The organism is Parageobacillus sp. NEAU-HV-2 (assembly GCF_059115485.1).
Genome location: NZ_JBXUJJ010000002.1, coordinates 1 through 230686, shown reverse-complemented (window position 1 = coordinate 230686; position 230686 = coordinate 1). Strand labels below are relative to the sequence as shown.

The 230686-nt window shown below is 45.2% G+C and carries 219 protein-coding genes, 1 tRNA gene, 3 pseudogenes, 2 riboswitches and 6 other annotated features (1 of these 231 cut by a window edge); of the genes and pseudogenes, 42 read left to right on the top strand and 181 right to left on the bottom strand.

Annotated features, from left to right (window positions below; all coding sequences use genetic code 11):
* The 24 genes and pseudogenes from lon to AC1WMD_RS04515 all read right to left on the bottom strand — a co-directional run.
* Positions 1 to 1786 carry the 5' portion of an endopeptidase La gene (gene lon / locus AC1WMD_RS04630; protein WP_043905662.1) on the bottom strand. The gene continues 551 nt to the left of window position 1, outside the view, so the window shows 1786 of its 2337 coding nt (coding positions 1-1786); the start codon lies at positions 1784 to 1786; its stop codon lies beyond the left edge, outside the window.
* 284 nt (positions 1787 to 2070) lie between these two features.
* Positions 2071 to 3741, bottom strand: coding sequence for an ATP-dependent protease LonB (gene lonB, locus AC1WMD_RS04625; RefSeq protein ID WP_043905663.1), 1671 nt, complete (start codon positions 3739 to 3741; stop codon positions 2071 to 2073).
* Positions 3742 to 3852: 111 nt separating this feature from the next.
* Positions 3853 to 5118, bottom strand: coding sequence for an ATP-dependent protease ATP-binding subunit ClpX (clpX, locus tag AC1WMD_RS04620; protein WP_043905664.1), 1266 nt, complete (start codon positions 5116 to 5118; stop codon positions 3853 to 3855).
* Positions 5119 to 5344: 226 nt separating this feature from the next.
* Complete coding sequence (tig, locus tag AC1WMD_RS04615) at positions 5345 to 6631, bottom strand: trigger factor (protein WP_043905665.1); 1287 nt, start codon at positions 6629 to 6631, stop codon at positions 5345 to 5347.
* A gap of 182 nt (positions 6632 to 6813) precedes the next feature.
* A complete protein-coding gene (locus AC1WMD_RS04610; protein ID WP_043906628.1) occupies positions 6814 to 7797 on the bottom strand; it encodes a tetratricopeptide repeat protein in 984 nt (327 codons plus the stop codon).
* A gap of 114 nt (positions 7798 to 7911) precedes the next feature.
* Positions 7912 to 8505, bottom strand: a complete 594-nt coding sequence (leuD, locus tag AC1WMD_RS04605; protein WP_043905666.1) for a 3-isopropylmalate dehydratase small subunit — start codon at positions 8503 to 8505, stop codon at positions 7912 to 7914.
* 13 nt (positions 8506 to 8518) lie between these two features.
* Positions 8519 to 9934, bottom strand: coding sequence for a 3-isopropylmalate dehydratase large subunit (gene leuC, locus AC1WMD_RS04600; RefSeq protein WP_494256112.1), 1416 nt, complete (start codon positions 9932 to 9934; stop codon positions 8519 to 8521).
* 19 nt (positions 9935 to 9953) lie between these two features.
* Positions 9954 to 11069 (bottom strand): 3-isopropylmalate dehydrogenase, encoded by a 1116-nt coding sequence (gene leuB, locus AC1WMD_RS04595; RefSeq protein WP_043905668.1) that lies wholly within the window; start codon positions 11067 to 11069, stop codon positions 9954 to 9956.
* Positions 11070 to 11086: 17 nt separating this feature from the next.
* A complete protein-coding gene (locus AC1WMD_RS04590; protein WP_494256110.1) occupies positions 11087 to 12634 on the bottom strand; it encodes a 2-isopropylmalate synthase in 1548 nt (515 codons plus the stop codon).
* On the bottom strand, positions 12621 to 13646 hold the full coding sequence (ilvC, locus tag AC1WMD_RS04585; protein WP_043905670.1) for a ketol-acid reductoisomerase: 1026 nt from the start codon (positions 13644 to 13646) through the stop codon (positions 12621 to 12623). Before ilvC ends, AC1WMD_RS04590 begins: the two co-directional genes overlap by 14 nt.
* Before the next feature lie 28 nt (positions 13647 to 13674).
* Positions 13675 to 14193, bottom strand: coding sequence for an acetolactate synthase small subunit (ilvN, locus tag AC1WMD_RS04580; RefSeq protein ID WP_043905671.1), 519 nt, complete (start codon positions 14191 to 14193; stop codon positions 13675 to 13677).
* Positions 14172 to 15905 carry an acetolactate synthase large subunit gene (gene ilvB, locus AC1WMD_RS04575; RefSeq protein ID WP_043905672.1) on the bottom strand — a complete coding sequence of 578 codons (1734 nt, stop codon included), beginning with the start codon at positions 15903 to 15905 and terminating at the stop codon, positions 14172 to 14174. The genes ilvN and ilvB overlap by 22 nt, the downstream gene beginning before the upstream one ends.
* Positions 15906 to 15980: 75 nt before the next feature.
* Positions 15981 to 16250, bottom strand: a binding site (T-box leader).
* 21 nt (positions 16251 to 16271) lie between these two features.
* Entirely contained in the window at positions 16272 to 17171 is a 900-nt protein-coding gene (gene ilvE, locus AC1WMD_RS04570; protein ID WP_043905673.1) for a branched-chain-amino-acid transaminase, read from the bottom strand.
* 268 nt (positions 17172 to 17439) lie between these two features.
* Positions 17440 to 17513, bottom strand: a tRNA-Arg gene (locus AC1WMD_RS04565).
* A gap of 185 nt (positions 17514 to 17698) precedes the next feature.
* On the bottom strand, positions 17699 to 18208 hold the full coding sequence (locus AC1WMD_RS04560; protein WP_043906630.1) for a metallophosphoesterase family protein: 510 nt from the start codon (positions 18206 to 18208) through the stop codon (positions 17699 to 17701).
* A 7-nt stretch (positions 18209 to 18215) separates the two neighbouring features.
* A complete protein-coding gene (locus AC1WMD_RS04555) occupies positions 18216 to 18821 on the bottom strand; it encodes an XTP/dITP diphosphatase (protein ID WP_494256107.1) in 606 nt (201 codons plus the stop codon).
* Positions 18818 to 19588, bottom strand: coding sequence for a ribonuclease PH (gene rph, locus AC1WMD_RS04550; RefSeq protein WP_043905675.1), 771 nt, complete (start codon positions 19586 to 19588; stop codon positions 18818 to 18820). The genes AC1WMD_RS04555 and rph overlap by 4 nt, the downstream gene beginning before the upstream one ends.
* A gap of 138 nt (positions 19589 to 19726) precedes the next feature.
* Complete coding sequence (locus AC1WMD_RS04545; RefSeq protein WP_043905676.1) at positions 19727 to 20803, bottom strand: GerMN domain-containing protein; 1077 nt, start codon at positions 20801 to 20803, stop codon at positions 19727 to 19729.
* Positions 20804 to 20902: 99 nt separating this feature from the next.
* Positions 20903 to 21697, bottom strand: a complete 795-nt coding sequence (racE, locus tag AC1WMD_RS04540; protein WP_043905677.1) for a glutamate racemase — start codon at positions 21695 to 21697, stop codon at positions 20903 to 20905.
* Positions 21698 to 21707: 10 nt separating this feature from the next.
* Positions 21708 to 22150: pseudogene (locus AC1WMD_RS04535) on the bottom strand (MarR family winged helix-turn-helix transcriptional regulator).
* Between the two features lie 258 nt (positions 22151 to 22408).
* On the bottom strand, positions 22409 to 22633 hold the full coding sequence (locus AC1WMD_RS04530) for a helix-turn-helix domain-containing protein (protein WP_043905679.1): 225 nt from the start codon (positions 22631 to 22633) through the stop codon (positions 22409 to 22411).
* A gap of 257 nt (positions 22634 to 22890) precedes the next feature.
* Entirely contained in the window at positions 22891 to 23652 is a 762-nt protein-coding gene (sdhB, locus tag AC1WMD_RS04525) for a succinate dehydrogenase iron-sulfur subunit (protein WP_043905680.1), read from the bottom strand.
* Between the two features lie 3 nt (positions 23653 to 23655).
* Entirely contained in the window at positions 23656 to 25413 is a 1758-nt protein-coding gene (gene sdhA / locus AC1WMD_RS04520; protein ID WP_043905681.1) for a succinate dehydrogenase flavoprotein subunit, read from the bottom strand.
* A gap of 35 nt (positions 25414 to 25448) precedes the next feature.
* Positions 25449 to 26057 (bottom strand): succinate dehydrogenase cytochrome b558 subunit, encoded by a 609-nt coding sequence (locus tag AC1WMD_RS04515; RefSeq protein WP_043905682.1) that lies wholly within the window; start codon positions 26055 to 26057, stop codon positions 25449 to 25451.
* A gap of 252 nt (positions 26058 to 26309) precedes the next feature.
* Here AC1WMD_RS04515 and AC1WMD_RS04510 point away from each other — a divergent pair, with 252 nt between their 5' ends.
* Positions 26310 to 26762, top strand: a complete 453-nt coding sequence (locus AC1WMD_RS04510; RefSeq protein WP_043905683.1) for a YslB family protein — start codon at positions 26310 to 26312, stop codon at positions 26760 to 26762.
* 36 nt (positions 26763 to 26798) lie between these two features.
* Here AC1WMD_RS04510 and AC1WMD_RS04505 read toward each other — a convergent pair whose 3' ends face one another.
* From AC1WMD_RS04505 to zapA, 22 genes are all read right to left on the bottom strand, one after another.
* Positions 26799 to 28022, bottom strand: a complete 1224-nt coding sequence (locus AC1WMD_RS04505; RefSeq protein ID WP_494256103.1) for an aspartate kinase — start codon at positions 28020 to 28022, stop codon at positions 26799 to 26801.
* A 100-nt stretch (positions 28023 to 28122) separates the two neighbouring features.
* Positions 28123 to 28303: riboswitch (Lysine riboswitch) on the bottom strand.
* A gap of 69 nt (positions 28304 to 28372) precedes the next feature.
* Positions 28373 to 30145 (bottom strand): excinuclease ABC subunit UvrC, encoded by a 1773-nt coding sequence (gene uvrC, locus AC1WMD_RS04500; protein WP_494256293.1) that lies wholly within the window; start codon positions 30143 to 30145, stop codon positions 28373 to 28375.
* 18 nt (positions 30146 to 30163) lie between these two features.
* Entirely contained in the window at positions 30164 to 31603 is a 1440-nt protein-coding gene (locus AC1WMD_RS04495) for a nucleoporin-interacting protein (protein WP_043905686.1), read from the bottom strand.
* A gap of 65 nt (positions 31604 to 31668) precedes the next feature.
* Positions 31669 to 32598 carry an FTR1 family iron permease gene (locus AC1WMD_RS04490; protein ID WP_494256101.1) on the bottom strand — a complete coding sequence of 310 codons (930 nt, stop codon included), beginning with the start codon at positions 32596 to 32598 and terminating at the stop codon, positions 31669 to 31671.
* 28 nt (positions 32599 to 32626) lie between these two features.
* Positions 32627 to 33385 carry a hypothetical protein gene (locus AC1WMD_RS04485; protein WP_043905688.1) on the bottom strand — a complete coding sequence of 253 codons (759 nt, stop codon included), beginning with the start codon at positions 33383 to 33385 and terminating at the stop codon, positions 32627 to 32629.
* Between the two features lie 102 nt (positions 33386 to 33487).
* Positions 33488 to 34249: a glycosyltransferase family 2 protein gene (locus tag AC1WMD_RS04480; protein ID WP_494256098.1), complete on the bottom strand. Its 762-nt coding sequence runs from the start codon at positions 34247 to 34249 to the stop codon at positions 33488 to 33490.
* Positions 34209 to 35705: an alkaline phosphatase family protein gene (locus AC1WMD_RS04475; protein WP_494256095.1), complete on the bottom strand. Its 1497-nt coding sequence runs from the start codon at positions 35703 to 35705 to the stop codon at positions 34209 to 34211. The genes AC1WMD_RS04480 and AC1WMD_RS04475 overlap by 41 nt, the downstream gene beginning before the upstream one ends.
* The gene (locus AC1WMD_RS04470; RefSeq protein ID WP_494256093.1) at positions 35702 to 36646 is read right to left on the bottom strand and encodes a lysylphosphatidylglycerol synthase transmembrane domain-containing protein; all 945 of its coding nucleotides are present in this window, start codon (positions 36644 to 36646) and stop codon (positions 35702 to 35704) included. The genes AC1WMD_RS04475 and AC1WMD_RS04470 overlap by 4 nt, the downstream gene beginning before the upstream one ends.
* The gene (locus AC1WMD_RS04465; RefSeq protein ID WP_494256091.1) at positions 36636 to 37577 is read right to left on the bottom strand and encodes an NAD-dependent epimerase/dehydratase family protein; all 942 of its coding nucleotides are present in this window, start codon (positions 37575 to 37577) and stop codon (positions 36636 to 36638) included. The genes AC1WMD_RS04470 and AC1WMD_RS04465 overlap by 11 nt, the downstream gene beginning before the upstream one ends.
* Positions 37578 to 37701: 124 nt before the next feature.
* Positions 37702 to 38889, bottom strand: coding sequence for a hypothetical protein (locus AC1WMD_RS04460; protein WP_494256090.1), 1188 nt, complete (start codon positions 38887 to 38889; stop codon positions 37702 to 37704).
* Positions 38890 to 39138: 249 nt separating this feature from the next.
* Positions 39139 to 39453 carry a thioredoxin gene (gene trxA / locus AC1WMD_RS04455; protein ID WP_043905694.1) on the bottom strand — a complete coding sequence of 105 codons (315 nt, stop codon included), beginning with the start codon at positions 39451 to 39453 and terminating at the stop codon, positions 39139 to 39141.
* A gap of 173 nt (positions 39454 to 39626) precedes the next feature.
* Positions 39627 to 40604: an electron transfer flavoprotein subunit alpha/FixB family protein gene (locus tag AC1WMD_RS04450; RefSeq protein WP_043905695.1), complete on the bottom strand. Its 978-nt coding sequence runs from the start codon at positions 40602 to 40604 to the stop codon at positions 39627 to 39629.
* 29 nt (positions 40605 to 40633) lie between these two features.
* On the bottom strand, positions 40634 to 41407 hold the full coding sequence (locus AC1WMD_RS04445) for an electron transfer flavoprotein subunit beta/FixA family protein (RefSeq protein WP_043905696.1): 774 nt from the start codon (positions 41405 to 41407) through the stop codon (positions 40634 to 40636).
* A 64-nt stretch (positions 41408 to 41471) separates the two neighbouring features.
* Complete coding sequence (locus AC1WMD_RS04440) at positions 41472 to 42245, bottom strand: enoyl-CoA hydratase (protein ID WP_494256087.1); 774 nt, start codon at positions 42243 to 42245, stop codon at positions 41472 to 41474.
* A 32-nt stretch (positions 42246 to 42277) separates the two neighbouring features.
* The gene (gene fadR / locus AC1WMD_RS04435; protein ID WP_043905698.1) at positions 42278 to 42865 is read right to left on the bottom strand and encodes a fatty acid metabolism transcriptional regulator FadR; all 588 of its coding nucleotides are present in this window, start codon (positions 42863 to 42865) and stop codon (positions 42278 to 42280) included.
* 101 nt (positions 42866 to 42966) lie between these two features.
* Positions 42967 to 44640: a long-chain-fatty-acid--CoA ligase gene (locus AC1WMD_RS04430; protein ID WP_494256085.1), complete on the bottom strand. Its 1674-nt coding sequence runs from the start codon at positions 44638 to 44640 to the stop codon at positions 42967 to 42969.
* Positions 44641 to 44754: 114 nt separating this feature from the next.
* Positions 44755 to 44919, bottom strand: a complete 165-nt coding sequence (locus AC1WMD_RS04425; RefSeq protein ID WP_494256084.1) for a hypothetical protein — start codon at positions 44917 to 44919, stop codon at positions 44755 to 44757.
* 16 nt (positions 44920 to 44935) lie between these two features.
* Positions 44936 to 45343, bottom strand: a complete 408-nt coding sequence (locus AC1WMD_RS04420) for a DUF350 domain-containing protein (RefSeq protein WP_494256083.1) — start codon at positions 45341 to 45343, stop codon at positions 44936 to 44938.
* A 15-nt stretch (positions 45344 to 45358) separates the two neighbouring features.
* The gene (locus AC1WMD_RS04415) at positions 45359 to 47713 is read right to left on the bottom strand and encodes an endonuclease MutS2 (protein WP_494256082.1); all 2355 of its coding nucleotides are present in this window, start codon (positions 47711 to 47713) and stop codon (positions 45359 to 45361) included.
* A 24-nt stretch (positions 47714 to 47737) separates the two neighbouring features.
* Positions 47738 to 49465, bottom strand: coding sequence for a DNA polymerase/3'-5' exonuclease PolX (gene polX, locus AC1WMD_RS04410; protein ID WP_494256081.1), 1728 nt, complete (start codon positions 49463 to 49465; stop codon positions 47738 to 47740).
* Between the two features lie 98 nt (positions 49466 to 49563).
* Positions 49564 to 50103 carry a CvpA family protein gene (locus AC1WMD_RS04405; protein WP_043905703.1) on the bottom strand — a complete coding sequence of 180 codons (540 nt, stop codon included), beginning with the start codon at positions 50101 to 50103 and terminating at the stop codon, positions 49564 to 49566.
* Between the two features lie 4 nt (positions 50104 to 50107).
* Positions 50108 to 50371, bottom strand: coding sequence for a cell division protein ZapA (gene zapA / locus AC1WMD_RS04400; protein ID WP_017435431.1), 264 nt, complete (start codon positions 50369 to 50371; stop codon positions 50108 to 50110).
* A gap of 121 nt (positions 50372 to 50492) precedes the next feature.
* Between zapA and rnhC the strand changes: the two genes are divergently transcribed.
* Positions 50493 to 51398: a ribonuclease HIII gene (rnhC, locus tag AC1WMD_RS04395; RefSeq protein WP_494256079.1), complete on the top strand. Its 906-nt coding sequence runs from the start codon at positions 50493 to 50495 to the stop codon at positions 51396 to 51398.
* A 109-nt stretch (positions 51399 to 51507) separates the two neighbouring features.
* Here rnhC and AC1WMD_RS04390 read toward each other — a convergent pair whose 3' ends face one another.
* From AC1WMD_RS04390 to AC1WMD_RS04335, 12 genes and pseudogenes are all read right to left on the bottom strand, one after another.
* Positions 51508 to 52176: a type 1 glutamine amidotransferase domain-containing protein gene (locus tag AC1WMD_RS04390; protein ID WP_043905705.1), complete on the bottom strand. Its 669-nt coding sequence runs from the start codon at positions 52174 to 52176 to the stop codon at positions 51508 to 51510.
* Positions 52177 to 52282: 106 nt separating this feature from the next.
* Entirely contained in the window at positions 52283 to 55414 is a 3132-nt protein-coding gene (locus AC1WMD_RS04385) for an MMPL family transporter (protein WP_494256078.1), read from the bottom strand.
* A complete protein-coding gene (locus AC1WMD_RS04380) occupies positions 55411 to 55863 on the bottom strand; it encodes a MarR family winged helix-turn-helix transcriptional regulator (protein WP_494256076.1) in 453 nt (150 codons plus the stop codon). Before AC1WMD_RS04380 ends, AC1WMD_RS04385 begins: the two co-directional genes overlap by 4 nt.
* Positions 55864 to 56054: 191 nt before the next feature.
* Positions 56055 to 57002 carry an ABC transporter permease gene (locus tag AC1WMD_RS04375; protein WP_494256075.1) on the bottom strand — a complete coding sequence of 316 codons (948 nt, stop codon included), beginning with the start codon at positions 57000 to 57002 and terminating at the stop codon, positions 56055 to 56057.
* Positions 56995 to 57909 carry an ABC transporter ATP-binding protein gene (locus tag AC1WMD_RS04370; protein WP_494256074.1) on the bottom strand — a complete coding sequence of 305 codons (915 nt, stop codon included), beginning with the start codon at positions 57907 to 57909 and terminating at the stop codon, positions 56995 to 56997. Before AC1WMD_RS04370 ends, AC1WMD_RS04375 begins: the two co-directional genes overlap by 8 nt.
* A gap of 2 nt (positions 57910 to 57911) precedes the next feature.
* Positions 57912 to 58610: an ABC transporter ATP-binding protein gene (locus AC1WMD_RS04365; RefSeq protein ID WP_494256072.1), complete on the bottom strand. Its 699-nt coding sequence runs from the start codon at positions 58608 to 58610 to the stop codon at positions 57912 to 57914.
* Positions 58607 to 58987, bottom strand: coding sequence for a GntR family transcriptional regulator (locus tag AC1WMD_RS04360; RefSeq protein ID WP_494256071.1), 381 nt, complete (start codon positions 58985 to 58987; stop codon positions 58607 to 58609). The genes AC1WMD_RS04365 and AC1WMD_RS04360 overlap by 4 nt, the downstream gene beginning before the upstream one ends.
* A 5-nt stretch (positions 58988 to 58992) precedes the next feature.
* Complete coding sequence (locus AC1WMD_RS04355; protein ID WP_494256070.1) at positions 58993 to 59775, bottom strand: hypothetical protein; 783 nt, start codon at positions 59773 to 59775, stop codon at positions 58993 to 58995.
* A gap of 234 nt (positions 59776 to 60009) precedes the next feature.
* A complete protein-coding gene (gene pheT, locus AC1WMD_RS04350; RefSeq protein ID WP_494256069.1) occupies positions 60010 to 62424 on the bottom strand; it encodes a phenylalanine--tRNA ligase subunit beta in 2415 nt (804 codons plus the stop codon).
* Between the two features lie 16 nt (positions 62425 to 62440).
* Positions 62441 to 63475 carry a phenylalanine--tRNA ligase subunit alpha gene (gene pheS, locus AC1WMD_RS04345; protein WP_166910652.1) on the bottom strand — a complete coding sequence of 345 codons (1035 nt, stop codon included), beginning with the start codon at positions 63473 to 63475 and terminating at the stop codon, positions 62441 to 62443.
* A gap of 90 nt (positions 63476 to 63565) precedes the next feature.
* Positions 63566 to 63934 (bottom strand): annotated as a pseudogene (locus AC1WMD_RS04340) (NUDIX domain-containing protein); the annotation flags it as partial.
* 48 nt (positions 63935 to 63982) lie between these two features.
* Positions 63983 to 64219 (bottom strand) — a binding site (T-box leader).
* A 98-nt stretch (positions 64220 to 64317) separates the two neighbouring features.
* Entirely contained in the window at positions 64318 to 65082 is a 765-nt protein-coding gene (locus tag AC1WMD_RS04335; protein ID WP_494256066.1) for a TrmH family RNA methyltransferase, read from the bottom strand.
* A 97-nt stretch (positions 65083 to 65179) separates the two neighbouring features.
* Here AC1WMD_RS04335 and sspI point away from each other — a divergent pair, with 97 nt between their 5' ends.
* Positions 65180 to 65395: a small acid-soluble spore protein SspI gene (gene sspI / locus AC1WMD_RS04330; RefSeq protein WP_043905714.1), complete on the top strand. Its 216-nt coding sequence runs from the start codon at positions 65180 to 65182 to the stop codon at positions 65393 to 65395.
* Between the two features lie 34 nt (positions 65396 to 65429).
* On the opposite strand, the gene AC1WMD_RS04325 is transcribed toward sspI, so the two are convergent.
* The 27 genes from AC1WMD_RS04325 to AC1WMD_RS04195 form a co-directional block, all read right to left on the bottom strand.
* Entirely contained in the window at positions 65430 to 66350 is a 921-nt protein-coding gene (locus AC1WMD_RS04325) for a pseudouridine-5'-phosphate glycosidase (protein WP_043905715.1), read from the bottom strand.
* Between the two features lie 3 nt (positions 66351 to 66353).
* Positions 66354 to 67457: a carbohydrate kinase gene (locus tag AC1WMD_RS04320; RefSeq protein ID WP_043905716.1), complete on the bottom strand. Its 1104-nt coding sequence runs from the start codon at positions 67455 to 67457 to the stop codon at positions 66354 to 66356.
* 396 nt (positions 67458 to 67853) lie between these two features.
* Positions 67854 to 68636 carry a class I SAM-dependent methyltransferase gene (locus AC1WMD_RS04315; protein ID WP_494256065.1) on the bottom strand — a complete coding sequence of 261 codons (783 nt, stop codon included), beginning with the start codon at positions 68634 to 68636 and terminating at the stop codon, positions 67854 to 67856.
* Positions 68637 to 68843: 207 nt separating this feature from the next.
* Positions 68844 to 69929: a M42 family metallopeptidase gene (locus AC1WMD_RS04310; RefSeq protein WP_494256064.1), complete on the bottom strand. Its 1086-nt coding sequence runs from the start codon at positions 69927 to 69929 to the stop codon at positions 68844 to 68846.
* Positions 69930 to 69998: 69 nt separating this feature from the next.
* The gene (locus tag AC1WMD_RS04305) at positions 69999 to 70484 is read right to left on the bottom strand and encodes a dUTP diphosphatase (protein ID WP_043905719.1); all 486 of its coding nucleotides are present in this window, start codon (positions 70482 to 70484) and stop codon (positions 69999 to 70001) included.
* Positions 70485 to 70495: 11 nt separating this feature from the next.
* Positions 70496 to 70753, bottom strand: coding sequence for a DUF1294 domain-containing protein (locus AC1WMD_RS04300; RefSeq protein WP_043906634.1), 258 nt, complete (start codon positions 70751 to 70753; stop codon positions 70496 to 70498).
* Positions 70754 to 70815: 62 nt separating this feature from the next.
* Complete coding sequence (gene rplT, locus AC1WMD_RS04295; protein WP_043905720.1) at positions 70816 to 71175, bottom strand: 50S ribosomal protein L20; 360 nt, start codon at positions 71173 to 71175, stop codon at positions 70816 to 70818.
* A 24-nt stretch (positions 71176 to 71199) separates the two neighbouring features.
* Entirely contained in the window at positions 71200 to 71400 is a 201-nt protein-coding gene (gene rpmI, locus AC1WMD_RS04290) for a 50S ribosomal protein L35 (RefSeq protein WP_015864763.1), read from the bottom strand.
* Positions 71401 to 71421: 21 nt separating this feature from the next.
* Positions 71422 to 71988 (bottom strand): translation initiation factor IF-3, encoded by a 567-nt coding sequence (gene infC, locus AC1WMD_RS04285; protein ID WP_088124200.1) that lies wholly within the window; start codon positions 71986 to 71988, stop codon positions 71422 to 71424.
* 52 nt (positions 71989 to 72040) lie between these two features.
* Positions 72041 to 72173 (bottom strand) — a sequence feature (ribosomal protein L20 leader region).
* A gap of 151 nt (positions 72174 to 72324) precedes the next feature.
* Entirely contained in the window at positions 72325 to 74259 is a 1935-nt protein-coding gene (gene thrS / locus AC1WMD_RS04280) for a threonine--tRNA ligase (RefSeq protein WP_494256063.1), read from the bottom strand.
* Between the two features lie 342 nt (positions 74260 to 74601).
* Positions 74602 to 75480, bottom strand: a complete 879-nt coding sequence (gene ytxC / locus AC1WMD_RS04275) for a putative sporulation protein YtxC (protein ID WP_043905722.1) — start codon at positions 75478 to 75480, stop codon at positions 74602 to 74604.
* A 101-nt stretch (positions 75481 to 75581) separates the two neighbouring features.
* Positions 75582 to 76517 (bottom strand): primosomal protein DnaI, encoded by a 936-nt coding sequence (gene dnaI, locus AC1WMD_RS04270; RefSeq protein ID WP_043905723.1) that lies wholly within the window; start codon positions 76515 to 76517, stop codon positions 75582 to 75584.
* 15 nt (positions 76518 to 76532) lie between these two features.
* Positions 76533 to 77921, bottom strand: coding sequence for a replication initiation and membrane attachment family protein (locus tag AC1WMD_RS04265; RefSeq protein WP_043905724.1), 1389 nt, complete (start codon positions 77919 to 77921; stop codon positions 76533 to 76535).
* Positions 77922 to 77993: 72 nt separating this feature from the next.
* Positions 77994 to 78455, bottom strand: coding sequence for a transcriptional regulator NrdR (gene nrdR / locus AC1WMD_RS04260; protein ID WP_043905725.1), 462 nt, complete (start codon positions 78453 to 78455; stop codon positions 77994 to 77996).
* Positions 78456 to 78525: 70 nt separating this feature from the next.
* The gene (locus AC1WMD_RS04255; RefSeq protein ID WP_494256061.1) at positions 78526 to 78915 is read right to left on the bottom strand and encodes a cytosolic protein; all 390 of its coding nucleotides are present in this window, start codon (positions 78913 to 78915) and stop codon (positions 78526 to 78528) included.
* A gap of 132 nt (positions 78916 to 79047) precedes the next feature.
* Complete coding sequence (speD, locus tag AC1WMD_RS04250) at positions 79048 to 79422, bottom strand: adenosylmethionine decarboxylase (protein ID WP_003248680.1); 375 nt, start codon at positions 79420 to 79422, stop codon at positions 79048 to 79050.
* 272 nt (positions 79423 to 79694) lie between these two features.
* On the bottom strand, positions 79695 to 80726 hold the full coding sequence (locus AC1WMD_RS04245) for a glyceraldehyde-3-phosphate dehydrogenase (protein ID WP_043905727.1): 1032 nt from the start codon (positions 80724 to 80726) through the stop codon (positions 79695 to 79697).
* Between the two features lie 121 nt (positions 80727 to 80847).
* Entirely contained in the window at positions 80848 to 81447 is a 600-nt protein-coding gene (gene coaE / locus AC1WMD_RS04240; RefSeq protein ID WP_043905728.1) for a dephospho-CoA kinase, read from the bottom strand.
* Positions 81448 to 81574: 127 nt separating this feature from the next.
* Positions 81575 to 82399: a DNA-formamidopyrimidine glycosylase gene (mutM, locus tag AC1WMD_RS04235; RefSeq protein WP_043905729.1), complete on the bottom strand. Its 825-nt coding sequence runs from the start codon at positions 82397 to 82399 to the stop codon at positions 81575 to 81577.
* Between the two features lie 16 nt (positions 82400 to 82415).
* Positions 82416 to 85046 carry a DNA polymerase I gene (polA, locus tag AC1WMD_RS04230; RefSeq protein WP_494256058.1) on the bottom strand — a complete coding sequence of 877 codons (2631 nt, stop codon included), beginning with the start codon at positions 85044 to 85046 and terminating at the stop codon, positions 82416 to 82418.
* A gap of 86 nt (positions 85047 to 85132) precedes the next feature.
* Positions 85133 to 86887 (bottom strand): two-component system histidine kinase PnpS, encoded by a 1755-nt coding sequence (gene pnpS / locus AC1WMD_RS04225; RefSeq protein ID WP_043905731.1) that lies wholly within the window; start codon positions 86885 to 86887, stop codon positions 85133 to 85135.
* Positions 86880 to 87587 carry a response regulator transcription factor gene (locus AC1WMD_RS04220; RefSeq protein WP_043905732.1) on the bottom strand — a complete coding sequence of 236 codons (708 nt, stop codon included), beginning with the start codon at positions 87585 to 87587 and terminating at the stop codon, positions 86880 to 86882. The genes pnpS and AC1WMD_RS04220 overlap by 8 nt, the downstream gene beginning before the upstream one ends.
* Positions 87588 to 87678: 91 nt before the next feature.
* Positions 87679 to 88146 (bottom strand): MaoC/PaaZ C-terminal domain-containing protein, encoded by a 468-nt coding sequence (locus tag AC1WMD_RS04215; RefSeq protein WP_043905733.1) that lies wholly within the window; start codon positions 88144 to 88146, stop codon positions 87679 to 87681.
* A 90-nt stretch (positions 88147 to 88236) separates the two neighbouring features.
* Positions 88237 to 89175 (bottom strand): malate dehydrogenase, encoded by a 939-nt coding sequence (gene mdh, locus AC1WMD_RS04210; protein WP_043905734.1) that lies wholly within the window; start codon positions 89173 to 89175, stop codon positions 88237 to 88239.
* 24 nt (positions 89176 to 89199) lie between these two features.
* Positions 89200 to 90471 (bottom strand): NADP-dependent isocitrate dehydrogenase, encoded by a 1272-nt coding sequence (gene icd, locus AC1WMD_RS04205; RefSeq protein WP_494256057.1) that lies wholly within the window; start codon positions 90469 to 90471, stop codon positions 89200 to 89202.
* A gap of 77 nt (positions 90472 to 90548) precedes the next feature.
* Positions 90549 to 91667 carry a citrate synthase gene (gene citZ / locus AC1WMD_RS04200; RefSeq protein WP_043905736.1) on the bottom strand — a complete coding sequence of 373 codons (1119 nt, stop codon included), beginning with the start codon at positions 91665 to 91667 and terminating at the stop codon, positions 90549 to 90551.
* Between the two features lie 268 nt (positions 91668 to 91935).
* Positions 91936 to 92391: a DUF441 domain-containing protein gene (locus AC1WMD_RS04195; RefSeq protein ID WP_043905737.1), complete on the bottom strand. Its 456-nt coding sequence runs from the start codon at positions 92389 to 92391 to the stop codon at positions 91936 to 91938.
* A 115-nt stretch (positions 92392 to 92506) separates the two neighbouring features.
* Between AC1WMD_RS04195 and ytvI the strand changes: the two genes are divergently transcribed.
* Positions 92507 to 93625 carry a sporulation integral membrane protein YtvI gene (ytvI, locus tag AC1WMD_RS04190; protein WP_494256056.1) on the top strand — a complete coding sequence of 373 codons (1119 nt, stop codon included), beginning with the start codon at positions 92507 to 92509 and terminating at the stop codon, positions 93623 to 93625.
* 61 nt (positions 93626 to 93686) lie between these two features.
* Here the strand turns inward: ytvI and AC1WMD_RS04185 are convergent, their stop codons facing one another.
* From AC1WMD_RS04185 to dnaE, 7 genes are all read right to left on the bottom strand, one after another.
* Positions 93687 to 94076, bottom strand: coding sequence for an FxsA family protein (locus AC1WMD_RS04185; protein ID WP_494256054.1), 390 nt, complete (start codon positions 94074 to 94076; stop codon positions 93687 to 93689).
* A gap of 68 nt (positions 94077 to 94144) precedes the next feature.
* Complete coding sequence (gene pyk / locus AC1WMD_RS04180) at positions 94145 to 95908, bottom strand: pyruvate kinase (RefSeq protein ID WP_494256292.1); 1764 nt, start codon at positions 95906 to 95908, stop codon at positions 94145 to 94147.
* Between the two features lie 27 nt (positions 95909 to 95935).
* Positions 95936 to 96895: a 6-phosphofructokinase gene (pfkA, locus tag AC1WMD_RS04175; RefSeq protein WP_494256052.1), complete on the bottom strand. Its 960-nt coding sequence runs from the start codon at positions 96893 to 96895 to the stop codon at positions 95936 to 95938.
* A 167-nt stretch (positions 96896 to 97062) separates the two neighbouring features.
* On the bottom strand, positions 97063 to 98040 hold the full coding sequence (gene accA, locus AC1WMD_RS04170) for an acetyl-CoA carboxylase carboxyl transferase subunit alpha (protein WP_043905742.1): 978 nt from the start codon (positions 98038 to 98040) through the stop codon (positions 97063 to 97065).
* A complete protein-coding gene (gene accD, locus AC1WMD_RS04165; protein ID WP_043905743.1) occupies positions 98025 to 98897 on the bottom strand; it encodes an acetyl-CoA carboxylase, carboxyltransferase subunit beta in 873 nt (290 codons plus the stop codon). Before accD ends, accA begins: the two co-directional genes overlap by 16 nt.
* A gap of 76 nt (positions 98898 to 98973) precedes the next feature.
* Positions 98974 to 99621 (bottom strand): FadR/GntR family transcriptional regulator, encoded by a 648-nt coding sequence (locus tag AC1WMD_RS04160; RefSeq protein ID WP_494256050.1) that lies wholly within the window; start codon positions 99619 to 99621, stop codon positions 98974 to 98976.
* Between the two features lie 85 nt (positions 99622 to 99706).
* Positions 99707 to 103015, bottom strand: a complete 3309-nt coding sequence (gene dnaE / locus AC1WMD_RS04155) for a DNA polymerase III subunit alpha (protein WP_494256049.1) — start codon at positions 103013 to 103015, stop codon at positions 99707 to 99709.
* Between the two features lie 107 nt (positions 103016 to 103122).
* Between dnaE and ytrH the strand changes: the two genes are divergently transcribed.
* Positions 103123 to 103464, top strand: a complete 342-nt coding sequence (gene ytrH / locus AC1WMD_RS04150) for a sporulation membrane protein YtrH (RefSeq protein WP_017437259.1) — start codon at positions 103123 to 103125, stop codon at positions 103462 to 103464.
* Positions 103461 to 103970: a sporulation membrane protein YtrI gene (gene ytrI, locus AC1WMD_RS04145; protein ID WP_043905746.1), complete on the top strand. Its 510-nt coding sequence runs from the start codon at positions 103461 to 103463 to the stop codon at positions 103968 to 103970. Before ytrH ends, ytrI begins: the two co-directional genes overlap by 4 nt.
* Positions 103971 to 104017: 47 nt before the next feature.
* On the opposite strand, the gene AC1WMD_RS04140 is transcribed toward ytrI, so the two are convergent.
* A complete protein-coding gene (locus AC1WMD_RS04140; RefSeq protein WP_043905747.1) occupies positions 104018 to 104962 on the bottom strand; it encodes a DHH family phosphoesterase in 945 nt (314 codons plus the stop codon).
* A 119-nt stretch (positions 104963 to 105081) separates the two neighbouring features.
* Between AC1WMD_RS04140 and AC1WMD_RS04135 the strand changes: the two genes are divergently transcribed.
* On the top strand, positions 105082 to 105393 hold the full coding sequence (locus tag AC1WMD_RS04135) for a YtpI family protein (RefSeq protein ID WP_043905748.1): 312 nt from the start codon (positions 105082 to 105084) through the stop codon (positions 105391 to 105393).
* A gap of 22 nt (positions 105394 to 105415) precedes the next feature.
* On the opposite strand, the gene AC1WMD_RS04130 is transcribed toward AC1WMD_RS04135, so the two are convergent.
* Both AC1WMD_RS04130 and AC1WMD_RS04125 read right to left on the bottom strand, forming a co-directional pair.
* Complete coding sequence (locus tag AC1WMD_RS04130) at positions 105416 to 106729, bottom strand: DRTGG domain-containing protein (RefSeq protein WP_494256047.1); 1314 nt, start codon at positions 106727 to 106729, stop codon at positions 105416 to 105418.
* 123 nt (positions 106730 to 106852) lie between these two features.
* Positions 106853 to 107533 (bottom strand): metal-dependent hydrolase, encoded by a 681-nt coding sequence (locus tag AC1WMD_RS04125; RefSeq protein ID WP_043905750.1) that lies wholly within the window; start codon positions 107531 to 107533, stop codon positions 106853 to 106855.
* 131 nt (positions 107534 to 107664) lie between these two features.
* On the opposite strand from AC1WMD_RS04125, the gene AC1WMD_RS04120 reads away from it, so the two are divergent.
* The gene (locus AC1WMD_RS04120) at positions 107665 to 108759 is read left to right on the top strand and encodes a M24 family metallopeptidase (RefSeq protein WP_494256045.1); all 1095 of its coding nucleotides are present in this window, start codon (positions 107665 to 107667) and stop codon (positions 108757 to 108759) included.
* A gap of 61 nt (positions 108760 to 108820) precedes the next feature.
* Here the strand turns inward: AC1WMD_RS04120 and ald are convergent, their stop codons facing one another.
* From ald to AC1WMD_RS04105, 3 genes are all read right to left on the bottom strand, one after another.
* A complete protein-coding gene (gene ald, locus AC1WMD_RS04115; RefSeq protein WP_043905752.1) occupies positions 108821 to 109939 on the bottom strand; it encodes an alanine dehydrogenase in 1119 nt (372 codons plus the stop codon).
* A gap of 233 nt (positions 109940 to 110172) precedes the next feature.
* Entirely contained in the window at positions 110173 to 110934 is a 762-nt protein-coding gene (locus AC1WMD_RS04110) for an SDR family oxidoreductase (protein ID WP_043905753.1), read from the bottom strand.
* 131 nt (positions 110935 to 111065) lie between these two features.
* Entirely contained in the window at positions 111066 to 111209 is a 144-nt protein-coding gene (locus AC1WMD_RS04105; RefSeq protein ID WP_186003877.1) for a hypothetical protein, read from the bottom strand.
* A 111-nt stretch (positions 111210 to 111320) separates the two neighbouring features.
* On the opposite strand from AC1WMD_RS04105, the gene AC1WMD_RS04100 reads away from it, so the two are divergent.
* Positions 111321 to 111767, top strand: coding sequence for a universal stress protein (locus tag AC1WMD_RS04100; RefSeq protein WP_043905754.1), 447 nt, complete (start codon positions 111321 to 111323; stop codon positions 111765 to 111767).
* A gap of 23 nt (positions 111768 to 111790) precedes the next feature.
* Here AC1WMD_RS04100 and argH read toward each other — a convergent pair whose 3' ends face one another.
* Both argH and AC1WMD_RS04090 read right to left on the bottom strand, forming a co-directional pair.
* Positions 111791 to 113170, bottom strand: coding sequence for an argininosuccinate lyase (argH, locus tag AC1WMD_RS04095; RefSeq protein ID WP_494256044.1), 1380 nt, complete (start codon positions 113168 to 113170; stop codon positions 111791 to 111793).
* Positions 113167 to 114375, bottom strand: a complete 1209-nt coding sequence (locus tag AC1WMD_RS04090) for an argininosuccinate synthase (RefSeq protein ID WP_043905756.1) — start codon at positions 114373 to 114375, stop codon at positions 113167 to 113169. The genes argH and AC1WMD_RS04090 overlap by 4 nt, the downstream gene beginning before the upstream one ends.
* A 187-nt stretch (positions 114376 to 114562) precedes the next feature.
* Here AC1WMD_RS04090 and AC1WMD_RS04085 point away from each other — a divergent pair, with 187 nt between their 5' ends.
* Positions 114563 to 114877, top strand: a complete 315-nt coding sequence (locus AC1WMD_RS04085) for a hypothetical protein (protein ID WP_494256043.1) — start codon at positions 114563 to 114565, stop codon at positions 114875 to 114877.
* Positions 114878 to 115016: 139 nt separating this feature from the next.
* A complete protein-coding gene (locus AC1WMD_RS04080) occupies positions 115017 to 116675 on the top strand; it encodes an acetate--CoA ligase (protein ID WP_494256042.1) in 1659 nt (552 codons plus the stop codon).
* 44 nt (positions 116676 to 116719) lie between these two features.
* On the opposite strand, the gene AC1WMD_RS04075 is transcribed toward AC1WMD_RS04080, so the two are convergent.
* Positions 116720 to 117235 (bottom strand): MogA/MoaB family molybdenum cofactor biosynthesis protein, encoded by a 516-nt coding sequence (locus tag AC1WMD_RS04075; protein ID WP_043905759.1) that lies wholly within the window; start codon positions 117233 to 117235, stop codon positions 116720 to 116722.
* Between the two features lie 899 nt (positions 117236 to 118134).
* Between AC1WMD_RS04075 and AC1WMD_RS04070 the strand changes: the two genes are divergently transcribed.
* A complete protein-coding gene (locus AC1WMD_RS04070) occupies positions 118135 to 119655 on the top strand; it encodes a response regulator transcription factor (RefSeq protein WP_494256040.1) in 1521 nt (506 codons plus the stop codon).
* A 78-nt stretch (positions 119656 to 119733) separates the two neighbouring features.
* Here the strand turns inward: AC1WMD_RS04070 and AC1WMD_RS04065 are convergent, their stop codons facing one another.
* The 24 genes from AC1WMD_RS04065 to sppA form a co-directional block, all read right to left on the bottom strand.
* A complete protein-coding gene (locus AC1WMD_RS04065) occupies positions 119734 to 120912 on the bottom strand; it encodes a hypothetical protein (RefSeq protein WP_043905761.1) in 1179 nt (392 codons plus the stop codon).
* Between the two features lie 34 nt (positions 120913 to 120946).
* The gene (locus AC1WMD_RS04060; RefSeq protein ID WP_043905762.1) at positions 120947 to 122104 is read right to left on the bottom strand and encodes a DUF6114 domain-containing protein; all 1158 of its coding nucleotides are present in this window, start codon (positions 122102 to 122104) and stop codon (positions 120947 to 120949) included.
* A 138-nt stretch (positions 122105 to 122242) separates the two neighbouring features.
* Positions 122243 to 122851, bottom strand: a complete 609-nt coding sequence (locus AC1WMD_RS04055) for a DUF6230 family protein (protein ID WP_088124201.1) — start codon at positions 122849 to 122851, stop codon at positions 122243 to 122245.
* A 365-nt stretch (positions 122852 to 123216) separates the two neighbouring features.
* Entirely contained in the window at positions 123217 to 124134 is a 918-nt protein-coding gene (locus AC1WMD_RS04050) for a R2-like ligand-binding oxidase (protein ID WP_494256039.1), read from the bottom strand.
* A gap of 104 nt (positions 124135 to 124238) precedes the next feature.
* Entirely contained in the window at positions 124239 to 125729 is a 1491-nt protein-coding gene (locus tag AC1WMD_RS04045; protein ID WP_494256037.1) for an aldehyde dehydrogenase family protein, read from the bottom strand.
* Positions 125730 to 125831: 102 nt separating this feature from the next.
* Positions 125832 to 126260: a hypothetical protein gene (locus AC1WMD_RS04040; protein ID WP_494256035.1), complete on the bottom strand. Its 429-nt coding sequence runs from the start codon at positions 126258 to 126260 to the stop codon at positions 125832 to 125834.
* 26 nt (positions 126261 to 126286) lie between these two features.
* Positions 126287 to 127390, bottom strand: coding sequence for a Zn-dependent alcohol dehydrogenase (locus AC1WMD_RS04035; RefSeq protein ID WP_043905766.1), 1104 nt, complete (start codon positions 127388 to 127390; stop codon positions 126287 to 126289).
* 66 nt (positions 127391 to 127456) lie between these two features.
* Positions 127457 to 127774, bottom strand: coding sequence for a hypothetical protein (locus AC1WMD_RS04030; RefSeq protein WP_043905767.1), 318 nt, complete (start codon positions 127772 to 127774; stop codon positions 127457 to 127459).
* 34 nt (positions 127775 to 127808) lie between these two features.
* Positions 127809 to 129566 carry an ABC1 kinase family protein gene (locus AC1WMD_RS04025; RefSeq protein WP_043905768.1) on the bottom strand — a complete coding sequence of 586 codons (1758 nt, stop codon included), beginning with the start codon at positions 129564 to 129566 and terminating at the stop codon, positions 127809 to 127811.
* Positions 129567 to 129609: 43 nt separating this feature from the next.
* On the bottom strand, positions 129610 to 130752 hold the full coding sequence (locus tag AC1WMD_RS04020) for a thiolase family protein (RefSeq protein ID WP_043905769.1): 1143 nt from the start codon (positions 130750 to 130752) through the stop codon (positions 129610 to 129612).
* Positions 130753 to 130775: 23 nt separating this feature from the next.
* Positions 130776 to 131618 carry an SDR family NAD(P)-dependent oxidoreductase gene (locus AC1WMD_RS04015; RefSeq protein WP_043905770.1) on the bottom strand — a complete coding sequence of 281 codons (843 nt, stop codon included), beginning with the start codon at positions 131616 to 131618 and terminating at the stop codon, positions 130776 to 130778.
* Positions 131619 to 131642: 24 nt separating this feature from the next.
* Entirely contained in the window at positions 131643 to 132434 is a 792-nt protein-coding gene (locus AC1WMD_RS04010) for an enoyl-CoA hydratase/isomerase family protein (protein WP_043905771.1), read from the bottom strand.
* Between the two features lie 90 nt (positions 132435 to 132524).
* Complete coding sequence (locus tag AC1WMD_RS04005; RefSeq protein ID WP_043905772.1) at positions 132525 to 133742, bottom strand: acyl-CoA dehydrogenase family protein; 1218 nt, start codon at positions 133740 to 133742, stop codon at positions 132525 to 132527.
* Complete coding sequence (locus AC1WMD_RS04000; protein ID WP_494256033.1) at positions 133739 to 134884, bottom strand: acyl-CoA dehydrogenase family protein; 1146 nt, start codon at positions 134882 to 134884, stop codon at positions 133739 to 133741. The genes AC1WMD_RS04005 and AC1WMD_RS04000 overlap by 4 nt, the downstream gene beginning before the upstream one ends.
* Before the next feature lie 78 nt (positions 134885 to 134962).
* The gene (locus AC1WMD_RS03995; protein WP_043905774.1) at positions 134963 to 136498 is read right to left on the bottom strand and encodes a class I adenylate-forming enzyme family protein; all 1536 of its coding nucleotides are present in this window, start codon (positions 136496 to 136498) and stop codon (positions 134963 to 134965) included.
* 117 nt (positions 136499 to 136615) lie between these two features.
* Complete coding sequence (locus tag AC1WMD_RS03990; RefSeq protein WP_043905775.1) at positions 136616 to 136960, bottom strand: SCP2 sterol-binding domain-containing protein; 345 nt, start codon at positions 136958 to 136960, stop codon at positions 136616 to 136618.
* A gap of 154 nt (positions 136961 to 137114) precedes the next feature.
* Positions 137115 to 137639, bottom strand: a complete 525-nt coding sequence (locus tag AC1WMD_RS03985; protein ID WP_043905776.1) for an SCP2 sterol-binding domain-containing protein — start codon at positions 137637 to 137639, stop codon at positions 137115 to 137117.
* Between the two features lie 491 nt (positions 137640 to 138130).
* Positions 138131 to 139324: an acetate kinase gene (locus tag AC1WMD_RS03980; protein ID WP_043905777.1), complete on the bottom strand. Its 1194-nt coding sequence runs from the start codon at positions 139322 to 139324 to the stop codon at positions 138131 to 138133.
* A gap of 197 nt (positions 139325 to 139521) precedes the next feature.
* Positions 139522 to 140511 carry a class I SAM-dependent methyltransferase gene (locus AC1WMD_RS03975; protein ID WP_043905778.1) on the bottom strand — a complete coding sequence of 330 codons (990 nt, stop codon included), beginning with the start codon at positions 140509 to 140511 and terminating at the stop codon, positions 139522 to 139524.
* A 119-nt stretch (positions 140512 to 140630) separates the two neighbouring features.
* Positions 140631 to 141131 (bottom strand): thiol peroxidase, encoded by a 501-nt coding sequence (tpx, locus tag AC1WMD_RS03970; protein ID WP_043905779.1) that lies wholly within the window; start codon positions 141129 to 141131, stop codon positions 140631 to 140633.
* A gap of 78 nt (positions 141132 to 141209) precedes the next feature.
* The gene (gene ytfJ / locus AC1WMD_RS03965; protein ID WP_043905780.1) at positions 141210 to 141662 is read right to left on the bottom strand and encodes a GerW family sporulation protein; all 453 of its coding nucleotides are present in this window, start codon (positions 141660 to 141662) and stop codon (positions 141210 to 141212) included.
* A 12-nt stretch (positions 141663 to 141674) separates the two neighbouring features.
* On the bottom strand, positions 141675 to 142355 hold the full coding sequence (locus AC1WMD_RS03960) for a DUF2953 domain-containing protein (RefSeq protein ID WP_043905781.1): 681 nt from the start codon (positions 142353 to 142355) through the stop codon (positions 141675 to 141677).
* A gap of 71 nt (positions 142356 to 142426) precedes the next feature.
* A complete protein-coding gene (locus AC1WMD_RS03955; RefSeq protein WP_043905782.1) occupies positions 142427 to 142906 on the bottom strand; it encodes an RDD family protein in 480 nt (159 codons plus the stop codon).
* A 13-nt stretch (positions 142907 to 142919) separates the two neighbouring features.
* On the bottom strand, positions 142920 to 143930 hold the full coding sequence (gene sppA, locus AC1WMD_RS03950; protein ID WP_043905783.1) for a signal peptide peptidase SppA: 1011 nt from the start codon (positions 143928 to 143930) through the stop codon (positions 142920 to 142922).
* Between the two features lie 126 nt (positions 143931 to 144056).
* Here sppA and AC1WMD_RS03945 point away from each other — a divergent pair, with 126 nt between their 5' ends.
* A complete protein-coding gene (locus AC1WMD_RS03945) occupies positions 144057 to 144860 on the top strand; it encodes an NAD kinase (protein ID WP_043905784.1) in 804 nt (267 codons plus the stop codon).
* Between the two features lie 59 nt (positions 144861 to 144919).
* On the opposite strand, the gene mbcS is transcribed toward AC1WMD_RS03945, so the two are convergent.
* The 5 genes from mbcS to ezrA all read right to left on the bottom strand — a co-directional run bounded on the left by mbcS (position 144920) and on the right by ezrA (position 151173).
* The gene (gene mbcS / locus AC1WMD_RS03940; RefSeq protein WP_043905785.1) at positions 144920 to 146509 is read right to left on the bottom strand and encodes an acyl-CoA synthetase MbcS; all 1590 of its coding nucleotides are present in this window, start codon (positions 146507 to 146509) and stop codon (positions 144920 to 144922) included.
* Between the two features lie 155 nt (positions 146510 to 146664).
* Positions 146665 to 146874: an alpha/beta-type small acid-soluble spore protein gene (locus AC1WMD_RS03935; RefSeq protein ID WP_017434949.1), complete on the bottom strand. Its 210-nt coding sequence runs from the start codon at positions 146872 to 146874 to the stop codon at positions 146665 to 146667.
* Between the two features lie 80 nt (positions 146875 to 146954).
* Positions 146955 to 148160, bottom strand: a complete 1206-nt coding sequence (thiI, locus tag AC1WMD_RS03930) for a tRNA uracil 4-sulfurtransferase ThiI (protein ID WP_043905786.1) — start codon at positions 148158 to 148160, stop codon at positions 146955 to 146957.
* A gap of 5 nt (positions 148161 to 148165) precedes the next feature.
* On the bottom strand, positions 148166 to 149311 hold the full coding sequence (locus AC1WMD_RS03925; protein ID WP_043905787.1) for a cysteine desulfurase family protein: 1146 nt from the start codon (positions 149309 to 149311) through the stop codon (positions 148166 to 148168).
* A 158-nt stretch (positions 149312 to 149469) separates the two neighbouring features.
* Positions 149470 to 151173 carry a septation ring formation regulator EzrA gene (gene ezrA, locus AC1WMD_RS03920; protein WP_043905788.1) on the bottom strand — a complete coding sequence of 568 codons (1704 nt, stop codon included), beginning with the start codon at positions 151171 to 151173 and terminating at the stop codon, positions 149470 to 149472.
* Between the two features lie 194 nt (positions 151174 to 151367).
* Here ezrA and hisJ point away from each other — a divergent pair, with 194 nt between their 5' ends.
* On the top strand, positions 151368 to 152186 hold the full coding sequence (gene hisJ, locus AC1WMD_RS03915; RefSeq protein WP_043905789.1) for a histidinol-phosphatase HisJ: 819 nt from the start codon (positions 151368 to 151370) through the stop codon (positions 152184 to 152186).
* Positions 152187 to 152228: 42 nt separating this feature from the next.
* On the top strand, positions 152229 to 152708 hold the full coding sequence (msrC, locus tag AC1WMD_RS03910) for a free L-methionine (R)-S-oxide reductase MsrC (protein ID WP_043905790.1): 480 nt from the start codon (positions 152229 to 152231) through the stop codon (positions 152706 to 152708).
* Between the two features lie 51 nt (positions 152709 to 152759).
* On the opposite strand, the gene AC1WMD_RS03905 is transcribed toward msrC, so the two are convergent.
* A complete protein-coding gene (locus tag AC1WMD_RS03905; RefSeq protein WP_494256030.1) occupies positions 152760 to 154637 on the bottom strand; it encodes a sensor domain-containing diguanylate cyclase in 1878 nt (625 codons plus the stop codon).
* A gap of 334 nt (positions 154638 to 154971) precedes the next feature.
* Here AC1WMD_RS03905 and rpsD point away from each other — a divergent pair, with 334 nt between their 5' ends.
* Complete coding sequence (gene rpsD, locus AC1WMD_RS03900; protein ID WP_043905792.1) at positions 154972 to 155574, top strand: 30S ribosomal protein S4; 603 nt, start codon at positions 154972 to 154974, stop codon at positions 155572 to 155574.
* Positions 155575 to 155645: 71 nt separating this feature from the next.
* Here the strand turns inward: rpsD and tyrS are convergent, their stop codons facing one another.
* Complete coding sequence (tyrS, locus tag AC1WMD_RS03895; RefSeq protein ID WP_494256028.1) at positions 155646 to 156905, bottom strand: tyrosine--tRNA ligase; 1260 nt, start codon at positions 156903 to 156905, stop codon at positions 155646 to 155648.
* A gap of 47 nt (positions 156906 to 156952) precedes the next feature.
* Positions 156953 to 157175: a binding site (T-box leader), on the bottom strand.
* A gap of 162 nt (positions 157176 to 157337) precedes the next feature.
* On the opposite strand from tyrS, the gene AC1WMD_RS03890 reads away from it, so the two are divergent.
* A complete protein-coding gene (locus AC1WMD_RS03890) occupies positions 157338 to 160037 on the top strand; it encodes a transglycosylase domain-containing protein (protein ID WP_494256026.1) in 2700 nt (899 codons plus the stop codon).
* A 452-nt stretch (positions 160038 to 160489) separates the two neighbouring features.
* On the opposite strand, the gene thrS (AC1WMD_RS03885) is transcribed toward AC1WMD_RS03890, so the two are convergent.
* Both thrS (AC1WMD_RS03885) and acsA read right to left on the bottom strand, forming a co-directional pair.
* On the bottom strand, positions 160490 to 161695 hold the full coding sequence (gene thrS / locus AC1WMD_RS03885; RefSeq protein WP_494256024.1) for a threonine--tRNA ligase: 1206 nt from the start codon (positions 161693 to 161695) through the stop codon (positions 160490 to 160492).
* A 54-nt stretch (positions 161696 to 161749) separates the two neighbouring features.
* Positions 161750 to 161978: a binding site (T-box leader), on the bottom strand.
* A 318-nt stretch (positions 161979 to 162296) separates the two neighbouring features.
* Positions 162297 to 164012, bottom strand: coding sequence for an acetate--CoA ligase (gene acsA, locus AC1WMD_RS03880; RefSeq protein ID WP_043905796.1), 1716 nt, complete (start codon positions 164010 to 164012; stop codon positions 162297 to 162299).
* Between the two features lie 175 nt (positions 164013 to 164187).
* On the opposite strand from acsA, the gene AC1WMD_RS03875 reads away from it, so the two are divergent.
* Genes AC1WMD_RS03875 through AC1WMD_RS03865 form a run of 3 tightly spaced genes read left to right on the top strand, consistent with a single transcriptional unit; the run spans position 164188 to position 166674 of the window.
* Positions 164188 to 164820 (top strand): GNAT family N-acetyltransferase, encoded by a 633-nt coding sequence (locus AC1WMD_RS03875; protein WP_043905797.1) that lies wholly within the window; start codon positions 164188 to 164190, stop codon positions 164818 to 164820.
* A 34-nt stretch (positions 164821 to 164854) separates the two neighbouring features.
* On the top strand, positions 164855 to 165499 hold the full coding sequence (locus tag AC1WMD_RS03870) for an acetoin utilization AcuB family protein (protein ID WP_043905798.1): 645 nt from the start codon (positions 164855 to 164857) through the stop codon (positions 165497 to 165499).
* Positions 165496 to 166674: an acetoin utilization protein AcuC gene (locus AC1WMD_RS03865; protein ID WP_043905799.1), complete on the top strand. Its 1179-nt coding sequence runs from the start codon at positions 165496 to 165498 to the stop codon at positions 166672 to 166674. The genes AC1WMD_RS03870 and AC1WMD_RS03865 overlap by 4 nt, the downstream gene beginning before the upstream one ends.
* Before the next feature lie 38 nt (positions 166675 to 166712).
* On the opposite strand, the gene ccpA is transcribed toward AC1WMD_RS03865, so the two are convergent.
* The 12 genes from ccpA to AC1WMD_RS03805 form a co-directional block, all read right to left on the bottom strand.
* Positions 166713 to 167708: a catabolite control protein A gene (gene ccpA / locus AC1WMD_RS03860; RefSeq protein ID WP_043905800.1), complete on the bottom strand. Its 996-nt coding sequence runs from the start codon at positions 167706 to 167708 to the stop codon at positions 166713 to 166715.
* A 260-nt stretch (positions 167709 to 167968) separates the two neighbouring features.
* On the bottom strand, positions 167969 to 169051 hold the full coding sequence (locus AC1WMD_RS03855; RefSeq protein WP_043905801.1) for a bifunctional 3-deoxy-7-phosphoheptulonate synthase/chorismate mutase: 1083 nt from the start codon (positions 169049 to 169051) through the stop codon (positions 167969 to 167971).
* Positions 169052 to 169268: 217 nt separating this feature from the next.
* Entirely contained in the window at positions 169269 to 169601 is a 333-nt protein-coding gene (ytxJ, locus tag AC1WMD_RS03850) for a bacillithiol system redox-active protein YtxJ (protein ID WP_043905802.1), read from the bottom strand.
* A gap of 5 nt (positions 169602 to 169606) precedes the next feature.
* Complete coding sequence (locus AC1WMD_RS03845; protein WP_043905803.1) at positions 169607 to 169999, bottom strand: YtxH domain-containing protein; 393 nt, start codon at positions 169997 to 169999, stop codon at positions 169607 to 169609.
* Positions 169986 to 170435: a DUF948 domain-containing protein gene (locus AC1WMD_RS03840; protein WP_043905804.1), complete on the bottom strand. Its 450-nt coding sequence runs from the start codon at positions 170433 to 170435 to the stop codon at positions 169986 to 169988. Before AC1WMD_RS03840 ends, AC1WMD_RS03845 begins: the two co-directional genes overlap by 14 nt.
* A 173-nt stretch (positions 170436 to 170608) precedes the next feature.
* Positions 170609 to 171910 (bottom strand): UDP-N-acetylmuramate--L-alanine ligase, encoded by a 1302-nt coding sequence (gene murC / locus AC1WMD_RS03835; RefSeq protein ID WP_494256021.1) that lies wholly within the window; start codon positions 171908 to 171910, stop codon positions 170609 to 170611.
* Between the two features lie 194 nt (positions 171911 to 172104).
* Positions 172105 to 174459, bottom strand: a complete 2355-nt coding sequence (locus tag AC1WMD_RS03830) for a DNA translocase FtsK (RefSeq protein ID WP_494256019.1) — start codon at positions 174457 to 174459, stop codon at positions 172105 to 172107.
* A 76-nt stretch (positions 174460 to 174535) separates the two neighbouring features.
* Positions 174536 to 175141: a YtpR family tRNA-binding protein gene (ytpR, locus tag AC1WMD_RS03825; RefSeq protein ID WP_043905807.1), complete on the bottom strand. Its 606-nt coding sequence runs from the start codon at positions 175139 to 175141 to the stop codon at positions 174536 to 174538.
* 17 nt (positions 175142 to 175158) lie between these two features.
* Entirely contained in the window at positions 175159 to 175959 is an 801-nt protein-coding gene (locus AC1WMD_RS03820) for a DUF1444 domain-containing protein (RefSeq protein WP_494256017.1), read from the bottom strand.
* Between the two features lie 15 nt (positions 175960 to 175974).
* Positions 175975 to 176289, bottom strand: a complete 315-nt coding sequence (locus AC1WMD_RS03815) for a thioredoxin family protein (protein ID WP_043905809.1) — start codon at positions 176287 to 176289, stop codon at positions 175975 to 175977.
* A gap of 40 nt (positions 176290 to 176329) precedes the next feature.
* The gene (locus AC1WMD_RS03810) at positions 176330 to 176848 is read right to left on the bottom strand and encodes a DUF84 family protein (protein ID WP_043905810.1); all 519 of its coding nucleotides are present in this window, start codon (positions 176846 to 176848) and stop codon (positions 176330 to 176332) included.
* A 61-nt stretch (positions 176849 to 176909) separates the two neighbouring features.
* Positions 176910 to 177986 carry a M42 family metallopeptidase gene (locus AC1WMD_RS03805; protein ID WP_043905811.1) on the bottom strand — a complete coding sequence of 359 codons (1077 nt, stop codon included), beginning with the start codon at positions 177984 to 177986 and terminating at the stop codon, positions 176910 to 176912.
* Positions 177987 to 178116: 130 nt separating this feature from the next.
* On the opposite strand from AC1WMD_RS03805, the gene AC1WMD_RS03800 reads away from it, so the two are divergent.
* Positions 178117 to 178413, top strand: a complete 297-nt coding sequence (locus AC1WMD_RS03800) for a PepSY domain-containing protein (RefSeq protein WP_043905812.1) — start codon at positions 178117 to 178119, stop codon at positions 178411 to 178413.
* A gap of 42 nt (positions 178414 to 178455) precedes the next feature.
* Here the strand turns inward: AC1WMD_RS03800 and AC1WMD_RS03795 are convergent, their stop codons facing one another.
* Both AC1WMD_RS03795 and trmB read right to left on the bottom strand, forming a co-directional pair.
* A complete protein-coding gene (locus tag AC1WMD_RS03795; protein ID WP_494256014.1) occupies positions 178456 to 179301 on the bottom strand; it encodes a YtnP family quorum-quenching lactonase in 846 nt (281 codons plus the stop codon).
* Positions 179302 to 179381: 80 nt separating this feature from the next.
* Complete coding sequence (gene trmB / locus AC1WMD_RS03790; protein ID WP_494256012.1) at positions 179382 to 180035, bottom strand: tRNA (guanosine(46)-N7)-methyltransferase TrmB; 654 nt, start codon at positions 180033 to 180035, stop codon at positions 179382 to 179384.
* Between the two features lie 193 nt (positions 180036 to 180228).
* Between trmB and AC1WMD_RS03785 the strand changes: the two genes are divergently transcribed.
* Entirely contained in the window at positions 180229 to 180498 is a 270-nt protein-coding gene (locus AC1WMD_RS03785) for a YtzH-like family protein (protein ID WP_043905815.1), read from the top strand.
* Here the strand turns inward: AC1WMD_RS03785 and AC1WMD_RS03780 are convergent.
* The 6 genes from AC1WMD_RS03780 to pepV all read right to left on the bottom strand — a co-directional run bounded on the left by AC1WMD_RS03780 (position 180469) and on the right by pepV (position 188014).
* Positions 180469 to 181254 carry a phosphotransferase family protein gene (locus tag AC1WMD_RS03780; RefSeq protein WP_043905816.1) on the bottom strand — a complete coding sequence of 262 codons (786 nt, stop codon included), beginning with the start codon at positions 181252 to 181254 and terminating at the stop codon, positions 180469 to 180471. The two genes, AC1WMD_RS03785 and AC1WMD_RS03780, sit on opposite strands and share 30 nt — an antisense overlap.
* A 209-nt stretch (positions 181255 to 181463) precedes the next feature.
* Entirely contained in the window at positions 181464 to 183611 is a 2148-nt protein-coding gene (gene pulA, locus AC1WMD_RS03775) for a type I pullulanase (RefSeq protein WP_494256010.1), read from the bottom strand.
* Between the two features lie 141 nt (positions 183612 to 183752).
* Entirely contained in the window at positions 183753 to 184688 is a 936-nt protein-coding gene (locus AC1WMD_RS03770) for an NERD domain-containing protein (RefSeq protein WP_043905818.1), read from the bottom strand.
* A 74-nt stretch (positions 184689 to 184762) separates the two neighbouring features.
* Complete coding sequence (gene thpR / locus AC1WMD_RS03765) at positions 184763 to 185332, bottom strand: RNA 2',3'-cyclic phosphodiesterase (RefSeq protein ID WP_494256008.1); 570 nt, start codon at positions 185330 to 185332, stop codon at positions 184763 to 184765.
* Positions 185329 to 186519 (bottom strand): MFS transporter, encoded by a 1191-nt coding sequence (locus AC1WMD_RS03760; protein ID WP_494256006.1) that lies wholly within the window; start codon positions 186517 to 186519, stop codon positions 185329 to 185331. Before AC1WMD_RS03760 ends, thpR begins: the two co-directional genes overlap by 4 nt.
* 82 nt (positions 186520 to 186601) lie before the next feature.
* Positions 186602 to 188014 carry a dipeptidase PepV gene (pepV, locus tag AC1WMD_RS03755; protein WP_494256004.1) on the bottom strand — a complete coding sequence of 471 codons (1413 nt, stop codon included), beginning with the start codon at positions 188012 to 188014 and terminating at the stop codon, positions 186602 to 186604.
* A gap of 260 nt (positions 188015 to 188274) precedes the next feature.
* Between pepV and AC1WMD_RS03750 the strand changes: the two genes are divergently transcribed.
* A complete protein-coding gene (locus AC1WMD_RS03750; protein ID WP_015864852.1) occupies positions 188275 to 188496 on the top strand; it encodes a DeoR family transcriptional regulator in 222 nt (73 codons plus the stop codon).
* A 187-nt stretch (positions 188497 to 188683) separates the two neighbouring features.
* Here the strand turns inward: AC1WMD_RS03750 and AC1WMD_RS03745 are convergent, their stop codons facing one another.
* A complete protein-coding gene (locus AC1WMD_RS03745) occupies positions 188684 to 189406 on the bottom strand; it encodes a pseudouridine synthase (protein ID WP_043905822.1) in 723 nt (240 codons plus the stop codon).
* Positions 189407 to 189517: 111 nt separating this feature from the next.
* Here AC1WMD_RS03745 and AC1WMD_RS03740 point away from each other — a divergent pair, with 111 nt between their 5' ends.
* Positions 189518 to 189745 carry a hypothetical protein gene (locus AC1WMD_RS03740; protein ID WP_043905823.1) on the top strand — a complete coding sequence of 76 codons (228 nt, stop codon included), beginning with the start codon at positions 189518 to 189520 and terminating at the stop codon, positions 189743 to 189745.
* A 20-nt stretch (positions 189746 to 189765) separates the two neighbouring features.
* Here AC1WMD_RS03740 and AC1WMD_RS03735 read toward each other — a convergent pair whose 3' ends face one another.
* The gene (locus AC1WMD_RS03735; RefSeq protein ID WP_043905824.1) at positions 189766 to 191394 is read right to left on the bottom strand and encodes a putative polysaccharide biosynthesis protein; all 1629 of its coding nucleotides are present in this window, start codon (positions 191392 to 191394) and stop codon (positions 189766 to 189768) included.
* Between the two features lie 124 nt (positions 191395 to 191518).
* Here AC1WMD_RS03735 and AC1WMD_RS03730 point away from each other — a divergent pair, with 124 nt between their 5' ends.
* The gene (locus AC1WMD_RS03730; protein ID WP_043906636.1) at positions 191519 to 192793 is read left to right on the top strand and encodes a BaiN/RdsA family NAD(P)/FAD-dependent oxidoreductase; all 1275 of its coding nucleotides are present in this window, start codon (positions 191519 to 191521) and stop codon (positions 192791 to 192793) included.
* 10 nt (positions 192794 to 192803) lie between these two features.
* Here AC1WMD_RS03730 and AC1WMD_RS03725 read toward each other — a convergent pair whose 3' ends face one another.
* The 8 genes from AC1WMD_RS03725 to AC1WMD_RS03690 form a co-directional block, all read right to left on the bottom strand.
* Entirely contained in the window at positions 192804 to 192983 is a 180-nt protein-coding gene (locus AC1WMD_RS03725) for a sporulation protein Cse60 (protein ID WP_043906637.1), read from the bottom strand.
* A 199-nt stretch (positions 192984 to 193182) separates the two neighbouring features.
* On the bottom strand, positions 193183 to 193314 hold the full coding sequence (locus AC1WMD_RS03720; RefSeq protein ID WP_260676084.1) for a hypothetical protein: 132 nt from the start codon (positions 193312 to 193314) through the stop codon (positions 193183 to 193185).
* A gap of 8 nt (positions 193315 to 193322) precedes the next feature.
* Complete coding sequence (locus AC1WMD_RS03715) at positions 193323 to 194597, bottom strand: helix-turn-helix domain-containing protein (RefSeq protein WP_494255999.1); 1275 nt, start codon at positions 194595 to 194597, stop codon at positions 193323 to 193325.
* A 367-nt stretch (positions 194598 to 194964) separates the two neighbouring features.
* Complete coding sequence (locus AC1WMD_RS03710) at positions 194965 to 195279, bottom strand: rhodanese-like domain-containing protein (RefSeq protein ID WP_494255997.1); 315 nt, start codon at positions 195277 to 195279, stop codon at positions 194965 to 194967.
* A 58-nt stretch (positions 195280 to 195337) separates the two neighbouring features.
* Positions 195338 to 197755, bottom strand: a complete 2418-nt coding sequence (leuS, locus tag AC1WMD_RS03705) for a leucine--tRNA ligase (protein WP_043905827.1) — start codon at positions 197753 to 197755, stop codon at positions 195338 to 195340.
* A gap of 72 nt (positions 197756 to 197827) precedes the next feature.
* Positions 197828 to 198052: a binding site (T-box leader), on the bottom strand.
* A gap of 191 nt (positions 198053 to 198243) precedes the next feature.
* Positions 198244 to 199434: an MDR family MFS transporter gene (locus AC1WMD_RS03700; protein ID WP_494255995.1), complete on the bottom strand. Its 1191-nt coding sequence runs from the start codon at positions 199432 to 199434 to the stop codon at positions 198244 to 198246.
* A gap of 99 nt (positions 199435 to 199533) precedes the next feature.
* On the bottom strand, positions 199534 to 199701 hold the full coding sequence (locus tag AC1WMD_RS03695) for a hypothetical protein (protein ID WP_043905829.1): 168 nt from the start codon (positions 199699 to 199701) through the stop codon (positions 199534 to 199536).
* A gap of 14 nt (positions 199702 to 199715) precedes the next feature.
* Positions 199716 to 199979: a YtzC family protein gene (locus AC1WMD_RS03690; protein WP_043906638.1), complete on the bottom strand. Its 264-nt coding sequence runs from the start codon at positions 199977 to 199979 to the stop codon at positions 199716 to 199718.
* A 158-nt stretch (positions 199980 to 200137) separates the two neighbouring features.
* Here AC1WMD_RS03690 and mnmL point away from each other — a divergent pair, with 158 nt between their 5' ends.
* Together mnmL and mnmM are read left to right on the top strand one after the other, a co-directional pair.
* Entirely contained in the window at positions 200138 to 201100 is a 963-nt protein-coding gene (mnmL, locus tag AC1WMD_RS03685; RefSeq protein ID WP_043905830.1) for a tRNA modification radical SAM protein MnmL/YtqA, read from the top strand.
* Positions 201097 to 201669 carry a tRNA 5-(aminomethyl)-2-thiouridylate-methyltransferase MnmM gene (gene mnmM / locus AC1WMD_RS03680; RefSeq protein ID WP_494255992.1) on the top strand — a complete coding sequence of 191 codons (573 nt, stop codon included), beginning with the start codon at positions 201097 to 201099 and terminating at the stop codon, positions 201667 to 201669. Before mnmL ends, mnmM begins: the two co-directional genes overlap by 4 nt.
* A gap of 13 nt (positions 201670 to 201682) precedes the next feature.
* Here mnmM and tbcS read toward each other — a convergent pair whose 3' ends face one another.
* Complete coding sequence (gene tbcS, locus AC1WMD_RS03675; RefSeq protein WP_494255990.1) at positions 201683 to 202783, bottom strand: tetraprenyl-beta-curcumene synthase; 1101 nt, start codon at positions 202781 to 202783, stop codon at positions 201683 to 201685.
* A 32-nt stretch (positions 202784 to 202815) separates the two neighbouring features.
* The gene (locus tag AC1WMD_RS03670) at positions 202816 to 203607 is read right to left on the bottom strand and encodes an alpha/beta hydrolase (RefSeq protein ID WP_043905833.1); all 792 of its coding nucleotides are present in this window, start codon (positions 203605 to 203607) and stop codon (positions 202816 to 202818) included.
* A gap of 82 nt (positions 203608 to 203689) precedes the next feature.
* Here AC1WMD_RS03670 and AC1WMD_RS03665 point away from each other — a divergent pair, with 82 nt between their 5' ends.
* Both AC1WMD_RS03665 and AC1WMD_RS03660 read left to right on the top strand, forming a co-directional pair.
* Positions 203690 to 204208: a gamma carbonic anhydrase gene (locus AC1WMD_RS03665; protein WP_043905834.1), complete on the top strand. Its 519-nt coding sequence runs from the start codon at positions 203690 to 203692 to the stop codon at positions 204206 to 204208.
* 59 nt (positions 204209 to 204267) lie between these two features.
* Positions 204268 to 205107 carry a C39 family peptidase gene (locus tag AC1WMD_RS03660; RefSeq protein WP_494255987.1) on the top strand — a complete coding sequence of 280 codons (840 nt, stop codon included), beginning with the start codon at positions 204268 to 204270 and terminating at the stop codon, positions 205105 to 205107.
* On the opposite strand, the gene asnB is transcribed toward AC1WMD_RS03660, so the two are convergent.
* Complete coding sequence (gene asnB / locus AC1WMD_RS03655) at positions 205104 to 207008, bottom strand: asparagine synthase (glutamine-hydrolyzing) (protein WP_043905836.1); 1905 nt, start codon at positions 207006 to 207008, stop codon at positions 205104 to 205106. The two genes, AC1WMD_RS03660 and asnB, sit on opposite strands and share 4 nt — an antisense overlap.
* Before the next feature lie 163 nt (positions 207009 to 207171).
* Positions 207172 to 208386, bottom strand: a complete 1215-nt coding sequence (metK, locus tag AC1WMD_RS03650) for a methionine adenosyltransferase (protein WP_043905837.1) — start codon at positions 208384 to 208386, stop codon at positions 207172 to 207174.
* Positions 208387 to 208545: 159 nt separating this feature from the next.
* A riboswitch (SAM riboswitch) is annotated at positions 208546 to 208660 on the bottom strand.
* 184 nt (positions 208661 to 208844) lie between these two features.
* Between metK and pckA the strand changes: the two genes are divergently transcribed.
* Positions 208845 to 210431, top strand: coding sequence for a phosphoenolpyruvate carboxykinase (ATP) (pckA, locus tag AC1WMD_RS03645; RefSeq protein ID WP_494255985.1), 1587 nt, complete (start codon positions 208845 to 208847; stop codon positions 210429 to 210431).
* A gap of 30 nt (positions 210432 to 210461) precedes the next feature.
* Here the strand turns inward: pckA and AC1WMD_RS03640 are convergent, their stop codons facing one another.
* The gene (locus AC1WMD_RS03640; protein ID WP_043905839.1) at positions 210462 to 210704 is read right to left on the bottom strand and encodes a DUF2584 domain-containing protein; all 243 of its coding nucleotides are present in this window, start codon (positions 210702 to 210704) and stop codon (positions 210462 to 210464) included.
* 29 nt (positions 210705 to 210733) lie between these two features.
* Complete coding sequence (locus AC1WMD_RS03635; RefSeq protein ID WP_043905840.1) at positions 210734 to 211522, bottom strand: alpha/beta hydrolase family protein; 789 nt, start codon at positions 211520 to 211522, stop codon at positions 210734 to 210736.
* A 92-nt stretch (positions 211523 to 211614) separates the two neighbouring features.
* Here AC1WMD_RS03635 and AC1WMD_RS03630 point away from each other — a divergent pair, with 92 nt between their 5' ends.
* The 3 genes from AC1WMD_RS03630 to AC1WMD_RS03620 are packed head-to-tail and all read left to right on the top strand — an operon-like array spanning position 211615 to position 214197.
* A complete protein-coding gene (locus tag AC1WMD_RS03630) occupies positions 211615 to 212613 on the top strand; it encodes an ABC transporter substrate-binding protein (RefSeq protein WP_043905841.1) in 999 nt (332 codons plus the stop codon).
* A gap of 17 nt (positions 212614 to 212630) precedes the next feature.
* Entirely contained in the window at positions 212631 to 213404 is a 774-nt protein-coding gene (locus tag AC1WMD_RS03625; RefSeq protein ID WP_043905842.1) for an ABC transporter ATP-binding protein, read from the top strand.
* Positions 213382 to 214197: an ABC transporter permease gene (locus AC1WMD_RS03620; RefSeq protein WP_494255982.1), complete on the top strand. Its 816-nt coding sequence runs from the start codon at positions 213382 to 213384 to the stop codon at positions 214195 to 214197. Before AC1WMD_RS03625 ends, AC1WMD_RS03620 begins: the two co-directional genes overlap by 23 nt.
* Here AC1WMD_RS03620 and ytkD read toward each other — a convergent pair.
* From ytkD to AC1WMD_RS03600, 4 genes are all read right to left on the bottom strand, one after another.
* Positions 214194 to 214673 (bottom strand): RNA deprotection pyrophosphohydrolase, encoded by a 480-nt coding sequence (gene ytkD, locus AC1WMD_RS03615; protein ID WP_043905843.1) that lies wholly within the window; start codon positions 214671 to 214673, stop codon positions 214194 to 214196. The two genes, AC1WMD_RS03620 and ytkD, sit on opposite strands and share 4 nt — an antisense overlap.
* 86 nt (positions 214674 to 214759) lie before the next feature.
* Entirely contained in the window at positions 214760 to 215095 is a 336-nt protein-coding gene (locus tag AC1WMD_RS03610) for a hypothetical protein (RefSeq protein ID WP_043905844.1), read from the bottom strand.
* Between the two features lie 73 nt (positions 215096 to 215168).
* Positions 215169 to 215564, bottom strand: a complete 396-nt coding sequence (locus AC1WMD_RS03605) for a phage holin family protein (protein ID WP_043905845.1) — start codon at positions 215562 to 215564, stop codon at positions 215169 to 215171.
* Positions 215565 to 216093: 529 nt separating this feature from the next.
* Positions 216094 to 216534, bottom strand: coding sequence for a Dps family protein (locus AC1WMD_RS03600; RefSeq protein ID WP_494255981.1), 441 nt, complete (start codon positions 216532 to 216534; stop codon positions 216094 to 216096).
* A gap of 251 nt (positions 216535 to 216785) precedes the next feature.
* On the opposite strand from AC1WMD_RS03600, the gene ytzI reads away from it, so the two are divergent.
* Positions 216786 to 216923 (top strand): YtzI protein, encoded by a 138-nt coding sequence (gene ytzI, locus AC1WMD_RS03595; protein WP_088124202.1) that lies wholly within the window; start codon positions 216786 to 216788, stop codon positions 216921 to 216923.
* Positions 216924 to 216956: 33 nt separating this feature from the next.
* Here the strand turns inward: ytzI and AC1WMD_RS03590 are convergent, their stop codons facing one another.
* The gene (locus AC1WMD_RS03590; protein WP_043906640.1) at positions 216957 to 217430 is read right to left on the bottom strand and encodes an S-ribosylhomocysteine lyase; all 474 of its coding nucleotides are present in this window, start codon (positions 217428 to 217430) and stop codon (positions 216957 to 216959) included.
* Positions 217431 to 217612: 182 nt separating this feature from the next.
* Between AC1WMD_RS03590 and yidD the strand changes: the two genes are divergently transcribed.
* The 3 genes from yidD (at position 217613) to AC1WMD_RS03575 (ending at position 220385) form a co-directional block, all read left to right on the top strand.
* Positions 217613 to 217852, top strand: a complete 240-nt coding sequence (gene yidD, locus AC1WMD_RS03585) for a membrane protein insertion efficiency factor YidD (RefSeq protein ID WP_043905847.1) — start codon at positions 217613 to 217615, stop codon at positions 217850 to 217852.
* Between the two features lie 315 nt (positions 217853 to 218167).
* On the top strand, positions 218168 to 219352 hold the full coding sequence (locus AC1WMD_RS03580) for a GTP-binding protein (RefSeq protein ID WP_494255980.1): 1185 nt from the start codon (positions 218168 to 218170) through the stop codon (positions 219350 to 219352).
* Between the two features lie 94 nt (positions 219353 to 219446).
* Positions 219447 to 220385, top strand: coding sequence for a metal ABC transporter solute-binding protein, Zn/Mn family (locus AC1WMD_RS03575; RefSeq protein WP_043905849.1), 939 nt, complete (start codon positions 219447 to 219449; stop codon positions 220383 to 220385).
* Between the two features lie 113 nt (positions 220386 to 220498).
* On the opposite strand, the gene AC1WMD_RS03570 is transcribed toward AC1WMD_RS03575, so the two are convergent.
* Entirely contained in the window at positions 220499 to 220795 is a 297-nt protein-coding gene (locus AC1WMD_RS03570) for a DUF2325 domain-containing protein (protein WP_043905850.1), read from the bottom strand.
* 174 nt (positions 220796 to 220969) lie between these two features.
* Here AC1WMD_RS03570 and AC1WMD_RS03565 point away from each other — a divergent pair, with 174 nt between their 5' ends.
* Together AC1WMD_RS03565 and AC1WMD_RS03560 are read left to right on the top strand one after the other, a co-directional pair.
* Positions 220970 to 221131 (top strand): DUF1540 domain-containing protein, encoded by a 162-nt coding sequence (locus AC1WMD_RS03565; RefSeq protein WP_070104942.1) that lies wholly within the window; start codon positions 220970 to 220972, stop codon positions 221129 to 221131.
* 90 nt (positions 221132 to 221221) lie between these two features.
* Positions 221222 to 221425 (top strand): hypothetical protein, encoded by a 204-nt coding sequence (locus AC1WMD_RS03560; protein ID WP_043905851.1) that lies wholly within the window; start codon positions 221222 to 221224, stop codon positions 221423 to 221425.
* A gap of 15 nt (positions 221426 to 221440) precedes the next feature.
* Here AC1WMD_RS03560 and AC1WMD_RS03555 read toward each other — a convergent pair whose 3' ends face one another.
* The 5 genes from AC1WMD_RS03555 to AC1WMD_RS03535 form a co-directional block, all read right to left on the bottom strand.
* Positions 221441 to 222916 carry an o-succinylbenzoate--CoA ligase gene (locus AC1WMD_RS03555; RefSeq protein ID WP_494255979.1) on the bottom strand — a complete coding sequence of 492 codons (1476 nt, stop codon included), beginning with the start codon at positions 222914 to 222916 and terminating at the stop codon, positions 221441 to 221443.
* A 201-nt stretch (positions 222917 to 223117) separates the two neighbouring features.
* The gene (gene menB, locus AC1WMD_RS03550) at positions 223118 to 223936 is read right to left on the bottom strand and encodes a 1,4-dihydroxy-2-naphthoyl-CoA synthase (protein WP_043905853.1); all 819 of its coding nucleotides are present in this window, start codon (positions 223934 to 223936) and stop codon (positions 223118 to 223120) included.
* A 1-nt stretch (position 223937) separates the two neighbouring features.
* Entirely contained in the window at positions 223938 to 224747 is an 810-nt protein-coding gene (menH, locus tag AC1WMD_RS03545; RefSeq protein WP_494255978.1) for a 2-succinyl-6-hydroxy-2,4-cyclohexadiene-1-carboxylate synthase, read from the bottom strand.
* Positions 224744 to 226498, bottom strand: a complete 1755-nt coding sequence (gene menD / locus AC1WMD_RS03540) for a 2-succinyl-5-enolpyruvyl-6-hydroxy-3-cyclohexene-1-carboxylic-acid synthase (RefSeq protein ID WP_494255977.1) — start codon at positions 226496 to 226498, stop codon at positions 224744 to 224746. The genes menH and menD overlap by 4 nt, the downstream gene beginning before the upstream one ends.
* Positions 226491 to 227870, bottom strand: coding sequence for an isochorismate synthase (locus tag AC1WMD_RS03535; RefSeq protein ID WP_494255976.1), 1380 nt, complete (start codon positions 227868 to 227870; stop codon positions 226491 to 226493). The genes menD and AC1WMD_RS03535 overlap by 8 nt, the downstream gene beginning before the upstream one ends.
* Before the next feature lie 168 nt (positions 227871 to 228038).
* Between AC1WMD_RS03535 and AC1WMD_RS03530 the strand changes: the two genes are divergently transcribed.
* The 3 genes and pseudogenes from AC1WMD_RS03530 to AC1WMD_RS03520 all read left to right on the top strand — a co-directional run.
* Positions 228039 to 228974, top strand: coding sequence for a 1,4-dihydroxy-2-naphthoate polyprenyltransferase (locus AC1WMD_RS03530; RefSeq protein WP_494255975.1), 936 nt, complete (start codon positions 228039 to 228041; stop codon positions 228972 to 228974).
* Between the two features lie 86 nt (positions 228975 to 229060).
* Positions 229061 to 229825: a yteA family sporulation protein gene (locus tag AC1WMD_RS03525; RefSeq protein WP_494256289.1), complete on the top strand. Its 765-nt coding sequence runs from the start codon at positions 229061 to 229063 to the stop codon at positions 229823 to 229825.
* Between the two features lie 80 nt (positions 229826 to 229905).
* Positions 229906 to 230523: pseudogene (locus AC1WMD_RS03520) on the top strand (AIM24 family protein); the annotation flags it as partial.
* Between the last annotated feature and the right edge of the window lie 163 nt (positions 230524 to 230686).

Below are 230686 nucleotides of genomic sequence, written 5' to 3'. Positions count from 1 at the left end.
GATCTTTCAATTCCGCCTGCCCGTAACGGTATTTTCTTTTCCCTAGAAATTCTTCGATATTTTTTTCCGTGATAATAACACGCTTTTTCTCTTCGGCGACAATCAAGCGCGCCGCTTTTCGGCAAATCGCAGCGAGCTGCCGCTCCAGTTCGCGCACCCCTGCTTCCCGTGTATAATAGCGAATGATGCTCATCATCGCGTCATCACGTATTTGCAACGATGATTTTTTTAACCCATGCTCTTTTAATTGTTTTGGAAGCAAATGACGTTTAGCAATTTGTAATTTTTCCACTTCCGTATATCCTGGAATTGTAATAATTTCCATGCGATCCAAAAGCGGCTGTGGAATCGTTGCTAAGTTATTTGCTGTCGCAATAAACATCACTTTCGATAAATCATACGGTTCTTCAATATAATGGTCGCTGAACGTATGGTTTTGCTCCGGATCGAGCACTTCCAAGAGCGCTGCGGACGGATCGCCGCGAAAATCACTCGACATTTTATCAATTTCATCCAACAAAAATACCGGATTAATCGTCCCCGCTTTTTTCATTCCTTGAATAATCCGCCCCGGCATTGCGCCGACGTAGGTGCGGCGATGGCCGCGAATTTCCGATTCATCGCGGACGCCGCCTAAAGAAATGCGAACAAAGCGGCGGTTGAGCGCCTTCGCAATCGAGCGGGCCAGCGATGTTTTTCCAACCCCTGGTGGCCCTGCCAAACAAAGAATCGGGCCTTTCAACGATTTTGTCAGCTGCTGCACAGATAAAAATTCCAGCACCCGCTCTTTGACTTTTTCAAGGCCGTAGTGATCTTCGTTTAATATGTGCTCCGCCCGTTTAATATCGTGAATGTCTTCCGTCTGTTTCGACCACGGGAGAGCGATCAGCCAGTCTAAATAGTTGCGGATGACCGCGCTTTCCGCCGAAGTCGCCGGTATTTTTTCGTAGCGGTCCAGCTCTTTGAGCGCTGTTTCTTTTACATGGCTAGGCATGCCGGCTGCTTCGATTTTTTCTTTTAATGTTTCGACTTCCCCTGCTTTCCCCTCTTTTTCTCCTAGTTCTTTTTGAATCGCCTTCATTTGCTCGCGTAAATAATATTCTTTTTGTGTACGTTCCATCGACTGTTTGACGCGCATGCTGATTTTTTTCTCAAGCTGTAGAACTTCTTTTTCATTATGTAGAATTTGAATAATTTTATTGATTCGCTCTTTTATATCAATCGTTTCAAGAATGCGCTGTTTTTCTTCAAGCTTCAGCGGCAAATGGGAAGCGATAATGTCAGCCATTCGTCCTGGCTCATCAATATCGACAATCGAAGCATAAATGTCCGCAGACAACCGTTTCGATAAGTTTATGTACTGTTCAAAATACTCCAGCATCGTCCGTTTTAATGCTTCATCTTCTAAATCCTTTGTCGAGCGATCAACAAATTTTTCTACTTTCACAACAAAATATGGTTCTTCGCTGACTACTTCGGTAATGAACGCCCGCGCCATTCCCTCGACTAACACGCGAAACGTTCCGTTTGGAAGCTTCAGTAACTGTTTTACGCGAGCAAGCGTCCCCATTTTATACAAATCATCCATATCCGGTTCATCGATGGAAACATCTTTTTGTGATGTCAATAAAATGATATGATCCTCGACCATCGCCTGCTCGAGCGCTTTTACCGATTTCTCCCGTCCGACATCTAAATGCAATACCATCGTCGGAAAAACAAGCAACCCCCTCAGCGGCAAAAGGGGAACGACAAGCTCTTTTTTCTTCACCGCGAACACCTCCATATCTCGCTTCTATTCGTCTATTGTATAGCACGCAAGTACCATTTGTAAAATTCCATGACACAAAAGAACTGCATCTATTTTCATCATCTTCACAAATTAAACAGTCAGCCAAAAATACATATGTCTGATGGACGTTCTTCGTTCGCATGCAGAACTTCACCGCTTTCGGCGGAAAAAGCTATCCCTTCCCAAAACGCCTGATGCCAAAATCCATTTTTTAAGAATATAATACAAAGAAAAACCGACTTCGACATCTTTTTTGTTTCGTCGAAGTCGTCATACGGTCACACGCTCTTTGTTTCAGAGCGATCGGCAGCCGCAGGAATAGCATCGTTTGGCAAGGCGGCCTCTTCGCCAAATACGTGCGAAAATACTTCTTCTAAACGGTGCACCGGAATAATTTCAATCCCTTTTATTTCCCGTAAAATCGACTGCATATTTTCAGCCGGAATGATCACTTTTTTCGCCCCTGCCTGTTTCGCCGCTTTAATTTTTGGAAAGATTCCTCCGACCGGCTTGACATAACCGCGAATGCTGATCTCTCCTGTCATGGCTACGGTACAATCGACAGGCAGCTGATAAATCGCGGAATAAATTCCAGTGGCAATCGCAATTCCCGCCGATGGTCCGTCAATAGGAACCCCGCCTGGAAAATTCACATGAATATCATAGCGGTCTGCCGGTACGCCCATCGCCCGCAATACGGTGATGACATTTTCCACTGACCCTCTTGCCATGCTTTTGCGGCGAATCGATTTTTCCCGGCTTCCGATGCTTTCTTCTTCGACGATGCCAGTGATATTGATCGTTCCTTTTTCTTTTGCCGGCAGTGCAGTGACTTCAATTTCCAAGAGCGCTCCGGTATTCGGTCCGTATACCGCCAGACCGTTAACAAGCCCGACCGACGGCGTTCCTTCAATTTTCTTTTCATACCGCGGTGACAATTGACTCGAGTGAATGACCCACTCAATATCTTTATCTAAAATCTTTTCGCGGTTTTCGGAAATGGCGATTCCCGCGGCAATTTGCATGATATTGACCGCTTCCCGGCCGTTGCGCGCATAAGACGCAAGAATGCGGATTCCATTTTCCGATACCTTTAACCGGATTTTTTCCGCTGCCTTCTTCGCAATAAGCGCAATTTCATCTTGGTCCAGTTCGCGGAAAAATACTTCTAAACAGCGCGAGCGAATCGCTGGCGGAATTTCATTCGGCGTTCTTGTCGTCGCACCTACAAGACGGAAGTCCGCCGGAAGGCCGTTTTGGAAAATGTCGTGGATGTGGCTTGGAATTTGCGGATTTTCCTTGCTATAATAGGCGCTTTCAAAAAATACTTTTCGGTCTTCCAATACTTTTAACAATTTATTCATCTGAATCGGATGAAGCTCGCCAATTTCGTCAATAAACAAAACTCCGCCGTGCGCATTGGTGACCGCACCTTGCTTTGGCTGCGGAATGCCTGCTTGGCCCATCGCCCCGGCGCCTTGATAAATCGGATCGTGCACCGAACCGATTAACGGGTCGGCGATGCCGCGTTCGTCAAATCGCGCTGTTGTGGCATCCAACTCGACAAACGCCGCATTTTTCTTAAACGGGGAAAGCGGATTTTTTTTCGCTTCTTCCAAAACGAGGCGGGCGGCTGCCGTTTTTCCAACGCCAGGAGGTCCGTAGATAATGACATGCTGCGGGTTTGGACCGCATAATGCCGCTTTAAGCGCTTTAATTCCATCTTCCTGTCCGACAATATCCTCAAAACTTTTCGGTCGCACTTTTTCCGCCAACGGCTCGGTCAGCGAAATGGACCGCAGTTTCTGCAGCTGCTCCATTTCTTTTCGGGATTCCTTATCAATGGAAACTTTTTGCACCCGCTGGCTTTTAAGCAGATTCCAAAAATAAAGGCCGATAATAATCCCGAAAAACAGTTGTATCAATAACACGACGTTTGTCCAATTCATTGCTGAAATCCTCCTGCCTTCAAATAGTATGTAGTATGATAGTATCTCCGTGAACAGGCAGGAATAAACAAAAAAAGAAACCGCCTTATCAATAAGGCAGTTTCCTTCTGATTATGCCGATGTTTTCCGTTCTTGTTCGACCACGGTGCCATCGTGGCGAATCAATTTTGGCGGCTTATTATCGCGGACCGTTTCGAGCGTAATAATGCATTTTTGCACGTCTTCACGGGACGGAAGCTCAAACATGACATCGAGCATAATGCCTTCAATAATCGAGCGAAGGCCGCGCGCGCCTGTTTTTCGCTCAATCGCTTTTTTCGCGATTTCTCGCAACGCTTCCTCTTCAAATTCGAGTTCCACTCCATCGAGCTCCAGCATTTTTTGGTACTGTTTAACAATCGCGTTTTTCGGTTTTGTCAATATATCGACTAGCGCTTGCTCATCAAGCGGCTCTAATGTAGTAATCACTGGGAGACGGCCGATAAATTCTGGAATCAATCCAAACTTTAATAAGTCTTCCGGAAGCACTTTGGACAATAAATTCTTTTCGTCCACTTCTGACTGCTGCATGTCAGCACCGAATCCGATTACTTTTTTCCCTAGACGGCGCTTAATAATCGGCTCAATTCCATCAAACGCACCGCCACAAATAAATAAAATGTTCGTCGTATCAATTTGAATGAACTCTTGATGCGGATGTTTGCGGCCGCCTTGCGGAGGAACGCTTGCAATCGTCCCCTCTAAAATTTTCAGCAGCGCCTGCTGCACCCCTTCACCTGATACATCGCGAGTAATGGATGGGTTCTCCGATTTGCGGGCGATTTTATCGATCTCATCAATATAAATGATACCTTTTTCCGCCCGCTCTACATCGTAGTCGGCTGCCTGAATCAGTTTCAGCAAAATGTTTTCTACGTCTTCCCCAACATATCCAGCTTCCGTCAGCGATGTCGCGTCGGCAATCGCAAACGGCACATTCAAAATGCGCGCCAGTGTTTGCGCAAGCAGCGTTTTTCCGCTTCCTGTCGGTCCGATCATTAAAATGTTGCTTTTCGATAATTCGACATCATCGATTTTACTGCCGGAATTAATGCGTTTATAGTGGTTGTAAACGGCCACCGCCAACGATTTTTTCGCCTCATCCTGGCCGATGACATATTCATCTAAGATTTCGCGAATTTCCATCGGCTTCGGCACATCTTTAAATTCAAATTCTTCTTCATTGCCCAGCTCTTCTTCCACAATCTCGGTACAAAGCTCGATGCACTCGTCACATATGTATACGCCTGGACCGGCAACGAGCTTGCGGACTTGATCTTGCGTTTTCCCGCAAAATGAACACTTCAACTGTCCTTTTTCATCATTAAATTTAAACATCTGTTTCACCCCTTAGTCCGAAATCGCACCACTTGTATGTATTTTATTTTCCTCGCAAATCTTCGCCAACAAAACTTATGTATTCGTCATTTTATCATAATGATCCCCAAAAGGCTAATGAAAAAAATATAACTTGTTAGAAAAATTAGAAAATTTTTTATCACACCCCATTTTTTGTTATAAAGAACAAGGCACGAACGTCTCGCGCCTTGTTCTCTATAATATATTATGCCGCAACTTTGCTATGCTCTACAAGAAAATCAACCGTTTTCCGCCATTTTAAATCTTCTTTGACGCCTTCAAGGCTTCCTAACAGCTCTTTTAATTTTTCGACTTCCAAATTATAGACTTTCGCCATTTTTTCCAATTCTTCGTTGACTTCTTCTTCCGTTACTTCAATATTTTCCGCCTTTGCGATCGCTTCAAGCGTCAAGGCAACGCGGACGCGTTTTTCGGCATCCTCTTTCATTTGCTCGCGCAAAGCTGCTTCGTCTTGACCCGAGAATTGATAGTAAAGGTCAAGGTTAAGCCCTTGCATTTGCAAACGTTGATCAAACTCGCGCAGCATGCGGTCAGTTTCATTTTTTACCATTACTTCTGGAATATCAATTTCGGCATTTTCCGCCGCTTTTTCAACCAACGCGTCGCGCAGCGCCGCTTCTGCTTCGTTCTTTTTCGCTTCTTCCAGTCTTGTGCGGATTTTGTCTTTTAATTGTTCGAGCGTTTCTACTTCATCGTCCACATCTTTGGCAAATTCGTCGTCTAATGCCGGAAGACGTTTTTCTTTGATTTCATGCACTTTCACTTTAAATGTTGCCGGCTTGCCCGCCAACTCTTTCGCATGATATTCTTCCGGGAATGTCACTTCAATTTCTTTTTCTTCTCCTGCTTGCATGCCGATTAATTGATCTTCAAATCCCGGAATGAATGTGCCAGAACCGATTTCAAGCGAGTAGTTTTCTGCTTTGCCGCCTTCAAACGGCTCGCCGTCAACAAATCCTTCAAAGTCGATCACTGCGGTGTCGCCGTTTTCAATTTTGCCATCTTCTTTGACGACAAGTTCTGCGTAGTTTTCTTGCAGACGTTTTAATTCCTTTTCTACATCTTCATCGGTTACTGTCGTATCCATTTTTTCTACTTCTAATCCTTTATATTGGCCTAATTTCACTTCCGGCTTCACCGTTACTTTTGCTTTAAAAATAAGGTTTTTCCCTTTTTCCATTTGCTCAATATCAATCTCCGGAATATCGACAGGCTCAATTCCTGCTTCTTCGACCGCTTTGGCGTATGCTTCTGGCAATAAAATGTCGAGTGCGTCTTGATACAAAGCTTCGACACCAAAACGTTTTTCAAAAATCACGCGCGGCACTTTGCCTTTGCGGAATCCTGGAAGTGTAATATTTTTCACTACCTTTTTAAATGCTGCATCCAGGCCTTCATTTACTTTTTCCGCGTCCACTTCAACCGTAAGGACGCCCTCGTTTCCTTCAAGTTTTTCCCATTTGACTGACATAATATTCCCTCCAACCAAAAATCATTCATGATAAAGAAAAAGGCGGAAGATAATGAAACGGCTTCAGTTTTCATTATCTTGTCATCATTTTCATATATGTAGTGAAACATAGAAAAACATATACGCAATACAGCCATTATATTATATCATACAACGATAATGTTTCAATATGAAGTAAACGATTAAAAGCAGGAAAAATTCTCTATGTGGCAAAGTTTGTCACAAAGTGGGGCGATCTCTGCCTCTGAAACACCATATCGAGCAGCAATTTTCTCCATCGCCACAGGCGCCCCTTGAAATTGGCGGGCAATATAATGAAGCGCGGCCATCCATGCTTCGATTGCGGCAGGCTCTGGGGAAAATGGATAAAGAACATACGTGTAACGAAGCCAAATCTCTGCCGCAACATCATATAAACTAGGATTTTCGCTTGCGAGGCAATGTTCCAAACGCTCTAGTAGTTCTACCGCAAACGCCGTTTCCGCCTGTTCATTTAACATTGCCGGTATCACTTCGATTCTTTTGCCAAATTTCTCAACCGTCACGACATCATCAATATTTTTTAACGTAAGCAAACGCAGCAGCATCGTTTTGACGACCGGGCTGTTTGTTTCATTGATTAAATATTGCTTTAATAAGGGAAGTACAGGAACAATATCTTCTTTTTCGAGCTGTTTGATTACATGCATATGTTCCGTTATATCGTTCGACTCGAGCAGCCTCTGCACGTTTTCTTGTTTGGCAGGAGGCAACGGGCGTTTGTTCATTTTTTGGACGAAACGAAACAGGCTTAACAAATTTTCCCGCCAAGCAGCAGGAAGAGGATGACGGCGCAGCGCATCACGGATGACCGTTTCTGCTTGTTCATACCGGTGCGTTTGCATTAAGATGGATAAATACATTTGCAATAAATCCGTATTCCCTTCATTTTCCTGCAATAATATGCGCAAGCGGCGCTCCGCTTCATGAAAATTCCCTAGTTCATAATGGCAGACGGCCATGCTGAGCTGAACGGAAAAACGACGCTCCCCAAGTTGCTCTGCCTCGCTGAAAAAATAAAGGGCTTCCTCGTACCGTTTCGCCTGCAATGCCTTCCATCCTTCTTCCACAAGCCGTTCCTTTACGCGCGGAAACAAAATAACTTTCCCGTTTTTATCCTTGTTCATCTTCGCCCGCTCCAATAAAATTTTTGACACAAGTGTAACAAGTTTTTCGGCAAGATACAAGCAAAACATGCAAAAAGCTGTTCCAACGCTTTTTGTCGGAACAGCTTCCCATCTTTACGGCATCGGGCAATGCTTTCTTTCATATTCAGCGATATACGGCTCATAAACGAAGGTTAAATCGATTTCATCCCAGCCTTTTAATAGAAGCTGTTTGCGGTATGGATCAATAGCAAATGTCCGCGCAAATCCATGATCGTCATATACCCGCTGCTCTTCTAGCGAAATCGTTAATTCGTAATCCGCCTTTTTGCTCTCCTGCAACAAATACTCCACATCTTCTTTCATTAGTTGAATCGGCAGCAGCCCGTTTTTTAAACAGTTGTTGTAAAAAATGTCGGCAAACGACGGGGCAATAATCGCCCGAAATCCGTAATCTTGCAGCGCCCATGGCGCATGTTCGCGCGAGGAACCGCAGCCAAAGTTTTCATTGGCAACGAGAATCGTCGCTCCTTCGTTTTCCGGCCAGTTCAGCTCAAAATCAGGATTTGGTTTTTCCCCGTCGATATAGCGCCAATCGTAAAAGAGAAACTTGCCAAATCCTGTCCGTTCGATTCGTTTTAAAAACTGCTTCGGAATAATTTGGTCTGTATCAATGTTGGCGCGGTCGATGCCGGCTACTTTCCCTTTATGAACGGTAAATGGCTTCACATGCTCCCCCTCCTTAATGGACCGGTTCTTTCTCCAATTTGCGCACATCGACAAAATGTCCGTAAACCGCAGCAGCTGCTGCCATCGCCGGGCTGACTAAATGCGTTCGTGCTCCTTTTCCTTGCCGCCCCTCAAAATTTCGGTTCGATGTGGAGGCGCAATGCTCCCCTTCCGGAATAATATCCGGGTTCATTCCTAAACAAGCGCTGCAGCCGGAATCGCGCCATTCGAATCCTGCATCGATGAAAATTTGCGCTAATCCTTCTTCTTCTGCCTGTTTTTTCACTTGCTGCGATCCCGGAACGACGAGAGCGCGCACTCCCTTCGCCACTTTTTTCCCTTTGACGATTTTTGCCGCTTCGCGCAAGTCGCTGATGCGCGAGTTCGTACAGGAACCGATGAAAACGTGCTGTACCGGAATTTCCGTAATTGGGATTCCCGGCTTTAATCCCATATATTCCAACGCGCGGCGTACAGCTTTTTGTTCCGTTTCGCTTGTAAACTCTTCCGGATGTGGCACCGTTCCATCAATAGAGGTGCTCATCGCTGGATTTGTTCCCCACGTGACCATTGGCGCAATCGTCGAGGCATCTATTTCAATCGTTTTATCGTATTCGGCTCCTTCATCGGTTGCCAAAGTGCGCCAGCGTTCCACCGCTTTTTCAAACTCTTCCCCCTTCGGAGCGTATTTGCGGCCCCGCAAATAGGCGAATGTCTTTTCATCCGGGCTTACTAGGCCGGCGCGTGCTCCCGCTTCAATCGACATGTTGCAAATCGTCATTCTTTCTTCCATCGACATATTGCGGATGGCTTCACCGGTAAATTCGATGATATATCCGGTGCCGACGCCAACTCCATAACGCCCGATAATCGCCAAAATAACATCTTTTGCCGTAACCCCTTCACCTAATTTTCCATCGATGCGGATTTGCAGCGTTTTCGGCTTATGCTGCCAGAGCGTCTGTGTGGCAAGCACATGTTCGACTTCGCTCGTTCCAATTCCGAAAGCGAGCGCCCCAAACGCCCCGTGTGTGGATGTGTGGCTGTCTCCGCAAACAATCGTTTTTCCTGGCTGTGTCAAACCAAGCTCCGGACCGATGACGTGGACAATTCCTTGTTCTTCACTATGCAAATCGGCAAGCGGAATCGAAAATTCACGGCAGTTGCGTTCCAGTGCGGCAATTTGATTTCTCGCCACTTCATCGGTAATGACAAAGCGATTCACCGTTGGAACGTTATGATCCATGGTGGCGAAGGTCAAGTCAGGGCGGCGCACTTTCCGCCCTTTTTGCCGCAATCCTTCAAACGCCTGCGGAGAGGTAACTTCATGAACTAAATGCAAGTCGATATAAAGCAAATCCGGCTTTCCGTCTTCCCGATAGACGACATGGTTTTCCCAAATCTTATCAATAATCGTTTTCGGCTTCACTACTTTCACCTCGCATGTTTTATGCGTATACAGCCATGATGTGGGAAATCGTTTGATGGTCTAAAATTGTCGCTTTAATTTCATTTACCATTTCATCGGTGGAAACTACTCGTTGTCCTTTCTGCGCGATATCTGCCGTCCGCAATCCCGCCGCCAATACTTGCTGCACCGCTTTTTCCACCGCCTCCGCTTCTTTGGAAAGCCCGAAAGAAAGACGGAGCATCATCGCGGCCGATAAAACGGTCGCAATCGGATTTGCTTTATTTTGTCCGGCAATATCCGGTGCAGAACCATGAATCGGCTCATACAAACTCGGTCCTGAAGCCGATAAACTTGCCGACGGCAGCATGCCAAGCGAACCGGTCAACATCGATGCCTCATCGCTCAAAATATCGCCAAACATGTTTTCCGTCACGACCACATCAAATTGCTGCGGAGAACGGATCAGCTGCATGGCCGCATTGTCGACAAGCATATGCTCAAGCTTTACATCTGGAAACTCTTGTGCTACTTCTTCGGCAATCTCCCGCCACATTCTGCTCGATGCCAGCACATTCGCTTTATCGACCGATGTCACTTTTTTCTTCCGCTTGCGCGCCAGCTCAAACGCTACTTTCACAATCCGTTTAATTTCTTCCTTTTTATATAGAAGCGTATCTACCGCTTTTTCTTCTCCGTTTTCGACCATTCGCCCACTCGGCTTGCCGAAATACAGCCCTCCAGTTAATTCGCGGACGATGACTAAGTCGACTCCTTGAATGACTTCCTGTTTTAATGGTGAAGAATCCGTTAAACTATCGTAAAATTTCACGGGACGCAAATTGGCAAACAAATTCATCTCTTTGCGAATCTGCAATAATCCTCTTTCCGGACGCAGATGTGGAGGATGTTGATCCCATTTCGGACCACCGACTGCCCCGAGCAATACCGCGTCGCTTTCCCGGCAAAGAGCAAGCGTTTCCTCTGGAAGCGGCGTACCTTTTTGATCAACGGCAGCCCCACCAATCAATCCATATGCAAACTCAAAATGATGTCCAAAACGAGTTTCAATCGCCTTTAAAACTTCAACAGCTCCCTTTGTTACTTCTTTACCGATTCCATCTCCCGGCAATACGGCAATCCGATAATTTCCCATGCTGTTCCCCCTCCGTTTTATTGGGTTGTGACCTTTTGGCTTTCCATGCGCATCGTTTCAATCATGAATACACGGTTAACAGCGTTAATATAGGCTTTTGCGGATGCTTCGAGCACGTCTTGCGCCGTGCCGCGCCCACTCGTTTCGATGTCGTTAGCCCGGACTTTCACAAACACTTGCGCAAGCGCATCGCGTCCGCCGCTGACCGATTCAATCCGGTAGTCAAGCAATGTAACCGGCGTTTTAAAGCAGCGCTCTAACGTGTTATACAATGCTTCAACGCTGCCCGCTCCTGTAGCCGCTTCTTGAATCTCGTTTCCTTGTCCGCCTTTTAGCACAACCACTGCGGTTGGAATTTGGTTCGTGCCATATTGGACTTGAATCGAAGATAATTGATAAAAATCTTTAAAGTGGTCAAATTTTTCTTCAAAAATAAGCGCGACCAAATCGTCATCAGTAATGTCCTTTTTCTTATCGGCAAGCTCTTTAAAGCGAACGAACAATTGGTTAATTTCTTCATCAGACAAGGTATAACCAAGCTCTTCCACACGGTTGCGCAGTGCGTGCCGTCCAGAGTGTTTGCCAAGCACCATCGAGTTCGATTGAACCCCGACCAGCTCCGGCGAAATAATTTCGTACGTTGTTTTTTCTTTTAGCACGCCATCCTGATGGATTCCCGATTCATGGGCAAATGCATTTTTACCGACGACCGCTTTGTTTGGCGGAATAACCACGCCGGTCAATTTGCTTACTAAATTGCTCGTTCGCTTAATTTCTTGAAGATTCAAGCGTGTTTCCGCCTGATAGTAATCTTTGCGGATATAAAGCGCGACCGCAATTTCCTCGAGCGCCGCGTTTCCTGCTCGTTCACCGATTCCGTTAATCGTTCCTTCCACTTGTGTTGCCCCATGCTCAATAGCAGCTAAAGAGTTGACGACCGCCATTCCTAAATCATCATGGCAATGGGCAGAAAGAGAAACTTTTTCAATATTCGGAACATTATTGCTTAAGAAAGTGAAAATATTCCCGTATTCTTTCGGGGTAATATACCCTACTGTATCTGGGATATTAATAACCGTTGCCCCTGCTTTAATCACTTCTGTAATAATCTTGGCCAAAAACGGAAGCTCACTGCGGCAGGCGTCTTCCGCCGACCATTGCACAATCGGAAAATAACGTTTCGCATATTTAACCGATTCTACCGCCGTTTCAATGACTTGTTCCGGCGTCATTCGCAATTTATGAATCATATGAATCGGAGATGTAGCGATGAATAAATGGAGACGAGGCTCCACTCCTCCTTTTAACGCTTCCCATGCGGCGTCAATATCGCTCTGTACCGAGCGGGAAAGCCCGGTAACAGAGCATGTTTTGATCGTTTCGGCAATTTGTTTGACCGCTTGGAAATCACCCTTTGAAGCGGCAGGAAAGCCCGCCTCAATGATGTCGACACGAAGCCGTTCAAGCTGCCGGGCAATTTCAAGTTTTTCTTGCAAATTCAAATTGATTCCAGCAGACTGTTCACCGTCACGCAATGTCGTGTCGAAAATATTAATTTTTCGCACTGGAGACCACCACATCTTTCTGTTTTGCTTTGACAAACGGCATCATGCTCCGCAATTCACGGCCGACGATCTCAATGAGGTGTTCGTTTTCACGACGGTTGATCGCGTTAAACTCTGGACGATTCGCTTGATTTTCTAAAATCCATCCTTTGGCAAATTTCCCTGTTTGAATGTCATGAAGAACGTTTTTCATTTCTGCTTTCACTGCATCATTAATAATGCGCGGTCCAGAAATGAAATCTCCCCATTGCGCCGTATCGGAAATCGAATGGCGCATCCACGCAAGGCCGCCTTCGTAAAGCAAATCGACAATTAATTTCATTTCGTGCAGACATTCAAAGTAGGCTACTTCCGGCTGATACCCTGCTTCAACAAGCGTTTCAAATCCGGCTTTAATGAGCGCTGTTAATCCTCCGCACAATACCGCTTGTTCACCGAACAAATCGGTTTCTGTTTCTTCTTTAAACGTTGTTTCCAGCACTCCCGCTCTTGTCGCGCCGATTGCTTTTGCGTAGGCAAGTGCCGTTTCTTTTGCTTCTCCTGTTACATCTTGATGCACCGCAATTAATGCTGGCACGCCTGCTCCTTCTGTATAGGTGCGGCGCACTAAATGCCCCGGACCTTTCGGCGCGACTAAAAAGACATCGACATGTTCAGGAGGAACAATCTGGCTAAAGTGAATGTTAAATCCGTGCGCAAAGACTAGCGCATTTCCCGGCTGAAGCTCTGGCTCGATCTCTTCTTTGTATACACTTGGCTGTTTTTCGTCCGGCAGCAACACCATTACGATGTCTGCTTGTTTGGCTGCTTCGCGGACGCTGTATACGGCAAAGCCGTCTTTTTCCGCTTGTTCCCATGACTTCCCTTGGCGAAGGCCGACAATCACGTTCACTCCGCTGTCGCGTAGGTTTTGCGCATGCGCGTGGCCTTGCGAACCGTAACCGATAATTGCCACCGTTTTCGATTGTAAGTATTTTTCATTTGCATCTCCGTTATAGTAAACTTTTGCCATTGTTCATCTCTCCTTTTTTCATCGTTTTTTAGATAATGAAAGCTGTTTTATGCGTAGCGGCTGTTTTTTGCGAGCCGCGTGTAAACGCTGTTGTGCCTGTTCTTGCCACTTCTTTAATTCCATAAGGCCGCAATAATTCAATGAGCGCTTCTACTTTTTCGGATTCGCCTGTTACTTGAATAACAAGGCTATCTTTGCTTACATCGACAATGGAGGCGCGGAATGGTTCAATAAGCGCATAAATCTCTTGGCGGAGCGCCGGTGTCACGGATACTTTCACCAGTGCCAACTCGCGCGCAACGATCGCTTGATCGGTAATATCGTTGACTTTGAGCACATCAATCTGCTTATTCAGCTGCTTAATAATTTGCTCGGCTATCCGCTCATCTTCAACATTGACGACAAAGGTCATGCGGGAAATTCCTTCGATTTCTGTATGTCCGACGGTAATGCTTTCAATGTTATAATGCCGCTTGGTAAATAACCCGGTAATGCGGTTGAGAACACCAGGACGGTTATTGACGGTCATTGTGATAATTCTCCGCACGCTTTCACCCCCACCATTTCATGCAATCCTTTTCCAGGCGCGACCATTGGATAGACGTTTTCATCCGCTTTCACATGGAAATCAAGTAAAACCGGACCGTCGATCGCAAATGCTTTCTTCAGCACCTCCATCGCTTCCGCCTCCGTTTTCGCTCGGAAGCCCGGCACATTGTATGCTTCTGCTAGTTTTACAAAATCCGGCTGATTTGGAATGAGAGAATGGGAATATCGTTTTTCGTAAAAAAGTTCTTGCCATTGACGAACCATGCCGAGCGCTTGATTATTGACGATCACTACTTTAATTGGCAATTGCAGCTCTTGAATAACCGATAACTCTTGGAATGTCATTTGAAAACCGCCGTCACCGACAATGGAAACAACCGTAGCATTTCTTTCTGCAAGCTGCGCTCCGATCGCCGCCGGAAGGCCGAATCCCATCGTTCCGAGCCCGCCGGAAGTCACCCAGCGATGTGGTTTATTAAACTTGTAGTATTGCGCCGCCCACATTTGATGCTGGCCAACGTCGGTAGTAATAATGGCTTCCCCGTTCGTTAATTCATAAATCATTTCCACTAGTTTTTGCGGCTTAATCGTTTGCCCATCTTCTTCGTAATAAAGCGGAAATCGCTGTTTCCATTCATTTAGCTGGCGCAGCCATGCGCTTGTGTCCGCCGGCTTTCCTTGTTGATGAATTAATTCTTGCAAGGCTGCTTTTGCATCGCTGACAATCGGAATTTTTGTCGGCACGTTTTTCCCGATTTCCGCCGGATCAATATCAATGTGGGCCACCGTCGCCTTTGGTGCGAAATATTTTAAGTTTCCTGTTACGCGATCATCGAATCTTGCTCCGATATTAATCAGCAAATCACATTCATAAAGCGCCATGTTCGCCGTGTACGTGCCGTGCATGCCGGCCATGCCTAAAAACAGTGGATGATCGGCCGGAAATCCGCCTAATCCTAGCAATGTATGAACAACCGGGATGTTTTGTTGTTCCGCATATTGCCGCAATTCATTGGAAGCATTGGCGTGCAATACTCCTGCCCCAGCTAAAATAACCGGCCTTTTTGATTGGCTGACCGCTTCGACAAGACGCCGGATTTGCAAGTGGTTCGGCTGGGTGGTCGGCTGATAGCCCGGCAAATGAACTTCTTGTTCATAATCAAACTCTCCCTTTGCTGTCGTAATGTCTTTTGGAATATCGATGAGCACCGGGCCAGGTCTGCCAGTTGTAGCAATGTGGAACGCCTCTTTAATAATTTTTGGCAGCTCACTAATATCGCGAACTTGATAATTATGTTTCGTGATTGGCATCGTAATCCCGACGACATCCGCTTCTTGAAACGCATCCGATCCGATGACGCTGGTTGCCACTTGGCCGGTAAATACAACAAGCGGCAACGAATCCATCATTGCGTCTGTTAAACCTGTCACAATGTTTGTTGCTCCCGGGCCTGATGTAGCGATCACCACCCCTGGCTTCCCGGAAATGCGCGCATATCCTTCGGCTGCATGAATCGCTCCTTGTTCATGCCTTGTTAATACGTGGAACACTCCCGATCGATATAACTGGTCATAAAGCGGCAGCACGGCCCCGCCCGGATATCCGAAAATCACTTCTACCTTTTCCGCCTTTAATGCTTCGACGAGCATCAGCGCTCCGCTCATTTCCATTTTTTGCTTCGCCTTTTCCTCCACTTTCATCCTCGTCATGCTCCATCCTCCCCTGTCTTTTTCATCACATATGAAAAAAACCTTTTCACCCACTATGACCTACTTTGCTTCGGTCAAAGGGGCGAAAAGGTTTCCTTTCCGCGGTACCACCCTTCTTCGTGGTCATACCGACCACCTCAGGAGCAATTGGAAAGAGTCCAATTGCTCTTTTTAGTAACGAGTGAAGCAAATGCTGCCCCACCCGTCCAACCCTACTAGCCGCATGACGTTCAGGCTGGCGCTCAGAGGTGAGTTCATCAAGCGGCAACATCACCGGTTTCCAGCTCCCCCGGCTCTCTGTGGATGTTGTCCCCGCTGACTACTTATCCTCGTCGACGCTTTTTCTCATCAAATTATCATGGTTCATTATCCGACATTCGCATTCGTCGGATATACTTTTACCCCTTCGGAAACGACGCGGCGTCTAAATTCTTCTAGCAGCCGCTTTGTATGCGGTCCTGGAACTCCTTCACCGATGACACGTCCATCGACCTTCACCACGGCGATCACTTCAGCGGCCGTTCCGGTTAAAAAGACTTCATCGGCTACATAAACATCATGGCGGGTAAACGGCTCTTCTTTTACGACATAGCCAAGATCTTGGGCAATCTCGATGATCGCTTGGCGCGTAATTCCTTCGAGCGCTCCGACATATCCAGGCGGTGTATAGACGACTTGGTCTTTAATGATAAAAACATTGTCTCCTGAGCCTTCGGCAACATACCCTTGATCGTTTAAAATTAACGCTTCGCTTACATTCGCAAGATGGGCTTCGATTTTGACAAGGACGTTATTCAAATAGTTCAGCGATTTTACTTTCGGACTGAGCACATCTGAGCGATTTCTTCGCGTTGCTACTGTCACTACTTCAATCCCTGTTTCATATAAATGTTTAGGGAACAATGCTAGCGGTTCGACAATAATCACTACTTGCGGTGTTTTGCATCGATATGGGTCGAGTCCTAAGTCGCCGACTCCGCGTGAAACAACAAGGCGAATGTAGGCATCTTGATATTGGTTTCTTCGTATCGTTTCGATAATATAATCGATCATTTCTTCTTTCGTATAAGGAATCGTGAGTAAAATCGATTTAGCGGAATTGTATAGGCGATCTATATGCTCATGCAATCGAAATACGTTGCCGCTATAGACGCGAATGCCTTCAAAGACACCGTCGCCATACAAGAAGCCATGATCGTACACGGAAATTTTTGCGTTCTCTTTTGTCACAAATTCGCCGTTTAAAAAGATCCATTGTTCACTCAATTTTGTTCCCCTCTTCCTTGATAAGTGCGACACTTTCATTCATCCAGCATCTCGATGATGATGGATTCGTTTCATTTATTTGAAAATTATAATAATCCGAAAAGAAGAGGGAGTCAATACTATTTTTTGAATATTTCGATTCGTTAGACTATTTGTATGCGCTTACATATTGATAGAATCAATGGTTTTCCACCGCTAAAAAATTTTTTTGCCCACATAAAAGTGAAAACCTCCTTTTCGGTTTACCGAAAAGGAGGTTTTCGTTCAGCGTCCCAGGAGAGATTCGAACTCCCGACCGACGGCTTAGAAGGCCGCTGCTCTATCCAGCTGAGCTACTGGGACATGATGTATTACACTCTTAATTTTTTTGTTGACTGCCTCTTCCTCTACCAGCTGGTTCAAGGAAGCCGGATGCGTCGAGACAACTCAATAGTGACATGAAAATTTAATTATTTGTCAAAGACAGTGTATATTATAAAAAAGTTTTTTAGTGAAGTCAAGATGGAGAAAGCGGGGAAATGCCCCGCTCACATGGTGAATGTTTTTGCAAAAGACGGTATTTCCTTTCCATTAAGGTCGTAAAATTGCACGGTTGCTTTTCCGTTTTCTATTTGCAATAGCGCGTATGTCTTTTCTTTTCGCACTCTTGGCAATAAGATGCTGCCTGGATTGATAAACAAAATATCATCGATTTTTTCGGCTCCCGCGATATGGGAATGGCCGAAACATACGACGTTGGCCTTTGTCTCTTTGGCCCGATAGTACAAATTCAGCAACGACGTTTTGACGTTATAGAGATGGCCGTGAGTGATGAAAAAGCGGATGCCTTCCACCTCTTCGATCCGCTCGTTTGGAAATGCGGCGGTGAAATCGCAATTTCCGCGCACGATGAAGAAGCGTTCGATTTCTTTCTGATCAGGGGACAATTCCGAATCTCCGCAATGAATGAACGCGTTTACCTCATGCCGGTGGCGCTCCGCAATTTCCTCTAATTCTTTCGTTAATCCATGGCTATCGCTGACAATTAATGCTTTCATCATTCTCTTACTCCTTGCCGCTTATGATTTCATCCCACTGTTTATCTAATTTTTCCAGCGCTTTGGCCCGATGGCTAATTTGATTTTTCTCTTCTGGCGATAATTGTGCCATCGTTTTTCCTTTTTGCGGGATATAAAAAATCGGATCATAGCCAAACCCATTTTCTCCTTGCGGCTTTTCGGCAATGTATCCTTCGCACGTTCCCTCGACGACCGCGGTGCGCCGTCCTGGGGCGGCAACGGCAAGCGCGCAATGGAAACGGGCGGTTCGCTTTGCGAAAGGAACCCCTTCTAACTCTGATAACACTTTGGCGATGTTTTTTTGATCGTTCTTTTCTTCTCCGGCGTAGCGGGCGGAATACACTCCTGGCCTTCCGCCTAACGCATCAATCGACAGACCGGAATCGTCGGCAATGACCGCCGTGTTGAAATAGCGGGACATCGCTTCCGCTTTTAGTATCGCATTTTCGACAAATGTGCTCCCTGTTTCTTCTACATCAGGGCAATTAGAAAAATTAAGAAGCGATTTTACTTCAATCCCTCTTTTTTCAAGAAGCGCTTGAAACTCTCGCGCTTTTCCTGCGTTTTTTGTCGCGATAATGACTTGTTTCATGATGCACTTCCACCTTCTCCGTTTCGTTTCATGTCAATTTGCGCCGCAATCTCTCCTAACGTACTCCGCTGAATTTCAATCAGCTGCTGAATGCCGAGTTGCGCCGTATCTAACAGCTCATTTAATTGCTCGCGGGAAAACGTCGCTTCTTCTCCTGTCCCTTGAATTTCAACAAAACGTCCCGCCCCTGTCATCACCACGTTCATGTCAACCTCGGCACGTGCATCTTCGCTGTAGTTTAAATCGAGAATAATACCATGCTCCGGATCGATTCCGACAGATGTTGCCGCGAGGAAATCATGGACAGGAAGTTCGTCCAGTTTCTTTTCCTCGACTAATTTAGCAAACGCCAATACCATTGCTACGTATGCTCCTGTAATCGATGCGGTCCGCGTCCCCCCGTCTGCTTGAATGACGTCGCAGTCAATCCATACTGTTTTTTCGCCCAGCTTGTCCAATTGCACGACGGAACGAAGCGTTCTTCCGATCAGACGCTGGATTTCCATCGTGCGCCCTGACACTTTTCCTTTGCTGGACTCCCTAACATTCCGCTGCTCCGTCGCCCGCGGCAGCATTGCATATTCCGCCGTAATCCATCCTTTGCCGCCGCCGCGCATAAACGGCGGCACTTTATCATCGATGCTCGCCGTACAAATGACTTTCGTATCGCCAACAGTAATCAATACAGATCCTTCTGCATGTTTAATAAAATGTTTTTCCATATATACAGGGCGTAATTGCTTGTTGTCTCTGCCATCGATCCTCATGAGAAAGCCTCCTTTACCATAAAAAGAAAGAGGTAGAACACCGCCTACCTCTTTTTTATATCATAATATTGCCTCTAACTGCCAGCCGCTCCATTGCGTTTACCCCTTATTTTTCTGACACAATATAAAACTTTTTGCTTAGAAGCTGCCTGTGTTCACATTTGTTGGTCTTGTTACCGGTTTGGATAGCGGGTTGCCGTCTTCTCTTACTAGATTGGCTTTTCCATTTACTGTAATGGCAACACTTTCCACTCCTTTTTGCTCCGTTAGCGACAAAACAAGGCAGTTTAATACATCGTCAGCAATCACATTTTTCTTATTGCTGCCGTAAATCGCTTCGTTAAAATTCAATGTTACTTTTCCATCTTCGTATTTTGGTTTTTCCAATAGCTTCGTATCTGGCTGAAACCCGCTCGCAAGTCCGCTGCCGTAGCCCGGACCTTTAATTAACTCATTCACTACAGCAGTAATATTGTCTTTTTCTTTATTGGACACGCGCCGTGTTACTGGAACGTAGTACGTTTCATTTCCTTGCTGCGCGACAAAATAGACGGTAACTGGGTGAGTGTTTGTAATGTCATTGACGCCGCTAGCATCGATATTAATTCCATCCGCACGGCTGACCCCGCCTTGGATAGGAGTTTTGTTAACTGGCATCACATCCTGGTCATAGCCGTTAATACGAATTTTGACTCTTTTTACATTATCAAATTGTGTCAGCGTCCACGTAATGGCCTGTAAAATTTTTTTCTCGTCTTCTGGCTTATAATTTTTGAATTCTGGTGAGAAATCAGCAATAATGGTGCCGTCTTTCTCAAGCTTCACTCCTAATACACGCGTATCTGCTGGTAATACAGCGCGGAATCCATTTGGCAATATTTCAGAAACAGGGCCGTCTTCGACTAAATATTCCAACACTTGCTTCGCTACAGCGTCTGTTTTTGGCAATTCTACCGTTTGCGGTACGACAAAGCCATTTTTATCAATTAAGTAAAGTTCGCGTTTAACGGTTTCCGTTGCTTTTTCTTTCGTCTGTTTTCCCTCGTTATCTTTCGTTGCTTCTTGCAGCTTTTGGCCATCTTTTAAGTAACTGACATCTTGCGGCGGATCAATTTCTTTTATTCCCTCTTTCTTTTCAAATAATCCACAGCCACTAAGCAATAACAGCGATGTCACAACGGATGCGGCTAATTTCCATGTTCTCCGATTAAACATGAAAGTCCCCTCCTACTCATAGTTTGTACTACTATGTATACGAGCCTTTTTGAAAAATAGAATAAAAAAATCCTTTAGCTTTGACGCTAAAGGATTTTTTTATAATTCAATCGTTTGTACGCATTCGACTGGTTTTCCAAACCATTTCGATGCAATTTTTTGGAACAGCTCCTTCGGCCCGGTTGTGAAAAATAAATGTTTCTCCTCACGCTGCCCTGTATAAAGCAGATGGCTGTGGTGCAAAATCGCGCTCACTTCGCGTGCTGTTTCAACCCCGGAGCAAATCAGCTTGACGCGTTTTCCCATATATTCTTTGATCAACGGGCTTAACAAAGGATAATGGGTGCATCCTAAAATAAGGACATCAATATCGCTTGATCTAAACGGCTCAAGTGATTCAGCAACTATTTTTCTTGCTTCTTCTCCTTCGAAATTTCCACTCTCTACAAGCGGAACAAACTTTGGACATGCTAAACTTTCGACATGAACTCGATGGTTAATGGACTTTAGCGCCTTTTCATACGCACCGCTTTTTACCGTACCAACCGTACCGATCACACCGATATGTCCGTTTTTCGTCATTTTTAACGCCGCACGCGCCCCGGGATGGACTACGCCTAATACCGGAATATCAAGCTGTTCCCGAATTTCGTCTAATACGACTGCCGTTGCCGTATTACAAGCAATCACCAACATTTTAATATTATACTGCAATAAATAATTCGTCATTTCCCATGTGAATTGACGAATTTCTTCCTCCGGACGCGGTCCATATGGACAACGCGCCGTATCTCCAAGATAAATAATCCGTTCTTTTGGTAATTGTCGCATAATTTCTTTTGCAACCGTTAATCCGCCGACTCCTGAATCAATAACACCGATTGGTCTTTCCAAGTGATCGCCCTCATTCTTTCTTTATTTCTTGATGCAATTTACGTAAGCATTTTTCCAAAAAACAATTTCTTCGTCAGAAAAATTTTGCAACACTTGCGCCAAGTCATGTTGACGCTTTGCAATCACTTCCTCAATAATGCGCTCTCCTTTTTCAAGGAGATGAATGCGTACAACCCGTCGATCATGCTTATCTTTTACTCTAGCAACAAGCCCGTTTCGTTCCATTCTGTCTACTAAATCCGTTATTGTGCTGCATGCCAAATACATTTTGTGTGATAATTCGCCAATTGTCAAGTCTCCTTCTTCCAACAGCCACTGCAACGCGACAAATTGCGGCGGCGTGATTGGATATTGCGTTAAAATTTCACGGCCGCGCTGCTTTAAATTCGCAGCAATGTACCGAAGCAGCTTTTCCAATTCAGCGACGGCCTTTTCATCCATCGAAAACGGCATACAATCTCTCCTACAAAACTACATTTATTATTTTTAACGGTTTTTTTAAAAAATGCAAGAATGATGTCAGACAACCAAATTCCTTTACGTTGTTCGACATAATTCGATATATTTCATTTTACACCACTTTTCCCCATAATCAATAAAAAAATTCATCTATTTCCATTTGCCAATATAACGAAGAAAGAACCGTTTTGCGATTGTGGTCAAAAAAGATAACAAACCGGCCACCTTAAAAATAAGGTAAGCCGGCATTGTTTATAGTTCAAGCTCCCCCATTCGAAGCAATTCAATAACAGCTTGCGAGCGCCCCTTTACTCCAAGCTTTTGCATTGCATTCGAAATGTGGTTGCGAACCGTTTTTTCGCTAATAAACAATTCTTGCGCAATTTCCTTTGTCGTCTTATCTTGTACTAATAATTCAAATACCTCTTTCTCTCTTTTTGTCAGCAACGACTTTGGTTGAAACGATTTGTCCTTCAAGTGTTGTAACCCTCCTTGCTTCACTAGACCTGAACTACCGGATGGGTATTTACTCACCATATAGTATGTGAAAACGAGGGTTGCGGTGACGGAATTTCGTTTATCTAATAGAAAAATAGGTGTTTTTTCTATACAAGTGCCATCACCTGGGACTGTTGAAGCATTTGTCACATCCCATCACCCCATGATTTGCTTCATCGCCTGTGTCTTCTAAATAAAAATCCCCTTCATGAAAACCATGAAGGGGATTTTTATAATTATACTTCATCACTTCCAAAGAAATCACGGAACATTTGAATCGTTGTTTCACGGTTTAGCGCGGCAATGGACGTCGTGAGCGGAATACCTTTTGGACAGGATTGCACACAGTTTTGCGAGTTGCCGCAGTTCGCCAAACCGCCGTCTCCCATGATTGCTCTCAGCCGCTCTGCTTTATGCATCGCGCCTGTCGGATGGGCATTAAAGAGACGAACTTGTGACAGCGGAGCTGGGCCGATAAAGTTGGATTTGCTGTTGACGTTTGGACATGCTTCTAAACATACGCCGCATGTCATACATTTCGACAGTTCGTATGCCCATTGCCGTTTTCGTTCTGGCATGCGCGGACCAGGGCCTAAGTCGTACGTTCCATCAATCGGAATCCATGCTTTTACTTTTTTCAGCGAATCAAACATGCGGCTGCGGTCGACTTGTAAGTCGCGCACAACTGGGAACGTGCGCATTGGCTCCAAACGGATTGGCTGCTCTAACTGATCAATTAACGCCGTACACGCTTGCCGCGGTTTGCCGTTAATGACCATCGAACAAGCGCCGCATACTTCCTCAAGACAGTTCATTTCCCATACAACTGGAGTTGTTTTTTGCCCTTTGGCGTTCACCGGATTGCGGCGAATTTCCATCAGCGCAGAAATGACGTTCATATTTGGACGGTACGGGATTTCAAATTCTTCTTCGTATGGCGCAGAATCAGGACGATCTTGACGTGTTACAATAAATCGAACCGTTTTTTTCTCGCTCATGGTCTATTTCACTTCCTCTTTCTTTTTCGAGTAGTCGCGTTTACGTGGCTTAATTAACGATACATCGACATCTTCGTAATGGAACGCTGGGCCATCCGGAGTGTAGCGAGCCATCGTTGTTTTGAGCCATTCCTCGTCATTGCGCTCCGGAAACTCTGGTTTATAGTGCGCACCGCGGCTTTCATTACGGTTGTATGCGCCTAATGTAATAACGCGAGCGAGTTGAAGCATGTTGTACAACTGGCGGATAAATGTCGCTCCTTGGTTGCTCCATTTGGATGTATCGGTTACGCTGATATTTTTATAGCGCTCGAGCAGTTCTTGAATTTTTTCGTCTGTCTTCAACAGCTTATCATTGTAGCGGACGATCGTCACGTTTGCTGTCATCCATTCGCCAAGTTCTTTATGAAGCACATATGCGTTTTCTGTTCCATCCATGGACAAGATGTTGTTCCAACGCTCTTCTTCCTGTTTTACGTAACGGTCGTATAACGACGATGGCATTGCATCGGATGATTTTTCTAAGCCACGAATATACCGAACCGCGTTTGGACCAGCGACCATACCACCGAAAATCGCTGATAATAAGGAGTTAGCCCCAAGACGGTTCGCACCGTGAATCGAATAATCGCACTCACCAGCGGCGAACAATCCTTTAATGTTTGTCATTTGATCATAATCGACCCATAAGCCGCCCATCGAATAGTGTACAGCCGGGAATACTTTCATCGGCACTTTGCGAGGATCTTCGCCCATAAATTTCTCATAAATTTCGATAATACCGCCTAGTTTGACATCGAGCTCTTTCGGATCTTTATGGGAAAGATCAAGATATACCATGTTTTCGCCGTTGATGCCAAGCTTCAAGTCGACGCAGACATGGAAAATTTCCCGGGCAGCAATATCACGAGGGACAAGGTTTCCGTAAGCCGGATATTTTTCTTCAAGGAAGTACCACGGCTTTCCGTCTTTATACGTCCAGACTCTTCCGCCCTCACCACGGGCAGATTCACTCATTAAACGTAATTTATCGTCTCCCGGAATCGCCGTCGGGTGAATTTGGATAAACTCTCCGTTTGCATAATATGCACCTTGTTGATAGACGATCGATGCGGCCGAACCGGTATTGATGATGGAGTTCGTCGATTTGCCGAAAATGACTCCCGGCCCGCCTGTCGCCATAATGACTGCGTCCGCAGGAAACGCTTTAATTTCCATTGACTTTAAGTCTTGTGCGACAATGCCGCGGCAAATTTGTTCGTCGTCTAAGACAACACCCAAAAATTCCCATCCTTCATATTTCGTTACAAGCCCAGCTACTTCATGGCGACGCACTTGTTCATCAAGCGCATACAAAATTTGCTGGCCTGTCGTTGCTCCTGCGTAGGCAGTACGGTGGTGCTGTGTTCCACCAAAGCGACGGAAATCGAGCAACCCTTCAGGAGTACGGTTGAACATGACTCCCATGCGGTCAAGCATATAAATGATGCTCGGCGCTGCCTCACACATCGCTTTTACTGGAGGCTGGTTCGCCAAAAAGTCGCCGCCGTATACGGTATCGTCAAAATGTTCCCAAGGAGAATCGCCTTCTCCTTTTGTATTTACCGCGCCGTTAATCCCGCCTTGCGCACAGACAGAGTGAGACCGCTTTACAGGCACAAGCGAGAACAATTCTACAGGTACCCCTGCTTCTGCGATTTTAATTGTTGCCATTAGACCAGCTAGACCGCCGCCAACTACTATGATTTTTCCTTTTTTCATTGCTACTCACTCCCTAAAAGATTGCTAGTTGTCGATCAGGCAAATGCTAAAATGGCACGAATGCCGACAATGGAAAGTGCGACAAAAATAATCATCGTTAAATAAGTGAAAACTTGTTGTGAACGAGGAGACACCGTTAACCCCCAGCTTACGCAGAAAGACCATAAACCGTTGGCAAAGTGGAAAACCGTTGACAAAATTCCGACAATATAAAAGCCAAGCATAACCGGATTGTCTACGATATTGGCCATCATTTCGTAGTTTACTTCCGCTCCAAACGCAGCTTGAACGCGCGTTTCATACACATGCCATGTCACAAAAATTAATGTGATAATTCCGGTGATCCGCTGTAACATAAACATCCAGTTACGGAAATATCCGTAATTTCCGACATTAAATTTCGCTGTAAAAGCGATATAAAGGCCGTAAATGGCATGGAACAGCAGTGGAAGGAAAATAACGAATATTTCTAGCAAATAGCGGAACGGTAAATTGTCCATAAAAGAAGCCGCCCGGTTAAACGCCTCTGGTCCTCTCGTCGCAAAATGGTTTACGACTAAATGTTGTACTAAAAAGACTCCTACTGGAATGACTCCTAACAGCGAATGGAGCCGACGGTAATAAAATTCGCGATTTCCTGCCATATGTAAACCCCCTTTAATGAATAAACAGTGAAAAATCATGTGCTCCCCATCCACAATGAGTGGAATGTAACGGCTTCCATTTCCATGAATCATTGTGTCACATTCATTGTACTCCCACATTGTACAAGCGTCAAGAAAACAAAGTCACAAAATGTTCAAACATTTACATGTGAAAACGGCAGCGAAAAAAAGATAATGCACGTTCCCCTCCATTTCGCTATAATGAGGAATGGATAGAAAGAGGGGAATCATGTGAAACTGCCAACACTAGAAGAACAATATAAAACATTAGAAAACATTGCTATTTCTGCATTCGGTACGGAACTCATTCGGCAAATTCTCCTTCCGGAATTGTTGGGAAAAGAAACCGCCAGCATTTTATACTGGGCCGGAAAAAGTTTAGCGCGCCGCTTCCCGCTCGAAACGGTGTCCGATATCATTACTTTTTTTGAAAAAGCTGGCTGGGGGACACTGTCCATTGTTGAAGAACGCAAAGACGAACTTCATGTGGAGCTGTCCGGCGCTATTATTGATGCGCGGCTTGCCCTTCATGAACATTGTACCTTCCAGCTCGAAGCAGGATTTCTCGCCCAACAAATCGAGCAACAAAAGCGCCTCGTCACCGAAGCATTTGAACAACAGAAAAAGCGGCCAAATAAAGTACTCATTATCATTAAATGGGACCGCAAACAAGAGATAGAATAATGGTAAGAAGCCTGCGAGCGCAGGCTTCTGTCATTTTTACGAGCGCACCGCTGCCGCTTCTTCGGCAAGCCCGAATGCTTCGTGAAGCTCCTCGACGGCCGAAACCATATATTTTTCGTCAATGACCGTGGAAATTTTAATTTCTGATGTACTAACCATTTTGATTTCAATTCCTTGATCCGCCAATACTTCAAACACGCGCGCCGCCACCCCCGGGTTTGAAATCATGCCAGAGCCAACGATCGATACTTTCGCCAAGCCGCTTTCATAGTGAACGTCGGCGCCTTCCAGCGCTTGCAGCACTTGAAGCGTTTCCGGCAAATCTTCCGTGCGAATCGAAAAAGAAACAGACGCTGTTTCGGAATTCGTCGCATTTTGAATAATAATATCTACATTGATGCCACGATTGGCAAGCGCCGTAAAAATGGTCGGCAATGCATGTAAACTATTTTCGATTCCATCCACTGTCACTCTCGTTACTTGATCTTCAAATGCAATTCCCCGTACGATTAAATGCTGCTCCATCGAAACTTCCTCCTTTACCATCGTTCCTCTTTCGTTTTCCATGCTCGAACGCACTTCCAGCGGCACTTCATAGTTTTTCGCAAATTCAACGGCGCGCGGATGCAATACTCCTGCCCCTAAATTGGCTAACTCAAGCATTTCATCATAGGAAATCTCTTTTATTTTTCTTGCTGTTTTTACATAACGCGGGTCGGTCGTAAACACGCCGGTTACGTCCGTATAAATATCGCACTTCTCTGCTTTTAACGCCGCAGCCAGCGCCACCGCCGTCGTATCAGAACCGCCGCGGCCGAGCGTGGTGATCTCCCCTGTTTCCGTCACTCCTTGAAACCCAGCAACGATCACAATCGCCCCTTCGTCAAGGTAGCGGCGGATTCTCGTTGTATCTATGTTCATAATGCGGGCATTGCCGTGCATTTCTTCCGTCGTAATTCCCGCTTGCCATCCTGTCAACGAAACAGCTTTATATCCTTTTTCATGAAGCGACATTGCAAGAAGCGCAATGCTCACTTGTTCCCCCGTCGAAAGAAGCATATCCATTTCCCGCTTGCTAGGATGATTGGAGATTTGTTTCGCTAAGTTGACAAGCTCATCGGTCGTTTTTCCCATTGCCGAAACAACAACGACAACGTCATTTCCCTTTTGGGCTTCCTCAATCACCCGATTCGCCACATGTTGAATTCTTTCGATGGAACCAACAGACGTTCCGCCAAATTTTTGTACGATAATTCCCATTTCGTCTCACCCTTTTGCCTAATTTATAAAATAAAAAAACAGCAATGAGAGAAATCTCATTGCTGTGCATCACGAAACGAAAAAACGAATTCGCCCCGCACAGTGAGATAGCTCTCCAAGATGAATCACATCTTGACAGTCCTACATTTCTTAAACGCAGGACCAGCGGAAAAAGCAATGAGACTTTTTCCACTTCGGCGACGCTCCCCTTTCCACATCCGTCTTCGGAACTCATTTTCCTCCGAATGTGTACTCTTGAAGTTCGCACCTCTATCTTCACTTCGGCGTTTGGAAGTGTATAAATATGAAATTTAGGGCAATGATATCAAATTTTTATGCTATTGACAATACTACTCCCGCAATTTCTTATAAATTTTTTCGGCAACAGGGCGCGGAATGTTCGCTTTTTGCAATTCTTCGACCGTTGCTTCTTTCATGTTTTTAATGGACCCGAAATGCTTTAATAACGCTTTTTTTCGTTTTTCCCCAACGCCAGGAATGTCATCTAACACAGAATGAAACATCGTTTTTCCACGCGTTTGCCGGTGAAATGTAACCGCAAACCGATGCACCTCGTCTTGGATGCGCTGCAATAAATAAAACTCTTGACTGTTTCGCTCTAATGGAACGACTTGCGGCGGATCTCCCATGATTAACTCGGATGTGCGATGCTTGTCGTCTTTTGCAAGCCCAGCGAGCGGAATATCAAGTCCTAATTCGTTTTCAAGCACATCCCTTACCGCAGCTAAATGCCCTTTTCCACCGTCAATAATAATCAAATCGGGAAGAGGGAGACCTTCTTTTAGCACGCGAGTATAACGTCTTCTTACCACCTCGCGCATCGATTCATAGTCATCCGGTCCTTCTACCGTTTTGACTTTATATTTTCGATACTCTTTTTTCTCCGGCTTTCCATCGATAAAGACAACCATCGCCGAAACAGGATCAGCTCCATGAATATTGGAATTGTCAAACGCCTCAATGCGATGCGGCGTCGGAATCCCTAATATTTTTCCTAAGTTTTCTACCGCTTTGATCGTTCGTTCTTCGTCCCGCTCAATTAAATAAAATTTTTCTTTCAAAGCAATTGCCGCATTTTTGCTGGCCAAATCAACCAGTTCTTTTTTCTTACCTCTTTTCGGCTGAACGACCGTTACTTCTAGAAGCTGTTCAGCAAGCTCGCCGTCAATGTCAGCAGGCAAAATGACTTCTTTCGGTTTAAAGTGGTTCGCTTTTGAATAAAACTGTCCTAAAAACGTCAGCAATTCCTCATCTGGGTCTTGATACATCGGAAACATCGATGCATCACGCTCAATCAGTTTTCCCTGACGAATGAAAAATACTTGTACGCACATCCAACCTTTGTCATAGGCATAACCGAACACATCACGATCAACAAAATCGTTCATGGTCATCTTCTGCTTTTCCATCGTTGCCTCAATATGGGCGATTTGATCACGGTATTCTTTCGCCCGTTCAAATTCGAGCGCTTCAGCCGCTTTTATCATCTTTTTCGCAAGCTCTTCTTTTACTTCTTTATACCCACCGTTTAAAAAGCGAACGATTTGTTCAACGATTTCTTTATTTTGCTGTTCGGACACCGGATACACGCACGGCGCAAGACATTGTCCCATATGGTAATATAAACAAACGCGGTTCGGCATGGTCGAGCATTTACGCAGCGGATAAATGCGGTCTAACAGTTTCTTCGTTTCGTTTGCCGCCTGTACATGCGGATACGGTCCGAAATATTTTCCGCCGTCTTTTTTCACTTTTCGCGTAATGATTAAGCGAGGATGCTTCTCCGCGGTAATCTTAATAAACGGATAACTATTGTCGCCCTTAAGCATCACATTATATTTCGGATCGTACTTTTTAATTAAGTTCATTTCCAAAATGAGCGCTTCAATGTTCGAAGAAGTGACAATATATTCGAAATCGGCAATTTCGTTGACAAGCCGCAGCGTTTTTCCGTCGTGCGTGCCGGTAAAATACGAGCGCACGCGGTTTTTCAGCACTTTTGCCTTTCCGACGTATATCACTGTGCCGTTTTTATCCTTCATCAAATAACATCCCGGCTGCTCCGGAAGCACGGCTAATTTTTCTTTTAAGTGATCATGCATCATAATCACTCCATCAAATTAATTCATCCATTCATACAGCGTAATGTTTCCGTATACTGGATCTGCCAGCGTGCTGGAACGATATGTTTTCACTCTCCGCAAATGGCCGGCAAGGGAAACTCCTTGCGCCCGAAATCCTTTCACAACATGGTCAGTCATATAAATTTTAGCATGTTGATAGTTCTCTTTGTCTTGTAAAAAAAATGAAAAGTGCAAAACATCCTTATGGGGAAAGTCCACATCTAGGTATTGTAGCACACGCGTTTCTTCCCATGTGTACAGAACGAATTTCTCTTTACTGTTTTGTAAATCATACGCTAACTGATAGGTTGCCGGCAACTGTAATGCTTGCTCGCGCATATGCCATGTCCCCGTTACGAATTGCACGGCTAACACCACCATCGCTAGGCTCCATCGGTACATAGACATATGATTGCGGACAAAGCAAATCCAGCCGTACAACAAAACAAGATGAACAAGCGGGAGAATGTGCCGCGGTTTCTCAATATTTTGCGCAAATAACGCCCAAAGAAAATAAACAAATCCAGAAACAAGAAACCAGCGCGGAAACGGAGACTTTCTTGATCGCCATATCACTGTCCATACAACCATATACAAAAAAAGCAGGATCACGTTTTGACTTGCTATCCCTGTCCATAAAATATTATAAAAGAAAAAATAAATCACTCGCTCCCATAACGGCTGCCCGCCGCTTGCCGCTGTTCCTCCCCATTTCTCGAAATGGCCGCTCGTAAATGAGAGAGCCAGTTTGAAAAAGGATTGAAAACTTCCTTCCGCCACCGCGACCGCTGTGATCCAAATAAATTGGAAAAAGACAGCCGCTGTCAAAAAGCAAATGATTCGGCGGACGTTGCGATGTTTTTTCCAATCTTCGTACCATAAAAACAAAACCGCCACCGCAAATGGAGCATACGACAAACGGATTCCCATTAACAGGCTGAACAAGGCAAGCGGAAGCAGCTGTATCCACCATGCATCGCGCTTTCTTGCCAATTCGATGGACCAAAAATACCACCACAGCACCGCCAGTGCCGCGCCGTCCGACATCGGCTGGCCGGCAATCACCATGATATAGCTTGCCGATTGGAGGAGCGCGCTAATGAACAATGACATGGAAGTCGGGAAATGCTTTTTTAACAGAAGAACGATCGGAATCGTTGCCGAAAACAATGCAATGGCATTAAAGACAGATAGCGCTTTTGCCGGATTGCCAACAAACACATGAATAAACATGCCGCCTAACACTAAATACGGATAGCCCGGAAAATGCGGCTGCATGGCCAATAAATCATAACGGTCTAACGCCAAGGCAAAATCGACTTGATCCCATGTCGCCGCATAAGGACTCGCATAGTATATTTCCAGCAAGAACAAACTTGCTAACATAATGAAACTAAAATATGACAAAAATCGTTTATTTCCTAGAAAATGTTTCATTATCTTTCTCACCTTAACCATTTATAAAATAAGAAAAAGCACAAGACAATCATGTCTTGCACTTTTTACATCACCTTTTTCGTTTTTGGTTCAAGCGCTTGAACGATGGTTTTTGTTTGCTCGACATTTTTCTTATTTGTATTACGGTTTGTAACTAATAAATAAATCACGACAAAATATCCAATATAGGCGATGACTTCTTCCAGCGATGGCATGGACGAATAGCCAAAGAGTGCTTTTAAAAACACGCCCACCTCTCCGGAAAAGACAGGCGCGACGCCGTGATCACGAAGATAATGTTCATAATCAATCGGGTGTTCCGGAAGCAACCATGTTAAATCATATACATGCGGCATCACGCTGCCGATGATATTTAAATCTTGGAGCATGGAAATGCCTTGCACAAGCAGCCCCGCCGCAATCAATACGATGAACGCTCCGGTAACTTTAAAGAACGTCTTTAGCGGGACGCGCATCGTTCCTTTGAAGAAAAGGTAGCTGACGATCGCCGCAATCGCAATTCCTGTCGCCGCTCCCCATCCGTGCATCGCCGCACCGATGTTTCCGTGGGTAATCGCGGCAAAGAAAAAGACCGTTTCGACACCTTCACGGAGCACGACTAAAAACGAATGGATGACCATTCCAACGACATTGCCGGTCGTAATAAATTGGTCCATTTTTCCTTCGACGCTTTTTTTCATATTACGGCTATGTTCGGCCATCCAAAAGACCATTTGTGTCAGCAAAATCGCCGAAACAAACATAATGCCGATCTTTAAATACGTTTCGCTTCCCATCGCGGCAAATCCAGTGAACACGACTTGGAAAAGAATCGCGACACCAAAGCTCGCTAAAACCGCCAAGCCAGCACCAAGCCAGACGTACTTCGTATATTCTTGGTGGTCAACGCGCTTTAAATAAGACGTAATAATCCCGACAATCAGCAGCGCTTCGAGCGCTTCGCGAAACGTAATTAACAGCGCTTGAACTTCCATCGCATATTTCCCCCTTTGTTTCCACACGTTATGCCCGCTTGCGGCGCCATGAATACACGACAACCCCGGCAATCACAACAATAAGAATCGCAATCGGAATCCAGTTTTTTAACTTGGATAAGTCCGTCCATTCTTTTTTCTCTACTTCTTGCGGCTTTTCCGTTGCACTTTCCGAAAAATGCCCTACCTTCAAACTTTTCAACCCAAATTGCTTTTGCAATGACGTTAAAATCGTTTCCTTGCTTTTCTTAAATTGCTCCATATCCGCTTTCTTCTCGCCGACACCAAACAACCCAGGGTTTCCTAGCGATTGCAGCGCTTTATTGAATTCGTCTCTTAGCCGTTTATCAAGAGCTGCATCTTTGCCTTGCACAATCGGGGAAAGCGCTTCGTATGTAGCAAATGCCTTTGCCAATAGCCGTTTGCTCGTATCATACTGTTCAAAATTTTTCTCGATATTTTCCAATCGTCTTGCGATATTTAAAACAAGGATTTTTTCCATATTTTTCAAAACAACTTCTTTATCCTTTTTGTCGAGCGCCGATAGCACTGCTTGCGAAGGCTCCGTTCCCATATGCATATCAATTTCCTCTTTGACCGTTTCGAAAATTTTGCGCGCCTCCGCAAAGTTTGGCGGCTGCTCATTTAACTTTTCCGCCATTTGTTTATAAACTTCCGCTACTTTTTCTTCATTCGGGTCGCCATAGGAGTACGCAAAAGCAGAAGTCGGAATACTATTGAGAATCAATATCAGTGCTAGAGAAAAAAACAAACAAAATCGCCTCATTATTCATTCTCCTCCTACATTATCAATGATAATGATTATCATCTTCTATGTCAATATATTAATGAAAAAAATTCCCTTTCCTGTTCATGAAAAGGAAAGGGGCTACGAACATTGTTTTTCCGCTATGCTTGGAAGGCGATGGGCGTCTTCATCAATCACTACTTTTTTCACCGGCCGCTGCATTTCTTTCCAAATTGCTGGGAGAACGGCCGTGACATAGGCGCGAAATTTAATAAATGACTGCCCCGTTGTCCGCACCTGATAGCGAATCGGTACTTCTTTTATGCGAAACCCTTTGCGGACTAAATTTAACGTAAGCACTTGTGCGTAGTTATAATCATGGATGATTTCCGCATGTTCCATCGCTTGCCGCGAAAAAGCCCGCATTCCGGATTGCCCGTCATAAATCCATGTGCGAAGAAGAAGCGATTGCAGAAACGTAAAGAAATAATTGCCAAGACGGCGATGCCATTTCATCCCGCGAATCGTGCCAAGAAAGCGCGAACCCATCGTATAGTCCGCTTCTCCCGCAAAAATCGGAGCAAGCAAATCCGGGATTTGTTCTGCCGGATATTCATTGTCCGCATCAATCATAACGCCGATATCCGCACCGAGGCGGAGACATTCCCGCAATCCTTGGCGTACAGCGGCACCAAGTCCACGGTTTTCTGGCATTTGATAAATGTAATCAGCGCCTGCTTCTTTTGCGACTGCTACTGTTTTATCGGTCGAACCGTCATCAATGACTAACACTTTCACATCCACACAAGGATGAAAATGGCGAGGGATCTTGCGAATGACTTCGCCAATCGATTGTTCTTCGTTATACGCTGGTAAAAAGACGATCACTTTCTGTTCCTTCATGTTTCTCCCTCTTTCGAATCGCTTCGATTAACACGGGACCGCGACTATGACTCGGATACGGGGCTCCCAGCAAATAAGCAATCGTCGGCGCCACGGACACCAAACTTTTCTTTTCATCGATTCGCTTTCCTCGCTCAATCGCCGGCCCATATAAGAAGAATGGCACAAACCGCTCTCCTTCATCCAAATGCCCGTGTCCGCCGATGCCGTCTGCTTGTCCATGATCGGCGCAAATGATTAACGTTGTGTTTTTTAATTTTCCTTTCTGTTCGAGCCACTCGACGTACTCCTTGATAAGCGCGTCCGCTTCTTCTATTTTTTGAAGATATTCCTCGTATAATACACCGCGGCTGTGTCCCGTTTGGTCCGTGGCAATTAATTGAACAATGAGCAAATCAGGATCTTGCTCCTCCATAATGCGTTTGGCGCGTTCGATGATGTTGCGGTCAGCTACGTCATTATGCATGACCGCTGTCACCGTTTCGACATCATCTCCAAACGAATCGACGAGATGAGCAATGCCAAGCAGCCGCCCCGTTTTTCCAACTTTTCTTAGTGAATCAAAAATGCTTTCTACCTTGATGCCAAGCTTCCATACCATATTAGAGCGGATGCCGTGTTCAAACGGATATGTGCCGGTGAACATCGAAGTAAAACAAACGACCGTCCGTGCCGGATAAACCGTCTCCATTTGCGTAAATTCCGTTCCTTGCTGGCGCAGCCGTTTTAAAAATGGCGCATTGGCTTGCTCAAACCGATCTTTCCGCATGCCGTCGATGACGATCACAATGACTTTCTCATTGATTGGCTCTTTTGGAACGCAGGCATTATTGGTATATGTCGGAATGATTTTTGGCTTCCAATCAAATAACTGGCTGTGCAAAATGAAAGAAAACAAAAAGACACCCGCATAATAGAGCGCAAAGCCGGCAAAAGAAAGATCGCCTGCTTCCCCCTCCAGTTGCACATATACATATTGCCAAATCGACAAAAGCAACAAAAATTTCGGCAGCTGTTCTTGCGCGTTTCCGCTTGTCGAATCGCTATTTTTCAGCACTAACTTCCAAAAACGGGTAAAATTCCACCATGACGTACCAATGCGCAAATGATAGTAAAGCGTTCCCCAAAAAAAGACAGTAAAGAAAAAATATAGCCCCAGCGCTAGGCCTAGCAGCTTAAGGTCGGCAAACTGCCAAACGATTAAAAACACAACGTATGGAATCCATAAATAATTTCGCAAAAATAACGGATAGTCGTACATATAATAGATGACAAAAAGCGGAAGCGCCGCGAGAAAACCTAAGAACCAGTGCTTCATATGCTCGATGGTGCCGAAATTGGCAAGATGGTAGATCGTCATCGTCCCGATAACGAAAATCGGCGTAAACGGTTTTCCCTCATTCAGCAAATTCCAACATCGCGCCGCCACTTTTTCAAATGTTGAAGCTTCTTTCATTGTTTCTCCCTTCCTTTTTTCCAAGCCGCCCAGACGAACGAAATATCTCTTGGAGACATAAGCAGGATGGCCATACCTACTAAATAAGAAAAAACAAATTTGAACGCATGGGTCATCATCGCCGCCATATACGCGCTGTTCCAGTCCGGTGCAATTCTCGTAATCGCAAATGCCATTACCGCTTCATACGTCCCCAGCCCGCCTGGAGCGATTTGAAACACTTGGCCAGAAACAGTAATGCTGTTGACCCACACAGATTCTAAAAATGTTAACGACATCCCAAGCATGTTGGTCATCTCATAAATGACAACCGCCTCACACAGCCAGCTGAGCGCAATCATTCCCACCATATAAACGCCGCGTTTTCCTCTTAATGCGCTTTTTATCATGTGATGGTGTTTACGAATCCATTCTGCATCCGATTTGCGTGACAACAAAACAGCAATTGCAGCTGCGCCGATTATTCCGACAACACCAATAACCGTTGCGTTTGTTGCAGGAAAGCGATGGACGTATGCATACATTCCCCATGCGGACAAAAGACATAAAACAAGCATGTCCAAAAGTCGCATCACCGCCACCGAGTGAACCGCTTCATCGACGGAAACGTCCTTTTGTTTTGCTAAAACAGCCACACGGGCAATATCGCCTACTTTGAACGGAACGATATGATTAATAAGTAAACTGAAAAAGATGCCTTTGGCGTATACAATCAAAGAAATTGGTTTTCCCACGTATGACTTCCATGCCAGCGCCCTTAGCCAAAAGGAAGCGCCGTATATGATCAACATCCATGCCAGCGTGTTCGGTCTTTGAAGAAGCAGGTGGAGCTGCCTAAGAAGCGCTTCTCCATCGAAATAGCGGTATGTCAGCCATAGAAAAACAAGGACAAGCCCGGCTCCGACCAGCCTCACCGCTATTGCTGCGTGCTTACGTTTCATACGTCCTTGCCCACGCGATCGTCCGCGCAAGCCCGTCCTCGAACGTTACACTTGGTTTGTATCCGAACGCCCGCTGTGCTTTCGTAATGTCCGCCCATGTCGCTTTCACATCTCCCTTTCGCTCCGGAGCGTATCTCACCTTCATCGTTGGAAAATGCGTTTTAAGTTCTTGCAGCAAGCGCTCCATCGTGATTGGGCGTCCCGATCCTAAATTAAACACATCATTTCCGCCGCGACGGTCGAGCGCCGCTATCATTCCGCTGACGACATCGTCCACAAACGTATAGTCTCTTGCTGTGTTCGTTCCGTACACGACAATCTCTTCGCCATGTAATAGATGGCGGATAAACTTGCTGATTGCCATATCCGGTCGGCCCCACGGGCCGTATACGGTAAAATAGCGAAAAATCGTCACCTGATAGCCGAATAGGTGGGCATACGCATAGCAAAACGACTCCGCTCCGTATTTTGCGGCGGCATATGGCGAAACGACTTCTCCCGTTGCCATCTCTTCTTTCAGCGGTACGTTACCTTGGTTGCCGTAGACGGACGAGGAAGAGGCGAATAACAAATGCCCGACTCCGGCTTCCCCCGCCGCCTTTAGCACGTTAATCGTCGCTTTGATGTCATAATCGACATAATCGAGCGGCTTAAGAAGCGAATTGGGAACACCGGGCAGCGCCGCTAAATGATATACACAGTCCGGCTGATAGCAACGAAACAGTTCTTCCGTTTTTTCTCCATCCAATAAATCAATGCGATAAACAGGAAGATTTCCTCCCGTTAACGCACGAAATTGCCGATTTTTTCGTTCCACCGGGTAATAAGGATGAAAATTATCAATGACCGCCACGTCGTGCCCATGCGTAAGCAATTTGGCAGCAAGATGGCTTCCAATAAACCCGGCTCCCCCTGTAACGAGAATTTTCAATGGATTCACCTCAAAATCAATGATTTCTACTAGCATATTATCATAAGAAAATCAACAAGCGGCAGCGTCAAAATCATAAGAAGACAAAAAACCTTGCCAAAGAACAAGGTTTTTTGCCTTATCGTTATTTTGCCTTTTCAATCACAGTGTTTAATGTTGCTTCTAATTGAGAAAGAAGTTTTTCTCCCTCTGCTTTATTTTTCGCTTTTGCCGCCTCAAGGTAGCGCTGCGCTTGATCATGTAATGACGCATAAGCTTGATCGCCTAACAGCGTTTTTAAGTCACTTTCCATCATATTAATAAATAAAGCGCCTTCTAACGCAGTAATCACCGATTTATCTTGTCCCCAGTTTTCTTTACTTTCTTCATATTCATGAAGCGCCACCTTTGCCCAACCGCGGACAAACGCTTTATTGATCGCTGCAGGATCAAGCGTTTTCACATCCGTTTGCAAATCAAATTGTTTTAAAATGTAGTCCGCTTCTTCAGGCGCATGCTTTTTCATATATGGATATACGGATTGATAAAATGCCCATCCTTCCGCTTGTTCGACTTTCGCTTCTTTTTCATCTTGTTTTGCCGCATTTGCTGCCTTTGAAGCGTAGCCGTGCGGAAGCGCGCCTGTCGCTAAATAAAAGGTTTTCATCAGCGTTTTGTCTACGACTTGTTTCCCTAAGGAGAAGGCAAGCAAATCGTCTTTTGCAGCCGCATCTTCAATTTGTACAAACGCCCCATTTATCGCATCGACTAGCTTCGTTCCGTAAGCCGCATCGCGTTTCTCAACAGTCGGTTGCAAGATCGCGTAAAACTGTTTTGCTTCTTCGATTTCTTTCTTCACTTCTTCCTTATTAGCCCAATTTTCCTCTACTTCAGTAAATTCATGCTTGATTGTGGTATAAAATACTTTTTGCATAAGCTTATCAAAGATTTGTTTGACGACCACTGGATCGAGCGAACCATCTTTCCCTGCCGCTAGCGCAGTAGTAATATGCTGGTCAAGCGTATCTTGAAATTCGGCGTCACGCTTTTGTACAAGCGTCTGTAAATTTTCTTCATATAGTTTTGTCACTTTATCAAAGTCAACTTTTTGCCCTTGCTTTGCTTTTTCCAGCTCGACAATCGCCTGTTTAAACACATCGGCATAGTTAATTTCTTCCTTCTCTGTTTCCGCTGGTTTCTCTTCTTTTTGTTCAGCAGCTGTTTGCTCTTTTTTCTCCGTTTTTGTTGTTGCCGTTTCCTCGCTGTTCGAGCAAGCTCCCATCATTACCGCAAACGCTGTAAAAACAGCAAGTAATCTCCATTTCACTGACATTATGTATCCCCCCGACGCTTTTGATTTGATAATGATTTTCATTAACACAAATTGATTATAATAGATAATGATTATCAGAGTCAATCATGTTTTCCATAAAAGAAAAGAGCTTGCCGTTGTTTCGGCAAGCTCTGTTATTGTATTATACTTTGATAAATGAAGGGAAAAACTCATTCCCGGCTTTAATTATCATAAATAAAAAAGAGATTCAGACAATATATTGCCTGAATCTCCTTGAAGAAAAATGAATTATACGTGTTTTTGCAATAGTTGAACAAGCGCTTCTTTCGGTTGATAGCCGATCGTTTTGTCAACAAGCTCTCCGTTTTTGAAAACGAGCAATGTTGGAATGCTCATTACCCCGAATTTCGAAGCTGTTTCTTGGTTTTCATCGACGTTCACTTTGACGATTTTTACTTTGTCGCCCATTTCTTGATCCAATTCTTCAAGAACCGGTGCGATCATGCGGCACGGCCCGCACCAAGGCGCCCAGAAATCGACTAAAGTTACGCCGTCTTTCGTTTCTGCCGCAAACGTTTGATCTGTCGCATTAACAATTGCCATTTTGCATTCCTCCTATTTCGCTTGTAATGCTGTAAGCAAAGTATACCATGTAATGAAATTTGGCGCGAATGTTTTGCTTCGTTTCTAATATTCGCTTTCTGGCAGGAATTATGCCGCCTGGCAGACAGCAGAAAACGAGCAAAGCTGGCTTGCCTTGCCCGTTTCCGCCATGATTATGAATGCACTTTTAATTTTTTAAATTCCTCTGTTAGCAACGGAACCACTTCGAACAAGTCTCCGACAATGCCGTAGTCAGCCACTTTGAAAATGTTTGCTTCCGGGTCTTTGTTAATCGCTACGATCACTTTCGAGTTGGACATCCCTGCTAAGTGCTGGATGGCTCCCGAAATACCGCAGGCGATATAAAGGTCTGGCGTGACGACTTTTCCTGTTTGCCCAATTTGCAGCGAATAATCGCAATATCCCGCGTCGCACGCACCGCGGGACGCACCGACGGCACCGCCTAATACTTCGGCAAGCTCTTGCAGCGGTTTAAATCCTTCGGCACTTTTTACGCCGCGACCGCCGGCAACGATCACTTTTGCTTCGCTCAAATCGACGCCTTCGGCGGTTTTGCGGACGACTTCTTTCACGATTGCGCGCAAATCTTTAATGTCGACGGAAACCGCTTTTACTTCTCCAGAACGGGATTCATCGCGCTCTAGCGGTTGAATGTTGTTTGGACGTACCGTCACAAAGATAATACCGTCTGTAACGATTTTCTTTTCAAATGCTTTTCCGGAATAAATCGGGCGCGTAAAGATAAGATTTCCGCCTGCTTCTTCGAGCGCCACCACGTCAGATACAAGACCGGAGTTTAATTTAATGGCCAATTTTGGCGACAAATCTTTCCCTAATGCGGTATGGCCGAATACGATTCCTTCCGGTTTTTCTTCGTCAATCACTGCTTTCAGCGCTTGAGAATAGCCGTCAGATGTATAATTTTTTAAATTCGGATGCTCTACAACAACGACGCGATCAGCGCCGTGGAAAAGTAACTCATTGGCATGCGATTGGACGCTTTCGCCGACAAGGACGGAAACGACTTCCCCGCCTTGGGCGATCGTTTTTGCCGCAGCAATGGCCTCGAACGATACGTTTCTTAATGATCCGTCACGAACTTCTGCTAATGTCAGTACTTTGCGTGCCATTTTTCAGTCCCCCTACTTTATTGATAAAATCACACTACTTTTGCTTCGGAACGTAACAGCCGGACAAGCTCTTTCACTTGATCAGCAATTTCGCCGTCGAGAATTTTTCCAGCTTCCCGTTTTGGCGGCAAAAATACTTCGATCGTTTTTGTTTTCGCTTCGACATCTTCTTCTTCAAGATCTAAGTCATCCAATTCCAATTCTTCAAGCGGTTTCTTTTTCGCTTTCATAATACCTGGAAGCGATGGATAGCGCGGCTCGTTTAATCCTTGCTGCGCAGTGACCAGCAATGGCAGCGATGTTTCGATAATTTCTTCGTCTCCTTCCACATCGCGGACGACCGTTACTTTATTGCCGTCAATATCTAATTTCGTAATCGTTGTGACATACGGAATGCCAAGCAACTCAGCAACGCGCGGACCGACTTGTCCAGAACCGCCGTCAATCGCTACATTTCCAGCTAAAATCAAATCCGGATTTTTGTCTTTCAAATATTCGGCAAGAACTTTCGCCGTCGTGTATTGGTCTTGTTCTTCGACATCGTCTTCAATATTAATGAGCACCGCTTTATCGCACCCCATCGCAAGCGCCGTGCGCAATTCTTTTTCCGCATCCTCGTTGCCTACCGTCACAACCGTTACTTCGCCGCCATGTTTATCGCGCACTTGAATCGCTTCCTCGATGGCGTATTCATCATACGGGTTAATAATAAATTCTGCCCCTTCTTCGTTGACTCTGCCATCCGCAATCGTAATTTTCTCTTCTGTGTCAAATGTGCGTTTCATTAAGACGAAAATATTCATGTGAGCCCCTCCTTGTTTTGATCAAACATTACTTCAGTTTGAAAGATTCTGTTAATTTTAAACATTATTTTCCTCGAAAGACAGGCGGACGCTTTTCAATAAAAGCTTGTACGCCTTCTTTCGCATCTTCTGTTGTAAACACGTTTCCAAACAGCTCTGCTTCCTCACGCACCGCTTCCTGGAACGGTTTTTCTTTAAAAGAATTTAAAAGCTGCAATGTAGCACGAATGGAAATTGGACTTTTTTGGGCAATTTTTTGCGCCAGTTTTTTCGCTTCCTCCAGCAATTGCTCTTCTGGCACCGCTTTGTTTGCCAAGCCCCACTGCACCGCTTCTGTTCCGGTAATCGGCTCGCTCGTCCACATCATCTCGGCCGCTTTGCCGAAGCCGACGTAGCGAGGAAGCCGCTGTGTCCCGGCAAAACCAGGTATAATGCCTAGCTGTAGCTCTGGCAGGCCGAGTTTGGCGTTTTCCGAAACAATGCGGATATGGCAGCTCATCGCCAGCTCCAGTCCACCGCCCAGTGCTGCGCCATGAATGGCAGCGATCACTGGTTTTGGAAAGCGCTCGATGCGTTCCATCACTTGCTGGCCGTTTTGCGACAGCACTGTCGCTTCATCGCTGGATGCAACGGAAGTAAACTCTTTAATATCCGCTCCTGCGGAGAAAAATCTTCCTTCGCCGTGAAGAAGCACAACACGGACGTTATCATCCGCTTCCAGCTCATCGAGTATGGCTGAAAGCTCTTTCAATACAGCGGATGAAAGAGCGTTTGCCGGAGGACGCGAAAAGGTGACGTCCGCGACAAACTCCTCTTTATGGATGCGAAAATATTCCATCTATCCTCTTCCCCCTTCGAACAAATTGCGTTTTAACGAGAAACTGCGCATCCTTTCGTTAACAATTCACAGACGGGTTTGGCCAAAGCGACGAGATCATACTTTTGCTCGTTCATTACCCATGTCGTTATCGTCTCGTCAATCGTTCCGAAAATCATTTGTCTCGTTAGACGGATATCTAAATCGGGACGAAATTCTCCTTTTTCAATCCCTTCTTTTACAATCCCATCAATAATTCGCAAATATCCTTTCAACACCTCATTAATGCGGTGCCGCAGTTCTTTATTCGATTGACGCAATTCTAGTTGAGTAACGACGGCTAAATGATGATCCGCGGCCAGTGATTCAAAATGTTTTTCCACTAATACGTACAATTTCTCCAAAGGGCTCGAAATTCCTGCTATTTCTTGCTCGATTTTCTCAATAAAAGAGCCCATCTTTTCTTGAAATAGTGATATAAGAATATCTTCTTTATTTTTAAAATAGAGATAGATCGTGCCGTCGGCGACCCCCGCTTGTTTCGCTATTTTCGATACTTGCGCCTGATGGTAGCCATGTTCGGCAATGACGACTACCGCAGCATCGATAATTTGTTTAAATTTTGGTTTATCCCTCCGCAATACTCATTCTCCTTTACGAAAATATGAATGACTATTCATTCATATCTTCATTTTACGGACTGTTGATTTATTTTGTCAAGCTTAAGTTGGACAAGAAGAAGTCATTCTTTTTTTCTTTCTTCTTCGAGCAAGGCGCGGCGTAAAATTTTTCCCACCGCTGTTTTTGGAAGCTCTGCGCGGAATTCGTAAATTCTCGGTACTTTGTATGCCGCCAAACGGCTTCGCATAAATTGATCCAATTCTTCTTCTGTACACTGCTCCCCTTGTTTTAAAACAACAAATGCTTTTACCGTTTCCCCCCGGTATTCATCTGGAACACCCACGACTACCGCTTCCTGCACTTTCGGGTGCTGATATAATACTTCTTCTACCTCACGCGGATAAATGTTGTATCCGCTCGCAATAATCATATCTTTTTTGCGATCGACGATATAAAAATAGCCGCGTTCGTCCATATAGCCGACATCGCCCGTATACAGCCAGCCATCGCGTAACACGTTTTCCGTTTCATGCGGCTGATTCCAGTAGCCTTTCATCACTTGCGGGCCGCGGACAACGAGTTCACCAATTTCATTGACTTTCGCTTCTTCTCCTGTTTCTAAAGAAATAATTTTTGCTTCCGTATCCGGCCATGGCACACCGATGCTTCCTTTTACCCGCTCTCCGTCCCAGACGAAATTGCTGTGGGTAACAGGGGATGCTTCGGTCAGTCCATATCCTTCAATCAGTTTACCGCCCGTCACTTTTTCGAACTTCTCTTGCACTTCAACTGGCAGCGGTGCGGAACCGCTAATGCATACTTTAATGGATGATAAGTCATAACGCGCCAAATCCGGATGATTCAAAAGCGCGATATACATCGTCGGCGCTCCCGGAAACATTGTCGGCCTTAATTTCTCAATCGTTTTTAATGTCGCTTCCACGTCAAACTTTGGCAACAGAATCATTTTATATGCTTGCACAATTGCTAAATTCATAATCGTTGTCATGCCATATACATGGAAAAACGGCAAGATGCCTAAAATCGATTCCGTTCCTTTATCGCAACGATACATCCAATGGACGCACATTAACGTATTGGCGATTAAATTTCGGTGCGTCAGCATCGCCGCTTTCGGCACACCGGTCGTTCCGCCGGTATATTGCAGCAAGGCGACATCCTCCGCTGGATTGATTTTCACATTTGGTTCCGTTATGTCTCGCTGGAGCATAATTTTTGAAAATAAATGCTGGTCGCTCCGCTCTTCCACTTTGACCATCACAGGTTGCTGCTTCCGCTGCATGAGAGGATACAACCATTTTTTCACCGTCGGCAAATAGTCTTTAATGCTTGTGATAATGAGATGTTTCACATTTGTCTTCGCTTTCGCTTTGGCCGCTTTCGGATAAAGCATGTCAAGCGTGATCAGCACCGTCGCACCGCTGTCGTTCAACTGGTATTCCAATTCATGCTCCGTATACAGCGGATTCGTCTGCACGACAATGCCGCCTGCGAACAGCACACCATAATAGCTGATGACCGCCTGCGGACAGTTTGGCAGCATAATCGACACACGGTCGCCTTTTTGCAGGCCGATTTGTTTCAAATAATTCGCTAATGTGAGCGCCTGTTCATATACTTCACGGAACGTAAGCGTTTTCCCAAGAAAATAAATCGCTTCATGCCCGCCAAACCGTGCCGCCGTTTCCCGCAAATAGTCAGGAAGCGTTTTACTCGGATACTCCAAATGATGCGGAATTTCCGGCGGATAATGCATCAGCCATGGTTTTTCCATCCGTATCCCCCCATGCCCGAATTTTTCAGATGATTTATTTTTATTTTATTATACTTTTGTGAATTTTACATCTAAAAAAAGGCATCCCAAAAGTTACCTTTCGGGACGCCCTTTCTATAAAAATAAATAAAGAAGACCGATCAAGACAAAAAAGGCACATAAAATAAACAATATTTTGGACAATGTTTCCATCGTCTTATTTTTCACCGCTAAATATACGATACCGCCAATGAGAAAAATTCCAGCGAAAATAAGCAGTATTCTGACCAATGTCTCCATGCTTTTTTGTCTCCCTTTAGTGAATTCCTTCGCCAATGACAAAAGACAAACCAACGGAAATAACCATGGAAATCAAGCCGACAGCCCGATTATCTTTAGCAATTTCTTCGTCGATGTTAAACTTCGGGGTAAGAAATTCATAAATAAAATATGCGATCAGCAGCAGCAGAAAACCATATACGCCCCAGCCGATCATCGCCAGCAATGAATCATGATGACGAAGGGAATAGCGGAAAATATTGGCGATGCCAAAAATTTTCCCGCCGGTCGCCATCGCTACCGCGACATTTCCCTTTTGGATTTCCTCCCAATTTTTATACTTGGTCACTAGCTCAAACACCGCCAAAAAGACGACGATGCATAAAACAGCGACGCTGAAATTGGCGGCAATTTTTACAATTTCATTTTCCCAAAACGCCTTCATCCCGCTCTCTCCCCGTCATTTCAATTCGACAATCGTTACCCCTGTTCCTCCTTCGTTGGCTTCGCCAAAATGGAAGTTTTTCACAGCACGATGCTTTTTCAAAAACTCCTGCACACCTTTGCGAAGCGCGCCCGTTCCCTTTCCGTGAATAATGGAAACGCGCGGATACCCAGCCAATAGCGCATCATCGATATATTTTTCCAAACGGGCAAGCGCGTCTTCGTACCGTTCGCCGCGCAAATCCAATTCCAAGCCGACGTAATAGTCTTTGCCTTTGACGGTCGCGATCGGCTTTGTTTCTGTTTTCGGAGCGCTGCCGATATATTCTAAGTCTCGTTCATGGATTTTCATTTTTAAAATACCGAGCTGGACTTGCCATTCCTCATCTGATACTTTTTCGACAAGATAGCCTTTTTGATTTAAGCTTGTCACTTTCACTTCGTCGCCCGGCTGAAAGACATGCCTTGCTACTTTTTTGCGTTCCTTTTTCTTCTTCGCCAAAGTCGGCATCGCTTCGACAAGGCGCTTTTTCGCCTCAATCAGTTCATGTTCTTTTATTTCCGCTTGTTTTTCTTTTTGCATGCGGCGAAGCTCCTGAATAATCCGCTCCGCTTCTTGCTGCGAGGCGCGGATGATGTCAGCTGCTTTCTGTTTTGCCTCTTCTATCATCTCGTCCCGCTTTTCTTCAAGCATCTCCCATTTTTGTCTCCATTCGTCGCGCAGTTTTTCCGCTTCCATCCGCGCTTCTTTCGCCCGCTTTTCTTCCTCTTCCGCTTGCTTTTTGCTTTGTTCTAGCGAGGCGATCATGTTTTCCACTTTATTGCTTTCGGCGCTAATATGCGATTTTGCCCGTTCGATAATGCGCTCGTCAAGGCCAAGCCGCTTCGAAATTTCAAAGGCATTGCTCCGCCCCGGGACACCAATCAATAACTTATACGTCGGACGAAGCGTTTCGGTGTCAAATTCAACGCTGGCATTGATAACGCCATCGCGATTGTATCCGTACGCTTTTAATTCCGGATAGTGGGTGGTGGCTACTGTCCGCGCTCCGCGGCCATGCACCTCATCCAAAATGGCGATTGCGAGCGCCGCTCCTTCTTGCGGATCGGTTCCTGCTCCTAGCTCATCAAATAAAACAAGGCTTTTTTCGTCAACGCTGCGCAAAATATCGACAATATTGACCATATGCGAAGAAAACGTGCTTAAGCTTTGTTCAATCGACTGTTCGTCGCCGATATCGGCATAAACCGCGCGAAATACAGCCAGCTCCGAGCCGTCGAGAGCCGGGATAAATAAGCCGGCCTGCGCCATCAACGTCAATAATCCAATCGTTTTTAAGGTAACGGTCTTCCCGCCGGTGTTCGGACCGGTGATGACGATGGTCGTATATTCTTTTCCGAGTTCGATATCATTAGGAACGACAACGGTTTGATCAATGAGCGGGTGGCGCGCCTGCAGCATGCGAATATAGCCGCGGTCGTTCATGGTCGGTTTTGTCGCTTTCAACTGATTGGCGTATTTGGCTTTAGCAAAAATAAAATCGAGCTGCGCCAATACGTTAACCGTTTCAAGCAATACGTCCGCATGATCTGCGACCATCTTTGTCAGTTCGATTAAGATCCGCTCGATTTCCTGCTTTTCTTTCATGCGCGCTTCCCGCAGCTGGTTGTTTAGTTCCACCACCGCTTGCGGCTCGATAAATAACGTCGCTCCGGAAGCTGATTGATCATGGACGATGCCGCCGTAAGCGCCGCGGTATTCCTGTTTCACCGGAATGACGTAGCGGTCGTTGCGAATCGTAATAATCGCATCAGACAGCATTTTTTGCGCCGATGGCGAGCGGATGATGCTTTCTAGTTTTTCCCGAATTCGCGCTTCAGTTGTTCGAAGCTGCTGGCGAATAGAACGCAATCGTTCGCTCGCATGATCCAGCATTTCACCATGATCATCAATACAGCGCTCAATGGCTTGCTGCAGTTCTGGAAGCGCAACAAGTTTTGCCGCATAATCTGCTAAGTGCGGAAACTCTTCTTTCTCTTCATGCAGCGATTCAATAAACTGCTTCAATTGCCGGCTTGCAGAAACGGTGCTCGCAATATCTAAAAGCTCCTGCGGGCTAAGCGTGCCGCCGATTTTCGCCCGCTTGAGGCTTGCGCGGATGTCAAAAATGCCGCCAAGCGGCACGTGTCCGCGCAGACGAAGCGCAGCTACGGCTTCATCTGTTTCTTCTTGCCAGTTTGTAACCTCGGCAAAATGCGAAGAAGGAAACAATTTTTCTACCTTTTCTTTTCCTAATGACGAAGATACGTGTTCTAACAACTGTTCTTTTACTTTATCAAATTCCAATACGTGAAGAACTTTTGTCTGCACTGATGCAAAACCTCCATGCCCATTTTATTTAGTGGAACGTTTTCGCCGTAAAAAATGCCGTAATTCCTCCAGCGTCCATGTGTTGATGACCGTATCTTTGCGAATCCAGCCTTTGCGCGCCGCCGCCACTCCAATTTCCATATCCTCAAGCATGTCCAAATGATGGGCGTCGGTATTAATCGCGATTTTCACGCCGGCGTCTTGCGCTTTTTTCAAATAAATGTACGATAAATCAAGGCGGTTCGGATTCGCGTTTAATTCCAACACGGTATCCGTCTCCCGCGCCAGTTCTATGAGCATATCGATATCGACGTCATATCCGTCCCGTCTACCGATCAGCCGTCCTGTCGGATGGGCGATGACATCAACGTAGCGATTGCGAAGCGCAGCCGTAAGACGCTTCATAATGACATCACGTGGCTGCGAGAAGCTCGAGTGTATCGCCGCAATGACAAAGTCCAGTTCTGCCAATACGTCATCATCGTAATCAAGCGTCCCATCTGGCAAAATATCCATTTCCACGCCAGCCAAAATCGTAAAATCATCGTATTTCGCGTTTAACCGCTCAATTTCTTCGCGCTGCCGCTTCAACCGTTCGACCGTCAGCCCGTTGGCAACCTTTAAATATTGGGAATGGTCGGTAATCGCCATATAGCGGTAGCCTCGCTTCCGGCATGCCTCTGCCATCTCTTCAATGGAACACGCCCCGTCGCTCCAAGCCGAATGCATATGCAAATCCCCTTGGATATGGGAAAGATGAAGAAGCGGATAATCGTCGCGGTAACGGTCGACTTCTGTGCCATCTTCTCTTAACTCCGGCGGAATAAACGGCAATTGAAAATAAGCAAAAAACGCTTGTTCACTCGGAAACGTTTTTACTTCTCCCGCTTTCACATTTTCTACGCCATATTCGCTAATTTTTTCCCCTCGTTCTTTTGCGAGCTGCCGCATGCGCACATTATGTTCTTTCGATCCTGTAAAATGATGAAGCGTCGTGGCGAACTGTTCCGGAGTCACTAAACGAAAATCAACGGCAATGTCATATTCATAGGCAAGCTGCAGTGACACTTTCGTATCCCCGTTGGCGATTACATCGGAAATGTGGTTTAGCTGCAATAGCTGTTCCCGCACGAGCGGCGCGTCATTCGTGGCAATAATAAAATCTAAATCTTTTACCATCTCTTTCATGCGCCGCAAACTGCCGGCACGTGAAAAACGGGTGATGCCTTTCATCGTTTTCAGCTGTTCTTCTATTTCCGTGGCAATCGGCAGCACCACCGCCAGCGGCAGCCGCTCCGGGCGGGCGCCGCTTTCTTCGATCGCCGCTAATAGTTTTTCTTCTGTTTTTTTTCCAAAGCCCTGCAGTTTTTGCACTTTCTGAGCGAGACAAGCTTCTTTCAAGGTGGCAATATCGACAATTCCTAGCTCTTGATACAATTTGGCGATTTTCTTTCCGCCAAGTCCGGGAAGCCGAAGCAGCGTAAGCAGGGTTTCGGGAATTTCCTGTTTTAATTGTTCAAGAACGTTAGACGTCCCCATTTCCAAAAATTCATCAATGACGCTTGCCGTCCCCTTCCCGATTCCCGGAATGGCAGTGAAATCGTCTATTTCGGCAATGCTGCGTTCATCTGCTTCCAATGCGCTTGCCGCTTTACGAAACGCTGCAATTTTAAACGGATTTTCCCCTTTTATTTCCATATATAATGCAATCGTCTCCAACAGACGAATGACATCTTTTTTATTTCCTTTCATTTTATCCCCACCTATCCGTACAATCCACTACGAAACCATGATACAAGTTTTTGTAGAAAAAGTACAAAAAAACTTCCCTATGAGCCATAGAGAAGTGATTATACCATGTAATGCATCCACATTTGTTTCATCATTTCCGATAAAAATGGGGTATGCTTGACAATGGCAGTAGCAAGAAAAGAGCTTTGAAGCTTTGCCTGCCAGCTTTGAATAGGAACTAGTGCACCAATATATAAGACGAGAAACACCAGTAAATATACTTCGACAAATCCTAACGCTCCGCCGGCCCAGCGGTTAATGCTGCGAAGGATCGGCAATTGCGCCACAAAATCGAGCATCGAACCGATAATTTGCATCACAATTTTCGTCGCGAAAAACAAAATGGCAAACGCGATCGCCCGATAGTATGCCTCGTCCAAATGCGTGCTTTCAAACAGCAGTTTGACCGTTTCCGGATCGCCAAACGTCGGATATGGAATCCACAGACGTAGCGGCTGCACCAATTTTTCATAATAAAGATAAGCGACGACAAAAGCGATGATAAAGCCGGTCATATGAATAAATTGGAGAATAAAGCCTCGCTTAAGCCCGATCATAAATCCCGTTAAAAGGATAAAAAGTAAAAGAAGATCGACCATTCCGTTACTCATCCTTTTCTTTATGTAGTTTTTGTAAAAGCCGATCATATTCTTCTTTTAATTTTATATAATCATGAACGATGTTAATCGCTGTTAGTACCGCTAGTTTATTGATATCTAATGTCGGATTTTTCTCGCTAATCTCCCGCATTTTATCGTCGACAATCGACGCCACTAACCGAATATGGCTTGAGCTTTCTGTGCCAACGATCGTATATTGCTGCCCGTATATATCGACTGTCACCCGCGTTTTTTGTTGCTCCGCCAAATGATTTCCCCCATTCTGCAAAATCCTATTGTTTATCATACCATGAATGCTGATATAATGAAAAGATACGACTGCTATGATATGCAAAAGAAAAAACAATGGTGACTAGGAGTGAATGGCCATGGCAAATCACGTCATCACGGCAACAGCAACGATGCTTGAAAAGCTGCGGAATCATTACGCTTCTGATATAACGGGGCATCTCCCTGCAGGTGCTTTGTTCGTTGCCAAACGGTCCGGCTGCACGATTACCGCTTACCGTTCGGGAAAAGTGCTGTTTCAAGGAAAAGAGGCAGAACGGGAAGCAGCGAAATGGATGAAACAATCGGATCAAAAAGAAACACCAGTCTCCCAGCCTCGTTTGGCCGCTGCATCGGCAATCGGCTCTGATGAAGTCGGAACCGGAGATTATTTCGGACCAGTTGTCGTTACCGCCGCATATGTTGCCAAAGACCAAATGGATGCGATCACAGCAATGGGAGTAAAAGATTCGAAACTGTTAACGGATGAAGCCATCCGCCGGCTCGCCCCATCGCTTATGAGCATGATCCCGCACCAGACAGTTATACTGTCCAATCCAATGTATAATGACTGGCAGCGAAGCGGTATGCCGCAAACGAAAATAAAAGCGTTGTTGCATAATGAAGCGATTGGAAAGCTTATGAAACAGCTTTCCCCTATAGAGCCGGAAGCGATTATTATTGACCAATTCATTGAGCGGGACTTATATTTTCGCTACCTCGAAAACGAAACAAATATCGTCCGCGATCGCGTGTATTGCTATCCGAAGGCGGAAACGATTCATGTTGCAGTGGCCGTTGCTTCGATGATCGCCCGCTGCGTATTTTTGCAGGAAATGGAGCGGTTAAGCAAAGAAGTCGGCATGGCATTGCCAAAAGGAGCGGGAGCGCAAGTCGATCAGGCCGCCGCAAAACTTATCCAAACGCATGGACCTGCCATTCTCGAAACGTGCGCGAAGCTTCATTTTGCCAATACAGAAAAAGCAGTGCGAATTGCTAAACAGTAAACATAAAAAGAGGATGGCTCGAAAAGACCGTTGTTAACGCCTTTTGAGTCAGCCTCTCTTCGTTCATACATAGACGAGTAAGCTCGGCATCCGCTGCCGTTTATCATCTTTACTTTCCTTTCTCCTCCAGCGCCTCAACAACCTTTTCCGCCGTGCTTCTACTTGATTGCGGGTTTTGCCCGGTAATCAAATTGTCGTCACGCACGGAGAAGTCCGTCCATTTTTCACCGTGGACGAAATTGGCGCCTCTTAAGCGCAACGTCGATTCAAGTAAAAACGGCATATATTGATCTAATTGCACCTCTCGCTCTTCTTCATCCGTAAACGACGTTACCGTCTTTCCTTTGACAAGCGGCGTCCCGTCCTTATATGTCACATTGACAAGACCAGACGGACCATGGCAAACGGCGCCAATGATTCTTCCATCTTCAGCGAATTGCTGCAAAACGTATTGCAATGTTTCATTATCTGGAAAATCAAACATCGTCCCGTGACCGCCAGGAAGGAAAATCGCGTCAAACCCAGTTGCATCGTCTTTGCTCAAACGGGCAGTATTTTTCAACTCTTCTTCGGCTTTTGCCCAAGCTGGATCTTTTTCCGCAATGCTGCGCGGATCAAGTGGTACTTCCCCGCCTTGAATGCTTGCTACTTTTACGTCATATCCTTTTTCCTTAAACACCAGATACGGAACGGCGAATTCTTCGAGCCAAAGCCCTGTTTTATGATCATCGGTAATGGTCGTATGGTTTGTAACAACCATGAGTACACGCTTTGTCACTCGTTATACCTCCTCTACCCCTTGATTATTTTTATCATAGATTATCTTTTATAAATCAAACAATCAATATGCTCAAAAAAAGGCCAGCCTGCTAAGAGGCTGGTCTTCAGTACATTTGTTTCATAAACGGCCACCAGTTTGCCTTGCCGAACGTTTTGACCATCACAGGAACAAATAGCGGCAATACAACAAGCGCGTATAAAATTAATCCTGTAAGGACAATCGTCGCGATTTGCAATAGCGACAAGACGCCGGACGGATACATTGCCGCGAACGTCCCGCCTAAAATGACAGCAGCGGAAATAATGACCGTTCCCATGTTGCGCATCGCCAAAAGCATTGCTTCCTGCACCGGCTTGTCGCGGTATTCGTTGAAGCGGTCCATCAAGAAAATGCTGTAGTCGATGCCAAGCGCGATTAAAATGACAAACGCGAAAAACGATACCGCCCAGTTCAAACCGGCGTAGCCAAGCCCGTTGACGAAAATCAACTCTGTGACGGCCATGGAGGTGTAGTACGTCAACACAAGCGACAAAATCAAGTACGCCGGCATGATGAACGAACGGAGCAAAATCACTAAAATAAGCGCAATGCCGGCAAGCATCAACACGACGGTGCGGGAATAGTCATTCGACGAAATCGTATGCAAATCGGAATAAATGCTCGTCACTCCGCCAACGGCAACTTTCGCGTTTTCGAGTTTCGTATCTTTGACCGCGCGCGCGACCGCTCGTTTAACATCATCGATTTTATTTAGTGCTGACGTCGAATACGGGTTTTCATCAAAAATCACATCAAATGTCACGACTTTTTTATCTTTGGACATATACGCATCTTGCGCTTTGGCAAATTCCTTGCTTTCTAACACTTGTTTTGGCAAATACCAGCCCGTCATTTCTTTGTTTGGCGCCGCTGAAAGCTCGGATAAATAGCTTTCGGCGGAACCGAGGCCTTTCGATACCTGACGAAGGCCGTCGGCGCTTTGATCAAGCCCTGTAATTAATTGACTCATTTGCCCGTCTAACTGCGAAAATCCCTGCAGCAGCTGTTCTTGCCCAGCATTCACTTCGCTTAATCCATTCGATAATTGCGGCAGGCGCTCGATCACTTGGTGCTGCCCGTTTGCTGCTTTATCCATCCCTTTTTGCAGCTCATCAAGCCCGGCAATCAGTTTCGTCATACCATCCATCAACGCTTTTTGGCCGTTGATAAGCTGCGCAAATGAGCCGTTCGCTTGACGCACCCCAGCGCTTACCTGTTTGAGCGCGGTATTTAATTGCGTAAAACCAGCAGTCATTTGCTGTGATTGTTTTACCAATTCCGCTGCGATCATTTTCGTCCGCTGATACTCTGGATCCTGTTGCAGCTCTGGATGTGTTTGCTCCATATGATTCAACGATGCGCTTACCGAAGATAATTGCTCCGATAAGGCGTTCATGCCGCCTTGCAGCTGTTCATACTGGCTGACGAGCGAAGCGAGACCGGCACCCGTCTTTTCATACCCTTGCAATAGCTGCTCGGCACCCGTTTGCAGCTTTTGCGCATTGTCTCGAATCGTTACCAATCCTTTTTTAATTTCGCCAGCTCCCATCGAACCGCTGCGAATGCCTTGCTCAATTTGCGCCAGCCCTTTTTGCAGATCGCTAACTCCCATTTTGAGCCGTTCCGTTCCTGATGCAAGCTCTTCCATACCGCTTGTCGCCTGCTTTAATTTTGGCGCAGATGCGGAAAGCTGACCACTCGCTTGGCTTAGTCCGGAGCTGATTTTCTCAATCCCTTCTTTTCCTTGGCCAAGACCGTCTTTTAAACTTTTCGCTTGTTCCGTAACAAGCAATTGTTCAATTGGCTCTCCAGTCGGGCGTGTAACGGAACGAACTTTATCCACCCCATCGACTTTTTCGACTTCACGGCTGATTTTTTCGATTAATGCGAAATATTCTTGCGAATTCATCGCTTCATCGTTTTTCATGACGATTTGCGTTGGCATCGCTTCGCCGGGATTAAAGCTTTTCGCTATGATGTTAAACGCTTTGACGGACGCATAGCCGTCACCAATTTCTTCAAGCGAATCAAACGACAAATCCCCGTCATACGTCGCCAATATCGGAACGGTAATGACCGCAACGATGCCTAACGCAATGAGCGGTCTGGCAAACGCAAAACGTCCCGCGGCATCCCACAAGCGGCTTTGTTTATGCTCTAAATTGCCTTTTACCGGCCAAAACAGCTTTGGGCCAAGCACCGCCATAAAAAACGGCACCAACGTCATCAGCGCAACGAGCAGCACCGCGACACCAACCGCGACCGCGGCAGCGGATTGATACAGCTTAAACGTTGATAATCCAATTGCCGCAAACCCGATCATCACCGCGATTCCACTGAACAATACCGTTTTTCCAGCGGTGCGGTACGTAGCGACAATGGCATCCGTGCGGTTTTCATGCTGCGACAGTTCTTCCTTAAACCGGCTTAACAGCAAAATACAATAGTCCGTTCCGATTCCAAACAGCACGGCAACTAAAAAGATTTGCGTAAACGTAGAGAGCGGAAAATTCACTTGATCCACGAGGAAAGCGACAATCGACTGCGACACTAAATACGTCATCCCTACGGTGATAAGCGGAATGAGTGGCGCGACAAACGAACGGAACACGACAAGCAACACCACTAAAATAAACACAACCGTAATGCCTTCCGTCTTTTTCAACCCTTTCTGCGAGCTGACGACAACGTCTTCGTCAATCATCCATCCTCCCGTGTAATAATGTTCGACAGAAATGTCATCCAACGCTTTGTAAAGCGCCTTGCTTATTTCTTTCGCGCTTCTTCCGTTCCGCTCTAGCTTCACGGACGTTAAAATCGTCGTGCCATCCTTGGAAACAAGTTGATCTTTCAATTCTTTTTCTTTAAACGGGGAAATAACTTCGGTAATCCCGAGCTCCTCTTTCTGCGCTTCCAGCTGTTCAACGGCGCGCTCCGCTTCCTTCCAATCGTTGTCCGTCAGCCCTCCTTTGCGGTAAAACACAAGTGCTGTTGACAGTTCGCTTCCTTTGTTCTCCTTCTTTTGCACTTCGTTTAAAATATCGATCGCAAGCGAAGACGAGTAGCCTTTTGGCACGTTAAGCTGCCCTTTCTCGCGGACAAGATCGGCCATGTTTGGCGCCGTCGTCATCAGCACGACAAGAGCGGCAATCCACGCCAACAGCACAAACCACTTTCCTTTGACGATTCCTCTCACGATATCCCCTCCATCTCTTGCAAAATGCAGGCAAGCTTTTCGTATGTTTGAATAAATGCTTCAATTTCCCTCTCCGAAAATTTGGTTATGAACGATTCAACTAATTTATGAATTTTTTCTTCCGTTTCCGTAATCCATTCGTCCCCTCGTTCCGTTAACGTCAAATAAACAACCCTGCGGTCGTTTTGGTCACGCGTGCGCTGAATCAAGCCTTTTTTGACAAGGCGGTTCGTCATCGCCGTAATCGCGCTTTTATTGACGCCAAACATGGACGCAAGCTCGGTTGATGTGCATTTCATTTTCTTTTTTATGTAGCGAAGCAAGTAATATTGGTCGTTTGTCATATCCTCATCAAGCTCGCACTTCACGAGCGCCGCTGCTTTTCTCATCACGATAAAGGAAACAGACAAATATCGTTCTACTAAATCATGAATGTTTCCGAACCGCAAGATATCACTCCTCTTTACAAAAAATAGTTTAATTATTTAACTATTAAACAATGTAACAATCTCCTAGAAAAAAAGTCAACTGAGAAGATTTTCTTTTTTTCCAAAAAACAATGATATAATGAAGGATGTCATCCCTTTGGCAAGAGTGACATCCTTTTTCATTTCATCATTTATTTCAAGAATAAGAAGCATTACGCCGCAATATCGCGCTTCCGGAAAATAAACCATGTAAGTGCGTTAAATATAACAAAATAAATGAGCAGCATCATAATGGAAAATGGCATCGTCATTCCTTCGACAAGCGGCGTTCCATCAATATATTGCGTTAAATCCGTATTGGCAAATAATAAATATTTTGCCCAGTCAAATTTCATGGCAAGAAGCGTCGTAATCTGCGGCCCTACAAAGAGTGCAAAAGTCGCCAGTCCAACCGCAAGCGAGTGATTGCGAAACACCGCGGATATCATAAACGCAAAAGTCGTCATCATGACAAGATCAACACAATTTAAGGCATATACTTGCATGACATGGAGAAGCATGTTTTTCTCAACAACCGTTCCGTTTTGGTACGCTAAATATGGTTCGCTGATGTTTTCGATTCCAAAAACGATCGCGGCGATGACGGACGAGAAAATAAACAACAATAGCAGCATACAAAGCGCAAACAACAGGGCGGCAATGTATTTCGAAAGCAAAATTTTCGTGCGGCTGGCAGGACGAATGAGAAGCAGCTTGATCGTTCCCCACGAGAATTCACTGGCTACGCTTCCTGCCGCCACAATAATCGTAAACAGTGTGATCAGCGCAATAATGTCTGCAGAATTCACCAAATATCCCCAGAACGTATTGGACGCCACAGGTTTTATATTATGCTCTAGACGATACTCATTGATTTTCAACTGCTGTTCGAGATGATTTTTATACATTTTCGGCACCTTTTCCTCAGAAAGCTGGGCTTCCATTTCCTTTATCTCCGAAGCAACCTCGGCCTTCCAGTTTGCTGGTTCTTTATATGTTGCTTTTGTAATCAGCGCTCCCGCTAATGCCGACAAGGCAAGAAGCCCGATCATGAACCATGTGCCAATACGGCGGTAAATTTTCATATTTTCGTTTTGAATTAATGAAAGAATGCTAGACAATTTCGTTCCCTCCCGTCATTTCTAAAAATCTTTCTTCCAACGATTTCGTAAGAACTTGAATGCCATATACTTTGATATTTTCTGACACTAAGGCGGCATTCAAGCTTGGTATTTCCTTATAATCCATGGAAACTTCAATTCCTTGCTTTGCCGGTGTGATGTTCATATGAGGATAGATGTTTTTGATCACGGTTAGCGCCTGTTCCACCGGCTCTACTGTTAGCAGCACTTTTTGAGCTTGTTTGGACAGCTCTTGAACCGATTCAATTCCTACTAATCTTCCATGTTGAATAATCGCAAAGCGGTCGCACATCATTTCCATTTCCGACAGAAGATGGCTTGAAACGATGATCCCCAGCCCTTCTTCTTTCGCCAGCTTGCGCAAGTAATCGCGGATTTCGCGGATACCGGCGGGATCGAGCCCGTTTGTCGGTTCATCCAAAATAAGCAAAGAAGGCCGATGAAGCAATGCTTGCGCCAGCCCTAGACGCTGCCTCATGCCAAGTGAATATGTTTTCACTTTGTCATGAATTCGTTTTTCCAAACCCACTAGTTTAACAACCTCATCGATTCGCTCCTTTGTTACTCCTTTTGCCATTCGCGCATAGTGCAATAAATTTTGGTAACCCGTTAAAAATTTATACATCTCCGGATTTTCCACAATGGCGCCGACATGTTGAATCGCTTTTTCAAAGTCTTTTTGAATACTGATTCCATTAATCAGCACTTCGCCGCTAGTAATTCCCATCAGTCCGACGATCATGCGAATCGTTGTCGTTTTTCCGGCGCCGTTCGGTCCAAGAAACCCAAACACTTCCCCTGGAAATACCTCAAGCGACAAATCATGGATAATCGTTTTCTTGCCAATATCTTTCCTGACATTTTTCAACTGCAAAAGCGGATTCATGGTCATTCCTCTCCCTTATAAATTTTTTTCAGCCGGTTTAATACACTATCGCGGCTTGTTTCTCTTAATTCATCGACGTGGACGCGTTCTGCCACTGTTCCATCACGGAGAAAAATCGCTTCATCGAGCAATGGTTCGACTTCATCGATTTCATGTGTCGTCATCACAATCGTCTGCCGTTCTAGATCGACAAATGAAATAAGTCCCTTGACGATCGATTCGCGCACCATCGGGTCAAGCCCGGACAACGGTTCATCCATCAATAAAATCGGCGCTTCCCGCGCTAACGTAAAAGCGATTTTCGCACGGCCCCGTCCGCCTTTGGACAGCTGTCTTAGCTTTTTATCAGGCTGGATTTCCATAAACTCTAAAATGTCATGCGCTTTTTCTTTTCGGAAATCGCTAAATTGCGAAGCGTAAAACTCCAACATATCCTGAACCGTAAAGCTGTCATAATAGACGTCCAGCTCCGATAAATACGCGACTTTACCACTGATTTTTCTCGTTACCTCCATTCCATCGACTAGCACTTTTCCTTTCGTAGGAAAAACGAGTCCGGCAATCAATTTCAAAAAAGTCGATTTGCCGCTGCCATTTGCACCAAGGACGCCGATGATTTTTCCTTTTTCTAAACTTAGCGATACATCATCTAATGCGATGACATTACCGTATTTTTTTGTGACATGCTCGAATTCAATCATTGTTTCTCTCCATCCTCTCCCCTGCTGAAACCTTTTAGCGAAGCTATAATGTCATTCATCGTAAATCCAAGCTCTGTCATGTTCCGTATAAAATCAGCCACAATATCTCGCTTCAGCTGTTCACGCAACCGTTCGATGACTTCCACATTTTCCGTGACAAACGTTCCTTGACCGCGCCGCGTTTCCACAATCCCCATCCTTTCGAGCTCACTATATGTGCGCTGGATCGTATTCGGGTTTACTCCTGTTTGTACAGCCATCTCCCGCACAGACGGCAATTTATCTCCCGCTTTCCATTCGTTGCGTACAATTTTCTTATTAATTTTTTCCATTATTTGTATATAGATCGGCTTCGTTGTATCAAACTCCTCTGTCACGATGCTTACACCTCAACTTTTCTGTCAATTAACCAAATAGAAGCACAAAATACGAGAACAGCAATAATACCGTAAAAAACAACTACTCCTATTGCTATCGTTTCAATCTTTTCAATCATTGTCCATCCTTCAGTTGTATCGTAATTGAACGCAATCCCCGGCATCGCTACTTTTCCCCATCCCGTTAGCCATTCGTATACGTTTGTTTTCATAAACAACAAAAATAGCCAGCCTAACAGAAAATAAATAAGCGTAACGATCAACCCCGAGAGTTTTGGAAACATTTGTTTACAGATGCGGTAAATCACCCAATAAAACAAACACCAGACCGCCATATGGATAGATAGCAGCACAATAGATAGAACCGCCAGCACACCGGCTTTGATAAAAAGCTCATGATTCCACATCTCCTCATGGAAATATCTTTCTTTTATTTCAAGCGACGCAATGTAGGTAAATAGCGCTGAAACAAACAAGGAAACAAGCAGGCTGCCAAACGCGATGAGCAGTTTGGCGCTTACTAATCGAAATACCGATTGCGAGGTGTGAAGCCATAAATGAAGCCGCTTCGTTTCTGTTTGCAAGCTGAGAGCCATAAATATCAACATATAAAAAGCATGCAGGCATGTAACAATCAATGATGGAAAGAACATCGTTACCGGCTCATCGTATTTTAGAGCCAATAAATATGCCACTATATTAACGGCGATCACGATTCCAACCGTAGTTATTATCCACAGTTTCGAGATGCGCCATTCTTTTTTTAATAAGCCAATCCACGGATTCATTCTTTCCCCTCCAGCAACAGTGAATTAGTGTTCTAGTTACATAGTACACTAGTTCAAAATGAAACGTCAACTAATTTTTTACAGCAACAAGACCCATTTTCGCCTCTTCATTCGTAATACCATACCCGTTTGTTCAAGTATAAAACAGAAACGCTACCTTCGCTGCTACATGAAACTCTCTCTTTACAAAAAACCCCCATCTTATGCTTCCGCATAAAATGGGGGATTCGTTTTTTATCCGCGCAATGTCGCGCCGAATCGCTGTTCCACTGCTTGAATCACTTTTTCGTGAACGGCGGTTACTTCTTCGTCTGTTAATGTGCGTTCCGGATCGTAATAACGAAGCGAGAAGGCGATCGATTTTTTGCCTTCTGGAAGACGGTCACCTTTGTATACATCGAAAATGGATACTTCTTTTAACAGTTTGCCGCCCGCTTCAATAATTGCTTTTTGCAGTTCACCAGCGACGACGTTTTCATCAACAACAAGGGCGATGTCGCGGGTGATCGACGGGAAGCGCGGAATCGGCGAGTAGCGGATATCTTCCACTTCAGCGTTTAACAAGTCGGTCAAGGCAAGTTCAAATACATATGTTTCTTTTAAATCATAGTCTTTTTGCACGACCGGATGGAGCTGACCGACAAACCCGATCGTCTTGCCATCTAGCAAAATATGAGCGGTGCGTCCCGGATGCATATGATCGCGTTTCGCTTGTTTATATTCAATGCGATTCGTTAAACCTAGCAGTTCGAATAATCCGTCTAAAATACCTTTGACCACATAGAAATCGACCGCTTTTTTCTCTCCCTGCCATAAGTGGGCGTGCCATACGCCTGTTACGACTCCGGCGAGACGTTCTTTTTCGTTTGGCAGTTCGTTGTCGCCGTTGGCGAGATATACCGCGCCTGTTTCATAGACGGCAACGTTTTCGACTTGGCGCGCGCGGTTGTAGCTCGCGACTTCCAACAAATGCGGCAGCAAACTTTGGCGCAGAACGCTGCGTTCTTCGCTCATCGGCAGCGCCAGACGGATCGGTTCCGCCGTTTCTAACGCGAACATTGTCGCTTTTTCCTCGCTTGTAAGAGAGTACGTAATCGCTTGGAACAGGCCGACATCTTCTAAATAACGGCGCACTTGCCGGCGTTTTGCTTGATACGGCGTCAGTTTGCCCGGCTTCGCTTCCGCGACTGGCAACGTCGCCGGCAAGCGGTCATAGCCATACAATCTCGCTACTTCTTCAATAATGTCTTCTTCAATAGAAATATCCCGGCGTCGTGACGGCACGGTAATCGTAAACGTTTCTTTATCTTCGGTAAACGCGAATTGCAAGTTTGTTAAAATCGTAGCGACTTCGTCTTTCGTAATCGTCGTGCCGAGCACTCGGTTAATGCGGTCTAGCGTAATTATAATCGTCACTTCTCGTTCTTGTAACGTATTGGCTTCGACAATGCCGCCAACGATTTCGCCACCAGCGTACTTGGCCATTAGCGCGGCTGCGCGATCGAGCGCTTCTTTTGTCCGCGCCGGATCAATGCCTTTTTCAAAGCGCGTGCTTGCTTCACTGCGCAAGCCGTGATCTTTTGACGCTTTGCGGATGACAGGGCTGGTGAAATAAGCCGATTCGATAAACACCGTTGTCGTTTCGTTTCGCACTTCGGAATTCGCGCCGCCCATCACGCCAGCCAACGCCACTGGCTCCGTACCGTTTGTAATCACAAGATGGTCTTCCGTTAACGTGCGTTCCGTATCATCCAACGTGACGATCGTTTCGCCTGCTTTCGCGCGACGCACGACAATTTCTTTTGAACCGAGACGGTCATAGTCAAACGCATGGAGCGGCTGACCGTACTCAAGTAAAATGTAGTTCGTAATATCGACAACGTTATTATGCGGACGGATTCCTGCCGCCATCAGGCGCGTTTGCATCCAAAGCGGCGACGGGCCGATTTTCACGTTTTTCACAATGCGTCCTGCATATAAAGGATTGTCTTCCGGTGCATCGACGCGCACAGAAATATAATCATGGACATTTTCATCATTTTCTTGAAGCTCAATGGTTGGCAATTTCACGTCTCTCCCTAAAATCGCCGCCACTTCATACGCGACGCCAATCATGCTTAAGCAATCGGCGCGGTTTGGCGTAAGTCCGAGCTCTAATACTTCATCGTCTAAATTTAATAATTCCAATGCATCCGCGCCAACCGGAGCGTCGCTTGGAAAAACGAAAATGCCTTCGGCGTATTCTTTCGGCACTAATTTCGATTCAACGCCGAGCTCTTGCAAGGAACAAATCATGCCGTTCGATTCTTCGCCGCGCAGTTTCGCCCGTTTAATTTTCAAATTGCCTGGCAAAACGGCACCTACTTTGGCAACCGCTACTTTTTGTCCTTTAGCAACGTTCGGGGCGCCGCAAATAATTTGTACCGGTTCCCCTTCACCAATATCGACGAGGCATTTGCTTAATTTATCCGCGTTTGGATGTTGCTCGCGCTCAAGCACATGCCCGACGACAACGCCTTTTGCCCCTTTATTTAATACCTCCACGCTTTCGACTTCAATGCCGCTTTTCGTAATGCGGTCGGCTAGTTCTTTTGCGGTGATGCCTGTTAAATCAACATATTCTTGCAGCCATTTATAAGAAACAAACATCGGTCAACCTCCCCTTTTATACACGATGGAATTGTTGTAAGAAACGAATGTCATTTTGATAGAAATGCCGGATATCATCAATGCCGTATTTGAGCATCGCGATGCGCTCCGGTCCCATACCGAACGCGAAACCGGTATATTTTTTCGAATCAAATCCGGCCATTTCCAATACGTTTGGATGGACCATGCCGGCACCTAAAATTTCAATCCAGCCCGTCCCTTTACATACGCTGCAGCCATGTCCGCCGCAATGGAAACAGGAAACATCGACTTCGACCGACGGCTCGGTGAATGGGAAAAAGCTTGGACGGAAACGGATTTCACGATCTTCGCCAAACATTTTGCGGGCAAACTCGCGCAGCGTTCCTTTCAGGTCGCTCATGCGGATGTTTTCATCGACAACAAGCCCTTCGATTTGCGTAAATTGATGCGAGTGGGTCGCGTCATCATTGTCGCGGCGGTACACTTTTCCCGGGCAGATGATTTTCACCGGACCGCGCCCTTGATGTTTTTCCATCGTACGCGCTTGTACTGGTGACGTATGGGTACGAAGCAAAATTTCTTCAGTAATGTAGAACGAATCTTGCATATCGCGCGCCGGATGGCCCTTTGGCAAGTTTAACGCTTCAAAATTGTAGTAGTCTTTCTCGACTTCCGGACCTTCGGCAATCGTATAGCCCATGCCGATGAATAAATCTTCAATTTCTTCAATGACGCGTGTGAGCGGATGGTGATTTCCTCTTCTGACCGGACGACCTGGAAGCGTGACATCAATGGCTTCTGCGGCCAATTTTTTCTCGACTTCCTCTTGTTCGAGTTTCGCTTGCTTTGCTTCTAACGCGCTTTGAATCGCCTGGCGCACTTCGTTGGCGAGCGCGCCTATGACCGGACGCTCTTCTGGCGATAATGACCCCATGCCGCGGAGCACTTCGGTAATCGGGCCTTTTTTGCCAAGATAAGCGACGCGCACCTCATTGAGTGCTTTCAAGTCACTAGCTTGTTCAATTTTTTCTAGCGCTTCTTGTTGAAGCTGCTGCAATCGTTCTTTCATGGAAAACTCCTCCTTTTCTTCACCAAATAAACGAAATGCCTCTTCTACTGCCCATGCTTGATGTTCATGGAATAACACTTTCGGAATATCTTTGCGTGGAATCCACACTAGTTCGTGGTCTTTTTCTAAAACGGAGTGTTGCTCTCCTGTAATTTCTGCCATGTAGAAAAACCCATCGCTAGCCATATAGTCATGAAAAGTCGTTGAGTAAAAATACTTTTGCGCGCGTCCGATAAATTGGAGAATACGGATGTTATACCCCGTTTCTTCCAAAACTTCACGCTTGAGACAGTTTTCTAATGTTTCTGTCCCTTCCACCCCACCGCCAGGCAAAAAATATCCCGTTGGCGTTTTCACGACAGCGACCATGCCATCGTTGATGATCACCGCATAAGCGCCTTTTCTAACATGATAATGCACGTGTTCAAGGCGATCGCCAAATATCCGCACTTCTTCCATCCCCCCACTCCTCTCCACTATGTTCCATAAAAAAACTCGCCCCTTAAAATAAGGGACGAGTGCGCTCGCGGTACCACCCTTGTTAACAGCGCAAAAAGGCACTGTTCACTTCATTGCGATAACGGCATCGGCCGGAACACCTTTACATTCCGCAAACGCGGAATGGTCCAAGTGTCAACTCCAGAGGTGAATTCACTTGCTTCTACCATAAAAACGCTCCCAGTCTACGGCGTTTTCTCCCTGGATGGCGAGTGGCAAGCTACTCTTCTCTTTCATCGTTGTTTTCTATATTTTCCTATTTTTAGTTCAGATAAATAATGCTGTATTATATTATAAGCAAACGGCGAACATCGCGCAACACACACAATCTATATGAAAACAGCCTATGCTTTTGCGTCCCGTAAATGATAAAGCAAAATCCCGGCAGCGACGGCCACGTTTAACGACTCCGCCTGTCCGTAAATCGGAATGTATAAATTTTTCGTTGTCATTTGCAGCAATTCCTTATGAACCCCGCTTCCTTCGTTGCCGACAAGCAAGGCAAACGGTCGCGACGGTTTGATATGGCGATAATCTTCCCCATTTTCCAACGCTGTTCCGTAAACCGCAACATTTTCTGCCTGCAGACGCTCGATCCATTCGCGGAGATTTCCGCGAATAATTGGCAGATGAAAAAGAGACCCTTGCGTCGCGCGGATGACTTTCGGATTGTATAGATCAGCGCATCCTTCGCCAAGAATCACCGCATCCATTCCCGCCGCATCAGCAGTGCGGATCATCGTGCCAATGTTGCCTGGATCTTGCACGGCATCAATCAGAAGCACATTCGCCTGAGTCCAATCCATATCGTCATAGGAAAACTGCTCGCATACGGCAGCGATACCTTGCGGCGTTTCCGTGGCGCTGATCGCTTTCATAACGTCTTCCGTAACGATCGCCATCGGGATACCGCTCACATCCCAGGTTGCTGGAATCGCTTTATTCTCGTCAACAATCAATTGGATAATGGATATGTTGCTTTTCAACGCTTCTTCCACTAAATGAAATCCTTCGATAAGAAAGTGCCCTGTTTTATCTCGTTCCTTTTTCGTCAGCAGCTTTTTCCACTGCTTCACTTGCGGATTTTTTACCGATTCAATTCGTTTCAACGTTGATTCTCCTTTACATTTTGCCTATCCATATACATAATAAACGAAATTCGCGTAAAAAATAAGCATGTAACTACATACTAGTGAGGTGAACGAGATGGATTTAAACTTGCGCCATGCGATTATGCAAAATGTCGCCAACAACTCAAAGGAGCAATTAGAAAATACGATCGAGGACGCGATTGAGCGCCGCGAGGAAAAATATTTGCCAGGCCTTGGCGTGCTATTTGAGGCGATTTGGACTCATGCGAGCGATCAGCAAAAAGAAGAAATGCTCACAACACTGGAACAAGCGGTCAAGCAACAAGCATAAAAGGGAAGCTTTTTCGCTTCCCTTTCCTATTGAATCAAAAAGAACCGGATAAGCTGGCGGCAATTTTCGCGGCAAGGACCGCGTTGTTTTTGACTAAGGCGATATTTGCTTCAAGGCTTTTTCCGCCCGTTAATGTTTTGACTTTGTCGAGCAAGAAAGGCGTCACCGCTTTTCCGGCAATTTGTTTTTCTTCCGCTTCTTTAAGTGCTTCCTCAATGATCGAATTGATGTATGACTCTTCCAATTCGTCTTCTTTTGGAATCGGATTGGCAATAATCAGCCCGCCGTTCAGGCCAAGTTCCCATTTTGTTGCGATTAATTTCGCAATTTCTTCTGGTGTATCGATACGGTAATTCACTTTGAACGGACTTGTGCTCGAATAAAAGGCTGGCAATATGTCCGTACCGTAGCCGATAACAGGAACGCCGTTTGTTTCAAGATATTCCAGCGTCAATCCCAGGTCTAAAATCGATTTGGCTCCGGCACATACAACAGCCACATTCGTGTGTGCCAGTTCCTGCAAGTCCGCGGAAATGTCCATCGTTCGCTCGGCGCCGCGGTGAACACCGCCGATTCCGCCGGTGGCAAACACTTTAATGCCGGCCATATTCGCGCAAATCATGGTCGCCGCTACCGTTGTCGCTCCGTGTTTTTTCATGGCAATGACATATGGCAAATCTCTCCGGCTTACCTTTTCAATCTCTTTGCTTGTCCCTAAAAATTCTAGTTCCTCTTCATTCACACCGATTTTAATCTTTCCATCCAAGATGGCGATCGTCGCAGGAACAGCGCCGTTTTCGCGGATGAGCTGCTCCACTTCCTTTGCCGTCTCTACATTTTGCGGATACGGCATACCGTGGGAAATGATCGTCGATTCCAAAGCCACGACCGGTTTATTTTCTTTCATTGCTTTTGCGACTTCTTCCGAGAAAACAAGTACGTCTTTTAGGTTCATCAATTAAACCTCCCGAGAAAAATATTGCGCGTATGTTTGCTTTAATAGCTGTTCATTCAAGTTGGAACAAACGGTTTCTTTCGTTTGCAGTGTAATGATGGAGCAGCACATTCCCAGCTGGCATGCCGTGACAAGCGGTTTCCCGTTATGGATGCCGTATAAAAAGCCGGAAATAAACGCATCGCCCGCACCCGTTACGTCGATGACTTCTATTTTCGGAGCAGGAAGCGCTCCATGCTCCCCTTTTTTGTTTTTGAATATAATTCCCTTTTCCCCTTGCGTGATAATGACATGATCAACGCCGCGCTCTAATATTTTTTCGCACGCCGCTTCTACATTCCCATCTTCCACTCCCGCCAGCGCCAGCGCTTCATCCTGATTGGCAATCAGCCATGTGACGCCATTCAAATCAAAAGGCAGTTTTTTGACCTTGATGGCGGATACCGGTGCAACGCAGAGGGGAATGTTTTCTTGGCGGCAGCGTTCAATGACCACCTTCAGCACCTCGCTGGGAAAATTCGTATCCAAAAGCACCATGGAGGCAGAAGAAATATGGCTCCAGCGCTTTTGGATAAAATCCGAAGTAACGTGGTCATAAATCGCCATATCCGCTAGCGCGATCACCATTTCGCCTTTTTCATCCAATACAGCCGTGTATGTACCCGTGTTCGCCTTGTCCAGCTTTGCCGTCTGGCTCATATCAACGTAAGCGCTGGTTGTCTCAAGAAGCCATTGCCCTTCTTGATCGTCTCCTATGACGGTGAAAAGAGAAACGGAATGGCCAAGCCGCCCAAGGTTTTCCGCAATATTGCGCGCTACTCCGCCACATGTTTGCGTTACCGTGACAGGATTAGAAGTGCCTAGCTGAAGCGCCGATAGGCATTGGGCTTTCCGGTCAACGTTCACCCCGCCAATGCACACGATTCTTGACGGTTCCGGCAGCACATACGCTCGGCCGATAATTTTTCCTTGTTTCGTTAATGAGGAAATGTAGCCCGCCACTGCCGATCGCGAAAGCTTCAGCTGCTTTGCCAGCTCGTTTTGTGTAATAAATGGGTTTTTGCGGATTAATTCTAATATGAGTTTTTCTTTCTCATTCACGTGCATGCACCTCAGCACAGTAAACAAACATTTGTTTATATATTAAACATTTGTATAAAAATTGTCAACCGAAACCGTTTTACAGCTTTCCGCTGATATAGTGGGAAGTGTAATGTAAAAAGGGTTTTCTTTGACTTTGTGTAATTTATTAATAAGACATATTAGTGTTTTATCCAGATATTTGAACTGAAGGGGATACTGGATGGATAATGGCGTTATTGCTGCTATTGTCTGTAGTTTTATGGGGGCATTTGTTTGTGTTATAGCTGCTGTAAAAATAAGAAAAAAGAAAAAAAGCTAGGACATATTAGAAATTTTGAAGTGACATTTCATATAAAAAAAGCGTGTCAAAACTGTTGTCAGTTTGCACGCTATTTTTTATGTAAAATTGACTTTTGCGCCTCAAAACAGAACCGTTTTCTCCTTCACCGCTATCATTCGAATCCGTTTATAATCGGCAATCCATACGCCATCTTTCCATAAGTATGCTTTTAATCGTTGTTTTATTTGCTGATAAACCAGGTCTTTTTCAGACGATTCCAACCCAGCAAAAAAGGCACCAGCAAAGCCGTCGAGCCAGTGATCTAATCCTTGATCTCCATCAGGCAAAGGAGTAGGGCGATCAAAATGACTAGCATACATGACACGAAAACCATACTTTTCGAGCAAACTGCTATATTCCCCAATGCTCGGAAAATACCACGGATTTTTTTCTTTTGCATCAATGCCATAGTTTGTTAACAAAACTTCTTCTATTGCTTTTACAATAGCGTCCACGTTTCCTTTTCCGCCAAATTCAGCGACCAACCGGCCGCCCTCGCGCAAGGCAAGAGCCATCGATTGTACAACACTTTCAGCCTGCTTCATCCAATGCAATGCCGCATTAGAGAAAATAGCGTCATAGTGTTCTTGGGTTCGAAACGTTTCACCCCTATCAACAAGAAAGGAAATATACGGATATTTTTTACGAGCTTTTTCAATCATATGTGAAGACGCATCTATCCCGACAACTCCAGCTCCTAGCTTTGCAATTTCATTGGTAAGCTCCCCTGTCCCGCAGCCTAAATCGAGAATTTTTTCTCCTTGTTTCGGGCCTAACATCTCTACCAAACTTTTCCCTAACTCAGACACAAATGATAATTTTTCGTCATATACATCAGCATTCCATACATTTGAAGAAACCAAGTTTTCTCCTCCTAACTTTATTATGCTAATACTTCACTCTCTGCTCCGACAATCCGACATTGTCAGCCTTTCCATTGCACACCTCTTTCTACTTATGTTAAATAAAAATTTTGCAAGTTTTTCTTTTCTAACGCGCTATATCAGATTGTCATATGTCTGGTGAAAAAAGAAAAGCCGACATCTTTGTTGCCGGCTTCTCTTTGCTGATTAATCGAATGTAATTTGTTTTACTTTTTCCGCGTCTAAGCGCTTGATGACTTCGACAAGCAGCTTCACCGTATTTTCATAGTCATCGCGGTGAAGGATGGCAGCATGCGAATGGATGTAGCGCGTTGGAATCGCGATCGTCAGCGACGGCACGCCGCTTGCCGTTAAATGAATCGCGCCGGCGTCGGTGCCGCCACCTGGCATTGCATCAAAATGATACGGAATGTTGAGTTCTTCGGCAACATCGATGACAAATTCGCGCAAACCGCGATGCGACACCATTGTTGCGTCGTATAAGACGATATGCGGCCCAGCGCCAAGCTTGCCCATCGCTTCTTTTTCGGAAACTCCCGGCGTATCGCCGGCAACGCCGACATCAACAGCAAACGCGATATCCGGCTGGATGAAATGCGCTGCCGTTCTCGCTCCGCGCAAACCGACTTCTTCTTGAACCGTGCCGACACCATAGACAACGTTCGGGTGATCGACATCTTTTAATTGCTTTAACACCTCGATCGCAATCGCGCAGCCGATGCGGTTGTCCCATGCTTTCGCAAGCAGCATTTTTTCGTTATTCAACACGGTAAATTCAAAATACGGAACGATCGAGTCACCCGGGCGCACGCCCCATTCCATTGCTTCTTCCCGGCTTGTCGCGCCAATGTCAATGAACATATCTTTGATTTCGACTGGCTTTTTGCGCGCTTCCGGCGGCAAAATGTGCGGCGGTTTCGAACCGATGACGCCGGTAATTTCTCCTTTACGCGTTAAAATGGTGACACGCTGCGCTAGCATGACTTGGCTCCACCAGCCGCCTAGCGTTTGGAAGCGGATAAATCCTTTGTCATCGATTTGCGTCACCATAAAGCCGACTTCATCCAAATGGCCGGCAATCATAATTTTAGGGCCTTCGTCTGTTCCTTTCTTTTTCGCAATCAAGCTGCCAAGACCGTCTGTCGTTACTTCATCGGCGTAAGGAGTTATGTACTTTCTCATTACTTCGCGCGCTTCCCGTTCATTTCCAGGGACGCCTCTCGCATCGGTTAAATCCTTCAGCATCGTCAACGTTTCATCAAATTTCGCCATTATGAAACTCCTTTCCGTTTTTATCCATCCTTTATTATACCCAAAACCGCCAATAATGTACAAAATTTGTTAATAATTCTGATTTTGCCGTTCATGATTGACTTGATTTTTTTGCTTATAGGCTTGTTCGATTTGTTCCGTAGAAAAGCCGAGCTGCCCGCCAAGCAGCAAATACTCGGTAAACAACCGTTCATAGCTTTGCCGCGATTTCGTTTTTCCAAACTCATCCGCGGCTTGAAAAACAGCGAGAAACTGCTCAACAAGCGGCAAAGCGGCCGATTGCGGCGGAATCTCAGAATATAGAAAATCGCATTCCAAGCCAAGCGATAAAATAAAATGCAGGCCGTCGACATATTCTTCGAGCACTTTTTCTTGCGGAGACGGCGGTTTCACGCTCCAAAATTTAAAACAGCGCGTTTCATTGGCCAGTTCGCCAATTTCGACAAGCAAAGCGAGCAATTTTTTTGCAAACAGATCTTCTTCCATAAGGCCGTGCTGCGTCTCAATCCGCTCATCGAGCTGGCGCTGCAGCGAGTAAAGTGCCGCAAAGTCCATCCTTTCACCCCCTACAAAGAGTTAAAAAGCCAAACATATGCCACAATCTCTATCACCGCCAGAAGCGGCAAGCCATAACGGAAAGCACGATGGCGCGTTTTATGATGAAACAAATACATACCAACTGTCGCTCCGGCCGCCCCACCGATAAGGGAAACGAACCAAATCGTTTTTTCGGCGATGCGCCATTGATGGCGCTTCGCTTTATATTTATCGATCGCCATGATGAAAAGACCGATGATATTCATCACCAAACTATATTGTACCATTGCCATTTCCTTTCTTGTAAGAAAAAAGACCATTCTCGTCAGCGAGAATGGTCATTGCTTCCTTACTTGTTTAAATTTGCTTTCGCCAAGTCAGCGAGCTGTGCGAACGCAGCTTGGTCATTGACCGCTAAGTCCGCCAACATTTTGCGGTTTACTTCTACACCCGCTAATTTCAAACCGTGCATAAAGCGGCTGTAGGAAAGGCCGTGGATACGTGCCGCTGCGTTGATGCGCGTAATCCAAAGTTTGCGGAAATCGCGTTTCCGTTGACGACGGTCGCGATACGCGTACATTAACGATTTCATTACTTGTTGGTTTGCAACTCTATATAAAGCATGTTTCGCTCCGAAATAACCTTTTGCTAATTTCAGTACTTTTTTGCGACGTCTGCGCGTTACCGTTCCACCTTTAACACGTGGCATAAATATTCCCTCCTAATTTCTCCATTATTTCAAGTTATCAAGCAGTTGGCGAATGCGTTTGAAGTCGCCAGGAGATACAAGCGTTGCTTTGCGAAGTTTGCGTTTTTGTTTTTGCGTTTTATTAGCAAATAAGTGGCTTGTATAAGCATGGCCGCGTTTTAATTTACCGGTACCAGTCTTTTTGAAACGCTTTGCAGCGCCACGATGAGTTTTCATTTTTGGCATAGGGTGTTCCTCCTCACTCGATTATTTATCGTTTTTCGGTGCTAGCACTAAAAACATATTGCGCCCGTCCATTTTCGGCGCCGTCTCGACGACGGCGATATCCGAACACGCCTCGGAGAACCGTTCAAGGACGCGTTGACCAATTTCCTTATGCGTAATCGCCCGTCCTTTAAAGCGGATTGTCGCTTTTACTTTATCGCCTTTTTCAAGGAACTTGCGCGCGTTGCGGAGCTTCGTGTTAAAGTCGTGCTCCTCGATCGTCGGGCTTAAGCGCACTTCTTTGACGTTGATCACTTTTTGCTTTTTGCGCGCTTCTTTTTCTTTCTTCTGTTGCTCGAAACGGAACTTTCCATAGTCCATGATGCGGCATACCGGCGGTTTTGCATTTGGCGCCACCAGCACTAAGTCGAGGTTTAATCTCGCCGCAATTTCGAGCGCTTCTTGTTTCGATTTGATCCCCAGCTGTTCGCCGTTTGGATCAATTAAGCGGACTTCACGGGCACGAATGTTTTCGTTGATAATAAAATCTTTGCTAATAACCAGCCACCTCCAAGGTTTTTTGCGAATTACTTGTTTGTCGCATCGCACACCCTACATCGAGCGGTTCCGGAAAAAACAGCCGATCATCGGCCTTTTCCTGCTAACAAAAAAAGTGTGGATGCATACGACACCCACACTGCTTACGTCCGAAAACCATATCACGAACCGTAACGACCTGTCAACAGCCACACGACGTCGACCAGGTGAGAAGCGGGGTGCTTCTGCTTTTGTTACAAACAAGTATTCTATTCACTCTATACAATATATCACCTTAGAAGTGGCATGTCAAGGCGCTTTTCTTGATTGACACACAACGTTTTACATTATAACGAATCGTTCACGTTTTGACAAGTAAAAAATGAAAAACCCGTGAAGTAAAGGGTGCTATTTCCGCCGCACTTCCTTCTGCAAGGAAGCAATAAAGTCATCAAGCGACACTGTTTCGCTTTTTTGTTCGCCATATTTGCGGACGTTCACAGCGTTTTCCGCGATTTCTTTGTCGCCGACGACAAGCATGTAAGGAATTTTTTGGATTTGCGCTTCGCGGATTTTATAGCCGATTTTTTCGTCGCGTTCGTCGACCTCGACGCGGAATCCTTTCGTTTGCAGCGCTTCTTTTACTTCGTATGCATAGTCGAGATGCGCCTCCAGCGATACTGGAATGACTTTTACTTGCACCGGCGCGAGCCAAGTCGGGAACGCTCCTTTATATTCTTCAATGAGGAACGCGACGAATCGTTCCATCGTCGAAACGACGCCACGGTGGATGACAACCGGGCGGTGCGGTTTTCCGTCTTCGCCGATGTACGTTAAGTCAAAGCGTTCCGGAAGCAAGAAATCGAGCTGCACCGTCGATAATGTTTCGTCTTTGCCAAGCGCGGTGCGCACTTGCACATCCAGCTTCGGCCCGTAAAACGCCGCTTCCCCTTCCGCTTCGTAATATTCCAATCCCAGCTCATCCATCGCCTCACGCAGCATCCGTTGCGCTTTTTCCCACATTTCATCATCATCGTAATATTTTTCTTTGTCATGCGGGTCTCGATAAGAAAGACGGAACGAATAGTCATTTAAGCCGAAATCTTTGTATACTTCCAAAATTAAGTTCACCACGCGCTTAAATTCGTCTTTAATCTGGTCCGGACGAACAAAGATATGGGCATCATTCAGCGTCATGCCGCGGACGCGCTGCAAACCGGAAAGCGCCCCGGACATTTCGTAGCGATGCATCGTTCCAAGTTCGGCGATACGAATTGGGAGCTCCCGATAGCTATGAATTTTGTTTTTATAAATCATCATATGATGCGGACAGTTCATTGGGCGCAGGACAAGCTGTTCGTTGTCCATCTCCATCGGCGGGAACATGTTTTCTTTATAATGGTCCCAATGTCCGGAAGTTTTATACAATTCAACGCTGCCAAGCACCGGCGTATAGACGTGCTGATAGCCGAGCTCAATTTCTTTATCGACAATATAGCGCTCGATAATGCGGCGAATCGTCGCCCCTTTTGGCAGCCAAAGCGGCAGGCCTTGTCCGACTTTTTGCGACGTTGTAAACAATTCTAGCTCTTTTCCTAATTTGCGATGGTCGCGCTCTTTCGCTTCCTGCAACAGACGCAAGTATTCATCCAAATCTTCTTTTTTGAAAAACGCCGTTCCGTAAATGCGCTGCAGCATTTTGTTGTTGCTGTCGCCGCGCCAGTACGCACCAGAAATATTCAACAGCTTAAACTCTTTAATTTTTCCCGTCGATGGAACGTGCACCCCACGGCAAAGGTCGAAAAACTCACCTTGCTCGTAAATGGAAATCGTTTCTCCTTCCGGAATATCATTGATCAGCTCGAGCTTTAAGTTATCGCCGATTTCCTCATAAAGGCGGATCGCCTCTTCCCGGCTTACCTCTTTGCGGACGATTTCCAAGTTTTCTTTGACAATTTTCCGCATTTCTTGTTCGATTTTCGGCAAGTCTTCCGGTGTTAACGAGTGCTCCATATCAATGTCATAATAAAATCCATTTTCAATCACTGGCCCGACGCCAAGCTTCACGTTTTTGTACAGGCGCTTAATCGCCTGCGCCATCAAATGAGCCGTGCTGTGGCGTAAAATATCGAGCGCTTCCGGCATGTCTTGCGTTATGATCGAAATCGCGCCGTCTTCTTGAATCGGCGTGCGCAAATCAATGAAACGATCATTTAATTTTCCAGCAATCGCTTTTTTCTTTAATCCCGGACTGATCGAAGCGGCGATCTCTTCTGTTGTCGTTCCTTTCGGAAACTCCTTTACCGCCCCGTCCGGGAATGTAATGCGAATCACTTCGGACATACGCTTCTCCTCCTTCTGTTTTGGAAAATAAAAAAACTCCTCCCTCCATAACAAAGGGACGAGTTTGCGTCGTGGTTCCACCCTTCTTCCCATTGCCGCAAAAAGGCATACCACGCCTAGGCAATGGCTCGAAAGTCATAACGGCTGAACATACCGGCGACAATTACTGGACATGTGTCGTTCACTGCCGCAGCTCCGAGGTGGTAAGTGTATTTTTCGTGTTAGGAAGGTTCCAGCCGCTGCCTTCCCTCTCTGGAAACCGTAAAAATACACCCGTGTCCTCATCATCACTTTTCCATATTTCTTTCATGTACGGTATTATAGAATAGATGCATGGAAAAATCAAGTTCCTTTCTCATGCCCTGCACCCGTCGCAAGCTGATGCGCAAAATCGTTTCGGCTGTAAAGACGGATTCGCTCTTGAAACACGTTTTGAATCGTTTGCACCATTCCGTCATCGATATGGTCGGTATATAAATAAATCGTATCCGGGGCGATGGAGACAAGCGGCGCCAGCACGGAAGAATCGATGTACATCGGCTGGCTGACGATTAAATTGCGGTCAATCCATTGCTTTAATTCTCCCGCGGTAATTTCCCGCAGCTTCTCATCATAAAAAAGAAAAGACGGCGGTTGGTGGACTAAATGGATTTGTGATAATTTCGGCGGTCTTGCCGCAACACAGTCACGCAACATTTGCACGAAATTTTGATATTCCTGTTCCAGCTTATATTCATCAATCGCCAGCTCGACGTAATGCTGCAGCCGCTCCATATATGATTTCAGGCGAAACGTGATAAAGGAGGAGAGGGAAAAAGAAAGCCCATCTTTTAAAAATTGCTCAAGCGCTTCTCGAATCAACGTTTCGCGGGAAACGAAAGGCTGTTTTCCTTTGCGGTAGTCATATCGTTCACCATCGAGAAACGAATGGGCGAGCTGTAAAATTTGCTGCTGTTCTTCCTTGTCTTGAAAATAAAACGTACCAGAAATGATCGATAATAATAACCGGTCTTCAACAAAGCGCAAAATAAATCTCGTAATCGCCGGTATGATATCGGAGAAGATGACACCGTCGTTATTGTCATATATGTAAATCGCAACAAGGGATTTTCCGCTATATGTTGTGCGAAAGAGCGGATGAACCGCTTTTTTCTCTCTCTCCTTCAATAAGGAAAACAACTTTTCCGCATCGCTTGCCTGGTCCAAATAAATTTCAATCAAGCGCTGTCCCCCCTTTTACGAGTCAATGCTTGTTTCTATATATATGGGGACAAACCGTCGTTTAGAATAAAAAAAAGGATATTTCCGTTTCCGGAAATACCCTATTCAAGACGGCGGTTTTTGCCTTTTACTTCTACCGGCTGCGCCAAATAACGAATCCGCTCCATAATGCGCGCTGCTTTCACCTGTTCCTCCTCGCCGCGCTGCGAATACGTCAAATGATGGGCAAGCTGCTGCAAATCAAAGTTGGAGGTAAAAAATGTCGGCAAATTTTCGAACATCCGATATTGCAAAATCGGCCCCAGCAAATCGTCGCGCACCCAGCTTGACATCGATTCGGCGCCGATATCATCGAGCATTAAAATTGGTACTTTTTTGACGTAATCAAGTTTTTCGTTCACCGTTTGATCTTGCAGCGAACTTTTCAGCTCCCGGAAAAATTCGGGAACATACACGATCAGCGACTGAACGTTTTTTTTCGCCAGCGCGTTGGCAATCGCGCCAAGAATATACGTTTTTCCGACGCCAAACGAGCCGTATAAATAAAGGCCTTTCATCTTTTTACCCGGTTCATACTCGGAAACAAAACGGTCGGCCAGCTCAATCGCCTTCATTCGCCCTTCGTCATCTAGATCAATATGAGACAGCGACGCTTGCAAAATCTCGCGCGGCACAAATAAGCTTTGAATGAGCGATTCCTGCTGTTTACGTTCATCATGCTTTATTTTCGCCGGGCAGCGGTCATACTTCACATCAATGACCGCCCCTTTTATCACGAGATGGGGATGATAGCCTTTTAAAAAGTTTTTGCATTGCTCTAAACTTGGACATTGGTCGCAGTTTTTGCTTTGCTCGATAAATTCGTACAGTTTCATTAAACTGCGGTCTACCATCTCTTTTGTAATTTCCCGCTCATGCGCGCGCAAAAACGCTTGTACGTCCGGATGCGCCAAAATGTGCCGCTTCATTTGTTCATAACGCTGTTGAAAGTCTTTTCTGCCTAGCAGCCGATGTAATAGTTGATTCACTCGTTCCATTGCTTTCACATCCTATTATTCGTCGCGGTATTTTTTTAGCCGTTCTTCCAGCTCGCGCCGTTTTTCCTCAATATCGATCTCGTTGTCTTGCTCATCGCTTTGACTATAATCCATATTAAGCCATTCTGGCAACAGTTCTTTTCGCACTGTTTTTCTATTTGTTCTTTTGCTTTTTTCATCGGCCCAGCTTTGGTATGTTTTCGCTTCCTGTTTTGCCAGCTCCATTGCCTCCTTGACGGTGCGCACTTTTTTGCGCGCCCAGTGGCTCGCGATTTTCTCCACATATTTTTTCGATAGTTTCATATTCGTTCGCAGCATAACATAATAAATTAATACGTTCACCACGCCAGGAAGCAGTTTCTGCTGAAACATAATATCTTCAATCAGCTTTAAGTCGCTCATCGACGGTTCGGCTCCGCCGGAAATTTCGATTAACAGCTGGCGGGGAGAAATCGTTTCGAGCTGTTTCATCAGCTGTTCTTCTTTCGTCTTCGGCTCGACATTCGTCATCGTTCGATATGGGAGCGGCTGCACGCGTGAACTCAAGTTTGGCAACGAATCGCCACGTTCAAATTCGTACCATTCATGGACAGCTTTGCGCAGCGCATCGATATCAATATGATAAGACGGATCGATGACACTCATGACAATTTTTTGCATATCGAGCGGTCCGACGTCATACAAAAACGCCAATTTTTTGATCGCTTCTTTTACCTTCGCCGTAATCGCCCGCCTTGGCACCATATGTTTCGACAAACCGGCAAAAAATAATTCGAAATCAAATACATCATCATCGAGGTGATAGGTGTTTTCTTTGCGGCCAACATACTCATACCCGTCGGCCAGTTGCAAATCTTTTTGTATTTCCCCATGAATGTTCGCGACCATCTGCTCGATATGAACAGAAGCAAAAACATCATGAAACGAACGGGTAACGGGAGAAAATTTCGTTTGATCGATCGTGGAGATGGAAAAAAATTGTTTTAATTGTTGAAACTTATGCTTGCCAATGCGATTATAGAGGAAAACGTTCAGCATCCCGTCGGTGAAAAATTGTTCCGGTGCTAGCGGCGGCTGCAATTCGTAAATGAACAACTTCGGTTCCTCACCATGCTCGATATTCACATACGTCTTTAACAATCCAATCCCTTCTAATTTTAAACGTTCCTCATAAATTTCTTTTAAATTGCACTGCATCAGCACCATCAAGCTATGATGGGTCGTTTCCTTCTCCGAAAGCAGCTCCAATTCGCTCCATAGCGTCATATATAAACATAAGGCTCGATAACCGATGAGCGGTTGATAAAGAAGCGTCAGTACTTTTCGGTCAAAGTCATGCAGCACTCCATTGCTTCGCACCGTATAACGGTCAACCGGAATTAACTCTTTCCAATGATGTTCCATGTTCTCGACCTTCCGTTGCTTAGTTTTGACGATGAAAAAAAGGGCTTGTTACCGATACCACTGAAAAGCCCTTTAGCGCTGTCCTTTTTTAATTAGTTCTTTTAACTCTTCGATAAATACGTTTATATCTTTAAATTGGCGATATACCGATGCGAAACGGACGTATGCCACCTCATCGACTTTCGACAACCGCTCCATCACCATTTCGCCGATTGTTTCGCTTTTTACTTCCGCAACGCCTTGATTGCGCAGCTCCCGTTCGATATCCTGCGTAATTTTTTCCAGCTCCTCTAACGCAACCGGCCGTTTTTCACACGCTTTAATTAAGCCACGCAAAATCTTATCTCGGCTGAATTCCTCGCGTGTCCCTTCCTTTTTCACGACAATGAGCGGCATTTCTTCGACTCTTTCAAACGTGGTAAAGCGATAGTGGCACTGTTCGCATTCCCGTCTGCGCCGGATCGAACGCCCTTCATCCACTGGTCGCGAATCGAGAACTCTAGTGCCATGATGATGGCATGATGGGCATCTCATAAAACCAACTCCGTTTTTCATTCTTATCTTTTATAATAACGAATCAATAAAGAGCGGACAAGCTGTTTCATTAGGGATTTAGCCCCGATCCGATATACGGCAGGCGCTGATCCAGCTTCCGGTATAAATCAATAATGACGCTGCGGCTCCGGCCGAAATCGAACGGCAGCAACTTTGTTTCTGTAGTGACGGAAAAGTCCACCGCGGTTTCCAACGGCCGAACGGAGATCACAGTAGCGACAATAAACACCTTTTTGCCGCGGCGGGTTTGCGCGCTAAATTCTCCCCTTTCCTCTGAAATGGATAGCAATTCATAATCTGGGGAAGAGGCAAATAACTCCTTTACCGCTTTCATCACCGCATTGTTTGTCGCCTTATAGTAATGACTCCGCAGTTCTTCATCTTCATGGTTGTCCCTTGTTTCACAATGATTGGTTAGCGCGTATTTCCAAGCACTCATCACGGTTTCTCCTCATTCTTCTCCTTGTTCCATCACTATCATACCACTATTTTGGGCAAGAATGGTACTACTATCTGAAAATTAAAAAAGAGGCGCCATCGTTTCGCACCTCTTTTCTTTCACTCGTTACAATTATAATGCTTGCGCTTTTTTCACTTCAATCGGGCGCATGCCGCGCGGAAGTTCAATCGTTTCACGCGTTTGGGCCCCAAGTTTATCGGCGATATAATCCGCCGCAATCGTCGGATCCAAATGTCCACATGTGTAGACGTCAATACTCGCATAACCATGCTCTGGAAATGTGTGAATCGTTAAATGGGACTCGGAAATAATGACTACTCCGCTAACACCTTGTGGTGCAAACTTATGAAATGCTACTTCGCGGATTTCCGCACCCGATTTCAATGCGGCATCAACAAACGTTTTTTCAATAAATTCGATATCGTTCAGCTTATCAAAATCGCATCCCCATAATTCTGAGATAACGTGACGACCCATTGTGTCCATTCAATAATCCCCCTTTAAACAAATTTTCTTAAATAAAAACATGAAATTCCTTCGCAATAATGGCATGTATAACTACCACGGGGGAAAGTTAGTCCTAAGAGGTCCTAACCCTTTAAGTAGTCACATTACCGTTGCCTTTAAGAAGTTCACGAAACATAGTATACTTTGTTTATATTGTTTTTGCAACATGCTTTTTAAATTTTTTTACAAAGGATGCGAAAGCCCCTTGCCGATCACATAAAAAAAGTGCTGGCCATTAAGGCCAGCACTTTTTATCCTGCATTCACGCTTAATTTTTCCAACATTTTGGCGGCGACCATGTTCGCTAAATCGACGACGCGGCAAGAATAGCCCCATTCATTATCATACCATGCTAATACTTTCACTTTCCGTCCTTCCATCACCATCGTCGAAAGGCCGTCAATAATCGCCGAGTGCGGATTCGTATTAAAATCAATCGAAACGAGCGGCTCCATCGTAAAATCGAGAATGCCTTTTAACGGGCCGTTTGCGGCACGAATAAACGCTTCATTGACTTCTTCCACCGTAACCTCTTTTTTCACATCCACGACTAAGTCAACGAGCGATACGTTTGGCGTCGGAACACGAAGCGCCATTCCGTGCAGTTTTCCTTTTAAATGCGGCAATACTAATCCTAGCGCTTTTGCCGCTCCCGTTGTTGTCGGGATGATCGACTGTCCGCAAGAGCGGGCACGGCGCAAATCTTTGTGCGGATTGTCGATATTTTTTTGGTCGTTCGTATAAGCATGAACCGTTGTCATTAAACCGTTTTCAATACCAAACGCTTCATCGATCACTTTTACCACAGGGGCAAGGCAGTTCGTCGTGCAGGAAGCATTGGAAATGATGTAATGTTGATCGATGTCAAGCGTATGTTCATTGACGCCGACGACGATCGTGACATCCTCATTTTTCCCCGGTGCGGTTAAAATGACACGCTTCGCTCCCGCTTCGAGATGCAGGCTTGCTTTTTCGCGGGAATTAAATTTTCCTGTCGCTTCAATGACAATATCAATATCGAGCTCTTTCCACGGCAGTTCTTTCGGATCGCGCGAACTGAGCAGTTTTACCTTTTTGCCGTCGACCAGAAGGCCATCTTCAAGCGGAATCACTTCCCCGTCAAATTTGCCATGATTGGAATCATATTTTATTAAATGCGCTAACGTTTCGGATGGATAGCTTGCATTAATCGCCACAATATCTAGGTGTGGAGAATGGATGGCGTTGCGAAATACCATTCTTCCAATTCGTCCGAATCCATTAATCGCTACTTTTGCTTTCATTTATGTTCTCCTCTCATATATATGCTATACTAATTAACGAATTTGCACATAAATAGTATATCATATTTTTGTGAAATGTGGAGAAAAAATTCAATAAAACGACAAAAAAAAGACGCCCATTTTAAAGGGCGTTCCATTCTGTTAAAATTTGTAAAAGCTGCTGTTTTGTTTCTTCCACCGTTCCGTTATTATTGATGACGGCATCTGCTTTTTTGACTTTTTCACGAAGCGGCATTTGCGAACGGATTCGCGCCAGCGCCTCTTCTTTCGAAAAGCCGTTCCTTTTCATTAATCGTTCAAGCTGAACGTCATCATCGACGTATACAACAATGACTTTATCGATAAAATGAGTCAGCTCGCTTTCAAATAAAAGCGGAATATCTAACACGATCGTCTTTGCGCCGTTTTGCACGTACGCTTCTTTTTCCGCCATCATGCGGCGGCGGACCGCTGGATGAACGATAGCATTCAGCTTTTTTCGCTCCTGCTCGCTATGGAAGACAATCGCTCCTAGTTTCGCGCGGTCGATTTCCCCGTTTGCCTGCAAAATATCGCGGCCAAACGTTGCGACAATTTGCGCGTATGCTTCCTCTCCGACTTTGACGACATCGCGCGCAACTTGGTCCGCATCAATCACCGGAATCCCCAGCTCGCGAATCATCCCGGTCACCGTACTTTTTCCGCTTGCGATGCCGCCGGTCAATCCAATCGTCAGCGTCATAATTTCCTCTCCCTTACGTCTGATCCATGCTTTCCGCTATGATGATCCATGCGCGAAAAGCACCAGAAGAGCGCATCGATTTGACTCCTTGCACTTTTTATTTCTTTGATCGAGTCATTCCCGCTTATCAACGTTGGCAATGCGGACAATAATGAGTGCCGCGTCCGGCGACAACCGTTTTTTCAATCGGCTGGCCGCACCGTTGGCACGGTTCTCCTTTTCGCCCGTACACGAATAACTGCAGTTGAAACATTCCGCTTTCTCCTTGTGTGTTAACGTATGACCTTACCGTACTTCCCCCTTTTTCGATCGCTTCTTGTAATATTGTCACCATTTCGCGATGCAAACGTGCAACTTCCTCATCGGTTAATGACGACGCGATGCGTTCGGGGTGAATTCCAGCACGGAATAGTGATTCATCTACATAAATATTACCGAACCCAACGACAACCGTTTGGTCAAGAAGCACCGTCTTGATGGTACGATTCGTTTTTCGCAGCCGCGCTGCAAGAAAATTTGCAGTAAATGTTTCAGAAAACGGTTCGGGGCCTAACTGGGACAAAGGAAGCCGAGCATCTTCTTCTCCTTTAGGATAAAGATGCATCGTCCCAAACTTTCTTACATCGCGATAGCGAAGTTCTGTGTCATCGGTAAAGCGGAAAATAACATGGGTATGCGGTTCGGCAGGGTCTTCCTTGCGCCAAACCGCATAGCGCCCTTCCATGCGCAAATGGGAAATGAGCACATGTTGATCGAGCATAAATTTCAAAAATTTTCCTCGCCGCTCAATATCATGGATCGTTTGTCCTTTGACCGTTTCGGCAAATTCCGTCACATCGGCTGGATATTGAATGATCTTTGGCCAAAACACTTGCACTTCTTCGATCGTTTTGCCGACGGTTAACGGAATGAGAGTGCGGCGAATCGTTTCTACTTCCGGCAGTTCCGGCATCCGTCATCCCTTCCTTTTACTTTGCGTCATACCATGTTGGTCCATAATGATAATCGACTTTAAGCGGCACTTTTAATTGTATCGCATTTTCCATCACTTCAGGAACGATTTGCTGCAGCCGTTCTACTTCTTCTCTCGGCGCTTCCAAAATCAATTCGTCATGTACTTGCAGCAGCATCCGCGCTTGCAGCTTTTCCCGCTTTAGCCGGTCCGCCAAATCAATCATCGCCTTTTTAATAATATCGGCGGCGCTTCCTTGAATCGGCGTATTCATCGCCGTCCGTTCGGCAAAGCTGCGCAGGTTGAAATTGCGGCTCGTAATGTCCGGCAAATAGCGGCGGCGGTGCAATAGCGTCGTGACATATCCTTTTTGTTTCGCTTCTTGGACGATGTTTTCCATATACTGCTTTACGCCCGGAAAAATTTCAAAATACCGGCGGATAAATTCCGCTGCCTCTTTTCTTGGAATGTTTAAATTTTGCGACAGCCCGTAGTCGCTGATACCGTAAACGATGCCAAAGTTTACCGCTTTCGCCTGCCTGCGCATGTTTGGCGTCACTTCATCGGCTGTGACGTGGAAAATGTCCATCGCCGTTTTCGTATGAATATCTAAATCATGGCGGAACGCATCGATTAAATTTTCATCATTGGCAATATGGGCAAGCACGCGCAGCTCAATTTGCGAATAATCGGCGGAAAAAATGACCCAGTCCGGCTTGGACGGAACGAACGCCTGGCGAATTTTCCGCCCTTCCTCTAAACGGATCGGAATGTTTTGCAAGTTCGGCTCCGTGGAACTTAACCGCCCTGTTTGCGTCAGCGCCTGATTAAAAATGGTGTGCACTTTGTGGGTGTCACGATGCACCACTTTTAGCAATCCTTCAATATAGGTGGACTGCAGTTTTCCTAACTGGCGGTAATGCAAAATTTTCTCGACAATTTCATGCTGTGGCGCCAGTTTCTCTAATACATCCGCCGATGTCGAATATCCTGTTTTCGTTTTTTTCAATACAGGCAGCTGCAGCTTTTCAAATAAAATAACCCCCAATTGTTTTGGCGAGTTAATGTTAAACTCTTGCCCTGCCAGTTTGTAAATTTCCTGCTCCACGGCCCGAAGCTGCTCGGTCAATTCTTCGCCCATCTCTTTTAAGCGCTCGACATCGACTTTTACGCCGGTAAATTCCATCTCAGCGAGAATCGAAGAAAGCGGCAATTCCAAATCGGTAAATAAAGCGTATTGTTCATTTTCTTGCAAATCGTGTATCAACTCTTTTTCTAAAGCGCGGATTGCCGCCGCTTTGCGCACAAGATGCTCGGCCAGCACGTTTTCGTCCGGCACCGTTTGTTTAGCGCCTTTGCCGTATACCGCTTCATCGGATTGCACAGCCATATATTGCTTCGTTTTTGCCACCGAAGCGACATCTTCCGTCGATTGCGATGGATTCAATAAGTACGAGGCGATTAATAAATCAAATTCAATTCCACGCAGCTCAATGCCTTTCCATTTTAGCGCAACGATGGCCCTCTTCCCGTCAAAAACGCTTTTTTTCTTTGACTCATCCTCGAGCCAGGCGGTAAACAACGGCGACGACAGGGCGGTATCGGTGCGGATAAAGAAATTGCCGTGCTCATTCGCTAGGGCAAACCCTAAAATCGGTGCTTTATGGTAATTGGATTCCAAAACCTCGACAACGAGCGCCGACCGATCGGCGAGTATCGGCTCGCTCACTTCTTCAACGATCGTATAATTGATGTTTGGCAGTACAGCCTCTTCTTTTTTCGTTTGCGGAGCTACTTTGTCAAGAAGCGAGTTAAACCCAAGCTCTTTGAATAAAGCGACAACTTTATCGACATCTTGTCCGCGATATTCGATATCTTCCAATGAAAGCTCGACCGGCGCGTCGCGGAAAATGGTCGCCAGCTGCTTGCTCATCAGCGCCAAATCGCGGTATTTCTCTAAATTCTCCTTTAGTTTGTTGCCATTGATTTGCTCGATGGAAGCCAATATGTTTTCTACCGTTCCAAACTGTTTTAACAGCTTTACCGCTGTTTTCTCGCCAATGCCGGGCACTCCCGGAATATTATCGGATTTGTCCCCCATCAATCCTTTTAAATCGATAATTTGTTCCGGCGTCAGTCCATATTTCTCCTGCACCGTTTCCGGCGTATATGATTCGACATCGGTAATGCCTTTTTTTGTAATGTCTACCGTCACATGATCGGAAGCAAGCTGCGTCAAATCGCGGTCGCCAGAGATCACTTTGACCTCAAATCCCTCTTTTTCGGCCTTTGCTGACAGCGTACCAATAATATCGTCCGCTTCATAATTCTCCAACTCATAGAAGCGGATTTGGTATGCCTGAAGGAGCTCTCTGAGCAGCGGAAATTGCTCCGATAATTCCGGAGGCGTTTGCTGCCGCCCGCCTTTATATTCGGTAAACGTTTTGTGGCGGAACGTCGTTTTCCCGGCATCAAAAGCAACAAGCATATGCGTCGGTTTTTCTTCTTCTAAAATTCTCATCAGCATCATCGTAAAGCCATATACGGCATTCGTATGAATCCCTTTATCGTTATGTAAAAGCGGGAGCGCAAAAAAAGCGCGATAAGCAACGCTGTTTCCATCAATCAACACCAGTTTCTTTTTCAACCTAGTCCCTCCTCTAGCACTCTTGTTCCTATTGTACCATGATTGCTTCTATAAATAAAAAAACGAGAACGTTTTTTCGTTCCCGTTTACTTTTGGAATAGCTTTGGAAAGTGCACCGTAAAGGTCGTACCGTGCCCGACTTTGCTTGTAACCGTAATATAGCCGTGGTGCGCTTCCACTAAATGTTTGACAATCGCCAGTCCTAAACCCGTTCCGCCCGAGTTGCGGCTGCGCGCTTTATCGACCCGGTAAAAGCGTTCGAAAATGCGCGGGATCTCTTTTTCCTCAATGCCAATGCCTGTATCTTTGACGTGAAGAAGAATTTCCTCCGCTTGTTCCTCAATGACAACCTCTACTTTTCCACCCTTTGGCGTATACGTCAACGCGTTTGTAATCAAATTAATGAAAATTTGTTTAATGCGGTTGACATCACCTTTAATATATGCCACAGCAGGCGCATGCCAATAAAAATGAATGCCTTTTTCTTCCGCTTTGCTTTGAAAGATCGCGGCCGTTTCTTTTAACGCCACTGCTAAATCGACCGTTTCCATTTGAAGATGAAACCCGTGCTGCTCAATTTTCGATAAATCAAGCAACTCTTGCACTAATGTCTGCAGCCGCTCGCTTTCTTTTAAAATAATCGACAAAAAGTGCTGCAGCGCCTGCTCATCTTTCATCGCCCCGTCCAGCAGCGTTTCAGCAAATCCTTTAATCGAGGTAATCGGCGTTTTTAACTCATGAGAAACGTTAGCGACAAAATCTTTGCGGATTTGCTCAAGCCTTTTTAGCTCGGTAATATCATGGAAAACGAGCACAATGCCTTGCCATTCGTCATTCGTGCCAATAATCGGGGCGCCGTACACTTCAAAATGCTTTCGTTCGATGCCAATCGTCAGCAGCAACTGTTTGCGGATTTTTGTCTCTTTAATAAAAATGTCATTCACAAGCTCTACGATTTCTTTATGAACAAACGCTTCCGTATACGGCCGGTACAAATAATCGGCCGGCTGAATATGGAAGCTTTCCTTAAAGGCGCGGTTAATTAAATTAATGTAACCGCGGCTGTCAATCAAAATAAGCCCGCTTCCAACGTTCTCAATCAGTGTATGAAGGCGGTCGGTTTGCATTTCCCGGGATTTGCTGATTTCCTGTAAATTGCGGGCAAGCCGGTTAATGGATTGGACGAGCATCCCTGCTTCATTGTATTCCCCGTTTGGCACCCTTGCTTCATAATTCCCTTTTGCCAGCTCAAAAGCTACTTCCGTTGCCGCTTCGATCGGTTTCATATATTGATTGGCAATTTTTAATCCAAGCAAAATAATGACAATCAAAGCGGTGCCTAGACTGCTGACTAATACTCCCCAAATTTGCTGATTCACCTTTTTCAATGAATTGGTCGGAGAGCTTAAAATGACGTATCCTGCACGTTTCCCTTCTTTTGTGTAAGGAACAATATAATAATATACATCATTCGTGTTTTCGATAATCGAAAATTGGCGAAATCGCTTTTTATGCAAAATGTCGCGAATAATCTGTTCATGATCTTGATCGCTAATGTCGGCAACGCGCCCGGTGTCAAACAGCACTTTTTCATCGCGGTTTAATATCGTGATGCGCGAGGACAGCTCCTCGCTCATTTCTTGTATGTCAGGGCGAATTTGCGCCAGTGATTCGTTTTTTAACAAAATGGCAACTGCTTTTGCTTCTTTTTCCAGACGTTTATTCATCGTTTCCACATAAAAGTCTTTAAATAATTGCCCAAGCAATAGTCCAAGGCATATCAATACCGTGACAATCAATGTCACCAGCCAGAACAACAGACGCGTGCGGAAGCTAGTCATTCCGTTTTGGCTCCTCTAATTTATATCCAAGTCCCCGTATCGTTTTAATATATAAAGGTTTTTTCGTATCATGTTCAATTTTTTCCCGCAAATGGCTGATATGGACATCGACAATACGAGTATCGCCGGCAAAATCATAATTCCATACCGCGCTAAGCAGTTGATCTCTCGTTAACACCCGGCCTTTATTTCTGGCCAGATAAAGGAGCAGCTCAAATTCTTTCGGAGTAAGCTCGAGTTGCTTTCCAGCGAAATATGCTTCATAACTATCTGGAAAAATTTCCAAGTCGCCAATAACGATTCGTTCATCGCTTTCCTCGACAGGATGGGAAAGCTGCGTGCGCCGCAAGATCGCCTTCACCCGCGCGATAACTTCACGAGGGCTAAACGGCTTCGTCATGTAGTCATCCGCGCCAAGCTCGAGCCCGAGCACTTTGTCGAATTCATCATCTTTCGCTGTCAGCATTAAAATCGGTGTCATCACTTTTTGTTGGCGTAATTGTTTGCACACTTCAACCCCATCGAGCTTTGGGAGCATCAAGTCTAAAATGATTAACGCCGGCTGTTCGTCAGCTACTTTCTCGATCGCTTCCTCGCCATCGTTGGCCGTTACAACCGTAAATCCTGCTTGTTCCAAATTGTATGTTAATAGCGTGACAATCGATTGTTCGTCGTCGACAACTAACACTTTTTTGCTCATCCTTCTCCTCCGCCATTTAGGATAAGTTTGTCCATATTTCTATCATACCATAAAATTAAAAAACCGCCTGTTTCATAAGGCGGTTTTTTCTCTAAAAATTTTCTAACACCCGGCCATCGAGCGGAGATAAGGCATACGGCGGACAGACAGACAGCGTCCCTTCAAGCACTTTATCTTCATCCCGCGTCGCTTGCACGGAAATGGTAATCATATGATGTTCTTCATTTACTTCTGTCACTTCAAACAAAAATTGCAATTGTTCATAATGATAGACCGGCTTCAGAAACTGAATTTCCTGCTTAGTAATATGGCTTCCCGGTCCCGGCAAATATTTTGAAATGGCCGAAGTAATCATTCCTGTTAACATTACTGCTGGAACAATCGGTTTTTTCAGCGGCGTCTGGGAAGCGTAATCGTGCTGGATGTATAGCGGATTGGCATCATCCGTTAGTCCAAGATAAAGAAGCAAATCTTTATCTTCAATTTTCGCGTTGATCACTAGTTTTTCCCCGACCGAAATTTCCGATATATTTCTCCCAAGTTTGCGCTTTTTCAGCATGTCAAACACCCCTTTGTTTTAGAAAACGCTTTCAATAAATAGGTGACAAAAATTCGGGATGACTCCCGAATTTTTGTCCTTGCCGCTATTTTATTCTAATACGCTCATGACGTTTTTCACGGATTCTACCGATTTGGCAAGCGCTGCTTTTTCTTCTTCCGTCAGTTCTAGTTCAATCACTTTTTCGATGCCATTGCCGCCTAAAATCGTCGGTACCCCTAAATAAATGCCTTCGTAGCCGTATTCGCCTTCGAGGTAAGCGATCGCTGGAAGGATGCGGCGTTGGTCTTTAATAATCGCTTCCACCATTTCGGCAAGTGAAGCAGCCGGTGCATAATAAGCGCTGCCGTTGCCAAGCAAGTTCACGATTTCGCCGCCGCCTTTGCGGGTGCGTTCGACAATCGCATCAAGGCGGTCCTTCGAAATTAATTTTTCAAGCGGAATGCCGCCGGCATATGAATAACGAACAAGCGGCACCATATCGTCACCATGTCCGCCCAACACAAAGCCGGTGACATCTTTTACAGAAATGTTTAATTCTTGTGCGACAAACGTGCGGAAGCGGGCGGTATCTAATACTCCGGATTGACCAATGACACGGTTTTTCGGGAATCCGGATTCTTTAAATACCGTGTAAGTCATCGCATCAACAGGGTTCGTTAAAACGATAATGTAGCAGTTTGGCGAATATTTCACGATTTCTTTTGTTACTTGTTTCATAATTTTTTGGTTTGTGGTGACAAGGTCGTCGCGGCTCATACCTGGTTTACGGGCAATGCCTGCCGTAATAATTACCACATCGGAATCAGCCGTGTCTTCATAGTTGGAAGTGCCGATAATGTTGGCGTCAAACCCTAACACCGGGCTTGATTCGAGCATATCGAGCGCTTTTCCTTTTGTTGGATTTTCCAGTTGTGGAATATCAACAAGAACGATATCTCCTAATTCTTTTTGGGCTAAAATAAATGCAGTGGTTGCTCCTGTAAATCCTGCACCGATGATGGAGATTTTTTTGCGTTTCATTGTCATGCTCCCTCATCCTCTCTCTTATATTTATTCCATATTGCGAATGAGAGCATCAGCAAACTCAGAACATTTCACTTCTGTAGCGTCATCCATGAGACGAGCAAAATCGTAGGTGACGATTTTGGCCGCGATCGTTTTTTCCATCGCTTTAATAATCAATTTGGCTGCTTCATTCCAGCCGAGATGTTCAAACATCATCACGCCGGATAAAATGACCGACGACGGGTTCACTTTATCCAAACCGGCATATTTTGGAGCGGTTCCGTGCGTCGCTTCAAAAATGGCATGCCCTGTTTCGTAGTTAATGTTTGCCCCTGGTGCGATGCCGATGCCGCCGACTTGTGCCGCGAGCGCGTCGGAAATGTAGTCGCCGTTTAAGTTCATTGTCGCAACAACGTCAAATTCGCGTGGACGCGTCAAAATTTGTTGCAAGAAAATATCGGCAATGACATCTTTAATAATAATTTTTCCAGATTCTTCCGCATCAGAAAGCGCCTTGTTTGCTGCTTCTTTTCCTTCCGTTTCGACGATGCGGTCATATTGCGCCCATGTAAATACTTTGTCGGCAAATTCTTCTTCCGCTAATTCATAGCCCCAGTTTTTAAACGCGCCTTCAGTAAATTTCATAATGTTTCCTTTATGGACAAGCGTCACCGATTTCCGGCCATGTTCAATCGCATAATTGATCGCGGCACGCACTAATCGTTTTGTTCCTTGTTCGGAAATTGGCTTAATGCCGATGCCTGATGTTTCTGGGAAGCGAATTTTGCGGACACCCATTTCATTTTGCAAGAAATCAATCACTTTTTTCACTTCCGGCGTTCCTTTAGCATATTCGATCCCTGCGTAAATATCTTCGGTGTTTTCACGGAAAATCACCATGTCCGTATCTTCCGGACGTTTGACCGGAGAAGGTACGCCTTTAAAATAACGGACAGGGCGCAAACACACAAATAAATCCAACTCCTGACGAAGCGCCACATTTAAAGAGCGAATTCCTCCGCCGACAGGAGTTGTTAACGGACCCTTAATCGCAATTATGTATTCGCGAATCGTATCGAGCGTTTCTTGCGGAAGCCACTCTCCGGTCAGCTTATACGCTTTTTCACCGGCAAGCACTTCCTTCCAAACAATTTTTTTCTCGCCTTTATACGCTTTCTCCACCGCGGCTTCTAACACGCGCGATGCCGCTGCCCAAATGTCCGGACCTGTCCCATCCCCTTCAATAAACGGAATAATTGGGTTGTTTGGAACATTCAACACACCATTCGTTACGGTAATTTTTTCCCCTTGCGTCACAATCAAAACCCCCAACTATAGTTTTTTATGAAAAAGGTGAGAAAGGCAACTTGTTTCTCACCTTATTACCAACATCATTAACCGCGTTGTCCAATCGGCACATATGCCCGTTTTGCCGGACCGGTATACTCTGCCCGTGGGCGAATGAGACGGTTATTATCGTATTGTTCTAAAATATGTGCGAGCCATCCCGACATACGGCTTACCGCAAAAATCGGCGTAAATAAGTCATGATCAATACCTAAGCAATGATAAACCGATGCCGAATAGAAGTCAACGTTTGGCGGCAGCGATTTCTCGGAAGTAACAATGTCTTCGATTTTTGTCGACATTTCATACCAATGCGGTTCGCCAACGAGTTTCGTTAGTTTTTCCGACATTTTCTTCAAATGCTTCGCACGCGGATCGCCTTTACGGTAAACGCGATGGCCAAAGCCCATGATTTTCTCTTTATTTTCTAGTTTTTTGCGAACGTACGGTTCGACATTCTCCACTGTTCCGATTTCTGTTAGCATTTTCATCACCGCTTCGTTTGCCCCGCCATGAAGCGGCCCTTTGAGCGCGCCGATCGCTGCTGTGATGCCAGAGTAGATGTCAGATAATGTTGCCACACAAACGCGCGCTGTAAAAGTGGAGGCGTTTAATTCATGATCTGCATGCAACACAAGCGCTTTATTAAACGCTTCAACCGCAATTTCATTTGGCTCTTTCCCCGTTAACATGTACAGAAAATTGGCCGCAAATCCTAAATCTTTTCTTGGTTCGACAGGTTCCAGTCCTTTGCGGACGCGGGCAAACGCTGTTACAATGGTAGGAACTTTCGCTTGCAGACGAATCGCTTTACGATAATTTGCTTCTTTTGTCATCACATCGGCTTCCTCATCGTAAAGTCCCAACATCGAAATTGCCGTCCGCAATGCTGCCATCGGATGGACTTTATCGATTGGATACATTTTAAAATGTTCAATAATCTCTTTTGGAATGGCCGCATTTTCGGCTAACTGTTGTTTTAGTTCTTCCAACTGTTCTTTTGTTGGAAGTTCACGATGCCAAAGCAAATAAACTACTTCTTCAAAAGAAGCATTTTCCGCCAAATCATCGATATTGTAGCCTACATAGGTTAAGGTGTCATCAATAATCGAGCTAATGCTTGATGTAGTGGCGACAACCCCTTCCAGCCCGCGTGTAACTGTCATCGCAATCTCCCCTTTTCTTTAAAATGATTCCCCTTCTTCGCGGTATGCGGTAAGAGAGTGAGCGCTTGCTCGAAATCAAGACAAAAAATGAAACCGAAAGTGCTTACATTTTATTATATTATGTACTGCCACCTCTTTGCTAGAATAGAAGGTGACAATAGACAGTAAAGAGCTTATGTTTATATTATAAACAATTATCTGACTTTTGTCATCTACCAACGACGAAAGCCGCGAGATCCCTCGCATCGATCTTTATCCGATCGTTCCTTTAAAAATATTTTATCATTTTCATAATCGCGTAAGCAATTCCGGCGCCGATAAGCGGGCCGACGGCAACACCGTGAAAGAGCGATACAGCAATAACCGTTCCTAATACAAGCGCGGCAGTCATATGGGGATCGGTCGATAATAGCGTAACCCCGCCTTTCGCAATTAAAGCGACAAAAATTCCCGATAAAAGCGCAATCCAAGCCGATAATGACTGCAAAGAAGAAGTGAGTTGCTTAAAGCCGATCTCCCCTGTGGCAATCGGAGCCAACACGGCAATGGTAATGATGGTTATCCCCCAATTGATCCCTTTGGCGTGAATTGCAGGAAGCCATTTTTCTTCCAGCCCAATCATTTTAATAATAAGCAGTACCGCCACCGCAATCATTAACGATTGATTTTTCGCAATAAAACCGATAAACAATAAAATAAGCAAAAACAATACTGGCTCACTCATCATTATTCTTCCTTTCTTATTCATTTCGCACTTTCCAACATGAAACCTTGCCCTTTGCTTATACGTAAGCAAACATGTAATATATAAATATGGAAAAATTTATGGAGGTGAAACATTGTCCCGTCATCATATATACAGCTTTCTTCGCTTTTTGTTTGTCATCGCCGTCGTCATTCTCGGAGCGATTGCTCTTTATTATGTATCCACCGTTACATATCCGTTTATCATCGCGTTTTTTATTGCTTTTTTGATTAACCCGCTTGTCGACTTTCTAGAAAGAAAGGCCAAGATGCCAAGATGGCTGGCGGTAATTGTGACATTGGTCGTATTGTTCGCGGTCGTGGTCGGTTTGGTGACGCTGCTGATTGCTGAAATCGTTTCGGGAACGCAATACTTAGCCAATATCGTGCCGGAAAAATTTCAAGCATTAGTGTCTTATATCGAAATGTTTTTTGCCCAACAAATTATTCCTCTTTATCAAGATTTGGCGGTCTTATTTAAAAATTTGGACGCTGATCAGCAGGATACGATTATGAATAATATTCAAGCCGTCGGCACACAAATCGCCACCACCGTCGGGCAGTTTATTCAGCACGTGCTGCAAAACATCCCACTGCTGCTCGCCTGGCTTCCAAACGCAGCTACCGTTTTTATTTTTTCACTGCTGGCTACGTTTTTTATCAGCAAAGATTGGCACCGGCTCACAGACATCGCCCAAACGATTTTGCCAGCAAAAGCGCACAAAAGCGGAAAAACGGTATTTCGCGATTTAAAGAAGGCCTTATTCGGCTTTATTAAAGCGCAAGCGACACTAATTTCCATCACAACGGTTATCGTTTTAATCGGCCTGCTTATTCTTCGCGTCGATTATGCGATTACGATCGCCCTTATTATCGGGATTGTCGATGTTTTACCATATTTAGGAACGGGTATTGTCTTCGTTCCGTGGATTATTTATACGGCCGCAAGCGGCAATATTCCGTTTGCCATCGGTCTAGGTGTGCTTTATATCGTCGTTCTTGTCCAGCGACAAATTATGGAGCCTAAAGTACTTTCGTCATCGATCGGCCTTGATCCGCTCGCTACATTAGTAGCATTATTTGTCGGGTTTAAATTAATTGGTTTTCTCGGATTAATCGCAGGACCGGTCGTGCTTGTCATCATCCGGACGCTGCACAGCGCCAACGTATTTCGCGATATTTGGAATTTTATTATCGGAAAATCTACGCCATAACCGCCAAAAAATGAACGCGAAAGAGAAAGAGCCTTTCGAATATAGTGGAAAGGCTCTTTTCTTATCGATACAAATAGAAAAACATTTTCGTGTGAAAAAACGATTTCAGCCAACGTGCGATATACGGTTTAATCAGCGCACGCGTAAAAGGAAGAAGAAGAAACACTCCAAGTATATCGGTAAAAAAGCCTGGCGTTAACAGGAGCACTCCGCCAATGAGCACACAAACTCCATCAAGAATCGCGCCGCTCGGAAGGCTTCCGTATGACATCTCCTGTCTTGCTTTTTCGACTACTGCCAGTCCCTGTTGTTTCACAAGCCATATTCCTATCATTCCCGTTAGCATAATGAAAGCAAGCGTAGCCCATACCCCGATTAATTTGCCGGAAAGAATAAACAGAGCGATCTCCAAGGCCGGAATCACGATAAATATCCCAACGATCCATTTCATGCTTTTCCGTCTTCCTTTCGAAAGAAAAAATAAAAACAGAGAAATAATTTCTCTGTTTTTATTATACCTCATAGCACGCTCGCATGTCCTTGATAAACCGCACCGAATCCGGCATCGACCGTAATTTCCTGCCCATCTTTTAAAATCGATGTCGCATTTTCCACACCGACAATGACCGGAATGCCAAGGCTTAGACCAACGACGGCGGCATGGCTCGTTAATCCGCCTTCCTCGGTAATGATGGCCACCGCTTTTTCTAGCGCTGCCATCATGTCTGCATCGGTACTGTTCGTTACTAAAATTCCGCCTTCTACCATTTTTTGGATCGCTTCTTCCGCCGTTTTCGCAATTACCGCTTTTCCGAAAGCCGATTTGCGGCCAATGCCTTGCCCTTTTGCAATAATGTCGCCGATCACATGCACTTTCATCAAATTCGTCGACCCCGTTTCTCCAACTGGAACTCCAGCGGTGATGACGACTAAATCACCGTGTTTGACTACTCCTGATTTTATCGCAGCATCGACGGCAATATCAAGCATTTCATCCGTTGTGTTCGCTTGTGGTGCCACTTGCGAATATACTCCCCAGACGAGCGCTAATTTGCGTGATACGGATTCACTGGCAGTAACAGCGACAATCGGGGCTTTCGGCCGATATTTCGATACCATATGCGCCGTTCTTCCGCTGACCGTTGGCGTGACAATCGCCGCCACGTCTAAGTTTAGCGCCGTATGCGCCACCGATTGCCCAATCGCATCGGTAATCGTCGTCGCGCTTTCTTTTGTCCGCTGCCCTAATATGTCGTGGTATTGCAGCGCTTGTTCGGTGCGCAGCGCAATTTGATGCATCGTTTTTACCGCTTCGACTGGGTAATGCCCTGCCGCCGTTTCCCCAGATAGCATCACCGCATCGGTGCCGTCAAAAATCGCATTGGCGACATCGCTTGCTTCTGCTCTCGTAGGTCTCGGGTTGCGCTGCATCGAATCGAGCATTTGTGTCGCCGTAATAACCGGTTTGCCGAGCATGTTGCATTTTTTAATGAGCACTTTTTGAATCAATGGTACTTCTTCTGCCGGGATTTCGACGCCAAGGTCGCCGCGCGCCACCATCAGACCATCGACGACTTCCAAAATTTCATCAATATTATCTACGCCTTCTTGATTTTCGATTTTGGCGATAATTTGAATATGTAGCGCGTCATTTGCTTCGAGCACCTCGCGAATTTCCAATACGTCGGAAGCTCTCCGCACGAAGGAAGCGGCGATAAAATCAATTCCCTGTTCAATGCCGAATAAAATGTCTTGGCGGTCTTTGTCTGTAATCCCTGGCAGGTTGACGCGAACTCCAGGTACATTAACCCCTTTTTTATTTTTTAAGACACCTTCATTGAGCACTCTCGTGACAATTTCGCGCGCTTGTTTGTCAATAGAAACAACTTCCAAGCCAATTAACCCGTCATCTAAAAGAATTTTGGAGCCGGGGACGACATCGTCAATAAGCCCTTCATAGGTCACCGAAATTTTCTCCGGGGTTCCGAGAACTTCCTTCATCGAAACAACAAGCTGCGATCCTTCTTTTAATTCAATGGCGCCATTTTCCATGTCATGCGTGCGGATTTCCGGACCTTTCGTATCTAGCAAAATCGCCACCGTTTTTCCCGTTCGCTTCGCCGCTTCACGAATGTTTTGAATGCGCCGCCCATGTTCAATATGGTCGCCGTGCGAAAAATTTAAACGCGCGACATTCATTCCCGCTTCGATCAGCTGCACGAGCTTGTCTACACTCTCACTGGCAGGACCGATCGTACAGACGATTTTCGTTTTCCGCATCATCATTTCTTCTTCCTTTCCACTGGGCAATTAAATGGATAGCTCTTTTGACAACAAATACATTCCTTGATCCACGGTATGCTTGTTTGCCAATGCTTCGACAATATCATGATCGACAAGCTGATTGTTTTGAATGCCGACGCAGCGGCCGCCTTTTCCTTCTAGCAATAGTTCGACAGCCCGGGCCCCTAAACGGCTGGCGAGCACACGGTCAAACGCGGTTGGAGAACCGCCGCGCTGCACATGCCCTAACACCGTAACGCGCGTCTCAAATCCCGTTGCTTCTTGAATTTTTTTGCCGAACTCGACGCCGCTTCCAACCCCTTCGGCAACGATAATAATGCTATGTTTTTTGCCGCGGTCATGTCCGCGCTTCAGCCGCGCAATAATATCGTCCATGTCATAGTCCGCTTCCGGAATCAAGATCGTTTCCGCTCCTCCGGCAAGCCCGGACCATAACGCAATATCCCCAGCATGGCGTCCCATTACCTCAATCACATATGTCCGCTCGTGCGATGTTGCGGTGTCGCGGATTTTGTCAATGGCGTCAATGACCGTGTTTAATGCCGTATCAAATCCAATTGTAAAATCTGTTCCAGGAATGTCATTATCGATCGTTCCCGGCACTCCGATGCAAGGAAATCCGTGCTCCGTTAATTTTTTTGCGCCTTGATAGGAACCGTCGCCGCCGATGACGACCAGCCCCTCAATCCCGTGCTTTTTCAATTGCTCAATTCCTTTTCGCTGGCCTTCTTCTGTTTTAAATTCCGGACAGCGCGCCGTATATAGCATTGTGCCTCCACGATGGATAATATCGCCGACATCACCTACTTCTAATTTTTTAATTTTCCCAGCGATCAAGCCAGCATACCCATGATAAATTCCATATACTTCTACACCATGGTAAATCGCTTTGCGGACAACGGCGCGAATGGCCGCATTCATGCCCGGCGAATCTCCTCCGCTTGTTAGCACACCGATACGTTTCATGTTGTCACCTCGTTTATTCATTATTGACAAACGTCTGACCTCATACCTCTAACATTCTATAAAATAACATGAAGGGGAAAAGAACACAATAGACAAGCTGTTAAATATTTGTTAACGCTGCATACAATATTAACAAAGCTGTCCCGTAAACGGAGACAGCTATGTTTTTATCTTACCCGAAGGTCATCGCTGGAAAACGTAAATTTCCCGATTTGTTTAAACTTTTCATATCGCTGCTGGACTAATGTTTCGCCATCCAACTTTAGGAGCTGCTGCAGCGAACGTTTCAACACCTTATCGATTTCTGCAGCCTGTTGATCGACATCGCGATGGGCGCCGCCGCGAACCTCCGGAATAATTTCATCAATCACCCCAAGCTCTTTTAGGTCGTGCGCGGTAATTTTCATCGTTTCCGCTGCGCGCTGAGCCAGCGCCGCATCTTTCCATAAAATCGCAGCGGCTCCTTCCGGGGAAATGACAGAGTACGTCGAGTTTTCAAGCATATGAATATGATTGCCAACCCCCAATGCCAACGCACCGCCGCTTCCTCCTTCGCCGATTACAATGCAAACAATCGGCACGGTAAGCCCTGCCATTTCAAATAAATTTCTAGCAATCGCCTCACTTTGGCCGCGCTCTTCCGCTGCTTTTCCCGGATAGGCTCCTTTTGTATCAATAAAACAAATGATTGGACGCTGGAATTTTTCCGCCTGTTTCATAAGGCGCAACGCTTTTCGATATCCTTCTGGATGCGGCATGCCGAAATTGCGGCGAATGTTTTCTTTCGTATCTTTTCCGCGCTGATGGCCAATCACCGTCACAGGCAAGCCATCGTATTTGGCAATTCCGCCGACAATCGCCTCATCATCGCCGAAACAGCGGTCCCCATGGCATTCTAAAAAATGCGTAAACAGCCGCGCGATGTAATCAAGCGTTGTCGGGCGCTGGGGATGACGGGCGATTTGCACGCGATCCCAAGGTGTTAAGTTCGAATATACATCGTTTTCCAATTTGGCAAGACGCGCTTCCAATTTTTCAATTTCCGCTGAAAGGTCGACCTCAGCGGTTTTCATAAACTCTTTTAACTCGCTGATTTTTTGACGTAATGCAATGAGCGGCTTTTCAAACTCTAACTCTGCCACCATCCGTGTCCCCCTCCTCCTTGATGAATGTCGAGCACGGTCGTTAATGTATCCTTTAAATCATGACGATGAATGACCGCATCAAGCTGTCCGTGTTTTAATAAAAACTCTGCTGTTTGAAAGTCTTCCGGAAGCTCTTCCCGTACCGTTTGCTCAATCACGCGGCGGCCGGCAAAGCCAATGAGCGCTCCCGGTTCGGCAAAATTATAATCCCCAAGCGAAGCAAAACTTGCGGACACCCCTCCGGTAGTCGGATGTGTCATCACCGAAATAATAAGGCCGCCCTCATCACTAAATAATTTTAATGCAGCGCTCGTTTTTGCCATCTGCATTAAACTTAATACCCCTTCCTGCATGCGCGCGCCGCCGGAAGCGGTAAAAATAAGAAACGGGACATGCAGTTCTCTCGCTTTTTCAATGGCCCTTGTAATTTTTTCCCCAACGACAGAGCCCATGCTCCCCATCCGGAATGCCGAATCCATTACGGCGATCACCAGCGGATATCCATTTAACGTCCCTTCGCCGGTGACAACCGCTTCATTTAAGTTCGATTTACGGCGATCTTCTTCGAGCTTTTCCATATATCCTGGGAACTGCAACGGATTGACGGAAATCATATCGGCGTCGTATTCGCGAAAGCTGCCTTCATCTAACAAACTGTCAATTCGCTCCCGCGACGGCATCGTATGGTGATAGCCGCAGCTCATGCAGACGCGCAAATTTTTCACCAGCTCTTTCGTATACATAATTTTTTTGCACTTTGGACATTTTGTCATAATTCCTTCTGGAACTTCGTATCTCACTTGCTCGGAAGGAATCGTCGCATATTTTTTCTTTTTTGTAAACAAGTCTTTCCACATGAGGTGTTCCCTCCTTCACTTTTTAGCTCTATCTACTACTGTATCGAAAACGCACCATGTTTTTTGTAAAACGATGTCATTTCTCTTTCGACAAAGGAGGCTGCGCATATGCTTTCCATATTTCCGTCACAACAGCCGTATCCCGCTTTGCCAATGCTTCTAGCATCTGTTCATAAAATACATCCGGCAATGAAACGATGCCGCCGATCGTAGCGGAAAAGTTGTGTAGCACCCGCCAAATTCGCTCTAGCAAATAGTTGTGCGCCGCCATCGTTACCCATTGAAAAAAAAGCTCATAATTCACCGATTTTTGTCGAACGTTTTTTTCCAGCCACGCCAAATCTTCTTCTTGCCACCGTTGGCAAGCAAGCTGCAAGCACAGCTGTTCTACTAGCCATTTTGTTTCTGCCAAATCTTCTTTGGCTCGTTGATCCTGTAAAATAAACATGCCAAGCAAGTTAATAAGCTGGTGTTTGCCTACATCTTTAATATAAGTTCCTTCACCGCGCCGCGTTTCAATTAAGCCAAGAAATTCAAGCGCCCTTAGCGCCTCGCGCACCGAAGAGCGTCCGACTTGCAGACGCTCTGATAATTCGCGTTCAGAAGGAAGTTTATCGCCGGCGACCAGTCCGTCTTCACGGATGATCCGGCGGATTTGTTCGAGCGTTTCGATGTATACTTTTGCGTCTTTTACTGGTGATCCCTCCCTAGCATACCATTGCAACTATACTTTCCTCCTATTTCCATTACTGGTCTGACCACCTAATGTCTATACGATATAATAAAATTGCAAAATAGTAAAGAAATAATTATTTTACTACAATATACTCATCGCCAAGGAGCGCTCTTAACGCCGCTATACATTCATCGGTTGCGGCAGCATTGTATTCTTCCGCCAATTTGACCATCTTTTGTTCTTGTTCATAATAAAGAAAAACAGGAGTATTTCCATGATATTTTTGCAACAACTCTTTTAGTACAAACAATTTCCCAGCGGTAATATGTTCTGGACGAATTTTTATATAAAGTGCTTTCGTATCAAAAGGAAGTACTTGGCGAATCACCAGCTGTGGCTTTCCGGCGCGGATATCTATTTTTCCTTCCAACAGCTGTATATTTCCTTTCTCCAATGCTGCGGAATAACGGGAATATACACTAGGAAACGCTACCGCATCCATTTTCCCGCTCTCATCGCTAATGGTGAAAAAGGCCATCTCCTCTCCTTTTTTTGTCCGCGTTTTTCTTTTTTCCGCAATATATACGCCTACTTTAATCAAAGAATCCGTCGCGCCGTTGCATACGCTGAAAATGGATTTGGCGCCAGCCAAGCGAAACGCCTTTTGATAGGCCGATGCCGGATGCGGCGAAACGTACACACTGAGCAGTTCTTTTTCATACTTTAGCTTCTCTTCCAACGACAGGGGAGAAGCTTCCACATATTTTGGCTTTAAGGACAAATCGGCAAACAAATCTTCTTTCACATACGGACCGACAAGCTGGGCGTGCTCTAACGCGACATCCACGCTTGCCAATAATGAGGCTCTTTCCACTCCGAACTCATCAAAACAGCCTGACAAAATAAGCGACTCGATCGTTTTTCGATTGATGCCTTTTCCGAATAGACGCACAGAAAAATCAAAAAAGTCGGCAAACGGCTCTTTTTGCCGCTCTTGAACAATCGCCTTTACCGCGACTGCCCCGACATGCTTAATGGCGGCTAAGCTGTAACGAATTTTTTTCTGTTCTACGGAAAAGGCATAACGGCTTTGATTAATCGAAGGTGGCAGCAATTCAATCTGTTTTTGCCTTGCTTCGTAAATATACGAAGATATTTTCTCCTCATCACCGATGACGCTCGTCAACAGAGCGGCATAAAAACAAAGCGGATAGTGGGCTTTTAAATAGGCAAGCTGGTAGGAAAGCAAGGCATAGCTGACCGCATGGCTGCGGTTAAACCCGTAATTGGCAAAACGGACAATCATATCATAAAGTTCATGGGCAAATGTTTCCTCATAGCCGTTCTTGAGGCATCCTTGCACGAACTCATGGCGCTGCTCATCAAGAAGCTCTTTTTTCTTTTTGGCGACGGCGCGGCGCAGCAAATCCGCCTTTCCTAATGAAAAGCCGGCAATGTTGGCGGCGATTTGCATAATTTGCTCTTGGTAAATGAGAACGCCGTATGTAGGCGCCAAAATGGGTTCCAAATCAGGATGGAGATAGGAAACGAGTTCTTTGCCGTGCTTTCTTTTTATATACACAGGAATGTAGCTCATCGGACCAGGGCGGTAGAGCGCGTTGACAGCGACAATATCTTCAAATTGCGACGGTTTCAGCTGCTTTAATACGTGCTTCATCCCGTCAGACTCCAATTGGAAAATGCCGTTCGTATCTCCGTTGCTTAATAATTCGTATGTTTTCCGGTCGTCTAATGGAAGCGAGCGGATGTCGAGCGTTTTTCCGGTTTGCTGCTTGACAAGGCGGCATATGTGCTCTAGCAATGTCAACGTGCGCAAACCGAGAAAATCCATTTTCAGCAGGCCGAGCCGCTCCAATACGTCCATCGGATATTGTGTCAAATGCCATTCGCCATGACCTTGCTGCAGCGGAACCATTTCCGCCAGCGGCACGCTGCTAATAATGACGCCGGCCGCATGGGTAGATGTATGACGCGGCAGCCCTTCTATTTTCATCGCCGTCGCCACCCACTTTTGGAATAAAGAAGAAGCTTGCACCGCTTGGCGAAGGGCAGGAGACTGCTCACATGCTTCTTGAATCGTTACTCCTGGCTTATTTGGAATAGATTTGACGATACGTTCTATTTCTTTTATATTGATCCCCATCGCTTTGCCTGCGTCGCGAAGAGCCGCTTTAGCGCCGAACGTGCCGAAAGTGATGATTTGTGCAACATGCTGTTGCCCGTATTTAGCAGCGACATATTCGATCACTTCTTCGCGGCGGTCATCAGGAAAATCAATGTCAATATCGGGCAGCGACACCCGTTCCGGGTTTAAAAACCGCTCAAAAAGAAGACCGTACTGGATCGGATCAACATCGGTAATATAAAGGGTATATGCCACAAGCGACCCGGCCGCCGATCCTCTGCCCGGTCCTGTCATCATCCCTTTTTTGCGCGCGAAATTCATTAAATCCCACACGATCAAAAAATAGTCGCTGAAATGCATTTGCTCGATCACGTTCAATTCATACTCAAGCCGTTCCCTGTAAACAGCGGAAGGGGACGAAACCCGTTCATTTAGCCCTTTTAGGCAAAGCCGGCGCAAATAGCTGCCTGCGCTTTCCTTTTCCGGAACCGGGTATTTCGGCAGCTTTAATGTCTCAAACTCAAGATGAAGCTGGCATTGCTCAGCAATTCTCCTGCTGTTTTCTACCGCTTCCGGCAGATCGGAAAAACGTCTTTCCATTTCCTGGGGCGATGTGAAATATCGTTCCCCAATAACGTTTTTTTCTTCTTTCATTTCCGTTCCGTGTTTAATCGCCAGTAAACAGCGCTGTACAAACACATCTTCTTTTTCGATATATTGGACATCGTTCGTTGCCACAAGCGGGGTATTGGTTTCTTCCCCTAAACGGATTAGCTCCGCTTCATACGGTTCGCGCTCCTGTTCCCCGCGCTGCACTGAAAGATAAACATCCGCCCCAAATATTTGCTTATACCGCTCTAACACCAATTTTGCTTTTTCGATTTCCCCATGGGCAAGCAATGTTTCTACCTGCCCTTTTTTTCCCGGAGTTAGGGCGATCAGTCCATCGCGGTAGCGCCATAGCCACTTTTCCGGAATGCCTTCGCTTGCAGCCGTCTGAATTACGCTGCTTATTTTCATTAAATGGCGATACCCCGTTTCGTTTTTCGCCAACAAAACGAGCGGATATGCTTCTTCTCCCTCCAGCACGATGTCTGTGATCATCCCGATAATCGGCTGAATGCCGAAGCGTTTGCATTCGATATAAAAAGGAATCGCGCCATACAATACATTTTCATCCGTCAGCGCGAGAGAAGTAAATTGCAACTCTTTCGCCTTTTCGACGAGATCGCTGATTTTCGTCGGACTCCTCAGCAAACTGTAACAGCTGCGGACTTGAAGGTGGACAAACGACAACGTTACACCCCCTTTTTTCTTCATTATAGAAGACAAAACTTTCTCTTGGCAAAACATACTCGTTCCTACTCGTCCATATACATAGTAAAGGAAAGGGTGGGAGGAGCATGAACGAAAAAATCGCATTTTTACCTGCTTTTATTCAAAGTTATTTTATCGCAGCCGGCGTGCTGTTAGGCGGAGCGATGATCGGGGCGCTTGGCGCGTTTTTAAGCGGAGAGCAGCCGCTTACGGCCATGTATCGCTTTGCTGGTGATTTGCGGATTTGGGCTGTTGTCGCTGCCATCGGTGGAACGTTTGATACGTTTTATATGGTGGAGCGAGGATTCTTCTTTGGGGAAACGCGCGACATTGTGAGACAGTTTCTTCTTATTCTCTCAGCGATGGGAGGAGCGCAAACGGGAGTTACCATCATTACTTGGCTGACACAGGAGCATATTTCTTCATGAGAATTCCGCCTCATTACCGCTATCCAACATGGCAGCGTTTTTTTGCCGGCGTTGCGATCGGAGCGCTCATCAGCTGGTTTGTTTTTTTACATTTATTCGGCGTCTTGCAGGAAAAACAGGTTCGAAAAATCATCGAACTTCAAGACAAAATTGCCGATTTGGAAGACGAAATCCGCATTTGGCAAGAAGACTACGTTAAAACCAATAAAATAAACAAAAAAAAATTAATGGTGCAAGAAATTTCTGTCCACCTCGTCAACGCGGAGCAATATAAACTCGACTCTTATACGACATTTCGCATTGAAGAAAGCGTAAAGGAAGATATTTCCCACCTAAAGGCAAAAGATATCGAAACCGTTTATAACAGCCGGGAGTTGCTAAAGCGGGCTATTGAAAACAAAACATACACCATTAATGAGCAACCGTATAAGCTGGAAATTCATCAGCTGTTTGTCTTCACTACCTTATCGATTGAACTAAAATTAAAGCCGCTGCCTTCCTCATAAAGAGAAAATGTCCCGGATCTTGCTATACCGGGACATTCTTTATTTTATTAGGAAAGACACGCTGCTTTCAAATCTTCAATGACGCGGTCCGCATCTTCCCAAGAATAAATCGAAGCCCCTGCCGCAAGCGGATGGCCGCCGCCGCGGTATTTTTTCGCCACTTCATTGACAATCGGACCTTTGGAACGAAGGCGGACGCGAATTTCCTTTTCTTCCTCAATAAAAAATACCCACGCAACAATTCCTTCGATATTGCCAAGGAGGCCCACGAGCTGCGAAGCCTCAGAGGCAGTAACGCCATATTGTTCGAGCAGGGTTTTTGGCATTTTTACCGCCGCCACCCCTTCTTCTGATACGGTAAAGTTTTGCAGCACGTATCCGCTTAGATGCGCTACATTCAACTTCGTACGATATAATCCGTCATATAGCTCCGTCAAAGAGAACCCATATTGAATGAGTTCGCTTGCGTAACGGAACGTTTTTTCGCTTGTGCGTGGAAAAAGAAACCGCCCAGTATCGCCGACAATTCCTGCATAAATCAAGCGCGCCGCTTCTTTTGTCATCACCAGTCCTTCTTCTTTACCTGCCAAATAAAACTCATAAATCATTTCACTCGTGGAACTGGCGTTTGTATCGACCCATACTATATCTCCATAAGGATCCTCGTTCGGATGATGGTCAATTTTAATCAGTTTTTGGCCAAGGCGGTAACGTTCATCACAAATTCGCTCCTGATTCGCCGTGTCGCAAACGATCACAAGCGCATTCCGATAAACAGCGTCATCGATGATATCCATCCGCCGTAAAAATCGCAATGACTCTTCATCCTGCCCAACCGTATACACCGTTTTTTCCGGAAACGACGCTTGTAAAATCTCCGCTAATCCCCCTTGTGACCCATACGCATCAGGGTCTGGGCGCACGTGGCGGTGAATGATAATCGTATCAAACTGTTGTATCGCTTTTAAAATTTCCAAACATTTTTCTTTCATCTTTCTTCCCCTTTTGCGTCTATATTTTCCATTATACGTAAACGAACAAGATCCTTGCTAGAATTCTGGCTCATTTCTATGTACAATAAGATAGAAAAACATCATGGAGGGTTCAATGTATGCCAACACTTGTAATTTTCATTATATTTTCCTTTTCATTTTACGTCTATTATAAAATCAAATATTTTCGTTCCCGCCGCCCGCTCGAACGGCGCTGGCTTTCCGCCAAATCGAGCATTGCGCTCGGGCTGTTTGTCTTTCTGTTTGGCCTAAATCAGTTTTTTCTTTATTCTTCTACTGTCACCTATATTGTCGGGAGCGTTTTCTTGCTGATTGGCGCCGGAAGCGCGTGGGCGGGCTACCGCGCCTACAAATATTATTTGCCGCTCGTCATTGAAGAAGCAAAACAAACAGCAAAAAACGGGGCGTAACCCGCGTCCCGTTTTTTTTTAGCTAACGATCCATGAGCTGGCACATCATCATCGCCTTGCCGACGACCGCGCCTTCGTTATATACTTCTACATCCACTTTCCCGAACTTCCGTCCAATTTCCAGTAATTTCGCTTTTGCTTCAACCGTGCTGTCAATTTGCACTGGTTTAATAAAATAAATGGTAATATTTTCAACGACCAAATCCCCGCGTTTATACGAACGAAGCGCGCGTGTAGCCGCTTCGGTGACAATCGTCGTAAATACACCATACGACAGCGTTCCTAAATGATTTGTCATTTGCGGCGTAATCGTGCAGCGAAACACTTCTTCTTTTCCATTGCTATCCACTTCCTGGAACTGACTTGTAATAATATCATCGATCGTTTCGCCGACTTGCGGCTGGCGTTGAACCATTTGCAGCGCTTTTAAAACGTCCTGACGGCTAATAATTCCTTGCAGCCGGTTATGTTCGTCCACGACCGGCAGCAGTTCAATGCCTTCCCACACCATGATATGGGAGGCGAAAGCGACCGATGTCTTTCCTTTTACGGTAATCGGCTGCTTTGTCATCGCCTTTTCAATTGGCAATTGCCGGTCAAAATCAAGCACGTCTTTTGCCGTTACAATCCCTTGCACTTTTAGCTGCTCATCGACAACCGGAAAACGGCTATGCCGCGTTTCGCGATTTAACGCATACCACCGCTCAATCGGGTCCGTTGTATATAAATAGACGGTTTTTTCGAGCGGAATTAAGATGTCTTCGACAAGAACGATTTCCTTTTTAATTAACTGGTCATAAATCGCGCGGTTGATCATCGTCGCGACGGTAAACGTATCATAGCTGGTCGAAATGATCGGAAGCTGCAATTCATCCGCTAATTTTTTTACCTGGTCTTCCGTATCAAATCCGCCGGTAATTAACACGGCTGCCCCGGCTTCGAGCGCAAGTTCGTGCGCTTTCATGCGGTTTCCGACAATCAATAAGTCGCCTGCCCCAATATAGCGCATCATCGCCTCTAACTGCATGGCGCCAATTACAAAGCGGTTCAGCGTTTTATGCAAGCCTTCGCGCCCGCCGAGCACTTGTCCATCTACAATGTTTACAACTTCCGCATATGTCAGTTTTTCAATATTTTCTTTCCGCTTCTTCTCAATGCGAATCGTGCCGACGCGTTCAATCGTGCTGACATAGCCTTTGTTTTCCGCATCTTTAATGGCCCGATACGCAGTGCCTTCGCTGACGCCCATTTCTTTGGCAATTTGCCGCACGGAAATTTTTTCGCCGATCGGCAAACTATTAATGTATTGCAAAATTTGTTCATGTTTCGTCGCCAAGTTTCTTCACCCTTTACCGATATCTTACTTTCATTATACGGGCGAAACAAATTCAATTCAATGAAGCGGCCTAGCACGTTTGTTCTCAAAAAAAGCGCCTCATATTGAGACGCTTTTTTCATTTTATAGTTCAATACTTTCTCCAGGTTTTAAGGCGCGGCCGACCCCGTCAGGAAGCAACGCGACAAATTTTTCAGGGTCTTGGACAATCGGCGGGAATGTATTATAATGAATCGGCACTACCGTTTTCGCACGCAGCCACTCAGCGGCAAGGGCGGCATCTTCCGGTCCCATCGTAAAACTGTCCCCAATCGGCAAAAACGCCACATCAATTTGATTGCGTTCACCGATAAGCTTCATATCGGAGAACAATCCGGTATCCCCGGCATGGTAAATCGTTTTTCCTTCAGCCGTAAATAAAATTCCTGTCGGCATCCCTAAGTAAATAATTTGATTGTCTTCCGTGACATAACCGGAGCTGTGGAACGCCTGCGTCAATTTCACTTTTCCGAAATCAAATTCATGCGCACCGCCGATGTTCATGCCGTAAGTATTAACTCCCTGCCATCCTAAATATGTAGCCAGCTCAAAGGTGGCGACAACGAGCGCATTGTTTTTCTTCGCCAATTGCACCGTATCCCCAACATGGTCGCTATGGCCGTGGGTAAGCAAGATGGCATCTGCTTTTACTTCTTCTAGTTTTAAATCGGTGGTGCTGTTTCCAGTAATAAACGGATCAATCAAAACCGTTTTCCCGTTTGTTTCAATTTTTACGACAGAATGGCCGTGGTAAGTGATTTTCACGATAATCCTCCCCTTTCATCATATTATTTCGCGCTGTTTTTTCGTTTCCCTGCTGCATCCGATAAACATTTACATTTTGATTTATTCCTGCTACTCTCAAATAGAGAGAAACAAGAAAGGAAAGATGTACAATGAACAAACGGCTTCAATTATTTTCCGATTGGCTTCAAGAACAACATATTTCATTGGCGTTCATTACGTCAAGTCCAAACGTTTTCTATTTAAGCGGGTTTTGGTGCGACCCGCACGAGCGGCTGTTAGCACTGCTTGTTTTCCCGGAAGGAGAGCCGGCGTTGGTTTGCCCGCAAATGGAAACGACGCGCGCCCGCCAATCTGGATGGGAACATGAAATTATCGATTATGATGATACGGCCAACCCATGGGAATTGATCGCACGGCATATCCAGGCAAGAAATATCGCGGTCGAGCAAATTGCGGTTGAAAAAAGCCATCTTTCTCTAGAACGCTATGAGCTGCTTCATACCTATTTCCAAGCGCATACATGGCTCAATGCCGAAGAAAAATTACGGCAATTGCGGATGATCAAAGATGAAAAAGAAATTGCCATACTGCGGCAAGCGGCGCAGTTGGCCGATTATGCCGTTGAAGTAGGTGTAAGCGCCATCCGGGAAGGAAAAACAGAATTAGATATTATCGCGACAATTGAATACGAAATGAAGAAAAAAGGCGTACGGGAAATGTCGTTTGCCACCATGGTTCTCGCCGGCAAAAACACCGCTAATCCTCATGGCGTACCAGGACAGACGCCGATTCAGCGCGGCGATTTTGTTTTGTTTGATTTGGGCGTCATCGTCGACGGCTACTGCTCCGATATTACGCGAACCGTCGTTTTCGGTTCGGCAACGGAAGCGCAAAAGACGATTTATGATACCGTTTTGCGCGCGCAGCTGGCCGCCATTGACGCGTGCAAGCCAGGCGTACCAATCGGTGCTGTCGACCGAGCGGCCAGAGCGGTGATTGAACAGGCAGGATATGGTCCATATTTTACACACCGTGTCGGGCACGGTTTAGGCATTGAAATACACGAATATCCGTCCATGAACGCCACCAATACGATGCCATTAGAGCGCGGCATGACGTTCACGATTGAGCCGGGCATCTATGTCCCGTCCATTGGCGGAGTTCGCATTGAAGACGACGTATTTATTGCTGATGATGGCGTTGGCATTTTAACTGCCTATCCAAAAGAGCTTATTGTTGTTTAACGGCAAAAAAGAGCGGCTTTATTGGCAATGCCGCTCTTTTTCACAACTATGAACGTTCTCGCTATTGTTCGAGCAATGTTCTCGCATCGGTATACGGTAATCCGTGTGCCTTCGCTACCGCTTCATACGTAACTGAACCATTTAACGTATTGATTCCTTTTAGCAATGCCTCATTTTGCAGGCAGGCGTCGCGATACCCTTTATTGGCGATTTGCAGCGCATAAGGGATGGTGACGTTCGTAAGCGCAAACGTGGATGTTCGCGGCACCGCGCCCGGCATGTTTGCTACCGCATAATGAACGACCCCATGCTTAACATAGATCGGATCATCATGAGTCGTAACGCGGTCGGTCGTTTCAAAAATTCCGCCTTGATCGATGGCGATATCGACAAGCACGGAACCAGGTGACATCGAGCGCACCATTTCTTCCGTCACCAGCTTCGGTGCTTTCGCGCCAGGGATTAATACGGCGCCGATAACAAGATCCGACTGTTGCACCGCTTCAGCGATGTTATACGGATTGGACATTAACGTCGTCACATGCTCGCCAAACAGATCGTCAAGCTCGCGCAGCCGCTCGGCATTAATATCTAAAATCGTCACTTCCGCTCCGAGCCCCACTGCTATTTTTGCCGCGTTCGTTCCAGCCGTCCCGCCGCCGATAATCGTTACTTTTCCGCGGCGCACTCCCGGCACGCCTCCTAATAAAATTCCTTTTCCTCCGTGCGGCTTTTCGAGAAACTGCGCGCCTACTTGCACGGACATTCTTCCTGCTACTTCGCTCATTGGCGTTAATAACGGAAGCGCACCGTTTGCCAATTGTACCGTTTCATAGGCAATGCCGATTACTTTTTTGTTCACTAATTCTTTCGTCAACGATTCCTCGGCGGCTAAATGCAAATAAGTAAACAAAATAAGGCCTTCGCGGAAATATGCGTACTCTTCTGGAAGCGGCTCTTTTACTTTTAACACCATTTCCGCCGCCCATGCATCTTGAGCAGACGGAACGATCGTTGCTCCTGCTTTTTCATACTCTTCATCGAAAAAACCAGAGCCAAGCCCCGCTCCTTTTTCCACATATACTTCATGCCCGGCTTTTACTAATGTCATGACTCCTGCCGGTGTAATCGCCACCCGGTTCTCATTGTTTTTAATCTCTTTTGGAATACCGATTTTCATTGTTATGAATTCCTCCTAGTTGATTTGCTTACTATACCATATCCTTTTATCCAGCAAATGTGAAACCATCATTAATTATCTTTCTCCCATTTCCATACAAATAAACGAGCGTTTTCCTCGCACGATCCAGGCAGAATGAAGGAGGAAAAAAATATCCTCCCAAATGGGCCATTTTTTACAAATAAAAAATCACCTCATGAAAGCAAACGAGGTGATTTTCTTCTAACAACTGCTTACGGGCGATAGCGGTGAAGAACATTGACTCCACCGGTAACATCAATCACTGCTCCTGTAATCATATCGGAATCTTCTTCACATAAGAAAGCAATCATACGAGCAATATCTTCACCCGTCCCTGAACGGCCGATGGGGGTTTCCTCATCTTTTTTCGTCCGCGCATACGCAATGGTTGCTTCTTTCATTTCTCCAACAATATTGCCTGGGCAAACCATATTTGCGGTAATGCCATACTCCGCTTCCTCGAGCGCGATCGTTTTCGTCAACGATACTAAACCAACTTTTGCCGCGCTAAATGCAGATCGATGCACCCATCCCGGGGCATCCGCCGCTCCTTGGAATCCGTATGTAATAATGCGTCCAAACCGTTGTTTTCTCATCACCGGAATCGTTTTCTTTACTAAGTGGAAAACGGCGCTTAAATTTCCTTCAATCATTTCATACCATTCCTCTTCCGTATAATCCGCTAATTTTTTTCTCTCAAAAATATATGGTCCAGCATTATTAATCAAACAATCAATCCGGCCGAATCGCTGTAATGCCGCCTCGACAAGCGCCGATAAATCATCTTTCTTTGTGACGTCCCCGCGGACAAACTGAAGCCGGTCTTTTAAATGGGCATACTTTTCTTGCAGCGACTGCATCGCTGCCTCGTCACTCCGATAGTTGACCGTTACCGAATATCCTCTTTCTAACAACAGTTCCGTTACTTTTCTCCCCAGCCCTTTCGCTCCGGCTGTGATGAGGGCATGTCGCACAGCTACTCCTCCTCACCTTCACAACTTCCTTGTCTTTACTTTAATTTACTATAAATTATGTGGGCACGCATCCGTCTTGTTTCAAAAAAATCATCATGGTGATGTCTCACCATGATGAATTCACATTTATTCTACTCGCCAATTTCGCGCTTTGGATCGTAGTAAAGCTCATCATGATCCATCGTGCCGCTATGATACGCATCCATAATTTGTTCGCTAATGGTTTTGATTTCCTCTTCGTCATAATACAAATTTTTGTCATGCTTTTTTTCCACTTCTTTCACCCCTTGTTCATCAAAATTCCATATATACGGTAGTTTCCCATGCTTGCATGGGGGTATACTAATCATAGAGATAGCATTTTTATCCAAAGGGAGTGGAGAACCATGACGATGACGTACAAAACAATTGTCGTTGCCGTAGACGGTTCCAAAGAAGCGGAATGGGCATTCAAAAAAGCGGTCCAAATTGCTAAACGTAATAACGCGAAACTCATTCTTTCTCATGTTATTGATTTACGGAGCTTTGCCCCCCTTGAAGTGTATGACAGCACTGCCGTTGAACGGTCTGAAGAATACGCAAAAGAGCTTTTAAGTGGTTACCAACAACAAGCATTGGCTGCTGGATTAAACGATGTTGTCATCGATATTGAATTTGGTTCCCCAAAAGTAAAAATCGCTAGAGATGTAGCGCAAAAATATAAAGCTGACTTGATCGTCTGTGGAGCAACAGGATTAAACGCAGTCGAACGCCTGTTAATTGGAAGCGTTTCCGAACATATCACCCGCTATGCGAAATGCGATGTGCTTGTTGTGCGAACCGAAAAAGAATAAAGAAAAACACTCCGCAGCATCCGCTACGGAGTGTTCGCTATTTTTTTGGCTTTTTCCAACGCTTTTCTTACTTCGGAAAACCCTGTTCCACCCGCGCTATTGCGGCGGTTAACAGCGGTGTATGGCTTAAGCGCTTCATATATATCTTCTTCAAACAACGGTGACGCTTCTTTATAGACATCAAGCGGCAAATCCGCTAAAAATATGCCTTTTTCAATGCATGTCAGCACGAGCTTGCCCACGATTTCGTGCGCTTCGCGGAATGGCACTCCTTTATTGGCCAAATAGTCGGCTAGCTCGGTCGCGTTTGAAAAATCTTGTTTTGTCGCTTTTTCCATCACGTCCACATTGACTTTCATCGTTTCGATCATGCCGGCGAAAATTTTCAGCGAGCCAATCACCGTTTTTACCGTATCAAACATGCCTTCTTTATCTTCCTGCATATCTTTGTTATACGCGAGCGGTGTTCCTTTCATCACAGTCAACAGCCCAAACAAATTTCCGTACACCCGTCCTGTTTTGCCGCGGATTAACTCGGCCATATCAGGATTTTTCTTTTGCGGCATAATGCTGCTGCCTGTCGCAAACGCATCATCGATTTCAACGAATTGGAACTCCTGGCTCGACCAAAGAATGAGCTCCTCGCAAAAACGGGATAAATGCATCATCAGCATGGCGCTGTTGCTTAGAAACTCAATGATGAAATCGCGGTCGCTTACCGCATCGATGCTGTTTTCGTAAATGCCGTCAAATCCAAGCAGCTCCGCGGTCATATGGCGGTCGATCGGAAACGTCGTGCCGGCAAGCGCTCCTGCGCCAAGCGGCGACTTATTAATGCGCTTTAATGACTCGCGGAACCGCTCGCGATCGCGCTCGAGCATCCAAAAATAGGCGAGCAAATGATGGGCGAACGAGATCGGCTGAGCCCGCTGTAAATGCGTATATCCCGGCACAATCGTCTCCACATGCTTTTCCGCTTTTTCCACAAGCACTTTTTGCAATTGCCCAATCAGCGTGATAATTTCAGTAACGCGTTTGCGCAAATATAAATGCATATCGGTCGCCACTTGGTCATTGCGGCTTCTTCCGGTATGCAGCTTCCCGCCTACAGGACCGATTTCATCGATAAGCATTTTTTCAATGTTTAAATGAATATCTTCATAGGCAACGGAAAACTCCAGCTTCCCTTGCTTCGCTTTTTCGAGCAAAGTAAGCAGTCCATTTTTGATTTTCTCTACATCTTCATTTGGCAAAATTCCGCATTTCCCGAGCATCGTCACGTGAGCGATGCTGCCTTCGATATCTTCTTCCACCAGCTCTTGGTCGAATGGGATCGACGCGCCAAATTCGTCGACCCATTCTTCCGCTGTTTTCGTAAACCGTCCTCCCCAAAGCTTTTTCACACGGTCACCTTCTTTTGATTGTTCACGATGCTGTATACTTTCGTCGGCAATCCGTATAAGGAAATAAACCCGACAGCCGCTTGATGGTCAAATTCGTCTTCCGCCGTATAGGTTGCCAGCTTTTCATCATATAGGGAGAATTCCGATTTTCTTCCTTCCACAATCGCGTGTCCTTTAAATAATTTCACGCGCACAACACCGGTTACGTTTTTTTGCGTTTCTTTTAAGAAAGCGACAAGCGCATCTTTAATTGGCGAGAACCATAAGCCGTTATAAATAACTTCCGCCAATTTTTGTTCAATAATCGGCTTAAAGTGCGCGACTTCTTTGACGAGTGTTAAATCTTCCAGTTCTTTGTGCGCCTTAATCAGCGTCATCGCTCCTGGACATTCATATACTTCCCGCGACTTAATGCCGACAAGGCGGTTTTCGACATGATCAATGCGCCCGACGCCATGTTTTCCGGCAAGCGCGTTCAGTTTCAAAATTAACTGCGCAAGCGAATATGTTTGACCGTTTAGTGTTGTCGGCACGCCTTGTTCAAAACCGATTTCAATGATTTCCGGGACGTCCGGCGTATTCTCGAGCGCTGCCGTCAGTTCGTACGCCTCCTCCGGCGGAGCCGCCCACGGGTCTTCTAAAATACCGCACTCATTGCTTCTGCCCCATAAGTTTTGGTCAATGGAAAACGGGCTGTCAAGGTCGACTGGAATCGGAATGCCGTGTTTTTTCGCATATTCGATCTCCTCTTCGCGCGACCAGCTCCATTCCCGTACCGGAGCGATAACATCCAAGTTTGGATTTAACGCTTTAATCGACACTTCGAAACGGACTTGGTCATTTCCTTTTCCGGTGCAGCCGTGGGCAACGGCAACTGCTCCTTCCAGTTCCGCGATTTCCACCAATTTTTTCGCGATCAGTGGACGCGATAAGGCGGATACAAGCGGATATTTTCCTTCATAAAGCGCATGCGCCTGCAAGGCGATAAGCGCGTATTCATTCGCAAATTCTTCCTTTACATCAATGACATACGATTTAATCGCCCCGACTTTTAACGCTTTTTCCTTTACGAAATCGAGATCTTTTCCTTCGCCAAGGTCTAAACAGCAGGCGATGACATCATAGCCTCGCTCCTGCAGCCATTTAATTGCAACCGATGTATCTAAGCCTCCGGAATACGCCAGCACCAGTTTCGGATTAGCCATTTTTTATTCCCCTTCCTGTTTACATAAATATGCTTTTATATAAATAAATATTCAGAACAATCTATTACCACTTTATCAGCTTTTTTGTTGTTTTTCAATAGTTATTCATCAGAAAGCATAAAAATACTAATTGTTGTTTCTTTCCCTTTTTTTGTACAATTACAATAAAGGAAAGGGTGGAAAAAGGATGGAACAATATTTTATTTATGACCAACGGCTTGGCATTCTGTTGCCAAAGTTAGAAAAAGATTGGGAGGATTATAGCGAAGAGGAGCAGAACGCGATTTTGCTGCACTGGGAAACGATTCGCGGCGCCATTCCCGACCGTATTGCCGAATTGGAGAAAACCATTAACCAAAAGCAGGATGAACTCGGCAACGAAAATGATTTCGAACGTACCTGCCAATTAAATGCAGAAATCGCTGAACTCGCTTCCATCATTAATGATTTATGGATTTGGTATCGGATGAATCAAACAGTATCAGAACGCATGCATCAGTAAAAAAGAAGGAGAGGCAGACGCGGTAAAGCTCTCCTTCTTTCTATATTTCCAATTTTTATTTTTATAAAATGTATTGAATATTTTTTTTATTAACATTATTATTTATATTGATTCTACTTTATGCAGCGGAGGGATACTCATGACAAAACTAGCATCCTATACCTCAGTCATTGATTCTTTTTCCTGGGATAACGTATTCGCACATTACGATTGGAATCCGCATGAGCGTTTCAATGTTGCCCATGAAGTGTGCGACCGTTATGCAGACGATCCAGAACGCATCGCCCTATTCTATGAAAACCATTTAGGAGAAAAGAGAACCATTACCTATCGAGAATTACGGGATTGGTCGAACCAAATGGCCAATGTATTTCGCAAACTTGGCGTGAAAAAAGGGGATAGAGTCTGCGCTCTTCTGCCTAAAAATCCTGCGCTGATCGTCTACGTTTTGGCTGCTTGGAAAGTCGGCGCCGCTTATGTACCGCTATTTACAGCGTTTGGCCCGCAAGCGATCGAATATCGCATCAACCATTCCGAAGCAAAAGTGATATTGACGAACAAAGAACAACGTTCAAAATTGCCTCCTAGAGAAAAAACGCCAACATTGGAACATATTTTTATCATCGACGGGTCGAATAACGATAACGATTTACCTTTTTGGGAAACGCTTTCAAAAGAACCTGTCGACCATAAGACAGAAGAAACAACGGTAAACGATTTGCTGGCAATCCAATATACATCAGGCTCAACGGGAATGCCGAAAGGAGCAATGTGGTCACACAACTTGCTTATTAACATTTATCCTTATATGCGATATGCGATCGATTTGCGGGATGACGATGTCTTTTTAGGAGGAGCTGACCCGGGATGGGCTTATGGGTTGATCTTTTGCACATTTGCTCCAATGTGCTTCGGAGTGCCAATCGTCTTTTATGAAGGCCCATTTAAACCGGAAACGTATTACTCGCTGATGGAAAAATATCACGTAACCAACTTTACGTATGCTCCAACCGCTTACCGCGCGATGGCTGCAGCAGGTGCGGAATTAATCAGTAAATACAATATCGGCGTACGTGCTATGAGCTCCGCAGGAGAACCGCTTAACCCGGAAGTCATTCGCTTTTTCCAAAAACATTTAGGGGTAACTGTCCATGACCACTACGGTCTGTCGGAAACATTAATGCTAATCGGTAATTTCAACGCGGTAAATATGGAAATACGACCGGGCTCCATGGGATGGGTATTGCCGGGATTTGAAGTCGCATTGCTCGACGATGAAGGAACTCCGGTAGCAGACGGAGAAGTTGGACAAATTGCTTTTAACACCGATTCCATTCCAAACGTATTTAAAGGTTATTGGAAAGAGCCTGAAAAAACGGCGGAGAGATTGATGGGAAATTGGTTTCTCACTGGAGACTTGGCAACGAAAGACGCGGACGGATACTTTTGGTTCCAAGGCAGGGCCGATGATATTATCTCCAGCGCCGGATACCGCATTGGACCTTTTGAAATCGAAAGCTGTCTCATTGAACATCCAGCCGTAGTGGAAGCAGCGGCCGTTGGAAAGCCAGATCCATTAAAAGGGGAAATCGTCAAAGCTTTCGTTGTATTGGCGGATGGCTATGCTCCATCGGAAGAACTGGCGCAAGAATTATCTTTGTTTGTTAAAAATCATTTATCCAAACACGAATATCCTCGTGAAGTAGAATTCGTATCAGAACTTCCAAAAACGCCTAGTGGGAAAATCCAGCGTTTTATTCTTCGCAACCAAGAAATCGAAAAACAGAAAAATTCCTAATCCAACAAAAAGTGTCCGATTCCTTGAACGGACACTTTTTGCTCTTATCGTAAATCCTTTCTTATTTCCCGCACCACATGGCCAAGCTCCGGCAAAATCAGCTTCGTCATCGCCAAACGCACTGCCCCAGATGACCCTGGGGTGGAAAAAATGGCCGTGTCATTCGCCACTCCGGCAATCGCCCGCGACAAGATCGCCGCCGAGCCGATATCTTCCGTATAGCTCAGCATGCGAAACAGCTCGCCAAAACCGACGATCTCCTTTTCGATGATTTCTTTGATCGTTTCGATCGTCACATCTCTTTTGGCGATGCCGGTGCCGCCGTTCGTCAGCACAACGTCGACGTCCGGCCGCCGGCAGCCGTCAAGCACGGCCTGGCGGATCGCCTCTTTTTCATCTTTCACGATTTCATATGCAACAACGTCATGTCCGGCTTCTCTTAACAACTCGATCATCAGTTTCCCGCTTTTGTCCGTCTCCGCCGTTCTTGTGTCGCTTACGGTGACCACTTTGCAGCGGACGGCAAGCGGGGCTTCTTGTTTATGCTCGGCAACGCTCATGGGCATCATTCCATCCTCTCATTTGACGATATCCTCCTTTACAAGTATAAATGACTCACTGTACCTTTTTCAAAGCAAAGGCGAGCCCATGGCTAATTAAAACTGGTAAGATGGATACGTTCCCTTCTTATTTAAATTGTAATTGTACGTGCAATCCCTTGTCGCCTAAACTTCCTAATCTCCTTGCCAATTCACGTGTATGATCATCCATTCTGCTTCGATCATGTTTCTCTAATTCCCCAACAGCAAGCAATAATTGAACCTCCCCCATCGAAATATAGATTGTTTTTTCACCTCCATCAGCACTTTTTTATTCCAATGAATGGACGGACTCCCTGCAATATACATCTGAAAAGCTTATACTGGGACAGCAGGCCGATTGCGTCCATTGCTTCCTTCCAAGCCTTTATCCATTTGAACGAAAAACAGGAAGGTTTAAACGAAGTTGGATAAATTTCTATATGTAAAGGTGAGCATTTGTTATTACCTTTCTATGACGATGTGAATGGTTATCTTCCATTTTGCCAAACGGATAAACGCCAGATCTCCATCTTGTTATAAAATAGACAGAATTGTTATAATATTGTTACATTATTATTATAATTATTATAATCACTGCTAGCCGATTGAAAGGATAGATCGCTAATACCTGAATCCGTAACAGCTTCATTTCTTCATCTTTCAAAATCCCATTAATATCACTGATTTCGTTCATTTTTACCTCTTCACCTAATAAGTGAAGAGGCAAAGAAGCAATTCGTTCAATCATAAGGCTATCTGAGTCGTTTATTCAAGTTTCTATCACGGATTCAGGCAATACTTCTTTTTCCGTTGATCACCAAATGGCGGTACAGATTTCTCCAATAACGATTAGGTCATCAAAAGGAGGAAACGATGCGATGTGCCTGACGTTAAAAGAAAAAATGAACAACATCTTGCAAAACGGTATTGATATTATTCAAGAGCACCACGAACTGATTCTTGCCAAGTGGAAAGAGAAATTATCTGAATTACAGAAAAAGCAAAACATTGCGGCGCAGCCATTGGAAACCGCTATCGGCTTTTTTTCCGAAAGGTTATTCCCAAAAAGAGGAGACATCGAAGAACTTTTGCAGGATATCGAAGAGGGATGGAAACAAAATTCAAGTTTGTTCCCTTCTAACAAAATGACTTTTATCTTTACGTTATTGGAAAATGCTGTCCATGAGGTAATTCAATCCAACATCGGTGATTTATTTCAAAAACATCAAGCGGTTCAATATTTGTTTTCTAAAATCCATGAAGTTATTTTTAAAGAATGTTATGATGAAAAGCACAGCATAGACCACTTTCTCGAACAACTCGCCTCCTCAAAGCAGCTTCCCATTCATTGGATTGCTGAATTGACAAAATCAGAAGAGGGATTTTATGTAAAAAAAATATACAGCCAAACAAACTTCTTGCCTTCAACGATCGGCCGCCAATTGGAAGCGGATACATTATTTGCGTTATCGGAGTCTTTGCTTGAATTCATGCCGAAAACAGGGGAAAAAATGCGGGTTTTTCCGATCCCGTGGGAAGAAAAAATTTTATTGTTTTGTACAAACGAAACGGAACACCAAGCTCTTCCATTTATCATGCATTCCTTGCAAATGTTCAATACAGGGGAAAAGGTGCTAGAAAAGGCAAAACAGGGACAATTATGGAAGGATGCGGTTATTTTATTTGATCAATGGATTATGCGTGCTAAAACGTTACATCAAGCGTTTGAATATATTTCGTCTGGTTTTGTGAACTACTTGCCGTTTGAACGGTGTGCATTGTTTGCTTATTCTAGCGCGAATGAAAGCGGGTTTGGACTTTATGGGTACCAGCTGAACAACGAAGAGATAAAAAACATTCACGAGAATATTAATGGCCTCCCGCTAATTAAAAATTATATGCAGCGATTACAGCTGCTTGGCGGAAACATCACGAATTTGCCGCCCATTTATGTGTCAGAAGCAGCGAAAGGCCTGCCGATCAAATATGTCAAACAATTTCAACTCGAATCTATTGTCATTGCCCCAATTTACGTTCCTTCGGAAAGCAAACTCATCGGAGCAGCCATTTTAGATCAAGGACCAGGAAAACCATTTAACATTTCGAGTGACATTTTTACCGCCGTTATGAAATTCGGCCAAAGCGCCGGGGAAATTTTAGCAAAATTCGGCGGTGATCGCCCGGAATTTCCACAAGCCGCTGCAACGCCCCATTTGTCTCCTCGCGAAATTGAAGTATTGAAATTGGTCGCAGAAGGAGCTTCCACCTATGAAGCGGCTAAAAGATTGCATTTAAGCGAATATACTGTTCGCGACTATGTGTCGACCATTTTGCAAAAAATGAATGCGAAAAACCGTACGGAAGCCATTGTCAAAGCGATACGGGATGGAATCATATAATTCATTTGCGGCGGCACTCAAAAAAATAGTGGAAATTGGAATGGAGCTCCTTTCGCCATTCCAATTTTTTCTTTCGCCTCACTCACTCCCATTGTCCGATTTTTCCTCCTGTTCGTGTTGTTGGCCAATATATTGTTTTAAAGCTTCAATAGATTTGTTCATCTGATTGATGCGATCGCTCCATGTATGTATCTCGTTTTGTAACCCGTTGATTTGCTCATCGGCTTGGTCAACTTTTTCTTCGATGGAGTGAAGCTTCTTCTTTGTTTCTGCGACCTCTTGACCGATCTCCGACTTTTCGCCGAGCTTGAGTTTCTTTAAGGTTTCTGACACGTTTTGGACCGTTTTTTGTTTGGCTTCTAGCGATTCTTTTACCTGTTGCAACATCTCATCCATTTTTTGTAAAGTAAATGTGAAACTTTTTAATTGAATGGTAAAATCGTTGTATTGCTTACTTAAATGTTGTACCGTTTCTTTCAACACATCTAGATTTCCAATCCGTTCGTTTCCTTGTTTTATTTCTTTTTCCAAACGGTCCGCTTCATTCTCTATTTGCTTCCTTCGTTGTTCCGCATCGTTGAGGAGTCGATCCATTTGATCGGCTTGTTCTTGAAACTTTGCCATATCTTTCTTCACTTCTTTGAAAGCCTCGATTTCGTTGTCCGTCTTTCCACTTTCGTGCTCATGAATCGCTAATATTAGATGTTCGGCTTCCTTCTCCAAATCTTGCTTTAACAATGATTGTGCGATCGATTGCGCTTCAGATACTTCTTTTGGATCAAAACTTGTTTCGACTGACATATTTGGAATTTGAACATGGTCCGTGGTTAATTTTGTAGCTACAAGGGTCACATCCCTCAAGCACTGCTCAACGACAGGGACGCCATCGAAACAGAGGCCGCCAATATGCAGCTTCGTCACTGTCATATTCATTAGCTTGGCATTGGCTATATCGTTAGATTGGATGGACAACACCATTGTCCCATAGTCTGTTCTCACTAATTTTGTTAAAGTCAGCCCATATATTTTCGCCTGTAGAAATGCAATCGGCAGTTCACCGATGATCACTCCAGGCGCTCCAATGATGATCCCTCCTAAATCGAGAGTGCCCACGACTTTATCGGCATGAATGATAAAGCCGGAATCCTCATCGGCCGTCGTTGCCGCTGCTCGGCTCGTACCTCCTAGCGGAAAGCAAAAACTAATGATAAGTACAAACAAAAGACTAATGATTTTCGCTTTTTTCCATACGATCATAACGGATGTTCCCTTCAAATGATTTCAGTGATTGTTAACCGGTTATCGTATTTGAAGTTACAGTTGGAATGTCTTTTGGACTTTTCGAAAGATCATGGTCATTGGAGCCCGTTTTTGAAAGAACACCATTCCAAGCGGCAATGAATGTACCGCCAATTAAGCCAAGCAATCCGCCAACCACTAACCCTCCTGCCGCCCCGATAAATGATAGAATGGAACAAATAATGATCAAACAGCCTGTAAATAAATGAGTTTCAGGTTTGGCCATGGCCAAAATCGATAACATTATCATGACCATTCCGATGACGAGCCCGGCCCACATTAATCCGCTTCCAGGCAATAATAACATCGGAGCAACGCTAATTCCGACGAGTAAAATCAAACTCCCGCCAACGAGAGAAAAAACCGCGCCCATAACCGGGCGATGTTTATTGGACGCAAGCAAATACCCAAAAGAAAGCGGTAAAAACACCCCTACACCATAAGGCAGAACGAGCCCGGCCACGCGACGAATAACACCATCGAGCTGGACCATTCCTAGATGGGTGCATGTAAAAACTCCCATTAATACGGCGACGATTGCCGCTAATATAAAAAGCATATTTCTACTTGCTTGGACCGCTTGTGACCACGTTTCTTGTTTTCGTTTTTTTATTAACACCCCAGTGGCATAAATCAACAGAGCAACGACCACAACGGCCAGATTCGTTAAATAAAATGGTAGCTCCATTGCGACCTTATTAAAATTTACCAAATGATCAATAATACCTATTACATTAATCGCTACAAACGTCCCGATTGAACCAAGTAAAAAAAGGTTCAAATAGTGGCCATGATATAATACGTATCGTTCTTTATTTACATGGTTTTCGACCATCTTATGAATGAGCGTTGAATAAATGATAGCATTGCAAAAGCCAAAGATGACCGCCCCCTTTGCACCGAAGCCGAGCAACTGGCTTCCGCCAATTAGGGCCCCTGGCAAAAGGCTGGCACTTGCATATTTCATTTTCGCTTTGTTCCACTTCATAAAGTGAAACAACATCGTCAGCAAAGCAAGAAGAGCCGCTCCCGTTCCTCCCCCGATCACCGCACCTCCCAATCCTTTTCCAAAAACGAGCCCGCCCGCAAAAGCTCCGGTAACCAAACCGATGACGATCATACTCAAAGTTTCAAAAAATAACTTGATCATCTGGTCCACCTCCTAACGATATAGCCAACACCTTTCGATCCATTCGTGACTATTTTCATCAAAACTTAAGATGATAGAGGTTTCCCTCCATTCATTTTGGGGGAAATAGGCGATATATGAATGATGATGCACCTCGAATTAGAAATCCCCGAGTTTGCTGCCGTCCTTCATATTCGCAACGATTTTTAGTTTCATGCTAGGAATAGAAATGTCCCCCGCAGATAAGAAATGCGTATTTAATTTAGGATGATCAAGAGTTAAATTTGGCGCTTGCAAGTCAATGACATTGAGCGGATTATCTGTATAATATTCTTTCACTTGCAAATTTTTAAATAATGTATTGTCAGATTCAATACCGGATACTCTTAACTTCAAATTTTGGCCAACAACGTCCCCGCCTGTCACGATGACATCCACACTTTTGATGTTATAACTTCCGAGGGCACTCTCCGTGTTAATATTTTTTGAGAGCACCAACCCGTTAATAGTGGCTGATTCTAAGTCAATCGCTGCTTGTGCCCATACCGGTTTATTTTCTGTTTCGCCAAGTGATGGATATAATTTGAAATTTGTTCCTGTAATTTTGTCGGCACTGATGACAAAACCGCCTACTCCAGACAGTGGGAAAGCGGCAAAGACCGTGCCCGACATGAACAGAACCAAAAGTAACGCAATCAGCCCTAACATTCCTGCTCCGCCAATGATCCCAAGGCGCTTCTTGTTCACATTTAATGCGTTTTCCATCATAATTACCCCCTTTTTTACAAAATCCCTATTTCCCCCAAAATAAATACCTTATTTTTTAAGAATATATTTATTATTCAGAATATTGTCAAACCATTTTTCCATCTCCAACACATGAATCGACTAAGCGTTTGAAAAATCGGGCCATTCACGGAAACGTCCCTTCGAATCGCGAACTTGGGAAATGATGGTGTCGGGAGGTTGGGAAAAGCCGCACCTCCCCCTTCCACCTGATTTGGCATGACTCTTCGAAATCTTGAATCAACGAAGCTGGAAATGAGCATAATACTAGACGTCCGGAAATCGATATCATCTGTTCTCTTTTCAACCATTTCAATATCAGCCTAATCTTTGTTTTTCAAAACGGTCTAGCTCTCTACCTCTGTCATCGCTTTTTCAAGCTCATCAACACTGTCATATTTCTTCGCCCGGTCGATTTGTTTTTTCCGGATATGGAACTGTTTCACCGCATAGTTCTTTAACATGTCGTAGTCCACTTCTAGCATCCGTTTCGACGCTAACAGCTTTTTTTGTTGTTCTCCTAATGACACTAAATATTCGACATAGCCGAAGGCATGTTTCCACAGTTCATCCATATAATCAATGAACACCTTATAAAGGGCATGGTTGCCGGCGACAAGCCGCTGAATCGTGTAAATGCCAAATTGGATATGGCGCCCTTCATCCATATTCAAGTAATCAATCCCTTGCAAAATCCCTGGAAACAATCCCGCTTTTTTAAAAATTTGCCGGAACGCATAGTACCCTGATTCCGCAAGGGTCCCTTCGACAATCATGTTATACACGGTGGCCGCCCGAATGACCGCTTCTGGAGAATCATCTGTATTCAATCGGTTCATTGACTCCGGCAGCGCTTCGTAAAAAATCCGTTTGTAACTGTCATTATGGAAAACCGAAAGGTCCATATCACCGACGCCAACCGCTTGCTGCCAGCGGGAAAACATTTCCACATGTTTCGCTTCGTCATGCAAAAAGGTAGTCAAAAACATCGTGTCTTCTAAACGGCCTTGGCGTGCCATCGCGTTAATCATCGGCAAAATATCTAGCGTCACCGCTTCTTCGCCAGCTGAAAAACCGGCGACAAGCGGCAATGAAGCGATTTTTTCTCCATCACTTAAACGTTGAAAATCTTCTTGGTCTTGGCTGAAGTCAATATCAGCCGGATTCCACTTTCCTTGTTTTTTCGCCTTTTCATACAATTTATACATTGGATGATCCCATTGAATCGTTCCTTTCACCGTTTGAAAACTTTCGCGGTAAACCATCTTTTCCCCCTCCTATCATTTTGAATAGAAACGATAAAGTACACATTCCAATCGTTTGTCTGTCCGGTGTAAACTTCCCATTTAAACCTTAACCTTGTATATGTTTAGAAAAACGTCATCGGTCGATCGTTCAAGTCGCAAATGACCGATTTCGTTTCCAAATAACTATCGAGTGCCTGAACGCCTAACTCGCGGCCAATGCCGCTCTGTTTATAGCCGCCAAATGGCAAGGTCGGAGAAAGCACTTGATAAGTATTAATCCATAATGTTCCACTTTTGATCCGCCGCGCCATGTTGAGTCCCCTTTTAATATCCCGTGTCCAAACTGCCGCCGCTAGGCCGTAAATCGTTTCATTGGCAATTTGTACGGCTTCATCATCGTCTTTAAACGGAATGACGCTCACAACGGGGCCGAAAATTTCTTCACAGGCAATCCGCATAGTCGGAGTAACGTCAGCAAAGACCGTCGGTTCGATAAAATAACCATCAGTGAGTCCTTCGGGCACACGACCTCCTGTTAATAACGTCGCCCCTTCTTCTTGGCCGATTTCAATATATTGTAAGATTTTCTCATGTTGAGTTTTGCTGATGACGGGACCAAGGTCGTTTCGCATGTCGGTGCCAGGCCCGACTTTTAACTTTTTCGCTTTTTCTACCAACTTTTCAACGAATGAATCATAGACCGAATGATGAACCAAAATGCGGCTTCCCGCCTGACACACTTGCCCAGAATTATAAAAAACTCCAAACAACGCACTTTTCGCTGCATCTTCGATATCGGCATCGTCGAATATAATGTTCGGTGACTTGCCGCCAAGTTCTAAAGATACGCGCTTAATATACGGAGCGGCTGCTTGTAAAATATGCCGGCCGGTCGCAGTTTCTCCGGTAAAGGCAATTTTCGGAATCCTCGGATGTTTGACGATCGCCTTTCCCGCCTCATCCTTCCCCGGGAGGACGTTCAGCACCCCTTCGGGAACGCCCGCTTTCTGACACAACTCGGCCAGTTTTAATGCCGTTAACGGGGTTTCCGGCGCCGGCTTCAAAATCATCGTACACCCTGCCGCAAGGGCTGGTGCCACCTTCCATGTTGGCATAAGCAGCGGGAAATTCCATGGGGTAATTAACCCGGCAACACCAATCGGTTCTTTCATCGTCCATGCCATATAATTCGGCGGTGCGCCGTTTAACGAAAACGGCAACACGTCTCCTTGGGGTTGAATGACAAGTGAAGCAAAAAAGTCGAAACAATCGGCGGCCATCGGAATTTCCACGAACAACGCCATATTCAGCGGCATTCCGTTTTCGCGTGTCATTATGTGCGCCAACTCCATGTGGTGCTTACGGATTAAGTCAGCCACGTTCCGTAAAATTCTTCCCCGTTCAAGCGGAGGCATGGACAGCCACCTTCTGTCATGAAACGCCGCCTCAGCGCTTTTCACCGCCTCATCGACATCTCTCTCCCCCGCATTGGCGACACGCGCCGTGACTTTTCCTGTCGCCGGATCGATGACGTTAAACGTTTCATCGGTCGCGGCCGGCCTCCATTCTCCATTCAAAAACAACCCGGCTTCTGTCGTTTCCATCGAAATCATTGCAATGTTCCACCCCAATGATTAATTTCGTATGAACGAGCAACGCATTTTTCCGCTTCCCATGAGGTCAAATTTGTGCAGAGGACCTACCCTCATTTCGTTTTAGGCCAACAAATCTTCCCGGCCTAATTTCTTTAAATACTCGCGGTATGCCGGATAAATCGCATCCAATTGCGGCAACACTCTCAAGGCGTTGGCTAGCGGGCCTTGCACTTTAATTTGTTGGCGAGCTAGAGCCTGCTGCAAATCCAATTTTCCTAGCCAAAATTTATGGCCGACATCGGCGGTTTGTTCAAAAACAAGCTCCGGACGTAAATCATGATCCCCGCAAATCACTTTCAATCGGCCGTTCTCTTCCGCCCATGTAATCTTGCCTTCCGGTTTGTGAAACACGTATTGGACAAAGGCGTCGTACCCTTCGGATATTTCAGTAGAGGAAATCATTTCCTTTGATTCTTCCCTTTCAGCAACCTCTTCAAAAAATCCCCCGAGTATGGCATACAATTCTTGTTCATCTTTAAATAACGGCATATGTTCAACCCCCATTTCATAATCAATCATTCAGCAAACCGAATGACGCCGCGGATGTTTTTTCCCGTCTTCAACGCTTCAAATCCTTCATTAATTTGATCCAATGAATAAATTTGGCTCACTAAAGGTTCTAGTTGTAATTTTCCTGCCGCATATAAATCGAGCAGTTTTGGATAATCGACCGGAGGATTCCCTTGCCCAAGCCAAGATCCGGTCAATGTTTTCGATTGAGAAGGCAAGGAAAACGCATTGACGGCAACGTTTTCGTTTGGCGCGGCAATACCGACGATCACCGTTGTTCCTGTTTTTCTCGTGATGTTATACGCTTCAGCCATCGTCTCTGGCCGACCGATTGCTTCAAACGCATAATCCACACCATGGCCATCCGTTAAATCTAGTACGGCGCTGACAACATCTTCTTCACTGGCATTGATCGTATGCGTCGCCCCAAACGTTTTCGTCATGGCTAACTTTTCCGGCACAATGTCAATCGCAATAATTTGCTTAGCCCCCGACAAGGCGGCTCCTTGAATGACATTAAATCCAACGCCGCCGGCACCGATCACCGCCACCGTGCTTCCTGGCTCCACTTTCGCCGTCTTGATGACCGCGCCGACACCGGTCATGACGCTACAGCCGACAAGCGCCGCCAATTCAAACGGAACGTCGGCTCGGATCGGGATCGCTGCTCGTTCAGGAACGACCGTATACTCACTGAACGTTCCTATGGAAAGGAATTGGTAGACCGGCTTCCCACCAAGCGAAAAACGCGTCGTGCCATCGGGCATCGTTCCCATTGCTGTTAATTTAGCCGCTTCCTCACACATGTCGGGCCGCCCGATTTGACAATAGTAGCACGTCCCGCACGATGGCACCCAGTTTAGCACAACGTGATCGCCAACTTTCACGCTCGTAACTCCTTCACCGACCGCATCGACCACTCCGGCCCCTTCATGGCCGAGAATGATCGGCACCGGCAATGGCAAATGGGCATTAACAACATGCAAATCGCTATGGCAAATGCCGGCCGCTTTCATTTTCACCCGAACTTCGCCTTTGCGGGGCGGTTCAAGTTCGACATGTTCAATTCGCAGTTGTTCACCGTAATGGTGTAGGACAGCTGCTTTCAATCCGTTCCCCCCTTTTTTCCGTCATGAAAAACAATCGATTGCTTTCTCGTTGTCATCACGGATGTTTTACAGTTTTTCTAACTCCTCCACTTTTCGTCTGTCCTCATGGCGCAAGGCGTTCAAATACGCTTCCCACTGTTCTTTCAAAGCCGCTCGCATTCTTAAAAGCCCGATAACAAGCGGCCGTGTCGAATGATCATTCAAAAACACTTCTCTCAACACATCGTTAATATCTTCTTTCTTTCCCGGAATGCCGTGATCTCTGCCGTATAACAAATGCTCTTCTAAAATCCGTTGAATTTGCGGATTTCTAGGGCCGCCGCTTTGCCGATAAAACGCCGAAATTCGTTGCGACATCGTGGCCCTTTCCCGGTCTTCTTTCAATGTCGCCCCACCTCCTTCTATGAAAAGATGGACGTTAAAACAGCGATCGATGTTTTCTCGTGCGGAACAAACGCCAAAGCAGGAAGATGACGAGAATGATTGAGGCGGTCAATCCGACGTTGGCAATCGTTTCCTTACTCATCCATAGAAATGTCCCGTTCGGAATGCTTGAGATAATGAAACCGCTTGCAACAATAATGGCAAATGTGACAAGCGCCAATGCCAACCGATTCGCTATTTGGTTTAATATATTGCGGATCACCGGATCAGGTTGGATCTGCATATTGAGCCGCAATTTATTATCCGCCAAAATTTCCATCACTTTATTGAAGCGGCGTGGGAATGTCGCCACCATTTCAGACGACTCAGCTAACAAACTAGCGTTGGCTCGAAAATTAAATCGCTTGCTAAGTATACTTTTCAAAATGGGAATTTCATAAGCCTCGACGACTTGGCCGTAAGAGATTTCCGGGCAAATCCAGCGCGCTGTTCCTTCTGTTGCGGAAAACCCTTTTGCCCATAGCGCCAAACCGTTCGGAACTTTGCAATAGTTTTTGATCCCGATGGATATCGCTTCGAGTACGAGACGGCCATAATTATAGCGAGAGCTTCCTTGGTGGGCGGAGACGTAATTCAAAACAAGTGTCCTTAATTCGTCTTTCATTTTGACGACATCGGTATAAATCGTCGGGGTCATGAGCTCCATAAACACTTCAGCGGCGTCTTCAGCTTGGTTTAACTGGATATGCATAATCACCCGCATCAAAATTTGCGCCATAATGCTGTCTATGCGTCCGGTCATCCCCCAGTCAATGATGACCGCTTTTTTCGTATGTTTATTGATCATGATGTTCGATCCATGGGCATCGGCATGGTAATGGCCGTCTAGCATCGTTTGAACGTAATGATGGACAAGGTCGATCATAATTTTTACCCGTTCTTCAAAGGTGAAAAAGTCAACCGGGAAATCTTTAATAAGCCAGCCATCAATGTATTCCATGATTAGAACGTTTTTCGTCGCCTCGTACACTTCAGGAACGGTAACATATTCTGATTTTTTTCCGTATTTTTTCTTCATCTCCCTCATTTTTCGGGCTTCTTCCATCATGTCCAACTCATCCATCGCACTGCTGTAATAGTCTTGAACCAATTCTCTGAAATCGAGCGCCGCTTGCAGTTCGGGCGGTAAACGTTTTTGCAGCCACGACGCCATCTTCTTAATGACAATAATGTCGGTTTGAAACATTTTCTCTACAGTAGGGCGCACAACTTTCAACGCCACCGTTGGCCCGCCTTTCAATTTGGCCTTATACACTTGAGCGAGCGAAGCCGAACCGAGAGGCTCTTCGTCAATCCATTCAAACGTGTTCACCCCGTCGGGAAGTTCTTTCTCGATGATATATTGAATCTTGGAAAACTCGATTGGCGGCACTTTATCTAATAATTTCTCCAATTCAAGAGTAATCGGTTCGGGCAATAAATCTTGGCGGGTCACTAACACTTGGCCGAGCTTGATGAACGTCGGTCCTAACTCTTCAAAAGCTAACCTCAATCGTTTCCCGATTTTCCGCAAGTATTCGCTTTCGTGTTGGCTGAGCTTTCGTTTCCCGATCAGTTTTTTGGCCATTACATCTTTGATGAACATACCTAAGCCGTTTTTGGCAAAGACGGAGATGATTTTCCGACGCCGCTTTCCTATTGTAATCTCCGCAATTTCCTTCTCAATGGCTTCGCCGACTGCCGATAAGGACGAGAGACACTCTGGATATGTCTTTTCGACGGAAGCGTTCAAACCGTATCCCTTCCCTTCCTGTCTATTCATGCGTTCTCGGACGTTACAATCTCTCAATGATTGTTGCCGTCGCCATGCCAAAACCGATGCACATCACTTGCAGCCCGTATTTCCCGTCCATATCCTCCAATTGATGAAGTAATGTCGTCTGAATGCGCGCCCCACTCGCGCCAAGCGGGTGCCCAAGCGCAATGGCTCCGCCCCGCGGATTGACCTTTCTCATGTCTGGCTCAAGTTCACGTTCCCACGCTTTGACGACGGAAGCGAACGCTTCGTTCACTTCGATGACGTCCATTTGCTCCAAAGTGAGTCCCGCTTTGTGTAATACTTTCCGTGTAGCGGGAATAATCCCCGTTAACATCATCACTGGATCTTCGCCGACCACCGCCCGGGCGACGATGCGCGCCCGCGGCTTAAGACCGAGCGCTTTTGCTTTTTCTTCTGACATGAGCAGAAGCCCCGCTGCTCCGTCGCTTACTTGGCTGGAATTTCCTGCTGTCACTACACCGCTGTTCGGCTGGAACGACGGTGTCAGTCCGGCTAATTTCTCCATTGACGTATCTCTGCGAATCCCTTCATCTTTATCAAAAATGAACGGTCCGTCTTCCCCTTTCACCTCGATCGGGATAATTTCCCGTTGAAACCACCCTTTATCGGTCGCCTCTGCCGCTTTTTGATGGCTTTGAAGCGAAAATTCATCTAATTCCTCGCGGGAGAGGTTCCATTTTTTCGCGATCATTTCAGCGGATATCCCTTGTGGGACAATGTTGTACTTACTCGTTAAGTTTTTGCTAAATCTCCCCATATCGCTTCCCATCGGTACTCTTGTCATGCTTTCCACACCGCAAGCGATCGCAATATCGATATCGCCAGCGAGAATGGCTTGTGACGCCGTATGAATGGCTTGCTGGCTCGAGCCGCACATGCGATTTAGCGAAAAAGATGGCACTTCCACTGGAAATCCGGCTGCAAGTACGGCTTGCCGCCCAATGTTTCCGCCTTGCTCCCCCGTCATCGTGACACATCCGACGACAACATCTTCCACGGAACCCGCTTCAATTCCGTTTCGTTGTACGAGTGCCTGAAGGACTGGAACAAGCAAATCAACCGGATGCATGTTCGATAAGGAGCCTTTGCGGCGGCCGATGGCCGTACGTACAGCGTCGACGATCACGACTTCTGGCATCATATCCTCCTCCTTTCTCCCTGTTAAAATGTAAACAGCTCGATGCCCCCAGACACATTCAATCCAATCCCCGTGATATATTTCGCTTTGTCGGAGCAGAGGAAGGTGATGGCATTGGCAATATCCTCTGGTTCTCCGGGACGCTTAAACGCCGTCCGTTGAATCATTCGTTCGTTCATTTTTGGATTGCCCATGCGGAACGCTTCTGTATTAATGATCCCGGGGATAATGGCATTGACCGTAATCCCGTAGCGCGCTCCTTCCAACGCCATACTTTTCGTAAAGCTGAGCAACGCACCTTTTGTCGCGGAATAGCTGGCTTGGCCGAATCCGCCAAGCGTTCCGGCGACCGAAGACATATTGATAATCCGGCCCCACCCCTGTTCTTTCATGTACGGCCACACCGCTTTCGTACAGTTATACGCCCCGGTTAAATTTACCTTTAAATCGCGTTCCCATAAATCATCGTTTTGCTTTTCAATTTGGGAAATATGGTCGAGCGTCCCAGCATTGTTAACGAGAATATCAATCGATCCGAACTCTTCTTTCACTCTCGCAAATACTTCTTTCACTTGTTCGCGGTCAGTCACATCCATCTTGATCGCTAAGGAACGGCGGCCCATGGCTTGAATTTCTTTTGCAGTTTTCTCGGCATACACGACTTTCGTGCTTTGCATCACTTGCGACAACGGCCCGTATTTTTGTGCCATGACCCGGCTTTCCTCATCAGATTCAATAAGTATGTCGGTAATGACGACATCGGCTCCCGCTTCAGCTAGCGCTAAGGCGTCCGCACGGCCGATCCCGCGGGAGGCTCCCGTTACTACCGCGACTTTCCCTTTCAATAACTCGGCCCAAGAAGACATATTCATCCCACCTCTTTTCAATGATTAGCGGAGAAATTGAGGTTTTTTCTTTTGGAAAAACGCCGCCAGCCCAATAGCGGGTTCTCCCGTCTTGAATGTTTCGGCAAACGCACGCGCTTCCACGCTAAACCCGTCCTCAGCCATCCCTTCTGCCGCATGAATGGCCCGTTTGGCGAACCCCATGGCTTTGACTGCTCCTTCAGCGAGCTGCTCCGCAAACGCCGTCGTTTCTTCCACGAGCTTCTCTGGAGTTGTCACCTTGTTAATCAGTCCGATTTGCAACGCTTCTTCAGGATCCAACCTTTTCGCCGTAAAAATGAGTTCCGTGGCTTTCGCGCGTCCTAACAATCGCGTCATTCGCTGTGTACCACCCGCTCCCGGAATCAAACCGAGCGACACTTCTGTCAGGCCAATTTTCCCTTTTGACATGATGCGGAAATCGCAAGCTAATGCCAGTTCGCAGCCTCCGCCTAACGCATGTCCGTTGATCGCGGCAATAACCGGTTTCGGCAAAGTGGCCAAACGGTTGAAACATCGTTGCATGCGCGCACTTTGCTCGGCAATGCCAGCTTCATTCCCAGCGTATTGGCTGCCGCTTTGGATCATCGCTTTTAAGTCCGCCCCGGCCACAAATGTCTTTTCGTGGGCAGATGTAATGACAACCACGCGTACAGAGGGGTCCGCCTCAAGCTCATCTGCTGCACGTTCCAAATCGCGCATCAATTGTTCGCTGACGGCATTAGCCGGAGGATTGTCGATGACAACCCAGGCGACTCCTTTCTCTCTTCGATCAATGCGAATCGTTTCGTAAGACAACTTTTTTCCTCCTTTTCAAAAGATGACAGGTTCGAACAGCAAAAGCCCGGCCACCCTGCTTTCAATGAATTGGTTTGCCTTCCTCTACGTTTAAACGTGCACTCCATAAGGAGCATAAAGACGGCGGGCTGTCACTAAACGTTGGATTTGCTGCGTCCCTTCGAAAATATCGAATACTTTGACGTCCCGGTACAATTTTTCCACGAGATGCCCGTCGAGACCGATCGGGCCGAGTAATTCCAGACATTTCGAACAAACATCGAGCGCCATTTTGCCAGCCACCGCCTTGCATATCGCCGCTTCCATGGCGTTCGCCTGGCCGATATCCGCTTTCCAAGCCGCCTCCCAAGTGAGAAGGCGCGCCGCATCAATATCTTGCTCCGCTTCGGCCAACAGTTCCGCCGCTTCGTAATAGAGCCGTCCTTGCTTCGGATATTCTTTTCTGACTAAATCAACGGTATATTCATACGCAGCGCGGGCAATGCCAATCGCCATCGCGGCCACGATTGGGCGCGTGCTGTCAAATGTTTTCATGGCCACTTGGAACCCGGACGGCTTATTGCCGCTTGTGCTGTACAGTTCTTCGCCACCGAGCAAGTTTTCCTGTGGGACAAAACAATTTTCAAACAACAATTCCGCCGTCTCATTCGCGCGCAAGCCCATTTTATGAACAAGACGGGTGCAGCTGAATCCAGGTGTGCCTTTTTCGACCACAAAGGCTCGATGTCCGGCACGTCCCATGTTGGGGTCGCTCGTCGCAAACACCACGACCCAAGAGGCACGGGCACCGTTTGTAATAAAAATTTTTTGACCGTTCAACACGTACCCCCCATCCACCTTTCGGGCGGTGGTACGGATCCCCGATACGTCGGAACCGGCTTCGGGTTCCGTCAGTGCGTAAGCTCCCCAGCGCGGCTCGTCTTTCGTAAATATGGACAGAAACCGCTCCTTTTGTTCGGGGGTACCGCTGCTTTGGATCGGGGGACCGCCAAGGCCTGCTCCCGGAAGAGATAACGTAATCGCCGGGCATCCCCACGCCAACTCCTCAGTGGCGATGACCGCCATCCGATTTGCTTCCTTTTCCGATTTCTTGCCGTTTTTTTCTCCCGTTTTCGCCGTTCTTCCCCCGCCGCTAAAGGAAGAAGTGTTGAGATGGATGCCCATTTTGTTCACTTTATCCAACCACTCATCGGGCACTTTCCCTAACCGATCGGCTTCCATGGCGATCGGGCGAATTTCATGTTTGGCGAACCAGTGGACCAATTCTTTGATTTGCTTTTGCTGTGGCGACAATTCGAATGAAATCATTGGGCAACCCTCTCTTTCTGTCTGTTCATGATTTGTTCACCGCGGCGGACTAACAAATCTCTTTCCCTACCATATAAAGCCACTTGCGCTTGTGCGTCCCTCATCCACTTTTCCACCGGATACTCTTGCACATACCCATGCCCGCCGAGCATTTGTACGGCACAATCGGTCACATGACGAAGAGAACGATGAGCACGAGATAATGCTCGCAAGACATGGCCTTCCGCGTCGTTTGCTTGTTCATCCACTTTGATCGCCGCCTGCCAGACAAGGTGCTTCGCCGCCTTAAATTCAAAAGCCATTTCGGCAATCGTAAAGGAAACCCCTTGAAATTTGGCAATTTCCTGGCCAAACGCTTGGCGTCCTGCGGTATACTCGACGGCGTAATTTAATGACGCTTCCATTAATCCAATTTCTTTGGCGGCTTCGAGTACACGAAGACGCTGTTGAACGTTTGCAATCAGCTCGCTTGCTTCCTTTCCGCGAGCAATGACTTGTTCCGCACCAACATGGACATCAGGAAAGTGCAACCGACCAAGTCCAGCTGCGAGTAATCCTAAACGGAAGTCTCCTTTTAACACTTCCCAATGTTTATTTTCCAACCATAAAACAACGGATTCACCTTCCGAATCGACAGCAGCAATAAGGACATATTCAGCGGATGTGGCCAAACGAACCGGCTGCGACGTCCCTTTGATAATGTATCCGCTACCATTTGCACGAATATCGAGTTCCGACGCCCAAGGGGCATCCCTATCCGTTACATCAATGAAAGCCACGCTCGGCCAACAACCGTTCCGACCAGATGATTTGTACGATTGAAGCAACGGATGATCCGGTTGAAGGCGGATAAATGACGCCGCATCTCCTGGTCCCGACAGTCCTTGAACAATCCCTAAATCCCCGTAACTCAATGCCTGTAAAATTTGCACTTGAGAAATTAACGGCAGTTCAAGTCCTCCCCAGCTTTCCGGAAGTTCAAGGGTCAAAAATCCTAATTCCCCAACCATTTTCATAATAGAAGCGCTTACAGAACGGTTCGCTTCACACTCCCTTGCCGCTGGGCGAATATGTTCAACAGCGAAGTTTCTTGCCAAATCATAAAACGCTTGTTCTTCATCGGTAGGATGAAACGAAATCAAATCATTCTCCTCCTTAACTTCCGACGTTCCTGAATAATATTGTTAATATTCAGAAATTATCAGACCGAAAACGCCTTTTTATGTTTGCGTAGCTGTCTCAAATTCCTTTGCCCATTCGCGAAGTTTCTTTTTATCGATTTTTCCGATTAAATTTTTCGGTAAGTATCCGACGATTTTGATGAATCGCGGGCTTTTATGTTTCGCGACTTTCTTTTGGCAAAACTCGATTAATTCTTCTTTTGTCGTTTGTGCCCCCTGGCGGAGCACGACAAAAGCGACCACTTCTTCGCCCATTCTAGGAGACGGTACGCCGACAACGCCGGCTTCGACAACGTCGGGATGAACCATGAGCAATTCCTCGAGATCGCGCGGATAAATATTAAATCCGCCGCGAATAATCACATCCTTTTTCCGGTCAACGATAAATACATAGCCTTCCTCGTCGATCCGGGCCATGTCGCCGGTGTAAAGCCACCCATCCCGAAGAATTTCCCGGCTTTCTTCTTCCTTGCCGTAGTAACCTTTAAAAACATTCGGGCCGGAAACAATCAATTCCCCGACTTCATTGGGCGGGAGGCGATGGCCGTTTTCATCAACGACGGCGACTTCAATTCCCGGCAACGGCAATCCGACGGAACCTGGCTTCATCGGTTTCGATGGATCGGTGGCTGTAACGATCGGAGCCGCCTCGGACAGCCCGTATCCTTCTAAGATAATACAACCGAATTTTCGTTGGAAATCGTGCGCTAGCTGTTTCGGAAGAGACGCCGAACCTGACACACAGACAATAAAGCTCGACGTATCATACTTGTCGGCATCAGGATGATGATACAAGGCGTGAAACATCGCCGGCACCATCGCTGAATGCGTCACTTTATATTTTTCAATGGCTTCTAGCACTTTCACGGGATCAAAATAGGGCAAAAGTACAATTTTATCACCTAATAAAAGCGCGACATTCATCATCGTGAAACCGAAAGCGTGGGAAAACGGCAACACCCCAAGCGCCACACGTTCTTCTCTCAATTGTAAAATTTGCGCTGGTTTCGATGCCGCTTCTGCATTAGAATACAAGTTTTTATGCGTCAACATCACCCCTTTTGGATTCCCTGTTGTCCCTGCTGTATACAGCAAGGCCGCCTCATCCTCTTCACAGATAGGTACATTTGGCGCAGACGTTGAGGCACTTTCCATTCTCTTCCATAAAGAGTAGGAGGAATCGTGCCGATCCAATGTGAAGATTTTTGGCGGTGCCGATAAACCATAAACCGCCTCCTTCACCTTCGCCAAAAGCAGATCGGTGGTCAAAACGATTTTTGGCTGGCAATCTTGCAAAATATAATGAATTTCCTGCGCTTGCAAAAGAGGCATCACGGGAACGACTACGGCGCCTGCCTTAATAATCCCGCTAAACGCGATGACGACTTCAGGACAGTTCGGCATTGTGACAACCACGCGGTCCCCGAGTTCCACCCCTAACTCAATCAACGTATGCGCTAACTGAGAGGAAAGCTCATCGCAGTACGTATTCGTATATTCTTCACCCTCAAAAATGAGGACGGGATACATGCCGAATTTTTCGATATTATCAGACCAAATGTTTCTTAAATTCATTCCACGTCTCTCCTCAATGAGATTCATGTATAAGAAACCAGATACCAGACATTTGATATGCTTTGAAGCTCAAAGCCACCAGCTTCATCCCGGCTTCTGGTTCTGCCGTTTCACCGTTTACTGTTTGGCGTGGTTGTAAGCTGACAACACTTCTTGAAGCCGTAAAGCAAGACCCATGTCTCCGTCGATTTTGAGCTTTCCGCTCATAAAGGCTTCTGTCCCGTTTAATTCTCCTTCCACCATTTTTTTAAAATCGCTCGAATCGATGGTGAGCGTACAATCGGACGCTTCCTGTTCACCTTCGACGACAAAACCTGCATCAGGGCGAAGAATCACTTGGTAAACGCCAGCTTCGTCCCCGCTTAAGTTAAACTGATAGACAGCGACGATCCCATCAGCTCGAGAAGGATCCTCCTTGAGCTGCGAATCGATCATTTGAAAAATTTCTTTAACGGTTGTCATTGGATTCCCTCCTAAATGATTTAAAATTATTTTCATGTTGGTTATAGTGTAAAATATTTAGAACAATCCCTGTATTCCGAAAAAAGTCGTTTTTTTTTTTCACAAACTCCCGTTCTCCCCCGATATTTATACGTGTTTTTCCTTTGTGGCCATGTTACCTCTTCCGCGATGAAGACAAAAGGGAAAGCAGCCGTTGTTCGCCGATAAGTTCCAAGTAGCGGGGATATAAAGCAAAAGCGGGCATAATACTCTGCAGCATTTGTAACGCTTTCTTTTTCGACCCATTCACCTTTATTTTTCCCGTCATTAACGCTAGGGGGACATTTACATTTCCTCCCCAAAATTGATGCGCTGTATCTCCCGTTGTTTTGACGGATACATCCAGTGATTTGACCGATTCGCCAAGGTAAACCGTATAATTCCCCCCCTTTTTTGGCTGTCTCGCATCAATACAAATAAGAGCATTCGGTTGAGTAATTTCAAATTCAATGACTATCCTAGATTTTCGAATTTTTTCGCCGATTTGATTCATTTGATCGATCTCATCACCATTTTCGTAATATGCTGGACTGTGTCCCCACCATTGCCTCAATTCCTTAATCGTTCTTGGACGGGAAGGGATCTTCATAAACTCGCCCACTACCCGATAAAAATGTTCCGCATCCTGAAAAACCGGCATGTTTGTTTCAACTCCTTTAATGGTTAAATCGTAATAGACAGTATGAAAGCATCTTTACGTACCTATTAAACTATTTTAAAAATGGTGCCTTTGCAACCCCGTGGATTGAAGGGATTATCAAGATCCATTGGGATGATCCCCTCACTTTGACGTAGTGAGACTGTGCTGCATTTGATGCTCATAAGAACATTTCGGCCACCGAAAATGAAGTGGGCACGTTTCGGATTGTAATCATTTTTTAATCTGTACGTACAATATTAGATTTAGAAAATAAATCTTTCGTTTTCTCAACGCATCTCCTAAAACAACTAAATACGTGGTAAGGACAGCGGGTAGCTTTCGTTTTTACCCTATTGGCATGTTTTCGCTTTTTTAATGGCAAAAAAAAAAAGCAACCTTTTTTCATGTATGTAGAACATGAAAAAAGGTTGCTTTAAAAATTTAGGTCTTCGTTATATTTAAGTCACGTTTTTGTCAAAAGTACCTTCAAATCATTGTATATTCGCCAATCTGACAACATCCCGCGCGATCATGACTTCTTCGTTCGTCGGGATGACCAATACTTTGACCGGAGAGTGTGGATAACTAATGAACGCTTCCTTGCCGCGCACTTTATTTAATGCTGGGTCCCAGTACACTCCCATAAATTCGAGGCCGCGCAATACTTTCGCACGGATGACATCGCTGTTTTCGCCGATGCCGGCGGTGAAGATAATCGCGTCGACACCGCACATGCGCGCCGCATAAGAACCGATATATTTATGAATGCGGTTCGCAAATACTTCTAGTGCTAATTCGGCGCGTTCATTTCCTTCTGCCGCAGCTTTTTCAAGGTCGCGCAAATCGCTGGAAATACCGGAAATTCCAAGCATGCCGCTTTTCTTATTTAATACTTCAAGCACTTCATCAGCAGTCATTCCCGTTTTTTCCATAATGTAAGGGATAAGAGCCGGGTCAATATTTCCTGAACGCGTCCCCATCGCGACACCGGCAAGCGGCGTAAAGCCCATGGACGTATCGATCGATTTTCCTCCCTCAACCGCAGCGATGCTGGCACCATTGCCAAGATGGCAGGAAATAAGGCGAAGTTGTTCAATCGGCCGGCCGAGCAATTCGGCGGCGCGTTGCGTCACATATTTATGAGACGTGCCGTGAAATCCGTATTTGCGAATACCGAACTTTGTATAGTATTCATACGGTAGACTATATAAAAATGATTGTTCTGGCATTGTTTGATGGAACGCCGTATCAAACACGGCCACAGCCGGGACATTCGGAAGCACTTCTTGGAACGCCTTAATGCCGACAATGTTTGCCGGATTATGAAGCGGAGCAAGCTCGGATACCTCTTCAATTTGCTTCAGCACTTCGTCGGTAATCAGCACCGAATCGCTGAATTTCTCTCCGCCATGCACAACGCGATGACCGATTCCGTCAATTTCATCAAACGAACGAATAATACCGTGGCTAATTAGCTTGTCAAGCAGCATTTTCACAGCTACGGCATGATTTGGAATTGCCGTCACTTCTTGAATTTTCTCCCCGTTTACCGTAATCGTAAAAATCGCATCGTCAAAACCGATTCGTTCGACAATTCCTTTCGTTAACACCGTTTCATTCGGCATCTCAAACAATTGAAACTTTAATGACGAACTACCGGCGTTAATCGCCAACACCTTTGCCATATTTTAAACAGCTCCTTTTATGCATAACATTGTTGTTACCGTTAGTTTGTTCGATTTTTCGTTGTTTCACTATGCCTTTTTCATTGTATGCTTGTTCGTCTTTACTTTTCAAGCAAGTTCTTTGCCGGTAATCGGTTACAAAGCGATGTTTTTATCTTTTGAAAATAAAAACAGTTCCCTGTTTGTCGAGGGAACTGTTACCGTCCTTTTTCTTCCGTGATCCATTCATCAATTTTGCGCATCATCGCCTGCATCGCCTGCTTGTGAGAAAAACGAGGAAGTTCGGCCAATAGCGCTTTTTTCGGAGCTTTAACGCTTGCCCCTTTCTTTTGCAAAATAAAGATGCTTTTAGCCGCTTTTTCAGTTTTAAACATGGACAGCGGCAGCTGCAAAAGCCCTTGGATGACGGCGTGCTCTTTTAAAAACTCATGCAGTTTTCCCGCCTGGTCGCTGGAAAATAACGTGTTTGGGATTAAAAAAAATAAATAGCCGCCTTCTTTCGTATAATACAAACTTTGTTCGATAAATAAATGGTGGGCGTAGGAACGTCCTTCCTCCGCTTTCAAGGCAAAACGGGAAGCATTCTCCTGATGCGGATAATAGCCGACCGGCAAATCGCATACGACGACATCGGCAGGCTCGACAAACAGCGGCTGCAAGCTGTCTTGATTAAAGAACTGGATGGCGTGCTTTTGTAAATTGGCATTGACGTACGCCAACTTAATTAGTAGATCGTCTACATCGATCCCATAGCTTTTTATTTGTTTTCCTGGTAAATGGTTTAATACCGCCGTTAATAAATTAGCAGTACCCACGGCGGGGTCGAGAATGGTGAGCGCCAAGTGTTTGCGGGTAAATTGATAGATTAAGTAGCCGATGAATAAACTAACCGCATCGGGAGTCATTTGATGGTGCGGCTGTACATGTTCCTTCATCCCTTTTAATACCGCTAGCTGAAACGCTTTGCGAATTTCTTCATTCGTAAAACGTTCTAACTGTATGTCCGTATATTGTTTTTTTAAGCGTTTGGCGTTAAGTTCGCTGACTTCCTCCTGAAGCACGTCGCCGTGAAAGACATTCTCTCCGGTTTCCGCCACTGCTTCTAAATATGTACATTGCAATTCATCTTGCAAAATTTTCGCTGTTTCATCAAACAAGGTAAACAATCGTTCTACTGGAGTTGCCATTTCCGCTCCACCTTTCTGCAAATGTCCGATATTTTATTTTACGATGGACGAGATCGGATCGCAAGTAATGAAACAAATGCAATAAACAGGAAAAGACCTCGAACAAATCGAGGTCTTGGTTATTTTGCCGCTTTCGCCGCTTCGATTGCCGCTTCGTAATTTGGATGGTTCGTTACTTCCGGCACATACTCGACGTAAGTAACGGTGTCATTGCTGTCAATGACGAAAATGGCGCGCGCTAATAAACGCAATTCTTTCATCAGCACGCCGTATGCTTGCCCAAATGAAACATCGCGATGGTCGGAAAGCACTTGCACGTTTTCTATTCCGGCTGCCCCGCACCAGCGTTTTTGCGCAAACGGCAAGTCAACGCTAATTGTTAATACTTTTACGTTGTCTAATTTCGCCGCTTCTTCGTTAAACCGGCGTGTTTGCGCATCACAAACCCCTGTATCGAGCGACGGCACCACGCTGATTAAACGCACATGTCCTTTCGTATCCGCAAGCGTCACTTCGGATAAATTTTGATCCAATACGGTAAAATCAGGTGCTTTATCTCCCACTTTTACTTCATTGCCGACCAACGTTACCGGTTTTCCTTTAAATGTCACTTGTGCCATTGTTTTTCCCCCTTAAAAAATTATGTACTACTGCCATCATAAAGGGGAGGCAAAAAAATTTCAATGATTTTGATTTATCTAAATGTCAAAATCGTTAGATGGTCTTCTTTCGTCATTTTTATTTTTCTTTAGCATCTCTTGAATTTTTTCAATCGCCTGCGGTGCAACATCAAGAATTTTTTCATATAAATGCGTGCTCTCGTCAAGATGGAGCAGCTTGACCCCAGATGAATTAACAACTAAAAACGCAATTGGAGTGATGGAAACACCGCCGCCGCTTCCGCCGCCAAACGGATGTTCAGCCGCTTGATTTTGGTTTGCTCCTGGCTGCGATCCGGCGCCATTGCTTTTTCCTTCGACCATAAATTCACTTCCGCCTGCGGCAAATCCAAATCCTACTTTCGAAACGGTTAAAATAACACTTCCGTCAGGCGTCTCTACCGGATCCCCGATGATCGTATTGACGTCAATCATTTGTTTCAAGTTTTCCATCGCCGCTGTCATCAGTCCCTGGATTGGATGGTTGCTCATGCGAGATTCCTCCTAGTATCCTTCATTTGCTTGCTGGGTGGCAAACGTTTTGATTTCCGACAAACTGCCACGCCAATGTTTGATCACTCGTATTCCTGCTAACATAGCATGCCCGATTCGAAAATGAATCATACATATAAATTTTGTTTCCGAAACTGCTTGGTGAAAAGATGGAATGATCGTGATCATAGGAGTCGTTTTTAATTTCATATATTTGCTGCATACCGCCAGCACGCTATATTTTAACGACCACCCTAACCCGACAATCATCCCTGTCGCTGCCGCGTCCCCTGTTCCGATTTTCGTCTGCCATTCAAATTTTGTGATCGATACATGGCGGAAAAAATTTTTCATAATGTCATTCAAGTGCACAACTCGTTCTGTAAATTCTCTTGCTTTGCGAAAAATATTCATGATTTCCTTTGGTGTATATTTGCTTCGTTTTTCCTTGCTGTTCGTTGTATTCCCCATACTTTTCTTATGGGCAATAACGATACCTGGAGACGTTGTTTCTACTTTTACTAGAGGGATATGGACGGTATAGCGAACGATTCCGAACAATGTGCGAAACGTAATTTTCCATTCATCATCATCTTGAGCATGTTGAAAAAAAATAGTCACCGATAATTTCATCATCGCCAACATAAACAAGAATAATAACAAAACCACAATGGCCGCTGCTACGATTTTCAACCTTCGCACTCCCCTTCAACATACCATTGTCACCATGTACACAAAAAAATAAACCTGCCGCAAAGGCAGATTTATTCATGAACAACAATTGTATCGGCAAACTGGTCATGCATCCCTTTTTTCTTTTCCGAAAATGCAACGAACAAAAAGCCAATAAATAAAATTGTTTTCGCAATAAACTTCCCGACCACTTCGCGAAACAGCACCGTCGACCATGTCAACGGCTTCCCCGACTCATCGGCGACCTTCAGCCCAAACACCATTTTTCCCAGCGTCTGCTGGAAAAATTTCGTCATAAGTACAAAATACGCATAAAATACCGCTGCCGTCGCAATCGACGCCGGAGCAAACATATTCGTTCGCTCTGTCGGAATGTCAAGCAGATGAAAAAGAGGAAACACCAAGAGCCGATTAAGGCTCCCGACAACGAGCAAATCAAGCAAATACGCCCAAAGACGCATCCAAAACCCGGCATACCGTATGTGGGAATGCTCATTCGTGCATGCTTCTTTTCTGATCTCTACAGGAACAGGCAAATATTCTCCAGTCATTTTTTCACTTCCTTTACTCCGCATATAAGTACATCAAACGCGGCGAAGACGGTTTAGAAAACAATCGAATTAGTTCACTTGCCTCATGCTTTGGCATCGTATTTCGGTTTAGCGCCATTTGAAATAGGGAACCGAACGAAAAATCACTTGTATACTTCACCACTTGCGCATCCGCTAAATGATGGTCTTTTTTCAGTGCAGCGATTGTATCATCCAAATAACCAAATTCGTCGATCAAACGCAACTGTTTGGCCTGTCTTCCGTCATAAATCCGCCCATCGGCAATTTTCCGCACTTCATCTTCTGAAAGATGTCTACCTTCAGAAATGACTTTCACAAATCCTTCATAAGAATTCTGGATTAATTGCTGCAATATTTTCTTTTCTTCTTCCGTCATTTTTCTTGCTGGATTCATTATATCTTTATACGGCCCGCTTTTTATGGTGACGAGCTCAACGCCGTATTTTTTGGCAAGCCCTTCGTAGTTCAAACTTTGCATAATGACGCCGAGCGATCCAGTAATCGTTTCCGGACTCGCGAAAATTTTATCACCTGCTGTTGAAATGTAGTATCCTCCCGATGCTGCCATCGGCCCCATTGAAACGTAAATCGGCTTTTTCGTTTCCTTTTTCAGCTTTACCAGTTGGTCGTGTATTTCCGCACTTTCGACCACACCGCCGCCTGGCGAATTCACCCTCAGAACAATCGCTTTGACCGTATCATCCTTTTTCGCTTGCTCAATCATTCGCAAAAAAGATGGATGGTGATATCCCGATGTGGAAAATAGCGGTTCTTCGTCCCCCGTATCTTGAATCACCCCGTTCACTTCAAGAATGACAATTTTTTTCAATGCATCCCCATCTTCAATAACTTCTTCGCTAAATTCCTGCTCTGCCAGCGCCAGCCAGCTTTCCGACCATTTTTCCGCATCATTGCTTACTAGTGTAGTGATCACATTGACAAGCACAGAAATGATAAATAATGCAGCGGCGATTGACAGAGCGATCCATCGCTTTCGGTTCATTCTTCTTCCCCCTATGAAAACAACGATATTTTAGATTGACTGCAAAAGTGTTACACTAAATAATGTATATTTTTTATTGTACCATAATTACATCTTAACTAAAATATGCCAACAGGAGGGCTTCACATGATAGATGAACGCAACCATCTTTATTTTTTTTATAAACGGGATGAACAGCTAATCAAACGGGTAGAGCCGCTCATTGCACTCGCCAAGCAAGGCCCGTTCATCGTTGTCGACAATCATCAGGAAGCGAATATTATCGTCAGCATTGGGGACGACGGTGCGTTTTTGCAGGCGGTGCGGCAGACAGGTTTTCGCAATGATTGTTTATATGTTGGCATTTCTACACTTCCGTCACGCGGATTTTACTGCGATTTTCAAATTGACGATATCGATCATATGGTAGAAGCAACGAAAAACTTGCAACTTGAAGTAAGAAAATATCCGATTATTTCAGTCACCATCGACGACGCGGCCTCGTTCTTCTGTTTAAATGAATGTTCGATCCGCTCGCAAATTATCAAAACAATGACAATGGAAGTATTTATTGATGATTTGCATTTTGAAACGTTCCGCGGCGACGGAATCATCGTTTCGACTCCAACAGGAAGTACAGCATATAATAAGTCGGTAAACGGCGCGGTCGTCGATCCGCTTCTTCCTTGCTTTCAAGTAAGCGAGTTAGCTTCACTCAATAATAACCGTTACCGGACGCTCGGCTCCTCGTTTATTTTAAGCGGAGCGAGAAAGTTAACATTAAAAATTTTGGAGGAAACTAGCCACTTTCCGATTATCGGCCTTGATAACGAGGCATTGAGCATTCGCCATGTTGAAAAAATCGACATTGCCCTCAGTGACCGGGTAATCAAAACCATCCGTTTAAAAGATAATTCGTTCTGGGATAAAGTAAAACGGATGTTTTTATAATTGGTTCTGTGAGAGAAAAAGGACTGTTTCGCGTTCGAAACAGTCCTTTCTTTCCTTGATTATTGCTTTGCAAGGCGCATTTCCCGTTCGCGCAGTTCGACGCGACGGATTTTTCCTGACGGCGTTTTTGGCAAATCATCGACAAATTCAATTTTACGCGGGTATTTATACGGTGCGGTCAGCTGTTTGACATGCTCCTGTAGCTGTGGAATCAGCGTCGGATCATTTTTGTCTACTCCCTCACGGAGAACGACAAACGCCTTCACGACGTGACCGCGAATTTCATCCGGGCTCGCCACCACCGCACATTCTTTGACAGCCGGATGCTTGACAAGGGCGTCCTCTACTTCAAACGGTCCGATCGTATAGCCGGAGCTGATGATAATATCGTCCCCGCGCCCTTCAAACCAGAAGTAGCCGTCTTCATCCTTTCTCGCTTTATCCCCTGTAATATAATAATCACCGCGGAATTGCATCGCCGTTCTTTCCGGATCTTTATAGTAATACTTAAATAGCGTTGGAGTGTCGACGTGGACGGCGATATCGCCAACTTCGCCGACAGCGCAAGGTTCCCCGTTTTCGTTGATAATCTCAACGATGTTTCCTGGCGTCGGTTTGCCCATAGAGCCTGGTTTGATCTTCATACCTTTCATAACGCCGACAAGCAATGTATTTTCTGTTTGTCCATACCCATCGCGGACTTGAATATTGAAATATTTTTCAAACGTATCAATCACTTCGCGGTTAAGCGGCTCTCCGGCTGATACGGCGCTGCGGAGATGCGGAAGCTTATAATCGCCGATATTTGGCACTTTTGCCATTAGCCGATACTCCGTTGGCGTGCAGCAAAGTACATTTACTTCGTACTTGCTTAACAGCTGCAAATATTTTTCCGGAACGAAACGGCCATAATACACAAATCCTGTGGCTCCGGAGCCAAGGGTCGATAAAAATGGGCTCCAAATCCATTTTTGCCATCCTGGGCCGGCAGTCGCCCAGACAAGATCATTTTCTTCAATACATAACCAGTTTTTCGCAGCAATGCGCAAATGCGCATACCCCCACCCGTGCGAATGAACGACCCCTTTCGGATTTCCGGTCGTTCCTGATGTATACGATAAAAACGCCATATCGTCACGGGATGTATCTGCCGCGGCAAGTACATCGCTTTCTGCCTGCATCGCTTTTTCTAAATGGATCCAGCCGTCTGGCTCTGCTTGTCCCACGACGAATTTCACGATATGATCGATGTTTTCGATCGGTTCAAATTGATCGACGTACGGCTCATAAGCGATTACCGCTTTAACCTCGCCATGGGAAATGCGGTATTGCAAATCTTTGGTGCGAAGCATCTCCGAACTCGGAATGACTACTAGCCCCGCTTTTAATGTTCCTAAATATACTGTATATGCTTCAATTAAGCGCGGCACCATAACGAGCACTTTGTCGCCTTTTTCAAGACCGCGGTTTAATAAAGCGTTTCCAATTTGATTGGCGCGTTTGATTAAATCGCCATATGTAATTTCCCGTGTCTCCCCTTGTTCATTTTCCCACTTTAAGGCAAGCTTATTCGGATTAGCCACTGCATGTTTTTCAATCTCAGACGTTAAATTATAGCGTTCCGGTGCGATGAAATCTTCTCGCTTCATGCTTTTCCCACTCCCATTGTCATAATCGTTCAGCAATGAACAGGCGCCATCTCATTGCTTGCTACTCCTATTATACAAAATAGTTATTATATTTTGAATATTTTTTTAAAATAAAAAAGGCGGGTAAAACCCGCCTCTGTAGCCATGATATTCAATTAGAATGTTTGTTGAGTACCGCCTAATTGTTGTTGCGCCATTGCAACAAGGCGTTTTGTAATTTCTCCACCAACCGAACCGTTAGCGCGAGAAGTAGTATCAGCGCCTAATTTAACGCCAAATTCTTGGGCAATTTCATATTTCATTTGTTCAAGAGCTTGTTGTGCTCCTGGAACAAGCAATTGATTCGAATTGTTGTTGCGTGCCATATGTTTTCACCTCCTTGCACCTATAGAATGTGTGAAAACATATGGTTTCATGCATCCATCATTTTGGTAAATTTTGAGATTTAGAATAGCCGCTCAAACTCATCTTCTACCGCAAAATCTTCATCAATAACCATCGTTTCCGTATCGGCAATTGCCTTTTCTATCAATGGCTCTAAGTCGACAGCACTTTCATAATGAAGCACTTTTTCTTTTTTTGGTTTTGTTTTTGGCGATTTTGGCGTAAAAATGGTGCAGCAATCTTCATATGGAAGAATAGAAATATCGTGTGTATCAATTTTTTTCGCGATCTCGATAATTTCAACTTTATCCATCGACACAAGCGGACGGAGGACCGGGGTTGTTGTCACCTCATTGATGACAAACATGCTTTCTAACGTTTGGCTTGCCACTTGGCCAAGGCTTTCTCCTGTGACAATCGCTAGCGCTCGCTGGCGCCGACGTAAAGCATCCGTAATTTTTAACATCGCCCTTCTTGTCGAAATAAGTGAATATTCATCTGGCACTTGTTTGTAAATCTCCTGCTGCACTTCGGTAAATGGAACGATATGAAGTTTGATTTTCCCGCCGTACGTCGTTAATTTTTTCACTAAATCAATCACTTTTTGCTTTGCCCGCTCGCTTGTAAACGGAGGGCTGAAAAAGTGAACCGCTTCAATCTCAAGGCCGCGCTTCATCGCCAAGTATCCGGCAACAGGGCTGTCGATTCCGCCGGAAAGCATCAGCATCGCCTTGCCGCTTGTCCCAACTGGTAGACCGCCGGCGCCGAAAATATCTCGGCATGTCACATAAGTGCCATCTTGGCGAACCTCGACGCGGACGTTAATATCAGGATCACGGACATCAACAGTTAATCCATCTGTATTGCGCAAAATATGAGCGCCGATTTCATGATTTAATTCGTCGCTTCCATATGGAAATTGCTTATCTACTCTTCGCGCGCTCACTTTAAACGTTTTGCCTTCGTATGGAAGCTGCTTCACCGCAGCCAGCGCCGTTTCTTTTATTTCGTTTAATTCGTTATGGCACTTCATCGCCAAACTAAAGGAATGGATGCCAAATACAGTTTTCAGCTTTTCAATAATTGGTTCGTGTGGTTCTCCGTTTAATAAAATATACATACGATCGCGCATATATTCGATTTGAATATTAGGAAACATATGAAGTTTTTTGGAAACATTATTTTTTAGACGGCGAACAAACACGTTGCGATTTCGACCTTTTGTCGTCATTTCACCATAGCGAATCAAAATACGATCATATTTCATAGCAATTACCTCGTTACCTCACTTAATTTTTCAATAGCTTTTTTCATCGCGGCAACGGCAAGCGGAATTTCTTCGAGCGTATTTTCAAAAGAAAGGCTGATGCGAATGCCGCTTTCTGCCCGTTCGTCCCCCACTCCCATCGCCAACAACGTTTTGCTCGGCGCTTTCTTTTTTGAGGAACATGCCGATGTCGTCGAAACAAAAATATCGCTTTTCGCTAACTCATGGACAAACACTTCTGGTTTCATGCCATGTTTTAATGAAAAATTAATGATATGAGGAGCGGAATGCTCCATCGGGGTATTGATTTGAATTTCTGGAATTGCTTTTAGTTCATTCAGCCATGCTTGCTTTACTTCCCATAGATAATCGATTTGTTTGTCATATTTTTCTAATGCGATTCGCAGCGCTTTTGCCATGGCCACGATGGCCGGAACATTTTCCGTTCCGGAACGAAGCTGCATTTCCTGTCCCCCGCCGGCAAGCAGCGGCGAGAGCCGGATGCCTTGACGAACATATAAAATGCCTGCCCCCCGCAACCCATGAAATTTATGGGCTGACATCGTGCACAGATCAATCCGTGCTTTTTTCATATCAAGCGGCACTTTGCTAATGCCTTGCACACGGTCAACATGGAAAATCGTTTTCGGATAATGCGCCAGCAGCGCGCCGATTTCTTCGACAGGCTGAATCACGCCAACCTCGTTGTTGACATGCATGACCGAAACGAGAATCGTATCTTCGCGAAGCGCCTTTTTCACTTGCTCGGCCGTGATCATCCCATGTTCGTTTACCGGCAAATACGTCACTTCAAACCCTAATTGTTCGAGCTGCTGACAAGGCTCCGATACGGATGGATGCTCTATGGCCGTCGTGATAATATGCTTGCCGCGGTGGCGATATTGAAACGCCACCCCTTTGATTGCAAAGTTATTCGCTTCCGTTCCCCCGGATGTAAAAATGATTTCACTCGGTTTTACCTCTAAAGCGGCGGCAATTTGTTCGCGCGCCTGCGTTAAGAGGCGCTCCGACTTCATCCCTAACTCATGCAGCGAGGACGGATTGCCAAAATATTTTGTTGCGACAGTGACAAACGAATCGATCACTTCAGGAAACGGTTTTGTTGTTGCGCTATTATCTAAATAAATCATCACGTCCATCCTCCGATTATCGCCCACAATAATACACTAGTAAATATAATAAAGAAAAAAGTAATAAAACATCAACCAAAATGTATTTTACTTACATTATTCACAAAAAAACCGATAAATATCTACTTGCATCCAGCGATATTCATCGGTTCATTTTACTATTTCTCGCTCGAGCGTTCTTCCTGAAACATTTGCTGAACGCGTTGAAACGCGCCAGGCTCCACCTTTTCTAAAGTGGCTACCGCTTGCTCTAGCGCCTGCTCATAATCGTAATGACGAAATAAAAATTCTGCTTCCTCCAATCCTTCTTTCACAGTCGGGTAACGACGGCGATAGCGGTTTCCGTACTGAATCACTTTTTCCACAAGCGAGGCTTGCTCAATCATTACCTCCGTCCGTTCGTATAGGCGCTGAACGGTTGTTTTTGCCTCTTCGAGTGCTTCGTTGACAGCAGGCATATTGAGCGGTTTCTCTTCAAGCCGCAACGCCACTTTCGTCAAATAGTCTTTTGCCTCGGACAACTGTAGCGTATACGATTCCGGAAGCCCTGGCAACCGGCTTTTTTGCACGAGCCGCAGCGCCTCGGACAATTTTTTCTTCATCTCCTCTAATTTTTCGCGGGCAACCAGCTCATCCTTGCGCAACGTTTGCAGCGTTTCGCGAAACTGTTCATGCTCCTCTTTCATGATTTCTATTTGTGCTACAAGCTGTTCCAGTTCTTCTTTTAAAAGCGAATAAGCCGTTTTCGCTTCGAAAATCCGGGTCTGAATGATGTCAAACCGCTTTCTTAACTGGTGTATTTGCTTTTCAATGCTGCGATATTTTTCCATATCTTTTGCAGGTAAACGGTAGCTTTGCTGCACAAAGAGAGTTTCTTCACTTGTTTCTTTCGCCTCTTCATTCAGCATATGTAACATTTCTTCGATACGGGGCACTTCTGTCTTTATATATTGATGGGAAAGCACTTCTTTTTCCAACAAATCATATAGAGTATCGATTTCTTCTTTTAATTCGGCAATTCCTTGTTTTGCTTCTTCAATCTGCAAATCGCGGATCATTTGTACACATTGTTCGATTTTTTCCCTCTTCTCTTTGATTTCTTTCTCCATTTGTAAATGGTCAAGAATATAGCCTCCTTGCTCCATTTCCTTATATCCATCGAAAAGCTCCTCCAACTGTGCTGGAATCGTCGTTTGGCACTCTGTCAACAATTCAGGAATATCGTTCATCATCACTGTAATTTCGCTTAGCTCTTTTTTTAAGGAAAGAACTACTTCCCTTGCGGCTAAATAGTTTCCCGTCGCGGTTAGTTCTTCAAATTTTTTAAATAAAGTCTCCGCTTCTTCCAATTTTTCATCGAGCTTTGCCGCCGCAACGCCAAACATGTACCGGTACGCTAGCAGCGTTTTCTTCGCCTCCCGATACATCGTGCGCAACTCTTCTATTTCAACGCGGTTTTGTTCTTCACTGCCAATTAATTCATGTACTTCATGAATCATTAATTGCACTTCTTCTTCGATCTGACGCAACCATTGATCGACGTCACACAACAATGCTTTCGCCTTCGTATAGCGGTATCTATCAAGCAGTGTCTCCGCATCGAATAATTTCTCTTCCACATCCGGCAGTTGGACAGCGACAATATCATCCCATTTTTGCCGCCACTGTTCAAATAACCGCTCTGTTTCTCCTGTCATATTCAGCTGCTTCACTTTCGAAAGCTCATCGGTCACCGGCCGATTCATCAGCGCTATTTTCCATGCTTCCAAGCGGTCAATTTCGCGATACATTTTTTTTCGGTACATATGGTTATATATCATTGCTCCCGCAAGAAGGAGCAAAACGACAACTGCTATTTCCATCAACCAGTAGCCTCCTTGCACTCGAGTTACTCATAAACGAAAATGAGGTGAATCGAGAAGGCAAACATATTTACATAATGTTTTTTCAATGTTTTTATGATACCATGTTATCGACATTTTTTGACCAAAATTTTTATTTTTTTTACAGAAATCTTCATTTTTCTTTCTATCATCCAATTTAGGAGGGAACTGTTGTGCGCGACGGACACATTCATACCCCATTTTGCCCGCATGGAAGCAGCGATCCACTAGAACGCTATGTGGAAAGGGCCATTGCGCTTGGCTACAAGGAAATTTCCTTTACCGAACATGCACCGCTCCCAGAAGGATTTAGCGATCCGACGCCATATCAAGATAGCGCCATGCCCCGCGAACAGCTCGATCATTATTTAGCAGCACTTGCAGATGTAAAAGCGCGTTATCGAAATGACATTATCATCCATACCGGACTCGAAGTCGATTTTATTCCTGGTTTTGAAGAAAAAACAGCACGATTTCTAGAAGAAGTCGGTCCTTTCTTAGATGACAGCATTTTATCTGTCCATTTCCTCTACTGTAAAGGTCAGTATGTTTGCATCGATTACAGTCCGGAAATGTTTGGCGATATTGTTCAGTTATTTGGCACCATCGGCAACGTATATAAAACATATTACCATACGGTTCTACAATCCATCCGCGCCAATCTTGGCCCATATAAGCCGAAACGCATTGGCCATCTTACGCTCGTCCACAAGTTCCAAAGACAGTTTCCGTGCCCCGTTTCGATGGACGGACTCGTGCTGCAGATTCTCGATGAAATAAAAGGATGCGGCTATGAAATCGACTACAACGGAGCAGGAGTCACCAAGCCGCTCTGTTTGCAGCCTTATCCACCAAATGAACTTATTCGCGAAGCGATGAAGCGAAACATCCGCATCATTTATGGTTCAGACGCGCACCGTGCGGATGATTTGCATCAGGGCGTGGACGAAATGATCAAAGAGGCGTTTTCGTTTGACAAGTTTTCATCATGACCATAAAATTAACTCCATATTAATAAGGGAGGCGGAATAACATTGTTTCACGTTACTGCTTACAATGGAACACGAGAAGAAAATTATGAGCTTGTTATTCAGCAACTGCGTTCATTAATCGACGGAGAAACAAACTTTATCGCCAATTTGGCCAACGCTGCGGCCTTATTAAATCATTTTTTGCAAGAAATTAATTGGGTCGGCTTTTATTTAACCGAAGGCGACGAGCTTGTGTTAGGACCGTTCCAAGGACTCCCCGCCTGCGTGCGCATTCCGTTCGGCAAAGGCGTATGCGGCACTGCTGCCAAAAGCAAAAAAACGATCATTGTTCCGGATGTTCACCTTTTTCCGGGGCATATCGCGTGCGACGCCGCATCGCAGTCAGAGATCGTCGTACCAATGATAAAGGATGGAAACGTCATCGGCGTTCTTGATATTGACAGCCCGATCAAAAACCGCTTTGACGAAATCGATCAACAATATTTAGAAAAGTTCGTTGAAGTGATTATTTCCACCCTATAAGTTAAGAAATAGCAGGCGAGAAGAAAGGAATCCGTCACTGCGGATTCCTTTCTACACTTTATATTGATGCACGTAATCCTTGACAAAAATGCAGTTTTTTCCTGTCCTTTTCGCCATATAAAGCGCCTCATCCGCTCGTTTAAATAAATCGTTTGCTTCTTCCAGACGATTTTTTTTCCAATAAGAAATACCGCACGAAATCGTTACGGGAGGATGGGTCTCCGTCCTTACCTTTTCAGCAAGACGATGGGCGACGGAAATGCCGGCAGCCAATGACACTTTCGGCAAATAAACGGCAAGCTCCTCCCCGCCCCAGCGGGCGCCGATGTCACTAACGCGAATATTAGCACGAATAATATTCGCCACTTGCACGAGCACCTTATCGCCTGCCTGATGCCCGTATGTGTCATTAATTTGTTTAAAATTGTCAATATCCACTAAAATAAACGTCCCAAATGCATCATGGCACATCGATTTTTGAAGTTGTTCATCCAAGTACCGCCGTGTATATAACTTCGTCAAATAATCGGTGACCACCAGCCTTTCTAGCTCTTCTCTTAAGATCGCATTGGTAAATGCAAGGGTAGAATGTTGGATAAGGGACTGCAGCAATTTAAACATTTCAAATGTAAAATGGTACGGTTTATGATGCAACACAATACAAATCCCTTTCGTCTCCCCATTTTGCAACATCGGAACAGCCATTAAAGAGCGATAAACAGGAACAGCGGGAGAAGCTTGAATGTCCGCATCCCCAACAAAAACAATATCCCTTCCCGTTTTCAGTTTCTTATCGACAAATTCCACATACTTTTTCGCTTGCCGGGATTGGAAAAATGGAGTGCTTCCAGGCAGCAGTCTCCGCTTTTTTTCCTCAAATAAGAAAAAACCGACTTCATCGGCGCAAAAAGATTGCTTAATTTGCTTTACCATAAATTCAATTGCATCTTGCAGACGCAAATTGGTATTAAGCTGGCGCATCGATTCGTTAATCAGTTGCAAATCAGCAACAAGACGGCGTGACTGTTCATACAGCTTGGCATTTTCGAGAGCGCTCCCGGCTGTATTCGCCAACAACGAAATAAAATTAATTTCTCTTCTCGGAAATTTCATAATATAAGGAGCAATAATTTGAATCACACCGTAAACACCTTGCACCCCTTTAATTGGTGCATATAAAATGGAACGACGCAACGAAATAGAGTCTTCAAGCTGAATTCTCCCTGTCAAAAATGCTTGCAATGCCGCCATATTTTCCGCGCTTTCATCAAATACAAGCGTTTTGATCGGCAAATAACCGCAGTGCTGATTATCGTGCGACAAAAGCAAATGGTATGTAAATGATGGATATACTTGTTTAAGCGTATTAACAATTTCTTCTAATACGTCATCAATTTGCATCGAAGAATGAATTTTTGCCGCAAATCGATGCAGCTGTTCATAGCGCTTTTCATCACTAAGTCCTTGGGAGATGATGCGAAGTTTTTGGAACAGCAAAGAAAAATCTTCCCTGATTTTCTTTAACAGTTGCTCACCTATCGTTAAGTGGCGAGGATACATAAATTGCAACATTCCGATTGTTTCTTCCGAAAGGTGAAGAAAAATGCGCGCGGTGGTATATTCTCCATCCCGACAAATTTGAATCGCTCGTTGTTCATCATCGGCGACCGCCTCTATATCAACCGGCAAGTCAGAGGGAACGAAAGGAGAGCGGCTTGTTTCCAGCTCTGTCATTGCTTCCGGATAAAATGTTTTGCTTAAAGGATCAAACATAAAAAAAGAGACTTGCTCCGCCATAAGCTCCCGTTTCAGCAACAACAGCAACTCTTTCATCACGTTGGAAAAATTATCATAACCCTCATACGATAAAAACCAATGAAAAAATTTTTGCTTAAAGGCCTCATATACTCTCTCTTCTTCCAGTTTCATAGCCCTTTTCACCTAGACTGACGTTCTCATTCCAGCTAGAATGGAGTGATAACAAAACTTTTCTAAAAATTACATCTTTTATTATAGCATATTATCTCGAAATAAGGGAAATAAAATGTTGACTTTGTCTTATAAAAATCATATAATACCCTTTGTGTAAAATATAGCAGCCTTAGTGCTCACCTTTATGGTTCCATTTTGTTCCTCGAATATCGAGGTGTATCGTGTAACTCTTAGCTGCTAGAGCGAGGATACATGAAAACAAAATGGCCATAATTGTTGACGCACGTCTGCTTTTATTTTACCTGAATAAAAGCAAAAGGAGGAGCAATAAATGGCTCGTTATACAGGTCCAACATGGAAAATTTCCCGCCGTCTTGGAATCTCGTTAAGCGGCACAGGTAAAGAGTTGCAAAAACGCCCTTATCCGCCAGGTCAACATGGCCCAGGTCAACGCAGAAAGCTTTCTGAATATGGTCTGCAATTGCAAGAAAAGCAAAAACTTCGTCATATGTATGGCGTAAACGAACGCCAATTCCGTAAAACGTTTGAGGAAGCTGGCAAAATGCCTGGTAAACACGGGGAAAACTTTATGATTCTTTTAGAATCACGTTTAGACAACCTTGTTTACCGCTTAGGCTTTGCGCGTACTCGCCGCCAAGCTCGTCAGCTTGTAACGCACGGTCATATTTTAGTTGACGGAAACCGTGTAAACATTCCATCTTATCGCGTGAAACCTGGCCAAACGATTGCGGTCCGCGAAAAATCGCGCAACCTTCAAGTTATTAAAGAAGCATTAGAATTAAACAACTTCGTACCAGATTATTTAACATTGGATGCTGACAAACTAGAAGGCACATATTCTCGTTTACCTGAACGTTCCGAATTGCCGGCGGAAATTAACGAAGCATTGATCGTTGAGTTCTACTCTCGTTAATGAACGATATCCCTTCAGAGATTTCTCTGAAGGGATATTTTTTCATAAAAAAATCCTGGCAATGCCAGGATTTAATTGTAGCGGATTAAATAATACTTTTTCTTTCCGCGACGGAGGATCGTAAAGCGCCCTTCGATGCGGTTTTCTTTGGTGATGACAGCGTTGATGTCTTGCACGCGTTCGCCGTTGACATAAATCGCACCATTGGCAATGTCTTCCCGAGCCTGCCGTTTCGATGGCACGATTTTCGCCATGACAAGGAGTTCCACTAGCGGAACTTCCTCTCCTTCATATTCAAAAGAAGGGACGTCTTTAAACCCTTGTTCAATTTCCTCCGCGGTCAATTCAGACACACTGCCGCTAAAGAGCGCCTCCGAAATACGAATCGCTTGCTTCAAGGCGTCTTCGCCATGAACTAGTTTTGTCATTTCTTCCGCCAACGCTTTTTGCGCCGCCCGCTGTTCTGGAGCTTCCTGCAATTGTTTTTCTAACTCTTCAATTTCTTCTTTCGACAAGAACGTAAAGTATTTTAAGTATTTAATGACATCGCGGTCATCGGTGTTAATCCAAAATTGGTAAAACTCATACGGGGATGTTTTTTCTTTATCGAGCCAAATCGTTCCGCTCTCCGTTTTTCCAAATTTCGTCCCGTCGGCTTTCGTCACGAGCGGAATCGTCAATCCGAACGCTTTTGCTTCTCCTTCTGTTTTGCGAATCAATTCCAATCCCGCCGTAATATTTCCCCATTGGTCGCTGCCGCCGATTTGCAAGCGACAATTTTCCGTTTGGTATAATTTGAGAAAATCAAAAGCTTGTAAAATCATATAGCTAAATTCGGTGAACGAAATGCCTGTTTCGATGCGCGATTGCACCGATTCTTTCGCCAGCATGTAGTTTAGCCCGAAGTTCTTTCCAACATCGCGCAAAAAAGTAATCACATCGAGTGAGCCAATCCAGTCATAGTTGTTGGCGATTTTCGCCGGATTGTCTTGCGCTTCAAAATCTAAAAATCTTGACAATTGTTCTTTAATCCGATTGCTCCACTGTTGCACCGTTTCTTTTGGATTTAAAGTGCGTTCGCTTTTTTTTCCACTCGGATCGCCGATTAATCCCGTCGCTCCGCCTACTAGCGCGATCGGCCGATGCCCCGCCAGCTGGAAGCGACGCAGCGTCAAAATCGGTAATAAACTCCCGATGTGCAAACTGTCCGCCGTTGGATCAAATCCACAATATAAGGTTACTTTTTCCTCATTTAACAGCTGGCGCAGCCCTTCCTCATCGGTAACTTGGTTAATAAGTCCGCGCCACTCAAGCTCTTGCAGTAAATCCATCTTTACCCCACCTCTTTTTTAATAAAAATAAAAAACTCGCCCCAAAGCGAAGGGACGAGTGACAATCGCGGTACCACCCTACTTAGAAAGCTTCACGCTTTCTCACCTCATTTGGATAACGGCGCACGCCGTCTTTTGCTACTTGGCTGCTGCCGTTCACAAAAGCTGCTCGAGGAGGTAATTCGCGTTTATCTATGTGCTAGTTCACACCGGCCACTAGCTCTCTGAAACAGGGAGATAAACACTACTTGTTCCTGTCATCGCTTTCTCCTATGCCATTTTGCTTATACATTTTTTTACCACAACTTTGTCTAGTTTGTCAAATCAAGTTTTTCTCGTATACAAAGGGCGAAAAAATGACAAAATGCCGCAATATCCAACAATAAATATGGTATACTTATTTATATTGATTGGTTGTATAGGGGGATGCTCATGGAGCATAAAAAGCAAACATTTTCCCTTGAGAAGGCATGGCGCTATTTTTTTATTACATATGAAGTCGTTTGGAATCTTTTCCTTATTTTTCTCATTCTTATTCTTTGCCTCATTTGCTTTGCCGTCGGTCTTGGCGCTGGGTATTTTGCTTCTTTAGTAAAGGACATGCCCATCCCTTCCTATGAGGAAATGAAAAAAGATATTTACGACTATGAAGAAACGACGCATATTTACTTCGCCAATAACGTTTATCTCGGCAATTTCCGCTCTGATCTAGAAAGGGAAGAAGTCAAATTACAAGATGTTTCACCGTATGTGATTAAAGCGGTTACAGCAACAGAAGACGAATACTTTTATGAACATCACGGGGTTGTTCCAAAAGCGATCATTCGCGCGCTGTTTCAGGAAGCGACGAACTCGTCAGTAAAAACAGGCGGAAGCACGCTGACGCAGCAGCTTGTCAAAAACCAAATATTAACGAATGAAGTGTCATTTGAACGAAAGGCAAAAGAAATATTGCTCGCCCTTCGCCTTGAAAAGTTTTTTAGTAAAAATGAAATTTTAGAAGCTTATTTAAATGTCGTCCCATTCGGCCGAAACACATCGGGGCGCAATATCGCCGGCATCCAGGCTGCGGCTCAAGGGGTATTTGGCGTAGACGCCAAAAATTTAAATCTAGCCCAGGCGGCATTTTTGGCAGGCCTCCCACAAAGCCCGTTTGTGTATACGCCGTTTACAAGCGATGGCCAAGTGAAAAAAGACTTATCACCAGCTCTGCACCGGATGAAGACGGTATTGAAACGAATGAAGCAGGCGGGATATATTTCCGAAAAACAATATGAAGAAGCGCTGCAATACAATGTTGCCAAACATTTTGCACCGCCAAAACCGTCGCCGTTTGAAAAATATCCATGGCTGACGATGGAAATCGAAAAACGTGCGAAAGAAGTAATGGCCGAAATATTGGCCAAACAAGACGGTTATACAAAAGAGCAATTGTGGCAAAATGCATCCCTTCACAAACAGTATGTGGCAAAGGCAGAAAAACAGCTGCGCCAAAACGGGTACAATATTTACACAACAATCGACAAAACGATTTACGACCGCATGCAAAAAGTAGTGGCTGATTACCGCTATTACGGCGATGACGTCATTCAATACGTAAAAGATAAACAGACAGGCAAAACGGTTGCAAAGCGGGAACCTGTCGAAGTCGGTGCGATGTTGATTGAAAATCAAACTGGAAAAATCATTAGCTTTGTCGGCGGCAGAGATTATAAACGAGAGCAGCTTAATCACGCCACACAAGCATATCGATCGAACGGTTCGACGATGAAGCCACTGCTTGTATACGCGCCAGCAATGGAGATGGGCATCGTCCAGCCCGGCTCCGTCATCCCAGATATGCCATTGAGCATTAATGGTTATACACCAAAAAATGCGGATGGGAAAACGCACGGTCTCGTCTCGGCGCGGCGTGCCCTGCAGTATTCGTATAATATCCCTGCGATCCGCACCTATATGCAGATCATGAACCAACATCCAGTACAATATTTGCATAAAATGGGCATTACCAGCGTGGCAAAAAATGAAGAAAACAATGTCGCCTTAGCGATTGGAGGAACTTTCACAGGGGTAACCGTCGAGGAAAATGTCAACGCCTATGTCACCTTTGCTAATTACGGAACGTTTATCGACGCTTATTTAATCGAGAAAATCGTATCAAAAGATGGAAAAGTTATTTACGAACATAAAAGTAATCCTGTTCCTGTTTTTTCTCCGCAGACGTCCTATTTAATGATTGATATGATGAGAGATGTCATTCGCGGCGGTACAGCATCTTCTCTCCAGTCCTATTTAAAATTCCAAGCGGATTGGGCTGGAAAAACGGGAACAGGACAAGATAATAAAGACTCATGGTTTGTGGCGACAAACCCAAACGTGACATTTGGCATCTGGATGGGATACGATACGCCTGCACCGCTGCAGTCCACCTATAGAGGATTGTCTTATAGCAAGCGGACCCAGCTTTTATGGGCGCAATTAATGAATGCCGCTTACGATGTAAAGCCGCAGCTCATCGCGCCAAATAAGCGCTTCAACATGCCCGGTGGCATCGTCCGGCGCGCCTATTGTACTGTTTCAGGTTTCATCCCATCGGATTTATGCCAAAAAGCAGGGTTAGTAAAATATGATTTATACAACACAAAATTTACGCCAAAGCAAGGGAAAGAACAGTATTTGAGCGAAGGACGCTTCGTCGAAGTGAACGGCAAACGGTATGCCGCTCTTGATACAACTCCAAGTGAGTTTGTTTCGAGCGGAGTGATGCTAAACAAAAAAATACTGGAACAATGGGGAATGGATAGTTCAAGCGCTAGTGAATGGAATGGGGTGCTGTTGGTTAATGAGCTCAAAGAAAACGGAAAAATCCCGGCACCGCCGGCTATCCAACTAGTAAATGGAACCACCATCACTTGGCAGCCGCATCCGGAACATGATGTAATTGGCTATCGCGTATATCGCGCTGGACAAGACGGCACGCCGCCCCAAGTTGCCGCGATCGTCAAGGCTGGAAAACCGCTGTCCTTTGCCGCTCTGCAGCCTGGCGCCATCTATTACGTCACAGCCGTGGATATTAGCGGCAAAGAGTCGGCGCCATCAAATGCGGTTTCAACACCATTGACTGGTGGCTAAAGAAAAAGCAAAAACGGCTGAAGAACATGAAAAAAGAGGCTGACTCAAAAGGTCGCTGAATCGACCTTTTGAAGCCAGCCTCTTCTTTCTTTTTTCTCATTTTTGGTTATTATTGGATATTTGTCGAGAAAAATCGCTTCTGTTCCTGCTTTTTCTCACTGTTTTTTCCTTAGAGGGAAGTAAAAAGAGTGGGGCTCATTTTTTCCACTGCCATATCCACAATACGACAAAGATGGTGTTTGGGGATCAATACTTCAATATCCATTGGAAGAACGAGTTGATGTGGTGTATAATAAATGTATATAAGAAAATCGTTCCTTTCTTTTGCGGTGAGTTGTGGTGGCTCTATTATACCAAAAGAGGAACGGTTTTCTTATTTTTTTGCGAAAAAAGGAGGGTGTCCGAAAAGCGAACGCTTAGCAAACACTTTTGGGACACCCTCTTCCGAATTATTAACGCTTGTTGTCCTCTTTGAATTTTTTAATCACTTCTATAATATTCATTTCACCAAGGTTTCCTTCCTTACGCTTTCTTATGGCTAAGGACTCTTTTTCCACCTCTTTATCACCAATTATAATCATATAAGGAACTTTTTTTATTTCAGCCTCTCTAATCTTTAATCCAATTTTCTCAACTCTGTCATCGATTTCAACTCGAAATCCAGCAGATTCTAATTGTAATTTAACTTGGTTGGCGTAAGATAAATGAGAATCAGAAATAGGCAATATCTTTGCTTGTAATGGAGACAGCCAAAATGGGAAATCACCTGCAAAATGTTCAATTAAAATTGCCATAAACCGTTCGATAGAACCATAAATAGCTCTATGAATAATAATCGGGCGATGAGGTTTATTATCTTCGCCTATATAATTACAGTTAAACTTTTCAGGCATTTGGAAATCAAGCTGAACTGTCCCACACTGCCAACTTCGTCCGAGTGAATCTAGAATGTGAAAATCAATCTTGGGACCATAGAAAGCACCATCACCTTGATTTATTTGATAATGTAACCCTTTTTTCTTTAATACTGATTCCAGAGCTAATTCTGCCTTTTCCCATATTTCAACTGAACCCATAAAATTTTCTGGGCGAGTAGAAAGTTCAATCTTATAACTAAAACCAAATTCCGAATAGAACTCATCAATTAAATCCAAAACTTTATCAATTTCAGATTCAATTTGGTCTTCTCTAACAAACAAATGTGCATCGTCTTGAGTAAAAGAGCGAACCCGTAAAAGCCCATTTAAAGATCCTGAAAGTTCGTGGCGATGAACTAGGCCAAGTTCCGCAAAACGAATAGGAAGTTCTCGATAACTCCGTCTCTTACTATTAAAAATTAATACAGCACCTGGACAATTCATTGGTTTAATTGCGTAATTTTGTTCATCCACATTTGAAAAATACATATTTGCGTGATAATGTTGCCAATGACCTGATTGTTCCCACAGCTCTTGTTTCATCATAATGGGTGTTTTTATTTCTTGATAACCAGCTTTTTGATGCTTTTTTTTCCACAAATTTTCAAGTTCATTTCGAATGACCATTCCTTTTGGTAAGAAAAAAGGCATTCCAGGAGCTTCCTCCATTGACATAAACAACTCTAGTTGTTGACCTAATTTTCGGTGATTTCGTCTTTCTGCTTCCATTTCAATCGACATTTTTATTCCTCCTAACTTTTCAATTTAAAAATAAAAACCGCACCCATCCCAAAAATAAGGGACGATTGCGGTCGTGGTTCCACCCTAATTCCGTAACATACGAAAGTGTACATTACGCTCAAAAAGATAACGGTTTTCCCGATTATGGATACTCAGGTTTATCCTTTCCCCATAATAGCTCCAAGGTGGTAAATCAATCTCTTTTCTTCAGGGCTTTCAGCCGATGACCCTGTTCTCTGGTAAGAAAATAAAGATTGATTCGTGTCCTTTTCATAGCTTTTATAATATATAATATTTGGTATATTTGGTAAATATTTTTGATGAATTATAAGGTAGGAATTCTTAAAAGTCAAGTATCTAAATTAACATTAATTTCTTAATTTAACGGGTGCTTTAGTTCAACAACATAAAATTTCGTTGTTGTAGTAAATGGGGTCATTTGTAGTACAAAAAAGGATAGATAGAGCATATATTTTTTTCTTCTCACCTATCCTTCTTTTTTTACCCTTTATAATGTGTGACATTAAATAAATAGATATTGTTATAAAGGATTCTAACCAATCCTTTGACTTTTAATAAAAGAAACCGATCAGCTTTTTTCTTAGTCTTCCATTGTCGACAAATCGCCTGTCGGCAAATTAAGCTCCCACGCTTTTAAGACGCGGCGCATAATTTTCCCGCTTCGCGTTTTTGGCAGTTTGTCACGGAATTCAATTTCCCGCGGTGCTGCGTGTGCTGCCAATCCTTTTTTGACAAACTGGCGAATGTCTTCTTTCAATTCCTCTGATGGTTCATATCCTTCCCGAAGCGAAATAAACGCTTTAATAATTTCCCCGCGCACTGGATCCGGCTTGCCGATGACGCCTGCTTCCGCTACCGCTGGGTGTTCGACTAGCTTGCTTTCGACTTCAAACGGACCGACGCGTTCCCCCGACGTATTAATAACGTCATCGACACGACCTTGAAACCAGAAGTAACCGTCTTCGTCCATATAGGCGGAGTCGCCGGAAACATACCAGTCGCCGATGAAATACGATTCATATTTTTGCGGGTTGTTCCAAATCGTTTTCATCATCGACGGCCAGCCTTTTTTGATTGCCAAGTTCCCCATCCGGTATGGCGGCAGTTCATTTCCTTGATCATCGATAATAGCTGCTTTGACGCCAGGAATCGGTTTGCCCATCGAACCTGGCTTAATTTCCATGCACGGGTAGTTGCAAATAAGATGTGCGCCAGTTTCTGTCATCCACCACGTATCATGAATGCGGCGCTCGAATACTTTCATTCCCCAGCGAATCACCTCTGGGTTTAACGGCTCGCCAACGCTAAGAATGTGGCGGAGAGAGCTTAAATCATATTTTTTAACAATTTCATCCCCTGCACCCATCAACATGCGAAACGCCGTCGGTGCACTATACCATACTGTCACGCCGAAATCTTGAATTGTCTGATACCAAGCATCCGGGCTGAAACGGCCGCCGACAATCACGTTCGATGCTCCGCATAACCATGGACCGAAAATACCGTAAGAAGTGCCTGTCACCCAGCCTGGGTCCGCCGTGCACCAATAAATATCGTCTTCTTTTAAATCCAGCACCCATTTTGCCGTTTGATAGTGCTGAATCATCGCGTTATGAACGTGCAAAACTCCTTTTGGCTTTCCGGTAGAGCCGGAAGTATAATGCAAAATCAAACCGTCTTGGCGGTCTACCCACTCAATGTCAAAATGCTTGCTCGCCTCATTCATCCGCTTCTTCAAGTCGATATATGGACCTTCTTCAACAATGTTGTCCCCGACGAGGAAAACATATTTTAATTCTGGAAGATCGTTGACTGGAACGCGCGGCAACAGCTCCGGCGTCGTGACGATCGCCTTTGCCCCGCTATCTTCAAGGCGGTCGCGCACCGCTCCTTCCATAAATGCCTCAAACAGCGGGCCGACAATGGCGCCTGTCTTAATGATTCCTAGTACGGCAAAGTACAATTCCGGAGAACGCGGCATAAATACAAATACACGGTCTCCTTTTTCAATTTCCGCCACTTGCTTCAGCACGTTGGCCACTTTATTGGACATTTCCTTCATTTCTTTAAAGGTATATTTTTCGTTTCTCGATGCATCGCGGTAATAAAGCGCTACTTTATTTTTGCGGAACGACTCCGCATGGCGGTCAATCGCTTCATACGCCATATTGACTCTGCCGGTTTCAAACCAGGAAAACTCTTTCTCTACTTCTTTCCAATCAAAATGTTTATATGTGTCCTCGTAACTTTTTAAATTATAATCCCCTTGTACGACCGGTAGCACTTCTGTTTTCATTCTCCTATCCCCCTTATGTAAATGGTTGCAATTCTATTATAGTACACAATAAATAAATTCTCAATTTTTTAAATATTTTTGTGTTATTTTTCCTTGAAATTTTTTTGACATCGATTTATCCATTGCTTTTTTATGTATAATGGAAAAAGAAAGACCAAATCCAGGTGGTGACCGAATGGAACATAAAAAAACATATAATGCCAAAGAATTAAAAACGCCGAAAGGGACGCTGATTATTGAAGGTCCGATATCGGCTGAGAAACTAGCAAGTTATGAGTTCCATCATGATTTGACATCCTTCCGCCAGCCGCAGCAGCAACATAAAGCGCTTATTGAAATTGCGAAGCTTCCAGAAGGAAGAATCATTATCGCCCGTCATCATCACACGATTGTCGGCTATGTGACGTTTCTGTACCCCGATCCGCTCGAACGTTGGTCAGAGGGAAACATGGAAAATTTAATTGAGCTCGGCGCGATTGAAGTCATTCCGGAGTTCCGCGGTTATGGAGTAGGAAAAAATTTACTGATTGTAGCGATGATGGATGACGCTATGGAAGATTATATTATCATTACTACCGAATATTATTGGCATTGGGACTTAAAGGGGACAGGGCTAAACGTATGGGAATACCGGAAAGTAATGGAGAAAATGATGAACGCTGGCGGACTTGTTTGGTATGCTACCGATGACCCAGAAATTTGCTCCCACCCGGCCAACTGCTTGATGGTCCGCATCGGCAAACGAGTCGATCAAGAGTCGATCCAAAAATTCGATCGTCTTCGCTTTATGAACCGCCATATGTATTAAATCATGTTTTTGACAACAAAGGGGGAGAGGAAAAATGATTGTCGAGCAAATTATGAAAACGCCCGTCATCACTTTGCAACCGACTAATACGATTGCCGAAGCGATGCAGTTAGTACGGCAACGCCGTATTCGTCATATTCCAATTGTCGATGCCGAAAACCATGTTGTCGGCATTGTGACCGATCGCGACATCCGTGATGCAAGTCCTTCCATTTTTCATATCCATGAACACCTCGAAGATTTGCAAAAACCGATCAGTACGATTATGAAAACCGACGTTATCGTCGGACATCCGCTCGATTTTGTCGAGGAAGTGGCGGCGCTGTTTTACGAACATAAAATCAGCTGTCTGCCGATCGTCAAAGACCGCAAACTGGTCGGCATTGTAACGGAAACCGATTTATTATACACGCTCATCCAGCTCACGGGCGCGCATCAGCCGGGCTCGCAAATTGAAATTAAAGTGCCCAATGAAAGCGGGATGTTAAGCAAGGCAGCAGCGATTATTGCCAACCGGCATACCAATATCGCCAGCGTTCTTTTATATCCCGATCAAGATGAAAATTACAAAATCCTTGTGTTTCGCGTGCAAACAATGAACCCGATCGGAATCATCAACGATTTAAAAAATGCCGGCTACACCGTATTATGGCCGAACTTGCCGGGGGTTTCATCATGAAAAAAGACTGCGTGTTTGTTTACAGCGACGATTTTCTCCAATATAAATTTCATGACGAGCATCCGTTTAACCAGCTGCGGGTCAAGCTTACGTACGATTTGTTGCGCGCGATGAACGCTTTAGAAGATGAACAAATTGTGGCACCTAGAATCGCAACGGATGAAGAGCTTTCCTTAATCCACGACCGTTCCTATATCGAAGCGGTCAAAGCGGCGGGAAGAGGAGAGCTGCCTGAATCAATCGCCCTAAATTACGGGCTTGGAACAGAAGATACCCCCATTTTTCCGAATATGCATGAAGCAAGCGCTCTATTAGTCGGAAGCACCTTAACGGCGGTCGATTATGTGCTGACGGGAAAAGCAACGCATGCGCTAAGCCTTGGTGGCGGGCTTCACCACGGCTTTCGCGGCAAAGCATCGGGCTTTTGCATTTACAATGACAGCGCTGTCGCGATCAAATACATCCAAGAAAAATATGGGCTGCGCGTACTTTATGTTGACACCGATGCCCATCATGGAGACGGCGTACAATGGGCTTTTTATGACGATCCAAACGTATGTACATTTTCGATTCATGAAACGGGACGCTACTTATTCCCAGGAACAGGAAATGTAAATGAGCGTGGGCACGGAGCAGGATACGGATATTCGTTTAACATTCCTGTTGACGCATTTACCGAAGATGAATCTTGGATTGACGCCTATACGCAAGCATTGCGGGAAATTGCCGACTTTTTCCGTCCCGATGTCATTTTCACACAAAATGGCGCGGACGCCCATTATTACGATCCGCTTACTCATTTATCCGTAACAATGAAAACGTACCGCGTGATTCCAAAGCTCGCTCATCAAATCGCCCACGAATATTGCGACGGGCGCTGGATTGCTGTTGGCGGCGGCGGTTATGATATTTGGCGTGTCGTTCCGCGGGCATGGGCGCTTATTTGGCTGGAAATGACGGAACAATCAAACATTTCCGGCAGCTTACCAACATCATGGCTTGACAAATGGCAAACGCTTTCACCAGTTCCATTGCCACAAGCATGGGATGACCCGGAATCGCTATACCCACCAATTCCGCGCAAAGCGGAAATTACCGAAAAAAATGCACAAACGGTCGAAAAAGCGCTGTACCCGATTCGCAGTCAGCGGCAAAAAACGAATCAAGCCACATAAAGAAAGGGGCTTAACCAATTTGGTTGGGCCCCTTTTCGTTATTTCGTCGATTCACGATATTCGATGCGATGCGGCAAGACGACAATATGGTTTTCCACCTGTTCTTTATTCATATATTTGGTCAATAACCGCATCGCCACTGCACCGATATCATACATCGGCTGCACTACCGTCGTTAGACGCGGGCGCACCATCGTCGCCAGCCGCGTATTATCAAAACCAACTACCTCTAATTGATCCGGAACGCTCACACCATGGTCTTGCGCGCTATGGATAATGCCGAGCGCCATCTCATCGGTTCCGGCGAACACGGCGGTTGGCTTCTTTGCCAATTCGGCGATTTTTTCATACGCTTCAATGCCGGAATCATAGGAATTATCGCCTTCAATTACAAGCTCTTCTTCATAGGCTATTCCATGCGTTTCTAAAGCGCGGCGGTATCCTGCCAGTTTCTTTTGGTTAATCGGATCGTCCGTCGGTCCTGTCACATAAGCAACCCGCTTGTTTCCTTTTTCGACAAGATAAGCAACCGCTTCAAAGGCAGCTTGTTCATAATCGATGTTCACGGATGGAATCGTGTTGTTTGGTTCAATCGTAGCCGCAAGCACGATCGGCACCGGCGATTTTTGAAATTCGTTGACATGCTCTTCCGTAATCGTTCCGCCCATAAATAAAATGCCATCGACTTGTTTAGCCAGCATCGTATTAAGCAAATGCAGCTCTTTTTCCTTATTTTGATCGGAGTTGCTTAAAATGATGTTGTATTTGTACATCGTTGCAATGTCTTCGATGCCGCGCGCCAGCTCAGCAAAAAAGATGCTAGAAATATCAGGAATAATCACTCCGACCGTTGTCGTTTTTTTGCTAGCCAGTCCGCGTGCCACCGCATTCGGACGGTAGCCTAAACGTTCGATCGCTTCCAATACCTTTTTTCTTGTGGATGGCTTTACGTTCGGGTTTCCGTTTACGACACGGGAGACCGTCGCCATCGATACGTTTGCTTCCCGCGCCACATCGTAAATCGTTACGTTCATGGATTTCACTCCTCTTTTTATAGGTCAACATCAGCATCGATTGGTATTTTCCTCACCGGATGTAAAAATATCATAAAATACATTATGGCTGAAGCGCAACGAATTGGCAACTATTTTGCTATTGTGTTCACAAACAATTCATGAATTATCTTATGTATATTGTTACCCTTCTGCTTGTTTCCTATTTTCCCATGCAGCACATATTTTTCCTGAAAACAAAAAAATTCCCCCTCAAGCAGATTGCCAGAGGGGGACCGATATTACGCTCTTACCATTTGTTGCTGGAACGCTCTTACCTCTTCCATAAATTCGTTAAATTGGGCAATATCCATTTGCTGCGCCGAGTCGGACAGCGCCACCGCCGGGTCTGGATGCACTTCGGCCATTACCCCGTCGGCGCCGATCGCCAATGCGGCTTTGGCACAAGGGATGAGCAAGTCACGACGTCCCGTCGAATGGGTAACATCGACCAATACCGGCAAGTGTGTTTCTTTCTTTAAGATCGGCACCGCCGAGATGTCTAGCGTATTTCTTGTTGCCCGTTCGTACGTGCGAATGCCGCGCTCACATAAGATGATTTGTCCATTTCCTTGCGACATAATGTATTCCGCCGCATTAATAAACTCTTCGATTGTGGCCGCCAGCCCTCGTTTTAATAAAATCGGCTTATTCACTTGACCGGCCGCTTTTAACAGTTCAAAGTTTTGCATGTTACGCGCGCCAATTTGAATGACGTCAATATAGTCAAGCGCGATTTCGATATCGGCAGGGGTGACGATTTCACTGATTACTGCCAAATCAAACTCATCAGCGATTCGTTTCAAAATTTTTAATCCTTCTATACCGAGCCCTTGGAAGTCGTATGGCGATGTCCGCGGTTTGTATGCGCCGCCGCGGAGCAGTTTTAAACCTTGCTTTTTCACCGCTTCCGCAACCGCCGCGACTTGTTCATAACTTTCCACCGCGCACGGTCCCATAACGAAATATTGCTTGCCGTCGCCGATTTTTTCTCCTTTTACTTCGACAATCGTGTTTTCTGGATGTTTTTTGCGCGATACAAGCAATGCTTTGCGATGATCGTCTTTTTGCAGTTCTAGGCCGGCTTTAAAAATTTCTTTAAAAATATGCTGCAACGTTGATGTTTCAAACGGTCCGTCGTTATGTTCAGAAATTAAATCAAGCATTTTCCGCTCGCGCACCGGGTCGTAGCGATGCGTCCCTTGCGTTTCTTTAATTTTCCCGATTTCCTGAACGAGTTTCCCCCGCTCATTAATCAATTTTAAAATTTGCAAGTTAATCTCATCGACCTTCGCCCGCAGCTCATCTAATCTCTCATTGCTCATGCTTCCTCATCCTTTCGTCAAGTGTAATACAATTTTTGTAATTAGTCATTATTATAATGGATAGAGGAACGATTGTCACCAAAAATTCGCTTTATTTATTAAACGCTTTTAAGTGATAAAGCGTTTTATGAAAAACAGCACAGGAAAATGGTCACAGGAAGAAATTAGCTGCCACAAAGAGAGAAAAACTATGGCGCCTTCGGTTGAAGACGCCATTTTACGCTTTGATCACTTCTTTTACTAACGAATCATATGTGATATTCCAGTGGGATGTGTGCCATACGACAGCTCCATTTTCAAACAGCAGCGCTTGCGGCGATTCGTGTTTGACGCCAAACGTTTCGGCAATATAGTTCGAAAGCGGGCGCGCTTCTTGCACATATAAATAATACGTATCCACTTCCGGATAATCGGAAACAAACTTCTCATATTCGCGAAACGCCGCTTGGCTGATCGGACATGTGAGGCTATGCTTGATGAATAGAAACCGTTTCCCTGCTTTCATCACTTCTTCAAATTGCTCAATCGTCTCCAGTTTCTCCATTCCCACGGCGATCACTCCTCATTTTGTTTTTGCAGCTTTTGTTCAGCGTCATTGAACGCTTCTTCTGCTTCTTTTAACAGTTTTTCGATATTTTCCTTATCCTTTTCGCTTGCAGACGACGGAATCGGAATGGTCATCGGCTCCGGTGTCGTTTCCACCGTTGCAGAAGTGGTTGGTTCATTCGTTTTTCCAAGCGGAATAAATTTTGCGACCTCCTTTGTTTTTTCTTTCGCTACTTCAAGCCACTCCGTCGCTGTCGTTTTCACCGGTTCCAATTTTCCTGTTTCATTCATTTCCGCAATCCACTGCTTCCCTTTTTCACTTGTCAAAAACACGGCTGCCGCCGCACCGGCAATCCCGCCAACAATGGCTCCAAGCCAAAATCCTCCATTATTTTTTGCCATCCGGTACAACCTCCTTTGTCTTTTTTTGTTTTCTTTCTCTCCATTTTTCCCATATTTCGATAAAAGCATTTCCCAATTGCATGACTTTTACCACTTTTTCACGATGGGTTTCTACTTTCGTCGTCACTGCGGACGAAAATTGCTGCAGGGAACGGTTGAACGACTGGACGGTGGCACCGACATCGCTGACAGCATGGACGAGCGAATTCAAGCCTTCCACTTTTTTCAGCACATCGTCTGCAAGCGCGTTCGTTTTCTGCAAAAGCTGCGTTGTTTCCGCCGTAATGCCTTGCACTTCTTTGTCCAAGTGGTCAATGGTCGCCGTCAAGCGGCGGATGGTTTCCTGCAATACCGTCAATGTTCTGGCAATATAGATGACTAATATGAAAAAAGAAATGGCAATGAGCGCGATGCTGGCGTATAAAATAATTTTCACCAAAACTTCCTCCTTGCTGCTTCGCTTTACTTTTCCATTACCCATAATTTTCTTTTCAAACGTTCGACGCCGATGCGACAAATTCCTGCAAAATATTCAATATCAAGGCGGACAAAAAACGAGCCGGCCAAAAGAATGCCTAGCTCGCTTGTTCTTTTTCAAGTCATCTTGTATTAGGAATGAACAGTTCGCTCATACGCTTCCTGAAACTTTTGAATATCGCCCGCACCCATAAAAATGAGCACCGCGTTGTCATGCTGCTTTAATATCGATGTATTATCTTCTTGAATGAGGCGGGAGTTTGGAATTTGCGCCTGCAAATCGTGAATCGACAGTTTGCCGTGATGCTCGCGCGCCGAGCCAAATATATCGCATAAATACACGTGATCGGCCCGTTGCAAACTCTCGGCGAACTCCCTTAAAAACGTCTGCGTCCGCGTGTACGTATGCGGCTGGAAAATCGCCACGATTTCGCGACCGGGATATTTTTGTCTTGCCGCCTCAATCGTCGCAATAATTTCTCGCGGGTGATGGGCGTAGTCATCGATTAAAATTTGGTTGCCAAGCACTTTTTCACTAAAACGTCGCTTTACTCCTTGGAACGTTTTCAACCGTTCTTGAATGATGCCGACGTCTATCTCCTCATAATGGCAAAGCGCGATGACGGCAAGCGCGTTTAAGACGTTATGGTCACCGAAACGAGGAATGTCGAACGATGCAAAAAACGTATTGCGGACAAACACGTCAAACGATGTGCCTTCCGTTGTTTTAACGATATTGCGCGCTTGGAAATCATTATCATCACCGAATCCATAAAATAAAACGGGTACTTTTGCCTGAATTTTTTGCAAATATTCATCATCCCCGCAAGCGATAATCCCTTTTTTCACTTGCAATGCCATTTCTTGAAACGCAGAAAACACATCATCAATATTGGCAAAATAGTCGGGATGATCAAAATCAATGTTCGTCATTATTGCATAATCTGGAAAATAGGATAAGAAATGGCGGCGATATTCGCATGCCTCAAATACAAAATATTTGCTCCCTGCAATTCCTTTTCCTGTTCCATCGCCAATTAAATAGGATGTTGGATGCGCCCCTTGCATCACATGGGCGAGCAAACCGGTCGTCGTTGTTTTTCCGTGCGAACCGGTAACCGCAATGCTGGTAAACTTTTGAATAAACTCCCCTAAAAAGCGATGATACCGGATGACAGGCACCCCTAATTCATGTGCAGCTTGTATTTCCTCATGTGTATCCGGAAACGCGTTCCCTGCAATCACCGTATAGCCTGGCTGAATATTTTCCTTGCTAAAGGGCAAAATCGGAATTCCCCGCTCCTCTAATGCTTTTTGCGTAAAAAAGCGCTTCTCGACATCCGAACCTTGCACCGTATAGTTCATATCGTGAAGAATTTGCGCCAACGCGCTCATTCCCGTGCCTTTAATGCCAACAAAATGATAAACTGTCATCGCTAAGCCCTCCAACAATCGTCTATCTGTAAGACAGTATATGATATTCATCTAATTTTGCCATATATTTCATTTTACGATATAGCACCACATTTCATCATTATAACACGGTCCAACCTTAAAAACTATCGCGCACCGGAAGCAGGGACTATCCTTCTTATTATTCGTCCATGATAGGATCCATACACTTACGGTCATATCATACTATTTTCTTGCCAATTCGCCAATTCCTCTTCCGTAATTAACACCTCTCGCGGCTTGCTGCCGCGCGCTTCGGAAATAATGCCTTGCTGCTCCATCATTTCGATTAAACGGGCGGCGCGGTTATAGCCGATACGAAAATGTCGCTGCAAACTGGATGTGGAAGCTCCTCCTTGTTGAACGACAAATTGGCATGCTTCATAAAAAAGTTCGTCTTCTTCCTGTCCGATCGCTGTCTTTTTTACCAAATCGTCCTGTTGAAACAAATAGGAAGGCGCCATCTGCGCTTTCACATGAGCGACAACCCGTTCAATTTCTTCGTCTGATACAAAACTTCCTTGCAGCCGGACCGTTTTCGACGAACCGTTTCCCAAAAACAGCATGTCGCCGCGCCCAAGCAATTTTTCCGCGCCGTTTGCATCAATAATCGTACGCGAATCCACTTGGGAAGAAACCGAAAAAGCGATTCGCGTCGGAATGTTCGCTTTAATTAAACCAGTAATCACATCGACAGACGGACGCTGAGTGGCGACAATTAAATGAATGCCACACGCCCTTGCTTTTTGCGCGAGGCGGCAAATCGCTTCCTCGACATCGGCCGGAGCCACCATCATTAAATCGGCCAGCTCGTCGATAATAATGACGATATACGGAAGATGGTGCTCTAGGCTGCCCTTTTGTTTCACCAACTCATTATATTTTTGGATATCTCTAACACCTGCATGAGCAAACAGTTCATAGCGCCGCTCCATTTCCTCCACTGCCCATTTCAGCGCACCCGTCGCCGCTTTGACATCGGTAATGACCGGGCTGACAAGATGCGGGATGCCGTTATACGGGGCAAGCTCGACCATTTTTGGATCAATTAGCAGCAATTTCACTTCATGCGGGGCGGCTTTATACAGCAAACTGACAAGCATCGTATTAATACATACGCTTTTTCCCGAACCGGTCGCTCCGGCAATTAATCCGTGTGGCATCTTTTTTAAATCGGTGACTGCCGGCGCCCCCGATATATCGAGCCCAAGCGCGACCGTCAGCGGCGATGGACTGTGGCGGAACGCCTCGCTTTCTAAAATTTCGCGAATAAGCACAGGGCGGCTTTTTACGTTTGGAACTTCAATGCCGATCGTGCGCTTTCCCGGAATCGGCGCTTCGATGCGAATATCTTTTGCCGCCAAATTTAGTTTAATATCATCGGCTAAATTTGTAATTTTGCTCACTTTCACCCCTAAATCCGGCTGCACTTCAAAGCGCGTTACCGTCGGTCCTTGTGTCGTATTGACGACTTTCGCGCCAATGTGAAAACTGGCAAACGTCCGGTTCAGCCGCTCACATTGCTCGCGAATCCATTGCTCATCGCTTTCGTGCCGCTGTTGTGGACTCTCTAATAACGACAGGGGCGGAAATTGATATCCGCTGTTAGCAGATTGCCTTTTTTCTTCCCACTTTTTCCGGTCTTGCTTTAGCATGATAACATTGTAAGGAATGCGGGAACGCCGCGGAGAAGGACTCTGTTTTACTTCATAGCCGCGTTTGGAATCATTTTCTTCCTCTTCCTGTTCAGGCTGCTCTGCTTCTCGGATAAGCACCTCTTTTTCCTCGTCTGTCGTTTCTTGTTGTTCTTCGCCACTGTTTAGTAAATCCGTTTCTTCCTTCTCTTCTTGAACCGCTTCGACACCTATCTCTTTTTCGCTTGTATGTAAGCATTCCGGAGTCGCCAAACGTCCGCCTGTTTCCTCCTCTTCTGATACAGAGATGGATAACTTATCATCTTCGGTATAGGATGGCAACTCCCATTCGATCACCGCATCACTCTTTTTTGTTACTTTTCTATTATATCCATAAATAGGCGACGGCACATCGGAAGGACGAAATGCCTTTTTGTCATCGACCTGTCCGCTTTGGTCGTATTTTGGTACATAGCTGCGGGACGAGATGGACAACTTATCATCTTTCGAATAGGAAGGCAGCTCCCATTCGATTACAGGATCGTCTTTTTTCGTCATTTTTCTATTATATCCATAAATAGGCGACAGCACATCGGAAGGGCGGAATGTTTTTTTGTTATTGTCCTGCCTGCTTTCGTCGTGTTTCGGTACATTGCGGCGGAGCGAAACAGCTTGGCCGTTTTCCTCATATTCCTGCCCTAATGATGAGAAGCGTCGTTCCGCTGGCCGGTCATCCGGAATAAGCGGAAAACGAAAGTTCCCTTTTGGGTATTGATACAGTACTTTCACATCCAGTTGGGAAGCCGTCGGCCGGCCGCGGTGCTGCTGACCGGCGGAAGCAGTTGGTTCCTCGTCTGAATCCAGCCAGTAGCGGATCATCCGTTTAAGCCATTTCATCGCTAAATCACTCTTTCTGTTCCATTCGTTTTCGGAAAAAAAGTCACTAGAAACCAGTCTAGTGACTATCGTATTATTACCAAGTAAATGGCCGCCCTACTTCATACTCATCAGGTAATACTAAAATGCCTTTTTCTTGCGGAGCGTTTGGCAATTCCAATTCCCTTGCCGAACAAATCATTCCGTATGACGGGACTCCACGCAATTCCGTTTCCTGAATGACAAGCCCGCTCGGCATGACGGCGCCGATTTTAGCAACCACGACTTTTTGCCCTTCCGCCACATTTGGCGCCCCACATACAATTTGCAATACTTCTGTTCCGACATCGACTTGGCATACGCTCAGTTTATCGGCGTTCGGATGTTTCTTTTTCTCTTTCACATAACCAACGACAAACTTTGGCGAAAGATCGGCTTCGATCGTTTCGTTCCAACCATTTTTTTTCAATATCTCGTTAATGGCAGAAACAAGCTCTTCATTCAGCTCCAACAACCCATTTCCATTAAAAGGATGATAAGTGGAAGCCTGAAAAATGTTATAGCCTGCCGTTTCTCCTGTTTGTTCATCAAAGATGCGGACAACATCACCTTTTTTTTCGAATGCCCGCTGCTCCGACGGAATCGGTTTTACAGAAACAAGCAGTACATCGCCGACCCCTTCTTGATTGTAAAATACGTTCACGGTAAGCCACCCTCTTTCTATTTTTTGCGATAATTTTTCCCTAAAATAAAAATCGGCTCTAATTTTCCGTCTTCATATAGAAATGATAATGCAGTAATCGGCACTCGTCCGTTGGCAAAAAAGCTCATTGTCATTTGCGCCAGCACATCATATCCGACTTCGTTTTGCAAATCGGCAATAATGAGCACATCTTGATGAGGCACGGCGAGCGCCATCGTTCCTGTAACTTTCTTTCTCATTTTCGCCAAAAAAGCATCATTTAAAATCCGGCTTGCGTCATAGCCGTCATTCGTATTCACAAAATAAAACGTGTTTCCGGCAACTTTGTCCTCTTTGACGCTCACATCGAGCGAGCGGACGTTAAAACGGGCGATTTGCTTTATTCGTTCTTTGTCCCATTGTTCCTGCTCCACCATCTTTTCGTCAATGAGACGATACGTATTTCCTAAATCGAGCGCATAATAAATGCGCGTTTCCGCCGTATGATCGTCATAAAGAAGGGGAATTCCTTCTTTCGTTTTCGTCGGAAACGAGGTGGAACGAATCACCGGATAAATCTCTTTTTCTTTGCCGGAAAGCGTATGCTCCTCATGCATCGTATGTAACGTTTGTTCCACGTAATATATCATTTCGTTAATCGCTTCCTCTTTTTGTTCGTGCCATTTCGCAATGACACCGGGAAGCGAAATGGTGACTCCTTTTTTCGTTTCTTTTGCTTCAATGCGGAGCGTATCGTTCTTCCGGTCCAATTGGAAAACCCAATCATGATGATGGGCAAGCCGTTTTTTGATTTCCTCATACATTTGTTTGCTGTCCATCGCCGCGCCCCCTAGCTATGACAAGCCACGGATAAACTGCTCGACTTCCTCTTTCGTTTTGCGGTCTTTGCTGACAAATCTGCCGAGTTCTTTTCCATGGTCATAGGCAATAAAGCTTGGAATGCCAAACACATTTTCTTGCTGGCATACTTCAAGCAATTGGTCACGATCGACATAATAAAACTCATAATCGGAAAACGTTTTTTCGATTTCCGGCAGAAACGGCTGAATAAAGCGGCAGTCTGGGCACCAGTCTGCCGAAAACACAAAAATCGCTTTTTTTGTATTTTTCACATTTTCATATTGTGCCGCTGTTTCAATTGCTTTCATCCATGAAACTCCTTTCTATACCCTTTTATCATATCGTGAATCAACGATTTTGACAAAAAAATTGATATTGACCGGCAAGAAGCTGAACGATGTGGCGAAACATGCTGGCTCTATCAACATGGCCGTTCGTAAATACGCCGATGGCACCTTCCTGATGGCGAATGTTTCGTTTTCCTGTATATTCCACCATGACGTCACCAAGCTCTCTGCCGCTGCGAATTCCTTCTGCCACTTCAGCAGGGAGGGGTAGGCGCGCCCCGCTGGCGGTAATGACAGTGCCGTCCCTGTCGACAAGCGCTCCCCAATTGCACAGCCATAGCTCTCCATCGATCTCCATTACGCCGCCTTCCAAACCGATGCCGATATCGGCCTGCTCTTTTTCTAGCGCATGTTTGGCGCGATTGATTGCGCCTTGACGCGTTTCTTCATCGGAAAGCGGTTGGGCGGAAACGCCCGATGGCACATTCGTTGGGATGAGCGTATAACGATCTGGAGCAAAAACTCCCCGAACCGCTGCTACTTTCGCTTGATTGGTAGTGCCGATTGCAATGATTTCCAACTCATTTCACTCCTTTGTACGGAAAAAGAGAAGTCTTGTGGCGCAAGACTTCTCAGCTTGTTTAGCTATTTTTCTTAATCGCGTCCACCGTGGCCCGGTCACAGCGCTTGACAAGCTCAATAAGCAGTTTTTTTGCGGCTGCATAGTCATCGACATGAATAATGGACGCATGTGTATGAATATAGCGGGAACAAATGCCGATGACAGCTGATGGCACGCCGCTGTTTGCGATATGTACGCGCCCGGCGTCCGTTCCGCCTCCTGGCATAGCGAAAAATTGATATGGAATGCCATGCGTTTCTGCCGTATCTAGCACAAATTCGCGCATGCCGCGATGGGTGACCATCGAGCGGTCATAAATGCGGACAAGCGCCCCTTTACCAAGGTGGCCAAATTCCTTTTCATCTCCCGTCATATCGTTGGCCGCGCTTGCATCTAGCGCAAAAAAGATATCGGGCTGAATCATTGTCGCCGCCGTCTGCGCCCCGCGCAGTCCGACTTCTTCCTGAACCGTAGCCCCGGAGTATAATACGTTTGGCAGTTTCTCATCTTTCAGCTCTTTCAGCAATTCAATGGCAAGCCCGCATCCGTAGCGGTTGTCCCACGCTTTGGCCAAAATTTTTTTCGGATTGGCCATCGGGGTGAACGGACAAATCGGTACGATTTGCTGGCCTGGTTTAATGCCCATTTGTTTCGCGTCTTCTCGGTCATCGGCGCCGACGTCAATGAGCATGTTTTTGATCTCCATCGGTTTGTTGCGCTGTTCTTCGTTTAGCAAATGCGGCGGGACCGAGCTGACGACGCCGATGACCGGACCGCGGTCGGTGATAATTTGTACGCGCTGCGCCAATAATACTTGATTCCACCAGCCACCGAGCGGTTGAAAGCGGATCATGCCGTTGTCGGTAATGGCAGTGACCATAAATCCGACTTCATCCATATGTCCGGCCACCATCACGGTAGGGCCGTTTTCATCGCCGCGCTTGACGCCAAAAATGCTGCCAAGCCGGTCCTGCACCACTTCATCGGCGTATTTTTCCAGTTCCTTACGCATAAAATGGCGCACGGCATGTTCATTTCCTGGCGCTCCCGGCAATTCCGTCAGCGTTTGAAACAATTGAAGTGTCTCCACATTCATCTTCACTAACCCCTTTTTCTTCTTGACTTTATTGTAACGAACCTCGAAATAGTTTTCCACTTTTCTTATCTTTGCCGCCAAAATGCGATATACTAAACGGTATCAAATGCAAAGAGGAGGTTTTTATGTCATGAGTTGGAAAAAGTTTATCACCGGCGCCGCGCTTGGTTTTGCCGCTGCCTACGCCATTAAGACACAACTGGATCGGCAGATGATTTCTTCAGAAAAAGCGCTTTCTTTAGCAAAGGCGGCGTTTGGGCAATCCGGGCCGATCAGCGGCTCCTGGATTCAAACCACACCAGAAACGTATGAAAAAAACAACATCCGCTATACTGTTTATAAAGGCGGTATTTGCCGCGATGCTGCCCAATATGAATTTGTCATCGACGCCTACACGGGAACGATTATTGACACCAGGCCGATATAAGCGGGGGATGCTGCTTTCGAAAGCATCCATCCGCACTCACACTTACGAGTGACTCCGCTTTACGTGTGCGATGATGTTTCCATTTTCATCCCACTTTAGAGCGCGATAATACGCATCATGATAAAACGTAAACCACGCCTGTTTTTCAATGCCATATGGAATCCATTTTTGTTTCGCAAAAATAGACGTCATCGGATAATCGTCGTATGCCATCACCCATAGTACATTTTGGTGGGCGTGTGTCCCTAGCAGATCAGCCATATGAATTGCCATTTCCCCGTCCGACTCCATTACGATGATCGAGTGTCCGTCGCTATGCCCGCCTGTATGTATCATTTTAATGCCATTGGCGACTTCCTTTTCTTTTTCAAACGGAACGACTTGTTCGGCAATCGGCTCCCAGTTTTCCTTCCAATATGTATTGCGTGAGCGGATGTTTGGTTGTCTCATTTCATCCCATTCCACTTGCGACGTAATAATTTGTGCGCGCGGAAACACCGAAACGAGCCGTTCGCCTTCCCATTTGGTTAAACCGCATGCGTGGTCAAAATGCATATGCGTTATCATCACGATATCAATATCATCGGTTGTTAAACCGAGCTCGTGAAGTGATTGCTCGAGCGATGATTCTTCCGTAACGCCGAAATTGCGCTTTTGTTTGTCCGACAATTTGCCGTTGCCGATACCGGACTCAATCAACATATTTTTTCCATCCGCCTGCACAAGAATAGGATCGGTGCGCAGTTCAATTTGATTATTGTCGTTGCATGGATACTTTTTCGACCAAAGCGGCTTTGGAACGACCCCAAACATCGCGCCGCCATCTAAATGTGTTACCCCTCCGTTTAACCATGTCAATGTGATTTTTCCTACTTTTAATTGTTCCATTTTCCCATCACCTCGTTATTTAGTGTAACACTTCCGCAAATATTTCGAAAACAAAAAAAATAAAAGGCTTAGACAGCCTTTTACGCCAAATGTTTCGGCGGATATTTTGCTTCACACCGATAAATGCGGTTCCCTTTTGCCGCAAATTTTTCCTCGTATTCGGTCATCACATTTCCAGCAAAATCGCTATGATGCAAATCTAAACTGACATGCGTCAGCACTAAGCCATATTGGGAAAAGCTTACAAGCGAATATTCAAAAAAGCCTTGATTATCCGTTTTTAAATGAATCTCTCCCTCGTCCACCAACACTTTTTCATACAGTTCCAAAAAAGCCCGATAAGTTAGGCGTCGTTTCTCATGCCGTTTTTTCGGCCACGGATCGGAAAAGTTTAAATAAATGCGCTCGATTTCCCCCCCGGCGAAAAAATTCGCCAAATCTTTCGCATTGACATTTAACAACCGTACATTCGGCAGTTCACTTTCGATGAGTTTATCAAGCGCAGAGACAAGTACGCTCGGATATAGTTCAATGCCGATGTAATTAATATGGGGATGCAATTTGGCCATTTCAGTGATAAACTTCCCTTTGCCAGTACCAATTTCAATATGGATAGGGTGATCATTGCCAAATACTTCTCTCCATCTCCCTTTATATTGTTCCGGATGAGGAATCACATAATTTGGGTAAGAAGCGATTTTTTCTTTAGCCCATGGTTTGTTACGTAGACGCATACTGACACCTCTATTTTTTGTTCATCGTTGTCAACGATACCACGAATGCATATTCCTATGCAAGCCAATAATCGGAAAGCATAAAAAAACACAGCCGCACATACGACTGCAAAAGGTGACAATCATAAACTCTGCTGTAGAAGTACATATTATAAAATGCAGCGCATATTTTTTAGAAGGATGGTGGTAACCATTGCCACTAAATCATTATCATCAGATCACCATATTAAAAGACATTTTATCGGAACACCAAGCCGACTGCTGCGGCACCGTTTCCGAATGCGAACAAATTGAGCGGCTTGTCAAATCATTGCTGGGAAATGAACAAGTGCATCCGCAAGTCAAAAGTATCCTTCCTGATATTTACGCATATGGGCAAAACGGAAAATACAGCGCTGATTTAAACTCACACATTTTATCCCATCAGCAGCAATTATCGGACTGGGTCAACCAGCTTACGTAGGAAATGCAGCGATTGTTGCATTTCCTTTTCCGCATTTTTTTTCTTTTGCCATATAAGCGAATAAAGGGTTTGCACGATCGTATACCATTTCATGCGCAGACGTAGGCTGTCAGTTAGTTCAAGACCATAAAGTTCCAGCCATTCTTCCCATTTTTCTTCCGGAATATAGGAGTAAAGAAGCATGCCTATATCAATAGCGGGATCGGCGATCATCGCACCGTCCCAATCAATTAAATACAATTTGCCGTCTTCGGCAAGCAGCCAATTGTTATGGTTAATATCGCAGTGACAGACAACATACTCATCACATTGCAAGGAAGATAAGTGCTGTTCGAGCCAGTGAAACGCTTGACCGATGAATGGATTGGCAAACGCATGACGAGCAAAGTATTCTTTTAGTGTTTCTAACATCATTTCTGGCCGCAACGGAGTTTTGCCGAGCCGCTTCAGCATGGTCACTAAGTCTTTGGAACGGTGAATTTTGCGCAGTAAGCTCGCTACTTGTTCACTTCCCATCTCATGCGGCTTTAATTCCCTGCCGTTCAGCCACTGTTGTGCGGTAAATACATCCCCATTTTCCAATCGTTTCGTCCAAACTAATTTCGGGACGATTCCCTCCGCTGACAAAACCGCAAGAAATGGGGAAGAATTACGTTTTAAAAACAACTTTTTCCCTTCATATTCCGCAAAATAGGCATCTCCCGTTGCGCCGCCAGCCGGAGTGATGTCCCACTCCTTCCCTAATAACTGTTCCAAAGCATGTTCACCTTCGACTTAAAAAATAAGAGACAGCGATCACCTGATTCCGTATTTTCAGACAATAGCTGTCCTACTAGATTTTATACATTTTTTGTAAATAAAAAGGACGGCTGAACCACGTCCTTATCCGTTCATTTTACTTGTATTATACTGAAATATAGTCACTTCTTGCAAATATTTTATGTGAGTTTCAAAAAACAGGAAAATTATATTTGTTTCACAAGCACCCATGTTCCAATTCCATCGACGCTTATTTTTTTCTGTACGGAAAACAGCGGAACCGTTCCACTGCGAACCCCGTCGCAAAGCACATGCCATTGATCTTCATCGGGAAGAAACACATCTTGCTTTTCTTCTTGGTTATGATGAATGACGATAATATCACGCCAAGGCCCATATTGCTCCACACTGCGAAGATGATAAGCGATTACAGATGGCGGCAGTGGTTCAAGAAAAAAAAGGTGATGGTTTACTTCCGTGTCAGTAGAAAATCGAAAAGCGCGATGGGATTTCCGCAGTTGAATCAGCCCTTGAATGTAGCGGATATCATCCTCATGCTCGCTCTTTCGGACCCAGTCGATTTGATTAATCGAATCAGGAGCGTTATAGCTGTTGTCTATTCCTTGTTTCGTTCGGTAAAACTCTTGTCCGCTATGCAAAAATGGAATTCCTTGCGAGAGCAGAACGATCGCGGTCGCTAATTTTTGCCGCTTCTTCCGCGTTTGTTCATTTTCATGGCTGTTTGCTGTTTCCATTTTATCCCATAGTGTGTGATTATCATGACATTCGACATAATTCACGGTTTGCAGCGGATGAAGAAACATTCCACCTTTTTTGCGAATGCTTCCGCTAATTGCCACTTTCACCTTTTCGCGATGATCGCAATTGCCAAGCGCGAATCCTCTGTCCGGCAGCTGAAACGTACTTCCTTTCACACTATCGCGAAAATAATCGTTAAAATAGGCAATGCGCGGCAGCTGTTCGGCATTATACATCGTTGCTTTTTGCTTGGACGGCAGCGGTGTCGGCAAATCCCAGCCTTCTCCAAATACGAGAATGAACGGGTCGAGCGCATCGAGCGTTTCGCGAACTGCTTTCATTGTTTCTACATCTAAAATTCCCATTAAATCAAAACGGAATCCATCAACATGGTACTCCTCAGCCCAAAAACGAACCGAGTCCACGATCCATTTTCGCACCATTTTCCGTTCGGAAGCAATATCATTTCCAACTCCGGTGCCATTAGTGGGATTACCGTACTTATCATAACGGAAATAATACCCGGGAACGATTTTCTCGAAGGAAGACTGTTCCCGTACATAAACGTGGTTGTAGACTACATCCATAATGACGCGGATGCCGTTTTCCTGTAGCGCGCAAATCGCGCGTTTTAACTCGCAGATGCGCGCATACGGGTCCGTTGGATCGGTCGCATAGCTTCCTTCCGGTGCATTATAATGAACTGGATTATAGCCCCAGTTATATTGCCGCAGCGGGTCGCGTTCATCCACCCCGGCGAAATCATTAAACGGCAGCAGTTCAACATGCGTAACACCTAATTCCTTTAAATAGGAAAGCCCCGTTGTCGTCTGATTTGGCCCCTTTGTATCAAGTTCGGCCAATCCTAAATATTTTCCTTTATGGACTATACCGCTTTCGGGATGAATGGTAAAGTCGCGGATATGCATTTCGTAAATAATCGCGTCAGCCGGTGAAGAAAGCGGAGGGAGAGGCGGCTTTTCCGTTCGTGTTTTCGCCAAATCAACAATCACTCCATACTCCCCGTTGACAGAGACGGCCACCGCATACGGATCCACCGCTTCGCGCCAAATTTTGTTTACACATACGACGTAAGTGTAATACATTCCTTCCAAATCGCTGAGTACGGTTGTCGTCCATACTCCTTTTTCCAGCCGCTCCAGCTCTATATATTCGGCCGCGTTCGTTTGCGGTTGAACTAGCTTTACTTTCACCTCTGTCGCCGTCGGCGCCCAAATGCGGAAAGTCGTTTTTTCCTTTGTATACTCTACACCTAAATCGCCGTCATAAAAAAAATGGTCATCAAATGCCGCTGTCCGCACGACTGCGCCAATTTGCAAATCGGTCGCTTCTCCTTGATGATCATAAAGAAGATATTCCCTTCCTATTTCAATCGGGATCGTACATAAACATTCGTATTTGACACTTTCCCCTAAATCCGTTTTTCGCTCTATGGCTAAAGGATGCCGCTTACCATATGGCGTTTCTAACGTAAAAGTTTGCATTTCTCCATTGCAATACGACTTCGGCACTAACACCGTCACCATATTCATTGCATCTAAATATGCGGCAAATTTCCGATTTATATCTAGCAAATCTGCTCACCTCCCTTTTGATACAGGCTGTGTTATTATCATACGTGAAAGAAAAAATGCGGTGCCAAGAAAGTGGGTGACAGCTGAAGCATTCTCGTATGTCGGAGAAATTTGTGTAAACAAAAAAAGGTGTAATTAGCTTTACACCTTTTCCTCATCCGTATTCCAAGCGGTTCGGATATCATAATGGCTGTAGCAATGACGGAGCAGTGAAGACGCCGCTTTTAATTGTACATGCTTTAGCGGAATCGCCAGCTGTCTTAACTCCGCAAACCAGCGGGCATAATTTCGTTTATCAATGCATTCGATACCGCTAAGAGAATGGTGGTCATCGATATAGCCGTAGCGATTAATTACCGCTTTTCTCACAGGGAAATCGATATGATACCGTTTATATATATCAGCAACAATTTTTTCCATGCGCTGCAGTGCAATAACCGGGTTGATTCGTCTTCTTTCTCCCCGCTTCGTCATCTCCGTCCAAAAGCGGTCGGAAGAAGCGATGATAATATTATCTTTTTCTCCTTCGACAATGGTGATGCACCATGTTGCTGTCGGGCTTAGCAAAAGGATATCGAGTTCGACTCGGGCGCTTTTTACTAAAAATACTGGCTTATATAAGCATAGGTACGTATCGGGAAAACGCTGCAAAAAATATTTTAATGTTTCGTCGTAGTAAAATTTTGATTCTACATTGGATTCAGACCAGGCGGTAGAACTTGCCCACTTTAGCTGCATATGAAATATTTCTTCTAAAAATAACAGTTTTAGTTCATCGATATTGTCGGCTTTCATTGCAATATCGTTCTTATCAGCGCTTGGAACGTCCGCATCATCTTCTGATATGGAAGAACGCCGAACCCATTTTTTCATCCGCTCCAACAACGACGGCTTTTCCAGCAGCCACTCCCATGTTTCCTCTTGGGCGGGAGCAGGATTGCTTCTTCGGGCAGTTTCCCATCGTTCTTTCGTTTGCTCCCATTGCTTTTTCTTCAGGCGAATAAATTCAGGAGCATAGTGATATACATCGGTTTCATATCGAGAAATATAATCTTGCAGCTTAATTAATTGACCCACACTTGCCACACTCCCCTTTTAACATGTCCACCGAGAAGTTTCCCACCTCTTAACGGAGTGTAGGTGGGAGAGGTTCATGGAGTTGCTTTTTCCGAAAACGGAAACGAAGCGATTGCCTCATACTTTGGCGTTCTCTCTAAATGGGTTTGATATAGCACGATTTCATGAACTGAAAAAGTCGCCGCTATCCTCGGTTTCTGTTTCAGCTCCTCGAGGCGAAACGTCTCGCTTCCTTGCCATTTGCGGGCAATGGTAATATGCGGGGTAAATGGCCGTTTGTCTAAAGAAAAGCCGATATCGGTGCAAGCTGTATGCACATCGCGCTGCAGCACCCACAGTTTCTCTTCTTTTTCCACTCCTTGCCATAAAATGCGCGGTGCGGTTCGGTCGCCAAACGTACCGATTTCCGATAACGATAAAGAAAACGGGGTATGGCGTACTGTCACTTCAGCCATCTTTTCCCGCACTTCTTCTACCTTTACCGGTGGAACATGCCCTAAAAACGCTAATGTAATATGATAATCTTCTTCGTGCACCCATGTCCGGAACGGAAAAGCAGAGGCGATTTGCTCTTTCCATTGGGCAATTTGCTTTTTGACTTCCGCAGCAATCGGAACCGCGATAAAATAATGTGTTTGTTTCATCTTTCTTCACCTGCAGAATGATTTTTCTTATTTAGCCAATAAATCGCGATTAATGCCAATATGCCGATAAACGTACAAACGCTAAAAAATAAATATACAGCTCCAATATGGTAGCGATCAAGAAGATATCCGCCGATAAAGGTGCAAAACCAGGCGCCCAATCCGTTCCCGGCAGCAGAGTAAAGGGATACGGCTGTCGCCTGCACATGCTTCGGAGCGATATCGCGCACATATTGAAGCGCCACCGGGATCGACAAGCCGACGGAAAAACCTTGCACAATCGTTGTCATATATACGAGAACAAGCGGCGGTTCCCAAAAATACAGGAGCCAGCGCAAGCCCGATACTACCGTGGCAAAAATGAAGAGCGGAATCAGTCCGAAGCGGCGGATCAGTCCATCCGTCATTTTCATAAATGGCGCTTCACTTCCCGCAGCCAGTAAAAATGCAAGTCCAATTCCTGTCAATGTTCCGCCAAGCTGCTTAATCAAGATGCCAAAATAAGAATTATTGGCTAAAATCGGACCAAAAATGAGAAACGTAGAGAGCAGCAATAGCAAAAAGTGTGGAATGGCAAGCAACTGTTTGACTCCGCGAAGCGTTCCCCCATTCATCGTTTGGCTCTGTTTTGGAAACCGCCAGGCAAGCAAAGCGGCTAATATTAGCATAAACGAAAACAAATAAAAAATGATAATAAAGGCAAAACGGTCAGACAACGAGCCGCCGGCTAATACGGCGACCGCAAAGCCGAGTGACCCCCATAAACGAATCGAGCCATAACTGCCGCCATCTTGTTGTACGTGATGAAGGGCAATGCTATCTGAAATCGGCACGATGGCGCTTTGCATCGCTGCGAGCAAAGCCGTGATCACAATAAGCCAGTGATATTCCTCAGCCAATGAATAAACGAATCCGATGATTGCAGTAACCCATAATGCAATGGTTAGCACGAAAACGGGTTTGCGTGTATAATCGGTAATCATTCCCCAAAGCGGCTGGGTCAGCATCATCACTACCGGGCTGATGGACATGATGGCCCCGATCTCCGTCCCGGAAAGTCCAACCTCTTCTTGCAAATAGACAGACAAAAGTGGAAATAGCGCCCCAAAGGCGAAAAACACAAAAAAATAAAAAAGCGGAAATACATTCTTGCTGGTCGATTCCCCACGTTTCAGCGTTGCTTCCATGCCGCTTCTCCCATCCTTTCGCAAAAAAGCACCGCTCCACAAAGAGCGGTTAACTTTATCGTAACATAAATTTGGTAATTTTTCATTTCGCTAATTCATAAATAGCTTGGGCATAAATAGCCGTAGCTTTTAGCAAATCATCAATGATGATGTATTCATCTTTTTGGTGTGCTACGTCCGGCCGTCCCGGGAACAGCGGCCCAAACGCGACTCCCGCTTTTAAGGAGCGGGCATAGGTACCGCCGCCGATGGAAAGCAGCGTAGCGCGCTCACCGGTTTGCTCTTCGTATACACGTTGCAGCGTCCGCACTAGTTCATGATTTTGGTCGACATAATGCGGTTTGGAGTCGCTGAAACGCTCAACCGTAAAGCCATGTTGCGCCGCAACGGCTTCTAGTTTTTGTTTTGTTCGTTCTATTTCATTCGTAACCGGGTAACGGATGTTTAAACCAATTTTTGCACCGCCTTGCCGGTCGTACGACAAGATGCCGACGTTCACCGTTAAATCGCCGGTAATCTCATCACGGTAGGCAATTCCTAACTGTTTTCCCCGTGAATCGGCAAAGAAATAGTCGGTTATAAAGCGAATAAACGACATTGCCGGCGCATCGAGCTCGATGTTAGAAAGCCACTTCGCCAGCCATAAGCCGGCATTTTTTCCATTGTCCGGCTCCATCGCGTGCGCGGAAACCCCTTCTAGTTGAAAAGTGATCATTTCACCTTTGGCAACGGTATTTCCTTTCATGTTTGCCTCACGTAAAAACTGATGATACTGCTGCTCTATTTTTTCTTTTTGTTCACCATTGACAGCCAATACTGCTTCGGCAAAATCAGGCACCATATTGTAACGGCGGCCGGCGCGGAACGAATGCAGCCCAATTCCGCCTTGTCCGCTCATTTCGGTAAACGGCTGACGCAAATCGAGGTCGACAATTCCTTTTTCTGCATAAATAATCGGGAAATCCGCATCCGGAGCAAATCCCATTGTCGGCATTTCTTCATGCTTGAAATAATGGTCAACACAGCGCCAGTCGCTCTCTTCATCCGTTCCAATAATCATGCGCACCCGTTTTCGAAGCGGCAAACCGAGTTCTTTTACAATTTTCATCGCATAAAACGCCGCCATTGTCGGCCCTTTATCATCAATGGCGCCGCGGGCATATATTTTTCCATCGCGAATTTCCGCCGCAAACGGATCGCTCGACCAGCCGTCCCCAGGCGGTACGACATCGACATGGCATAATATACCGATAAGCTCATCGCCTTGTCCCATTTCTAAATGTCCAGCCAGTCCAGCGAGATTTTTGGCTGTAAACCCCTCTTCCTGCCCCCGCTGCAGTAAAAATTGCATTGCTTCGTATATCCCGCGGCCAAACGGCGCTTCCGCTGTCGCATTTTCTTCATCAAGAACGCTCGGGATGCGCAAAAGCGCCTGCGTATCTTGAATCAACGCTTCTTTCCGCTTTAATACTTCTTCCAGCCAATTGATGCCCACACCTACTCTTCCTTTCTTTTTCATTGCTCTTTGTTGTCAACGTAACACAAATAAATCGACAAAGTCAAAGTTTTCTTTTTGCAGCGATATTACAATTCCTTCACAAAATGTTTAAATATTTTGTTAATATCGGCAAATGGGTAGCATTTTTCATCTATTTTCGTGTAAAATGATAGTAAAAAGACAACAAGATATAATCTCTCATCTTGGAAACCGTGATGTTGTGCCATGCGAATGATGCAAAGATAGGGAGTGGTCTTTTGAAACCTTCAACACATCGTATGCTAACACGGATTAAATCGGTGTACATGTACATTAGCGAGAAAGGAACCGTAACGACACAGGAACTTGTTGATGAGTTTGGCACCACCCCAAGAACGATTCAGCGCGATTTAAATGTGTTAGCGTATAACGACCTAGTTCGCAGCCCTAGCAAGGGCAAATGGACGACAACCAATAAGAAGGTGAGAATATCTTCTTAATGGATGCGAAGAAGAGAGAAAGGTGAGAGGTTATAACAAGACAAGAATAAGCCTCAACATGCCAAAAAAGGATATGTATTTCGTTTGCATATAAAAAGGAACCTAACCAAGGTTCCTTTTTTTTGGCGCTTTTCACATTTTCCCGAGAAGTTTCTCTTCCTCTAAACGGAGTAAAGGGGGGAGAGGTTTATGGGCGAAACTGTTTTAACATTTCCACCTCTTCATCGGTTAATTCGCGATATTCACCAACATCTAGTGAAGGATCGAGAACAAGAGGCCCCATTTGAATCCGCTTTAAGTAAATGACCCGTTTGCCTACCGCCCGGAACATCCGCTTCACTTGGTGAAACTTTCCTTCTGTGATCGTTACCTCTACATCGGAACGAAGCCCGGATTTTAAAATAACGAGCTCCGCCGGCTTCGTTTCGTAACCGTCATCTAGCACCACGCCGCGGCGGAATGCCGCCACATCTTCCGCTGTCACCTCTCCGTCAATGACAGCAAAATACGTTTTTGGCACATGTTTTTTCGGCGAAAGTAATTGGTGGGCCAGCTGTCCGTCATTCGTCAACAATAAAAGCCCTTCCGTATCTTTATCTAGCCGCCCGACCGGGAATGGCGAAAACACGCGGTCTTCCTCTTCCAGCAAGTCAACGACCGTTTCTTCTATCATATCTTCCGTTGCCGAAATGACTCCCGGCGGCTTGTTCATCATTAGATAAATAAACTCTTTATACTCCACTTCTTCTCCCCGCACTGTCACGACCTGCTCTGTCGGGTTGACTTGTGTTTGCGGATCTTTGACCACAACTCCGTCAATTTTGACGACCCCTGATTTCAGCAATTTTTTTACTTCTTTTCTTGTCCCATACCCCATGTTGGCCAGCATTTTATCAATACGCAGCCCCAATATTTTCACCACCTTAAAAAAATTTGGGTCAAATTAGGCGTTTGTCTAGTCCGCATTCTTCCTATTTCCATACACTATGAAAGAAAAAGGAAGAAAGGAGATTGACCCATAATGAATTATTATTATTATCCTTCAATGACAGATGATTATCGTCAACAACCTACTCAACCTTTTGGTCCTGGCTTCCCAGGAGGTTTCCCAGGAGGTCTCGGAAACATTCAGCAGCAACTGAATCGAATCGAACGGACGTTAGAGCGTCATGAAGATCGTCTCAATCGTCTTAACCGTCGCTTGCAACGAGTCGAACGCCGGCTTGGGCTTCCTTTTGAACAATTTTAATCTTTTAGAAAAGAAGGCGGCTAGGAGACCGCCTTCTTTTCCTTTTTACGGCGCAAAAATGCAAAGCGATCGCCAAACAGCGAAACAAACAGACCAGACCGGGCGCTGAAGAAGAAATACACTCCTGCGCCGACAAGCGCGCCAATTGCGACCATCACGATCGATTCCACTATTCCGCCATGATAATGCAGCATCGATTTCAAAAACAGCTGCACAATCGCAACCAATACGGACATAAGCGCCGTTAATATGCCAATAAAAATCGTGCGGCGTATGACAAACTGATATCGGTAGTTGGTGTATTTTTTAATAATCCATAAATTAAAGACAACCGAAGCAAAATAACCGATCGTCGTCGCCAAAATCGCGCCAACCGTCGCAAACTTGGTAATTAGGAACGTATTGAGGGACAGCTTTAAAATCAGCCCCATCGTTAAACTGATGACCGTAAAACGCTGCTGATTAATCCCCTGCAACACGGCCGCCGTCACGGAAAACAATGCGAACAAAATGGCAGTTGGCGCATACCAGCGCAACACTTGCTCCCCGAGCGGATCATGGCTATAAAACGCGGCATACACCGGCTCGGCGAGAACGGCCATTCCGACAACCGCCGGCAATGTTAAAAACATGATGACTTGAAACGTTTGATTTAAATATTTCCGCAGCGATTTTTGGTCTCTTTCTACATACGCCTTTGTGATGGTTGGAATGAGCGTTAAACTAAAGGAGGTTGCCAGCGTCACCGGAATCATCACCAATTTTTGCACCCACATATTAAAAACTGAGTAGGCGTGCTCCGATATCTTCCCGAGTCCGATACTGGCCATCGCATGGTTAAATGTAAACTGGTCGACTAACTGGTAAAGCGACATCGACAGTCCGACAAATACAAACGGAGCGGCATACAGCAATAATTCTTTATACATTTCTTTTACGGAAAGCGTCACCTCGCCGCGGTCCCTCGCTAATAACTTGTCCAAATATGGCTTGCGCTTCCACCAATACCAAAGAAGAACGATAAGTCCTCCAACCGCTCCGACAAAGGCGGCAAACGTCGCCACGCTGACAGCGGTAACGACAGAGCCGTTCAATACGCGCATCACCACATAGCAGCCCGCAAGCAGAAAAACGATGCGAACAATTTGTTCGACAACTTGGGATAAGGCTGTCGGTCCCATCGATTCATGACCTTGGAAAAAACCGCGAATCAAGCTCATCACAGGCACGACAAGAAGCGCAAAGCTTACGGCACGAATGACCGTGACGACATCGTCAATAGAATTGACATTTGCCCGTTCATCAATGACAAACGGGGCAAGCCACGGCGCAATCATATATAAAATCGCGCACGACAAGATGCCGGTTAGCATCATAAATCGCAGGCCTGAACGAAACAGCTCGTAACCAAGTCGGTATTCTTCCAACGCATTATACTTGGACACGAATTTGGAAACGGCCAGCGGCAGCCCTCCGGTAGCAAGGCTGAGGAAAATTTGGTACGGCACATACCCGTACCCGTAAAGCGCGCCGCCTCGTTCGCCAACAAGATGATAAAAAGGAATTACGTAAATTAAACCGAGAATCCGAGAAATCATGACACCAGCTGTCAGAATAAACGTCCCGCGCAATAATTTCGACGTAGACATACGATCCCTTCCCTAATTTGATCACATTGAAAATAATAACTATGTTATTTTATCATATTTTTGATCAGGTCGAGAAATTTTCCCCCGCTCCATTATAATCCAGAAGGAAAGGATCGTGAAAAACATGAGATATGAAGTGATCGTGATCGGGGGAGGCCCGTCGGGATTAATGGCAGCCATAGGCGCGGCAGAACAAGGGGCAAAAGTGCTGCTTCTCGAAAAAGGAAATAAGCTTGGACGAAAGCTCGCCATCTCCGGCGGCGGACGATGTAACGTAACAAACCGTCTCCCTGTCGAAGAAATTATTAAACATATTCCTGGAAACGGAAAATTTTTGTACAGCGCTTTTTCCGAATTTAATAATGAAGATATTATTCGCTTTTTTGAACGGTTAGGCGTGCAATTGAAAGAAGAAGACCACGGCCGTATGTTTCCGGTGACTGATAATGCACAATCCGTAGTGCAAGCGCTAGTAGACGAGCTAAAACGGCGCCAGGTTGAAGTGCGTCTGGAGACACCGGTGGCTGACGTCGAATATGAGCAAGGGAAAGTAACCGGCGTCACGCTAAAAACCGGTGAATTTATCGAAGCAAAGGCAGTCGTCGTCGCTGTGGGCGGCAAATCGGTTCCACAAACCGGCTCTACCGGTGACGGTTACGCCTGGGCAGAAAAAGCGGGACATACGATTACGGAGCTGTTTCCGACCGAAGTCCCGATTACATCGAAAGAACCGTTCATTCAGGAACGGATTTTGCAAGGCTTGTCGTTGCGCGATATCGCTTTAAGCGTTCTGAAACCAAACGGAAAACCGATCATTACCCATCGAATGGACATGCTTTTTACCCATTTCGGCATTTCCGGCCCCGCCGCCCTTCGCTGCAGCCAATTTGTCGTTAAAGCGCTGAAAAAGTATGGCAAAGATGCGGTGATGATGTGTATTGATGCGCTTCCTGACCAAAATAAGGAAGAGCTGTTTCAGCACATTGCCCATCTATGCAAGGAAGAGCCCAAAAAAGCGATCAAAAACGTGTTGAAAGGCTTGCTGCCGGAGAGATATGTCTTATTTTTGCTAGAACAAAGCGGCATCGACCCGCAGGCACCGGCTGCCACCGTATCGCACGAGGCGATTCGAACGTTTGTCCACCAGTGCAAACAGTTTACATTCCACGTTCACGGCACATTGCCGTTAGAAAAAGCGTTTGTCACCGGAGGAGGCGTTTCGGTGAAAGAAATCCAGCCGAAGACGATGGCTTCCAAATGTATGGAAGGTCTTTATTTTTGCGGGGAAATTTTAGATATTCACGGCTATACAGGCGGTTATAACATCACCGCAGCGCTGGTGACCGGCCGTCTCGCTGGCGTCAATGCTGCTGTATATGCCATTTCCCACCGGACCTAATAGGTAAACGTTAGGTCCGGTAAATAATCATTGCCGAAAAGCAATAAATTTGCTCTCCTTCCGACTCCATCGCCGCCACGCTGTATTTGACGTCGATTAACTGTCCATCTTTTAATCGCGATAAAAAATCGTTCACTGCTGTTTCTAAATCTTTCTCATGTTCCTTATCAAATATTTTGACTTTGTACATTTTGCTTCTCCTCTCCCGGCTTTTTTCTTCCATTTCATCATTTTCACCGGCTATTGTGTGAATTCCTTTATTTTTATAAAGCAACAAATAAAAGATATTTTTCTTATTTTCTTCAAACAAGCCCCATTTCCTTATGAGAAATAATACTTATCTAAAATAAAAATCAGCTGGTGACATTTGTGCCAGCTGATTTTTATTATTATTCTACAATCACAGTTGGCGGTGGAAACTGATCTTTAGCAACTTCTTTCGGCTCTTGGTCATGGCCAATAAGAACAAGCGCCCCTAATACCACCACCGCCAATACACTAACAATCACTTTTTTCAACATAATCCCTCCTATATATGAATAATTTTTTTCAAAAACTCATAGCTCATTTTATAGTATTTGCTTGCTAACTTATACTTGCGACACCGTTCGTAGTAGTCCGCTAAATATTCAGCATATTGTGCCACGTCTTCATATTTTTTATGTTTTTGAAAATAAGGGAGAACCTCATTTTTCATAAACATTTCAAAGTCTCGCTCAGAAAAGTTATTCGACAATAAATATTGATAGACAGTAAAATGAAAGTAATATTCAGATGAAGTATAGTCGGAATGCTGTCTCAAAAGCTGTAAGCTTTCTTCCACAATTGCCAGTGCCTTGCGATAATTTTGCGAACTATAGTATTCTTTGATGAGGGAGAACAAGGTGATAAAACGATCGGCAAGCATAGCTTGTCTTTTATATACTAAACTATTTTCATAGTGTTGAATTGCTTCCCGATACTCCTTCATCATCGATTTTAAATATCCTAAATTATGCTCAATAATGCCCAGCAGTTCAATATCGTTGACCATTTGCGCCGCCTTTTGCGCAAGGGAGTAATATTCGAGCGCTTTGTCCATCTCGCCATACCTTCGATAGCAAATTCCTAGCAGCACATGACATTCCGCGCTTCGCTTTAAGTTATAATCTGCTTGGTAAATGGCTAGCGCGCGCTGCACATAGTTGATGCAGCTTAACATTTTCCATAACCGACTGTATGCAAGCGCTAATAAATAATACAGATCCGCTTCTTCCCACTTTGGAAACGATTGAAGCCGAAACAGCTCCTCTGCCTTTTTATAATATTCGAGCGCTTCTTCATATTTTTCTATGCAATAATATAAAAGCCCGACAAATTTGTAATAGTAGTATTTCATTTCATGGTCAAATGTATTGTACAATTCACGAATCTGCATCATCGCAGCTTCGGCGGCGGAAATATTTTTTATGAACAAATAATAGCGCATCTCCATTAGCAGAAAATAGGTATTTGCTTCCGCATCGTTAAAATACTCTATTATTTTCTTTAGGTTTTCATACATTTCCACTGCTTTCCATTCATTTTTATCCGTTATTGCCTTATACCATAACATCATTTGCTTCATCAGTTCATTCATCCGTTCGTTAAATAAGTTGTCAATCCCAAGCCGCTGATAAAGCAAGTGCAACACTTCTTCACTCGGCGTTACCTGGTTGTTTTCAATTTTCGACAAATACGATATGGAAATAATTCCTTCCGCCACTTCCTCTTGAGTCATTTCTTTTTTGAGACGGGTGAGTTTTAAGCGATCGCCAATCTTCAATAAATATCTACCCCTTTATCTATTAGTCTGAATAGTTTAAATTTAATGAAAATTATACAATATTTTTGTCAGATTAGGAAGTAGCTAATAGTGCTAAAGGGATAGAAAAAAAGACGGCATCGCTTTTATATCTTTTATTATACTAAATAATGCTCTTTCGTTTATTGAGAAAATCAACGGGTTACAAGTGCAATAATTCTATGTTTCCATATTTCATTTGGGAAAATATCGCCGTGTTGACGAAAAACGAGTTGCAAAAATGGCACCATCTTGAAAAAAAACGCTCGGTCATTTTTCGTCAAGAAACAACCGAACGTTAAAAAAGCACTAGGATGATTTTTTGATGTCAACCACCTAAAACAATAGGCTATTTTTTCGGCACCGTATCTCCTTCCCATTCGAGCATCCCGCCGACCATATTGCAGACGCGGTAGCCTAATTCTTGCAAATAATAGCAAACGTTTTCGCTGCGCCGGCCGGAACGGCAGACGAAAATATACTCTTCCTCTTTATTGAATTCATCGAGCCGGCTTGGAATTTCCCCCATTTTGATATGTTTGGCGCCAGGGATCATGCCGAGCGCGACTTCCTCATCTTCGCGAACGTCGACAATGTTCAGCTTTTCGCCGCGATCAAGTCTTTCTTTTACTTCCGCAGGGGTGATTTCTTTAATTTCGTCCATCACTTCGTCTCCTTTCTATTTTCTATACATATGCCCCTCGCAAAGGAGGGGCGCTAGATTAGTTCGCTACAATATTCACCAATTTTCCAGGAACGGCAATGACTTTACGCACCGTTTTGCCAACGATATGTTCTTTAATTTTTTCATCCTGCAATGCTATTTGTTCAAGTTCCTCTTTCGATAAATCCGCGCGCACATGCAGCTTCGCTCTCACTTTACCGTTCACTTGCACGACGATTTCAACTTCCTCTTCCACCAGTTTCGATTCATCGTACGTCGGCCATGGCTCGTACGCGATCGTATCGTGATGGCCGAGTTTTTGCCATAATTCTTCTCCGATATGCGGGCAAACCGGTGATAATAGTTTCACAAACCCTTCCATATATGCTTTTGGCAGCTGCGGCGCTTTATATGCTTCGTTAATAAACACCATCAATTGCGAAATCGCCGTATTAAAGCGAAGCGCTTCATAATCTTCGGTCACTTTTTTCACTGTTTGATGGTATACGCGCTCAAGCGTATCGATTTCCGGATTGTCGACGATTTTTGGGTTCAGCTCACCGTTTTCTTCGACAAACAAGCGCCAGACGCGATCTAAGAAGCGGCGCGCTCCGTCCAATCCTTTTGTCGACCAAGCGATCGACGCTTCGAGCGGTCCCATAAACATTTCGTATAACCGCAGCGTATCGGCGCCATGGCTCTCGACAATATCGTCCGGATTGACGACGTTCCCTCTTGATTTGCTCATTTTTTCATTGTTTTCGCCAAGAATCATGCCTTGGTTAAACAGTTTTTGGAACGGCTCTTTTGTCGGCACGACGCCGATGTCGTATAAAAACTTATGCCAGAAACGCGCGTACAATAAGTGAAGTACCGCGTGCTCCGCCCCGCCGATATAGACATCAACCGGCAGCCATTTTTTCAATTTTTCCGGATCGGCCAGTTGCTTGTCGTTGTGCGGATCGATATAGCGCAAATAATACCAGCAGCTTCCGGCCCATTGTGGCATCGTGTTCGTTTCGCGGCGCCCTTTTTTGCCTGTTTTCGGATCGACGACGTTCACCCATTCTTTGATGTTGGCAAGCGGCGACTCTCCCGTGCCGGACGGTTTAATTTGATCGGTTTTTGGCAGCTTTAATGGCAGTTCTTCTTCCGGTACCGGCGTCATCGTTCCATCTTCCCAGTGAATGATCGGGATCGGCTCGCCCCAGTAGCGCTGGCGGCTGAACAGCCAGTCGCGGAGGCGGTATGACACTTTCTTTTGTCCTTTTCCATTGGCTTCTAGCCATTCAATCATTTTTTTGATCGCTTCTTCTTTGTTTAGACCGTTTAAGAAATCGGAGTTAATATGTTCTCCGTCACCCGTATACGGTTCTTTTGCAATATCGCCGCCGGCGACAACTTCTTTGATTGGCAAATTAAATTTTTTCGCAAATTCATAGTCGCGTTCATCATGCGCTGGCACGGCCATAATCGCGCCCGTACCGTAGCTCATTAACACATAATCGGCAATCCAAATTGGCAGTTTCTCACCAGTGACAGGATGAATCGCATATGCGCCGGTGAATACTCCTGTTTTTTCTTTCGCCAAATCGGTGCGCTCAAGGTCGCTCTTGCTTTTAATCGCGTCTAAATACGCTTCCACTGCTGCTTTTTGCTCTGGAGTTGTGATTTTTTCAACGAGCGGATGCTCCGGCGCCAGCACCGTGTATGTCGCGCCAAACAATGTGTCTGGGCGCGTCGTAAAGACAGTGAACGTTTCCTCATGGCCGTCGATTGCAAAATGGATTTCCGCGCCTTCTGAGCGGCCAATCCAGTTGCGCTGCATTTCTTTAATGCTTTCCGGCCAATCTAACTCTTCTAAGTCTTCGAGCAAACGATCCGCGTAGGCGGTAATGCGAAGCATCCACTGTTTCATCGGCTTGCGGATCACCGGGTGGCCGCCGCGTTCGCTTCTGCCGTTAATAACTTCTTCATTGGCAAGCACCGTGCCTAACGCCGGGCACCAGTTGACCGGGACTTCATCTATATAAGCCAATCCTTTTTCATACAGCTTTAAGAAAATCCATTGCGTCCATTTATAGTAATTCGGATCGGTCGTGTTGATTTCCCGGTCCCAGTCGTACGAAAACCCTAGCGATTTAATTTGGCGGCGGAACGTATTAATGTTTTTCTCGGTAAATTCCGCCGGGTCGTTTCCGGTATCAAGCGCGTATTGCTCCGCCGGCAAGCCGAACGCGTCCCATCCCATCGGATGAAGCACGTTATAGCCTTGCATCCGCTTCATGCGCGCCAAAATATCGGTGGCGGTGTAGCCTTCCGGATGGCCGACATGCAGCCCTGCTCCCGACGGATACGGGAACATATCCAATACGTAAAATTTCGGCTTGTCATCGTCATCGACCGTTTTAAACGTTTTATTTTTTTCCCAATAATCCTGCCATTTTTTCTCTATTTCTCGATGGTTGAAGCTCATTTGCCTTTCCTCCTATCTTTTTTTCTAGTAAACATTGTTAACAAGAGCGCGAATAAAAAAACCTCTCATCCCAAAAGGGACGAGAGGTGCCATTCCCGCGGTACCACCCTTCTTAGCATGCAAAACCGCATGCTCACTCTCATCATTAACGCAGATTCACGGCGGACATTACGAGGCGAAAGCCGCTCATGCCCGCAACTCCGAGGCGAGTTCGTGAACAAACTTCGGTTGACTCGCACCGACCGTCAACTCTCTGCCGTCCGTTTGTCCACTACTACTCCTCTTCACCGTTATTGACCGATATTGTTGATGTATAATATTTTAAAAAATTTGTCGGTTTATTGCAAGTAGGGAAAAATGGAGCTTATATGCTATATATGCCGTTCATCTCTGCACATGACTGTGTTATTCATCTATTTTATGCCGCATTTTCCGCGGATTCCGCTCATAGATGCCGTTTTGATTCATGATCCATTCGCGGCGAATGGTTATCCTGTAACCGTTTGTTTCTCCTTGTTTTGCTTCTTTGACAAATTCCGATCATAGAAGAGCGTCGTGACAAACGCAAGCGCGGCAAAGAAAACAAGCGCGGCAAACAACGGTTTCATGCCGGTGTAATCGGCGATCACCCCACCAAGCACCGGGCCGACCATCCTCCCTGCGGTAGCCGTGCTGTTAACAAATCCTTGGTAAAACCCTTCTTTTCCTGCAGGAGCGAGCTCGCTTGCCACCGTTGGAATCGCTGGCCAGACGATCATCTCCGCCATCGTCAAGACGACCATCGCAACAGCAAATTCCACGAATGAATCCGCTCCTAACAATAAAGCAAACGAAACGACAAAAATCGCAAACCCGACCAGCATTTGCCGCTTGATATAAGGCATCCAGCGCCGGATCGCGACAGACAAGAGCGGCTGCGCCAATACAATCAGCGCGCCGTTGATTGTCCAAAGGAGACTATATTGCCGCAGCGGAATATGAAGGGCCTGCGTATAAGCGGCAATCGTCGTCGGCCATTGTACATAGCTGATCCAGCATAAAAAATAACCGATACAAAGCGTCACGAGCGCGTACCAATTGGCGCGTGCCTCTCCTTTTACCGCTTCCGCCGCCTTTGATTTTGCCGCTTTGGCGACGCGGACATGACGCAATCCAAACACGATAAGCAAGCAAAAGACGGCGTATAGCAATAAATTGGCAAGGAAAATAAGCGTAAACGAATACGACGCCACTACGCCGCCAAGCGCCGAACCAACCGCCACGCCAATATTTTGCGCGACATAAAGCCCGTTAAACGCCCGTCTTCCGCCCTCTGGCCAAATTGCGCCCGCATACGCAGCCGCTACTGGGAATACAATCCCGCTTCCCATCCCGATGATCGTTAAAAAGATGGCGTAATGCGGCCAGCCATGAAAGAAAACAAGGCCAACAAGCGCAGCCATCGTCGCGATAATTCCGATCATCATCGACTTAAAACCGCCAATTTTATCAAACAATAGCCCTCCGGCTAAGTTTCCAACCACGCTTGCCCCGGAATTGAGCATGAGCACCATTCCAGCGACAGAGAGTGATTTGTCAAGCTGCTCATGAACGTAAATCGTATTCATCGGCCATAAAAAAGAAGCCCCTGTCACATTCATGGCCATGCCGATCATTAATATCCAAAGCGCACGGGGCATATGTACATCCTCCTTCAATATTTCGAGTGACAAAATAATTGTATGGATTTTACAAAAAAAAGGCAATAAAAATGAGCTTGCCGACGATTCGACAAGCTTTTATTCTTCGACATGCTGCTTCGATTTTTGCGGCTGCCCGCCTGTTTGTTCATACGCTCTTTTTGCCTGCTTTACCGGATCAACATCTTTTCCTAGTTCGATATCATTATTGTTAATGCCATTTCTCGTTTTTTGTTCCGGATTGTTTTGTTTCGACCGTTTTTTCACGACATACACTCCCCTTAATGATCAAGTAAAATCATTTGATTTTGCAGCTGTTCAAGCTGCAGGCGCATCCGATGCAATTGTTCACGCTGCTGGTCGTTGCAGCTGCGCGCTAAATGCGCCAAATCGTTGACGGCGCTCTCTAGCATTTGTTGCGCCTCTGTATATTCCGTTATGTTATAATGCTCTTGCTTTTGTGCTTCCGTGTATTGCTCTTTCGCATAACGAATGACATCTTCGCAATGCTGCAAAAATTCTTCGACCGATTGCCGCGTTGCCATTTGTTTTCCCTCCAACCGTATAATCGTTTGTTTCATTTTTTAATGTGTGCATTTTATTTTCCACCTATCACGTTAATGATTGGTAATAGTCGATTTTTTCCGCCAATCGTGATACAATGCTGAAATGATATGACTTTACAAACAAGGAGGGAGCTGTGTTGGCACAGTTCAACCCATTTCCATATACAAACGACCATAAGCGTTACCATACGTGGAATTACCATCTGCGGCAGACGTTCGGGCATAAAGTGTTTAAAGTCGCGCTTGACGGCGGCTTTGACTGCCCGAACCGCGACGGGACGGTGGCGTATGGCGGCTGCACGTTTTGCAGTGCGGCAGGATCAGGAGATTTTGCCGGCAATCGTGCTGATGATTTGGTGACACAGTTTCATACCATTAAGGAAAAAATGCATCAAAAATGGAAAGACGGAAAATATTTGGCCTATTTTCAGGCATTTACGAACACGCACGCGCCGGTAGAAGTATTGCGGGAAAAATACGAAACCGTCTTAAACTTAGACGGGGTTGTCGGGTTGTCCATTGCCACGCGCCCGGACTGCCTTCCTGACGATGTTGTGGAATATTTGGCAGAGCTGAACGAGCGCACGTATTTATGGGTCGAGCTCGGTTTGCAGACGGTTCACGAGCGGACGGCCCTTTTGATTAACCGTGCTCATGATTTTCAATGTTTTGTCGACGGAGTCGAAAAACTGCGCAAGCACGGAATCCGCGTTTGTGCGCACATTATTAACGGGCTGCCGCTGGAAGATTACAACATGATGATGGAAACGGCGAAAACGGTGGCAAGCATGGATATACAAGGGATCAAAATCCATTTGCTTCATTTATTAAAAGGAACGCCGATGGTCAAACAATACGAAAAAGGGTTAGTGCAATTTCTATCCTTTGAAGAATACGTGAATCTTGTCTGCGACCAGTTGGAAGTATTGCCGCCGGAAATGGTCGTGCACCGCATCACCGGCGATGGTCCGATCGATCTCATGATCGGTCCGATGTGGAGCGTCAATAAATGGGAAGTGTTAAACGCCATTGACGCCGAACTCGAGCGCCGCGGCAGCTATCAAGGAAAGTATTATAAAAAAGAAGTGGTACGGCAATGAAATTGGTGAAAATTCTTCCGTTTACGCGGGTATTAATGGACATGGCGGTGAAGGAAGGCGACATCGCCGTCGATGCCACGGTCGGAAACGGACATGATACCCTTTATTTGGCAGAGCGCGTTGGGGAGAAAGGCCGCGTATTCGGTTTTGACATTCAGCAAGAAGCGATTGCGGCGGCATCCGCCCGTCTTCAAGAGCATCATTTGCTCGAGCGAGTGACGTTGTTTCAGGCAAGCCACGATCAATTGATCGAAAAAATCCCTGCTGTCTATCACGGACACATCGCCGGCGCGATGTTTAACCTCGGCTATCTCCCCGGCGGTGACAAACGGATTGTGACAAAACCGGAGTCAACGATCCGCGCCATTGAACAATTGCTGCAAATCATGAAAAAAGAAGGAATCATTGTCCTCGTCGTCTATCACGGCCATCCGGAAGGCGCCATCGAACGGGATGCGCTTCTTCATTATGTAAAAGCAATGGATCAAAGGCACGCTCACGTATTAAAATATGAATTCATTAATCAAAAAAACAATCCCCCGTTTATTATTGCCATCGAAAAACGGTAAAAAGGCTGTCCCTTTAGGAAAGAGACAGCCTTTTTTGTTTAGAAGACAATGCAAGCTTGTTTTGCCATAAGCGATATACTTTTCCGTTCCAGTAAAAAAACCAAGAAACCGCTCCGCCTGCACGGACAAGCTTTCTGGCAAGGCGGCGAAGCTCCCGCTGTTTTTTCACTTTTTTATCCGATAAATATAGACCGAGAAGGCCACGGTGAATAAGGCGGTGAAACTCCCCATGCGGCAACGCATTCACATGGCGGTCGGCTTCTTCAATAAAATGGCATAACCGTTCCAATAAAACGGACTGGCTTGGATAATAAAAACAGAAATTCAAATCTCCGCCTAACCGATCTTCTTCCTGGTCAATCAAATAATCAAGCAAAATATGTAGCCCTTGTATATACGGAAAATAACCGTCTCGTATTTGCTTGGCCATTTCCGCTTGAAATGTTTCGTTAAAGGCGTAAGCAACTAAACAAAAAATGCCTAGCGTAGAGCCGGAGCAGGCGGAAAACTCATACCATTCCATCGGTGGAAGCTGATCTTTATATTGTTTAAACCATTTTTCCAGGCGCGGCACGCGCTCCTCGACATGCACATGTTTATGCACTTGCAAATCGCAATAATATCCCGCCAACTCATGCAAAAACGGAACAATTTTATCATAATGCGTTACTTTCTTTAAAACACCTTGACATGTTCGTACAAGGTCATGTAAATAGCCACCGTCATCTTGCTCTTGACGATGCCGGTAATAATTTGCCACGTCGGCATCAATCGATAAAGCATCCGGCATCGACTCATGAAGAGCGCGGAAATCCAGCGGATCCAGCGACGTGCTTCGGTCACATAAATTATCCAAGTAATCGCTGATCGTTTGATACGCGACAATAAAGCGAATGCACTCTTCCATGTCCTTCCCGGCAAGGAGCGATAAAATGGCGCCGCCTTCGCAATGAAATGTTTTTGTTGCAATGCTGGCCAACGCTTGTCTGCGCAGCTCCGGGTCGGGAATGCGCTCCGCTTTTTGTCTCCAATAAGCCAATTCGCGGTGTACAACGGGAAAAACATCACGATATACTTTTTTCATCAATGTAATCGGATGCGTCGGTATTTTCAATAGGCTCACCTCAGATGCAGGAATGACATTGTTTAACGATATAGCTGGCATTGCGTATCTAAAAATGATTTAGCATAAAAGAAAACATCTTCCCGCTCCGGTTCATTAAAAATTTCATGGTATAGTTGATTCCATTCTTTATACATTTTTTCCGAAATGGATAAACGATCAAACCATTCTCTTACTGCCTTTTTATCGACAATTTTATCGTCGCCGCCCTGCATGAGCAGCAACGGAATATCCGGAAATTTTGCAATGCGGTGGAACGCCAATTCCATCGCCTTCACCAGTTCGCGATACCAGCGGACCGATACTTTCGTCACATACAGCTCATCCTGTTGATCGGTCTTATGCACTTCTTTATTTCTTGTTGCTAGTTCAACAGACAAACCAGAGTCAAATAAAAGGGAAGGAGCGATATAATTCAATACTCTAGAGAGCATATCAAGCCCCTTGGACGGATACGACACAAGCCCCAAGCAAGGAGAAGATAAAACAACTCCACGGATCGGGAGACGTTTTTCCTGCAAGGCGCGGATGACTACAAGCCCTCCCATGCTGTGGCCAAGCAAAAATATTGGCACATGAAATTGTTGTGCTTCTTTAACCCACTCTGCCACTTCATTAATATATTCGTCAAACGATTGAATGTGTCCACGTTTTCGCCGCGTTGTCCGTCCCAAGCCCGGCAAGTCTCCGGCGACGACATGGTAGCCGCTTTTGACCAGCTGCCCGATCAGCCATTGATACCGTCCGTGATGCTCGGCCGCTCCGTGGACAATGACAACCGCTCCTTTTCCATCGTTTGCCTCCCATTTCCACATGACCAAATCTCCTCCGTTTACGAATCGTGCCAATACTTGTACAATAATAATACCGAACCATTTTAGGAAAGGAAAGAAGCGTATGATTTACCCGTACAAAGGAAAAATTCCAAAGATAGCCAAATCTGCCTTTATTGCCGATTATGTCACCATCACCGGCGACGTGGTGATCGGGGAAGAAACAAGCATTTGGTTCAATACCGTCATTCGCGGTGATGTCGCCCCAACGATTATCGGCAATCGTGTCAATATTCAAGATAACTCAATTTTGCATCAAAGTCCAAACAATCCGCTTATCATTGAAGACGATGTCACCGTCGGCCATCAAGTTATTTTACATAGCGCCATCGTCCGCAAAAACGCACTAATCGGCATGGGCTCGATTATCCTTGATGGGGCGGAAATTGGCGAAGGGGCGTTTATCGGCGCCGGCAGCCTCGTGCCGCAAGGAAAAAAAATTCCGCCGCACACCCTTGCATTCGGCCGCCCCGCTAAAATCATTCGCGAACTGACCGATGAAGATGTCCGTGAGATGGAACGAATCCGTCGCGAATATGTAGAAAAGGGGCAATACTATAAGGCGCTGCAGCAAAAACAGTGATCATCGTTCCTTATTTTCAGTAATTTTAAAATCATTCCGATCCAATAAGGAGTAATGCTATGTCTGTCGTCTTGCTTCTTTTCATCATTGCTATCGCATTGTTTATGATATTTTCCCTAACAAAAGCATTATGGAAATCGGCAGTTGTTTCCCTTTTTATGCTTTGTCTTCTCATCGCACTGTTGCTCAACCAAAAAATAGAAACAACGATCGCGCGTTTAAAACAAACTTACTCAGCAGGAGAAACGCCAATAGGCAATGTTATTTCTCCTTCTGTTGAGAAGAAAATCAAACCTTCTGTGCTGCTTGATGTGCCGGCCATTCGCCAACTTCCAGAGTTACCGCGCGGCTGCGAAGTAACGAGCTTGGCAATGCTTCTTGAAGATGCCGGTGTACAAGCCGACAAACTGACGCTTGCTAAACAAATAAAAAAAGACCCAACTCCGTTTCAGCGAAAAAATGGCAAAGTGTATTTTGGCCATCCAAATGATGGCTTTGTCGGGGATATGTACTCTCTTACCACACCAGGCTTAGGTGTGTACCATAAGCCGATTAAACAGCTTGCTGAAATGTATCTGCCCGATAGAATCATTGACCTAACAGGAAGTGACTTTTCCGTGTTGCAGCAATATCTTTCGAAAGGAGTACCGATTTGGATTATTACCAACAGTACGTACAAAAAACTTCCTGAATCCGCCTTCCGTGAATGGGAAACGCCAAGAGGACCAATTAAAATTACATATTACGAGCATTCCGTCGTTATTACGGGATATGACCGAGATTATATTTATTTCAATGACCCGCTTACAGGCGAAAAAAATAAAAAAGCACCCAAGGCCGATTTTTTAGACGCCTGGGCGCAAATGGGAAGACAGGCAATCACCTATCAACCTGATTAGATGGATAGGGGCTGTCTGTCTTTTTCTTTTTTATATAGACGGGAAAAATCGTATTTTTTTTCGATATATACTTGGTGCCAAATCATAAAGACTAGCACAGTCCAGATTTTCCGGCTATGATCCGCTTTATTGGCGCAATGCTCCTCTAACAGGCGATATAGCACATCTTTATGGAACAAATGATCCGTTTCACTTTCTTTGATAACTGTTTTCGCCCAATCGTGCATTTCATTTTTCAGCCAATGGCGAATTGGCACAGGGAAACCAAGCTTCTTGCGGTGAAGGACATGGTCGGGAACAATGCCTTCTGCCGCTTTGCGTAAAATGTATTTTGTTGTATTATTAGCCGTTTTCATTTCTGGTGGAATTTTGGCCGCCACTTCAAAGACCGCTTTATCTAAAAACGGAACGCGTAATTCCAACGAATGGGCCATTGTCATTTTATCGGCTTTTAGCAAAATATCCCCGCGCAGCCATGTATGAATATCGATATATTGCATACGGTTGACAGGCGAATAATGAGTGGTTTCCTCATAAAACGGACGGGTAATGGTTGTATATTCCAGTCCGTGCTTGTATGCTTTTAGCAATCCCTCTTTTTCTTCTTCGCTATACATTTTCGCGTTTCCTATATAGCGTTCTTCCATCGGCGTTACCCCGCGCTCGATAAAGCTTTTCCCTTTTACCCCTTCTGGGAGAATGCGAGCAATGATGCGCAATGCCGATTTTACCCCGTCAGGCATCCGCTCAAAAATTTTTAGTGACTGTGGTTCACGATAAATGTTGTACCCTCCGAACAGCTCATCCGCTCCTTCTCCAGAAAGAACAACCGTTACATGCTTTCTTGCTTCGCGGGCGACGAAATAAAGCGGAACAGCCGCTGGATCGGCAAGCGGATCATCCAGATGCCAAACGATTTTCGGCAGCTCTTCCATATATTCTTCTGGCGGGATAACGTAGCTGATGTTTTCCACCCCTAATTTTTCAGCTGTTTCTTTCGCCACCTCAATTTCACTAAACCCTTCTCTTTCAAAACCGACCGAAAAAGTTTTAAAGTTCGGATGAAATTGTTTGGCAATCGAAGCAATGAGCGAAGAATCGATTCCACCGGATAAAAAAGAGCCAACCGGCACATCGCTGCGCATATGTACCCGCACGGAATCAAATAAAACATCGCGAATCTCTTTGACGAATTCATCTTCCGATTTCCATACTGGCTGAAACCATGCTTTCCAATAACGGTGTACCGTTAATTGTTCACCGACTTTCTTTTTGATGTAATGACCCGGCTCTAATTTTTTAATGCCAACGGAAATCGTCATTGGCTCAGGCACGTATTGAAATGTTAAATAGTGCTGAAGCGCGTCATAATCGAGAACATTATTTTCCATCGCATGCAAAATGCTTTTCTTTTCCGATGCAAAAAACGTCCGTCCTTCTTCTTCAAGATAGAAAAATGGTTTGATGCCAAATGGATCACGCGCGGCAAAAATCGTTTTTTCTTCTTTATCCCAAATGACAAACGCAAACATGCCACGGAGCTTCTCTACCGCTTTTTCCTTTTCATGACTATATAGCGCAATAATCACTTCCGTATCAGAGTATGTGGCAAATTCGTATCCCTTCGCACATAACTCTTCGCGCAGCTCAATATAGTTATAAATTTCTCCATTAAAAATAATCCAATATCGCTCATTTTCGTACGATAATGGTTGATGACCCCCTTCTAAGTCAATGATGCTCAACCGACGAAAGCCAAAATGGACATAGTCATCGAAAAAATACCCCTCGTCGTCTGGACCACGATGCGTGATCATATTATTCATTTCTTCAAACGTTTTCTTCCATTGCTCGTCTAGCATTTTTGGCTGATCATAAACACAACCAATAAACCCGCACATGTGTATTTCACCTACTTCTTTATATTCAGCATGCTTGATTATATCATAGATTTGAAGCAATAAAACTATAAAATTTTCCTTTTTTTTTTAAATAAAACGTTAACATATCGATTAAAAAAAGAGAGCTACAGTTGCTGTAACTCTCTTTTCCATATTCATTCATTTATTGTTGCTTCGCCAAGGAAAAAGCTTGCTCTTTCAATGCTTCTGCTTTATCTGTACGCTCCCACGGCAGGTCGATATCGGTACGTCCAAAATGGCCGTAAGCAGCTGTTTGTTTGTAAATCGGACGGCGCAAATCTAACATTTTAATAATGCCTGCCGGGCGTAGGTCGAAGTTGTTGCGCACGACTTCGATTAAAATGTCTTCCGATACTTTTCCTGTGCCAAATGTGTCAATGGAAATCGAGACCGGTCTTGCCACCCCGATCGCATAGGCGAGTTGCACTTCGCACTTATCGGCAAGTCCTGCCGCCACGATATTTTTCGCGACATAGCGGGCTGCATATGCTGCAGAACGGTCTACTTTTGTCGGATCTTTTCCAGAGAATGCGCCGCCACCGTGACGCGCGTAACCGCCGTACGTGTCTACAATAATTTTCCGTCCCGTTAAACCAGCGTCCCCTTGAGGTCCGCCGATGACAAAACGGCCTGTCGGGTTAATAAAGTATTTCGTATTTTCATCGATCAGTTCGGCTGGCACCACCGGCTTGATGACATGTTCTTTAATATCACGTTCAATTTGCTCTTGCGTAATTTCCGGATGATGCTGTGCGGATACGACAATCGTATCAACGCGAACCGGTTTGCCGTTTTCGTCATATTCTACCGTTACTTGTGTTTTACCATCTGGACGTAAATATGGCAAAATATCGTTTTTCCGAACTTCAGCTAAACGGCGTGCTAAACGATGCGCCAGCGAAATCGGAAGCGGCATTAATTCTTTCGTTTCATTGCAGGCAAATCCAAACATTAGCCCTTGGTCTCCAGCACCGATCGCTTCGATTTCCTCGTCAGTCATCTGACCTTCACGAGCTTCTAACGCCCGGTCGACCCCCATCGCGATATCTGGCGACTGTTCGTCAATCGATGTCAACACGGCGCATGTATCCGCGTCAAAACCGAATTTGGCGCGCGTATAGCCGATTTCGCGAACCGTATCGCGAACGATTCTTGGAATATCCACATATGTCGATGTCGTAATTTCTCCGCTTACGAGCACAAGCCCTGTTGTCACGCTCGTTTCGCAGGCAACGCGAGCGTTCGGATCTTTTTCCAAAATCGCATCTAAAATCGCATCGGAAATTTGGTCGCAAATTTTATCTGGATGACCTTCTGTTACAGACTCTGAAGTAAATAAACGTCTTTTTGCTGACATTCGTCATTTTCCTCCTCTTTCCGTAATCAAACATCAAAAAATGATGGTGCCGCAAACGGCGAGCGATACGGTACTCATTTCCCTTGTTCATTTTCTCATATAAAAAAACCTTTCCTGTAACGGTGAGGAAAGGTCATTGCAATCGTATTGCTCCTTTCACTCTTATCGTTCAAGGACATCGCCTTGCCACAGGTTAGCACCATTTCACATGTTTCCAGTTGTGACGGTTGCTGGGTTTCATCGGGCCTGTCCCTCCACCAACTCGGGATAAGAGTATCCGTTCAATGACTTATCATATCGTAATAAAGCCGAAAAAGTCAACAAAATGTGGCGAATTTTTTTTGAAAAAAACAGGAAAAATAAATAAAAGAAATCGTCACAAATAGTATGGACTAATAATAAAAATGTGTTATACTATTTAAAGAGGTTATTAAATATAAAAAGGCAGGTTTTGAACAATGGGGATCGCAAAAATGACCAATAAACTTTCTTTATTATTGCAAAAACCAAACGTATTTCATAATTTATCGGTAGCGCAGCTGGTGGAAAAAGTGTTGCAGCGAAAAGAAGGCCGGTTAACAGCTACTGGGGCAGTAGCGGTAACAACAGGCAAATATACAGGCCGCTCACCGAAAGATAAATACATTGTCGAAGAGGCGTCAACAAAAGCAAAAATTGATTGGGGAACAGTCAATCAGCCGATCTCGGAGGAAGTTTTCGAACGATTATATAATAAAGTACTCGATTATTTAATGGCCAAAGACGAAGTGTTTGTCTTTAAAGGCTTTGCCGGCGCTGACCCTAAATATCGTTTGCCGATTCAAGTCATTAACGAATTTGCTTGGCACAATTTATTTGCCCATCAATTATTTATTCGCCCAAGCGCAGAGGAATTACAAACACATGAAGCGCAATTTACGGTGATCTCCGCTCCAAATTTCAAAGCAGATCCTGCGGTGGACGGAACAAAATCAGAAACGTTTATTATCATTTCTTTTGAACGCCGCATCGTGCTAATCGGCGGAACGGAATATGCCGGCGAAATGAAAAAATCCATTTTCTCGGTGATGAACTATTTGCTTCCGGAGCAAGGGATTCTTTCGATGCATTGCTCCGCCAATGTCGGCAAAGAAGGAGACGTGGCATTATTTTTCGGACTGTCGGGAACGGGAAAAACGACGCTTTCCGCTGATCCAAACCGCCGCTTAATTGGTGATGACGAACACGGCTGGTCAAACCGCGGCATCTTTAATATCGAAGGCGGATGCTATGCGAAATGCATCAACCTATCTCGTGAAAAAGAACCGCAAATTTTTGACGCCATTGGGTTCGGAGCGGTGCTGGAAAACGTGGTGCTTGATGAACAGACAAGAATACCAGATTACGATGATGCAACATTAACGGAAAATACGCGCGCCGCTTACCCGATTCAGGCAATTGCCAACATCGTGGACCCAAGCATCGCTGGCCACCCATCGACGATTATTTTCCTAACTGCAGACGCGTTTGGCGTATTGCCGCCAATCAGCAAACTGACGCGTGAACAAGCAATGTACCATTTCTTAAGCGGCTATACGAGCAAGCTCGCCGGCACCGAACGGGGAATCACTTCTCCGCAGGCGACGTTCTCTACTTGCTTCGGCGCTCCATTTTTGCCGCTCCCGGCTGTGCGCTATGCAGAAATGCTCGGCAAAAAAATCGTTGAACATAACGTGCGGGTATTCCTTGTCAACACTGGTTGGACCGGCGGGGAGTACGGAGTTGGCAGCCGCATGAAGCTAGCTTACACACGCGCGATGGTGCAAGCAGCAGTCGAAGGAGAACTAGACAATGTCGAAACAGTGAAAGATCCTATTTTCGGCTTGGCCATTCCGCTTCATATTCCAGGAGTTCCAGATGAAGTGCTGCAGCCACAAAATACATGGGCTGATAAAAATGCATATGAACAAAAAGCAAAAGAACTGGCATCAAAATTCCGCGCAAACTTCCAAAAATTCAAGCATATCGCGCCGGAAATTGAAGCGCTTGGCGGTCCGCTTGTATAATCGAAAAGGAGGGAACGATTCCCTCCTTTTTTAATTCGTTGAATGCAAGGAGACAAGCTCATACGTGACAATCGTTCGATTATCGGCAAGTTCCAGTTTTTTTACCACCGCTTGACCACTCGCTTCGCTTTGCAGCGTTCTTCTAACCTCTAGCGGAATATCAAGAGGATAAAGGCGATATCCGTCTTTTTCTAAAATAAACAAATTATCTTTTACTCGCTTTTCTTTCCCTTTTGTGACAATCAGCGTTTGCAGCTCCAGCGGCATGCCCATTGCAACACACCCCTTTTCTTTTTATCGTATCATACATTCGGCTGTCTTTTCATCCATTCTGTCAACCGCCGGACGGTTTCACGATTTTCTTTTGGTGGAAAATAATGCGTAAAATGTGGAAAATACCATGTTGTCACTTGCTTATTTAATTCTTTCAGTCTTTTCTCAAGACGATACGCATGCTCAATCGAAACATTGCGGTCTTTTTCCCCATGAATGATTAAGACAGGAGCATGAATTTTCTCGATTTCGTATAATGGTGTCCGCCAGCGGTATCGCTCCGGATATTTTGCCGGCGTCCCACCGATGACCCGCTTCATCATTTTCCGCAAATCTTCCCGCTCCCAATAGGTAAGCGCTACATCGGAAACTCCGCCCCACACCGCAACAGAGCAAACGCCCGGCTCTAAAATCGCCGTATGCAGCGCCATCGCTCCCCCACGGGAAAAACCAAAAACATGAATCCGCTTTTCATTCACTTTTGGATGCTGCTGCAGCAGCCGAAACGCGGCAAGCGCATCATAGCGGTCTTCTCCGGCAAAATCCTCATTTCCTTCCCCTCCTTGGTTGCCGCGGTAAAACGGCGCCATCACAACAAATCCGTACGAGGCAAACTGAGTAATGCGCGCCAGGCGCACTTTCCCGACATTTTTAATACCGCCGCGCAAATATAAAAAACCGTCATACACTCCAGGCGCTTTCGGTATAGCCAAAAAGCCTTTCATTTTTAGCCCTTGGCATAAATACGTGACAAGAAATACATCAATGTGCGGATTGGGGGAAGGAAAGCGATATTGCTCGACAATATATCCATCCATGACCATTTCCTCCTTTTCATTAGGCATTCACACATTTTTTTTGTCTGCATACGATAAGGTGAAGTAAGTTACTTGTTAAGGAGGCCACCTTCATGAAAAAAATCGCCATAATGTCGCTTTTTCTCTTTCTCCTTATTATCCCTCTAGCTGCTTGCAGCCAACAAAAAGAGGAGGAAGTAAAAAAGATACGACTTGCGGAAGTAACTCGCTCTATATTCTATGCGCCGCAATATGTCGCCCTAGAAAAAGGGTTTTTTAAAGAGGAAGGGTTAGACGTGGAACTCACCACCACATGGGGCGGCGATAAAACGATGACTACCCTTCTTTCCGGCGGAGCCGATATTGCCCTTGTCGGCTCGGAAACATCGATTTATGTCTACAGCCAAGGCACGAACGATCCAGTCATTAACTTCGCGCAACTTACACAGACAGACGGGACGTTCCTCGTCTCCCGCCATAAAATTGAGAACTTTACTTGGGATCAGTTGAAAGGCAGCACTTTTCTCGGCCAGCGCAAAGGCGGCATGCCACAAATGGTTGGCGAATTTGTACTGAAAAAACACGGCATTGATCCGCATAAAGATTTAAACCTTATTCAAAATGTTGATTTTGCTAATATCGCCAATGCGTTTGCCAGCGGCACAGGCGATTTCGTCCAGCTTTTTGAACCAACGGCAAGCATTTTTGAAAAGGAAGGAAAAGGGTACATTATCGCCTCATTTGGCACAGAGTCGGGCCACGTGCCATATACCACTTATATGGCAAAACAAAGCTTTATCAATAAAAATAAAGATGCAATTGAAAAATTTACACGCGCTATCTATAAAGCGCAGCAATGGGTAGAGTCGCATAGCGCGGCGGAAGTAGCAAAAGTGATTCAGCCTTACTTTAAAGATACGGATCTTTCCATCATTGAAAAAGTCGTTGACCGCTATAAAAGCCAAGGCACCTATGCGACTAATCCGGTGCTCGATGAAAAAGAATGGAACAACTTGCAAAATATTATGGAAGAAGCGGGCGAACTGCCGAAACATATTGATCACAAAACGCTTGTCGATAATTCATTTGCCAAAAAAGTGATGGCTAAATAACGAAAGCGGGTGAAAAGATGAGCTTTTTAGTCGTCGACCGCGTTTCCCACACTTATTTTACCGAAAAAACTGCCGTGACGGCTCTTGAAAATATATCATTGACCGTAGAGAAAGGAGAATTTGTCTCCTTTCTCGGCCCTAGCGGCTGCGGCAAAACGACGTTGCTTTCCATTATCGCCGCCTTAATTGAACCTACGGAAGGAGCGGTGTTTATCGAAGGGAAAGAATTAGACCGCGCCCGCCCAGCCGCAGGGTATATGCTGCAGCAAGATTATTTGTTTCCTTGGAAAACAATCGAAGAAAATATTTTGCTCGGTTTAAAAATCATGGGAACATTAACGGAAGAAACGAAAAGACGAGCTCTTGATTTGCTTGCCTACATCGGGCTAAAAGGAATCGAATCGTATTATCCTAACCAACTGTCTGGCGGCATGCGCCAGCGGGTCGCACTCGTGCGCACGTTGGCGACAGATCCAAAAATGCTCCTGTTAGATGAGCCGTTTTCTGCCCTTGACCAGCAAACGAAATTAAAACTGGAAGAGTTGGTATGGAAAACATTAAAAGAGTATGGAAAGACAGCGGTGCTTGTCACTCATGACATCGGGGAAGCGATTGCGATGAGCGACCGTATTTTTCTGTTTTCGGCAAAACCGGGACGCATTATGCATACGTTTATGGTTCCCGATGAATTGCGGCGCTTATCGCCATTTGCCGCCCGTCAGCATCCTGCCTTTTCCGTGCTGTTCCAATCCATTTGGAAGGAGCTGGATGAAATTGAAGCAAACCAATGAGCGTATCCAGTCTCTTCATCAGCAATACATCGCTTTACTGAAAAAAGAAAAACGAGTCATTCGCCTGTTTCAGATCGTGATCTTTATCGCCTTTTTCCTCTTATGGGAGGCAGCCAGCCGCTTTCATTGGGTCGATCCGCTATTGTTTAGCTCCCCATCGGCGATTTGGAGTCTATTTGTTGAAAAGCTCGGCGACAACTCGCTTTTGACCCATACGTTCGTTACCATGTTCGAAACCATATTAGGATTTATTATCGGCACGGTGGCCGGTGCATTGTTAGGCGCACTGCTCTGGTGGTTCCCACGCCTATCGAAAACGCTCGATCCGTATTTAGTCGTCTTTAATGCAATGCCAAAAGTGGCGCTCGCTCCTATTCTCATCGTCGCACTCGGTCCCGGATTCACTTCGATCATTGCGATGGGGGTGATTATCTCTGTCATCATCACCACGATTGTTGTTTACTCTTCCTTCCAGGAAGTCGATGCGAACTATTTGAAGGTATTGCAAACATTCGGCGCCACCCGCTACCAATGCTTCAAAGAAGCGGTGCTGCCATCCTCGTTCCCGACGATTATTTCGACGTTAAAAGTCAACGTCGGCTTGTCCTGGGTCGGCGTCATTACCGGCGAATTTCTCGTTTCTAAACAGGGGCTCGGCTATTTGATTATTTATGGATTCCAAGTGTTCAACTTTACATTAGTGTTAATGAGCCTGCTTGTCATTGCCCTGCTGTCAACCGTGATGTATCAGGTCGTCACCATCATCGAAAAGAAATTGATGAAACATCGCTAGAGACGTTCCCGGCACGATAAAGAACGTCTCTTTATTTCTTCTAATGTCCGCGGAAGCACCTCATCTTTCATAATAAAACTAAACCGTTCATCTGTACGGATGTTTTTCGGCAATGTCGGAAGCAGTACCGGGCCGTTTGTTTCTAAATAGGAAGGCTGCTTCGCTATCGATGCGATTTCCGCAAAATAGATGTTTTTTACTATATCCGGTTCAACTTGATATTGGCCGATATAAGTGAGCAAACGAACCAGCCCCCCTGTTTCTTCCTTCACTTCCCGAATCGCCGCTTGCTCCGGCGTTTCTCCCTTTTCTACTTTCCCGCCTGGGAATTCTAATCCGCGTCTCGGATGGTCCGTTAAAAGCCATTGTCCATGATAGCGGCAAATAATCCATACGTGGCCCGGATGCACAGAAAAGGGATGATCGGCAAACGACAACCGCACTCGATTGCCATAATAGTCGCAAAACGTATACATGATTTCCAACCCCGTTTTTGTTTGTCTCTCTTTTCATTATACGACAAAATATTCATCAAAAAAGCCGCCAACAAAAATGGCGACTTTTATGAATCGAGCTCCTCTTCCGGAATGATGCCAAGCGAACGGATATGCGCTTTTGCTTCTTCATTCCCAAGCTTGTAAATCAGCTGATAAATTTTCATTAATGTTCTGTCATAGGCATCATTTTCACGGTCATAATGGTATTGCACATATGGAACGTGGGCGCGAAAAAACGCTTGCAAGTCTGTAGAATAGTTTTGGTCAAAATACTCCCGCAATTGAATAATTTCATCATCTGTCGCTTCAATTTGAAAATCCCATGGGGAAGCGGTTTTTACTTGTGAAATTTCTCCCGATTCCATCGACACATAATACGTTTTTTTTTGCTGCTCCGCCACAGTCGTCATCTCCTTATGATCTTTCGTTTATTGTTTAGTGTGGATGAAGGCAAAAAAAATTATGCTCAAAAAATCACTTTACTTCATCTTTGAACAATTCAATCGCCTTTCGCAAAACCGAGGGAATCGGGACACCCACACGTCCCGTGTTTTCCACAATGGAAATAAATTCATTCGCAATATAGAAAAAAATGATCGTATCGCGAATAAAATGGTTATTCCAGCCAATGGCGATATCTAATAAGTGCGAAACAGCGACTAAAACAAAAATAAGCAGCTTGCGGACAATGCCTCGGAAACCAACTTGACTGGATAGCTTTCCTTCCATCGCACTTGCAATGATTCCGGTGACATAATCGACAGCGACAAAACAAAGCAAAATAATTACTAATGAGTCCATTCCTCCAATGAGAAATGAAACAACGGAGCCTGCTAACGAAAGTCCCAGCATCGATGTGTATTTGTGCATGCTCCCACCTCCTTACAGAAATCTAGCCGAGAAAGCCCATCGGCTTTAGCTATGGGATGAATCGGCTTCGAGTAAGGACTGCCTATGGGCAGTTCCATTGCTCGACATAGTATCGCTTTGGTATAATGAAAACAAGTGGATGTTTCTAACCGCATCGGTATGGGGTTGCTTGAACGGAAAGGTAGACTTTTCAAGCGTAAAACCGATGGAGTCCGTCAAGAAAAAGACGTAAAAACATGTAAGAGAGCCACCTGTGGCAGATGGTGTAGCGTAAGCGATAGTCTGCCAGCCTACGGAGCTATAGGCTCTGCCGTAGGACGGGCTGATGGCACAGCCCTGAACTTGGGCGTTGTCCAAACCAGAAATGGATACGGACGTTAACGACCTAAGAATCCCACGACTTGAGTCGTATGGAGTGTCAAGAATAAGCACTACTATCGTATGCGTAAAGAGGAAAAGCGGTATAGACAACCCCCTAAAAAAAATCACTCCTTCATCAGCGAAGGAGTGATCGGTCATTGTCTAATTTTTACCGTCCGAGAAACGATTTTAACATCCATACATGTTTTTCTAAACTTTGATGAATGCCAAGCAGCATATCTCCAGTTGTTTCATCACCAACTTGATCGGCAACTTTCATTCCTTCTTTTAATTCCCCAATCATTGTTTCAAAATCGCTCACAATGGTCGCCACCATTTGTTCCGCTGATTCTTGTCCAGTCGCCTCTTTGACAGAAGCTTGTTCGAGACATTCCTTCATCGTCGCCACCGGCGCTCCGCCAAGGGCAAGAAGACGTTCGGCGAGTTCATCAATATAATGTGCCGCTTCATTATACAGCTGCTCAAATTTTTCATGGAGCGTAAAAAATTGCGAACCTGTCACATACCAATGATAATTATGCAGTTTAATGTAAAGAACGCTCCAGTTGGCAATTTGTTTGTTTACAATGTCCGTTAATTGCTTAGACATCTCCCATTCCTCCCTAATATGCATTTAGATAACGACGAAACATATTTATAATCAAACTGTATTATTTCCTATTGCCTAATGTACATTACCGACCAATTCTTTCCTCATACCGTATTTACAAGGAAAGGAACGCCATCACAAAACCGTTTCGTTCTCACATTCGAAACATTTACTCATCCATTCGTGCAAAGCATCATCTCACCAATGTGGTGACAATATGTTACAATGAAAAGAAAAAAGGTGAATTAGCAATGTATGTTACTTTAGCAGTATCATTGATCATTGCTGGGCTCATTCTTGCTTTGGCAGTGATTACTACATCAAAAGCATACGAATACAAACATACGATCGACCCTCCTCCTGAAGAGGATGATTCGCAAAATAAGTAAGGCTATCATCAACATGATGATAGCCTTACCAATTTATCCAAATACTTTCTTTAACTCTTCCTTATCTTGCTCCAACCAGAAACGCATGAGCCGCTTTGCCCCTTCGAGGTCATGCAGCTTCGCTTGCCCGCATTGCCGCTCTGTCGCTGCTGGGACTTCAGTCGCGTTTAGTGCTTCTTTCATCGTTTCCTCAAGCAAATCAATGATTTCATCCACTGTCGGCGATCCGCTCACAACAAGATAAAATCCTGTTTGGCAGCCCATCGGCGAAATATCAATGATATCAAAGTGATCGTACTTTTCTGCATGTTTGCGCATCGTATAAGCGAGCAAATGCTCGAGCGTATGAATCGCAGCTGGATCCATCGCCTGCTTATTTGGCTGGCAAAAGCGAATATCGAATTTATTGACGACACCATCGCTTCCAATTTTATGAATGCCGCAATGTCTCACATATGGCGCTTTTACCGCACAGTGATCCAACTCAAAGCTTTCTACTGAAGGCATGTATATCACTCCTACTTCATTTTCTTTTTTCATCATACACTGAAATCCGATTTTTTTCATCCATTTTGTATTGATTCCTTATAAAAGGCAAACGGACGGTTTGCAACACATTATATATGTATTTCTTCCACATTTATGATACATTATGAATGGAACAGTTTGCAGGTTTAGGGGTAAAACAAATGGCAAAAAAATTAGTGATTGCTCTCATTCGTTTTTATCAGATTTTTATCTCGCCGCTTAAGCCGCCGACATGCCGGTTTTATCCGACCTGCTCGCAATACGGGCTAGAGGCGGTGAAACGGTTTGGCGCCATCAAAGGCGGCTGGCTGACGATCAAGCGGATTTTAAAGTGTCATCCATTCCACCCTGGCGGATTTGATCCTGTTCCAGAAAAACAGGAAAACAGCAGGAAGCCGTAGCGGTAATTTATGATATGACATAGTATGAGCTCTTTGCCTTTCATAGCCCCCCTTTCACCACCATACGCAAACAGAAAAACAGCACGTGTTATTACGGCTAGCCCATTTTTGGTTTGCTTTCGGCAAAAAAGAACTTCAGAGTTTTATCCGTTTAAACTCCCTAATTGCTTCCTCCGTTCCAAAGCAAGAGCCTTATGGCTGAAAAAATTTTAAACGTAGGAAACATAACCGTTGCAGTTTGGTTTATTTTCTTGTATGATTAACCGTATTAAATCGTAATGATTACGATTGTCTATTAAGGAGGAGAAAAGAACAATGAGAAAAATACCGGTTACTGTATTAAGTGGCTATCTTGGTTCGGGGAAAACGACGCTTCTCAATCAGATTTTGCATAACCGAGAAGGAAAGAAAATTGCCGTTATTGTGAATGATATGAGTGAAATCAACATTGATGCCGAGCTCATTCGGCAAGGCGGTTTTTCCCGCACGGAAGAAAAGCTCGTGCAAATTCAAAATGGCTGCATCTGTTGTACCTTGCGCGAAGACTTAATCAAAGAGGTCGAAAAACTAGTAGACGCTGGAAACATCGATTATATCGTCATCGAATCGTCGGGAATTAGCGAACCGATTCCTGTAGCCCAAACATTTACATATGTGGACGAACAATTAGGCATTGACCTCACCAAAAAATGCCGTCTCGACACAATGGTGACAGTAGTGGACGCCAACCGGTTTTGGACTGATTTTTCCTCGGGAGAAAGCTTGCTTGATCGAAGACAAGGCATAGACGAAAACGATACGCGTGATGTCGTTCATTTACTTATCGATCAAATTGAATTTGCAGACGTTATTATTATTAATAAAGTCGACCTTGTAAAGTCGGAAACGGTGCAAGAATTAGAAGCGGTGGTGCGAAAGCTGAACCCCGAAGCAAAAATTATTCCAACCGCCCACGGAAAAGTGGCCTTGCATGAAATTTTAGATACAGGTCTGTTTGATTTTGAAAAAGTAAGCCAATCTGCCGGATGGATCAAAGAATTAAACGAAGAGCATACCCCAGAAACCGAAGAATATGGCATTGCTTCTTTTGTTTACCGAAGAAGACGCCCGTTTCATCCAGAACGCTGGATGCAGTGGCTGGAAGATTGGCCTGTGGAAATCGTGCGAGCGAAAGGGTTTTTCTGGCTTGCTTCGCGGAATAATACGTGTTGCCTCTTATCTCAGGCGGGAACTTCGATTATGATGCAAGAAGTCGGAACATGGATTGCTGCTTATCCGGAAGAGGGACGCCAACAAATCTTCCAAGAGGAACCTGAACTTCTTGAAAGATGGGACGATACTTACGGGGATCGCATGACAGAGATTGTTTTCATCGGCATGGACATGAATCGTCAGGAAATCGAAGCCTCTTTGGATGCGTGCTTATTAACAGATGAAGAAATGAGCCGAGATTGGACGATGTTTGTCGATCCATTCCCTACATCTAATTCTTTGGCATAATGATCATTTTTAGTTCCCAAATCGTAATGATTACGATATAATAACAATGGCCTTGTTGTGACGCCTATATTTTATAGTGAGGAAGGGAATTGCTATGAAAATAAAATCACTTCTTTTGTCGCTGCTGCTTGTTATCTCTGGCCTTTTATATGGTTGTAGCGGAGAAACGAAGGAGCAGCAAGGCAAAAAAGAAAAAGACGTTTTAACAATTTATACGACTGTTTATCCGCTTCAAGACTTTACAGAAAAAATTGGCGGAAAATATGTACATGTACAAAGCATTTATCCTCCAGGTGTCGAAGCGCATACATTCGAACCCTCAACAAAAACGATGAAGCAATTAGCTGATGCTGACGCGTTTATTTATATAGGACAAGGGATGGAAGGCTTCGCCGATAAAGTAAAAGAAACATTAAAAAACGAACGGGTTCATTTTCTCGCTGCCACTGAAGGGATCGGCTTGCTAGACTCCACCCATGAAGAGCACGAAGATGAACATGAGCATCACGGCGATAAAGACCCGCACGTCTGGCTTGACCCGATTCGTTCCATCACCATGGCGGAAAATATCCGTGATTTGCTCATTGAGCTAAAACCGGAAGAGAAAGAAACATTCATGAAAAACTTTGAAATCCTGAAAGCCAAACTAGAAAATCTTGACCGGCAATTCCAAATGGTCGTTGATCAATCTCCAAAAAAAGAAATTCTCGTAGCACATGCAGCTTACGGATATTGGGAAGACCGTTATGGCATTAAACAATTGAGTGTTTCCGGGCTTTCACCGACAAACGAGCCATCACAAAAAGAACTGGCCGAAATTATTAACAAAGCAAAACAGCATCATATCAAGTATGTTATTTTTGAGCAAAATATTACCCAAAAAATCGCTAATATCGTCCAAAAGGAAATCGGTGCTGACTCTCTTCGTCTGCACAACTTAGAATCACGAACTTCCAAAGACGTAAAAGAAAATAAAGACTATTTCGCTCTCATGGAAGACAATATTCGTGTCCTACAAAAAGCACTGCAATGAAAACAATAGTCTGCCTCAACGAACGAGGCGGACTATTTTTATTGTAGCCCGTCCTTCCTCTTACTTTTTCATATTCCACGAATTAATAATTGGTTCATGGATTAAATGTAACTCTATCCCAATTTTTCCGTCTCTAATTGTTGAATAACGGAATGAATCGAGCTCCACGAACGTTTGACAAAATAAATCGGTTTTTCCTTGCTTTTCGCCTTTTGCTTTATCTTCTTGGCTAAATTATGATTGATGTAATCCGTCATAACAAACACGATATCGACATGTTCAGGAATATCCCTTTTTACCATATTCACTTTTCGACCATCAACATGGATGATCTCTTGAAATCCGGAATCCATCAGTTTATCGGCAATGTTTCCTAAATGGTCTGCGCCTACCACTAATAACGATGCCATTGGGATCCCCCCTATTTCCTTTTCTTGCTTTCATTTTAATTGAGAATGATTTTCTATGTCAATGATAATGATAAATATTTTCAATAAAACTGTTGAATGTTTCCTTCATAACATTTTCGCAAACGTCCAAACTAAAGGTGTAGTTTATTTTCTTACTAACGGGGAGGAATAAAGATGGCAAAAGATGTTCTTTGCGAAGTAAAAAACTGCCAATATTGGGCCCAAGGAAACCGGTGCAGTGCGGAATCGATTTATGTCGTGAGCCATATGGGGAAAATAGCATCCGATTCGAAGGAAACGGACTGCAAAACATTTACCCCTGCAGACAATGCATAACTATCTTAATTTGATGCGCTGTCTTTTTGGCTTACTGAGCGGCCAAAAAGATAGCGCTTACATAGTTTATTTAAAGAGAGGCGACGTATTGTGGCAAAAAGAGACAGCTTAATTAAAGCATTTAAAGAAGAAGTAAAACGGACAAATCCAATGACATTTCCGATCTGCGTCGACTCATTTACAAATTTATGGCAATATGAATTTGGCTCTTTGGACAATCTGCCGCCGGAAGTGGAAAAACTGATCGCCTATCGCGCGCTCGAATTAGGCTTAATGGACGAAGACGGATTTTAACAACGGGGCTTGTCATCAAGCCCCGTTGTTATCATTAGGTATGAGCGATTTTAACTGGCGGCGCAACAATTTTTGCGATGCGTTGCGCGGAAGCTGGTCGACAAAATAAATTTGTTTTGGAACTTTATATTTGGCTAAACGTTCCTGGCAAAACTGTTTTAGCTGTTCGGCGGTGATGGAATAGCCGCTTTTTTGTTTGACAAACGCACATGGCACTTGCCCCCATGTTTCATCTTCGATTCCGGTTACTCCTGCTTCTTCCACCGCCTCATGAGAAAGAAGCACCGCTTCGACTTCCGCGGGATACACATTCTCCCCGCCAGAAATAATTAAATCAGAGCGGCGGTCTAATACGTATAAAAATCCATCTTCATCGACATACCCGATATCTCCGGTATAAAACCAGCCATCCCGAATTGCTTCTTTTGTCGCCTCTTCCCGGTGCAAATACCCTTTCGTCACATTTGGCCCTTTTACGACAATTTCCCCCGCTTCATACGGACGGGCCGGTTGCCCATCTTTTTCAATACGAAGCTGCGCAGGAAAAAGAGGTTTTCCTGCGGAACCGAGCTTTGTTAAACTATATTCTGGCGCCAATGTGACAATTTGCGATGCTGTTTCCGTCATGCCGTACGTCTGATAAACAGGTATTGCCTTTTCTTTGCATGCCTCTAGCAGCGGCTTGGGTGCAGGCCCGCCGCCAAGCAGCATGCAGCGAAACGTTTCTGGATACCGCTTTTCGCCAAGATCGGCAAGCATTTTTTGCAGCATCGCTGTGACGACGGACATGATCGTCACTTTCCCGTCCATGATTAAATCATTTGCTTTTTGCGCATCAAAGGAAGGCATCACATACATGCCCATCCCGTATATGATGCTTCTCATCATAATCGACAAACCGCTGATATGAAACAGTGGAACAGCGGCAAGCCAGCAATCATTTTCATGCAACCCTAAATTTAACGCCGAGCCGATGGCGCTCCACCAATGATTGCCGTACGTTTGCAGTACTCCTTTTGGCTTTCCCGTCGTTCCTGACGTATACATAATGGTGGCGACATCATCGAAATGATAATGCGATTGAAACTTCACGTCTATCTCCGGCAATGCCGACAATTCGTCTATTGTCATCACGCGGATGTCTGCCTCAACAAGGCCTGCCAGCTCCTCATCGGCAATCACGCATACGGCGCCGCTATCATTTAATTGCCACGCAAGCTCATGAGAAGTTAAACGTATATTTTGCAATAGCGCGATGGCTCCGATATAATGGAGCGCATGGATCATTTCCACCATCGCAATGCTGTTTTTCATCAACACCGCGATGATATCCCCTTGGCGCACCCCTATGCTTGCCAATTGCCGCGCCCGTTTTACTACAGACTCGTGAAGTTCGGCAAACGTCTTTTTCTGCCGCCCATCATCGACAGCAAGGCGTTGTGGCGTTAAAAAAGCACGTTGCATCAACCAGTTTGGTATGGCTGTTTGCATGATGGCACTCTCCTTCTTTCCATAAAGAAACAGCTTGATGAAATACATCAAGCTGCTTTGGCAAAACTTGCCTTCCGCTTTTCTTATTGTCTAGCTCCAGGCGCCATCGGCTCGCGACGCTTCGGCCCCGCTGTGGCGGCAACGGCCTCCTCGCGGGTCCTCCAGCGCGTGTCGCCGATATGCAGGCGCCTTCCGCTTTTCTTACGGAAAACGCGGAAATTGTTGAAAGTTTGGTTTGCGTTTTTCTTTAAACGCATCTCGTCCTTCTTTAGCTTCCTCGGTCGTGTAGAACAATAATGTCGCGTCACCGGCCAGCTGCTGAATGCCGGCTAACCCATCAGAATCGGCGTTAAACGCTGCTTTTAAGAAGCGGATCGCTGTCGGGCTTTTTTCTAAAATTTCCTGCGCCCACTTGACGGTCTCTTCTTCCAGTTGCTCGAGCGGCACTACTTTATTGACAAGACCCATTTCCAGCGCTTCCTGTGCCGTATATTGGCGGCATAAATACCAAATTTCACGCGCTTTTTTATGGCCGACAATCCGCGCTAAATAGCCAGCGCCATATCCACCGTCAAAGCTTCCTACTTTTGGACCAGTTTGTCCAAAAATTGCGTTGTCTGCCGCAATCGTTAAATCACATACAACATGCAATACATGACCACCGCCGATTGCATACCCCGCCACCATCGCGATAACTGGTTTTGGGATCACGCGAATCAACCGTTGCAAATCCAATACATTTAAGCGTGGAACTTGGTCGTCGCCGACATAGCCGCCGTGACCGCGAACCTTTTGGTCTCCGCCAGAACAGAACGCTTTTCCGCCTGCTCCCGTTAAAATGATCACACCGATTTTGGAGTCATCACGCGCATACGAAAAGGCGTCGATCATTTCAGCAACCGTTTTTGGACGGAACGCGTTATGTACTTCTGGACGATTAATGGTGATTTTGGCAATGCCGTTATACGTTTCATATATAATATCTTCGTACTCGCGTTCCTTCACCCATTCAATAGCCATTTTACTCTCCTCCTCTAATGAACTCACTTACTATTTTAGCAAAAATCTCTCGTTGTTCCACATGAATTGCATGTCCCGCTTGGGAAACGGTGACCATTTTGCAATCTGGCAGGTGCTCTTTCATTTCTTCCGCGATCCGGCAAAACTTTTCATCCCAATCTCCGCATATCAGTAACGTCGGCGTGTTCACTTCCGGCAACCGATCCCACCATGAAGGCTGTCTTCCGGTCCCCATTCCGCGCAGGCTATTGGCTAGCCCGGTTTTATTATTTTTCAACCTTTCCTTACGTATTTCCTCCTGAACGCTAAACGGCAGACGCTTTTGCGACGCAAACAACGGCAGCTTTTCCCATGTTTCCACAAATGCCGCCACTCCGTATTGTTCTATTTCCTTTGCCAACGCCTCATCATTTTCACGCCGCTTCCATCTTTCCTGCTCCGTCTTTAAACCAGGGGAACTGCTCTCAAGCACCAACTTGCGAACACGATGAGGATAAAGGATCGTAAACGTTAACGCGAGCCGTCCTCCCATCGAATACCCTAACACATGGACGTCCTCTACATGAAGATGGCGCAACAGTTCATCAAGATCCGCGGCTGCTTGCTCGATTTCATACCGCGCTGGGTCATGCGGAGAATCGGTAAGACCATGGCCGATGATATCGACCAGAATCAAACGAAATTCCCGCCAATACGGGAAAAACGGTTTCCACGTTTCCATGCTTCCAGTAAATCCATGCAAGAGCAAAAGCGGCTCGCCATTCCCATATTGTTCGACATGATAGGAAACGCCATTCACCAAAATGTTCATGCCATTCTCCTTTTTTCGAGAAATTCCGCTATTTCCTGGGAAACCCTTTCCCACAAAAGACGATGGGTTTTTACATTCGTCTCCCTGGATGTACATACCTCAATCACATGAAGACCATCGGTTGTCAGCGATCGGGAAACATGATGGCGAAATTCGTCCCATGTTTTGCTGTTTTGGTAATTCCCTTCGTACATGCGAACAGTGTGCACAAATTGTAAATCGGTCGGCGTGCCAAACAGCATTTCGAAATGTTTTTTATAGTTTGCTTGCGGCAGGAACGAGAAAATCCCGCCGCCATTATTATTAAGAACGATAACCGTCGCGTTCAATCCATGCATTTTCGCCGCCAACAGTCCGTTTAAGTCATGATAAAAGGAAAGATCGCCGATGACAAGCACGAGCGGTTCGGCAACGGCGCTGACCCCTAGCGCGCTCGACACGACGCCGTCAATTCCGTTGGCGCCGCGATTCGCCAATACGCGGATTTGCTTGTCTGTCGTAAAGAAAAAGGTATCGGCATCACGAATCGGCATACTATTGCCGACAAATAAAGTAGCACCGCTTGGCAGCAGTTGTAAAAGTTCGGTAAACACTTTTCCTTCAAATAATTCACTGTCCGCCGGTTCCTCTAGGAGAACGGATTTCGCAATATCGTTGACCGCTTTCCAAGTTGCGCACCATTCGCTTTTTGTCGATTTTCGCTCCGCCATTTCGATGAGTTGGCGGCAAAACTCCACTTCATCACAGTGTATCATATAGGATGCCATCAATGTCGGTTCCCGCCATCCTCCGCCGCCATCTACTACAATTTGCCGGATGGATGGATATCGTTTCAGCAGCAGAAATAACGGTTTGGAAACCGGCATGGCGCCAAAACGAATCACGACATCCGGCACGAATGCGGCAGCCGTTGTTTCATCTTTTAATATCGCATCATAGCAATCAATAATATACTGTTTGGAATGAGGACCGCTGCGCAGCTGGGAAAGCGGGTCCGCTAAAATCGGATAATCGAGCATTTCCGCTAACTCGGTAACCACCTCGGCAAATTCCGGGTAGTCCATTGGTCCGCAGATAATTAATCCTTTTTCGATGGAAGCGAGCTGGTGATATAATTGCTCAAGCTGTTTCCTATCGACGGTTACTTTTCCGACAATAACCTTTGTATAAGACGGCTCTTTCGCTTCGATTTGTTGCCATGTTGCTTCCTCGATATTCGGCACAAGCGGTTCACGAAGTGGAAAGTTCAGATGAACAGGCCCCGCCGGAGCACTCATCGCGATGCCTGCTGCCCTTGCTGCCACCGTCCTTGCATAACGAAGCATCTCTGGTGTTCTTTCCGGAAGAGCCATTTCAACAAACCATTTTGCATACTTTCCATATATATTTAACTGATCGATGGCCTGTGGCGCGCCAACGTCGCGCAATTCGTGCGGACGGTCCGCCGTAACGACGATAAGAGGGATTCGTGAGTAATACGCCTCCACTAGCGCCGGAAAATAGTTGGCAACCGCCGTTCCTGACGTACAAAGAAGGGCGACCGGATGCCGTTTTGCTTTTGCCATACCAAGGGCAAAAAAGGCGGCAGAACGTTCATCTAAGTTCATATGTATGCGCATTTCCGGATGCTCCGCCATCACGATCGCTAGCGGGGTCGAGCGCGATCCTGGACTGACGACAACATCTCGTACCCCCGTTTTTGCTAATTCATCCACAAACGCGGCAATATATAAGGTTAGTGACTCATTCATCTTGTCCCACTCCTAACGCCGATAACATTGGGGTAAATTTCACTTTCGTCTCCTCATACTCGCTGATAGGGTCGGAATCGCCGACGATACCGCATCCAGCAAAAATCGATACGTCTTGTCCTTGCAGCAGACCTGAACGGATGGCCACGGCAAATTCCCCGTTCCCTTCCGCATCCATCCAGCCGATTGGACCGGCATACCATCCTCTGTCTAACGGCTCCACCTCGCGGATTTCTTTGACTGCTGCTTCCCGCGGTGTCCCACCTAACGCAGGGGTTGGATGCATCTTCGCAATCATCGATAAAATAGAGGAAGCGCGGCAATGCTCCCCAACAACCGGCGTATATAAATGTTGAATGTTCGGCAATTTTAACAGCTGTGGAGAAGGTGGCATGTGGACGCGTTCGCAAACCGCTTCCATCGCTTCTTTAATCATTTGGACAACAAAGTGATGTTCATGAAGATTTTTTTCGTCATTCAGCAGCCACTCGCCAAGCTGTTCGTCTTCTTGAACGTTTTTTCCCCGACGGATCGATCCCGCTAAACAAGTGGAGTAACATACATCGCCTTCCTTTTTTACCAACTGCTCCGGAGAAGCGCCAATAAAGCATTGCCCTTCCTGTTCAAACGCAAACAGATAACTAAACGGCTGTTGCTCACGTAGCTGCTGGAGCACTGCGCTTGCCTCCACCTGATTCGCAAACGATAAACGCGCCTCCCGCGCTAGCACTACTTTATCGAACTTTCCGCTGTGAATCTTGGCGATCATTTGTTTCACTGTATCAAGCCATTGTTCCGTTTGTATTTCTTCATATTTTATCAAAGAAGGCAAAGAATGGATTGACGCCTGTCCTTCATGCAACAAATGAAGCAACATCTCTATTTTTTCTACAGTTTCTGCACTTTGTCCGGAACGCACCGTCACGGTTAACGTCGCTTTTCCACCTTTGCTCGCTAAAAGAACGGCTGGCACTATCATTTTCGCATGCGGAAAGGCACGCCATTTTTCCGTGCGCGGTTTGTACGGATCAAACGAAAAACCTCCGAATAGGATAGGAACTGTTTTTGTCCCATTGGAATAAAAAGCTGATTGTTCAATCCATTGTTTCCATTTCGTTTCAACCGTATGAAACCGCTCTTCTTTTTCTGCTGTTTCAATCACATACGTGCAGCCAAGCCCAACATAAATGGTTTCACTGGTGCGATCCATCCAAAAAAAACGCTCACGGAAAGAGCACTTTGGTCCTAATGAAAAAAAATAAACCGGGTCTACATCGTTCAATTCCTCCGTCCAACTAATAAACGGCCGCTTTGCTTTTTTTTCGATGAGATGCAGTTGTTCGCGAATTTTATGCTGATGTAAAATTGCCACTGTAATCCCGCTTTCTTCATTAAGTTTATTGCCTATTTCCTATTTTCCATTATATATAATAGGAAACAATTTATCTATTCGAAAGGGGTTGACACACTATAAACGTTTTCCTACACTTATTGTGAACGTTTATGAATACTATTTTATCCGAATATGAGGGGTATGATTATGCAACCATCATTGCAAACAGAGCGCTGTTCATCGGTCCACCGTCGCCGCGATTGGCGTGTTTGGTGGAGGCTTACCCGTCCACATACATTGACTGCTGCATTTGTGCCTGTTTGTATCGGCACTGTATTAGCACTTCATGAAACAACCATTCGCATCTCTTTATTTATCGCGATGCTTGTGGCTTCTTTATTGATTCAGACAGCCACCAATATGTTCAATGAATATTACGACTACAAGCGTGGGCTCGACTCTCCGGAATCGGTAGGAATTGGCGGGGCGATTGTCCGTGAAGGAATACCCCCAAAAACCGTTTTATGTTTAGCCATTGCATTATTTGCTGTCTCAACACTAATCGGTGTCTATATCTGCATGAATAGTAGCTGGTGGCTTGCATTGATCGGCTCCATCTGTATGGCAGCGGGATATTTCTATACAGGCGGCCCGGTGCCGATTGCGTATACCCCGTTTGGCGAACTTGCAGCTGGATTTTTCATGGGACTGTTAATTATTCTCATTTCCTTTTTCATTCAAACCGGCGAAGTAACAAAAACGGCGATTCTCATCGCAACGCCGATTGCCATTTTAGTTGGGGCGATTTTACTCGCCAATAATATCCGCGACCTTGATGGAGATAAAGAAAAAGGAAGAAAAACACTGGCGATTTTAGTCGGTCGTAATAATGCAATCCGCATTCTTGCCGGTATGTTTGTCGTTTCGTTTATTTGGATGGCGGTGCTGGCTTTCTCCCATATCGTTTCTTTTTGGACGCTGCTTGTCTTTTTCAGCATCCCAAAAGCAGCTGCTGCGGCAAAAGGGTTTATCGGCAAGACGAAACCAATTGAAATGATGCCAGCAATGAAAGCAACGGCACAAACGAATACACAATTCGGGTTTCTATTGACCATTGGTCTACTGATTAGCCATTGGCTGTAACACGGTTGGAAATAAGCCGTGTTTTTTTTTATTTTTGGTTCATACTACAAGGTAAACGGTTTATTTTTAGGAAGGAGTTAATCATGATGTTAACGAATGAACAACTAGCCGCCTTCCGCAAACAACTTCTTCAAGCAAAACAGGAAATTCAAGAACGACTGCAAAATAACGATCATTTTGGCAAACTGCGAAGCCATGCCCACGATGCGGTCGGCGAACTTGCAAGCTATGACAACCACCCTGCGGACGAGGCAACCGAGCTATATGAGCGGGAAAAAGATATCGCACTGAATGAACATACGGAACGGGAACTAAAAGAGATTGAACATGCACTTCAAGCGATGGACAACGGCACATACGGTATCTGTGAAGTTTGCGGCAGAGCGATCCCTTATGAGCGTCTGCAGGCGCTCCCAACGACCACCTTTTGTAAAGAGCACAGCCCTGATCAAACCGTTTCGCAAAAGCGGCCGCTAGAAGAAGGCGTGTTGATGCCTCCGTTTGGAAAGTTTGATTTGGATGACCGCGATGAATCGGTGGCATATGACGCAGAAGATGCCTGGCAGGAAGTCGCGCGTTACGGTTCCTCCGATACGCCTTCCGATTTAGGAAAAAATGTTGATTATTATGGCGAAGTGTACGCCGAATCCGAGGAAAATGTCGGATATGTCGAAGACTTGGAAAATTTCGCGGCAGTCGACTTATACGGAAAAAATGTAAAAGTATATCCAACCAAAGAACATGAGCAACTCGAAAATATTTTAGATGATGAAGGAATAATGTCCAATATTGGTGATTTGCCCGCCTATGAAAAAGATCCTTATACAGAAAAAGAAGACCATCACCGTTGATGGTCTTTTTTTGAAACAAAAAGTAATCCTGGCCCGTATAAAGAATATAGCGTAGAAATGATAAGATGGAGGAGAAAAACATGAACGCACATGAAATTGACTACAAATTATATGGCGATGACATGCAATTTGTGGAAATTGAACTAGACCCGCAGGAAAGCGTCATCGCCGAAGCAGGCGGAATGATGATGATGGAAGACGGAATCACGATGGAAACCGTATTTGGAGACGGTTCCCATTCCGGAAAAGGGTTTTTGAACAAATTGGTTGGAGCGGGGAAACGATTATTAACAGGAGAAAGTTTATTTATGACGGTGTTTACGAACAACAGCACTGGAAAGCGCCGCGTTTCGTTTGCCGCCCCATACCCTGGAAAAATTATTCCGATGGACTTAAGCGAGCTTGGCGGCAAAGTGATTTGCCAAAAAGATGCCTTTCTTTGTGCAGCCAAAGGCGTTTCGGTCGGCATCGATTTTCAGCGCAAACTTGGAACCGGCTTTTTCGGCGGCGAAGGATTTATTATGCAAAAACTCGAAGGGGATGGGCTCGCCTTTTTGCATGCAGGCGGAACCATTTACAAGCGTGAGCTGCAGCCTGGTGAGAAATTGCGCATTGACACCGGCTGCCTTGTGGCGATGACAAAAGAAGTTGATTACGATATCGAATATGTCGGCAAAATTAAAACCGCCTTTTTTGGTGATATGATCCCCTTATAGTAGACAGAAAAAAGAAAGCCAATTAATCTGTCTACTATGGAGGGGATTTTTCTATGGGAAAAATACGAAAAACATATGATGCAAAGTTTAAAAAGAAAGCTGTGGATTTATATTTGAAAGAGGGCATGGGCTATAAAACGGTGGC

Excerpts from the sequence above, each read along its gene's own strand:
- nrdR (WP_043905725.1), bottom strand. The coding sequence starts at position 78,455 with ATGAGATGCCCATCATGCCATCATCATGGCACTAGAGTTCTCGATTCG.
- AC1WMD_RS04135 (WP_043905748.1), top strand. The coding sequence starts at position 105,082 with ATGCCAACACTTGTAATTTTCATTATATTTTCCTTTTCATTTTACGTC.
- accD (WP_043905743.1), bottom strand. The coding sequence starts at position 98,897 with ATGTGGAAAGACTTGTTTACAAAAAAGAAAAAATATGCGACGATTCCT.
- AC1WMD_RS03990 (WP_043905775.1), bottom strand. The coding sequence starts at position 136,960 with ATGACAACCGTTAAAGAAATTTTTCAAATGATCGATTCGCAGCTCAAG.
- acsA (WP_043905796.1), bottom strand. The coding sequence starts at position 164,012 with ATGAAAACAGAAGTGCTACCGGTCGTACAAGGGGATTATAATTTAAAA.
- menD (WP_494255977.1), bottom strand. The coding sequence starts at position 226,498 with ATGAATGAGTCACTAACCTTATATATTGCCGCGTTTGTGGATGAATTA.
- AC1WMD_RS03530 (WP_494255975.1), top strand. The coding sequence starts at position 228,039 with ATGCAACCATCATTGCAAACAGAGCGCTGTTCATCGGTCCACCGTCGC.
- dnaI (WP_043905723.1), bottom strand. The coding sequence starts at position 76,517 with ATGGAACGAGTGAATCAACTATTACATCGGCTGCTAGGCAGAAAAGAC.
- ccpA (WP_043905800.1), bottom strand. The coding sequence starts at position 167,708 with ATGAACGTAACGATTTACGATGTGGCGCGGGAAGCAAACGTATCGATG.
- ytrH (WP_017437259.1), top strand. The coding sequence starts at position 103,123 with ATGAACGAAAAAATCGCATTTTTACCTGCTTTTATTCAAAGTTATTTT.
- tyrS (WP_494256028.1), bottom strand. The coding sequence starts at position 156,905 with ATGGATTTACTGCAAGAGCTTGAGTGGCGCGGACTTATTAACCAAGTT.
- AC1WMD_RS03985 (WP_043905776.1), bottom strand. The coding sequence starts at position 137,639 with ATGCCGGTTTTTCAGGATGCGGAACATTTTTATCGGGTAGTGGGCGAG.
- AC1WMD_RS03935 (WP_017434949.1), bottom strand. The coding sequence starts at position 146,874 with ATGGCACGCAACAACAATTCGAATCAATTGCTTGTTCCAGGAGCACAA.
- yidD (WP_043905847.1), top strand. The coding sequence starts at position 217,613 with ATGGCAAAAAAATTAGTGATTGCTCTCATTCGTTTTTATCAGATTTTT.
- AC1WMD_RS04120 (WP_494256045.1), top strand. The coding sequence starts at position 107,665 with ATGAACAAACGGCTTCAATTATTTTCCGATTGGCTTCAAGAACAACAT.
- mnmM (WP_494255992.1), top strand. The coding sequence starts at position 201,097 with ATGAAATTGGTGAAAATTCTTCCGTTTACGCGGGTATTAATGGACATG.
- menB (WP_043905853.1), bottom strand. The coding sequence starts at position 223,936 with ATGGCTATTGAATGGGTGAAGGAACGCGAGTACGAAGATATTATATAT.
- clpX (WP_043905664.1), bottom strand. The coding sequence starts at position 5,118 with ATGTTTAAATTTAATGATGAAAAAGGACAGTTGAAGTGTTCATTTTGC.
- AC1WMD_RS04065 (WP_043905761.1), bottom strand. The coding sequence starts at position 120,912 with ATGATCGTATGGAAAAAAGCGAAAATCATTAGTCTTTTGTTTGTACTT.
- AC1WMD_RS04325 (WP_043905715.1), bottom strand. The coding sequence starts at position 66,350 with ATGAACCTAAAAGACGTACTTGTTTTCTCGGAAGAAGTCGCAAAAGCA.
- ilvC (WP_043905670.1), bottom strand. The coding sequence starts at position 13,646 with ATGGCAAAAGTTTACTATAACGGAGATGCAAATGAAAAATACTTACAA.
- AC1WMD_RS03690 (WP_043906638.1), bottom strand. The coding sequence starts at position 199,979 with ATGGCAACGCGGCAATCGGTCGAAGAATTTTTGCAGCATTGCGAAGAT.
- AC1WMD_RS03575 (WP_043905849.1), top strand. The coding sequence starts at position 219,447 with ATGAAAATAAAATCACTTCTTTTGTCGCTGCTGCTTGTTATCTCTGGC.
- AC1WMD_RS03590 (WP_043906640.1), bottom strand. The coding sequence starts at position 217,430 with ATGCCTTCAGTAGAAAGCTTTGAGTTGGATCACTGTGCGGTAAAAGCG.
- AC1WMD_RS03555 (WP_494255979.1), bottom strand. The coding sequence starts at position 222,916 with ATGCAAACAGCCATACCAAACTGGTTGATGCAACGTGCTTTTTTAACG.
- AC1WMD_RS04090 (WP_043905756.1), bottom strand. The coding sequence starts at position 114,375 with ATGGCTAATCCGAAACTGGTGCTGGCGTATTCCGGAGGCTTAGATACA.
- AC1WMD_RS03605 (WP_043905845.1), bottom strand. The coding sequence starts at position 215,564 with ATGCACAAATACACATCGATGCTGGGACTTTCGTTAGCAGGCTCCGTT.
- AC1WMD_RS04505 (WP_494256103.1), bottom strand. The coding sequence starts at position 28,022 with ATGGGAATTATCGTACAAAAATTTGGCGGAACGTCTGTTGGTTCCATC.
- sppA (WP_043905783.1), bottom strand. The coding sequence starts at position 143,930 with ATGAACCGAAAGCGATGGATCGCTCTGTCAATCGCCGCTGCATTATTT.
- murC (WP_494256021.1), bottom strand. The coding sequence starts at position 171,910 with ATGACAGTTTATCATTTTGTTGGCATTAAAGGCACGGGAATGAGCGCG.
- AC1WMD_RS04425 (WP_494256084.1), bottom strand. The coding sequence starts at position 44,919 with ATGGAGACATTGGTCAGAATACTGCTTATTTTCGCTGGAATTTTTCTC.
- thrS (WP_494256063.1), bottom strand. The coding sequence starts at position 74,259 with ATGTCCGAAGTGATTCGCATTACATTCCCGGACGGGGCGGTAAAGGAG.
- AC1WMD_RS04470 (WP_494256093.1), bottom strand. The coding sequence starts at position 36,646 with ATGAAACGTAAGCACGCAGCAATAGCGGTGAGGCTGGTCGGAGCCGGG.
- AC1WMD_RS03630 (WP_043905841.1), top strand. The coding sequence starts at position 211,615 with ATGAAAAAAATCGCCATAATGTCGCTTTTTCTCTTTCTCCTTATTATC.
- AC1WMD_RS04080 (WP_494256042.1), top strand. The coding sequence starts at position 115,017 with ATGACAAAACTAGCATCCTATACCTCAGTCATTGATTCTTTTTCCTGG.
- metK (WP_043905837.1), bottom strand. The coding sequence starts at position 208,386 with ATGTCAGCAAAAAGACGTTTATTTACTTCAGAGTCTGTAACAGAAGGT.
- AC1WMD_RS03975 (WP_043905778.1), bottom strand. The coding sequence starts at position 140,511 with ATGGCAACTCCAGTAGAACGATTGTTTACCTTGTTTGATGAAACAGCG.
- AC1WMD_RS04005 (WP_043905772.1), bottom strand. The coding sequence starts at position 133,742 with ATGATTTCATTCGAATTGTCGCCACAGCAAAAGCAAATCAAAGAATTG.
- AC1WMD_RS04515 (WP_043905682.1), bottom strand. The coding sequence starts at position 26,057 with ATGGCAGGAAATCGCGAATTTTATTACCGTCGGCTCCATTCGCTGTTA.
- AC1WMD_RS03760 (WP_494256006.1), bottom strand. The coding sequence starts at position 186,519 with ATGGAAGCAACGCTGAAACGTGGGGAATCGACCAGCAAGAATGTATTT.
- AC1WMD_RS04420 (WP_494256083.1), bottom strand. The coding sequence starts at position 45,343 with ATGAAGGCGTTTTGGGAAAATGAAATTGTAAAAATTGCCGCCAATTTC.
- AC1WMD_RS04055 (WP_088124201.1), bottom strand. The coding sequence starts at position 122,851 with ATGATGGAAAACGCATTAAATGTGAACAAGAAGCGCCTTGGGATCATT.
- sdhA (WP_043905681.1), bottom strand. The coding sequence starts at position 25,413 with ATGAAAAAAGGAAAAATCATAGTAGTTGGCGGCGGTCTAGCTGGTCTA.
- AC1WMD_RS03830 (WP_494256019.1), bottom strand. The coding sequence starts at position 174,459 with ATGAAATGGCTTAAACGGATGATCCGCTACTGGCTGGATTCAGACGAG.
- AC1WMD_RS04020 (WP_043905769.1), bottom strand. The coding sequence starts at position 130,752 with ATGCCAGAAGTCGTGATCGTCGACGCTGTACGTACGGCCATCGGCCGC.
- AC1WMD_RS03735 (WP_043905824.1), bottom strand. The coding sequence starts at position 191,394 with ATGTCTACGTCGAAATTATTGCGCGGGACGTTTATTCTGACAGCTGGT.
- AC1WMD_RS04040 (WP_494256035.1), bottom strand. The coding sequence starts at position 126,260 with ATGCCGTTATTTAAAGATGAACAAGAATTGTATGCCATACTCGGGGGA.
- speD (WP_003248680.1), bottom strand. The coding sequence starts at position 79,422 with ATGGACACAATGGGTCGTCACGTTATCTCAGAATTATGGGGATGCGAT.
- AC1WMD_RS03710 (WP_494255997.1), bottom strand. The coding sequence starts at position 195,279 with ATGGACGAAATTAAAGAAATCACCCCTGCGGAAGTAAAAGAAAGACTT.
- AC1WMD_RS03525 (WP_494256289.1), top strand. The coding sequence starts at position 229,061 with ATGTTAACGAATGAACAACTAGCCGCCTTCCGCAAACAACTTCTTCAA.
- AC1WMD_RS04060 (WP_043905762.1), bottom strand. The coding sequence starts at position 122,104 with ATGATCAAGTTATTTTTTGAAACTTTGAGTATGATCGTCATCGGTTTG.
- AC1WMD_RS03660 (WP_494255987.1), top strand. The coding sequence starts at position 204,268 with ATGTCTGTCGTCTTGCTTCTTTTCATCATTGCTATCGCATTGTTTATG.
- AC1WMD_RS04320 (WP_043905716.1), bottom strand. The coding sequence starts at position 67,457 with ATGCACGTGAATGAGAAAGAAAAACTCATATTAGAATTAATCCGCAAA.
- accA (WP_043905742.1), bottom strand. The coding sequence starts at position 98,040 with ATGGTGGCAGAGTTAGAGTTTGAAAAGCCGCTCATTGCATTACGTCAA.
- AC1WMD_RS03635 (WP_043905840.1), bottom strand. The coding sequence starts at position 211,522 with ATGGATGGATATATTGTCGAGCAATATCGCTTTCCTTCCCCCAATCCG.
- coaE (WP_043905728.1), bottom strand. The coding sequence starts at position 81,447 with ATGACGCTGACGATTGGATTGACCGGCGGCATCGCAAGCGGAAAAAGT.
- AC1WMD_RS04355 (WP_494256070.1), bottom strand. The coding sequence starts at position 59,775 with ATGAATCCGTGGATTGGCTTATTAAAAAAAGAATGGCGCATCTCGAAA.
- AC1WMD_RS04440 (WP_494256087.1), bottom strand. The coding sequence starts at position 42,245 with ATGGAATATTTTCGCATCCATAAAGAGGAGTTTGTCGCGGACGTCACC.
- AC1WMD_RS03700 (WP_494255995.1), bottom strand. The coding sequence starts at position 199,434 with ATGCCCCGTGCGCTTTGGATATTAATGATCGGCATGGCCATGAATGTG.
- AC1WMD_RS04085 (WP_494256043.1), top strand. The coding sequence starts at position 114,563 with ATGGAACAATATTTTATTTATGACCAACGGCTTGGCATTCTGTTGCCA.
- AC1WMD_RS03890 (WP_494256026.1), top strand. The coding sequence starts at position 157,338 with ATGGAGCATAAAAAGCAAACATTTTCCCTTGAGAAGGCATGGCGCTAT.
- uvrC (WP_494256293.1), bottom strand. The coding sequence starts at position 30,145 with ATGCATGATCACTTAAAAGAAAAATTAGCCGTGCTTCCGGAGCAGCCG.
- thpR (WP_494256008.1), bottom strand. The coding sequence starts at position 185,332 with ATGAAACAAACACATTATTTTATCGCGGTTCCGATTGCTGCGGAAGTC.
- AC1WMD_RS03565 (WP_070104942.1), top strand. The coding sequence starts at position 220,970 with ATGGCAAAAGATGTTCTTTGCGAAGTAAAAAACTGCCAATATTGGGCC.
- AC1WMD_RS03800 (WP_043905812.1), top strand. The coding sequence starts at position 178,117 with ATGAGTTGGAAAAAGTTTATCACCGGCGCCGCGCTTGGTTTTGCCGCT.
- AC1WMD_RS03870 (WP_043905798.1), top strand. The coding sequence starts at position 164,855 with ATGATTGTCGAGCAAATTATGAAAACGCCCGTCATCACTTTGCAACCG.
- AC1WMD_RS03580 (WP_494255980.1), top strand. The coding sequence starts at position 218,168 with ATGAGAAAAATACCGGTTACTGTATTAAGTGGCTATCTTGGTTCGGGG.
- rph (WP_043905675.1), bottom strand. The coding sequence starts at position 19,588 with ATGAGGATCGATGGCAGAGACAACAAGCAATTACGCCCTGTATATATG.
- AC1WMD_RS03805 (WP_043905811.1), bottom strand. The coding sequence starts at position 177,986 with ATGAATGTGGAGACACTTCAATTGTTTCAAACGCTGACGGAATTGCCG.
- AC1WMD_RS03570 (WP_043905850.1), bottom strand. The coding sequence starts at position 220,795 with ATGGCATCGTTATTAGTGGTAGGCGCAGACCATTTAGGAAACATTGCC.
- AC1WMD_RS03620 (WP_494255982.1), top strand. The coding sequence starts at position 213,382 with ATGAAATTGAAGCAAACCAATGAGCGTATCCAGTCTCTTCATCAGCAA.
- AC1WMD_RS03955 (WP_043905782.1), bottom strand. The coding sequence starts at position 142,906 with ATGACTGGAGAATATTTGCCTGTTCCTGTAGAGATCAGAAAAGAAGCA.
- ytkD (WP_043905843.1), bottom strand. The coding sequence starts at position 214,673 with ATGTATACGTTTTGCGACTATTATGGCAATCGAGTGCGGTTGTCGTTT.
- sdhB (WP_043905680.1), bottom strand. The coding sequence starts at position 23,652 with ATGAGCGAGAAAAAAACGGTTCGATTTATTGTAACACGTCAAGATCGT.
- AC1WMD_RS04220 (WP_043905732.1), bottom strand. The coding sequence starts at position 87,587 with ATGAGCAAAAAAGTGTTAGTTGTCGACGACGAACAATCGATTGTCACG.
- AC1WMD_RS04485 (WP_043905688.1), bottom strand. The coding sequence starts at position 33,385 with ATGAGGCGATTTTGTTTGTTTTTTTCTCTAGCACTGATATTGATTCTC.
- AC1WMD_RS03720 (WP_260676084.1), bottom strand. The coding sequence starts at position 193,314 with ATGTTGAAAAAAGTGATTGTTAGTGTATTGGCGGTGGTGGTATTAGGG.
- trxA (WP_043905694.1), bottom strand. The coding sequence starts at position 39,453 with ATGGCAATTGTTAATGCGACAGATCAAACGTTTGCGGCAGAAACGAAA.
- AC1WMD_RS04310 (WP_494256064.1), bottom strand. The coding sequence starts at position 69,929 with ATGGCGAAATTTGATGAAACGTTGACGATGCTGAAGGATTTAACCGAT.
- citZ (WP_043905736.1), bottom strand. The coding sequence starts at position 91,667 with ATGACAGTTACACGCGGGCTGGAAGGGGTTGTCGCCACTACATCAAGC.
- sspI (WP_043905714.1), top strand. The coding sequence starts at position 65,180 with ATGGATTTAAACTTGCGCCATGCGATTATGCAAAATGTCGCCAACAAC.
- trmB (WP_494256012.1), bottom strand. The coding sequence starts at position 180,035 with ATGCGTCTACGTAACAAACCATGGGCTAAAGAAAAAATCGCTTCTTAC.
- AC1WMD_RS03865 (WP_043905799.1), top strand. The coding sequence starts at position 165,496 with ATGAAAAAAGACTGCGTGTTTGTTTACAGCGACGATTTTCTCCAATAT.
- AC1WMD_RS03625 (WP_043905842.1), top strand. The coding sequence starts at position 212,631 with ATGAGCTTTTTAGTCGTCGACCGCGTTTCCCACACTTATTTTACCGAA.
- tig (WP_043905665.1), bottom strand. The coding sequence starts at position 6,631 with ATGTCAGTCAAATGGGAAAAACTTGAAGGAAACGAGGGCGTCCTTACG.
- AC1WMD_RS03725 (WP_043906637.1), bottom strand. The coding sequence starts at position 192,983 with ATGTACAAAGTCAAAATATTTGATAAGGAACATGAGAAAGATTTAGAA.
- AC1WMD_RS04070 (WP_494256040.1), top strand. The coding sequence starts at position 118,135 with ATGTGCCTGACGTTAAAAGAAAAAATGAACAACATCTTGCAAAACGGT.
- ilvB (WP_043905672.1), bottom strand. The coding sequence starts at position 15,905 with ATGACGAGGATGAAAGTGGAGGAAAAGGCGAAGCAAAAAATGGAAATG.
- AC1WMD_RS03875 (WP_043905797.1), top strand. The coding sequence starts at position 164,188 with ATGGAACATAAAAAAACATATAATGCCAAAGAATTAAAAACGCCGAAA.
- AC1WMD_RS04450 (WP_043905695.1), bottom strand. The coding sequence starts at position 40,604 with ATGGCACGCAAAGTACTGACATTAGCAGAAGTTCGTGACGGATCATTA.
- AC1WMD_RS04265 (WP_043905724.1), bottom strand. The coding sequence starts at position 77,921 with ATGGAACATCATTGGAAAGAGTTAATTCCGGTTGACCGTTATACGGTG.
- pheS (WP_166910652.1), bottom strand. The coding sequence starts at position 63,475 with ATGAAAGAACGATTGCAGCAGCTTCAACAAGAAGCGCTAGAAAAAATT.
- AC1WMD_RS03740 (WP_043905823.1), top strand. The coding sequence starts at position 189,518 with ATGAATTATTATTATTATCCTTCAATGACAGATGATTATCGTCAACAA.
- rpsD (WP_043905792.1), top strand. The coding sequence starts at position 154,972 with ATGGCTCGTTATACAGGTCCAACATGGAAAATTTCCCGCCGTCTTGGA.
- leuS (WP_043905827.1), bottom strand. The coding sequence starts at position 197,755 with ATGAGCTTCAACCATCGAGAAATAGAGAAAAAATGGCAGGATTATTGG.
- AC1WMD_RS03980 (WP_043905777.1), bottom strand. The coding sequence starts at position 139,324 with ATGGCAAAGGTGTTGGCGATTAACGCCGGTAGTTCGTCATTAAAGTTT.
- pfkA (WP_494256052.1), bottom strand. The coding sequence starts at position 96,895 with ATGAAACGTATCGGTGTGCTAACAAGCGGAGGAGATTCGCCGGGCATG.
- AC1WMD_RS03820 (WP_494256017.1), bottom strand. The coding sequence starts at position 175,959 with ATGGACAGCAAACAAATGTATGAGGAAATCAAAAAACGGCTTGCCCAT.
- AC1WMD_RS04490 (WP_494256101.1), bottom strand. The coding sequence starts at position 32,598 with ATGGAAGTTCAAGCGCTGTTAATTACGTTTCGCGAAGCGCTCGAAGCG.
- AC1WMD_RS04460 (WP_494256090.1), bottom strand. The coding sequence starts at position 38,889 with ATGTCAGTGAAATGGAGATTACTTGCTGTTTTTACAGCGTTTGCGGTA.
- AC1WMD_RS04475 (WP_494256095.1), bottom strand. The coding sequence starts at position 35,705 with ATGAAAGAAGCTTCAACATTTGAAAAAGTGGCGGCGCGATGTTGGAAT.
- tpx (WP_043905779.1), bottom strand. The coding sequence starts at position 141,131 with ATGGCACAAGTGACATTTAAAGGAAAACCGGTAACGTTGGTCGGCAAT.
- AC1WMD_RS03925 (WP_043905787.1), bottom strand. The coding sequence starts at position 149,311 with ATGATTTATTTAGATAATAGCGCAACAACAAAACCGTTTCCTGAAGTG.
- AC1WMD_RS04445 (WP_043905696.1), bottom strand. The coding sequence starts at position 41,407 with ATGAATATTTTCGTCTTAATGAAACGCACATTTGACACAGAAGAGAAA.
- AC1WMD_RS04075 (WP_043905759.1), bottom strand. The coding sequence starts at position 117,235 with ATGAGCGTTGCCGAGCATAAACAAGAAGCCCCGCTTGCCGTCCGCTGC.
- ald (WP_043905752.1), bottom strand. The coding sequence starts at position 109,939 with ATGAAAATCGGTATTCCAAAAGAGATTAAAAACAATGAGAACCGGGTG.
- mdh (WP_043905734.1), bottom strand. The coding sequence starts at position 89,175 with ATGACAATGAAACGCAAAAAAATCTCCATCATCGGTGCAGGATTTACA.
- AC1WMD_RS04405 (WP_043905703.1), bottom strand. The coding sequence starts at position 50,103 with ATGGTCGATCTTCTTTTACTTTTTATCCTTTTAACGGGATTTATGATC.
- mbcS (WP_043905785.1), bottom strand. The coding sequence starts at position 146,509 with ATGAAGCGAGAAGATTTCATCGCACCGGAACGCTATAATTTAACGTCT.
- AC1WMD_RS04495 (WP_043905686.1), bottom strand. The coding sequence starts at position 31,603 with ATGAAACATTTTCTAGGAAATAAACGATTTTTGTCATATTTTAGTTTC.
- rpmI (WP_015864763.1), bottom strand. The coding sequence starts at position 71,400 with ATGCCAAAAATGAAAACTCATCGTGGCGCTGCAAAGCGTTTCAAAAAG.
- AC1WMD_RS04245 (WP_043905727.1), bottom strand. The coding sequence starts at position 80,726 with ATGAAAGCAAAAGTAGCGATTAATGGATTCGGACGAATTGGAAGAATG.
- leuB (WP_043905668.1), bottom strand. The coding sequence starts at position 11,069 with ATGGGAAATTATCGGATTGCCGTATTGCCGGGAGATGGAATCGGTAAA.
- AC1WMD_RS04100 (WP_043905754.1), top strand. The coding sequence starts at position 111,321 with ATGACGATGACGTACAAAACAATTGTCGTTGCCGTAGACGGTTCCAAA.
- lonB (WP_043905663.1), bottom strand. The coding sequence starts at position 3,741 with ATGAATTGGACAAACGTCGTGTTATTGATACAACTGTTTTTCGGGATT.
- AC1WMD_RS03795 (WP_494256014.1), bottom strand. The coding sequence starts at position 179,301 with ATGGAACAATTAAAAGTAGGAAAAATCACATTGACATGGTTAAACGGA.
- AC1WMD_RS04555 (WP_494256107.1), bottom strand. The coding sequence starts at position 18,821 with ATGAAACAAGTCATTATCGCGACAAAAAACGCAGGAAAAGCGCGAGAG.
- ytzI (WP_088124202.1), top strand. The coding sequence starts at position 216,786 with ATGTATGTTACTTTAGCAGTATCATTGATCATTGCTGGGCTCATTCTT.
- rnhC (WP_494256079.1), top strand. The coding sequence starts at position 50,493 with ATGGCAAATCACGTCATCACGGCAACAGCAACGATGCTTGAAAAGCTG.
- ezrA (WP_043905788.1), bottom strand. The coding sequence starts at position 151,173 with ATGGAAATAGCAGTTGTCGTTTTGCTCCTTCTTGCGGGAGCAATGATA.
- AC1WMD_RS04545 (WP_043905676.1), bottom strand. The coding sequence starts at position 20,803 with ATGTTTAATCGGAGAACATGGAAATTAGCCGCATCCGTTGTGACATCG.
- AC1WMD_RS03945 (WP_043905784.1), top strand. The coding sequence starts at position 144,057 with ATGATAGATGAACGCAACCATCTTTATTTTTTTTATAAACGGGATGAA.
- AC1WMD_RS04045 (WP_494256037.1), bottom strand. The coding sequence starts at position 125,729 with ATGATTTCGATGGAAACGACAGAAGCCGGGTTGTTTTTGAATGGAGAA.
- pheT (WP_494256069.1), bottom strand. The coding sequence starts at position 62,424 with ATGTTTGTTTCTTATAAATGGCTGCAAGAATATGTTGATTTAACAGGC.
- AC1WMD_RS04050 (WP_494256039.1), bottom strand. The coding sequence starts at position 124,134 with ATGGTTTACCGCGAAAGTTTTCAAACGGTGAAAGGAACGATTCAATGG.
- menH (WP_494255978.1), bottom strand. The coding sequence starts at position 224,747 with ATGAACATTTTGGTGAATGGCGTTTCCTATCATGTCGAACAATATGGG.
- mutM (WP_043905729.1), bottom strand. The coding sequence starts at position 82,399 with ATGCCGGAACTGCCGGAAGTAGAAACGATTCGCCGCACTCTCATTCCG.
- AC1WMD_RS04185 (WP_494256054.1), bottom strand. The coding sequence starts at position 94,076 with ATGAAATGGATCGTTGGGATATTTATCGTGATTCCGGCCTTGGAGATC.
- AC1WMD_RS04370 (WP_494256074.1), bottom strand. The coding sequence starts at position 57,909 with ATGAATCCGCTTTTGCAGTTGAAAAATGTCAGGAAAGATATTGGCAAG.
- thiI (WP_043905786.1), bottom strand. The coding sequence starts at position 148,160 with ATGAAATATGATCGTATTTTGATTCGCTATGGTGAAATGACGACAAAA.
- AC1WMD_RS03640 (WP_043905839.1), bottom strand. The coding sequence starts at position 210,704 with ATGGGCATGCCGCTGGAGCTGCAAACGCTGATTGTCACAAAAGGGAAA.
- pckA (WP_494255985.1), top strand. The coding sequence starts at position 208,845 with ATGGGGATCGCAAAAATGACCAATAAACTTTCTTTATTATTGCAAAAA.
- AC1WMD_RS04140 (WP_043905747.1), bottom strand. The coding sequence starts at position 104,962 with ATGAAAGAAAAATGTTTGGAAATTTTAAAAGCGATACAACAGTTTGAT.
- rplT (WP_043905720.1), bottom strand. The coding sequence starts at position 71,175 with ATGCCACGTGTTAAAGGTGGAACGGTAACGCGCAGACGTCGCAAAAAA.
- ytfJ (WP_043905780.1), bottom strand. The coding sequence starts at position 141,662 with ATGAGCAACCATCCAATCCAGGGACTGATGACAGCGGCGATGGAAAAC.
- AC1WMD_RS03730 (WP_043906636.1), top strand. The coding sequence starts at position 191,519 with ATGAGATATGAAGTGATCGTGATCGGGGGAGGCCCGTCGGGATTAATG.
- AC1WMD_RS03855 (WP_043905801.1), bottom strand. The coding sequence starts at position 169,051 with ATGAGCAATGAGAGATTAGATGAGCTGCGGGCGAAGGTCGATGAGATT.
- AC1WMD_RS03600 (WP_494255981.1), bottom strand. The coding sequence starts at position 216,534 with ATGTCTAAGCAATTAACGGACATTGTAAACAAACAAATTGCCAACTGG.
- pyk (WP_494256292.1), bottom strand. The coding sequence starts at position 95,908 with ATGATGCGGAAAACGAAAATCGTCTGTACGATCGGTCCTGCCAGTGAG.
- polX (WP_494256081.1), bottom strand. The coding sequence starts at position 49,465 with ATGAAAGGAAATAAAAAAGATGTCATTCGTCTGTTGGAGACGATTGCA.
- AC1WMD_RS04015 (WP_043905770.1), bottom strand. The coding sequence starts at position 131,618 with ATGTCTTCTTGGGCCGAGTTATTGAAAGGGAAAGTCGCGGTAGTAACG.
- AC1WMD_RS04560 (WP_043906630.1), bottom strand. The coding sequence starts at position 18,208 with ATGAAAGCATTAATTGTCAGCGATAGCCATGGATTAACGAAAGAATTA.
- AC1WMD_RS04365 (WP_494256072.1), bottom strand. The coding sequence starts at position 58,610 with ATGATTGAATTCGAGCATGTCACAAAAAAATACGGTAATGTCATCGCA.
- AC1WMD_RS04610 (WP_043906628.1), bottom strand. The coding sequence starts at position 7,797 with ATGAACAAGGATAAAAACGGGAAAGTTATTTTGTTTCCGCGCGTAAAG.
- AC1WMD_RS04195 (WP_043905737.1), bottom strand. The coding sequence starts at position 92,391 with ATGAGTGAGCCAGTATTGTTTTTGCTTATTTTATTGTTTATCGGTTTT.
- AC1WMD_RS03995 (WP_043905774.1), bottom strand. The coding sequence starts at position 136,498 with ATGAATTTAAGAAACATTTGGTCTGATAATATCGAAAAATTCGGCATG.
- thrS (WP_494256024.1), bottom strand. The coding sequence starts at position 161,695 with ATGTCGATTGAAATGGAAGCAGAAAGACGAAATCACCGAAAATTAGGT.
- AC1WMD_RS03670 (WP_043905833.1), bottom strand. The coding sequence starts at position 203,607 with ATGTGGAAATGGGAGGCAAACGATGGAAAAGGAGCGGTTGTCATTGTC.
- AC1WMD_RS04255 (WP_494256061.1), bottom strand. The coding sequence starts at position 78,915 with ATGAGTGCTTGGAAATACGCGCTAACCAATCATTGTGAAACAAGGGAC.
- asnB (WP_043905836.1), bottom strand. The coding sequence starts at position 207,008 with ATGTGCGGGTTTATTGGTTGTGTTTATGATCAGCCAAAAATGCTAGAC.
- AC1WMD_RS04215 (WP_043905733.1), bottom strand. The coding sequence starts at position 88,146 with ATGCTGAAAAAGCGCAAACTTGGGAGAAATATATCGGAAATTTCGGTC.
- AC1WMD_RS03845 (WP_043905803.1), bottom strand. The coding sequence starts at position 169,999 with ATGGCAAAAAATAATGGAGGATTTTGGCTTGGAGCCATTGTTGGCGGG.
- AC1WMD_RS04300 (WP_043906634.1), bottom strand. The coding sequence starts at position 70,753 with ATGGTACAATATAGTTTGGTGATGAATATCATCGGTCTTTTCATCATG.
- ytrI (WP_043905746.1), top strand. The coding sequence starts at position 103,461 with ATGAGAATTCCGCCTCATTACCGCTATCCAACATGGCAGCGTTTTTTT.
- AC1WMD_RS04480 (WP_494256098.1), bottom strand. The coding sequence starts at position 34,249 with ATGAAGGAACAGAAAGTGATCGTCTTTTTACCAGCGTATAACGAAGAA.
- AC1WMD_RS03905 (WP_494256030.1), bottom strand. The coding sequence starts at position 154,637 with ATGAAACTGGAAGAAGAGAGAGTATATGAGGCCTTTAAGCAAAAATTT.
- AC1WMD_RS04305 (WP_043905719.1), bottom strand. The coding sequence starts at position 70,484 with ATGGACTTTGCGGCACTTTACTCGCTGCAGCGCCAGCTCGATGAGCGG.
- AC1WMD_RS03665 (WP_043905834.1), top strand. The coding sequence starts at position 203,690 with ATGATTTACCCGTACAAAGGAAAAATTCCAAAGATAGCCAAATCTGCC.
- AC1WMD_RS04430 (WP_494256085.1), bottom strand. The coding sequence starts at position 44,640 with ATGGAAAAACCATGGCTGATGCATTATCCGCCGGAAATTCCGCATCAT.
- AC1WMD_RS03815 (WP_043905809.1), bottom strand. The coding sequence starts at position 176,289 with ATGAAAGCAATTGAAACAGCGGCACAATATGAAAATGTGAAAAATACA.
- pnpS (WP_043905731.1), bottom strand. The coding sequence starts at position 86,887 with ATGACTAGCTTCCGCACGCGTCTGTTGTTCTGGCTGGTGACATTGATT.